This is a genomic window from Pseudomonas sp. Lz4W, assembly GCF_000346225.2.
Taxonomy (GTDB): Bacteria; Pseudomonadota; Gammaproteobacteria; order Pseudomonadales; family Pseudomonadaceae; genus Aquipseudomonas; species Aquipseudomonas paraversuta.
Map to the genome: position 1 here is coordinate 3909780 of NZ_CP017432.1, position 230686 is coordinate 4140465.

Genomic DNA, 230686 nt, shown 5'->3' on the forward strand with positions numbered 1-230686 from the left:
TGCACCAGCCCCTCATGCACCTCCAGCGCCCGCACGTCGCGCTCGTTGAACATCGCGTCGGCGCGAATCTTGATGTAATCCGCCCCCGCCGCGGCGTCCGCAACAATACCGTCGGACTCGAATACCCGGATGGTTTCCTCGGCCTCGCCAAACACCTTGTTCAAGCGACTTTGCAGCAGGCCCACGGCATCTTTGGCGGTCAGGGTCTTGGCTTCGTCCTTGAGGTCGCCGCGCCCGTCGATGTTGTCCAGGTAATCGGACATCATCAGCCCCAGATCGGCCAGCGTCGGGTCGCCGGCATGGAAGGCGTCGGACGCAGCCCCGTACAGTTCCTGGGAAATCAGCCCGAAGTCTTCAGTGCCACGGGCTTCGAGCATGCGCACCACCATGCGGTACTCTTTGCACATGCGGCGCATGATCTGCCCGACCGGGTTGAATTGCCCCAGCTGGCGGGTGATATCGCGCTCGATGTTCTGGAACTCCAGCTTTACCGCCCCGGAGTCAAAGGACAGCGGCCGCCCCAGGTAATAGTCGCGATTGACCGCCGGCATTTCCTTGCCCTTGGCCTTGAAGAAACCCTGACGGATGCTGTCGTCCCACTTCACCGCATCCAGTACGCGGATCGGTGTTTGCGCCAGTACGATACGGTCTGACAATGTGCGAATCGTGCGCTGGTAGTCGTCCACCCGGTGCTCCTTGAATGGGCTGAATGTTGGGTTACTTGACCACACGTTGATAGCGGGCAGCTTCCACGAATACGTCGGAGTTGGCCGGATCATCCAGGTAGGCAAAGACCTTGGCCGACGGGCTGTTGATCAATGCGCCGGGGCCCTCGGCAGTTTCGATGGCGTCACCGCTCAGCGCCGACTGGCCAATGGCCTGTTTGATCTGGTCCAGATCAAGATCGTAGACCACCAGTTCATTGCTGTCGGTCAGTTCAAAACCGCTCAGTGTGTAGTGGCCACCCAGCTTTGCCGGCAGCGCGGCCGATGCGTACCAGCGGCTGCCATGACGAGCGACGATGAACCTGTAGCGTTCCTGGGCCTTGGGCTCACCCGCGGGGTAGACCACTGCCTGATAGTGTTGTTTGTCGATGGCGCTGATCAACAGGTTGCGCGCCTGCCCCCAGGCATCCTTGCTGACCCATTTTCCCAGCAACTGCCGGGGCGCTGTCTCGGCCACCAGCGGTGCCTCGTTAAAGGTCACCAGACAACCGTTCAACATTAAAAACGACAGTGCCATAAGCATTACGCGCCAAGCTTTCATGCCTGCATCCTTCTATAGAGCGGCCAGTACCAAGTGCATGTAACGCGTGAGAGTAGCGAGTCGGCCAGCATCGGCCTCTGGCTGCGCACCGTTAAGCAGGTCCTGATATTCCATCCGACCGATTATCGCCGTCAAGACATTGGCGTCCTGCTGCGGTTGTTTCGAGCCCAGCACCTGTAATATCTGGCACGTACCCTGCCATAAAATCTGTTGATGAGCCCTGACCAGAACCGCCAGGCGCGGGTTGAGCAACGCCGCCTGGAGGAAAGCCTGTTCCGCCATGAGGTGCTCGCGACGGGTAAGCAACTGGTGCTGGATATAGTGGGCGGCCATGCGGGCGATTTCATCGGCCAGTTGCGCGCGAGATTGCGGGCTGCCATCGCCATAGGCCACCAGTTCACGCAGTTGGCCTTCAGTGCTCAGCCACAGCTTGGCCATAAAGGCTGCGCTGCGTTCGACATATTGGGCGAAGGTGTCATTAAGCAGGTCATCGATGTCTTTGAAGTAATAGGTGGTCGCCGACAACGGCACCCCTGCTTCAGCCGCAACCGCCCGGTGCCGCACGCCACGCACGCCGTCACGCACAACAATGCGCATGGCCGCATCGAGAATCTGCTGGCGGCGCTGCTCACTGCCGTGGCGACTGGCCTTGCGCCCTTGATACTGAACACTTTCGGCTACCGCCGTAGCGACATGCGCCGCCCCTTCTTGAGCCCTGGCTAGGTTCACGAAAGACTCCTTGTGTTGAAGACAATGGTGCCACTGACGAGACTGGTTGGCTGTGGGGCCGGTTTGCCGGCGATTACATCAACTAAAAACCATGTTCCCTGCATCGCTGGCAAGCCAGCTCCCAGAATCGGCGCATCACCGGGTGTCAGGCAATAAAAAGCCGCCTCAGTCGGCGGCTTTTTATTTTCTAGCGTTACGCCTGTGGCCGCATGTGCGGGAACAGGATGACATCGCGAATCGACGGTGAGTTGGTCAACAGCATCACCAGACGGTCAATGCCAATACCTTCACCGGCAGTCGGCGGCATGCCGTATTCCAGTGCGCGTACGAAGTCGGCGTCGTAGTGCATGGCTTCGTCATCGCCCGCGTCCTTGTCAGCTACCTGGGCCATGAAGCGCTCGGCCTGGTCTTCTGCATCGTTGAGCTCGGAGTAAGCGTTGGCGATTTCACGGCCACCGATAAACAGTTCAAAACGGTCAGTCACGTTCGGGTTGTCGTCGTTACGACGTGCCAGCGGCGACACTTCGAACGGGTACTGGGTAATGAAGTGCGGCTGTTCCAGCTTGTGCTCGACCAGCTCTTCGAAAATCATTACCTGCAGCTTGCCCAGACCTTCAAAGCCCAGCACCTTGGCCCCGGCTTTCTTGGCAATGGCGCGAGCCTTGTCGATGTCGTTCAGGTCATCGGCGGTCAGCTCGGGGTTGTACTTGAGAATCGAGTCGAACACCGACAGACGCACGAACGGCTCGCCGAAGTGGAACACCTTGTCGCCGTACGGCACGTCGGTAGTCCCGAGAACCAGCTGAGCCAGTTCACGGAACAGCTCTTCGGTCAGGTCCATGTTGTCTTCGTAATCGGCGTAAGCCTGGTAGAACTCCAGCATGGTGAATTCTGGGTTGTGACGAGTCGAGACACCTTCGTTACGGAAGTTGCGGTTGATCTCGAACACTTTTTCAAAACCGCCAACCACCAGACGCTTGAGGAACAGTTCAGGCGCGATGCGCAGGAACATGTCCATGTCCAGAGCGTTGTGATGGGTCTCGAACGGCTTGGCCGCTGCACCACCCGGGATGGTTTGCAGCATCGGCGTTTCCACTTCAAGGAAGTCGCGCTGCATCAGGAAGCTGCGAATGTGCGCAATCACCTGGGAACGCACACGGAAGGTGTGGCGCACTTCTTCGTTGACGATCAGGTCAACGTAACGCTGGCGGTAGCGCTGCTCGGTGTCGGTCAGACCGTGGTGCTTGTCCGGCAGCGGGCGCAGGGATTTGGTCAGCAGGCGCACATTGGTCATTTCAACGTACAGGTCGCCTTTGCCGGAACGGGCCAGGGTGCCTTCGGCGGCAATGATGTCGCCCAGGTCCCAGGTCTTCACGGCGGCCAGGGTTTCTTCCGGCAGGGTCTTGCGGTTGACGTAGACCTGGATGCGCCCGGTCATGTCCTGGATCACCATGAACGAGCCACGGTTAAGCATGATGCGACCGGCAACCTTGACCGGAATACCGGCTTCAGCCAGCTCTTCCTTGGTCTTGTCGGCGTACTTCTTCTGCAGATCGGCGCAGTAGTTGTCGCGACGGAAGTCATTCGGGAAGGCATTGCCCTTGGCGCGCTCGGCTGCAAGTTTTTCCTTGCGCAGGGCGATCAGGGTATTTTCTTCCTGTTGCAGGTCTTGCGGGTCGAGTTGTTGGTCGCTCATGTCTTAAAAAATTCCATCACAGGTTCGTTGCCCCCGCCTTGCGACAGGGGGAAGCGGGCTTTGGCGCGCCTTGAAGGCATCGCACCGGCTGCGCACTTTACGTGTTGTTGCGCGACTTACAGCCCTTGTTTCAGGCTGGCAATCAGGTATTCGTCGATATCGCCGTCGAGTACCTTGTCGCAATCGCTGCGCTCGATGTTGGTACGCAAATCCTTGATCCGCGAGGCGTCGAGTACGTACGAGCGGATCTGGTGTCCCCAGCCGATATCCGACTTGGTATCTTCCAGGGCCTGGGAGGCAGCATTACGCTTCTGCACTTCCTGCTCGTAAAGACGCGCCCGCAACATTTTCATCGCGGTGTCTTTGTTCGCATGCTGGGATCGTTCGTTCTGGCAGCACACTACGGTGTTGCTCGGAACGTGGGTAATACGAACGGCCGAGTCGGTGGTGTTTACGTGCTGACCACCGGCACCGGAGGAACGATAGGTATCGATCCGCAGGTCTGACGGGTTGATGTCGATTTCGATGTTGTCGTCGATTTCCGGCGATACGAATACGGCCGAGAACGAGGTATGACGACGGTTGCCCGAATCGTAGGGGCTTTTACGGACCAGACGATGGACGCCAATCTCGGTGCGCAACCAACCAAATGCGTATTCGCCCTTGATGTGTACAGTTGCGCCTTTGATCCCGGCCACTTCACCTGCAGACAGTTCCATGATGGTGGCATCGAAGCCGCGCTTGTCGGCCCAGCGCAAATACATCCGCAACAGGATATTGGCCCAGTCTTGCGCTTCGGTACCGCCAGAGCCTGCCTGAATGTCCAGGTAAGCGTTGTTGGCGTCCATCTCACCACTGAACATGCGGCGGAATTCGAGTTTTTCAAGGGCTTCGCGCAGACGCTCGACTTCTGCGGCGACGTCATCGACAGCGGCCTGATCTTCTTCCTCGGCGGACATCAGCAGCAAGTCTTTGGCATCGGCCAGACCTGTGTGCATCTCATCGAGGGTTTCAACGATCTGCGCCAGCAGGGAGCGCTCGCGCCCCAGCTCCTGGGCGTACGAAGGGTTGTTCCAGACACTCGGATCTTCAAGCTCGCGATTGACTTCGGTCAGACGCTCATGCTTTTGATCGTAGTCAAAGATACCCCCGAATAGTTTCGGAGCGCTCTGACAGGTCCTTGATGCTGTTAAGGATCGGGTTGATTTCCATGGCTGGCGGCACTCGTAGGCGATTTTTACAAAGCCGGGGAGTATACCGGAAACAGCCCGTATCAGCAGCCCGTCTGGCGGGGTTAAGGCTCGATGAATTCAGCTCTGGATCATCTGTAGTCGCTGTCGGGCTGCGACGAGGCCGCGGGAGGCCTCAAGGAAACGGGTTGCTACGCAACCCTTGGCAGCCTGCGGCAGCGGCTACGAGATTCCTACCTGGTTACGACCGTTGTTCTTGGCCAGGTACAGCCCTTTGTCCGCTGCGGAAATCAGCTCACGGCAGGTGCCGCCCTGCTGCGGGGTAAGGGTAGCCAGACCAATGCTGATGGTCAGGCTGCTGCCGGGAGCAGGCGATATATGCGGGATTATTAGCCCCTGCACCGCCTGGCGCAGTTTTTCCGCCACCAGCCGGGCACCGCCCTGGGAGGTGTTGGGCAACACAATGGCAAACTCTTCACCCCCATAGCGGGCCGGCAAGTCGGAAGGACGGCTACTGGCATCGCGAATGGCCGCGGCCACTTTGCGCAATGCTTCGTCGCCATCCAGATGACCGAAGCTATCGTTATAGGACTTGAAATAGTCGACGTCGATCATCAACAAGGACAGCTGGGTCTGCTCACGCAAGGCGCGGCGCCACTCCAGCTCCAGGTACTCATCGAAATGCCGGCGATTGGACAGCCCGGTCAGGCCGTCGGAGTTCATCAGCCGCTGCAATACCAGATTGGTATCCAGCAATTGCTGCTGACTGACCCGCAACGCCCGGTATGCAGCATCACGTTGCAACAACGTCATGTAAGAGCGCGAGTGGTAGCGAATACGGGCCACCAGCTCAATGTTATCGGGCAGTTTCACCAGATAGTCATTGGCCCCGGCCGCGAAGGCCGCACTTTTGATCAACGGGTCTTCTTTGGTGGAAAGCACGATGATCGGGATATTCTGCGTGGCCGGGTGGTTGCGGTATTCGCGCACCAAGGTCAAGCCATCAAGCCCCGGCATGACCAGATCCTGCAGGATCACCGTCGGCTTGATGCGGATCGCCTGGGCAATGGCCTGATGGGGATCGGCACAGAAATGGAAATCTATGTTCTGCTCCAGCGCCAGCCCGCGACGTACGGCTTCGCCGATCATCGCCTGATCGTCTACCAGCAACACCATGGCCGAGTTTTCGTCAGTTTTAACGTCGTCCAACTGCAAGTCACTCATGCGCGTTCACCTGAATTACCACCTTCAAGCCAGTCCAGCGGGGTTTTACCAGTCATTTGGCAAATATCTCCAGCAAGCGTGGCGCAATCATGTCCAAGGGGCGAATTTCAACCGCGGCATCGATGGCGGCTGCCGCTTTGGGCATGCCATACACCGAACTGCTCAGTTGATCCTGGGCGATGGTGAGAAAACCTTGCTGGCGCATGAGTTTGAGCCCTTGAGCCCCGTCACGCCCCATGCCGGTCAACAAAACACCCACCGCATCACCATGCCAGTGCCTGGCAACACTTTCAAAAAATACATCGATCGAGGGTCGATAAATCTCGTTTACCGGCTCGGCGGTATAGGCCAGGGTGCCGTTCTTCAACAACCGGATGTGGTGGTTGGTCCCGGCCAGCAGAGCCGTCCCCGCCTGTGGCGTCTCACCGTGTCGCGCCAGGCGCACGTCCAGACCGCACGAGCTGCTCAACCACTCGGCCATCCCGGCCGCAAAGACTTGATCAACATGCTGGACCAGCACAATGGCCGCCGCAAAGTTCCTCGGTAGCCCCTTGAGCAGGCTTTCGAGGGCGGCCGGGCCGCCTGCCGACGAACCGATAGCCACCAGCCCGCCCCGAAAACCCGAGATCCGGGGCTGGGCAGAAACCGGAGTGACGCTTTTTTCACTTTGCCCGATCAACCAGCCAATATTGAGGATCTTGCGCAGCAAGGGCGCGGCCGCTTCCCTGGGGTTACTTCCTCCCAGCACGGGAGTGTCCACTACATCCATCGCGCCAAAGCCCATGGCCTCGAACACGCGATGGACATTCTGTTCACGGTCAACCGTCACTATGACGATGGCGCACGGGGTTTCAGCCATGATCCGCCGCGTAGCCTCGACGCCGTCCATCACCGGCATGATCAGGTCCATCAGGATCAGGTCCGGGGTGTTCTCGGCACAGCGTTGCACGGCTTCCAGGCCGTTGGCGGCCACCCAGAGCACTTGATGGGCAGGCTCGTAAGCCAGCGCCCGGCGCAAGGCTTCAACTGCCATGGGCATGTCGTTAACGATGGCAATTTTCATGGTTGAGCTCCTCCAATGAGCTCAACCACTGCATCAAGCAGAGCATCGTCATGGAAACTGGCTTTCGCTAGATAATAGTCGGCCCCGGCATCCAGTCCGCGCCGGCGGTCCTCTTCCCGATCTTTATACGAAACCACCATCACCGGCATTGATTGCAAACGGTTGTCACGTCGTAACAGCGTGACCAGTTCGATGCCATCCATGCGCGGCATGTCGATGTCGGTGATCAATAAATCGAAGTGCTCGGCCCGCAAGGCGTTCCAGCCGTCCATGCCATCAACGGCCACGGCCACTTCGTAGCCCCGGTTGATCAGCAGTTTGCGCTGCAACTCGCGTACCGTCAGCGAGTCATCCACCACCAGAATGCGTTTGCGGGTCAGTTGCGCGGCGTGGCGGTTACGCCGGTCAATTCGCTCCAGACGCCCGGTATTGAGCAGTTTGTCCACGGATCGCAGCATGTCTTCGACATCCACAATCAGTACCGCAGACCCGTCGTCGAGCAAGGCTCCGGCCGAAATATCCTGCACCTTGCCCAGGCGCGGATCGAGGGGCAGTACCACCAGCGTGCGCTCACCGATAAAACGCTCGACGGCCACGCCATACACCACATCACGCTCGCGAATGACCACCACCTTGAGGGTTTCATCCTCGCTCTGGCTTGGAGGGCGCTGCAACAGCTGGCTGGCAGCCACCAGCCCCACGTGCTGCCCTTCGTGCCAGAAATGCTGGCGACCTTCGAGCTGCACGATTTCATCGGGCATCAAGTCGCGCATGCGCTCGATGTGCGCCAGTGGAAAGGCATAGGCTTCGTCGGCCACTTCAACCACCAGGCTGCGTACCACGGACAGGGTCAGCGGCACTTCCAGACTGAAACGACTGCCCTGCCCCGAAGTCTGCTCCAGGACGATTGCGCCCCGCAGCAGGCGCACCATGTGTTGCACCGCATCCAGCCCGACGCCGCGTCCGGAGACTTCGGTCACGGTGTCGCGCAGGCTGAAGCCCGGCAGAAAGAGAAAGGCCAGCAGTTCCTCTTCGCTCAGCTGTGCCACGGTGGAAGCCGTCGACAACTGGCGCTCGACGATGGTCTGGCGTAAACGTTCAAGATCAACACCCGCGCCGTCATCACTCAACTGCAGCGCCAGCAAACCCGCCTGATGGGAGATGCGCAAACGAATCAGGCCTTCGGCAGGTTTGCCGGCCAGCAGCCGCTGTTCCGGCGTTTCAATCCCGTGATCGACGGCATTGCGCAGCAAATGGATGAGCGGCGCTTCGAGTTTTTCCAGTACATCACGGTCGACCTGGGTTTTCTCGCCATCGATTTCAAGGCGGATCTGTTTGCCCAGGGCGCGCCCCAAATCACGGACCATGCGCTCCTGACCGACCAGCACATCGGCAAATGGCCGCATGCGGCACGCCAGCGCGGTGTCGTACAGCGATTGCGCGCGCTGGCCGGCCTGCCAGCCAAATTCGTCGAGTTCGGCAGTCTGTTCACTCAGCAAATGCTGGGACTCAGCCAGTATCCGCCGCGCATCAGTCAAGGCCTCTTGCGCTTCATGGCTCAGATCCAGCACCTTGAGCTGGTCGCGCAGGTTGTCCAATGCTTTCAGACCGCTGTTTTGCATGCGCTTGAGGCGCTGCAACGTCACCAGATAAGGCTTGAGCCGCTGGGTTTCGACCAATGACTTGCTGGACAGATCGAGCAAACTGTTGAGCCGCTCGGCGGTGACCCGCAACACCCGTTCGCCAGTATCAGTACGGCGCCGGGACCGAAGACCAGGCTCCGGAGCGGTGTCAGCCTCCAGCGCCAGCTCAACCACAGGCACGGCCGGCTCCGGGGGCAGCAACAGCTGCGACACGTCGAACGCCGGGGGCGCCACCGAGACATGGCTGTCGCCGCCATCAAGCAAGCGGTTCATCAGCCCGACATAGGCATCAATGTCGGCCGGGCCGACATTGGCACTGCCTGGTGTGGCAATACGCATCAACAAGTCAGTGCCCTGCAACAAGGCATCAATATGCTCGGGCTGCAGGTACAGACGGCCTTCCTGGGCACTGACCAGGCAATCCTCCATGACATGGGAAACGCTGACCCCGGCATCCACGCCGACAATTCTCGCCGCCCCCTTGAGGGAGTGGGCCGCGCGCATGCAGGCTTCGAGCTGGTCGGCCTGAGTCGGGTTACGCTCCAGCGCCAACAGGCCGGCATTCAGGACCTGGGTCTGGGCCTCGGCCTCAAGACTGAACAACTCAAGCAACGAGGCGTCACGCATTTGCTCGGGGGTCATGTCAGGCTCCGGGCGATCGCGCCCAGTAATTGCTCTTCGTCCAGCAAGCGCAGGCTGCGGGTTTTCCACAGCAATACGCCACGGGTGTACTTGGCACTGGCCTGCTCGCCCGAGAGTGACGCGCCATTCAAAACAGATTCTTCAATGTTGTGGATGCCATCCACTTCATCCACTGGCAATACCACTGCCCCGCCTTGTGCGGCCAGGATCAGCATGCGCGGCATGATCCGCAGCGATGCCGGCCCCGCCAATGTCGGGTCCAGGCCCAGTAGCTCGACCAGCGACAAACAGGGCACCAGGGCGCCGCGCACATTGGCTACCCCCAACAGCGCACGTGAACGCTGGTGCGGCAGTGAATGGATCGACTGCAGCGGGGCCACTTCATCCAGATAGCGCGTCGCCAGTCCCAGCCATTCATCCCCAAGACGAAAGATCATCAGCGAGCGGGTCGCCACTTTTCGCTCAAGCTCCCGGGGGGAGTATTGGGCCACATGCTCCTGCTCAAACGAGTAGCGGTCCAGCAAGCGGGTGGCCGCAGCCGAATACACCGAGCAGTTACGACAATGGATATGTTCAGCCAGCAGCGCACAGGATTTATCGCCGAAGATGCCGATACGGTTCCAGCAGTCATCAATGTCCTGCGCTTCGGAGTGGATCAAGTTCTGGGCTGTTAAACCGCTCATTGTTTACGCTCACTGTGAACGGATCGCTCATTACGGGCCGCGCGCTCCTGCAAGCGTTGAGCGCCTGTTACATCACCCTGTGAGGCCAGCAAGGCCGCCAGGTGTGCCAGGGCTTCTGCATGCTGGGGCTCCAGGTACAACGCCTTGCGATAAAACCCCTGGGCCTGAGCCGTCTGGCCCTGGACGTCACTGAGCAAACCCAGCCAGTAATAGGCCTGGGCCTGCGGGCCATGCAATTGCAGTAATTGCTCGCAGGCAGCACGGGCCTCGCTGCTCTTGCCGGCATTGGCCAGCAGCGCAATTTGTTCAAGCAGGGCCTTGGGCTCAGCAGCCTGCGAGTCCGTTTGGCGCGGTGCCAAGGACTGGGGGCGCGGGGCAAATGGCCGGATGACCGGTGGCGCCGCTGGCGGTTGCGGACGGACCAGCGGCTTGAATTCGGCCAGCACCGGGCGGGCCGCGGGTAATGGCTCGTGGCTATGGCAAAAAGCAAACGACTGCGGCGCACCGATCGAGCGCATGCCCATCCGGCCCAGCAGGCTGCCCTCGGCCGGACCGATAAACAGCACGCCATCGGTACGGGTCAATTGCTTGAGCACATCCAGTGCCTGCTGCTGGGTTTTAAGGTCGAAATAGATCAGCAGGTTGCGACAAAACACAAAATCATAGGGTGGGTAACTGGCCAGGAGGGCCGGGTCCAGCAAGTTACCGACGTGAAAGCTGACCTGCTCGCAGACCCTGCTCGACAGTTGATAAGCGTCGTCCACAAGGCTGAAATAGCGCTCACGGAAATCCGTTTGCTGCCCGCGAAATGAGTTTTTTCCGTACCGCGCAGACTGAGCCCGCTGCACCGAAAGCGGGCTGACATCCAGCGCGTCCACCTTGAATTGATACGCGGCAAAACCGGCATCAAACAGCGCCATTGCAATCGAATAGGGCTCTTCACCGGTTGAACAGGGCAGGCTCAAGATACGCAGGGTCCGGCGACTGCCGATTTCGGCCAGGCGCTTTCTGGCCAGGCGCCCCAGGGTGGAAAATGATTCGGGGTAACGGAAGAACCAGGTTTCGGGCACGATCACCGATTCGATCAGGGCTTGCTGTTCATCCTGGGAGCTGATCAAACGCTGCCAGTAATCATCATGGTCAAGCATGTTCAACGCCATGCAGCGCTGACGAACAGCACGTTCGATGATGGCCGGACCTACTGAAGCCACATCCAGACCGATGCATTTCTTCAAAAAATCGAAAAACCGCTGATCGGCGTTCATGGGTACACCTGTGGGCCGGTGTCATCCGGGTGCGCGGCGAAGATCAGCGCAGAAACCGCCGGGCTCAGCAGTTCATCGATACTGATCCATTGCACAAGCCCATGCTGGTCACTGCGCACCGGGCCCAGATACGGCGCATCGCGGTTATCCAGGCCATAGGGCTGAAAGTCCGCGGGGTTGCAGCGCAACGTGTCGCTGGCCTGCTCAAGCATCAAACCCAGTACTTGCCCGCGATAGTTGACCAGCACCAGCCGGGTGCTGGTGCGGGCCACAGCGGCCTGGCCGAACGTCATGGCGCTGATATCGATCACCGGCACCACCTGCCCGCGATGGGTAAACACGCCAGCCACCCATGCCGGGGCATGGGCAATAGGTTTTAGCGGGAGAAGCGGCAGCACTTCGACCACATCGGTGGCCGGCAAGGCATAACGTTCATCGCCGATATGAAACACCAGGAACAGGCGATTGTTCGGCGCTCCCCCACCGCTGGATTTGGCCCGAGGATCGCTCATCAGACTTTAAAACGCGAAACGCCGCTGCGCAGCCCGACGGCAACCTGGCTGAGCTCATCGATCGCAAAGCTGGCCTGACGCAGAGACTCGACGGTCTGGCTGCTGGCATCCCCCAGTTGTACCAGTGCAAGGTTGATCTGCTCCGCGCCTGTGGCCTGGGCCTGCATGCCCTCATTGACCATCAGCACCCGCGGGGCCAACGCTTGAACCTGATGGATGATCTGCGATAGCTGCTCACCCACCTGGGTCACTTCGAACATGCCGCGGCGGACTTCTTCCGAAAATTTGTCCATGCCCATTACGCCAGCCGAGACCGCTGACTGAATCTCGCGCACCATCTGTTCGATATCGTAAGTGGCCACGGCGGTCTGATCGGCCAAGCGGCGGACTTCAGTGGCGACCACGGCGAAGCCACGGCCATACTCACCGGCCTTCTCTGCTTCGATGGCAGCGTTCAGAGACAACAGGTTGGTCTGGTCGGCCACTTTAACAATGGTCACTACCACCTGGTTAATGTTGCCGGCCTTCTCGTTAAGGATCGCCAGTTTGGCGTTGACCAGATCGGCGGCGCCCATGACCTGATGCATGGTTTCTTCCATGCGCGCCAGACCCTGCTGCCCGGAGCCGGCCAGGATCGACGCCTGATCGGCAGCCGAGGTGACTTCGGTCATGGTGCGTACCAGATCACGGGAAGTGGCTGCGATTTCGCGGGAAGTCGCGCCAATTTCCGTGGTGGTGGCCGCGGTTTCAGTCGCGGTGGCTTGTTGCTGCTTGGAGGTCGCGGCAATTTCGGTGACCGAGGTGGTGACCTGCACCGAGGAGCGCTGGGCTTGTGACACCAAAGAGGTCAGCTCGGTCATCATGTCGTTGAAGCCGGTTTCTACCGCGCCGAACTCGTCTTTACGCTCCAGGTTCAGGCGTGAACTCAGGTCACCGGAACGCATCACTTCCAGAATCGAAACAATACGTTTCATGGGCGACATGATCGCTTTTAGCAACAGATAGCCGCAGAGGGCGGCGGCGAGTACGGCAATCAGCAGCGAGACCAGCATGCTGACTTTGGCGGTCATGACTGAATGAGCAATGTTTTCGGTGGCTTCGGAAGCCGAGGAGCGATTGGCGTCAATTACGCTGTTGAGCTGTTTGCGTCCAGCCATCCAGGCCGGCGCCAATTGCTCGGTGACCATGGTATGGGCCTGGGCGAATTGCTTGGCCTGGTACAGCTCAAGCACGTTCGCCAGAATCTGCGCGTATTGCTGATGCAGCCGCTCAAACTCATCGAACGCGGCGCGATCGTTTTTATCGAAAATGGTGCCGCGATAGTTCTCCAGCTCAAGCTTCAGCCGTTCTTCGTAGCTGGCGTACAGTTTGCGGTCTTCATTGTTCAGGTCGCGCTGGTTGGACGAGCCCACCAGTTGCAGGGTCAAGACGTAACTGTCCACCCAGGCACTGCGAATCATCGAGCTGTAATAGACCCCGGGAATCGAGTCGGCCCGGACTGTCTCTTCGCTGCTTTCGATTGAAAGCAGGCGAGAATAAGCCGCGACGACCATCAACAACATGATGGCGATGATTACCGCAAAGCTCGCCAAAATGCGTTGGCGCAACGTCCAGTTCTTCACAGTCAATCCTCGGGGAGCCATTCAAATGATGGGGAGTATAGCCGAGGGTACGCGAGGATTCGTATGGGCGCTGAGACTGATCTCACAGCAATCTGCAAAAATATTCATAAAGCTGCAGGAGCGAGCTTGATCGCGAGCTGTCCGGCATTTGAAAATGCCCGCTCCTGCAGTAAAGGGTTACTCCGCCGCCTGTTTAACCTGGGACTCCAGCTCAGCCTTCAGGCCCGGATCGAGCTTGAGTTGCTTGGCCAGTTCTTGCAGATAGGCCTTTTCCATAAAGCTCTCTTCATCCACCAGCAGCAGGCTGGCGATGTACATTTCGGCAGCGATTTCCGGGGTGCTGGCAGCACTCGCCACTTCAGCCGGGTCCAGTGGCTTGTCAATTTCGGTTTTCAGCCATTGCTGCAGGGCCGGGTCACCGTCCAGCTTGCTGAACTCGCCATCAATCAGCTGGCGCTCACGCTCGTCGATATGACCATCAGCTTTGGCCGCTGCAACCAGCGCCTTGAGAATCGCCTGGCTGTGTTGCTCTACCTGCTGGGGCGCTACCCGGTCGATCGTCTGCGGTTCTGTTTGCGGCGCCGTACCCTGGTTGGCCTGCCAGTTGCCGTAGGCTTTGTAGGCCAGTACCCCCAACGCGGCCAGACCGCCATAGCTCAGGGCCTGCCCGCCATATTTGCGGGCACTCTTGTTGCCCAGCAACATCCCCAGCACGCCTGCCGCCAGCGCACCGCCACCGGCACCTGAAAGCAACCCGCCCAACCCGCTGGAGCCTCCCAGCAGGCCGCCCAGTCCACCTTTGTCTGAGCCGGAGGGGGTGCTTTGCCCCGCGGTTTTATTCTGCAACATCTGTTGACCGGACTTGAGCAACTGATCGAGCAATCCACGCGTATTCATTAAACACCTCTCGTAAATGGGTGGCAGGGGAGAATCTCAGTCGCGCAGATCCGACTCGTGTATCGGTTGGTCGCGGTGAGTGGCACGCTGGTACTGGGCTGGCCAAATCGCCTTCTGGCCGCCCAGATCATCGTCGGCGTGCAGCGGCCAGTAGGGGTCACGCAATAGCTCGCGGGCCAGCAGGATCAAATCGGCCTGACCGGTACGCAGAATATGTTCTGCCTGAGCCGGCTCGGTAATCATGCCTACAGTGCCGGTGGCGATGCCTGCCTCTTTGCGTACACGCTCGGCAAAACGGGTTTGATACCCCGGCCCGACCGGGATCTCGGCATTGGCGGCGGTGCCCCCCGAAGACACATCCACCAGATCGACCCCCAGCGCTTTGAGGCGCAGCGCCAGCTCTACGGTTTCGTCCGGGTTCCAGCCATCTTCCACCCAGTCGGTCGCCGATACCCGGACAAACAGCGGCAACTCTTCAGGCCAGATGTCACGTACGGCCTTGGTGACTTGCAGCACCAGGCGAATACGGTTGTCGAAGGAGCCACCGTACTGGTCGCGCCGTTGATTGCTCAGCGGGGACAGGAATTGATGCAGCAGGTAGCCATGGGCAGCGTGAATTTCAACCACCGAGAAACCAGCCACAAGTGCCCGCCTGGCGGCATCGACAAAGGCTTGAATCAGGTCGTTGATCTGGGCTTCGTCGAGCTGGGTCGGGGCAGTGTGCCGCGGGTCAAAGGCTATGGGCGAAGGACCGACCGGCACCCAACCGCCCTCTTCCACTTTGACGCTGCCCTGCTTGCCCAGCCAGGGACGATAGGTGCTGGCCTTGCGCCCGGCATGGGCCAGCTGAATACCGGCCACGGCACCCTGGGCCCGGATAAAGCGGGTAATGCGCTGCAGGGGCTCGATCTGTTCGTCGTTCCACAAGCCAAGGTCCTGCGCGGTGATACGCCCGTCAGGGGTTACCGCCACAGCTTCAGTAAAAACCAGACCGGCGCCGCCAACAGCACGGCTGCCCAGATGCACCAGATGCCAGTCATTGGCCAGCCCGTCAACGCTGGAGTATTGACACATTGGCGAGACCGCAATGCGGTTGAGAAGGGTCAGTTGACGCAGGGTATAGGGCTCTAGCAGCAGACTCATGGGTCACCTCTAATGACAGTGGGCAGGCTCCAGGGAACAAGCGTACCTAGAGCCTAGTCGACAACCCTGCAAGAGGTGGGGTTCATCTTTTGTACAGATTGCGGGAGCTGGCTTGCCAGCTCCCGCAAGGGTTGAGCGCCGGGGTTAACGCGGTTCGATGTGGGCAATCATCAGTTGTACGGTTTCGTTGCCGCGAAATTCGTTGAGGTCGAGTTTATAGGCCAGTTCAACCCAGCGAATGGTCGGATTCGGCCACACTTCGCGGTCAACTCCGAAGGCAATGCCGTCCAGCTTGACGCTGCCGCACTCGGTTTTGAGCACCACTTTCAAGTGGCGCTCCCCGACAATTCGCTGCTCCACCAACTGAAACACCCCATGAAACAGCGGCTCGGGGAAGTGCTGCCCCCATGGCCCGGCATTGCGCAGGGCCCGCGCCAGTTCCAGATGGAACTCTTCTACCGCCAGACTGCCGTCCGACATCAATCGCCCCGTCAGGTCTTCTTCACGCAGTTGACGCCGCACTTCGGCATCGAACGCACGGGAAAACACCGCGAAGTTCGCTTCGGGCAGGGTCAGGCCTGCGGCCATGGCGTGGCCGCCGTATTTACTGATCAGGTCCGGGTGCTGGGCAGCCACCACGCTGAGCGCATCGCGGATATGAAAGCCCGCCACCGAACGACCGGAGCCCTTGAGCATGCCGTCACCCGCATCGGCAAACGCGAACGTCGGGCGGAAGTAACGCTCCTTGAGGCGCGAAGCCAGAATCCCGATCACCCCCTGGTGCCACTCCGGATCGAACAGGCACAAACCAAACGGCATGCTTTCAACCGGCAGCTCCTTGAGTTGGGCCAGCGCTTCACGCTGCATGCCTTGCTCAATGGACTTGCGATCCTGGTTCATTTCGTCGAGCTGCGCGGCCATTTCCCGCGCGGCATTGGCGTCGTCGGTGAGCAGGCATTCGATACCCAGGCTCATGTCGTCCAGACGACCGGCGGCATTCAGGCGCGGCCCAAGAATAAATCCAAGATCGGTGGAGGTAATACGCGAGTGGTCACGCTTGGCCACTTCAAGAATGGCCTTGAGCCCCGGCCGCGCACGCCCGGCCCGAATGCGTTCGAGCCCCTGATGCACCAGAATCCGGTTGTTGGCGTCCAGCGGCACCACGTCCGCCACGCTGCCCAGGGCCACCAGGTCCAGCAGCTCGGCAATGTTTGGCGCCTTGCTGTTTTGATACCAGCCCAGACTGTTCAGGCGAGCACGCAAAGCGATCAGCACATAGAAGATCACCCCGACACCCGCCAGTGCCTTGCTCGGAAACTCGCAGCCCGGCTGGTTGGGATTGACGATGGCATCAGCCGCCGGCAGCTCGTTGCCCGGCAAGTGGTGGTCGGTGACCAGAACGCTCAACCCGGCCTCTTTCGCCGCTGCCACACCCTCGATACTGGAAATGCCGTTGTCGACGGTGATCAGCAACTGTGGCGTGCGGGTCAATGCGACTTTGACGATTTCCGGGGTCAGGCCGTAGCCATATTCGAAACGGTTAGGCACCAGGTAATCGACATGGGCCGCGCCCAGCAGACGCAAACCGAGCATGCCGACGGTACTGGCCGTGGCGCCGTCGGCGTCAAAGTCTCCGACTATCAGGATGCGCTGGCGCTGTTCAAGGGCCACCACCAGCAAATCCACGGCGGCATCGATGCCCTTGAGCTGCTGATACGGAATCAGCCGCGCCAGGCTCTTGTCCAGTTCCGCTTGCGACTGCACGCCACGGGCGGCGTAAAGACGCGTCAGCAATGTCGGCATTTCGCCCAGAAAAGGCAGGATTTCGGGCAGTGGACGAGGTTCGATGCGCATAAGCTGGATGGAGGCTCTTATTGAAAAATGTACTTGTACAGGTCGCTTGAAAACGTCGCGAGCGAAGGCAAGACAAGGCAAAAGCAGGCGAGGACGCGCAGTTTACGGGGTGAAAATGAGCAGTCCGGGCCTGCCTTTAACGCAGTATTGTCGAGCGCAGCAGTTTTCATGTGCTCTGTTAACCGCGATCGCCCTGCAGCCACTGCAACTGGACTTCGTGCTGGCCGCGATCGTCGGTCACGAAAATCGTGCCTTCGCTGATCATCACGTCCCACTTGATAACGCGCGGCATGTCTTTGGCCAGGACTTCAAGAATCTCTTGCGGAACGGCCGCGATATTGACGTTCTTCAGGTTCTTGATGGCCGGGATCACTTTGCCTTCCCAAACGCGCAGGCTGCCATAGGCCAGCAGACTGGTGCGTTCAGTACGGCGCGAACACCAGGTCAGACGATCGGCATCGGGCTGGCCGACTTCGATCCAGTGCAGAACGCGGTCGTCCAGGCTTTTTTCCCACAGTGCCGGCTCGTCGACATCCGAAAGACCACGACCAAAAGCCAGCTGCTCGTTGTACCAGAAGGCATACGCCAGAAGACGCACGGTCATGCGCTCTTCAGTTTCAGACGGGTGACGGGCGATGGTCTGCTTGACGCTTTCATACACCCCGCGATCGAGATCGGTGAGATTCAGTTCAAACTTGTAAGTCGTGGACGGCTGGGCCATGAACGGGCTTCTTGATACGGAGAAAGGCGCCAAGTCTAACCGATACACCCCCGCCTGCGCTCAATTCAACTGTAAGGGCACGCTTGTGCAAGAGGGCTAAACGCACAGATAAGACAGGTGCTGCCACCTATGTTAAAAGGCTCTACTCGCTCGCCCTGGACAAGGACTACCCATGCCACTCGCCACCAAACCCCTTTCAGGCCTCAAAGTCGTCGAACTGGGTACCCTGATAGCGGGGCCTTTTGCGTCGCGCATCTGCGCCGAATTTGGCGCCCAGGTGATCAAGGTTGAATCCCCCGACGGCGGTGATCCGCTGCGCAAATGGCGCAAGCTGTACGAAGGTACCTCGTTGTGGTGGTTCGTCCAGGCCCGCAACAAAAAATCCCTGACCTTGAACCTCAAGCATCCTGACGGCCTCAACGTGCTCAAGGCATTGCTGGCAGACGCCGATATCCTGATCGAGAACTTCCGCCCCGGGGTTCTGGAAAAACTCGGCCTGGGCTGGGATGTACTGCATGCCCTGAACCCGAAGCTGGTGATGGTGCGCCTCTCGGGCTTTGGCCAGACAGGGCCGATGAAAGACCAGCCGGGGTTTGGTGCCGTCGGTGAATCCATGGGCGGGCTGCGGTATATCACCGGCTTTGAGGATCGCCCTCCGGTACGTACCGGCATTTCCATTGGTGACTCGATTGCCGCGCTGTGGGGTGTGATTGGCGCCCTGATGGCGTTGCGTCATCGCGAGGTTAACGGCGGCCAGGGGCAAGTGGTTGACGTCGCACTGTACGAGGCGATTTTCGCAATGATGGAAAGCATGGTGCCCGAGTTCGATGTGTTCGGTTTTATTCGCGAGCGCACCGGCAATATCATGCCCGGCATTACCCCCTCCTCGATCCACACCAGCCAGGACGGCAAGCACGTACAAATTGGCGCCAACGGCGATGCCATCTTCAAACGGTTCATGCTCATCATCGGCCGGGATGACCTGGCCAATGACCCTGAACTTGCCGGCAACGACGGACGCGACGCCCGCCGTGACGAGCTGTACGGCGTGATTGATCGCTGGGTGGCCTCATTGCCGCTGCAGACCGTGCTCGAACAACTGAGCTCTGCCCAGGTCCCGGCCAGTCGCATTTTTTCGGCAGAAGACATGTTCACCGACCCGCAATTTCTGGCCCGTGAAATGTTTCTGCAAGCCAAACTGCCTGACGGTAAAGACTTCAAGATGCCGGGGATCGTACCGCGGCTATCCGAGACCCCGGGTTCCGCCGACTGGGTGGGCCCGGAGCTGGGTGCACACAATCATGAAGTGCTGAGCGGTTTGGGCTACGACGCTGCAGCCATCGCTGAGCTCAAGCTGGCAGGTGCCATTTGACCGGTGATTGTTAGTTGCTACGGGAAAAGATCAGCACCATGACCCGGCACTCAAAGTGGCGCGGCATTTGCGCAGGTCTGGTCACGCTGGCATTGCTTGCCTGGCCCCCAGAGACTCTGGCGGCACCAAAGCTCATCTGGTTGATGCGCGATCTGCCGCCATTGACGGTGCGCGATGGCCCGCAAAAAGGTCAGGGGCTCATTGACCAGCTGATGCCCGCATTGATGACAGGCATGCCGCAATATCAGCACGTCATCTTGCCGGTCAATCGGGCCCGGGCCATTCGGATGCTCGAAGAAGCTTCGCTGGCCTGCGACCCGGCACTGGTATGGAACCCCAGGCGCGCCCACTCAATTGTCTATTCCAGCCCGGTCATCGGCTTGCATGGCAATGGCCTGGTGATTCGACGCGAAGATCAAAAACTGATTGAGCCCTTTGTCCGCGACAAGGCGGTAGACCTGACGGCCATGCTCGACGCTCAAACCTTGAAGCTCGGCGTCATCGCCAAGCGCAGCTACGGACCATGGATTGATGCTCAAGTGTCACAAGGCCGCAAACACCAGCTCTTCATCCACTACGGCAACGATCCGCTGGGCAGTTTGCTGCACATGCAGAGTGCCGGCCGGGTTCAGGCGCTGCTGGGCTATTGGCCGGAGATTCAATCCAAGGCAAGACAACAAGGGCTCAATCCTGAGTCGCTGATTTTCTACCGCATCCTCGGTGCCCCCGCCTACCAGCCCATTTACATCGGCTGTACCAATACCCCTGAAGGGCGCGAAGTCATTCGCAGAGTCAACGCCATACTCGCTGATCGGCCATGAGGGACTGCACGCCCCGGCGGGGATATGCCCCGGGGCCGGCCACACCGGCGACTGCCAGAACCCCGGGACGGCCAGGGGCAATGACAAAAAAAGCACAAAAAAAATCCCGGGCAGTGGGGAGACAACCCGGGATTTAACAAGGTCATGAAGACCCACTCAACAGGCTACAAGCATCGGAGCAATAAGCTTGATCCTGTTGATGCTGAATCTGACATAGCACCTGCGGGAAAGGTTCCCCGGCATATGCAATCAATTCGCACTATCAAGCCCCGGCCACTGCGCGGCTCTGCTGATAGGAGTCCAGCAAAAGCCCCAAGCCGGTTACAGTCACCGGCTTGGGCAAATATCCCAACACCCTGAGACCATCCTTGCGGGCTGTGCTTACCGCACTTTCCAGGACATGGGACTCGGCCCCGCCGACAAAAATCAGTGCCGGCGCCTCAGGTTTGGCGGACATTTCATGGATCAGCTGCAGTGCGTCGGCGGCTTCCAGATACAAATCACAAATGGCCACATCGATGGCCCCGCGCCTGGCCAGCGAGCCCCGGGCAGACTCTAGGTTGTCAGCCGCCAGGACATCGAATATGTGATAGGCATTCAACATCTGATGCAACGACATCAGCTGGAAAGGGTTGTCGTCAACAATCAAAACTTTCAGGGAGCGCATCATGGGCCTTTGGAGCATAACGCGTACTTGGCGCAGGGGAGTCGACTCTAGAGCGGATGGCCAGCAATAAACATCGGATGATTCCTAAATACCGACAGGAAACTTCTTGGTGGCAGACCGGGCCGGCAGCACCTTATCAGCCACAAATAAAAAAGCCCGTCAAATGACGGGCTTCAACATACGCAAGACTTAGAGTGGCTTGCCGCGATTGCCATGCTGGCTGACAAAAGCTTGTACGGCTTTCAAGTCATTGGCCAGAACGGTGTAGCGCTCTTCCCGCGCAAACAGATCAGCAAGATGCGCTGGTAGCTCAAGCGCTTTCCCGACACCAGCCTTTTCTACCGCATCAGGAAACTTGACCGGATGCGCAGTGCCCAGAATAACCATCGGAATATCCAGGCTGCGACGGCACTCACGGGCGGCCTTGACCCCGATAGCGGTATGCGGGTCCAGCACTTCGCCAGTTTCGGCAAACACCTGGGCGATGGTTTCGCAGGTTTGCTCATCATCGACTGCCAGCGAATCGAACAAACGACGCGCTTCGGTCCAGCGATCATCTTCAACGCTGAAGTTGCCGGTTTGCTTGAAGGCTTCCATCAGACCCGCAACTGCCGCGCCATTACGGCCGTGCAGATCGAACAGCAGGCGTTCGAAGTTGGAGGACACCATGATGTCCATCGACGGCGACAGGGTCGCGTGCAGGGTGTCCTTGGCGTACTGATTGCCGCTCATGAAGCGGTGCAGAATGTCGTTACGGTTGGTGGCAACGATCAACTGATTGATCGGCAAACCCATGTTGCGCGCCAGGTAGCCGGCAAAAATATCGCCGAAGTTACCGGTAGGCACCGAGAACGAAACCGAGCGATGCGGGCCGCCCAGTTGCAGGGCTGCGTGGAAGTAGTAAACGATCTGGGCCATGATCCGCGCCCAGTTGATCGAGTTCACTGCCACCAGGCGTGTGCCCTTGAGGAAGTCCTGATCGGCAAAGCTGGCCTTAACCATCTCCTGGCAGTCATCGAAGTTGCCTTCGATGGCGATGTTGTGGATGTTGTCGCCGAACAGCGTGGTCATCTGGCGACGCTGTACCTCGGACACCCGGTTGTTGGGGTGCAGGATAAAGATGTCGACGTTTTCGCAGTGCTTGCAGCCTTCAATGGCCGCAGACCCGGTGTCTCCGGAAGTAGCGCCGACAATAACCACGCGCTCGCCACGTTTTTCCAGCACATAGTCGAGCAAGCGTCCGAGCAGTTGCAGGGCAAAGTCCTTGAACGCCAGCGTAGGACCATGGAACAGCTCCAGGACCCACTCGTTGCCATTGAGCTGGCGCAGTGGTGCTACAGCTGCGTGGGAAAACGCGCCGTAGGTCTCTTCGAGAATCTTTTTGAAATCGGCGTCAGGAATGCTGCCGGTGACAAACGGGCGCATGACCCGAAAAGCCAGTTCGTGATACGGCAGGCCGGCCCAGGAAGCGATTTCTTCCTGGGTAAAGCGCGGCAGGTTTTCCGGTACGTACAAACCGCCGTCGCTGGCCAGACCGGCCAGCAGGACATCTTCAAAGTTCAGGGCCGGTGCCTGGCCACGGGTGCTGATATAGCGCATGGTTTCAAACCTTCGGTTTGAGCGGCAAGCTGTCTGGCGACAAGCTGCAAGTAAAAGCGCATTGGCTTGACTTGCAGCCTGCAGCCTGGCGCTTGCCGCTGCTTAATTAAATAAGATGCTCAACGCGGATGCGAACCACCGGACCCACAACGCCCTGCAGTGCTTCAAGCGCTGCGATCGCATCGTTCATGTGCTGCTCGAGCACACGGTGGGTCAGCAGAATCATCGGCACCAGACCGTCATGTTCTTCAACTTCTTTCTGCATGATCGATTCGATGTTGATCCCGCGCTCCGACAAGATGCTGGCCACCTGGGCCAGTACGCCCGGATGGTCCTTGGCCTGGATGCGCAGGTAATAAGCGCTTTCGCAGGCTTCGATTGGCAGAATCGGGTGATCGGACAGCGAATCCGGCTGGAAGGCCAGGTGCGGGACGCGATTCTCGGGATCGGAGGTCATCGCACGCACCACGTCCACCAGGTCTGCCACCACCGACGAAGCGGTTGGCTCCATGCCGGCGCCGGCGCCGTAGAACAGGGTTGAGCCTGCTGCGTCACCATTGACCATGACTGCGTTCATTACACCGTTGACGTTGGCAAGCAAACGGTCAGCCGGGATCAGTGTCGGGTGCACCCGCAACTCGATACCGCTGGCAGTACTGCGTGCCACACCCAGGTGCTTGATGCGATAGCCCAGCGCCTCGGCGTAATTCACGTCAGCCGTGGTCAGCTTGGTGATGCCTTCGGTGTAGGCCTTGTCGAATTGCAGCGGGATGCCGAACGCAATCGAAGCCAGAATCGTCAATTTGTGTGCGGCGTCGATGCCTTCGACGTCAAACGTCGGATCGGCTTCGGCGTAACCCAGGGCCTGGGCTTCAGTCAGCACGTCTTCAAAGGTGCGACCCTTCTCACGCATCTCGGTGAGGATAAAGTTGCCCGTACCGTTGATGATGCCCGCAACCCAGTTGATGCGGTTGGCCGACAGGCCTTCACGGATGGCCTTGATCACCGGAATCCCGCCAGCAACTGCCGCTTCGAACGCAACGATCACGCCCTTCTCTTGTGCCCGGGCAAAAATTTCGTTGCCGTGAACCGCAATCAGCGCCTTGTTGGCAGTAACCACGTGCTTGCCGTTTTCGATGGCCAGGAGTACGAGTTCGCGAGCGATGGTGTAACCACCAATCAGCTCGATAACGATGTCGATCTCAGGGTTGGTCGCAACAGCGAATACATCGTTGGTAATGGGGGTACCGGTAATGTCGCACTGAGGGTTTGGCGTACGCATGGCAATTTGCGCAACCTGGATACCACGCCCGGCACGGCGGGCAATCTCCTCGGCGTTACGCTTTAGTACGTTGAAGGTGCCGCCACCGACGGTCCCGAGCCCACAGATACCTACTTTGACCGGATTCACGCTGAACTCCCCATAAAACGGCCGACTCAAGGTCGGCCGTGGAAAACAACCGTGGATTGCCACGGTTCTCTATTAATAGCCGGGCCACTGAACCGCCCCGCCATGATCGTCAAAGGCTTACCGTGACGATGCAGGATTATTTAACACTGAGTGCCAGCTTGCCAACCTGCGCAGCAGGCTGATAGCCCGGAATGACCTGGCCATCTGCCAAAACAATCGCCGGCGTACCATTTACACCAATGGACTGGCCCATGGCGAACTGTTTGGCAACCGGATTGGCACATTTAGGCGCCTCTACCGTCTTGCCATCCGTCATCTTGTCCATGGCAGCTTTCTTGTCCGTGGAACACCAGACCGCCTGCAGTTGCTTGTCACCCGGCGAGCCAAGGCCCTGACGCGGGAAAGCAACATAGCGCACTTCAATCCCCATTTTGTTCAGCTCAGGGATTTCGGCGTGCAATTTGTGGCAGTACGGACAAGTGGTGTCGGTAAAGACCGTGATATGCGACTTGGTTTCACCGATTGCCGGGTAAACCACGGTTTCTGCCACCGGGATACCATTGATCAACTTGGCGACGCCAATGCGTTCGGCCTGCTCGGTCAGATTGACCGGCTTGCCGTCCTTGAGCTGAAACATATAGCCCTGGACGATGAACTGTCCATCGGCACTGGCATACAGCACGCGACTGCCCTTGAGCTTGACTTCGTACAGGCCGGCCATTGGGCTGGCGCTGATGCTCTCGACCGGAACATCCAGTTGCAGCGTTTCCAGGCTCTTGCGAATCGCTTGTTCGGCACCGCTATCGGCAAAAGAAAAGGTACTGACCAACGCAATGGCTGCGGCGGCAAAAATTCGGGTCACGCGCATGGGAACTCCTGAGGGCGGACAAGCGGCCAAACCGGAAAATCACGATCTGAAAAAAAGGATTCCGGTGGCGCGCTTTATTAACCGGCAAAGCCTACCACAGTTGGCTTGCGTGGCCGACTCCAGCCGACGCAAGCATCTATAAACAGCTCAGCCCCGGGGGTGATGAAGGGCATGCATTTCTTGCAGGCGGGCACGCGCAACATGGGTGTAAATCTGGGTGGTGGACAGATCACTATGGCCCAGCAGCATCTGCACCACCCGCAAATCGGCACCATGGTTGAGCAAGTGGGTCGCGAAGGCGTGACGCAAGGTGTGGGGCGACAGGGATTTGTCGATCCCGGCCACTTGAGCCTGATGCTTGATACGGTGCCAGAAGGTCTGACGGGTCATTTGCTCACCGCGCTGACTGGGGAACATGACATCGCTGGGGCGGCCGTTCAGCAGCTCATGGCGGGCATCGCGCATGTAGCGCTCAACCCAGACAATCGCCTCCTCCCCCATTGGCACCAGCCGCTCCTTGCTGCCCTTGCCCATTACCCGCAACACCCCTTGACGCAGGTTGACCTGTTCCAGAGTCAGGCTGATCAACTCGGTAACCCGCAGGCCGCAGGCATAAAGCACCTCGAGCATCGCCCGGTCACGCTGACCAATGGCTTCTGCCAGATCCGGGGCGGCGAGCAAAGCCTCGACATCCGCCTCTGACAGGGACTTGGGCAGCGGCCTGCCCAACTGCGGCATATCGACCTGTAAGGTCGGATCGACTGCAATCAGCTTTTCGCGCAATAAATAGCGATAGAAGCCACGGGCTCCGGAAAGAAAACGCGCTGTGGAGCGAGGCTTGTAACCCTGCTCCAGGCGCCATGCCAAGTGATCCAGAATCAGCTCGCGGCCGGCACCGGCCAGCTCAAGACCGCGCTCCTGCAACCAGCCATTGAATAACGCCAAATCGCTGCGATAAGCGTCACGGGTGTTGTCCGACAGCCCCTTTTCCAGCCACAGGGCATCCAGGAAACGGTCGATAAGTGGATTGTCTATAGCAGGCATTGGCGCTCGAAAAGCGCAGCCCGCAGGCCGCGCATAAATAAAAGGTGAACTGCAAAAGTGGCCGCTAGTCTTTCATGGCCGGCTGATGCCATAAACCACAGGTTCTCACAGGAGCCCCTTATGAATGAACAACAGATTCTGCTGGCGTTGGGAGGAATCGGCATCGCCGCCCTGGGCTCTCAGTGGCTGGCCTGGCGCCTGAAACTGCCAGCCATCCTGTTTTTGCTCCTGACCGGGATTCTCGTAGGGCCCGTTCTGGGCTGGCTTGATCCGCAAGAGCTGTTCGGCCCTCTGCTGATGCCTCTGGTTTCGCTGTCAGTGGCGCTGATCCTGTTTGAAGGCAGCCTGACCCTGCACCTGACCGAATGGGGCGAAATAGGCAGCGTAGTGCGCCGCCTGGTTACCATCGGAGCCCTCTCGACCTGGGCGGTGATTACCCTGGCCACGCATTGGCTGCTGGGCTTTGACTGGCTGCTGGCGCTGCTGTTCGGCACCCTGACACTGGTTACCGGGCCAACGGTGATTGTGCCAATGCTCCGCGTGGTGCGACCCAAGGCGTCGATCGCCAATATCCTGCGCTGGGAAGGCTTTGTCATCGACCCCATTGGCGCGTTACTGGCAGTGGTGGTGTACAGCTTCATCATTACCCGCGCTTCAGGCGAAGGCCTGAGCCACAGCCTGCTGACCTTTGGCGGAGTGATTGTGTGCGGCAGCCTGTTTGGCATCGTGGGCGGCTGGGTCATGGGGCATATCCTGCGCCGGCAATGGCTGCCCGAATACCTGCACAGCCTGGCCACACTGGCGACAGTGCTGGCCATATTCATTGCCTCCAATACGGTGATGCATGAGTCAGGACTGATGGCCGTCACGCTGATGGGCATATGGATGGCGAATATGAAGGGCGTTGATGTACGCAACATTCTGCACTTCAAGGAAAACCTGAGTATTTTCCTGATTTCGGGCCTGTTCATTTTGCTGGCGGCACGCCTGGACCTGCATGCCATGATCGCGCTGGGGCCCGTGGTGCTGGTGTTGCTGCTGATCATTCAATTCATTGCTCGCCCGCTGAACGTACTGCTATCGACTTTCGGCTCAAAACTCAACTGGCGTGAGCGCACGCTACTGGCCTGGATCGCACCGCGGGGCATTGTTGCGGCGGCGGTGTCGGCCATTTTTGCAATTCGCCTGGATCAGGCCGGACATGAAGGGGCGCTGTTGCTGGTGCCACTGACGTTTGCCGTGATCATTGGCACCGTTGTGCTGCAGAGTGCTACTGCTCGCCCCCTGGCACGCCTGCTCAAGGTCGCCGAGCCAGCCCCCAGCGGCTTTCTGATCGTCGGCGCCAACGGTCCGGCCCGGGCCATTGGCAAAGCCCTGCAACAGCTGGGCAGTCGCGTATTGCTGACCGACTCCAACTGGGAAAATATCCGCGCAGCGCGCATGGAGAATCTGCCGACCTACTTTGGCAACCCGGCCTCGCAACACGCCGAGGTGCATCTGGACCTGGTGGGCCTCGGGCACCTGCTTGCGCTGTCGCCATCGGGTGAGCTCAATACCCTGGCCGCAATCCGCTTTCGCCATGAATTTGGCCCCAGGCGCCTGTATACATTGGCCAGTGGTCAGGAAATCCGCCGCACCGACAAACATCGCGCCAGTCATGAGCATCGTGGGCAATCACTGGGCAACCCGGTCCTGACCTATACCCAACTGGCCAGTGAACTGCACAACGGTGCCGAGATATACAGCACTCAGCTGACTGAAAACTTCACTTGGGAGGATTACCAGGCCCTGCATGGCGAGCGCGCCACACTGCTGTTTGCCCGCGACCACAACAGTTGGGTGCATGTGGTGACGCCAGACAGCGATTTGAAGCCGGGAGCCGGCTGGACGCTATTGGCCTTGATCAGGCAGGACGCCTAGCCTGTTGGAGCCAGGCTGGCTCCAACCTGTGTTGGTTATTACTCGCCTTGCCGGGCAAAGCCTGGCAATACCGGTACCGGGCGCTTGTCATCATCAATGGCAACAAAGCTGAACAGGCCCTGGATCGCCAGCTCGCGACCATCACAGCTCATGCTTTCGACATACACCTCAACCTCAACCTTGAGGCTGGTATTGCCGACTTTAACCACACGCCCGATCAGCTCGACTATGCAGCCGGCCGCAATCGGGTGGTTGAAGTCGATCCGGTCGGTGGACACAGTCACCAGCGGCAAACGGCAGAAACGGGTCGCGGCGATAAACGAGACCTCGTCCATCCAGGCCAGTGCAGTGCCGCCGAACAAGGTGTTGTGATGATTGGTGGTGGACGGGAATACCGCTTTAGTAATACGGGTTACGGACAATTCGGTACGACGTTGAATCTCTTGCTCACGCGAAGCCATGATTTTACTACCTGCAACCAAACAAAAAACTGACAAATTTCAGGCACAAAAAAGCAGCCCGAAGGCTGCTTTTTTCTGCATCGGGAAGCTGGACTTAAGCCAGTTTTTCCTTGATGCGAGCTGCTTTACCGGACAGGTCACGCAGGTAGTACAGCTTGGCTTTACGAACGTCACCGCGACGCTTGACTGCCATGCTGTCGATTTGCGGGCTGTAGGTCTGGAAAGTACGCTCTACGCCAACACCGTTGGAGATTTTACGAACAGTGAAAGCACTGTTCACGCCACGGTTACGCTTGGCAATCACTACACCTTCGAAAGCTTGCAGACGCGAACGATCGCCTTCCTTCACTTTCACCTGAACGACAATGGTGTCGCCCGGGGCAAAAGGAGGGATCTCTTTAGTCATCTGCTCTGCTTCGAGTGCAAGGATGATTTTGTTAGTCATGCTGTGCTCCTAAGGTAGATCGTCTGATCTACCATCGATACGTTGTTAACTATCGTCCCGCTCGCGGATATATTCCTCGAGCAGCTTCTTCTCTTCTCCAGAAAGCGAGCGGCTTTCCAGAAGATCGGCGCGTCGTTCAAAGGTCCGCCCAAGGGACTGCTGTAAACGCCAACGCCGGATATGTGCATGATTGCCACTAAGCAATACGTCGGGAACACGCTGATCCGCATACACCTCCGGTCGGGTGTAGTGCGGGCAATCCAGCAAACCATCCGTGAAGGAATCTTCCTCCGCGGAGTCCGCATGCCCTAAAGCTCCAGGCAGCAGTCGTGTAACCGCATCAATCAGAACCATCGCCGGCAGCTCGCCACCGGAAAGTACATAGTCACCAATCGACCACTCTTCATCGACATAAGCATCTATAAAACGCTCGTCAATGCCTTCATAGCGACCTGCAATGAGGATTAATGCTTCCTCATTCGCCAGTTCGCGTACCGCCGACTGATTCAGTTGACGGCCTTGGGGCGACAGGTAAATTACCTTCGCCGCCTCTCCGGCTGCTTCTCTGGCCTGAACCAGTGCATCTTCCAGAGGCTTGATCTTCATCACCATGCCCGGACCACCGCCAAATGGGCGATCGTCCACAGTGTGATGCCGGTCCGTTGTGTAGTCACGCGGGTTCCAACAGGTGAGCTGCAACAGCCCTTGTTTCACCGCACGACTAGTGATGCCGTAGTCGCTGATGGCTGAAAACATTTCGGGAAACAAACTGATCACTTCTACGCGCAATTTAGCCACGCTTAGAAGTCCGCATCCCAATCCACCTTCATCTCGCCCGCTTCCAGGTCGATGCTCAACACACATTGCTCTGTATAGGGCAACAAGCGATCACGATCATCCAGGCTGCCTGGGCAAGGTTTGACTTCCATGACATCGTTCGAGCCAGTTTCCATCAGATCAACAACCTTGCCGAGCAATTGCCCTTCGAGGTTGGTCACTTTAAGACCCTGCAGCTGGTACCAGTAGTACTCGCCATCGGTCAGTTCAGGAAACAGGTTGCGTGGCACGCAGATCTCGAATTCGCGCAGAAGACCAGCTTCGTCACGATCATCAAGACCTTTGAGCTTCACGACCAGAAACTTGCCGTTATGAGAACGGCCACTGACCAGCTCTGCCTGTCGTACTTCATTACCGCGCCGAAGCGTCAGCTTTTTGTAGTCCAACAGGTTATCAATTGGATCCGTAAAGGAATAAACCTTCACTTCGCCGCGAACGCCGTGAATTGAATAAATTTTGCCGATAACGATCAAATCATCAGCAAGATCAGGCGTCACGCTCATATTGCTCAGGCCGCAGCCTTAGCGTTTTCTTTCACAAGCTGAGCAACGCGCTCAGACATTTGTGCACCAACACCCAACCAGTAGGCGAGGCGGTCTTCTTTAATGGAGAAACGAACTTCCTGACCACGGGCAACCGGGTTGAAGAAGCCAATTTGTTCCTTGTGGGAACCGTCACGTGGGTTACGGCTATCGGTAACGGTCAAGTGGTAAAACGGGCGCTTTTTGGAGCCGCCAAGGGCAAGACGGATTGTTAGCATGTGAACATCGTTCCTGTAGTCGGTGCTGCAAATCTAAATGCACAGCGGGCATAGGTGCCCGAAAGGCCGCATATTCTAAGGAATATCCGGACTTTTGCAAATGTCTTTTTCTGGCGCCTAGTCGACATGCCATAAAGATTTGCTATAAGGCCGCCACGAATGGCGACAGGTCGGCTCCCGCACGTGCGGGTTTGCCGGGTATCTCGCATCACTGCGAGCCGCCCAAGCGCGAGCGCTCAGGCAGGTAATTTACATTTTCGGCATGCCGCCACCAGGCATCATGGAGCCCATGCCGCGCATCATTTTGGCCATTCCGCCTTTTGCGGAGAACTTCTTCATCATTTTCTGCATCTGCTTGTGCTGCTTGATCAAGCGACCGATGTCCTGCACCTGGGTGCCGGAACCCATGGCAATACGACGTTTGCGCGAACCACTGATCAGGTCAGGGTCACGGCGCTCGGCCGGAGTCATGGAGTTGATGATGGCTTCCATTTGCTTGAACTGCTTTTCTGCCGCGCCCTGGGCGTTGCCCATTTGCGCCAGATTCACGCCACCCATGTTCGGCAGCTTGTCCATGAGGCCGCCAAGGCCGCCCATGTTCTTCATCTGTTGCAGCTGATCGCGGAAGTCTTCGAGATCGAAGCCCTTACCTTTCTTGAGTTTCTTCGCCAGCTTGTCGGCTTTGTCTTTATCGAGGGTCTGTTCGGCCTGCTCGATAAGGCTGAGCACGTCGCCCATGCCCAGAATGCGCGAAGCGATACGATCCGGGTGGAACGGTTCCAGAGCGTCGCTCTTCTCGCCCATACCGATGAACTTGATCGGCTTGCCGGTGATCGAGCGCACGGACAATGCCGCACCGCCACGGGCATCGCCGTCAACCTTGGTCAGGATCACACCGGTCAGCGGCAGCGCATCGCCAAAGGCCTTGGCCGTATTGGCGGCATCCTGGCCGGTCATGGCGTCGACCACAAACAGGGTTTCTGCCGGCTTGACGGCGCCGTGCAGTTCCTGGATTTCGGTCATCATCTCGGCGTCGATATGCAAACGACCCGCGGTATCGACAATGACTACATCAATGAACTTGAGCTTGGCTTCAGCAATGGCCGCCAGCGCGATGGCCACCGGCTTCTGGCTGATATCGGACGGGAAGAACGTAACCCCCACTTCCGCCGCCAGGGTTTCCAGCTGCTTGATTGCCGCAGGACGATAAACGTCGACCGAGACCACCATCACTGTTTTCTTTTTGCGCTCTTTAAGGAAGCGCGCCAGCTTGCCGGCGGTGGTGGTTTTACCCGCACCTTGCAAACCGGCCATCAAAACTACTGCAGGCGGCGTGACATTGAGGACCAGGTCCTCGTTGGCAGCACCCATCAGGCTTTCAAGCTCGGCCTGGACGATCTTCACAAACGCCTGGCCCGGCGTCAGGCTGCGCGACACTTCAGTGCCGACAGCGCGCTCTTTGACCGCGTTGACGAAGTCCTTGACCACTGGCAAAGCCACGTCGGCTTCCAGCAACGCCATGCGCACTTCACGCAGGGTGTCTTTGATGTTGTCCTCGGTCAGCTTGGCCTTGCCGGTAACATGGCGCAGCGTCTGCGAGAGACGATCGGTTAAATTTTCAAACATGCGCGATCCTTTCAGGCCCAAAGTAGACCGGGGTTATTGCGGCCCAGCCCGTGTAAAACTGATGCTCGGCGAGCCTGCGGCGTGGGCAGGTCGCGGATTATAGCGAAGACTGGCCGCATACGACACCTTGCCGTCGGCTTATGTAGTCTTTCGTGCATGGGCGGTTGTATGCCAAACTCAGCCCTTTCGGGCTTGCCTAACAGGATTTATGCTCCCCTTGTCACCGAGTTTGCTACCCAGCCTCGCCGCCGCCTGTTTATATGCCGCTGCGACCCTCTATCAAGGCACTTGCCTGCGCCAAGGCGCAAAGGCGAACAAACGCCTGTTGGTGACACTCGGCATTCTCGCCGTAATCGCCCACGCCATGAGCCTGTTCACCCACCTGATGACCCCGGCGGGTCTTGAACTGGACTTCTTCAGTGCTGCCAGCCTGATTGCCGCAGCAGTCATTGGCGTAACGCTGGTGGCATGTGTCCGGATCCCCGTCGAGAACCTGTTGCTGCTTCTATACCCGCTGGGAATGCTCACGGTGCTGCTGTCGCAGTTCGCCCCGCCCGGTACGGTTCAGGTAATAGATGAAGAGCCCGGCATCCTCGCCCACATCCTGTTATCGCTCCTGGCCTATGGCATGTTCACCATCGCGGTGTTTCAGGCGTTGCTGCTGACCCTGCAGAACTACCAGCTCAAGAACAAGCACCCCAAAGGCCTGATCAAGAACTTCCCGCCCCTGCAAACCATGGAAAGCCTGCTGTTCGGCTTCCTGTGGGCCGGCTGGTCGCTGCTGTCACTGTCATTGATCTCCGGCTGGATGTTTTTGGGCAATCTGTTTGCCCAGCATCTGGTCCATAAAACCTTGCTGGCCTGCCTGGCATGGATCGTATTCAGCGTACTTCTGCTGGGGCGCCACCACCTCGGCTGGCGCGGACACAAAGCCATACGCTGGACGTTTGCCGGTTTCTGCCTGCTGATGCTGGCCTACTTTGGCAGCAAGCTGGTTCGTGAATACATTCTGCATATCTGACGGGCGATGATTATGGATAGCTTGCCCCCCGGGCCGATGCTGGCAGTTCTGGCATTTTTGATCGCAGCAGCCGGGCTGTTCGCCGGTTTTCTATGGGGCACAAACAACAGGAAGGTCCTTCGTGCCGAGGTGCCGCAGACGCGCCACACACCTGCCCAGCAAGACGACGAACTCTCCGCCAGCCGGCCGCAACTGCTCTCCGGCATCCATGCGCTGGACAACATCACGGTCAACGACATCCTGATCCCGCGCAGCGAAGTCGAAGGCCTGAACCTCGACGACTCCATCGAAGATCTGATCGAGCAACTGCGCCAGACCAAGCGCACACGCCTGCCGGTGTTTCATAACGACATCAACCAGGTCGAAGCCATCCTCAATACCCGCCACGTCCAGCACCTGCTGACGGATGCCAGCCTCACCAAGGAAGCGCTGCTGGCCGTCTGCACCGAGCCCTACTTCGTTCCTGAAAGCACGCCCCTGCAGCTGCAGCTGCTCAACTTCCACAAGCAACAACGCCGACTGGGCGTCGTGGTCGATGAATACGGAGAAGTACTGGGAATCGTGACCCTGGAAGACATCCTCGAAGAGATCGTCAGTGAGTTCGAGGACGAGCAAAACATCGATAACCCGCTGATCGATCCCCTGCCCGACGGCCGCTTTGTGGTTGATGGCGCAGTCTCGGTCCGCGAACTGAACAAGGCCCTGGGCTGGCACCTGCCTTGCGACGGTCCGAAAACCCTTAACGGGCTGGTCACCGAAGCACTGGAAACCATTCCCGAAACCACTGTTTGCCTGAAGATCGGCCGCTATCGCCTGGAAATTCTCGAAACCGAAGAAAACCGCGTCAGCCGCGTACTGATCTGGCACAACAGCGTCAAACCCGCGGTTTAATCGCCGCGTAAGGTCTTGTTACATTCGAACAGGCCTCCCTATAATCATTTCCGCTTACACCCCGCTTGCGGGGTAAAGCCAGTCGATTAAAACACCGCATATCTTCAGTGGGAGCTGGCTGAGCAGTTCCCACCGGTTTATCTCCCCGCTTGAGACTGCGCTCGCCTGACTGACTGGCATTTGCCCCCACTGGCCAAACGACCATAAAAAACGCTCTGCCCTGTCCGCCGCCAAGGCTGATAAAGGTCAACGAGCTTATAACTGTCAGGGATATGCGCATGACCACCAGCACCACCTACAGCGAAGCCTCGCCCGAGAAGCCGGCCAACTCCACAGCCCGTGTCGCTACAGCCAGCTTTATTGGCACCGCCATCGAGTTCTACGACTTTTATGTGTATGCCACCGCCGCCGCGCTGGTTATCGGCCCGGTCTTTTTCCCGCAGACATCCGGCACAGCACAGATGCTGTCGGCGTTCCTGACCTTCGGCATAGCCTTTCTCGCACGCCCGCTGGGTTCATTTCTGTTTGGCCATTTCGGTGACCGGGTAGGACGCAAGTCCACCCTCGTCGCTTCCCTGCTGTTGATGGGGGTGTGTACCACCCTGATCGGCGTCCTGCCGGGCTACGCCACCATTGGTGCCTGGGCACCGATCCTGCTCTGCGTGCTGCGCTTTGGCCAAGGGCTTGGGCTCGGCGGGGAATGGGGCGGCGCAGCTTTGCTAGCCACCGAAAACGCCCCCAAAGGCAAGCGCGCCTGGTTCGGCATGTTTCCGCAACTGGGTCCGTCGATTGGTTTTCTCGCAGCCAACGGCCTGTTTCTGGCACTGGCCTTGACCCTGAGTGATGAACAGTTCCGCTCCTGGGGCTGGCGCATCCCGTTCCTGCTGAGTGCTGCTCTGGTGATGGTCGGCCTGTATGTGCGTCTCAAACTGGAAGAAACACCGGTCTTCGCCAAGGCCGTAGCCCAGCACGAACGGGTGAAGATGCCGATCGTCGAGCTCTTCAGCCAGTACTGGGCACCCATGCTGCTGGGCGCTGCGTCGATGGTGGTGTGTTATGCACTGTTCTACATCTCGACCGTATTTTCACTCAGCTATGGCGTTTCGACATTGGGCTACACCCGCGAAACGTTCCTCGGCCTGCTGTGCTTTGCCGTGCTGTTCATGGCCGCGGCCACCCCACTGTCAGCCCTGGCCAGCGACCGTTACGGACGTAAACCGGTATTGATTGTCGGCGGCATACTGGCAGTTTTGTCCGGGTTTCTGATGGAGCCATTGCTCACCCATGGCACGACCTGGGGGGTGGCACTGTTTCTGTGCATCGAGTTGTTCTTGATGGGGGTGACCTTTGCTCCGATGGGAGCCCTGCTGCCTGAACTGTTTCCCACCCGCGTGCGCTATACCGGCGCATCGGCGGCCTACAACCTGGGGGGCATTGTCGGCGCCTCGGCCGCACCGTTCTTCGCCCAGAAACTGGTGAGCATGGGCGGTCTGAGCTGGGTTGGCGGCTATGTATCAGGCGCAGCGGTACTCAGCCTGATCGCTGTACTGTGCTTGAAGGAAACCAGAGAGGCAGACCTGAACAAGGTCATCTAAACCTGTAGGAGCGAGCTGTGCAAAAAGCTCGCGAGCAAGCTCGCTCCTACAGCAGGTTGTTGCGGGGGGTTATAGCTCTACGACAACCGCCTTGGACGAACGGGTCGCTTTGGCCCGTGCCGCTTCAATCGACTCATCCCGGGCCAGTGCCACGCCCATGCGGCGCTGGCCATTGACCTCGGGCTTGCCGAACAGACGCAAGGCGGTATCCGGCTCGCTCAGGGCCGCTCCCAGGTTGGAGAACGCGGTGCGGGTCGACTGCCCTTCCACCAGAATCACTGCCGAAGCCGAGGGTCCGAACTGACGGATCAACGGGATCGGCAACCCCAGAATCGCCCGCGCATGCAGCGCGAACTGCGACAAATCCTGCGAAATCAGGGTCACCAGACCTGTGTCATGGGGGCGCGGCGAAACTTCGCTGAACCACACTTGATCGCCCTTGATGAACAGCTCGACTCCAAACAGACCACGGCCACCCAGCGCCTCGGTAACGGCCTTGGCCACACGCTCAGACTCAGCCAGTGCAATCGGGCTCATGGCCTGGGGCTGCCAGGACTCCTGGTAATCGCCCTTCTCCTGGCGGTGACCAACCGGGGCGCAGAACGTGGTGCCGCCGATATGGCGTACGGTGAGCAAGGTGATTTCGTAATCGAAGTCGATAAAGCCCTCGATGATGACCCGGCCCTTGCCCGCCCGTCCACCTTCCTGAGCGTAGTCCCAGGCGGTTTTCACATCGTCGGCACTGCGCAGCAGGCTCTGGCCTTTACCCGACGAGCTCATGACCGGCTTGACCACACACGGGAAACCGAGATCCTGCACCGCTTTGCTGTAATCCTCGAAGGTGTCGGCAAAGTGGTACGGCGAAGTTGGCAGGTCCAGCTCTTCAGCCGCCAGACGGCGAATGCCTTCGCGGTTCATGGTCAGCGAGGTCGCACGGGCCGTAGGGATCACGGTAAAGCCTTCAGCTTCCAGCTCGACCAGGGTCGCGGTGGCGATGGCTTCGATTTCCGGAACGATAAAATGCGGCTTTTCCAGCTCGATCACGGCACGCAGGGCAGCACCGTCCAGCATGTTGATCACGTGGCTACGGTGCGCCACCTGCATGGCCGGGGCGTTGGCGTAGCGATCGACAGCGATGACTTCGACCCCCAGACGCTGCAATTCGATGACGACTTCCTTGCCTAGCTCGCCGCAGCCACACAACATTACGCGGGTCGCGGTAGGCGACAGTGGAGTTCCGATACGGGTCATTTCAGGTCCTCAAGGAAGCAAATCATCGAAGGCGCTCGCAACGCTTGCGCCTGCTGGGAAGAAAGGCCGGCATTTTACATGATCCGCGAGCGCTCAGCGGCTTTGCGCAGACGCCAGGCCATGGCCAGCCATACGCAGGTGACACCGGCGAACTTGGAGGCCATGGCAGTGAGGATCACGCCCGGGGTAAAGGCGTCGATCATGCCGAAAAAGATAAAGGTATCGAGGGGGATGCTCAGCGCAGAGCTGATCCACAACCGGTCATGCAACGGGCGCTTGGTGATGGAGAACACCAGCCAGTCAATACACTCCGATACAGCGAACGCGGTAGCGCTGGCCAGGGCAATAGAGGGATCAGAGGTGACGTACGACAGCACCAGCGCCGCCAGCATGGCCAGAATGGCGCCGTGGCCGAAGCGGATTTGCACCATGTCCCGCAGCACGAACACCAGCCCGCCCCAGGCCGACCAGATGATATCGAGGTGCGGCGCCGTCGAAAACGCGTAGTTGATCAGCACGACGCTGGCGATATAAGCGATTAGAAACAACATGGGACCTGGTGATACCTCTGAATAAGGCGCACAGGGTACTTGAGTCATGCCTGATTTTGTAGCGTGTACACCGAGGCTGGACAGTTCGACCGCGGGAGCCGGCTTGCCGGGGATTTACAGCCCCGCAGTCAGCCTCGAAGTGCCCATTGCCTGCATCCCGGGCAAGCCAGCGCCCACAGGGTATATCGCAGCCTGCGGCAGGGGCTACAGGCTGCCCACCGTCCACACCATGCCACTGGATTTCGCGCGTTCATGACACAACGCCAGCACCTCACGGCGCTCAGGATTGGTCATGCGGCTCCAACGGGTAATTTCGGCCACCGAACGCTGGCAGCCGGTGCACAGATCATCGTCGTCCAGCGCGCAAATATTCACGCAGGGTGAGGCCACCGGGCGTTCTGTATCACTCATTATTCTTGCACCTGCAAGTCACGGGCATAACGCTGGCCGTTGTGCACATAGTGCGCCGCACTGGCTTCCAGCAGTTTTTTCTGCTCGTCGGTGAGGTCGCGCACCACTTTGCCGGGCGAGCCCATGACCAGCGAACCATCGGGGATTTCCTTGCCCTCACCGATCAGCGAATTGGCACCGATGATGCAATGCTTGCCGATTTTTGCGCCATTGAGGATCACTGCGTTGATACCGATCAGGCTGTAGTCACCCACAGTGCAGCCATGCAGCATGGCGTTATGGCCAATGGTCACACCGGTGCCCAGGGTCAATGGGTAGCCCATGTCGGTGTGCATGACGGCGCCATCCTGCACGTTGCTGTTTTTACCGATCAGGATCAGTTCGTTGTCGCCACGCAACACAGCGTTAAACCAGACGCTGGCACCCTCTTGCAGCCGTACCTTGCCGATCAGGGTGGCGTTGGGGGCCGTCCAGCTGTCGGGATGGGTTTCGACGAGCGAGTCGCCCAAGCGATATTTCATGGGAGTGTCCTCAAGGCTGAGCGGCTGTCTGCTGACAGCTCTAAATATTGATAAAGCGTTCAGGCGGAGTATGCAGGCTGATATTGACGTCGTCGTAGAGCAGGTTCATCAGCTCGACGATCATGATCGCCGTCAGCCCCCAGATCTTGTACACGCCAAAACGGTAACTCGGCACATACCAGCTGCGGCCCTGGTAATCGATGCGGTGGGTATGCTCGCGCGGGTCCTGGCGGAAGAACTCCAGCGGCACGCTGAACACCGCAGCGATCTCGGCATCGTTGGCCAGATACTCAACGTAGTCAGGTACCAGTCCGACATAGGGGGTTACGCGAATACCGTGCAACGAGATCAAGGGGCTGAGGGGACCGATCACCTCCACCAGGCCCGGCGGCAGGCCGATCTCTTCTTCGGCCTCACGCAGAGCGGTAAAGATCAGATCCGGGTCTTCAGGATCGCGCCGCCCGCCTGGGAAAGCCACCTCACCACCATGGGTCGACAGCCCGCTGGCACGCAGGGTCAGAATCAGTTCGGGTTCAGCACTGCGCGTCACCGGCAGCAATACTGCCGCCTCGGGAAAATGCCGATCTGTTTCCAGAGTCCGTGGGGTATAGCGGCTCACACGGCCAAGCAGCTCGTCCAGCATAGGTCATCTCGATCCGTCACTTATCGGGCATCATGCACCAAATCGCACCGGGCACCCAAGCCCCGCAGTGTCGCAGCAACCACCGCGGCACTTGCCGCCAGCCCGACTCAGCCTCAAGATAAGCGCCTTATCAGAGAACCCAGCATGAAATTTTGCAGCCAGTGCGGTCATTCTGTCAGCCAGCATATCCCGCAAGGCGATTCGCGCCTGCGCTATGTCTGCGACCACTGCCAGACCATTCATTATCAGAACCCCAATATTGTTGCCGGGTGCCTGCCCACCTGGGGCACTCAGGTGCTGCTGTGCCGACGCGCCATCGAGCCGCGCAAAGGGTACTGGACACTGCCTGCCGGGTTTATGGAAAACGGCGAGACCGTTGAACAGGCCGCTCGCCGCGAAACCCTCGAGGAAGCCTGTGCCAAGGTCGAAAACCTGGCTATCTATACCCTGATCGATGTACCCCACATCAACCAGGTACATGTGTTCTACCGCGCCGAGCTGCTGACCCCGGACTTTGCCGCAGGTGAAGAAAGCCTTGAGGTGCGGCTTTTCGATGAAGCCGACATCCCTTGGTCAGAGCTGGCTTTTCGCACGGTCAGCCGTACCTTAGAATGCTTTTTCGCCGACCGCCCGGGTAACCTCTACCCGGTACGCAGCGAGGCCGTGGCGCCTCTGGCCGGCCTGACCAAACCCCAACAATAATGTTGTTTGCCGTGTAATTCAGGAATATCCCTCTAATGCGTTGGTTGCTCGCTGCCCTCTGCCTGTCGTTTGCTGTTACTTGCCAAGCTTCCGTTGTCATTACCGTGAATGGCAAACCCGTCGATAAAAATCAGGTCCTCAAACCGGCCCAGTCAACACAGACGATCAAAGCCGGGCAAAAAATCGAAAAAATCCTGGTACTCAAGTCGGCCCGCAAGCTGCAGCTGATCAGCGATGGCAAACCGATCAAGAGCTACCGCATTTCATTGGGCAAACAACCCAAGGGGCCAAAACTGCAGGAGGGCGACAAACGCACCCCGGAGGGCCTTTACTGGGTCGACTGGCGCAAAAAAAGCGACAAGTTCAACCTGGCGATGCATATCAACTACCCCAACGTCAGTGACGCGGCCCAAGCCCGGCGCCAAGGTCTGAACCCCGGGTCGATGATCATGATCCACGGTACGCCGGACTCCGAAGAGAATCCCGAAGAGCTGTTCCATACCCTGGACTGGACCGATGGCTGTATCGCGATGAAAAACTACGAAATGCGTGAAGTCTGGAGCCTGGTCAAGGACGGCACCCTGGTTGAAATCCGGCCTTAAGCAAAAATAAATTACCTTTTGTCCCCGTTACACCCTCCCGCCTACTCCTAATACCTTTACCTGTCGCCGGGCCCGAACGGGCCCGCAGCATCTCGGCGCCTTCAGCGCACTCCTAATACCACTTAAACACCAAATAAAATCACAACGGCCAAACACCCTGTTTTCGGCGGGAAACGCGCCTGAGCATGCGTTGACTTGGTATTGAAGTGGTATTACTTTCGCGCCATTACCGGGCGACAAAACTCCAATAACCGCATCGGATCCACCACCATGAACAGCCCTATGACCACCCTCGCCGACCTGCGCCCGGATGACCGTCTGGCCACGCCGTTGTACCTGCAACTGGCCCGAAACCTGGAGTCCGCGATCCATGCCGGGGTCTGGAAAGCCGAGCAGGCGCTGCCTTCGGAGCGCAGCCTGAGCGAACAACTGGGCCTGTCTCGCGTCACGGCCCGCAAAGCCCTGGAAATTCTCTTCGAACAAGGCCTGATCCGCCGCAGCCAGGGCTCCGGAACCTTCATCACCCCGCGCCTTGAGCAACCCTTGTCGCGGCTGTCCAGTTTCAGCGAAATGCTCCGGCTCAAGGGCTTCGTACCTGGCTCTCAGTGGTTACAGCGGGAAATCACCCAGCCGACCCATGAAGAGCTGATCCGCCTGGCGCTGTCCCCCACGGATAAAGTCGCGCGCCTCAAGCGCCTGCGCAAAGCCGATGACACGGTCATGGCCATCGAAATGAGCGCCCTGCCCGCTTCCCTGATCCCGCAGCCGCAGGTGCTTGGCGACTCGCTCTACGAGTATCTGGACAGCATCGGCAAACCGGTGGTCCGCGCCCTGCAACATATTCAGGCGATCAACGCCAGCGCAGAGTTTGCCGCCCTGGTGGGGATCGAACCCGGGGCCGCCATGCTGCTGATGACCCGGGTCGGCTACCTCGAAGACAACACCCCCATCGAAGTCACCGATACCTACTGCCGTAACGATTTCTACGATTTTGTGGCCGAACTGCGCCGCTGACCCGACAACACCCCCGGAGGGCTGTACATGTCCGAAGACAACATCCTCACGCCCCAAGGCTGGGTCCGCGGCCGCCTGCTGCACGAGAACGGCAAAGTCCTCGGCATCCAGGGCAGCCCTTGTGACCCGGCCGACAACGACTTGCCTTACCTGCTGCCCGGTTTTATCGACCTGCATGTGCACGGCGGCGGCGGCAAAGACATCATGCAAGGCGCACCGGCCTTCGACACCATCGCCCGCACCCACTTGCGCTTCGGCACTACGGCAATGCTGGCCACCACCATGACCGCGCCGAATCACGAGATCAGCCGCGTGCTCGGTGCCCTCGGCGAGTTTTGTCAGCAACGGCCGGCCGGCTGCGCGCGGGTACTGGGGGTGCATCTCGAAGGCCCGTTTATCAACCCCGGCAAACTCGGCGCTCAACCCAACTTCGCCCATACCGCGCTGATGGCCGAAGTCGAGGACTACCTGAGTCTGGCGCCGATCAAAGTCATCACCATCGCCCCTGAAATCGCCGGCCATATCGAATTGATCGGCGCCCTGAGCGCCCGGGGCATTCGCATGCAGCTGGGGCATACCCTGGGCAGTTATGAAGAAGGCGTGGCCGCACTGGATGCGGGCGCCACCAGCTTCACCCATTTGTATAACGCCATGAGCCCGCTGCATCACCGCGAGCCCGGCATTCTGGGTGCCGCCCTGGCCCATGCGCGTTTTGCCGAACTGATCCCCGACTTGCTCCACGTGCATCCCGGCGCCATTCGCGCAGCCTTGCGTGCGATTCCGTGCCTGTATTGCGTCACCGACTCCACTGCAGCCACCGGCATGCCCGATGGCGAATACCAACTGGGCAGCCACACCGTCACCAAATGCCTGGGCGGCGTACGCCTGGCAGACGGCACGCTGGCGGGCAGCACGCTGACCATGGATCAGGCACTGCGCAACCTGGTGAAAATCGGCCTGCCACTGGCCGAAGCCTCGCAACGCCTGTCGCAGTACCCGGCCGACTACCTCGGCATTACCGAACGCGGGCGTTTGCAGCCCGGTAGCTGGGCCGACTGCGTGCGCCTGGACCGTTCATTGAATCTCACCGCTGTCATGGTCGAAGGGGAAGCACTTGTCTTCTAACAAGCCGTCAAAAATGCTGGAAGAGGCCCGGTCCGCGAGCGAAGCGGTCGAACGTCAACTGTTCAACCTGGAGTCGCGCCTGATCGACCTTGCCCGCGACCTGCGGGCCAGCCCGCCCGACGTAGCCATGACCCTGGCCCGTGGCAGCTCCGACCATGCCGCCAGTTACTTTGCCTACCTGACCATGCAGCATGTGGGCGTGCCCGTGGCGTCGTTGCCGATGTCAGTGGTGACCTTGCGCCAGTCCCCGCTGCGGGTGCAGGGCCAGGCGGTATTTGCCTTTTCCCAGTCCGGCCAGAGCCCCGACATCATCGACAGCCTGAGCCTGTTGCGTGAACGCGGGGCACTGAGCGTGGCGCTGGTGAATGCCGAAAACACACCACTGGAAGCCGCCTGCTCCTACAGCTTGCCCTTGTGTGCCGGCGCCGAAATCAGCGTCGCAGCCACTAAAAGCTTTATCGCCACCTTGAGTGCCGGTGCCCGCCTGGTTGCGCACTGGGCCAATGATAAAGCCCTGCTTGAGGCCGGCCACCTGCTGCCCGCCGACTTGCGCGACGCCTGCGCCCAGGACTGGAGCAAAGCCATCGAGACCTTGCGCGATGCCCAGCGATTGCTGGTGATCGGCCGGGGCGCGGGCTTTGCCATCGCCCAGGAAGCCGCGCTCAAATTCAAGGAAACCTCGACCCTGCAGGCCGAAGCCTTCAGCAGTGCCGAAGTGCGCCACGGCCCGATGGCCCTGATCGAAGAAGACTACCCGCTGCTGATTTTCGCCCCTCGGGGTGTGGAGCAGGCGGGCTTGCTGACCCTGGCCCGTGACATGCGCCAGCGCGGCGCCCGGGTGCTGCTGGCGGCCCCGGATGATGTGGCCGAGCGCGACCTGACGTTGAGCCAGGCGGCACACCCGGATCTGGACCCGATCCTGGCCATTCAAAGTTTCTACGTGATGGCTGCCGGTCTGGCCGAGGCCCGGGGGCTGGACCCGGATCAGCCACGGTTCCTGAGCAAAGTGACCCGTACCCACTGAGTTGTCTTCCCCCGCAGGTTTAATGAGTATCGCGCCATGCACAATAATAAAAAGCTCACCCTCAGTGCGCCGCTCAGCGGGCCGATCATCAAACTCGCCCTGGTGCCGGATGAAGTATTTTCCAGCGGCGTAATGGGCGACGGGATTGCCATCGACCCATTGAACGACTGTTTGTATGCGCCCTGTGACGGGGTGATCGTGCACGTGGCCAAGACCGCCCATGCCCTGACCCTGCGTGCCGATAATGGCGCCGAGGTGCTTTTGCATGTGGGGCTGGACACCTTTGATCTACAGGGCGAAGGTTTTCAACTGCTGGTGGAAAACGGCGAGCAGATCAGCAACGGCCAGCCCCTGGTACGCTTCGACCCCGATTACATCGCCCAGCGCTGCACCAGCCTGATCAGCCTGCTGGTGCTGACCAATGGCGATCGGTTCGCGCTGCAACTGCTGCAACACGACACCGCCGTGGCCGGCGAGCCACTGCTGCAGATAGCCGCGCGCCAGATCGAGGCCGCCGTTACCGCGACCGACAGTTCTCAGGGGCAGGCCCAAGGCAGCGTGCGCATAACTCACCACGGTGGCCTGCATGCACGTCCGGCTGCGCTGATACGGCAAACAGCACTGGGTTTCAAAAGCACTTGCCGGCTGCACATCGGCGCCAATTCGGCTCCGTGCGACAGTATTGTCCGGCTGCTGGCCCTGGGCATCAGCGAGCACGATGAAGTTCAAGTCAGCTGTGCCGGCGAGGATGCCGACGCCGCGCTGCAGGCCATTCTGGCCGCACTGGCCAAAGATCAGGTCAGACCGGCCGCTGCCACGCTGAAAGTGCTGCCGGCCGTCGCTCGCCCCATCAATCAAGAAGGACAATTGAACGGAGTGAGTGCGGCCCCCGGTCTGGCCAGTGGTGCGCTGTATTTTTTAAGCACCGTGCAACTGCCTCCCGACCTCGGCAATCACCTCCCCGAGGAGCAAATGCAGGCGCTGCATTCGGCGCTGGAGCAGGTGCGCGCCGAGATCCGCCTGACCCTGATCCAGGCCCGGGCCGAGGGTAACCTCGACGAAGAAGCCATTTTCGACACTCACCGGGCCTTGCTCGAAGACAGCGAGCTGCTGCAGGCCAGCCACGGCGCCATCGCCCAGGGCCGCAATGCGGCCCACGCCTGGAGTGATGCGATCGAGCAGCAATGCGCGATTCTGCAGCAACTGGGCAATACCCTGCTGGCTGAACGCTCCAACGACTTGCATGACCTGCAACAACGGGTTCTCAGAGCATTACTGGGGGAAAGTGCCCAGTGCCAGGTGCCGCCCGGAGCCATTGTTGCCGCACACGAGCTGACCCCTTCCGACCTGCTGATGCTCAGCGCACAGCAAGTTGCCGGTTTATGCATGGCCGCAGGGGGGGCCACCTCCCATGTCGCGATTCTGGCCCGGGGCAAAGGCCTGCCTTGCCTGGTGGCCCTGGGTTCAGGGTTGCTGGACTTGCCGGCCGGACAACAGGTGATTCTCGACGCCGACAGCGCCCGCCTGGAACTGAGCCCCGGCGCCGAACGCATCGAACAGGTGCAAAATAGCATTCTCGCCCGTCAGCAACGCTTTGCCCGGCAGCAATTGCACGCCCACGAACCGGCAGTGACCGGTGACGGGCTGCAGATCGAAATTGCCGCCAACGTTGCCTCCAGCCACGAAGCGGCCGGCGCCCATGCCAATGGCGCAGATGGCGTCGGACTGCTGCGCACCGAGTTCCTGTTTGTCGATCGCAGCACTGCTCCCAATGAACAGGAGCAGATTGCGGCCTACCAGGGCGTGGTCGATGCGATGGGTGACAAGCCGGTGATCATTCGCACCATTGATGTGGGCGGCGACAAGCAACTTGATTATCTGCCGCTGCCCGCCGAAGCCAATCCGGTATTGGGCCTGCGCGGCATCCGCCTGGCACAGATGCATCCGCACATCCTCGATCAGCAACTGCGCGCCCTGCTGCAGGTCAGCCCGGTACAACGCTGCCGCATCTTGTTGCCAATGATCACCGAGGTCGACGAGCTGCTGCATATCCGCCGTCGCCTGGAGGCCTTGCGCGGCGAAATGGGCCTGAGCCAGCGCCCGGAACTGGGGGTAATGATTGAAGTGCCGGCAGCGGCCCTGATGGCAGAACAATTGGCCGAGCACGCGGACTTTCTGTCCATCGGCACCAACGACCTGTCGCAGTACACCCTGGCCATGGACCGCGACCATGCAGGGCTGGCCTCACGGGTCGATGCCCTGCATCCGGCGCTGCTGCGCCTGATCGCCCATACCTGTGCCGGTGCGGCAAAGCACGGACGCTGGGTAGGCGTATGCGGTGCACTGGCCAGCGACCCTCTGGCCACCCCGGTGCTGATCGGCCTGGGGGTTCGCGAGCTGTCGGTCAGCCCGCTGCAAATCGGTGAAATCAAGGCCAGGGTCCGCCAGCTGGACGCCGGAATGTGTCAAACACTGAGCCAGAAACTGCTGAACATGAGCAACGCAAAATCTGTACGCGAGGCCTGTCATCAGTACTGGCCGCTTTCCGACTGACAACAACAAAAACAACGACGGAGAATTTCTCATGTATCAATACTTCATCGAAGGTCTGCAGCGGCTTGGCCGGGCGTTGATGCTGCCGATTGCGATTTTGCCCATTGCCGGGCTGCTACTGCGGCTGGGCGACACCGACTTGCTCAACATCGCAATCATCCACGACGCCGGCAACACGATTTTCGCCAACCTGGCGCTGATCTTCGCCATCGGCATTGCCGTGGGTTTTGCCCGCGACAACAACGGTACTGCGGGCCTGGCCGGGGCCATCGGTTATCTGGTGCTGATCTCGACCCTCAAGGCCCTGGACCCCCATATCAACATGGGCATGCTCGCCGGGATCGTCAGCGGCCTGATGGCCGGGGCGCTGTACAACCGCTTCAAGGACATCAAACTGCCGGAATACCTGGCGTTTTTTGGCGGCCGGCGTTTTGTGCCGATCGTCACCGGGTTTGCCGCCGTAGCCCTGGGGGCCCTGTTCGGCCTGATCTGGCCACCGATTCAGGAAGGCATCAATAGCCTGGGTGTGTTGCTGCTCGAAAGCGGCAGCCTGGGGGCGTTCATTTTTGGCGTGCTGAACCGCATCCTGATCGTCACCGGGCTGCACCATATCCTTAACAATATGGCGTGGTTCGTGTTCGGCAGCTTTACCACCGACGCCGGGCAAGTGGTGACCGGCGACCTGACCCGATACTTCGCGGGCGACCCCAAGGGCGGCCAATTCATGACCGGCATGTTCCCGGTGATGATGTTTGGCCTGCCGGCTGCGTGCCTGGCGATGTACCGCAATGCGTTGCCGGAGCGGCGCAAATTGATGGGCGGGATTTTCCTGTCACTGGCGCTGACCGCGTTTTTGACCGGCGTCACCGAACCCATCGAATTTGCTTTCATGTTCCTCGCGCCCTTCCTCTATCTGTTGCATGCGTTGCTGACCGGGCTGTCGATGGCCATCACCAACCTGCTGAATATCCATTTGGGCTTCACCTTTTCCGGTGGTGCCATCGACATGCTGCTGGGCTGGGGCAAGTCCACCAATGGCTGGATGATCTTTCCCGTCGGGCTGGTCTACTTCGCCATTTATTACCTGGTGTTTGATTACTGCATCCGCCGCTTCAAACTCAAAACCCCGGGCCGTGAAGACAACCCGGTGGCAGAAACCGCCGGCCTCACCGAGAACCAGCGGGCCGATGGCTATATCCAGGCGCTGGGTGGCCCGGACAATCTGCTCACCGTCGGCGCCTGCACCACGCGCCTGCGCCTGGAGCTGGCCGATCGCAACAAGGCTAAGGACAGCGAACTCAAGGCGCTGGGCGCCATGGGGGTGATGCGTCCCGGCCGCGCGGGCAGCCTGCAAGTAGTGGTCGGGCCGATGGCCGACAGCATTGCCGATGAAATACGTTTGGCGCTAACCCGGGTCAGCCGTTCGCCCGCCGTCAGCAAGGCTCAAGCCCCTGCGGTGGAACCGGCGCACGAGGTCGGGCACGAGGCCGCCAACAAATGGCTGGGCGCGCTGGGCGGCAGCAGCAATGTATTGCACGTCGAGTGCGTAGCGCTCACCCGCTTGCGGATCAAGCTGGGAGACCAGCGTTCGTTGTCGCAGAGCCAGCTCAAGGCACTGGGAAGCCAGGGCATCAGCCAGCACGCCGATGGCGTTTGGCATGTATTGGTGGGGGAACAGGCGCAGGGGTTGAGCGAAGCGCTGGCGCGATTGATCAGGCCAGATCACGCACGCTGAACGAACTGTAGGAGCGAGCTTGCCTCACGATGGTCTCAATGCGTTTTCTCAGAAACCGCGCATTGTTTGCATCGCGAGGCAAGCTCGCTCCTACAGGTTGGTGTTTGGGGGTTACAAGTCCGCCAGTCGCCACACTTCATAAGCGGGCGTCTCATAGGGGTGACTGTGCTTGAGCGCAGCCACCACCCCATGGATCAGATCATCGGCAACGACCAGCTCAACTTTCCATTCCCCGACATATTCGACCTGACCGGTTTGCCCGATAAACGGCTGACTGCCGTCCAGCGCGCAAAACTGGCCCTGGCCCAATACCTGCCAGGCGCAGTGATCATAGTTGCCGATCCGCCCGCCACCGGCAGCGAATACAGCATCCTTGACCACTTCGACGTGGCTTGGAGGAACGAAGAAGCTGAGCTTGTACATGCCCTTAGTCGACCCACACGCGCGCGTTACGGAACATGCGCAACCAAGGCGCATCTTCGTTCCACTCTTCAGGACGCCACGAGTTCTGCACGGCGCGGAATACCCGCTCCGGGTGCGGCATCATGATAGTCACACGGCCGTCACGGCTGGTGAGACCGGTAATCCCGCGCGGCGAGCCGTTCGGGTTGGCCGGGTAGCTCTCGGTAACCTTGCCGTGGTTGTCGACGAAGCGCAGTGCCACGCAACCCGACAGATCGGCTTGCAGCAGGGCTTCAGGGCTGGCGAACTCGGCATGGCCTTCACCGTGGGCGATGGCGATTGGCATGCGCGAACCGGCCATACCCTGCAGGAAGATCGAGTTCGACTCCTGTACCTGAACCATTGCCACCCGGGCTTCGAACTGCTCGGAACGGTTACGCACAAAGTGCGGCCAGAACTCGCTGCCCGGTACCAGTTCGCTGAGGTTGGACATCATCTGGCAACCGTTGCAAACACCCAGGGTGAAGCTGTCGGTACGTTCGAAGAAGCCCTGGAACGCATCACGTGCACGGGCGTTGAACAGGGCCGACTTGGCCCAGCCTTCACCGGCACCCAGTACGTCACCGTAGGAGAAGCCACCGCACGCAACCATGCCCTTGAAGTCATTGAGGTCGACACGGCCGGCCAGAATGTCGCTCATGTGCACATCGACCGCGTTGAAACCGGCACGGTCAAACGCCGCCGCCATTTCAACCTGGCCGTTGACGCCCTGCTCGCGCAGTACGGCAACCTGTGGGCGAATGCCTTTCTTGATATACGGCGCACTGATGTTGGCGTTGACATCAAAGCTCAGCTGAACGCTCAGGCCCGGATTGTCTTCTTCCAGCAGCACGTCGAACTCTTGCTGGGCGCAGTCTGCGTTGTCACGCATACGCTGGATCTGGTAGCTGGTTTCAGCCCACTGACGTTGCAGCAGAGGGCGCTGACCGGCGAAAACGGTCTCGCCATTGAAGGTGATCGTGACGTCTGCACAATTGCGCGGTTGACCGATTACCGACACGCACTCACCCAGGCCGGCGGCGCTGAATTGTGCGAGTACGTCAGCAGTAGAGTCCTGACGCACCTGAACCACCGCACCCAACTCTTCGTTGAACAGGATGGCCGGAATGTCGGCAGCGGTTTCAGCCAGGCCGTCGAGTGCCAGGTTGACACCGCAGTGACCGGCGAACGCCATTTCCATCACGCTGGTCAGCAAACCACCGTCGGAACGGTCATGGTAAGCCAGCAGGTGGCCATCGGCATTCAAGCCCTGGATCACGGCGAAGAAGGCCTTGAGGTCTTCTGCGTCATCCACGTCCGGGGCGTGTTTACCGAGCTTGCCGTAAGTCTGGGCCAGGATCGAGGCGCCCATGCGGTTCTGGCCACGGCCCAGGTCGATCAGGATCAGATCGGTCAGGCCCTTGTCCATGCGCAGCACCGGGGTCATGGTCTGACGTACATCGAGCACCGGAGCAAAACCGGTTACTACCAGCGACAGCGGCGAGGTGACAGTCTTGTCAGTGCCCTCTTCGCTCCAGCGGGTTTGCATCGACATCGAGTCTTTGCCCACTGGAATGGTGATGCCCAGCTCAGGGCACAGCTCCATACCGACCGCTTTTACGGTGTCGTACAGACGGGCGTCTTCGCCGGGGTGACCCGCCGCTGACATCCAGTTGGCCGACAGTTTGATGTCGCTGATCTTGCCGATCCGCGAAGCCGCGATGTTGGTCAGGGTTTCGCCGATGGCCATACGGCCCGATGCCGGAGCATCCAGCAGTGCCAGCGGAGTACGCTCGCCCATGGCCATGGCTTCACCGGTGTATACGTCAAAGCTGGTGGCGGTGACCGCAACGTCAGCAACCGGCACTTGCCACGGACCTACCATCTGGTCACGGGCTACCAGGCCGGTAATGGTCCGGTCGCCGATGGTGATCAGGAAGCTTTTGCTGGCCACGGCCGGGTGATGCAGTACGCGCTCGACACACTCGCCGATGGCCAGCGTGGACGGATCGAAGTCATCCCCCAGTTCGGCTTCACGGACGGCCGAACGGTGCATGCGCGGTGCCTTGCCCAGCAACACTTCCAGTGGCATGTCCACCGGGTTGTTGCCGAAGTGGCTATCGGTAACCGTCAGCTGCGGTTCGGCAGTGGCTTCACCGACCACGGCAAACGGGCAACGCTCACGTTCGCAGATCGCTTTGAAGCGCTCGAAATCGGCAACGCCCACCGCCATTACATAGCGTTCCTGGGATTCGTTGCTCCAGATTTCGTGCGGAGCCATGCCCGGCTCGTCGTTGGGAATATTGCGCAGTTCGAAACGACCGCCACGCTCACCGTCGTTGACCAGTTCCGGGAAGGCATTGGACAGACCGCCCGCGCCCACGTCGTGGATGAAGCTGATGGGGTTTTTGTCGCCCAGTTGCCAGCAACGGTCGATGACCTCTTGGCAACGGCGTTCCATTTCCGGGTTTTCGCGCTGTACCGAAGCGAAGTCCAGATCGGCCGAGCTCGCGCCGGTGGCCATGGAGGAAGCTGCACCGCCACCCAGGCCGATCAGCATTGCCGGGCCGCCCAGCACGATCAGCTTGGAGCCAACGGTGATTTCGGCTTTCTGTACGTGTTCGGCGCGGATGTTGCCCATGCCGCCGGCCAACATGATTGGCTTGTGGTAACCGCGCACTTCTTCGCCACGGGGAGTCGTGATCGACTGCTCGAAGGTACGGAAGTAACCGGTCAGGGCCGGACGGCCGAATTCGTTGTTGAACGCGGCGCCGCCCAGCGGGCCTTCGATCATGATGTCCAGCGCGGTAACGATGCGCTCGGGTTTGCCGTACGGCACTTCCCATGGCTGTTCAAAGCCCGGGATTTGCAGGTTGGAAACGGTGAAGCCGGTGAGGCCGGCCTTTGGCTTGGCGCCACGACCGGTAGCACCTTCGTCACGGATCTCGCCACCGGAGCCGGTCGCCGCGCCCGGGAACGGGGCAATGGCGGTCGGGTGGTTGTGGGTCTCAACCTTCATCAAAATATGCACCGGCTCCTGCACCGCGCCGTACTGGCGGGTTTCAGGGTCCGGGAAGAAACGCCCTGCCACGCTGCCGACGATGACCGAAGCGTTGTCCTTATAAGCCGACAACACGCCTTCGCTGTGCATCACGTAGGTGTTCTTGATCATGCCAAACAGGCTTTTATCCTGGCTTTGGCCGTCAATGTCCCAGCTGGCATTGAAGATCTTGTGACGGCAATGCTCGGAGTTGGCCTGGGCGAACATCATCAGTTCGATGTCGTGCGGGTTGCGGCCAAGACCGTTGAACGCATTGACCAGGTAATCGATTTCGTCTTCAGCCAGAGCCAGGCCCAGCTCGACGTTGGCTTTTTCCAGCGCTGCGCGACCGCCGCCCAGCACGTCAATCGCCGTCAGCGGCTTGGGCTCGGCATGGCTGAACAGACCGCAAGCCTGCTCAAGGTTGCCCAGCACGATTTGCGTCATGCGGTCATGCAGTGCCGCTGCAATCAGCTCTGCATCAGCGTCGCTGAACTGACCGGCCACGTAAAACGCAATGCCACGCTCCAGGCGCTGGACTTTAGCCAGGCCACAGTTACGGGCAATGTCGCTGGCCTTACTCGACCAAGGGGAAATGCTGCCGAACCGCGGCAACACCAGGAACAGTCGGCCACTGGGCTCTTGGACCGGCACACTAGGGCCGTACTTCAAGAGACGAGCCAGGACCTGCTGTTCATCGCTGGTCAGCTCACCGGTAACATCGGCGAAGTGGGCGAATTCAGCATACAAACCAGTGACAGTCGGAACCTTCAGGCTCAGTTGTGCAAGGAGTTTGCTGTGGCGAAAGGCAGAAAGGGCAGGAGCGCCGCGCAGGATCAACATCTTCGGGACAGCCTCGGGAGGGGTATGCTTTGAGGCCCGGCATTCTAGCCTAAACCGGCGCTAACGGCACCCGAAACGGCACACCTGACGTGCGCCAAAGGCCGTTAACCGACCAAAGCCTTATTCTTTATAGCTATCAGAGCGTTTGTGGATGGGCGGTCATGATCTTTAAACAGCCCCCGACACCCCATTCCATAAGGGTTTTGTCGTTTTTGGCAGCTTTTATCAGAATGACCGTAAATTGTCGAGATATGGCACCCGTGCTGCTTTGCGTATACTGCGCGAATGTTTTCTCTAACTGCATTCCGCCAGCGTGGAGCCAGATGGCTACTCGTAACCGGACTCTTCCTGATGCTCGGTGCCTGCGTTGAAAAACCCAGTACCCTTGAGCGCGTAAAGGAGGATGGGGTACTGCGGGTGATCACCCGTAACAGCCCGGCCACCTACTTCGAAGATCGCAACGGCGAAACCGGCTTCGAATACGAGCTGGTGAAGCGCTTTGCCGACGATCTGGGCGTCGAACTGAAGATCGAAACAGCCGACAACCTGGACGACATCTTCATACAGCTGGGTAAACCTGACGGTCCCGCTTTAGCTGCTGCCGGTCTGGTCAGCAGCGAGAAACGCCTGCAGCAAGCCAAATTCTCTCACCCGTACCTTGAAGTCACGCCCCAGATCATCTACCGCAACGGTCAGTCGCGCCCCACCAATGCCGCCGATCTGGTGGGCAAACGCATCATGGTGCTTAAAGGCAGCTCCCACGCCGAGCAACTTGCCGAACTCAAGAAGCAATATCCAGGAATCGAATACGAAGAGTCCGACGCTGTCGAGGTCGTCGACCTGTTGCGCATGGTCGATGAAGGACAGATAGACCTGACCCTGGTCGACTCCAACGAAGTGGCAATGAACCAGGTGTACTTCCCCAACGTTCGCGTGGCCTTTGACCTGGGTGATGCCCGCAGCCAGCGCTGGGCGGTCATGGCCGGTGAAGACAACAGCCTGCTCAACGAGATCAACGCCTACCTGGACAAGGTCGAAAAGAACGGCACCCTGCAACGCTTGAAGGACCGTTACTACGGCCACGTCGACGTACTGGGTTACGTCGGCGCCTATACCTTCGCCCAGCACCTGCAGCAGCGCCTGCCCAAATACGAAAAATTCTTCAAGGATGCGGCCAAAAAGGAACAGGTCGACTGGCGCCTGCTGGCAGCCATGGGCTACCAGGAATCCTTGTGGCAGCCCACCGTCACCTCCAAAACCGGCGTTCGCGGCCTGATGATGCTGACCCAGAACACTGCACAAGCCATGGGCGTGTCCAACCGCCTGGACGCGCAGCAAAGCATCATGGGCGGTGCCAAGTACCTGGCACTGATCAAGAGCGAACTGGACGACGATATCGAAGAGCCCGATCGCACCTGGTTTGCACTGGCGGCCTACAACGTTGGCGGCGGTCACCTGGATGACGCGAGAAAGCTGGCCAAGAAAGAAGGCCTGAACCCGAACAAGTGGCTGGACGTGAAAAAAATGCTGCCTCGCCTTGCGCAGAAGCAGTGGTACAGCAAAACCCGCTATGGCTACGCCCGGGGCGGCGAGCCCGTGCACTTTGTGGCCAACATCCGTCGTTACTACGACATCCTGACATGGGCCACACAGCCACAGCTTGAGGGCGACCAGACCGCTGACGGCAAGCTGCACATACCGGGTATCAACAAGACCAAGCCTAAAGAAGAGCCGCAGCTTTAAGCCAGCACCGCCAATACCCGTCGAGCCGTGACCGGGTTTAAGCCTTTGCCGCCGCCAGAATCAGTGCCTTCATCTCGGCCACTGCCGACTTGAAGCCAACGAACAGAGCATGTGCCACCAAGGCATGGCCAATGTTCAGCTCATTGATGCCCTTGATCGCCGCCACCGCTTCAACGTTGTGGTAGTGCAGGCCATGACCGGCATTAACGATCAGCCCTTGCGCCAGGCCAAATGCCACGCCATCAGCCACCCGCTGCAACTCTTCGGCCACTTCGGTCGGGGTTTGCGCATCGGCATAACGCCCGGTGTGCAACTCGACAGCAGGGGCACCGACGCGTTTTGAAGCCGCAATCTGCCGCTCATCGGCATCGATAAACAACGAGACTTCACAACCGATTTTCGCCAGGCGCTCGACGGCAGCCTTGATCCGCGCTTCTTGCCCGGCAACGTCCAGACCACCTTCGGTAGTCAGCTCCTGACGGGTCTCGGGCACCAGACAGACATGGGCCGGGCGAATGCGCTCGGCAAATACCATCATTTCTTCGGTGACGCCCATTTCGAAGTTCATGCGCGTTTGCAGTACATCCTTGAGCAGCAGTACATCACGCTCCTGGATGTGCCGGCGGTCTTCGCGCAAGTGCACGGTGATGCCGTCAGCGCCCGCCTCTTCTGCGTCCAGGGCAGCCTTGACCGGATCAGGGTAACGGGTGCCGCGCGCCTGGCGCAGCGTGGCTACGTGGTCGATATTCACGCCGAGAAGAATGCGGTTACTGGTAGTCACGAGGGCTCTCCTGAAGAGTTGAAGATTCGGCGCACAGCATACCGGTCTATTCAGGTCTTGCGAAACAACTCACGACTGGCCAGCGGCTTGCCTGCCAGATGCACCGCCAATGCCTGGCGCATCAGGCGCTTGGCTGCCAGCAATGCCCCCGGTGCACTCCAGTCAGCCTCAGCCATGGCGTGCAATTGCTCGCCATGGAACAGCCCGGGCTGCTGCAGCCATACCCTCTCCAGCCCGGCATCCACCTGCAACCGATACAGGCCGTCTGCCTGCACCGGCTCGCCATGGATATCGAGCGACAATGAGAAGCCGTAGCCCAGGTCATCCAGCAAACGCCATTCAAAGGCCCGCAGCAAAGGCTCCAGCGGCCGGCCTTCAGCCAGCGCCAACAAGGTCGCCGCGTAATGATCAAAGATAGAGGGATGCGGATCTTCAGCAGGTAACAGGCGAATCAGCAGCTCATTAAGGTAGAGACCGCTGAACAGCGCTTCGCCATTGAGCCAGGTTGAAATACCGGCGCTTTCCATGCGTCCGACGTTTTTCAGCTCGCCACGCCCACGAAACTCGATCTCCAGCGGGACAAAGGGCCGCGCCAGAGTCCCGGCCTTTCCGCGCGCACTGCGCAGCACCGCCCGCAGCCGGCCTTGAGGCGTGAGGAAATCCACCAGGGCACTGGTTTCACGATAGGGGCGACTGTGCAGGACGTAAGCGAGTTGCGGGATGGGGGTTTTGCTGGACATGGAGAGTTTTAATCCTGAAAACCCTGGACGACTTCCAGGGAGCCATCGCTGGCAAGCCAGCTCCCACAGGTCTTGAACCGGTCTTGTGGGAGCTGACCTGCCAACCCACACAAGTCTTGAACTGACCTTGTGAAAGCTGACCTGCCAGCCCACACAAGTCTTGAACCTATCTAGTGGGAGCTGAGCTGCCAACCCACACAAGTCTTGAACTGACCTTGTGAAAGCTGAGCTGCCAACCCACACAAGTCTTGAACTGACCTTGTGGGAGCTGAGCTGCCAACCCACACAAGTCTTGAACTGACCTTGTGGGAGCTGAACGGCCAACCCACACAAGTCTTGAACTGACCTTTTGGAGCTGACCTGCCAGCCCACACAAGTCTTGAACCTATCTAGTGGGAGCTGAGCTGCCAACCCACACAAGTCTTGAACTGATCTTGTGGGAGCTGACCTGCCAACCCACACAAGTCTTGAACCGGTCTTGTGGGAGGTGAGCTGCCAACCCACACAAGTCTTGAACTGACCTTGTGAAAGCTGACCTGCCAGCCCACAAGTCTTGAACTGATCTTGTGGGAGCTGAGCTGCCAACCCACACAAGTCTTGAACTGACCTTGTGAAAGCTGAGCTGCCAACCCACACAAGTCTTGAACTGACCTTGTGAAAGCTGAGCTGCCAACCCACACAAGTCTTGAACTGACCTTGTGGGAGCTGGCTTGCCAGCGATTGTCGCGCCGCAGATTACAGCCTGTTACAGGTCGCCGTAGCCCAGGGAACGCAGGGCGCGTTCGTCGTCGGACCAGCCGCCTTTCACTTTCACCCACAGGTTAAGCATGACTTTGGAGTCGAACAGCAGTTCCATATCCTTGCGCGCTTCGGTACCGATGCGCTTGATACGCTCGCCCTTGTCGCCAATGATGATTTTCTTCTGGCCATCACGCTCAACCAGAATCAATGCGTGGATGTGCAGGGTTTTGCCCTGCTGCTTGAACTCTTCGATCTCGACAGTGATCTGGTACGGCAGTTCGGCACCCATCTGGCGCATGATTTTCTCACGTACCAGCTCTGCGGCCAGGAAGCGGCTGCTGCGGTCAGTGATCTGGTCTTCCGGGAAGAAGTGCTCGTTCTCCGGCAGATGATCGGCAATCACACGCTCAAGGGCTTCAAGGTTGTGACCATGCTGAGCGGAGATCGGAATGATCTGGGCGTTCGGCAGTTGTTCCTGCAGCCAGCTCAGATGCGGCATCATCTCGGCTTTGTCTTCAATGCGATCGGTCTTGTTCAGGGCCACGATCAAAGGACCGGTCACGTACTGGACACGCTCGAGGACCATCTGGTCTTCGTCGGTCCACTTGGTGCGATCAACGACAAAAATCACCACATCAACGTCTTTCAACGCAGCCGATGCAGTTTTGTTCATGTAGCGGTTCAGGGCTTTCTCGCCACCTTTGTGCATGCCCGGGGTATCGACATAGACCGCTTGCACGTTGCCTTCGGTCTTGATCCCCAGCATGTTGTGGCGGGTGGTCTGTGGCTTGCGCGAAGTGATCGCCAGCTTTTGACCCAGAATATGGTTCAGCAGTGTGGATTTACCCACGTTTGGTCGACCAACAATGGCGACATAGCCACAGCGTGTTGCAGTTGAATCAGTCATGGCCATTCTCCACGCCAAGGGCTATCAGTGCTGCGGCGGCCGCTACCTGTTCGGCAATACGACGGCTCACACCCTGACCCCGGCTTTTTTCATTCAATAGGGCAATTTCGCACTCAACGAAGAATGTGCGGCAATGCGGTTCGCCCTGGATATCTACCACTTCGTAACGTGGCAGATCACAGGCACGTGACTGCAAGAACTCTTGCAGGCGGGTCTTTGGATCTTTGTTGGTGTCGACCAGGGTCAGGGTCTCGAACTCGCTGGCAAGCCAGGCCAGTACGCGGTCACGGGCGGCATCCATGCCCGCATCCAGGTAAATGGCGCCAATCAGCGCTTCGAGGGCATCGGCCAGAATCGACTCACGGCGAAAACCACCGCTCTTGAGCTCACCCGAGCCCAGGCGCAGATACTCGCCCAGTTCAAAACCACGGGCCAGGACGGCCAGGGTTTCACCTTTTACCAGGCGGGCACGCAAGCGCGACAGCTGGCCTTCCCGAGCCAGCGGAAAGCGGTCAAACAGCGCTTCGCCGGCTACAAAATTAAGAATGGCATCCCCCAGAAACTCGAGACGCTCGTTATTGCGCCCCGCGAAACTGCGGTGTGTCAGGGCCAGAATCATCAGCTCCTGGTCTTTGAAGGTATAGCCGAGCTGACGCTCTAAACGCTCTAAAGAAAAACTCACGATTTACCCACGCTGAGTTCGTGGCCGAATGTCACCACCGGACCGATATTAGGGATCAGTGATGCTCGTTTATCGCATAGCAAATGGACAGGGAACAGGCTGTTCGCCGCCGTCACACTTAACGCTTTGTTCAAATCCACATCCTGAATACTGTTGGCCGGCATGCCTGAAGCGGCATGACGACCTTAAGAACCGCTGACCTCCGAATTTATTCGGACGCCTGAAAAGCATTCGGCGCTGTTATTAACAGCGCCGTCTTGGCTACTTGATCAACCCAACCCGCGAGAAGTTCGGCAGGTTGCTTGTCTTGGGTTCCGGCCAGCTCATCCAGACAGCGAAGGCCTTGCCGACGATATTCTTGTCGGGAACCATGCCCAGTTCGTCTTTGGGAATGTTCGGATCATCCCAATAACGGCTGTCGTTCGAGTTGTCGCGGTTGTCACCCATCATGAAGTAGTGACCGGCCGGAACCGTCCACTCCTTGTCAGGCGGCGCGCGATAACGGCTCATTTCCTTGCGGATCATGTGCTCGACTTCGCCCAGCTTCTCTTTGTAGAGCTCCGCGCTGCCCAGGGTGCCCGGCTCCGTTCCCACCAGTTGCTCGGCAACCAGTTGATCGTTGACGTACAAATGCTTGTCGCTGGTGTAGCGAATCTTGTCGCCCGGCAGGCCGACTACACGCTTGATGTAGTTGACCGTCGGATCGCTAGGGTAGCGAAACACCATCACATCGCCCCGCTTCGGATCACCCACCTCGATGATTTTCGTATCGAGAACCGGCAAGCGGATCCCGTAGGAAAATTTGTTCACCAAGATGAAATCGCCCACATCCAGGGTTGGCTTCATCGAGCCGGACGGAATCTGGAACGGCTCAACCAGAAACGAACGCAATACCAGCACGATGAACAACACAGGGAAGAACGATTTGCCGTATTCAACCAGCAACGGTTCCTTGTTGAGCTTTTCGATTACCTGCGTATCAGCCGGTGTAACACTGGCTTGATAGTTGGCAATGGCCTTGCGCCGGCGAGGTGCCAGGAAGACCAAATCGAGCAGCGCCAGCAAACCGCACACGGCAACAGCAATGACCAGCAACAGCGGGAAATTTAGTGACATAGGACCTAGCTATCCAACCTGAGCACTGCAAGGAAGGCTTCTTGTGGAATTTCCACGTTACCCACTTGCTTCATGCGTTTTTTACCGGCTTTCTGCTTTTCCAACAGCTTGCGCTTACGGCTAACGTCACCACCGTAGCATTTGGCCAGTACGTTTTTTCTGAGCGCTTTAACAGACGAGCGCGCAATGATTTGGCCACCAATGGCAGCCTGAATTGCCACATCGAACATCTGACGCGGAATCAGCTCTTTCATCTTCTCGGTCAGCGCACGCCCTTTGTAGTGAGCGTTGTCGCGGTGAACGATCAGAGCCAGTGCGTCAACCTTCTCGCCGTTGATCAAGACATCAAGCTTGACCAGGTTGGCCGATTGATAACGGTCAAAATGGTAGTCGAGCGAAGCATAGCCGCGACTGGTGGATTTGAGACGGTCGAAGAAGTCCAGAACCACTTCGTTCATCGGCAAATCGTAAGTCACTTGCACCTGGGAGCCGAGGAACAGCATGTCATGCTGAACGCCGCGCTTTTCAATGCACAGGGTAATGACGTTACCCAGGTGCTCTTGAGGCACAAGGATATTGGCACGAACGATAGGTTCGCGAATGTCTTCAATGGAGGACACGTCCGGCAGCTTGGACGGGTTATCCACATAAATGGTTTCACCGGTCTTGAGCAGCAGCTCAAAAATTACGGTAGGCGCCGTGGTGATCAGGTCCAGGTCGTATTCGCGCTCAAGGCGCTCCTGGATGATCTCCATGTGCAGCATGCCGAGGAACCCGCAACGGAAGCCGAAGCCCAGGGCGTCGGAGCTTTCCGGGGTGTACTGCAGCGACGAGTCGTTCAGCGTGAGCTTTTGCAGGGCCTCACGGAAGTCTTCGAAGTCGTCAGAGCTGACCGGGAACAAGCCCGCGTAGACCTGCGGCTGAATCCGCTTGAAACCTGGCAGTACGTCAACATCCGGGGTGGAGCTCAAGGTCAGGGTGTCGCCCACTGGCGCACCGTGAATGTCCTTGATACCGGCGATGATGAAGCCTACTTCACCGGCTTTCAGATCAGTGGTCGCGGTGTGCTTGGGGTTGAACACACCCACGCTGTCGACCAGATGCACCTTGCCGGTGGACTTGACCAGGATCTTGTCGCCCTTTTTCACGCGGCCGTGGCGCACGCGAACCAGGGACACAACGCCCAGGTAGTTGTCGAACCAGGAGTCGATGATCAACGCTTGCAGCGGATCTTCGTAGTTGCCGGTCGGCGCAGGAATGGTCTGCACCAGGCGCTCAAGCACTTCGTCGACGCCCAGGCCGGTTTTGGCGCTGCATGTCACGGCATCAGTGGCATCGATACCAATGATTTTTTCGATTTCATCCCTGACGCGATCAGGATCGGCCTGGGGCAAGTCGATCTTGTTCAAGACCGGCATAACCTCAAGGCCCTGCTCGATGGCGGTGTAGCAGTTGGCTACGGACTGGGCTTCTACGCCCTGCCCGGCATCGACCACCAGCAACGCACCTTCACACGCCGCCAGAGACCGGCTGACTTCGTAGGTGAAGTCAACGTGGCCCGGGGTATCAATGAAGTTCAGCTGATAGGTTTTGCCGTCTTTGGCCGTGTAATACAGGGTGACGCTGTGGGCTTTGATGGTGATCCCGCGCTCGCGCTCGAGGTCCATGGAGTCCAGAACCTGGGCTTCCATTTCGCGCTCGGCGAGGCCGCCGCACATCTGAATAAAACGATCGGCCAGCGTCGACTTGCCATGGTCAATGTGGGCGATGATGGAGAAATTGCGGATATGACTCAAATCACTCACGGGTCAACACTCAAAAAAAGTCGCAGGCAGACTGCCCGCCGAAAAATAGCCGGGAATTGTACCTGATCCGCGCGCCAAGCGTCACGTCCGCAGGCCAATAGCCCCGCACAAAAAAGCCCCTATCGCGTGATAGAGGCTTCTGATTGCATCAAGAGCAGTTCATCAACGTGCCCGGCGCAACAGCCAGATACCGGCCAGCGCACAAATACCGGCCGGCAGCAGTACCGCAAACAGCGGTGAGAAGCCAAACACCAGACTGGCCGGCCCCAGCAAGTCTTGCGCGATTTTGAAAGCAAAGCCCACCAACACACCGGTAAACACGCGCTGCCCCAGGGTGACGGAACGCAACGGCCCGAAAATAAAGGAGATGGCCATCAATACCAGCGCCGCCGTAACCAGTGGCTGCAGCACTTTCACCCAAAATGCCAACCAGTAACGGCCGTTGTTCAGACCTTGATCTTTCAGGTAGTGGATATAATTCCACAGGCCGCTGATGGACAGCGCATCCGGAGCCATGACCACGGTATTGAGCAACTGCGGACTCAACGAAACATCCCAACGCTCTTCAGGCACCTTGATGACTTCAGTGCTGCGCTCATGGAAAACCGTGGTTGCAATATCGCTCAACAGCCATTGATCCTGGTCGAACTGGGCCTTCTTGGCGAAACTCGCCGACAGCAGATGACGTTCTTTATCAAACCGATAGCGGGTTACGCCCAACAGCATGCCGTTTGGTTGAACAGCGTTGATATGGATGAACTCATCACCCTGGCGATGCCACAGACCATGCTTGGAGCTTTGTGCGTCACCGCCACCTTGGGCCAGTGCACGGTTGGCCTGGGCAACGGTTTCAGTTGCCGGGGCGACATACTCGCCAATCAGGATGCCGGCCAGCACCAGTACCAGCATTGGCTTCATGACCGCCCAGACAATACGCCCGGTGGACACACCGGCCGCACGCATGATCGTCAGTTCGCTGTTGCTCGCAAGACTGCCCAGACCAATCAGGCAGCCGATCAGCGCCGCTATCGGCAACATTTCATACATGCGGCGCGGCGCTGTCAGCATGACAAAACTGAAAACGTCCATGATCGTGTAGGTATCGGAGACGCTCTTTACCTCATCGATAAACGCGAACAGCGACGCCAGCCCCAGAATGATCCCGGTTACCGCCAGGATCGCCAGGAACACACTTTTACCAATATAGCGATCGAGCTTAACCACGGGCCATCTCCTTCACGCTACGGCGATTCGCCAGTTTCAAGCGCAAAGGCTCCCAGTAAAACAACAACAGGCCAATGATCAGGAACAGGCCATGCACCCACCACAAACCGAGCGCCGGTGAAATCTTGCCTTTTTCCAGAGCACCGCGGACCAGAATCAAAGCGGTCACATACGCCATATAAAGAAGAATGGCTGGTAACAGCTTGAGGAAGCGCCCCTGACGCGGATTAACGCGAGACAGCGGAACCGCGATCAGCGTCACGATAAAGACCAGCAGCGGCATGGAAAAACGCCATTGCAGTTCGGCTTGCGCACGAATATCCGGGTTACCGACAAGATCCATGGTCGGCATCGCATCGCGGTCGGTCACTTCATCGCTGACATCAGGCTTGGGCAGCAACACACCATAGGTGTCGTACTGAATGGCACGGTAGTCGGCCTGCCCCGGGTTACCGTCATAACGGTAACCGTTATCCAGAATCAGCCAGCGACTGCCGTCGGCACGCACTTCCTGACGCCCCTTCTCTGCCACCAGCACGGTAATGCCACGATCCTTGCCGTTCTGAGCCGCGGGCTTCTGCGTAATGAACACCCCGTTCAGGTGGGTCCGGTCATTGGTCAACTGTTCGGTATAAGTGACCCGCGAACCGTCATTCAATGCCTGAAAGCGGCCCGGCTCCAGCGTGTCGAATTCGGTCAGCGCATCTTGCTTGTTCAGCAGCAGCTGAAACTGATTGGCGCCTTGCGGGGCCAGGCTCAGGCTCAACCAGGCCACAATCAGGGCGACGATGACAGCCGGCACCATGGTAATGCCCAGCAAGCGCTGCTGACTCATACCGGTGGCCGACAGCACGGTCATCTCGCTTTCGAGATACATGCGCCCGTATGCCAGCAAAATGCCCAGAAACAGCCCCAAAGGCAGAATCAGCTGCATAAAGCCCGGAAGACGAAAGCCCATGATCAAGAACAACGAGCTCGGATCCATAGCCCCGGATGCAGCCTGGGCCAGGTATTTGATGAAACGACCGCTCATGATGATGACCAGCAGCACAGCGCTGACAGCGCTCAATGTAAGCAGGACTTCGCGGGACAGATAACGGAAGACGATCAAACCAGACACTCCAGGGTCGTCAGGCTAAGGCGGCCAAACAAGCGACATAACCAGTCGACACAGGCTCAAATGGATGAGCCGGGCCATTGAAAAAGATTGCGCATTATCCTGTGAATGACCCCGCCTGTCACTGCGCTTGCTCACCCAAGTATTCAAAGCTGCAATATGCGCGCAAGCGAGGGTTGTCAGGCCCGACTGACGGGGTTCAAACTGCCTGCCTTGACGCCCGCCTGGATCACAGGTGAGGCGCCTCATTTATCAGGCAAGCAAACACTGCCGTTTGTGCGCACGTTGACCATTTGATTCAGGGACCCGGACATGGAACTGGTTGTAAAAAGCGTCAGCCCAGAAACGTTGAAAACGGCCACTCTCGTGGTCGCCATCGGTGAAGGCCGCAAGCTCGACCACACCGCCAAGGCCATTGACGAACTCACCGGCGGCGCCATCAGCGCCGTACTCAAGCGTGGCGACATCACCGGCAAAACCGGCCAGAGCCTGCTGCTACACAGCCTGGCGAACCTGAAAGCCGAACGCGTTTTGTTGCTGGGCACCGGCAAGGATGAAGAACTGGGCGACCGTCCGTTCCGCAAAATCATCAGCACCGCACTTAACGTACTCAAAGGCCTGGGCGGCAGTGATGCCGTGCTGGCGCTCGACGAACTGGTGGTCAAGGGTCGCGACAGCTACGGCAAAACCCGCCTGCTGGCAGAAACCCTGGCCGACGGCGAATACAGCTTCGACCGTTTCAAAAGCCAGAAAGCAGAACCCCGCGCCCTGAAAAAAATCACCCTGCTGACCATCAAGGCTGCACAGGCTGAAGTTCAGCGTGGCGTGACCCACGCCCAGGCCATTGCCAGCGGCATGGCGTTCACCCGCGATCTGGGCAACCTGCCGCCCAACATCTGCCACCCGACTTTCCTGGCCGAACAGGCCAAAGAGCTGGGCAAGGAACACAAAGGCCTGAAAGTAGAGATCCTTGACGAGAAAAAAATCAAGGACCTGGGCATGGGCGCGTTCTACGCCGTCGGCCAGGGCAGCGACCAGCCGCCACGCCTGATCGTGATGAACTACTCGGGCGGCAAGAAATCCGAGAAGCCGTTTGTACTGGTCGGCAAGGGCATCACCTTCGACACCGGCGGCATCAGCCTCAAGCCGGGTGCCGGCATGGATGAAATGAAGTACGACATGGGCGGTGCTGCCAGCGTGTTCGGCACCCTGCGCGCCGTGCTCGAGCTGAAACTGCCGATCAACCTGGTGTGCATTCTGGCCTGCGCCGAAAACATGCCAAGCGGCGGCGCGGCGCGTCCGGGCGACATCGTGACCACCATGAGCGGGCAAACCGTGGAAATCCTCAATACCGACGCCGAAGGCCGTCTGGTGCTGTGCGATGCCCTGACCTACGCCGAACGTTTCAAACCCCAGGCCGTGATCGACATCGCCACCCTGACCGGCGCCTGCATGGTTGCACTGGGTGCTCACACCTCGGGCCTGATGGGCAACAACGACGAACTGATCGGCCAGCTACTGGAAGCCGGCAAGCAAGCCGACGATCGCGCCTGGCAGCTGCCGTTGTTCGACGAGTACCAGGAACAACTGGACAGCCCGTTTGCCGACATGGCCAACATCGGCGGCCCTAAGGCCGGCGCCATCACTGCCGGCTGCTTCCTGTCGCGCTTTGCCAAGGCCTTCCACTGGGCGCACCTGGACATCGCCGGTACCGCATGGGTCAGCGGCGGCAAGGACAAGGGCGCCAGCGGCCGCCCTGTGCCACTGCTGACTCAGTACCTGCTGGATCGCGCCAACGCTTGAAGCTGACAATCGAAGGCTGCGCTGCTTATTAATAGCGGCGCGGCCCCGATTCAGGAATTGCAATGACCCCAGAATTAAGCAAAGTCGACTTTTATATCCTTCCCAGCGCCGACCCTTCGGCACGCCTGGATTTTGCCTGCAAACTCGCGGACAAAGCCTGGCGCCTCGGGCACCGGGTGTACCTGCACTGCAGCGATGCAGCGCAACGCCAGGATCTGGATGAGCGTCTGTGGCGCTTCAAGGGCGAAAGCTTCGTCCCCCACAGCAACGCTGAAGACCAGCCCGATGGCGTGATACTCATGGGCCTGGGCGAGGCACCAGCCAGCCATCAGGACTTACTGATCAACCTGGACCTTAAAGTCCCCGAATTCTTCAAACGCTTCGCCCGCGTGGCTGAAGTCGTGGTCGAAGACCCCGCCGTCCGACTGGCCGCACGGGAGAGTTTCCGCTTCTACCGTGAACAGGGCTATCCTCTGCAAGACCACAAGCTACAACGACTCTGAGCACACGATGGACACCTCCAATTCGCCGCAAAAAGCCGCACACCTGCTCGATGATCTTGAATCCATTCGCCAGCTGCTGGGAGATGAAGATCTGCAACCTCCCCTGCTGACGGAAATGGTGGGTGGCGAAGAAGCGCAAATTCCGTTGCTCTCTGAAGTGATCAGCGAAGAGCCCGAACCTGCGCAAATACCGCTGGCCGGCATAGCGCCAGCCCCCAAAGCCGAAAAAGCGCCGGACGCACTGCTGGTTCATCTGGACAAAGAGCTGCGCACTGCGGCGCAAGCGATCATGCAAGACGTGATCAACGACTTCGCCCCGCACATCGAAACCGAAATCAAACGCCGCCTCGATGCACATATGGAGCGCTTGCTCGCCCAGCATCAGAGCTGATCGGCGATGTAGCACATGCCGCTCCTGTGGGAGCTGACTTGCCAGCTCCCACAGGTTTTACCCAGCAGCGTTCCCGCAGAAGCAATAGGTTCCCTGCACAACTCGCCCTCTGCCTCCCGCCCCGCTATACTTGCCGGCTTTCCTGAATTAATGCCAATAGGGTCCCGCCGCGCATGGATAAGACCTACCAGCCGCACGCCATTGAAACTTCCTGGTACAAAACCTGGGAAGAACAGAATTATTTCGCCCCGCAAGGCGCGGGCGACCCGTACACCATCATGATTCCGCCGCCGAACGTCACCGGCAGCCTGCATATGGGCCACGGCTTCAACAACGCGATCATGGACGCCCTGATCCGTTTCCGCCGCATGCAGGGTCGCAACACCCTGTGGCAGCCGGGCACCGACCACGCGGGTATCGCTACCCAGATGCTGGTTGAGCGTCAGATCGAAGCACAAGGTCTGAACCGCCACGACCTGGGCCGCGAGAAGTTCCTGGACAAGATCTGGGAATGGAAAGATCAGTCCGGCGGCAACATCAGCCGTCAGATTCGTCGCCTTGGCTCGTCCGTAGACTGGAGCCGCGAACGCTTCACCATGGACGACGGCCTGTCCGAAGCCGTGAAGGAAGCCTTTGTGCGCCTGCACGAAGACGGCCTGATCTATCGCGGCAAGCGCCTGGTCAACTGGGACACCAAGCTGCACACCGCCATTTCCGACCTTGAAGTGGAAAACCACGACGAGAAAGGTTTCCTGTGGAACCTGCGCTACCCGCTGGCTGATGGCGCCAAAACCGCTGAAGGCCTGGACTACCTGGTAGTTGCAACCACCCGTCCGGAAACCATGCTCGGCGATGCTGCCGTTGCGGTAAACCCGGAAGACGAACGCTACAAGGCCCTGATCGGCAAATTCGTCGAGCTGCCACTGGTTGGCCGTCGCATCCCGATCATTGCTGACGATTACTGCGATCCTGAATTCGGCACTGGCTGTGTGAAAATCACGCCGGCCCACGACTTCAACGACTACGAAGTCGGCAAGCGCCACAACCTGCCGCTGCTGAACATTTTCGACAAAAACGCGGTGGTACTGCCTGCCGCCCAGGTGTTCAACCTCGACGGCAAACTGAACGAAACCATCGACGGCACCCTGCCGGCCAAGTATGCCGGTCTGGACCGCTTCGAAGCGCGCAAGCAAATCGTCGCCGACTTCGAGGCCGCAGGCCTGCTGGTGAGCGTCGACGATCACGCGCTGAAAGTACCGAAGGGCGACCGTTCGGGCACCATCATCGAGCCGTGGCTGACCGATCAGTGGTACGTATCGACCAAGCCGTTGGCTGAACCGGCCATTGCCGCCGTTGAAGATGGCCGCATCGCGTTCGTACCCAAGCAGTACGAAAACATGTACTTCTCGTGGATGCGCGACATCCAGGACTGGTGCATCAGCCGTCAGCTGTGGTGGGGCCACCGGATTCCGGCCTGGTACGACGAGTCGGGCAAGGTCTATGTAGGCCGCGACGAAGCCGAGGTCCGGGCCAAGAACAACCTGGGCCCGGATGTTGCGCTGCAACAGGACAACGACGTGCTCGACACCTGGTTCAGTTCGGGTCTGTGGACGTTCTCCACCCTGGGCTGGCCGGAAAAAACCGACGCGCTGAAAACTTTCCACTCAACTGACGTGCTGGTTACCGGCTTCGACATCATTTTCTTCTGGGTTGCCCGGATGATCATGCTCACCATGCACCTGGTGAAAAATGAAGACGGCACCCCGCAAGTTCCGTTCAAGACCGTGTATGTACACGGCCTGGTACGTGACGGTCAGGGCCAGAAGATGTCCAAGTCCAAGGGCAACGTCCTGGACCCGCTGGACATCATCGACGGCATCGAGCTCGAAGACCTGGTGGCCAAACGCACCACCGGCCTGATGCAGCCAAAACTGCTGAAGAAGATCGAAAAACAGACCCGTGACGAATTCGCTGACGGCATCGCCAGCTACGGCACCGACGCCCTGCGCTTCACTTTCTGTTCGCTGGCATCCACCGGTCGCGACATCAAATTCGACATGGGCCGCGTTGAAGGCTATCGCAACTTCTGCAACAAGATCTGGAACGCCGCGCGCTACGTGCTGGACAAGGGCGAAGACTGCGGCCAGAACGGCGAAGCCTACGAACTGTCACTGGCTGACCGCTGGATCATCTCGCAGCTGCAGCGCACCGAAGCCGAAGTGACCCGTCACCTCGACCAGTTCCGCTTCGACCTCGCCGCTCAAGCCCTGTACGAGTTCATCTGGAACCAGTACTGCGACTGGTACCTGGAACTGTCCAAGCCTGTGCTGTGGGACGAAAACGCTCCGGTTGAACGCCAGCGTGGCACGCGTCGCACCCTGGTGCGGGTACTGGAAGTGGCCTTGCGCCTGGCACACCCGTTCATGCCGTTCATCACCGAAGAAATCTGGCAGCGCATCGCGCCGCTGGCCGGTGTCGAAGGCAAGACCATCATGCTGCAACCATGGCCGGTGGCGAATGAAGCCCGCATCGACCAGGCTGCCGAAGATGATATCGAATGGCTCAAGGGCCTGATGCTCGGCACGCGCAATATCCGTGGCGAGATGAACATCGGTCCTGGCAAGCCTTTGCAGCTGTACCTGAAAAACGTCAGCAGCGAAGATCAGCGCCGTTTGACCGAGAACGACGCCCTGCTCAAAAAGCTGGCTAAACTCGAATCCATCACCGTGCTGCAAGACGGCGCCGAAGCACCGCTGTCCGCCACCGCTCTGGTTGGCGAGATGGAAGTGCTGGTGCCAATGGCCGGCCTGATCGACAAAGATGCAGAGTTGGCGCGCCTGGACAAGGAAATCCAGCGCTTGCACGGCGAAGTTGCCCGCGTTGGCGGCAAGTTGTCGAACGCCGCATTCGTTGACAAGGCTCCGGCCGAAGTCATCGAGAAAGAACGTGCCAAGTTGGCCGAAGCCGAACAGGCCTTGAGCAAACTGGCAGAACAGCACGCGCGGATTTCCAGCCTGTAATAACGCTGCGCACCTGATCGCGGGCAAGGCCGCTCCCGCAGGGTTCAACCCTGCTGGGGCGGCCTTGCCCGCGATTGCTTTTGTGGAATGAATTGAACATGACGACCCCACGCACTTCCAAAGCCACACGCCACAAGCCCAAGTCCGCTGCCGAGGCCAAACCGGCCGAGCCGCGCGTCAAGCCCAGCCTGCACCCGCGCAACCGTCACCAGGGCCGTTACGACTTCCCGCAACTGATTTCGGTCTGCCCTGAACTGGCCGAATTCGTCATCATCAACCCGTACGGCAAAGAGAGCATCGACTTTGCCAACCCGACCGCGGTACGCGTGTTCAACCGCGCCCTGCTCAAGGCGTTCTACGGCATTGCCCACTGGGACATCCCGGCCGACTACCTGTGCCCGCCGGTTCCGGGACGCGCCGACTACGTGCACTTCCTGGCCGACCTGCTGGCCAGCATGAACGACGGCGAAATCCCCCGCGGGCAGAACGTTCGCGTGCTGGACATCGGCATGGGCGCCAACTGCGTCTACCCGCTGATCGGCCATAGCGAGTACCGCTGGCAGTTCCTGGGTACTGAAGTCGATCCGACTGCAGTCAAGGCGGCCAAGGCGATTGTGCAGTCCAACGGTCTTAACAAAGCCATCAGCCTGCGCCTGCAACCTAACCCGCAGAAGATCCTGCTGGACCTGCTGGAGAGCACTGAGCGTTTCGACCTGACCATGTGCAACCCGCCGTTCCACGCCTCCCTGGACGAAGCTACACGCGGCAGTGAGCGTAAATGGCGCGCACTGGGCAAGGCAGATCCCAAGCGCAAGCTGCCGGTTCTGAACTTTGGTGGCCAGGCGGCCGAATTGTGGTGTGAAGGCGGCGAGCAGCGCTTTGTGACCCAACTGATCCGCGAAAGCGTGCATGTGGCCCGTCAGATCCTGTGGTTCAGCGTACTGGTGTCCAAGGCGTCCAACCTGCCGGCAATCCAGACCGCGCTGAAAAAAGCCGGTGCCCGTGAAAGCCAGGTCGTCGACATGTCCCAGGGTAACAAGCAGAGCCGCTTTGTAGCCTGGACGTTCCATGACAAGGACCAGCAGCAAATGTGGCGCGAAAAGAACTGGAAGTAAGCACCCTGTAACCCCGCAGGAGCGAGCTTGTCTCGCGATCTTTTACAAAATCAAAAGATCGCGAGACAAGCTCGCTCCTGCAAGGGAAGACGGTGTTTTCAGGATTTTCGCCCAAAAAAAAGCCGCGCTTCGAAGTGATTCGAAGCGCGGCTTTTTTAAAACAGTCTTACTTGTTAACAGCGTCAGTCAGGCCTTTGGCCACAACGAGCTTGATAACTTTTTTGGCGGCGATTTCGATGGCAGCGCCAGTCGAAGGGTTACGGCCAGTGCGGGCAGGACGCTCGGTCACTTTCAGTTTGCCAATACCTGGCAGAGTGATTTCGCCGCCATTTTCCAATTGATCAGCAACGATCTGGGCCAGTTGGTCCAGAGCGTTACGCGCGGTAGTTTTTGGCGCGTCGATAGCTTCAGCGATATCGGCAATCAGTTGGTCTTTAGTAATAGCCATTGAGATGTTCCTTCCCTATCAAATTCATTTGGTTTGCAGAGTGCAATGTCAGCCATCGAGCCAGATCTCAAGGGTCTGGCACACCCGCCAGCTTTCACGACGAATCGCGGATGTAGATAGCTAAAACGGGGTTTGGTTCGACCTGACACATGCTGAATGCATGCATTGCGCCGTTTCCGAGCGCAAGACCGGGCAAAACTAGCACAGAGACAGCGAAATATCCGCCTCTACCTAGCCATTTGGTCAGCTTTATAGGCTTAAAACCGTAAAAAAACCGTCAACACCCGTCTCAAGCGCCCCAAACCCCGACCCGGCGCTCAGGTGGGGTACACTTGACGCCTTTGCGGGGTGCGCACCCTGTCCTCTCATTACTCGCCGAGAAACCCATGCCGATCCGTCATTGCATCGTCCATTTAATTGAGAAAAAACCCGACGGTACGCCCGCTGTTCTCCACGCTCGCGACTCTGAACTGGCCGAGTCCCAAGCCATCGAGAACATGCTCGCGGACCTCAACGAAAGCTATAACGCCAAGCAAGGCAAAGCCTGGGGCTTTTTCCATGCCGAGTCCGGAGCCCACCCGTTCAGTGGCTGGCTCAAGGAATACCTGGAAGGCGGCACGGACTTCACCGCCTTCAGCCGCGTGGCTGTGGAGCACCTGCAAAAGCTGATGGAAGAATCCAACCTGTCGGTGGGTGGTCACGTGCTGTTCGCCCACTACCAGCAAGGCATGACTGACTACCTGGCTATCGCCCTGCTGCACCACAGCGACGGCGTGGCGGTGAACTCGGAACTGGACGTCACCCCTTCGCGGCATCTGGATCTGGGCCAGTTGCATCTGGCCGCACGGATCAATATTTCCGAGTGGCAGAACAACAAGCAGTCCAAGCAGTACATATCGTTTATCAAGGGCAAGAACGGCAAGAAAGTCTCGGAGTATTTCCGCGACTTTATCGGCTGTCAGGAAGGCGTCGACGGCCCCGGCGAAACCCGCACCCTGCTCAAGGCGTTCAGCGACTTCGTCGAAAGCGAAGACCTGCCTGAAGAGTCGGCCCGGGAAAAAACCAAGACTCTGGTCGACTACGCCAGCAGCCAGGCCAAGATCGGTGAACCCATGGGCCTGGTCGAGTTGTCCGAACTGATCGACGAAGAGCGCCCGAAAGCCTTCTACGACCATATCCGCAACAAGGACTACGGTCTGTCCCCGGAGATCCCGGCAGATAAACGCACCCTGAACCAGTTCCGGCGCTTCACCGGACGTGCCGAGGGCCTGTCCATCAGCTTTGAGGCCCATCTGCTGGGCTCCAAGATCGAATTCGACGAAGAAGCCGGAACCCTGGTCATCAAAGGCCTGCCCACCCAGTTGCTCGACCAGCTCAAGCGCAACAAGTAATGCTCAACGGCATCTTGAAGAAGGTCCTGTTTGTTCTGGTGGTGGTGGTCATCTTTCAGAACTGGGGCAAGATCGAGCGAGTGCTTGACCCCTCGGCGGCGGTGCCCGAGCAAACCCGGGCCAGTGCCCGGGTGGTGCTGTACTCCACCGAGTGGTGTGGCTACTGCAAGGCCACCCGGCGCTTTCTGGATCAGAAAGGCATCCCGTATCAAGAGTTTGATATAGACAAGGATACCGCCGCCCGCCAGGCCTATGAGGCACTGGGCGGACGTGGAATTCCGATTCTGGACGTGAACGGCACACTGCTCAGGGACTTCAACCCGGATGCGATAATGGCCGCGTTGAAATAACCCTGCGGCTCAGCAAAACCGTAATTTCCCGAATCTAATCGCTGGCAAGCCAGCTCCCACAAAAGCAGCAGTGGGAATCGTTTTGCCTGAATTGCATCGTTGGCCAGCTCCCACAGTTTGTGTGGGAGCTGGCTTGCCAGCGATGCAAGCGCCCCGTGCTTATTGACCCACCGCCTCAATCCGAAACCCGATCCGCGGAAAGTGCACATGCACCACTCCGGTTCGTGGGTCTTCGCGACGCACTACCAGCTCTTCTGCGCCGATATGGGCCAGCTCGCCCGCTACCGGGTCAACCCCGTAGTCGGTTGCCGCAACCGTAACCCGCTGGCCCTTGCTGAAGCCAAAAGCCGAATCGAACTCAGGCAAGGCAACCGGCTCAACGCCTTTGGCAATCGCCAGCGCCTGCTCGGCGGTGATTTCAATCGGTGTGCCCTGGCCGAAGTCCAGAACTCGCTGCAACCAGGCCGCAACGGCCGGATAAGCATCAACCAGAGGTGCAGTCACCGGCGTGGCTTTAAGGAACCACAGCGAGTGCGCCAGCGCGAAGTCGGCAATCGAGGGCTCACCGAACAGGTAATCGCCCTGCTCGTGTTGCAACTGCTGCTCGAGCCGGCCCATGATCACTGGCCATTGCAATACCGCCTGTTCGGCGGGAATGCGGGTGGCGCTGCCACCGCTGAACAATGCCGCGCGATCGGCCACGAACGCCTTGAGCATGTCCGGGGGCATTTTGGCAAACCGTACCGCGGCAGACTCCGGCTGGAACACCAGGCTCACCGCATGTTGAAACACCACCGAGTCAGCCCACGCAGCAACGGCACTGACCACCATTTCCTGACCGAGAGGAAACAAGGCGGGGATCGATTTCTCCTGCTCCAGCCGGCGCGCAATCAAAGCCGTGTCGCAGTAGACATCCGCCCCCACCTGCAATACCGGAGTCTTGCGATAGCCACCGCTCAGCGCCGTCAGATCGGGTTTTGGCATCATGGGCGGGACATGTACCGAATGCCAGGACAGCCCTTTGAAGCCCAGTAGAAGGCGGGCCTTTTGTGCGAAAGGGGAAGCCGCGTAGTGATGAAGAATCAAATCTGACATTCAGTTATCCGCCGCAAAAGAGTAAGCCAGCAGCATAACGCACTTAATCAAACTGACCTGCCTGGCTTTGCACCAGGCATTCCTTGGCACTCTTTTTGAGCTTTTTGATCAGTCGTTCCTGACGCAGCGCTTCACCTTTATCGGGCCAGGACTCGGTATAGACCAGGGCAACGGCAGGGCTTGAAGCAAAAAAACGCGCGCCCTTGCCGCTTTGATGTTTGGCAAAACGACGCACCGGATCATCACTGATCCCGCAATACAGCGAGCCGTTAGCAGCCCGCACCAGGTACACAAACCAGGGTCTGGAACTCACCTTCAACGACTGGCCTCAAAGGCTTCGAGCCCTTTGCGCGCCTGAGCCCGAATGGCATTTTTCACCAGTGGCGTCCAGCCCAGCAACAAACCCTTGGTACCCAGCGCCTGACGCGACCAGCGCCACAGGTCGAACTGATCGTGGTGCTCGCAGATTTTTCCGTCGCGAAACACAAAGCGCGCCTGAATATCGTTGATAACGGTAAACCCGGTCGGGATAAACCTATAAGTGGCTACCCAATGCGCACTGCCACGTTGGGCATCTGCTTGCACCTGATCGAAGGTCAGGCTGAAATCCTTGGCCCGCGAGGTCAGCATGCGCCACATATCGCTGGCACGGCGACCGCGCAATTCACCAAACACCGGGTCGCTGAACAATACATCGTCGGTGTAACAGGCACTCATTGCCTCAGCATCCAGCCGCTGGAAAGCTTGATAGAAGCGAGTGATCAACGCTTGGTGGTCTTGGCTCATGGCAGGATCCGCGGGGTTCAGGGTTCTACAAAAGATAATCTGCAAGGAGCCGAAACACTATGGCTTCAAATCTTTTCACTCAGCGCATTCACATACAGCGCCCGCCCTGCCCCGAGCCCGGCGGCGATGGCGATGATGCCGATCACCCCGAAAATCCAGCCCACGGCACTCCAGCCACCGGTCATTTCATGCACCACACCCACCGCCAACGGCCCCATGGATGCCACCGTATAGCCGATCCCCTGGGCCATGCCCGACAGATTGGCCGCCACATGGGCATCGCGCGAGCGCAGCACGATCAAGGTCAACGCCAGGCTGAATGCACCGCCCTGCCCCAGACCCAGCACAATCGCCCAGCCCCACAAGCCATCCAGCGGTGCATACAGACAGCCGAACAGGCCAGCCAGGGTCATACTCATCATCAATACGATTGCCAGGCGCTGGTCCTTGCCCCGCGTCGCCAGCCAGGGAGCGCTCAGCGCCGTGATCAGTTGCACAATGACTGAACCCGACATCACCAGCCCGGCCTGGGTCGGGGTCAGGCCACGGCCCATCAGAATCGAAGGCAGCCAGCCAAAAACGATGTAGGACAGAGAAGACTGCAAACCCATGTACAGCGTCACTTGCCAGGCCAGCGGGTCACGTATCAGGCCACTCACCCGGTAGGCCACCTTGTGCGCCCCCTGGCGCTTGCCGGCCTGGGGCAGCCAGAAAATGGCCGCCACCAGCGCAGGTAACGCCCAAAATCCCAGCCCCAGCGCCCAGCTGTCGTTCAGATAATTGCTCAACGGCACGGTTGCACCCGCCGCCAGGGCAGCCCCCAGGCACAAGGCCATGGTGTAGACCCCCATTATCGTCCCAGCATGTCCGGCAAAATCGCGCTTGATGATGCCGGGCAACAACACACCGATCACACCGATACTGGCGCCCGCCAGAATACTCCCGGCAAACAGGCCGACTTCCCCCAGGTAGCTGCGCAGGACAATCCCGCCGCCCAGCGTCAGCAAAATTCCCAGCACCACCCGCTCAGTACCGAAGCGCCGGGCCAGAATCGGCGCCAGAGGCGCAAACACACCCAGACAAAGCACTGGCAAGGTGGTCAACAAGCCCGCCTGGGCAGCAGACAGGCCCAGGCTGGTAGACACTTGTGAGAGCAAAGGCGCCATGCTCGACAACGCCGGACGCAGGTTCAACGCCACCAGCACCAGACCCAACAGCAGCAGCCAGGGACGTAACACCGCCACTGGTGCTAGCTGTACTTGCTCGTCGTCGGCTTCGGCATCGATCAGCAACTCCTCCAGATCATCCAGATGACGCACCGGTTCGGTATTGTTTATCGATGGCGAGGCATTGCGCGGCATGGGATCTCCGGTGTTGGGCAGTCAAGAAGTCCGGCAGAGCGCCATGACTTGATAGCGGGAAGTGTCTGACATGCGGTACGCCTGTCAGCACAGTCCTCTGATGAGTTGCCCAACATGGTAGTCAGCCCCCTGCGCAAGGGCAATCGACCACAGGCTAAAAGGTCTGCAAAAGCCTTGGCGGGGAGCGGAAAAACTCGCGAGCAAGCTCGCTCCTACGGGGAGGGGTGCGGTTAATGCAGAATCTGATTCAGGAACATTTTGGTCCGGTCATTTTCTGCGGGGGACGGGAGATGCCTAACACCACAAAACTGTAGGAGCGAGTTTGCTCGCGAGCTGTTTACCGGGGCGCGGAAGAGCTCGCGAGCAAGCTCGCTCCTACGGGGAGGTGTGCGGTTAATGCAGAATCTGATTCAGGAGCAGTTTGGTCCGGTCATTTTCTGCGGGAGACGGGGGATGCCTAACGCCACAAAACTGTAGGAGCGAGCTTGCTCGCGAGCTGTTTACCGGGGCGCGGAAGAGCTCGCGAGCAAGCTCGCTCCTACAGGGGGGGCTGTTAATGCAGAATCTGATTCAGGAACATTTTGGTCCGGTCATTTTGCGGGTTGTCGAAGAAGTCGTTCGGAGCTGCCTGCTCGACGATTTCACCCTTGTCCATAAAGATCACGCGGTTAGCCACGGTACGGGCAAAGCCCATTTCATGGGTCACGCAGAGCATGGTCATGCCGTCTTCGGCCAGGCCGATCATGGTATCCAGCACCTCCTTGACCATCTCCGGATCGAGGGCTGAAGTCGGCTCATCGAACAACATGATTTTAGGCTTCATGCACAACGCCCGGGCAATCGCTACCCGCTGCTGCTGACCACCGGACAACTGCCCCGGAAACTTGTGCGCCTGCTCCGGAATCCGTACCCGCTCCAGATAATGCATGGCGATCTCTTCGGCCTGGCGCTTGGGCATCTTGCGCACCCACATCGGCGCCAGCGTGCAGTTCTGCAGGATGGTCAGGTGCGGGAACAAGTTGAAGTGCTGAAACACCATGCCAACCTCACGGCGCACCGTTTCGATCTGCTTGATGTCGTTGGTCAGCTCAACCCCATCAACCACGATACGCCCCTGCTGGTGCTCTTCGAGGCGGTTCAGGCAACGGATAGTGGTCGATTTGCCGGAACCGGAAGGCCCGCACAATACAATCCGCTCCCCGGGTTGCACGTTAAGGTTGATGTCCTTGAGCACGTGGAACTGGCCGTACCATTTATTGACGCCCTGCATTTGAATAATGCCTTCAGGGCTCGCAGGTTTCTTGATTGCTTCACTCATGTCGCACTCCTACCTAACGCTTGTGGCCAGTGTCCAGCTTGCGCTCCAGATGCATGGAGTAGCGGGACATACCAAAACAGAAAATCCAGAACACCAACGCCGCAAACACATAGCCTTCGGTGGCCATACCCAGCCAGGTCGGGTCGGCAGCAGCCTGTTTGACGCTGTTGAGCAGGTCGAACAGACCGATGATGATCACCAGGCTGGTGTCCTTGAACAGGGCGATAAAGGTGTTGACGATGCCGGGGATCACCAGCTTCAAGGCCTGGGGCAGAATGACCAGCCCCATGCTGCGCCAGTAACCCAGCCCCATCGCGGCGGCGGCTTCGTATTGCCCCTTGGGAATGGCCTGCAAACCACCACGCACCACTTCCGCGACATAGGCCGACTGGAACAGGATCACGCCAATCAAGGCCCGCAGCAGTTTGTCGAAGTTCATGCCTTCGGGCAGAAACAGCGGCAACATCACTGAAGACATGAACAGCACGGTGATCAATGGCACGCCGCGCCAGAACTCGATGAACGTCACGCACACCACGCGAATGGCCGGCATGTCCGAGCGTCTTCCCAGCGCCAGCAAAATCCCCAGCGGCAAAGCACCCGCGATGCCGACCGTGGCAATTACCAGGGTCAGCATCAGGCCGCCCCACTGGCTGGTGGCCACGTTGCTCAGCCCCCAGTAACCGCCATGCAGCAGGCTGTAAGCCAGTACCGGGTACAGCACCAAAAAGCCCAGGCCGTAGATCGCCTTGTGCTTGAAGCGCGAGATAAACAACGGCGCCACACCGATCACGGCCAACCACACCGTCAGATCGACCCTCCAGCGCAGGTCGCGGGGGTAATAGCCGTACATGAACTGGCCGAAGCGCTGCTGAATGAAGACCCAGCAGGCGCCGTCCTTGGTGCAGTCGGCCCGGGTCGTGCCCACCCAATTGGCGTCAAAGATCGCCCAGCTCAGGAGCGGCGGCACGATCAACCAGATCAGGTAAAAGGCAAACAGCGTAAGCAAGGTGTTGAGCCAACTGGAAAACAGATTGGCCCGGGCCCAGGCGACGATGCCGATGCGGTTACCCGGCGGCGGCATGTCGGGTTTGAAAACATGAGTTGTCATAGTCCCGTCCTCATCGCTCGATCAGCGCAATGCGCGTGTTGTACCAATTCATCAGCAGCGAAATACTGATGCTGATGGCCAGGTAAACGCTCATGGTGATGGCGATGACTTCAATCGCTTGCCCGGTCTGGTTAAGCACCGTACCGGCAAACAGTGAAACCATTTCCGGATAACCGATACCTGCCGCCAGCGACGAGTTTTTCACCAGGTTGAGGTATTGGCTGGTGAGCGGCGGGATGATTACCCGCAGCGCCTGGGGAATGATCACCTTACGCAGTGTCGGCCCGGGGCGCAGGCCCAGCGAGCGCGCCGCTTCGGTCTGGCCATGGCTGACCGACTTGATCCCCGAGCGCACGATTTCGGCAATGAACGCCGCCGTGTAAACAGTCAACGCGATGGTCAGCGCTAGCAGCTCCGGAATCAGCACCCAGCCACCGACAAAGTTGAAGCCCTTGAGCTGCGGCATTTCCCAGTGCACCGGCGAGCCAAAGATCAGCATGCACAACCCCGGGATCACCAGCAGCAGGCCCAGCCCGGCCCAGAACTTGTGGAACGGCACACCGGTCGCTTCAAACCGCTTATTGGCCCAGCGTGCCATAAGCACCACTGCCACAATCGCCAGCAGCACGCTGACCACAAACGGCCAGAACCCGTCGGTGCCAATGGCCGCAGGCATGTTCAGGCCACGGCTGCTCATATAGAAAGTGTCAGCAAAGTTATGGCTGTTACGTGGCCCCGGCATGGTCAGGAAGACCGCGAAGTACCAGAACAGGATTTGCAGCAAAGGCGGGATATTGCGGAACACCTCGACGTAAACCGTCGCCAGCTTGTTGATCATCCAGTTGGGGGACAACCTGGCAATACCGATGATAAAGCCGAGGATGGTCGCCAGGATCACACCTATTACCGACACCAGCAGCGTGTTCAGCAGGCCGATCACGAACACCCGGGCATAACTGTCCGACTCGGTGTAATCAATCAGATGCTGCGCAATACCAAACCCGGCACTGCGCTCAAGAAAGTCAAAACCCGAAGTGATACCCCGGTGTTGCAAGTTGGTCTGGGTATTGTTGAACAGATACCAGCCCATGAAGACCACCAACGCGACGGTGATGATCTGAAATAACCACGCACGCACACGTGGATCGCTGAGGCTGAGCCTCGGCTTGGGTGCGCCGACTTTAGTCTGCATGAAGTGCCCCTGAAAAAATGGATCAGAACGTCACCCGGTGGTTGGCCCACCGGGTGACAGGTCCATCAGCGCACAGGTGGTGCGTATTGGATGCCGCCGTTGTTCCACAAGGCGTTCAGCCCGCGGTCGATGGCCAGAGGAGTGCTTTTGCCGAGGTTTTTCTCAAACACTTCGCCGTAGTTGCCGACCTGGCTGACGATCTGCACCACCCAGTCTTTTGGCAGTTTCAAGTCTTTGCCATATTCGCCGTCAGCACCCAGCAAGCGGGCAACATCGGGGTTCTTGGTGGATTTGGCTTCAGCCAGGACGTTTTTCGAGGTGATGCCGGCTTCTTCAGCGTTGAGCATGGCGAACAGGGTCCACTTGACGATGCTGAACCAGTCCTCGTCACCCTTGCGAACCACAGGGCCCAGGGGCTCCTTGGAGATGGTTTCCGGCAACACCACGTAGTCATTCGGGTTCGCCAGCTTGCTGCGCTGTGCATATAGCTGCGATTTGTCGGAGGTCAGCACGTCGCAACGCCCGCTTTCCAGCGACTTGGCGCTTTCGTCGGAGGTGTCGAAGGTGATCGGAGTGTATTTCAGGTTATTGGCCCGGAAGTAATCCGACACGTTGAGCTCAGTAGTAGTACCGGCCTGGATGCAAATGGTTGCACCGTCCAGTTCCTTGGCACTTTTTACCCCCAGCTTGTTATTGACCAGAAAGCCGACGCCGTCGTAATAGGTAACCCCGGCAAACACCATGCCCATGCCCGCGTCACGGGAGCTGGTCCAGGTGGTGTTGCGCGACAGCACATCGACTTCGCCCGATTGCAGCGCGGTGAAACGCTCCTTGGCGTTCAACTGGCTGAACTTGACCTTGGTTGCATCGCCAAACACGGCGGCGGCCACTGCACGGCAGATGTCGGCATCGATCCCCAGAATCTTGCCGTCTTTGTCAGGCACCGAAAAACCCGGCAAACCATCGCTGACGCCACACTGCACAAAACCCTTCTTTTTAACGCCATCGAGCGTCGCGCCTGCGTGAGCAAAACCGCTAACGCTCAACACGATGGCTGCGGTGGCCAAAGCCAGGGTGGATTTCAACTGCTTCATTCAAACCTCCAAGTACTGCTTTTGTTGTGTTTGAACAAGACCCGCCGCCCCCTTGTGAGGCGATGTTGACCCGTGTCGGCTTTTTATTGGGTCACGCGGCATAAGCCTTGAGCGATGGGTATATCGCACCAGCCTTCGAACCGAAGCGCTCCCTTGAGCTGTTGAATTCCATGTCTAACTTCAACCTCGGGCTTTTGCTGTCCCTCCATCGGCAATAGCCTGTTAGTGTTACCGCCGAAGGTGAACGCATTAACGTCCCTGTCCACATAGCAAAGCGCGTACCACTCTGAAGCCTTGAACATTTCAGGTCGCATTTGCTGATAAAACGTTCAAGCAGGCGACATCTTCTGTAATTTCCTGACGAACACGCACCTTTGCCGCGCACCCAAGCCGCGCGCACGCACAACGATGGAGCAGCCATGACCGAACCCCTGTTTATCCAGCCCCAAAAGCCTGCAGATGCCTGTGTTATCTGGCTCCACGGCCTGGGCGCCGACCGTTATGACTTCATGCCGGTGGCCGAGATGCTGCAAGAGAAGTTATTGACCACCCGCTTTGTTTTGCCCCAGGCCCCCACCCGCGCGGTGACGATCAATGGCGGTTATGCCATGCCCAGCTGGTACGACATCAAGGCCATGAGCCCGGCGCGTTCCATCAGCGAAGAAGAGCTGGAAGAGTCCGCGGCAACCGTCCTCAGCTTGATCGAAGATCAGAAAAGGGCCGGAATAGACGCCAGCCGGATTTTCCTCGCCGGATTTTCCCAGGGCGGCGCCGTGGTCTATCACACCGCCTATGTGAGATATGAAGGTGCACTGGGTGGCGTACTTGCCCTCTCCACCTATGCCCCGACCTTCACTGACGTGCTGCCGTTATCCGCCAGTCAGCAACGGATCCCGGCCCTGTGCCTGCATGGCCAGTACGACGAAGTGGTGCAAAACGCCATGGGCCGCACGGCCTATGAGCGATTGAAGGCTGCGGGTGTGGCCGTAACATGGCAGGAATACCCAATGGGTCATGAAGTGTTACCCAAAGAGATCAGCGACATCGGTGCCTGGCTGGCCAAACATCTGGGCTAAAACCGAAACATCCTGTCGTTCACTACGCCGAGCACGCGACTTGCATTACACTGCCCGGCGTACACTCCTTAACCAACTGATGAGATGACCGTGCTCAAAGCACTCAAAAAAATATTCGGTAAAAGCGAGGCTGAGCCACTCGCATCAGCTTCAGTGACACCTTCGAGCACCACCAGCCCGCGCACCGACGCGCAACAGCCTGGCCGCTCTGCCCCTGCTCAAGCCTCGGTGGACACTCCCGACGTACAGCCCGCTCCTGAACCGGTTCAGATCGAACAACCCAAAGTTGCAAAACCACGGCGTGAAGCGGCCCCCAAGCCGCCGGTCACTCCCTGGAAACTCGAAGACTTCGTGGTCGAGCCACAAGAAGGCAAAGTCCGTTTTCACGACTTCAAGCTCGCCCCGGAGCTGATGCACGCCATTCAAGACCTGGGTTTTCCGTACTGCACCCCGATTCAGGCTGGCGTACTGGGCTATACCCTCAGCGGCCGTGACGCCATCGGTCGCGCCCAGACCGGTACCGGCAAAACTGCCGCGTTCCTGATTTCGATCATCAGCCAGCTGACCCAGACCCCGCCGCCCAAAGAACGCTACATGGGCGAGCCGCGCGCACTGATCATTGCGCCGACCCGCGAGCTGGTGGTGCAAATCGCCAAAGACGCAGCCGACCTGACCAAGTACACCGACCTCAATGTCATGACATTCGTCGGCGGCATGGACTTCGACAAGCAGCTGAAACAGCTCGAAGCCCGCCATTGCGACATTCTGGTAGCCACCCCGGGCCGTCTGCTGGACTTCAACCAGCGCGGCGAAGTGCATCTGGACATGGTCGAAGTCATGGTGCTCGATGAAGCCGACCGCATGCTTGATATGGGTTTTATCCCGCAAGTACGCCAGATCATTCGCCAGACCCCACCGAAAGCCGAGCGCCAGACGCTGCTGTTCTCTGCGACCTTTACCGAGGACGTGATGAACCTGGCCAAGCAATGGACCACCGACCCGGCCATTGTCGAAATCGAAGCGCTCAACGTCGCCAGCGACATGGTGGAGCAACACGTTTACGCGGTTGCCGGGGCAGACAAGTACAAGTTGCTGTTCAACCTGGTGAACGACAACGGTTGGGAGCGGGTCATCGTCTTCGCCAACCGCAAGGATGAAGTGCGCCGCATCGAAGAACGCCTGGTGCGTGACGGCATCAACGCCGCGCAACTGTCGGGTGACGTGCCGCAGCACAAACGCATCAAGACCCTCGAAGGTTTCCGCGAAGGCAAGATCCGCGTACTGGTGGCCACCGATGTGGCAGGACGCGGGATTCACATCGACGGTATCAGTCACGTAATCAACTTCACCCTGCCCGAAGTGCCGGACGACTACGTGCACCGCATTGGCCGTACTGGCCGGGCGGGCGCCAGCGGCGTCTCGATCAGTTTTGCCGGTGAAGACGACTCCTATCAGTTGCCGTCGATCGAAGCCTTGCTGGGCAAAAAAATCAGCTGCGAAACACCGCCGACTGAATTGCTGCGACCTGTAGTACGGGCCGTGCGCAAGCCCCATGATCCGACTGTAACGGCCTGATCATCTCCCTCTGGGGCGAGCTGGCTCGCGAGCTTTTAACGGCTCGTAAGCAAGCTCGCTCCCAAGGGGTATTATTTCTTCCAGCGGTCCGCTGCTTCCTCATCGCTCACGCGACCTTCGACCCAACGCGGTCCATCGCCGGTCTGTTCTTTCTTCCAGAACGGCGCCCGGGTTTTCAGGTAGTCCATGACAAAGGCGCAGGCATCGAATGCGGCCTGACGATGGGCGCTGGCAACACCGACAAAGACTATCGGCTCCCCCGGTTCAAGCGCGCCAACCCGGTGCAGCACTTCAAGCCTGAGTAGCGGCCAGCGTTGTTCGGCCTCCAGGACGATCTTGTCCAGGGCTTTTTCGGTCATACCCGGATAGTGCTCCAGAAACATCCCCGCCACATCGCGCCCGTCGTTGAAGTCGCGCACATAGCCGACAAAACTCACCACCGCGCCCACCCCCAGGTTGGCCGCGTGCAGCGCATTGACCTGCGCCCCCGGATCAAAGGCTGCCGCTTGCACCCTAACGGTCATCTTCAGCCTCCTGTCACGGGCGGGAAAAACGCCACTTCGTCGCCGTCCGCCAAGGGCTCGTCAGGCTTGCACAGCTCTTCATTGCGCGCGCACATCAGGTTGGGCTCGGCCAATACTTGCCAGGCTCCGCCCCGCTGCACCAGGTGCCCGCGTAACTGCTCAATGGAGGTGAACGGGCCTTCGACAGCTTCGCCATCCAGCCCCAGGGCTTCGCGGTAACGGGCAAAGAACATCACCTTTAGTTTCATGAGGCATCAGCCTGAAAGTGCCCGCTCTTGCCACCGAGCTTTTCAAGCACGCGTACGCTTTCGATGCTCATGCCACGGTCGACAGCCTTGCACATGTCATAAATAGTCAGGGCCGCGACGCTGGCGGCGGTCAGGGCCTCCATCTCGACGCCGGTCTGCCCCGACAGTTTGCAGCGCGCCACGATCAGTACTGCATCGCTGTCCTGGGCACTGAGTTCAACCTTGACGCTGGTGAGCATCAGCGGATGGCACAACGGGATCAAATCCGAGGTTTTTTTCGCGGCCTGGATTCCGGCGATCCGCGCCACGGCAAAAACATCGCCCTTGGGGTGACCGCCGCTGACGATCATTGCCAGGGTTTCAGGGCGCATGCGCACCACCGCTTGTGCCGTCGCTTCACGGGATGTCACGGCTTTATCGGTGACATCGACCATGTTCGCGCGGCCTTGGGAATCCAGATGAGTCAGCACAGGGGAGTACTCCAGAGGGGAGCCGCGATTGTAAACCCGGGGCCCGGCTCAAGGCCATCGACCCCGCGAATACCGAGCATCAGAACATCGAATTGGCCACCTGCGCGTCTTGGCCGTACAACGGTTGAAACTTTGGAGACCGTACTCATGCCACTATTTATTGCCATTGCCCTGAGCCTGCTGGCCGGCGTTGCGGTGCCCTTGCAGGCCGCCAGCAACGCCCGGCTGGGGGTGACGCTGGGACATCCATTCTGGGCCACCGTCATTTCATTGCTGGTCAGCAGTGTCGCCATTGCGCTGGTGATGCTTATCGTCAAAGTCCCGCGCCCCCACCTTGGCGCCTTGCTGAACGGCCCCTGGTGGATCTGGCTCGGCGGCCTGGCCGGCGTGTTCTACATCACCGTCGCGCTGATCAGCGTACCGCGCCTGGGTGCACTCAATTTCATCATGGCAGTGGTGCTGGGCCAGTTGATTATTTCCCTGGTGATTGATTACTTCGGCTTGCTCGGACTGCCAAAGAACACTCCGGGCCTGCAGAAAATCCTCGGGGTGAGCGTAGTGCTGGCGGGGTTTGTCATCGCCTCACGGGGCTGACGAAATGATTCAACTGTCTCAACTGCCTTAGCCACCAAAACTGTCTCAACTGCCAAAACTGCTCCAAATGCCAACACTGCCCCAAATGCCAAAACTGCCAAAACTGCCAAAACTGCCAAAACTGTAGGAGCGAGCTTGCTCGCGAGCTCTTCAAGATCAAAAGCTCGCGAGCAAGCTCGCTCCTACAGATCGAAAGATCAGGTGATCAGGTGATCAGGAGATCAGGCACTCACCTGCCTGACCAGTTCGCGCAACCAGCGATGGGCCGGGTCCTGGTTAAAACGGTTATGCCAGGCCTGCACATAGTTGAACGGGGCAACCGTCAGCGGCGGCGCCATTGCCACCAGGGTGTCGCCAAACGGCACGTTGGTCAGGGTGCGGGTGGCCACGGTGAGGATCAGGTCGGTATCGGCAATCATCCCGGGGGCCGTGCCCCAATGAGGCACGTTGACCGCCACCCGACGTTTTAAACCCCGGGCCCGCAGGACGTTATCGACCTCTCCCCGGGTGTTGCCGTCCATCGACACCAGCAGGTGCGGGCGCGCCAGGTAGCTGTCCAGATCAAGCACACCATTTTCAGGCAGAGAACGACGGTCGAGCAGGCAGGTAAAGGTTTCTTCAAACAGCACCTCAGTGCAGATATCCGCCCCCGGAGCGGGAAACACACCGATGGCCAGGTCGATCCTGCCCTGCCCCACTTGCTCAAGCATGCCAAGGCGGCTGTCCTGGATTACCACCAGCGAGGTGCCCGGCGCCTGCGCCCTGAGTTGCACCAGCAATTTTGGCAGCACGATCGCGGCCCCGTAATCGGACATGGCTATGCGCAAGGTACGTTGCGAGTCTGCCGGCACAAAGTCGATGGACTGGCCGAGCAAGGTTTCAATCTGCCCCAGGATCTCCTTGAGTGGCGCCTGAAGGTTTTGCGCCAACGCACTGAGCACCACCTCGTTGCCCTGGCGAATCAGCAACGGATCATCGAGCAACACCCTGAGTTTATTCAGCGAGTGGCTGATGGCGGGCTGACTCAAATGCAAACGGACTCCGGTACGGGTCACGTGTTTTTCAGTCAGCAGCGCATCGAGCACCACCAACAAATTCAAATCGATATTACGCAATAACACCCGACTCTCCTGTCTTGGCCAACTCCTGGGAGCGCTGCATGCCTGAACCCGAACAACAGACTGCAACAGCGCGTAAGCCGAGCAAGCTTACCTCAGGCTACTGAAGCAGGAGCGAGCTTGCTCGCGAGCTGTTCAAAAGCTCGCGAGCAAACTCGCTCCTACAGGTTTATTGCCGGGTTAACTTAGAGGTGAGATTCGGCGTACTCGGCCAGAATCGAACGCGGTACCCCTTGCAGGGCGATGTGCACACCGTTGGGGAAGTCCTTGAAACGCTCCGTCAGGTAGGTCAGCCCCGAACTGGTGGCCGACAGGTAAGGCGTATCGATCTGCGCCAGGTTGCCCAGGCACACCACTTTCGAACCTGCGCCCGCACGGGTGATGATGGTTTTCATCTGGTGCGGTGTCAGGTTCTGGCACTCGTCAATCAGGATCAGGCTTTGCTGGAAGCTGCGGCCACGGATGTAGTTCAGGGATTTGAACTGCAACGGCACCTTGCTCAGGATGTAATCAACGCTGCCATGGGTGTTTTCGTCCTCCATATGCAAGGCTTCAAGGTTATCGGTGATGGCCCCCAGCCAGGGCTCCATTTTCTCGGCTTCGGTGCCCGGCAAGAAGCCGATTTCCTGATCCAGCCCTTGCACGCTGCGGGTACAGATAATGCGCCGGTAGCGCTTGCTGACCATGGTTTGTTCGATGGCGGCGGCCAGCGCCAGAATGGTTTTCCCCGAACCCGCCGCACCCGACAGGTTGACCAGATGAATGTCCGGATCAAGCAAGGCAAACAGCGCCAGCGCCTGATAGATATCCCGCGGTTTGAGCCCCCACGCTTCCTGATGCAGCAGCGGCTCCTGATGCAGGTCGAGAATCAGCAGGTGGTCCTTGCGGATCTCTTTGATCCAGCCGACAAAACCCTGTTCATCAATGATGAACTCGTTGATATGCACGGCCGGCAGGTTGTCGATCAACTGCACCTGATGCCAGGTACGGCCATGGCCCTGACGGGTTTCGACCTTGCTGACCCGGTCCCAGAACGAGCCCGTCATGGTGTGATAGCCACGGGGCAGCAGCGCCACGTCGTCAACCAGCTGGTCAGTGCTGTAGTCCTCGGAGGCGATCCCGCACGCCCGGGCCTTGAGGCGCATGTTGATGTCTTTGGTCACCAGCACCACACGCCGCGCAGGGTCACGGGTATGCAGATCGATCAGCTGGTTGATGATGATGTTGTCGTTGAGGTTTTCAGGCAGCAGCGCGTTGGGCTCCCGGCGCTTGTTCATCAGAATCGATAAAAAGCCTTTGGGACCGCTTTTGCCCCGCAGAATAGGTACGCCCAACTCGACGTCTTCGGGAGAAGACGCGCCCAGTGTCTGATCAATCAGACGGATCGCCTGGCGACATTCCGCAGCCACCAGTAATTTGCCGGTTTTGAGTTTGTCGAGCTCTTCGAGCACCGTCATCGGGATGGTGACGTGGTGTTCCTCGAAGTTAAGCAATGCGTTTGGATCGTGAATCAGAACATTGGTATCGAGCACATAAAGGATTGGCTGGTTGGAAGAAGGAGTGCGTCCGTGATCATCCATACTCGGTCACCTTTGTGGGAGCCATTCGACGCAATACCTCAACAGTGCTGCGCCTCGAAGTGACTGCCGAACTCATCTGATGCGTTCAGATGAATACCCTTCCCGATGGGTCCTGGAAGACGCCACCTGTGGTGCAGGTTTCGGCGGTCTGTCTTCGTAATACTCCTAAACGTGTGACAAAAAAAAGGATTTTTAACGAATAAGGAATTTATTTTTCAGACTGACGAATAGCCTTGGCGGATGCCCGAAGCGCAGCTAGAGTCAGAGGTCTATATGTAATCTTTTGTTACCCCAGCCCCGCAGGAACGAGCTGTTTGAAAAGCTCGTTCCTACATAGCCTTCGCGCAATCCTCCCAGCCAAGCCCGCTCTGCGCCGTCGCCTTCAATAGCCAGGGCACTGCACTGCGCACCTTGTCCTGGGTATCGTGAAAGACAATAACCCCATGGCGCCACAGCAGCATCAGGCTCAACACCCGTTGCGCCGACTGTTCGGCGGTCAGGCTGGCAGCCAGGTCCCGGGAATCAATGTCCCATAGCGCCACTTTCAAGCCTTGTGCCCCAAAGAACCCGGCGCTGTCCGCCCGACGCTGCCCATAAGGCGGACGAAACAGGGGAACGTAGTTCTGCGGCACCACTTGCCTGACCAACGCCACACTGCGCAAGATCGAACCCTGCCAGTCTTGCCAATGGCTATGGGAACGATACTCCCAGCCCTGCACGCCCACGCATTGCCCCTTGTACAGCGCTTGCACTGCCGCTTCCGAGCTTTTATCGAGTCGCCCTTGCAGACCGTTGCCCAAGACAAAGAAAGTGGCACTGATGGACTGCTTGCGCAGATAGTCGGTCAACCAGTCCGTGTTGCCCGGCAACTGTGTCGGGCCGCTGTCAAAGGTCAGCATGAACAGCCGGTCATTCATCTCGTCGCCGTTGAATTCCTGATCGCCAAACAGACCGATTTCGCTGCTGATTTGCGGGAACAGTGCCGCCAGGCGCAATTGCTCATCCAGATAGCGCCGGTGAAACTCGCGACTCGGCCCGGCCCAGGCGGCATAAAACGAATCATCGGCGACTTCGAACTTGCCGGCCTGCTCACGCAAACTGGCCATGTCGTCGACGTAATAACAAAACGATGCGTCCTGGTCGCAGCTTTGCTGGGCAAAATCATAATTGGCCAGCAGCCGCAGCCACATCCTGCGCCGAACGCCATCAATCTCGTCGATGTTGATGATTTTCAGATTCAGGCGCTGCTTCAGGGCGTCGTCATCAAGTGCCTCGCTGGTCAGCAATTCACGGGCGAAGGTCAGGATTTCGGCACGCGAGGCCACATCGAACAAAGCCGGGCTGAGCAATTGTTCGGGCCAGGTGCTGCGGTCCAGCGTCGCGGGTTCATTGGTTGCGGCGACAGCCCCCGAACCCAGCAGCCAGGCGCAGAAAAAAAGAGCAATGCGCACGGATCAGTTCCCCTTTAAATAACTGCCAGCACTATAACCGCACCGTAGTCCCTGACGAGGCACGAGGTTGCGAAAGGATTTGCTGAGGCTGCTTCGGCCCTTGTTGCAACCTCGTACCTTGTCAGCGACGAGGGCTTTCTATCACCACCATAGGTGGAGTCAAAACCCGCCAGCGCCTAGAATCGCCCGACGCTAAAAGGAGACGACCCCATGCTGATGGTGATTTCACCCGCCAAAACCCTCGATTACCAGACGCCGCCGGCCACTGCGCGGTTCACTCTGCCGCAATACCTGGACCACTCCCAGGAGTTGATCGAGCAATTGCGCGAGCTGAGCCCGCAACAGATTGGCGAACTGATGCATCTATCCGACAAGCTGTCGGGCCTCAACGCCGCCCGTTTCGGTAGCTGGACACCGGCCTTCACCCCGGAAAACGCCAAGCAGGCGCTGCTGGCCTTCAAGGGCGACGTGTACACCGGCCTCAACGCCGTGGACTTCAGTGAAGCCGACTTTGACTACGCCCAGACTCATCTGCGCATGCTCTCGGGCCTGTACGGCCTGCTGCGCCCACTGGACCTGATGATGCCGTACCGCCTGGAAATGGGCACCAAGCTGGCCAATGCCCGAGGCAAGGATCTTTACGCGTTCTGGGGCACGCGCATCAGTGAATGGCTGAATGAGGCCCTGGCCGAACAGGGCGATGACGTGCTGCTCAACCTGGCGTCCAACGAGTACTTCTCGGCGGTCAAAAAACCGGCCCTGAACGCACGCATCATCAACACCGAATTCAAGGACCTGAAAAACGGTCAGCACAAAATCATCAGCTTCTATGCGAAAAAAGCCCGGGGCATGATGAGCCGCTTTGTGATCAAGGAGCGGATCAATAACCCGGAACTGCTCAAGCAGTTCGATGAGCAGGGCTATCGCTACAGTGCCGAGCAGTCAAAACCTGACCTGCTGGTCTTCTTGCGTGATCACGCCCCCGAGTAACCCCCGCCCTTATGACGCAGCTCTGCCCCACAGAGCATGCGTCGCGCTGTAAAAATCCTGTCTCTGTGCTCCATGAACTTAAATTCACTCGACAACGGTGAATTTTTTTCGTAATGGCACCCTGTTTTTTGTCCGGTAATGGCACTTAACTATTAGCCACAACTAACTACCCGTAATTAAAGGGCCAAACCTCAAGTGCCATCAATATGAGACCAGTGCCATCTTTTTCGTAAATGTTCATATTCCGAGAAAACGCGATCAACGGATTGGAACTATGTCCATAAGCGCCGCTCAGAGAACCCGTAACATTTATTACAAGGATTGTAGGATATGACTTACAACCAAGGCTCCAACTTCGAAGGTATATACGACTGAAGTAAGCGTGATAAAAATGAGCGTCACCCCTCATCACGAGCGGCATTAAATCGTTTAAAAACCAACGATTTACAGACGATCATCGACAATACACGGCTGCCCCCTTCACCCGGCACGCCTTGCAGTAAATCATCAGTTGACTGCCATTCGCACAACTTAAAAAAGTTTGAACATTAACAATGCCGATTCCTGGCGTTGCGGACTTTATTCGCCGTAATTCCTGGCTCGCCCACACTTTAGATGACAGAGGTATACGCGATGCGCATTAGCATATTTGGTTTGGGTTACGTCGGTGCCGTGTGCGCCGGTTGCCTCTCTGCACGTGGCCACGAAGTTATCGGAGTGGATATTTCCCAGGATAAAATCGACCTGATCAACCTCGGCAAGTCGCCCATCGTTGAACCCGGCCTGGGCGAACTGCTGGCCCGGGGCATCCAGACCGGCCGCCTGCGCGGTACTACCCATTTTGCCTCGGCGATTCGTGAAAGCGATGTGTCGATGATTTGCGTCGGCACGCCGAGCAAGAAAAACGGCGACCTGGAACTCAACTACATCGAAGCGGTGTGCCGTGAAATCGGCGCGGTGCTGCGTGACAAAACCTCGCGCCATACCATCGTGGTACGCAGCACCGTATTGCCGGGCACCGTGAAAAATGTCGTGATCCCGATCCTTGAGCAATGCTCGGGCAAAAAAGCCGGTATCGACTTCGGGGTCGCAGTAAACCCTGAGTTCCTGCGTGAAAGCACCGCCATCGCCGACTACGACCAGCCACCAATGACCGTGATCGGCGAACTCGACACCGCCTCCGGGGATGTGCTGCAGGCACTGTACGAAGAACTCGACGCCCCGATTATCCGCAAGGACATCGAAGTGGCCGAGATGATCAAGTACACCTGCAACGTGTGGCACGCCACCAAAGTGACCTTCGCCAACGAAATCGGCAACATCGCCAAAGCAGTCGGCGTGGATGGCCGCGAAGTGATGGACGTGGTGTGCCAGGACAAAACCCTCAACCTCTCGCAGTACTACATGCGCCCCGGCTTTGCCTTCGGCGGCTCGTGCCTGCCCAAGGATGTCCGTGCACTGACCTTCCGCGCCGGCTCCCTGGACGTTGCAGCACCGTTGCTCAACTCACTGATGCGCAGCAACGAATCACAAGTACAGAACGCCTTCGACATCGTCGCCAGCCACGACAAACGCAAAGTCGCCCTGCTCGGTCTGAGCTTCAAGGCCGGTACCGATGACCTGCGTGAAAGCCCGCTGGTTGAACTGGCCGAAATGCTGATCGGCAAGGGGTTCGAGTTGAGCATCTACGACACCAACGTCGAATACGCCCGCGTTCATGGTTCGAACAAAGACTACATCGAATCGAAAATCCCCCACGTCTCGTCCCTGCTCAACTCGGATTTTGACGCAGTGATCAACAACAGCGACCTGATCATCCTGGGTAACCGCGACGAAAAATTCCGCGCCCTGGCGCAAAACGCCCCCCACGGCAAACAAGTGATCGACCTGGTGGGCTTCATGTCCCGGGCCACCAGCGTAACCGGCCGCACTGAAGGCATCTGCTGGTAACAAACCGATATCCCCCCGCAGGAGCGAGCTTGCTCCTGCGGGGCCGCGCAGAACCCAAACGGATACTGATCATGCCCAGGCTTAAAAACGGCCTTCTCCAGGCCGCCGGTTGGCTGTTTTACCTGACACTGTTGATGGGTCTCGCCCTGGCGCTGCCGACATCGATCTTCGACGCCGAGTCGAAAAACTTTATTTTCCTGATTGGCGCCGTGGGTATCTGGCGCTACTCAATGGGTGCCACGCACTTCCTGCGCGGCATGCTGTTTTTATATGTGGTGTACCCGCACCTGCGGCGCAAAGTGCGCAAGCTGGGCACGTCTGCCGACCCCTCCCACGTGTTCCTGATGGTCACCAGTTTTCGCATCGACGCCCTGACCACCGCCCAGGTGTACAGCTCGGTGATTCGTGAAGCGATCGACTGCGGCCTGCCCACCACCATCGTCTGCTCGCTGGTCGAGCTATCCGATGAGTTGCTGGTCAAAAGCATGTGGCAACGCCTCAACCCGCCAGCCCGGGTCAAACTGGACTTCGTACGCATCGCCGGCACCGGCAAGCGCGATGGCCTGGCCTTTGGTTTTCGCGCCATCTCCCGCCATCTGCCGGATGACCGCGCAGTGGTTGCAGTGATTGACGGCGACACCGTGCTCGCCCCCGGCGTAGTACGCAAAACCGTGCCCTGGTTTCAGCTGTTCGGCAATGTCGGCGGCCTCACCACCAACGAATTCTGTGAAGTGCGCGGCGGCTACATCATGAGCGAATGGCACAAGCTGCGCTTCGCCCAGCGCCATATCAACATGTGCTCCATGGCCCTGTCCAAACGCGTACTGACCATGACCGGGCGCATGTCGGTATTCCGCGCCAATGTGGTCACCGACCCGGCCTTTATCGCCGATGTGGAAAGCGACTCGCTGCAGCACTGGCGCCTGGGCCGCTTCAAGTTTTTGACCGGCGATGACAAGTCCAGCTGGTTCAGCCTGATGCGCCTGGGTTACGACACCTTCTACGTGCCGGACGCCGCCATCTACACCGTGGAACACCCGCCGGAAAAAAGCTTTATCAAGGCCAGCCGCAAACTGATGTTTCGCTGGTACGGCAACAACCTGCGCCAGAACGCCCGGGCCCTGGGCCTGGGGGTCAAACGCCTGGGCCTGTTCACCAGCCTGGTGCTGTTCGACCAGCGGGTATCGATGTGGACCTCTTTGCTGGGCCTGACCGCCGCGCTGATCGCCACGGCCCGATACGGCATCAGTTTCCTCATCGCCTACCTGCTGTGGATCGGTTTCACCCGCCTGATTCTGACCCTGTTACTCGCCTGCTCCGGGCACCGGATCGGCCCGGCCTACCCGCTGATTCTTTATTACAACCAGATCGTTGGCGCCCTGGTGAAGATCTACGTGTTCTTCCGCCTCGACCAGCAATCCTGGACCCGTCAGGACACCAAATTGACCCGTGATCTGGCCAGCTTTCAACGTTGGTTCAACACCTGGTCGTCCCGGACCATGACCTTCTCCGCCGGCAGCATCTTCGTCGCCGTGCTGTTGCTGATGGTCTGAACCGCTTCGATCGAATTAACCAGGAACAAGACCTTATGAACACTCAAGTAAACGCCAACGTTGTCCACGAATCTGAAGCCCAGCGTCAGCATGCGCGGGTCAAAATCCCGGCTAGGCTGCACTTTTCCGGCGCTGATCGTACGCCGATGGAGGTCAAGCTGATTGACCTCTCGGCCGGGGGCCTGAGCTTCAACGCCGCCAACCAGACTTTCAAGGCCGGCGACCTGATCAAGGGGCGCTTACAGTTTGTGATCGACAACCTGGGCCTGACGATGGACGTCGACCTGCTGGTGCGCAACGCAGACCGCCAGACCGGTCGCGTCGGCTGCCAGTTCCAGAACCTCGACCTGCAAGACATTGCCACCTTGCGCCACCTCATCACCTCGCACCTGAGCGGCGACATCGTGACCATGGGCGAAGTCCTGGCCACCCTGCAGCGCGACAACTTCACCAAGGCGCGCAAGGTCAAGGACGGTGGCAGCGGCATGAGCCCATTCGGGCGGTTCAAAGCCGTCACCTTCAGCGCCGGGATTTTTGTCGTCGGCCTGCTGGCCTTCGGCTTCGTGGCCAAATCGGTCTACGGCCTGTACTTCGTGACCCACGCCCAGTCGGCACTGGTCAGCGTGCAGGGCCTGAACATCACCATGCCCCGCGACGGCACCGTGCAAAGCCTGATCAAGGATGACCGGCTGGCGGCCAACGGCGCGCCCCTGGCCACCTTCAGCACCAGCATGCTCGATGTGCTCAAGGGCCATCTGGACGAAAACCAGCTGCAACCCGAAAACATCGAAACCCTGTTCGGCAAGCAAATGACCGGCACCCTGACCTCGCCTTGTGACTGCGTGGTTGCCGAGCAACTGGTCGCCAACGGCCAGTACGCCAGCAAGGGCGACGTGATTTTCAAACTGGTACCGCGCAACAGTGAAGCCGACGTGGCAGCACGCTTCAGCTATCGCCAGTTTGGCAACGTACTGCCCGGCACCCGGGTCAACTTCCAGGTGGCCGGTGAAGACGCCGTGCGCAGCGGCAAGATCATCAGCAGCACCAGCCTGGACAGCGACAACCTGTCCTCGGACATCCGCGTGCAAATCAAGCCGGACGCCCCGCTCGACAGCGCCCTCACCGGCCGCCCGGTTGAAGTCAGCAGCGACCGGGGGCCGTCGCTGAACTGGCTGATCGACAAAGCCATGGCCGCGGGTCTTTAACCATGACAAACCCTACCCCCAATCAGTTGTGGGAGCTGGCTTGCCAGCGATTGCATCCCCCCGGTGTTGCAGGCCAACCCCATGGACCGTATCGCTGGCAAGCCAGCTCCCACAAGATTACCGCGCTATGTCTGCTGGCCATCGCCCTGGCCGGCTGTTCCGGCCTGCCCGATCAACGCCTGGCCAATGAAGCGCTCAAGCGCGGCGATATCGCCACCGCGCAACAGAACTACCAAGTGCTGGCAGACCTGGGCTACACCGAGGCCCAGGTTGGCCTGGCCGATATCTGGATGCAAAGCCGCGACGCCGGGCAATTGAAAAAAGCCGAAGCCACCTACCGGGCAGCGGCGAAAACTTCGCCCCGGGCCAAGGCGCGCCTGGGTCGCTTGCTGGCAGCCAAGCCAGGCGCCAGCGAAGCCGAACTGCACGAAGCGCAAACCTTGCTCAAGCAAGCCTTTGCCAGCGGCGACGCCAGCAGCCTCACGCCTTTGGCCATGCTGTATTTGCAGCACCCGCAGAGCTTCCCCGAGGTCAACCCGCAACAACAAATCAGCCAGTGGCTCGCGGCCGGCTATCCCCAGGCGGGCCTGGCACAAATTGCCCTCTATCGCATCCAGGACACCTACGACCAGCATCTGGATCAAGTCGAATCCATCTGCAAGCAGGCGCTGGCCAGCAATGACAGCTGCTACGTCGAGCTGGCCACGGTTTATCAGAAACAAGGCAAAACCGAGCAACAGGCACACCTGCTCAAGCAACTGCAAAACGCTTACAGCCGTGGCACGGCATCAGCCCAGCGGGTCGACGGGGTCGCCCGGGTGCTGACCGCCTTCGGCACTCCCGACCCGGACACGGCCAAGTCGCTGCTGGAGAACATCGCACCGGTTTACCCGGCGTCCTGGGTCAGCCTCGCGCAACTGCTCTACGACTTCCCGGAACAAGGCGATGTCGCGCAATTGCAGGAGTACCTGGACAACGGCCGGGCCGCAGACCAGCCGCGAGCCGAACTGTTGCTGGGCAAGCTGTACTACGACGGCAAGTGGCTGACCCCGGACGCGGCAAAAGCCGAGGCGCATTTCCTGCAGGCAGTGGATAAAGAAGTGGCCGCCGATTACTACCTGGGGCAGATCTACCGCCGGGGCTACCTGGGCCAGGTCTACCCGCAAAAAGCCCTCGATCATTTGCTCAAGGCCGCCCGCAACGGCCAGAACAGCGCCGACTTCGCCATCGCCCAGCTGTTCTCCCAGGGCAAGGGCACCCGCCCCAACCTGCTCAATGCCTATGTATTCAGCCAGTTGGCCAAAGTCCAGGACACCCCGCAGGGCAACGAGCTGGCCGCGCAACTCGACGAGCAGTTACCCGTAGAGCAGCGCGCACAAGCCCGGCGCCTGCTGCAAAAAGAACAAGCGCTGCGTGCCAGCCTGAGCCAGAACGCCCTGGCCGTGCAGTCGCTGGAACAAGAAAACGGCGAGGAAGCCCTATGACCCTGAATCCCTTTGTGAAAGCCGGCATTGGTCTGTCTTTCGCCCTGCTGTGGTCGTGTCCGACCCTGGCCGCCCTGACCGACGAGCAGAATTTCGGGCTGGACCTGAAAGTCACCGCCCAGTCCGAAGACGACCGCGACCTGGGCACCCGCGAGGGAGGCGACGTCAACGGCGTGGGTCTGGACCTGCGCCCCTGGGTATATGGCGAGCGCGGTAACTGGAGCGCCTACGCCATGGGCCAGGCCGTGACCTCCAGCGACATTATTGAAACCGATACCCTGCAGCAGTCCGATCAAGAGCAATCGAGCAGCGGCAATGACGCGCGCCAACCGGACAAAAGCTATCTGGCTTTGCGCGAATTCTGGATCGGCTACAAAGGCTTCACCGCTTACCCCGGCGAGCAGCTCAAACTCGGACGCCAGCGCCTGCACAACGATGACGGCATGTGGCGCGATACCAATATCGAAGCCCTGAACTGGACCTTCGACACCACCCTGCTCAAGGCCAACCTCGGTGCTGCCCAGCGCTTCAGCGAGTACCGCACCGACCTCAGCGAACTGGCCCCGGACGATCAGGACCGGTTGCACCTGTACGGCGACATTTCGGCGCAATGGCAGCCCGGCCAATGGGTCGGCGTCCGCGCCCACCACAGCCACGACGACGGCAAGCTCAAACACGAAGGCGCAGAAGTCGACGCCCTGGATAAAACCCGTAACGGCGACCTGACCTGGCTCGGTATCGAGGCCAACAGCGACGCCTACAACTACCGCAACAGCAACACCGTCAATTACTGGGCCAGCGTCACCGGCATGACCGGCAAGCGCGACACCCTGGCCACCTCGACGGTCGACGGGCGCACCCTAGCCGACGCCAAAACCAGTGACGACGTCGACGGCTGGGCCACCGACCTGGGGGTACGTTTGCGCCTGGATCCGAACTGGCAAGTGGGCGCTGCCTACTCCCGGGCCAGCGCCGACTACCAGCAGACCGGGCTTGAGAGCAACCGCTCCAGCTTCACCGGCACCCGCTCGCGGGTCCACCGTTTCGGCGAAGCCTTCCGTGGCGAGATGCAGAACATCCAGAGCGCCAGCCTGTTCACCTCGTGGCAGTTGCGCGAGGACTACGACGCCAGCCTGGTCTATCACAAGTTCTGGCGCGTCGACGCCAGCAAACCGGTGGGCAGCAACGGCATCAATGCCGTAGAAAACAGCGAAGACCCCACCAGCGGCCTGCTCTCCAGCACCTCGCTGCCGCTGGTCGACGGCAAAAACGACCTCGGTCAGGAAATGGACCTGGTGGTCACCAAGTACTTCAAACAAGGCCTGCTGCCGGCCGCCCTCAGCCAGTCCATCGATGAACCTTCGGCGCTGGTGCGCTTTCGCGGCGGTGTATTCAAGCCCGGCGATGCCTACGGCAAAAGCGTCGACTCATACATGCACCGCGCGTTTGTCGACGTGATCTGGCGCTTCTGATGACCACGCCAACGGGAGTGCGAGAGATGAACCATCCTGCCAATAAAGGCGCAATCAGCCTGCTGGCCGGCGCCCTGCTGCTGGCAAGTTCAGTCGCCTTTGGCAATGTCGAGCCACTGCGCCCGGGCCTGGCCAAAGAGCTGCAACAGGCCAGGACCTATACCGTGCGTACTGCCCCCAGTGCGCCGCTGGAAATAGCCAAACCGGCACTGCCCGACATCAGCGGCTACACCGCCGAAGCAGTTGCGGCCAAGATCGTGCGCAGCACCGCCGGCAAGGTCAGCGTGCGCCGCATGATGCAGGAAAACGCCCTCAAGGATTTCATCGGCGGCGACAACAAGATGGCCGAATGGGTGGTGCGCCAGGGCGGTATCCCCCAGGCAATTTTCATCGACGACGGCTATGTAAACCTCAAGGATCTGGCCCGCCGCCTGCCGAAAAAATACTTCAGCGAAACCGCACCGGGGGTGTACCTGGCACGCTTGCCGATCGTGGTCGGACACAAGGGCATTCTGGACATCGACAGCAGCACCAGGGAACTGCGCCTGTCCGAAGAAGCCGGTGCGTTCATGGTCAACGACGGCCAGCTGTTCGTACGCGACACCAAGGTTACCGGCTGGCGCGAAAAGGCCAACGGCCCGGCGACCTTCCGTGATGCCAAAGAGTTTCGCCCGTTCCTGCTGGCCTGGGGTGGCACCGAGACTTATATCGTCAACAGCACAATGGCCAGCTTCGGCTACGCCAACAGCAAGTCGTACGGGGTGAGTATTTCCCAGTACACACCCAACATGGCCAAGGTGGTCAAGCGCGATGAGCCCACCGGCTGGATCCTGGGCTCCGAATTCTCGGACATGTGGTACGGCTTCTACTGCTATGAAACCCGCGACTTTGTAGTCAAGGGCAACACCTACCGCGACAACATCGTCTACGGCATCGACCCCCATGACCGTTCCCGCGGGCTGATCATCGCCGACAACGATGTATTCGGGACCCAGCGCAAGCACGGGATCATCATTTCCCGCGAGGTGAACGACAGCTTCATCTTCAACAACCGCAGCCATGACAACAAGTTGTCGGGCCTGGTGATCGACCGCAACAGTTCCAACAACCTGATTGCCGACAACCAGATTTTCCAGAACCACACCGACGGCATCACCCTGTACGAGAGCGGCGACAACCTGCTGTGGGGCAACAAGGTGATCAACAACCGTCGCCACGGAATCCGGGTGCGCAACAGCGTGAATATCCGGCTGTACGAAAACATCGCCCTGGCCAACGGCCTGACCGGCATCTACGGCCACATCAAGGATTTGACCGATACCGATCGCGATATCGACCTCGACCCGTTCGACACCCAGGTGTCACTGATCCTGGTGGGCGGCGAACTGGCCGGTAACGGCAGCGGCCCGCTGAGTATCGACTCGCCCCTGAGCATCGAGCTGTATCGGGTATCGATGCTGGCCCCGAGCAAATCCAGCGGCATCAGCTTCAACGGCATTCTGGGTGAGCGTCAGAGCGAGATTCTCGACCTGCTGGTGCGCCAGCAAAAAGCCGTGCTGATCGACCCCGTTGAACGCCAGACCGAAATGCGCGACTGAGGATGACTGTTATGCCCCCCAAAATGATCAAATTTCTAAGCTTGTCGGGCCTGACCGCCGCCATCCTCGCTGTCAGTGCCGGCGTGCAGGCAGATGAGATTCAAGCCCCGGCGTTCAACGCAGAACCCTGCTGCAACCTGTGCCCCCAAGCCCACGATGCGAAAAACTACACCACCCGCTACCAGCAAAACTTCACCACCCTGGTGCAGGCTGAAGGCGACTGGCTGTTCCGCACCCAGGAAGACCTGCGCACCGAATTCGATACTACCCCTGCCGGCTACCGACGCATGCAGCAACTGCACGATGCGTTCAAAAGCAAAGGTGTGGAACTGGTGGTGGTGTATCAACCGACCCGCGGGCTGGTCAACCGCAACAAACTGATGCCTGCCGAGCGTGACCGCTACGACTACGACAAGGCCCTGAAAAACTACCAGGCCATGCTCGGGCGCTTCGCCAAAATGGGCTACCACGTGCCTGACCTGTCGCCTTTGACCAACGAAAGACAGGCCCACGATTTCTACTTCCGCGGCGACCAGCACTGGACACCCTACGGCGCCGAACGCACCGCCAGAATCGTTGCCGACACGGTGAAAAAAATCCCCGCTTTCGCCGATATTCCCCGGCGTGAATTCGAAACCAGAATCTCCGGGCGCATGGGCAAGACCGGCACCCTGCACAACATGGCCGGCCAGTTATGCGGCACCAGCTATGCCGTGCAGTACATGGACCAGTTCAGCACCGAGCCCAGGGGCGAAGCCGCTGACGGCGACCTGTTCGGTGATTCGGGCAACCCGCAGATCACCCTGGTGGGTACCAGCCACAGCGGTAAGAACTACAACTTCTCGGGCTTTCTGGAGCAGTACATCGGTGCCGACGTGCTCAACGTCGCCTTCCCCGGTGGCGGCCTTGAGGGCTCGATGCTGCAGTACCTGGGCAGCGAAGAATTCCAGAAAACCCCGCCCAAGGTGCTGATCTGGGAGTTCTCGCCGCTGTATCGCCTCGATCAGGAGATCACCTACCGGCAAATGCTGGCCCTGCTCGACAACGGTTGCCAAGGCAAGCCCGCGCTCCTGAGCAACAGCACCACGCTCAAGCCCGGCGCGAACCAGATGCTGGTCAATAGCCGCAACCTGGACCTGCGCAACGCCAATCACCAAATCGACATCCGCTTCGCCGATCCGTCGGTGAAAACCTTGCAAGCCACCCTCTGGTACATGAACGGACGCCACGAGAATCTGAAAATCGACAAGCCGACCACTTCCGACACCGACGGGCGTTTCGCCTTCGAGCTGCGCACTGACGAAGACTGGGCCAGCCAGAACTTGCTGGCCATTGAAATCGAGGGCCCGCAAGCCGGGGCCGAGCCGCAGAAAGTCGAGGCCCGACTCTGCAAACGCAACGTATTCCCCTCCCCTGCGCATCCCGACGCGCAGGCCGGACGATGAGGTATCTGATGCCAACTGCACCGATCACACTACGTTCATTACTGACCCCCGCCCTTCTCGGGCTGGCGATGTTTGCCAGCACCGCCAACGCCGCCGGAGCACTGCGCCCGCCCCAGGGTTATTACGCCCCGGTGGAAGCCTTTAAAACCGGCGATTTCAAAAACGACTGCGGGAGCATGCCGCAGCCGTATACCGGCAAGCTGGAATTTCGCAGCAAATACGAAGGCTCGGACAAGGCCCGCTCGACACTTAATCTCGACTCGGAAAAAGCCTTCCGCGACGCCACCTCCGGCATCACCACCCTGGAACGCAGTACCAGTAAAAAGGTGATGCAGTTCATGCGTGACGGTCGCCCGCAACAGCTTGAATGCACGCTGAACTGGCTCACTGCCTGGGCCGAGGCCGATGCGCTGATGAGCAAAGACTTCAATCACACCGGCAAGTCGATGCGCAAATGGGCGCTGGGCAGCATGGCCTCGTCTTATATCCGCCTGAAATTCTCCAGTTCGCAGCCCCTGGCCCGGCATCCACAGCAGGCGCAGGTGATCGAGGCCTGGTTCAGCAAAATGGCGGATCAGGTGGTCAGCGACTGGGACAACCTGCCGCTGGAAAAAACCAATAACCACTCGTACTGGTCGGCCTGGTCAGTGATGGCCACCGCCATCGCCACCAACCGTCGCGACCTGTTCGACTGGTCGGTGAAAGAGTTCAGGGTCGGCGCCAGTCAAGTCGACGCCCAGGGCTTTTTGCCCAACGAACTCAAGCGCCAGCAACGCGCCCTGGCCTATCACAACTACGCCCTGCCGCCCCTGTCGATGATCGCCAGCTTTGCCCTGGTCAATGGCGTGGACCTGCGCAACGAAAACAACGGCGCCCTGAAACGCTTGGGCGAGCGCGTGCTCAGCGGGGTCAAGAACCCGGATGAGTTCGAACAAAAGAACGGCAAGAAGCAGGACATGACCGACTTGAAAGTCGACGCCAAATTCGCCTGGCTCGAACCGTTCTGCACCCTCTACACCTGCACCCCGCAGGTGATTGAAATGAAACGCGGCATGCAACCGTTCAAGACCTTTCGCCTGGGTGGTGACTTGACCAGGGTCTACGACCCGGCCCACGAAAAAGGCAAATAGCCCACCACCCTGACCCTTCTGTAGGAGCGAGCTTGCTCGCGAGCTCTTCGAGATCAAAAGATCAAAAGATCAAAAGATCGCGAGCAAGCTCGCTCCTACAGAGGGGAAAAGGGAAAACGCGAAGAAGGGATTGCATCGATTTACCCCCCCGAGTTTTTCATGGGGGGTTTGGGGGGGCCTGGCCCTTTACTGTTGGTCAACACGGAGAAGTCAGGATGGTTTTTTCATCCAATGTGTTCCTGTTTATGTTCTTGCCAGTATTTCTGGCGCTGTATTACTTGAGCGGGCAACGCTATCGCAATCTGCTGCTGCTGCTCGCCAGCTATGGGTTCTACGCCTGGTGGCGGGTGGATTTCCTGGCACTGTTTATCGCCGTCACCCTCTGGAACTACTGGATCGGCCTCAAAGTCGGGGCCGCCGGGGTGCGCACCAAACCTGCCCAGCGCTGGCTGTTGCTCGGGGTAGTGGTCGACCTGGCGATTCTGGGCTACTTCAAGTACGCCAACTTTGGCGTCGACAGCATCAACGCCATGATGAGTTCGGTCGGCCTCGACCCGTTTATCCTGACCAACGTACTGCTGCCCATAGGGATCTCGTTCTACATCTTCGAGTCCATCAGCTACATCATCGACGTGTACCGCGGTGACACCCCCGCTACCCGCAACCTCATCGACTTTGCCGCCTTTGTGGCGATCTTCCCGCACCTGATTGCCGGTCCCGTGCTGCGCTTTCGCGACCTGGCCGACCAGTTCAACAACCGCACCCACACCCTGGATAAATTCAGCGAGGGCGCCACGCGGTTCATGCAGGGCTTTATCAAGAAGGTGTTCATCGCCGACACCCTGGCAGTGGTCGCCGATCACTGTTTTGCCCTGCAGGACCCGACCACCGGTGATGCCTGGCTCGGCGCGCTGGCGTACACCGCGCAACTGTACTTCGACTTCTCCGGTTACAGCGACATGGCGATCGGCCTGGGCTTGATGATGGGTTTCCGTTTTATGGAAAACTTCAAACAGCCCTACATCAGCCAGTCGATCACCGAGTTCTGGCGCCGCTGGCACATCAGCCTGTCCACCTGGCTGCGTGATTACCTGTACATCACCCTGGGCGGCAATCGCAAAGGCACGCTGACCACCTACCGCAACCTGTTCCTGACCATGCTGCTCGGCGGTTTGTGGCACGGCGCCAACATCACCTACATCCTGTGGGGGGCCTGGCACGGGCTGTGGCTGGCGCTGGAAAAAGCCCTGGGCCTGAACACCAATCCCCGGGCCCTGAACCCGATCCGCTGGGTACTGACCTTCTTCATCGTGGTGCTGGGCTGGGTGATTTTCCGCTCCGAAAACCTGCACGTCGCCGCTCGCATGTATGGCGCCATGTTCAGCTTCGGCCAGTGGTCACTGTCGGAACTCAACAGCGCCAACCTCACCGGCCTGCAGGTTGCCACCCTGATCGTTGCCTACCTGACCCTGGCCTTTTTCGGCCTGCGCGACCTGTACAACACGCCAAAAACAGCCGGCAAAACAGACGCCGACGGCCCTGCCACCGCGCAACCGGGCCTGATCAAGGCCGTCCCCGGCGATGTGCCGGGCAGCCTGCACCTGCCCGGTTATACCCAGGGCACCGAGGCCACTGTGCAACCGCCGTACTGGGTCGCTGACTGGCCGCGCTACGCCATGCGCAGCCTGATCGTGCTGCTGTTCATCGCCTCGATTCTCAAACTTTCGGCGCAAAGCTTTTCGCCGTTCCTCTACTTCCAGTTCTAAGGGGAGCCGACCATGAACCGGACTTTACGCATCCTCTACGTCACCTTCTTCTGCGGCCTGCTGGTGGGCCTGGGGCTGCTGGCCACGCGCAGCTTCATCGGTTTCAACACCACCGACAAAGACACCGTACTCAACGGTCGCTGGAGCAAAGCCGTCGAAACCCGTTACAACGATGAATTCCCGATCAAGCGTCTGGGCACCAACCTCTGGGCAGCACTGGATTTCACCCTGTTCAACGAAGGTCGCCCCGGCGTGGTGCTGGGCCGCGATCAATGGCTGTACAGCGACGAGGAGTTCAAGCCGTGGCCCGATGCCGAGCAGCACGTGGCAGACAACTATGCCCTGGTTGAGGGCGTGCGCCGGACCCTCGAGGAACGCGGGATCAAACTGGTAATGGCCGTGGTGCCGACCAAGGTGCGCCTGTATCCCGAACATATGGGTGAGCAGCGCCCGGCCGCCATTTATGCCGATCTGTACCGTGACTTCCATGCCCGCCTGGCCGCCAGCAAGGTGCTGGCGCCAGACCTGCTGGGCCCGCTGCAACAGGCCAAGCAGGCCGGGGCCCAGGTGTTCTTGCGTACCGACACGCACTGGACGCCGGACGGCGCACTGATTGCGGCCCAACAACTGGGGGCTTCGATTGCCGAGCAATTCCCCCTCAGCGGCAGCCCGCAACAGTTTGTGACCCAGGCGCAAAAAGTTGTGCAACACAACGGCGACCTGGAGCGGTTCCTGCCACTGGACCCGTTGTTCAGCAACCTGCTGCCGCCGTCCGAACCCCTGGAAAAACGCAGCACCCGCCCCGCCGAATCGGCTGCTGACAGCGAAGATTCATTGTTCACCGACAGCGAAGTGCCGGTGACGCTGGTGGGTACCAGCTACAGCGCCAACCCCAACTGGAACTTTGTCGGCGCCCTGAAACAGGCGCTGCGCAGTGATGTGATCAATGACTCCACAGACGGCCACGGGCCGATCCTGCCGATGCTCGCTTACCTGCAGAGCGATGGGTTCAAAAACAGCCCGCCCCAGGTGCTGATCTGGGAATTCCCCGAGCGTTACCTGCCGGTGGACAACGAGATTGGCGACGCCGACCCGCAGTGGGTCGCGAGTCTGAAACAGGCCACCGGCCGCCAACCGCAAGTCGCACAGAACACTGCTGAATCCGAGACGCCCGACCGGGCGCAAAACTGAAAGAGAGGTACTACTGATGTCATTCAAAGCCATGCCGTTTACACCTGCTCCACGTCGTCTCGCCAAATCCCTCGCGCTGGTTGCGGGCATGAGCCTGCTCTCAATGCAAGCCTTGGCCGGCGGTGATGCCGCCCTCTACGGCCCGGTTGCGCCGAAGGGCTCGAGCTTTGTGCGTATTTTCAACGCCAGCCCCCAGCAAGTCAGTGCCACCGTGGGCAACACCGCCCTCGATGACGTGCCCGCCCAGGGCAGCAGCGAGTTCAGCTTTATGCCCCAGGGTGATTACAGCGCCAAAGTCGGCAGTCAGAACCTGTCGGTGCAACTGGCCGCCGATCACTATTACACCCTGGTCAACAGCGCCAGCGGCCAGCCGCAATTGATTGAAGAACCACCGTTCAAGAACAAACAGAAGTCCCTGGTGCGGGTGCAGAACCTCACCGATAAAACCCTGACCCTGAAAACCGCAGACGGCAAGACCGAGGTGGTCAAGGCCGTGGCCGCCAAGGGCCGGGGCGAGCGCGAGATCAACCCGGTCAAGGTCAGCTTTGCGCTGTTCGATGGCGAGCAAAAAATCACCGATCTCAAGCCTGTAGCCCTGGAACGCGGTGAAGCCGCCGTGCTGTACGTCATCGGCAGCGGCGCCAGCGTCTCGCCGACCTGGGTAAAGCGCCCGGTTTCGACCCGCTAAAAGCCTGCCCTTGTCTGTAGGAGTGAGCTTGTTCGCGATCTTTTGATGTTGTTTCAACAATCAAAAAATCGCGAGGCAAGCTCGCTCCTACGGGGAAAACCTTTTTCAGATTTGGAGAGACAACATGATTCCGGTAATTCTTTCTGGTGGTAGCGGTTCGCGTCTGTGGCCTTTGTCGCGCAAGCAGTTTCCCAAGCAGTTTCTGGCCCTGACCGGCGAGCAGACCCTGTTCCAGCAAACCCTCGAACGCCTGGTATTCGAAGGCATGCAGGCGCCGATCGTGGTGTGCAACAAAGACCACCGTTTTATCGTCAATGAGCAATTGGCCAACCGCAGGCTCGAGACCCAGCGCATCCTCATGGAACCTTTCGGGCGCAACACCGCGCCCGCCGTGGCGTTGACGGCGATGATGCTGATCAATGAAGGCCGCGACGAGTTGATGCTGGTACTGCCCGCCGACCACGTACTGGAAGACCAGAAAGCCCTGCAACGGGCGCTGGCCCTGGCCACCGTGGCCGCCGAGCGCGGCGAAATGGTGTTGTTCGGCGTGCCGGCCCTCAAGCCTGAAACCGGCTACGGCTATATCAAGTCCGCAGCCGACGGCTTACTGCCCGAAGGCGTCAGCCGGGTCGCTTCCTTCGTCGAAAAACCTGATGCCAAACGCGCTGCCGAGTTTGTCAAAAGCGGCGGCTATTTCTGGAACAGCGGCATGTTTCTGTTCCGCGCCAGCCGCTTTCTCGAAGAGCTCAAACAGCATGAGCCGGATATCTATGACACCTGTGTGCTGACCCTGGAGCGCAGCCAGCAGGATGTCGACACCATCGACATCGACGACGCCACCTTCGCCTGCTGCCCGGACAACTCCATCGACTATGCCGTGATGGAAAAAACCCTGCGCGCCTGTGTTGTCCCGCTGACCGCAGGCTGGAGTGACGTGGGCTGCTGGTCATCGCTGTGGGACGTCAATGAAAAAGACGTCAACGGCAACGTCTGCAAGGGCGATGTGGTCATTCAGGACAGTACCAACTGCATGATCCACGGCAACGGCAAACTGGTATCGGTGATCGGTCTGGACAGCATTGTGGTGGTGGAAACCAAAGACGCAATGATGATCGCCCACAAGGACAAGGTTCAGGGGGTCAAACAGATGGTCAACACCCTGAACAAACAAGGCCGCAGCGAAACCCAGAACCACTGCGAGGTCTATCGTCCGTGGGGCTCCTATGACTCGGTGGACATGGGCGGGCGGTTCCAGGTCAAACATATTTCGGTCAAGCCCGGCGCCTGCCTGTCGCTGCAAATGCACCACCACCGCGCCGAGCACTGGATCGTGGTTTCGGGCACGGCAGAGGTGACCTGCGACGAGAACGTGTTCCTGCTCACCGAAAACCAGTCGACCTATATCCCGATTGCCTCGGTCCACCGCCTGCGCAACCCGGGGAAAATCGCCCTGGAAATCATCGAAGTGCAGTCCGGCAGCTATCTGGGCGAAGACGACATCGAGCGCTTTGAAGATGTATACGGACGCTCGACGCCAGTGGGCCGTGGCGTGTCGATCAAGACCATCGCCCAGTAGTCGCTGCCGCAGGCCATTGCTTTCGGCTCTGCGGCGAACAAAAGACCTCGCAGCCTGCGGCAGCGATTACAAGTGCCGCAGAGCGGCATCGTGCTTGATGCCGCGCGCTTCACCCCTCATGCTGACAGCTCATCTTCAGTCAAGGCGAGCGTCATGCTTATCGGCGTTTTACTGATCTTCACCTGGCTCATCCTGCTGCTGCGCTATCCGTCCAAGGCCTTGCCGGTGTCGCTGGCGGCAGTGATCGGCCTGGGTCTGGTGGCAGCCTCAGTGGCGTGGCTGGACAACCGCGAAGCCCGGCAACTGGCACGGCTTGAGCTGCGCATTACTTATGCCCCCGGCGAATGCCCGGCTGACCGCCCCCTCTCTGTTACCCTGCGCAATGGCAATGACGTACCGCTGATCGAGCTGAGCTGGCGTATCGCGGCCTATGCTCCGGGCGATACCGTCAACCTCGCCGACAACCTCTACACTGCCCCGCGCTATCGCGGACCCGGCGAGCTGCAAGGCGCTGCGAGCTGGCATGACTGTTTGCCCATGCCGACCTTGCGCGCCGGCTATCGCCCGCAGACCCTGGAATTTCGCGCAGAGCGCCTGCAAGGCAGCTTTTCCAACTAAGGATTTTTTGATGCCCCGTGTCTTGATCACCGGTTGTTCCAGTGGCATTGGCCGCGCGCTGGCCGATGTCTTCCACAAGGCCGGCCATGAGGTCTGGGCCTGTGCCCGCAAACCGCAAGATGTGGCCCGACTGGCCACGGCCGGGTTTAACGCGGTGCAACTGGATGTGAATGATCCGCCAGCGCTGGCGCTCCTGGCCGAACGTCTGGCCGATGACGGTCTGGACATGCTGATCAACAACGCCGGTTATGGCGCCATGGGTCCGGTGCTCGATGCCGGCGTCGAGGGCATGCAGCGCCAGTTTGAAACCAATGTTTTTTCCGTGGTCGGCGTCACCCGTGCCCTGTTTCCGGCATTGCGCCGCAACAACGGACTGGTGGTGAACATAGGCAGCGTTTCCGGGGTGCTGGTCACTCCGTTTGCCGGAGCCTACTGCGCCTCGAAAGCCGCCGTGCACGCCCTGAGCGATGCCCTGCGCATGGAACTGGCCCCCTTTGGCATTCGCGTGCTGGAAGTACAGCCCGGCGCCATCGATACCTCGTTCGCCAGCAATGCCTGCGCCGAGGCTGAAGTGCTGATTGCCCAGGATTCGCCCTGGTGGCCGATGCGTGAAGGTATCCGCGCTCGCGCCAGGGCTTCACAAGACAAGCCGACGCCGGTGGCAGCGCTTGCCGAAGCGGTGTTCAACGCCACGCAAAAAACCAGGCCGCCGGCGCTATTGCGTTACGGCAATGGCAGCCGTGCCCTGCCGCTGCTGGCCGCGTTGCTGCCGGGCTGCCTGCTGCAAAAAATCCTCATGAAGCGGTTCGGGTTAAATACCGGGAACTGAAGAACTGTCACCTGTAGGAGCGAGCTTTAGAGGCTCGCGCCTGCCGTTTTTTAGCTCTGGTGTTTCATGAAATCGATAAACACCCGCACTTTGAGCGGCAGATGGCGGGTATCGGGATACAGGGCGTACACCCCCTGGCGGGTCAGTTGCCATTCAGGCAGCAGGTGAATCAGGCGGCCGGTGCGCAAGTCGTCTTCGATCAGCCAGTCGGGCAGGATCGCCACGCCCTGCCCGGTCAGGGCAAAGGCGCGTAACACCGAGGAATTGTCGGCCTTGATCCGCGCCCTGGCGGGATTGGGTTGATAGGCCTGAGTCGCTGCATGACCGACATGGCTGATACTCAACTCCCCGACCCGCCCGTGCTCCAGCCACGGGGTCTGCTCAAGGGCATGCACGGAGTCGATGGGCGCCACGCTGGCGACAAATGCCGGTGAGGCCACGGGCAGAATAGCGAAAGTACTCAATTGCACGGCCCGATGGCTGGAGTCCACCACCCGGCCGAGCCGCAAGGCCACGTCAAAACGCTCGGAGATCAAGTCTGCGTGGGTCGATGAAGTGGACAACTGCACCTTGAGATCGCGGTGCAGGTCGCGAAACAGCTCCAGCGCCGGCACCACCTTGGCCAGTGCATATTCCACAGTGGTGGTAATGCGTAATGTGCCCTTGAGCTCGGTGTGTTCGCTGCGGGCTTCGTCTATCGCCAGTTGCGCGGCTTCCAGCATGCTCAGGCAGTGCAGATAAAAACGCTCGCCGGCCTCGGTCAGCGCCAGCCGCCGGGTGTTGCGCGTGAGCAGGGTCACCCCCAGCTCGGCCTCCAGCCGCTTGATATTAAAGCTCACCACCGCGCGGGTCTGGCCCAGCAAATCGGCGGCGGCGGTCAGGGAACCGGCTTCGACCACAGCTTTGAAGGTGTCGAATCGATCGAGACTGACCATGCTGAATACCGCCCATTGTCAAAATAATTTTGACAATCTAGCAGCCCGGACGCCGTTCCTCCAATCGCAAAAGCAGCCTACTGTGCCCGGCGCAATCAAGGAGCCGGTCATGGCCTATCGCAATAAAATCGCCCTGGTGTATTTACTGGGCTTCGCACTGGATCTGCTGAACATGTTCGCCGCCGCCATTGCCTACCCCGACATCAGCCAGCAACTGCAGGCTTCGGTCAGCCAGCTGGGCTGGGTCGGCAATGCCTACATGCTCGGCCTGACCCTGGTCATCATCCCCGGCGTGTGGCTGGCGGCAGTGTTTGGCGAAAAGCGCCTGATCATGGCCTCGCTCTTGCTGTTCAGCCTGGCGTCATGGGGCGTGGCGCAGGCAGGCTCGATTGAGGCGCTGATTGGCTGGCGCCTGCTGCAGGGGCTGGGCGGCGGGTTATTGATTCCGGTCGGCCAGGCCATGGTCTATCGGCATTTCCCCGTACGCGAACGGGCTCGCCTGACCTCGGTGATTTTGCTGGTGGCGTTGTTGGTGCCCGCGCTGTCGCCGACCCTGGGTGGGCGGATCGTGGAGGCATGGTCATGGCGCTGGGTGTTTTATGCCAACTTGCCGCTGGCGTTACTGGCGCTGTTGCTGGCCGGCTGCTGGCTCAAATCAGAGTCGCCCCCGACCCCACGCCCGACGCTGAATTACCACAGCCTGGCAACCGGAGCCCGGAGCATGGGGGGCTTGCTGAAAAGCCCGTTGTTGCGGGTGGCGATGCTCACTTATCTGTTCATCCCCGGGATTTTTATCGGCACCCAGCTGGTGAGTATTTTGTATTTTCACCAATCGGGTTTAAGCCCCGCGCAGACCGGGGCCCTGATGCTGCCGTGGGCACTGACCTCGGCCCTGGGCATTAGCCTGAGCCGCTATCAATTCAATCGCCTCGGGCCAAAACCCCTGCTCCTGCTGGGCATGACGGCCCAGGCAGCGGGTATTGCGCTGTTGATCCAGGTGGATGCATCAAGCACATGGCAGACGATGGCGCTGTACGGACTCATTGGCTTTGGCGGCAGCCTGTGCAGCAGTACCGCGCAAAACACCGCGTTTATTGATGTCAGTGCCCAGCGCATGGGCCATGCCAGCGCGCTGTGGAATATCAACCGGCAGTTGAGTTTTCTGCTCGGCCCGGCGTTGATGATGGGCCTGTTCGCGGCTTTGACCGCGCTCACCTCGACGCCCCGCGCCTTTGCCCTATGCTTTGCCATCGGCGCCGCGTTGACCCTGTTGCCGCTGTTTGCAGTGTTACGCCTCAATACCCCACGCGTGCTGGCGTTGCTGGCACCCTGACCGAAGAGAAATTGATGACTGACTATTCGCGCTACTTCGACCTTGTAACCGAAACCCACGTCGAGATTGAAGGCTGGTTTTCCGGACTTGAGCCTGGGGTGCTGCCCACCTTGCTCGGGCGTTTTTCAGAGCAGTTTTCGATGATCACGCCCAGCGGCAAAGAGCTGGATGCGAACGCTGTAGAGGCGCTGTTTGAACAGCTGCGCGGTGCCCGTCCGGGGCTGAAGATCACCCTGAGTGACTTCAAGGGCATCGCCCTGTATGGGGACGGCGCGGTGGTCAGCTACCGCGAGTTGCAAGAGGAACACAACGGCAACCGTACCGATCGACGCGCCACCGTGGTGTTTGAAAAGGACGCCAGTGCCAAGGTGCTGTGGCGCCATTTGCATGAGACCTTCAGCTCGGATTGATACCCCGGGCAGGCCCTGTGGGAGCTGGCAAGCCAGCTCCCACAAAAAAACATTATTGCGCTGCTGCATCCTGCTGCACGATCACCGTGCAGGTGGTGCCCGCTGCCAGCAGGAAGCCGTCGGGGATTTCGTCGATGTGGATCCGCACCGGTACCCGCTGCGCCAGGCGCACCCAGTTGAATGTAGGGTTAACGTCGGCCACCAGCTCCCGGCTCTCGGGGTTGTCGCGGTCGTAGATGCCCCGGGAAATGCTTTCAACATGGCCCTTCAATACTTCGCCGCTCATCATCTGCAGGTCGGCTTTGTCGCCCACGCGAATGTGCGGCAGTTTGGTTTCTTCGAAGAAGCCATAAACCCAGAACGAGTCCATGTCGATCACCGCCATTTTCGGATCGCCGACCCGTGCATAGTCACCGCGATGCACATTGAGGTTGGTCACGTAACCGTCCACCGTAGCCAGTACCTTGGTCCGCTTGAGGTCCAGTTGCGCCGCGTCCAGCTGGGCCAGGGCGTGCTGGTAATCGGCCAGGGCCGAGTCGGCGATGTTGCTGGCGTCGTCGCGGTTCTCGCGGGAGATCACCATGCTGTCCATGTCTGCCCGGCGATGGGCATTGACCTTGCGCATCTCCCAGGTGGCCTTGCGAGACGCCACCAGCGATTGCGCCTGCTTGACCATGATCTGGTAGTGCTCGGGGTCGATTTCCAGCAGAACATCGCCCTTTTTCACCAACTGGTTGTCCTTGACCGGTACCCCGACCACGTAGCCGTTAACGTCGGCAGCAACGTTGATAATATCGGCCCGCACCCGACCATCACGGGTCCAGGGGGTATTCATGTAATGCTCCCAGAGGGTGCGGCCGATCCATATGGCAAGGGCCAGAACCAGCAAGGTGGCAAGCAGGCTGAAAAACTTTTTCATCGGATCGGTCTCAACGGTAAACAGTGAGCGCCATGGCGCCAAAAAGACAAGCAAACAGGCTCAGGCGCAGCAGCGCCGGGTGCCAGAAGAAGCGGTACAGGTCGTAACCGGAAATCAGTCGGTCAAAGCCCCATGCCAACCCCGCCGCGATAAAAAACATCAGGGTCATACTGGGCATGTAGACGCCGTGGAAGGCGATTTCACGAGGCATGTTCAGTTCCTTGCGGCCGGGCGTAGGCCGCCAGCGGCGATTGCGGATCAAGCAGAGAGGTACGGATAAAGTGCAGGTAGCTCTGCACCCGGACCAGCGCCGAGGTATCAAAGTTACGAGCGAACGGTTCATCGGTGGCCTGAACCCGGCCGATGGCGTGATCAACCGCAATCAGTGCACGTTCAAGGTTGCTGTTACTGGGCGCGATGAACAGACGCACCAGCGCCCGGCCCATCACCCGGATGGCCTGCCGCCATGGCTGAGACTCGGCGTAGGCCGGATGCACAGGCAGAATTGCCTGCTCCTTGCGCAACTCGATGATCGCGTGGCCGACTTCCAGCACCACAAACATCCAGCGCAACAATTGGCGCTGCACCTTGGGCTGACCGGCAGCCAGACCATAGGCCTGGTGCATCAGGTCGCGGGTACGGCTTTCCAGGCTGGAACCCAGACCGCGCAACTTGCCGCTGATGGCGTACACCACCTGCTCGCGCAGGTCCTGCTCCAGACGGCTCCATAACCAGCGGCTGTTGGGCGGCAGAATGATCGCCCCCGCTGCCGCGCAGACCAGCATGCCCAGCACCATCGCGATGTAGTCATTGATGAACTGGTACGGGTTGTAGATCGTCAGGTTGTCCGGAACCGAGCCGGTACTGAAAAAGATCAGCAAGCCCAGGCCAACCCCGGCGTATTTGGCCCGCGAGGTGAGGAACGAGCCAAATATGATCACCGGCGCCAGTACCAGGCACAACAGCGGGAAACCGTCGATGCGGGGCAGTACGAAGAACATTTCGACAAAGCCCACCAACGCACCGATAAAGGTGCCGCAGGCCATCTGGAACGCCATGCGTTTGGGGTTGGGGGTGGCTGCGGACAACCCCACGGTAGCAGCGGCAATCAGGGTCATGGTGGCGCCGCTGGGCCAGGCCGTCATCACCCAGTAGGTGCCGAGCACCACCAGAATGAACGCTGCCCGAATCCCCGAGGCGGCCGCCGACCACCAGTTGGTTTGCGAGATGAAGGGTTGGTCCCAACGCTCCCGCTCGTGGGTGTGATCGACCAGCGAGGCGTGGGTCTGTGCGTAGTTGTGCAGGTCGTCAACAAAGCGGAACAACAGTTCATAGGCCGTGTTGAAGTCCAGGAAATCCGAAGGGCCCGGATCGGTTTCAAGGAAGCTCACCCGCAGTGCACGCACATGCCCCGGCAGGCCGGCCTTGAATGTCTCCAGCTGCTCGGCCAGCAGCACCGCGTCCTTGTCCGTCAACGAGCGCCCGGCGTAGGTCTCGAGCAACTGCGCGAGCAATTCCAGTTCCGGTTCGATGGCCGATACCACTTGCACCACACCGCGGCTACGAAGACGCGCAAGCAATTGGTGCAGAGCATTGAAGCGGGTGGTGATGGCCATGAACTCACTGTTCAAACGACTCAAACGGCCACTGCGACGACGCATGTGCGGGTCTTCAAACACCGTTACGCTGCGCATGCCTTCCAGGCCAACACTCTCGGCGATAAAACGCACGTTGCTGGCTTCATACTCCTCTTGCGAGGACTGCCCCCGCAGGCCTTCAGCCACAAAACCGGCGAAGACCCCAAAGCGTTTGTACAGCGCGTCATGCATGGCCGCGCCTGCGGTCTTGGGCAAGATCGCAGCACTAACCACCGTAGAACAGAGGATGCCCAGGGAGATTTCCAGCACTCGCCAGACCGCGGCCATAAAGGCGCCATCGGGATGGGCCAGTGCGGGCAGGCCGACCATCGCTGCGGTGTAACCGGCCAGGACAAAACCATAGGCCCGGAAGTTACGGCAACGGGCCGCGCCGGCCGAGCAGATGCCGACCCAGATCGCCAGCGAGCCAAGGAACAACACGGTGTTCTGAGCAAACAAAGCGATCAGCGCGACCATCACCGCCGAGCCGGTCAGGGTGCCCAAAAACCGGTAAAAACTTTTGGCGAACACCTGGCCACTTTGCGGTTGCATCACGATAAATACGGTGATCATCGCGGTGCGTGGCTGTGGCAGCTCAAGGCGCATGGCCAGCCACAGGGTCAAAAAGGCCGCGACCAATACTTTGAAAATGTGCACCCAGGTCACGCCATCGCTGCGCGCCCAGTCATAGAAGCCACGGCGCCATTCCAGGGAATACAGCCAGCGTACCGGGGCGGGCAAGTGGTTCATTTACAGGCTCTCGGGGTTGAGCATCAATGTACAAACGGCGCCATGACAGCTGGCGGTTTGTCGGGCACGTAACGATCTTGTTTCGGCACATCGCTGCCGGCACCAAGGCCGCCACCCAGCGCTGTCACCAACTCGGCATGGGCAACCAGGCGTGCGGCCTGGACCTGCTGCTGCACTTGCTGCTGACGGAACAGCAGGGTTTGCGCGTTGAGAACGTTGAGGTAGTCGGTGAGGCCGCGCTGATAGGCAAGCATGGCGATGTCATAGGTTTTCTGTGCTGCCGCAACCGACTCGGCGGCGAACACCTGCTGCTTGTCCATGGACTCGCGCTTGATCAACTGATCGGAAATGCCCTTGAGCGCAGTGACCAGGGTCTGGTTGTACTTAGCTGTGGCCATGTCATAACCGCTGGCAGCCACACCCAGTTGCGAGCGCAGGCGGCCGCCATCAAAGATCGGCAGCGAAATCGCCGGGCCGACGTTGTAGTTGAGTTTTTTCGCGCTCAGAAACTCCAGGGCGCCGCCACCGGTGGCCATGAAGCCAAGACTGGCCACCAGGTCGACGTTGGGATAGAAGTCGGCATGGGCCACGTCAATGCCACGGGCCTGGGCCGCCACTTCCCAGCGGCTGGCCACCACGTCCGGACGCTGGCCCAGCAGTTCGGCCGGCAGCCTGGAAGGCAGTTTGAGTGCGGTATTGAGCGCCAGCACCGGCCGCTTGAGACGAGCACCCTCCCCCGGGCCTTTGCCCGCCAGGGCGGCCAGCTGGTTGCGGGTGAGGGCGATTTCTTCTTCCCGGGCGTCGATCTGGCGATGGATTTCGGGCAGCGGGGCTTGCGCCTGGCTGACTTCGAAATGCGTGCCGATGCCGCCGTCCAGACGCTTTTGCGCCAGATCGAGGATCTGCTCTTGCTGGTGCAGGGTCGACTCGATGATGTCGAGCTGGGCAAAGTGCAGGGACAACTGGATATAGGCGCGAATCACGTTGTTCTGCAATTCAAGTTGCGCCTGGCGCGCTTCGGCGACGCTCATGTGCGCCATGTCCACGGCCTGTTCGGTGGTGTTGCTGTCGCGGCCCCACAGGTCGAGGGAAAAACTGAAGCCCAATGCCGCGTTGTTGTCCCAGGTGGTGGAATTGTCCAGCTCACCGGGGCCATAGAATTGGTCAGACGGCCAGTTGTGGCGTTTGAGCGTCGAGTCGCCATTGATCTGCAGCGACTGCGCCGACTCGGCGATCCCGGCCATGGCCCGGGCCTGACGCACACGGGCGGCAGCCATGGCCATGGTTGGACTACCCTGCACTGCAAGGCTGATCCAGGCATCCAGTTGCGGGTCGCCATAAGCGTGCCACCATTGAGCCTTGGGCCAGTTGGCGTCTTGCGCGGCGTTTTCAATGGCCTCGTCGGTGACCAGAGTATTAGCGGCGAGCATCGTGTCTTTTGGACCGATACCACCGAAGCTGATGCAGCCGTTTAATGCCAACGATAAAGCCAGAACACTGAGGGCTTTAAGCTCTCTGCTGATGCGACGTTGCACTGCTGCAAATACCTGAGGGAGAAAGGAGGGATAAAACTGAAGAACACAATTCTAGGCTCTGGCAGGTGCAGCGATAAGCTGGCATTAATGTGAATCTTTATTACCATTCTTGGGATAATCCGTTGGTCTTATGCAAACCTGCCAGTAAACGCTGAAACTTCGTGTCACAATTTGTCGCTGCTTGTTGTCGTTGCCCCTACTTGAGAGCACTCCATGGACACTTTGCAAAACATGCGCGCCTTCAGTTGCGTAGCCGAAGCCGGAAGTTTCACCGCCGCGGCTGCCATGCTGGATACCACCACGGCCAACGTCTCGCGCGCGGTCTCCAACCTTGAGGCCCACCTGCAAACCCGCCTGCTCAACCGCACCACCCGACGCATCGCCCTGACCGAAGCCGGCAAACGCTATTTGTTGCGCTGCGAGCAGATCCTGGCCTATGTCGAAGAAGCCGAAGCCGAGGCCAGTGACGCCCACTCGCGCCCGGCCGGCCAGCTCAAGGTGCACACCATGACCGGCATCGGTCAGCACTATGTGATCGACGCCATCGCCCGTTATCGCAAGACCCATCCTGATGTGACCTTCGACCTGACCCTGGCCAACCGCGTGCCGGACTTGCTCAACGAGGGCTACGACGTGTCCATCGTGCTCGCCAGCGAGCTGCCGGATTCCGGGTTTGTTTCGCAACGTCTGGGCATCACCTACAGCATCGTCTGCGCCTCCCCCGGCTATGTGAAAACCAATGGCACCGCGGACAAGCCCGGCGACCTGCTCAACCACGCCTGCCTGCGCCTGGTAAGCCCGGTGATCGCGCTGGATAAATGGGTATTCGAAGGGCCGGAAGGTCAGGAGATGGTCTTGATCAACTCCTCGCCGTTTCTGGTCAACTCGGCCGATGCGATGAAAACCGCCATAACCAGCGGCATGGGCGTCGGCATTTTGCCGGTGTATGCGGCCATCGAAGGTCTGCGCAACGGCACCCTGGTGCGCATGCTGCCCAAGTACCGTTCCCAGGAACTGAACCTGTACGCCATCTACCCCTCGCGCCAGTACCTGGATGCGAAGATCAAAACCTGGGTGGAGTACATGCGCGGGTCGTTGCCGGAGATTCTGGCAGCCCATCAGACTGAGCTGGCGACCTATAGCTGACAGTCGAAACCTTCAGGTATTGGCGGATGAACGGCGGGAATGTTAGCGTGCTTACATTCCCGACAGCCGATGAGTCTTGTTCAGATGAGCCTTTCCAGCACCAAGAAAACCGTACTTGCCTTCAGCCGTGTCACCCCCCGGATGGTCGAGCGCCTGCAACAGGATTTCAACGTCATCGTGCCCGATCCCAAGCTGGGCGATCTCAATGCCCAGTTCGATGAAGCCCTGCCCCACGCCCACGGTTTGATCGGCGTGGGCCGCAAGCTGGGGCGCAAGCAACTGGAGAACGCCAGGCAGCTGGAAGTGGTCTCCAGCGTGTCGGTGGGCTACGACAACTACGATGTCGACTACTTCAACGAACGCGGGATCATGCTGACCAACACCCCGGACGTGCTCACCGAAAGCACCGCTGACCTGGGTTTCACCCTGATCATGAGCAGCGCCCGCCGGGTGGCGGAACTGGATGCATGGACCAAGGCCGGGCAATGGCAGGCCAGCGTACCGCCTGCGTTGTTTGGCAGCGACGTACATGGCAAGACCCTGGGCATTGTGGGCATGGGCAATATCGGCGCGGCCATCGCCCGTCGTGGTCGTCTGGGGTTCAACATGCCCATCCTCTACAGCGGCAACAGCCGCAAGACTGCCGTTGAGCAAGAGCTGGGGGCGCAGTTCCGCAGCCTGGACCAGTTGCTGGCCGAAGCCGATTTCGTGTGCCTGGTGGTACCGCTGAGCGAAAAAACCAGACACCTGATCAGCCGGCGCGAGCTGGGGCTGATGAAGAAAAGCGCGATTCTGGTGAATATCTCCCGTGGTCCGGTGGTGGATGAACCGGCGCTGATCGAAGCTCTGCAAAACGGTACGATTCGCGGCGCGGGACTGGATGTGTATGAGAAAGAGCCGCTGGCAGAGTCACCGTTGTTTGCGTTGAAAAACGCCGTGACCTTGCCGCACATCGGCTCGGCGACCCATGAAACCCGGGAAGCCATGGCCAATCGTGCCCTGGACAACCTGCGCAGTGCCCTGCTGGGCGAACGCCCGCAGGATCTGGTGAACCCGCAGGTCTTTAAAGGCTGATACGGCACTGATCTGATCCTGATCTGATCCTGTAGGAGCGAGCTTGCTCGCGAGCTTTTGGAACAGCTCGCGAGCAAGCTCGCTCCTACAGGTGGGGCGGTGTTCGAGGTTCAGGCCAGCTTTGCGGCCATAGGTACCACCCGGGGTTTGCGAAACACCAGCACGTTGCCCAGCATCACCAGTACCAGACCGGCCAGTGCCGGTGCTGTCCACTGGTAGCCCTCGGCAAACGCCGACACATTGAGTGCCACCAGCGGAAACAATACCGTGCAGTACGCTGCCCGCTCCGGGCCCATGCGCCCGACCAGGGTCAGGTAGGCGGTGAAACCTATCACCGAACCCGGGATCACCAGGTACAACAACGAGCCGATGTAACGGGTGTTCCATTCCATGGTGAACGCAATGCCGCTGAAGGCGCAGTACAGCGCCAGCATGCCGGCGCCATAGAGCATGCCCCAGGCGTTAGTGGTCAGCGGTTTGAGCCCGGCTTTTTGCTGCAGGCTCGACAGCATGTTGCCCGCCGAAAAACACAGGGTGCCGATCAATGCCAGCCCCAGCCCCAGCAGGATCTGCGGGGTCGCGGTATGCCCGCTCAACTCCGGCCAGAACAGCAGCCCCAACCCGAACAACCCCAGTGCACCTCCGGCGATTACGTTGCGGGCGATTTTCTGCTTGAAGAAGATCCGCGCGTTCAGCGCGTTCCACAGCGTGGCGGTGGAAAACACCACGGCGATCAAGCCTGTGGTCAGCCACTGACTGGCGGTCAAAAAGCACATGAAGTTGACGCAGAACAGACACAGGCCCTGCGCCAGGCAAATCAGATGCCCGCGCCGGTTCATGGTTTGCAGCCGACGCGTCAGCAACAACACCGCGAACAGCACCAGTGCCGCCAGGCCAAAGCGATAGACGATGGACACCGGTATGGCCACCACCCCCAATTGCAGTTTGAGGGCGATCCAGGTCGTGCCCCAGATCAACACGGTCAACAAGTACAGGGATAGGTTCATGGCAAGCTCCTGGAGATGGCTTGCAGTCTGCGTTGCAATGCCGGGGCGCACTTGCAGATTCTTGCGCTTTTGTGGCCCCGGGGCTGGCAGCGCTGATGCGACGGAGTAGGATGCGAAGGGTTGGAGTAATCACCATGTCTGCATTCGATACCCTGCAAGTTTTTCAATCCATGAGCCGCTCGCCCAATGCCCGTCTGGAGCACAGTGCCGAGCTCGGTGACGGTATGGCCGCAGCCTTGTGGACCAACCATCACGATGCCCGCGACTATCAGGCGCCGACTCACCACACCCTGTCGTGCTACATCTCGGGCGGCACCGGGACCTTTCGCCGGGAGCAGCCGGGGGCAACGGGTGCGCCGGGAAAACTCTGCGTGCTGCCTGCCGATCATCAGTCGGCCTGGGTGATCAATGGCGCCATTCGCCTGGCCCATGTGTATGTCAGCCAGGAGCAATTCGCCCTGGGTTGCGTGACATTGCTCGACCGCGAACCTCGCGAGCTGCAACTGCGCGAAATCACCTTTTTCGATGACGAACAACAAACCCGGCGCTTTCATCAGTTGATCCAGCTGAACTGGAGCGAACCCGGCGAACGCCTGCTCACCAGCAGCCTGGCCAGCGAGTTGCTCGATCATGCGTTGCTCAGTCAGGTGGGGATGCGCAGCGGGCTGCAACTCAAGGGCGGGCTGGCGGCGTATCAACGGCGCCAGTTGGTGGACATGATTGAGCAGCAGCTGGCCGAGCCGTTGAACATTGGCCAACTGGCCGCGCACTGCGCATTGTCGCCTTACCACTTTGCCCGCATGTTTCGCCAGAGTTTCGGCGTGCCGCCTCACCAGTATCTGCTGGCGCGCCGCCTGGCTCGCGCCCGGGATTTGCTGCGCAACAGCGCGATGGGGCTGGGTGACATTGCACTGGCCTGCGGCTTTGCCAGCGCCAGCCACTTCGCCAACCGGTTCAAACAGACCCTGGGGGGGACGCCGGGGGAGTATCGGGCGGCGTTCAGGCCTTGAAAGCCACAACATCAACCAAATTAACCTGTAGGAGCGAGCTTGCCTCGCGAGCTGTGGGCTATCTGCGAGATTGCTGAAGAGCTCGCGAGGCAAGCTCGCTCCTACAGGGGGCGGGGCTGGCTGAAGAGCTCGCGAGGCAAGCTCGCTCCTACAGGGGGCGGGGCTGCCTGCGAGATTGCTGAAGAGCTCGCGAGACAAGCTCGCTCCTACAGGGGGCGGGGGCGGGTCAGAACTCCAGGGTGGTGGATACGCTCACTTGCCGCGCATCACCCATGGAGACAAACATCCGGCTCGCCGCCGAGGTGTAGTAAACCCGGTCGAAGAGGTTTTTGACATTGAGCTGCACTTTGAGCTTTTGCCCTTCGAGCTGGGTGTCGTAGGTGGCAAAGGCATCGGCCACGGTGTAGGACGGCAGGTCGAAATCGTTCAGGGCGTCGCCTGCACGCTCACCCACATAGCGCGCTCCGGCACCGACCCGCAATTTGTCGCCGCCAACAATGTTGCCAAAGTCATAGACCGCCGATAGCGAGCCGCTGTTTTTAGCCACGTTCTGCAAGCGCATGCCCTGGTAGGTGGCGTCCTTGGTGACTTCGGCATCGGTGTAGGCATAACTGCCAATCAGGCTCCACTGTTCGCTCAACTGACCGCTGACATCCAGTTCCAGGCCGCGGGAGCTGACCTGGCCTGCCGTCGAGTACAACGTGTCATCACCCACGGTGGTGGATACCAGTACGTTGCGCTTTTTGATGTCGAACAGCGCCGCGCTGGCGGTGATGCGCCCCGGAATATCCAGTTTGGCCCCCAGTTCCCAGGACTTGGCCTGCTCCGGGGCGATGGCCGAATCCAGCACCACGCCGCCGGTCAGGGGAGCGATGCTGGAGTTGGGCTTGAACGATTCGGTGTAGCTGCCGTAGAACGACAATTCATCGCTGTATTGATAGACCAGACCCGCCCGCGGTATCCATTTGACGCCGTTGGTATCGGTGTTGGCCTTGAACGGGATGCCCTTGCCCGCGAGCTGGTCGTACTTCTGGAAACGGCCGCCTGCCACCAGAATCCATTTATCGGTCAGGTGGATGGAGTCCTGGGCGAACAATGAATCGCTGCGCAGCAAGTCGGTCTGGTTGCTGTCACTGGCGCTGACCGTGGTGCCCGCCACTTCGCGACCATATACCGGGTCGAGATAGCTGAACGGGTATTGGCTGTTCTGCCGAATCAGATCCGCACGATAGATTTTGCGGTACTCGTCATCCACCCCGAACACCAGATCATGCTGCATGCCCGCAACCTGAACCTTGCCTTGCAGGCTGGCAGTGGTGAAGCGGTCGGTGGTGATGGCGCCCTGGGTGCCATCCATTTTGCGGGTCAGGGTACCGCTGGCCGGGTCGACGGCAGTCACCCGGACCTGGCTGGCGTCGTAGGTTTCGCGGTTCCAGCTGTAGCCGAAATGGGCTTTCCAGTTGTCATTGAGGTCGTGATCGACTTCAAGGCGATACAGGTCCGAGCGCCCCTGCATGTTGTTGAAGGGTTCGTCGAGGCGGCGCGTGGCCGGGATATCCAGCGGATGATTGGTGGCCGGGTTGATCGCCGTGCCCCGGTCAAAGGGGGTCAGAAACTCGCGATGTTCGTAGGCCAGCAGCACCTGGGTGTTGTCGCCATACCAGGCCAGCGAAGGGGCGATCAGGGTCTCGCGGTGCAGGCCAAAGTTGCGCCAGTAATCTTCATCTTCGTGATCGATGATCATCCGGTAGGCCAGCCCGGAATCCCCCAGCGGTCCGGTGCTGTCCAGTGTCCCGCCACTGCCGTTTTTGCCGGCACCATAGCTGGAGCCTTTTACCGTCAGTGCGTTGTACTGCTGCAGTTGCGGCTTTTTGCTGACCACGTTGACCACCCCGCCCGGGTCCTGGATTCCGTAGAGCAAGGACGCCGGCCCCTTGAGCACTTCGACCCGCTCGGTGGCGGCATTCAGCGCCCGGCCCTGCACCAGCGGCATGCCATCGCGCATGATCGACCCGTCGCGGTTGTCGCCAAAGCCACGTTTCATTACCGAGTCCTGGGTCCCGCCCAGCGTGTTGCCCTGGGTGATGCCGCTGATATTGTTCAGCGCGTCATCCAGATTGCGCGGCACCTGGTCGCGAATGACCTGGGCGGCGACCACGTTGATGGTCTGCGGAATCTCCATCGACGTGCCCGTGCCACGCATCACCGAGGTGCTGGCCGGGGGCTGATAGCTGGTGTCACTGACGGCCTGGGAGGTGATGCTGGTGGCCCCCAGGTTCAGGGCGCCGGCCTCGGGTCGGGGTTCGAGGGCAAAGGTGCTGGCATCGGTGCGCCGTGCATTCAAGCCCGACTGCGCGAGCAACTGCTGCAACGCCTGCTCGGCACCCATGCGCCCTTCGACCGCAGGGGCTTGCAGGCCGAAGGGTGCTTCGTCGGTGTAGACCACACTGAGGCCGGTCAGCCGGCTGAAGTCGCTGAGGGCCCGGGGCAACGGCTCGGCCGGCAGATTGAAATCAAACAGAGCACCGGTTTGCTGCACAGTGGCACCGGCTGCCATGGCGACAGACAAAGGCGTTAACACCAGACCGGCCATCAAAGCCGAAACGCTCAACCACTGTTTAACCGAACCGCCTGCCGCTGACGTGGACTTCATGCTCATGACCTGTGTGCCAACCTGATACGGAATGCGAATTTTTCGCATTTTCAAGCACTACACGGATGGCCCCGGGGTTTACCTCACCCCTTGATTGAAAAAAATCCTGTGGGAGCTGGCAAGCCAGCTCCCACGATCAATCAACATGTATGAAACTCAACGCAGCACAATCACCCGCCCGAACAAGGTGTGCTGTTCAAACCCGAGCACGCCTTGCAGGGAGGCAAGCACTGCTTGCGGGTCCTGAGTGGGGAAGCTGGCGCTGATGCGGCGTGTGCCCAACTGGCTATTGAGCAACAGGATTTGCCCGGGGTAGTAGCGCCTCAGATCGGCCACCACATCGGCCAGCGGCGTCTTGTAGTAGCTCAGCGAGCCGCTGCGCCACGCCAGTCGGGCCTGACTGTCGACCTGTTGCACCGCATCGCTCACAGCACCGTCGGCATAGGCCACTTGCTGGTCAGCCGCAAGAATCTGCTGTGGCGCGTGCTCCCCCGCCTTGACCCCGACCCGGCCGGATAACACGGTAACTTGCACCCCGGCAGGCTGCAGCCGTACTTCAAACTCAGTGCCCAGTACCCGCGCTTCGCCACCACTGGCATCCACCACAAAGGGTTCGCCGGTATGGGTAACGTGGAAAAACGCAACCCCGCGCCGCAACTCCACATGCCGCTCACCAGCGCTGAAATTCACCGCAATGGCACTGTCGGCATCCAGCGTGACCCGTGACTGATCAGCCAGGGTCACGGTGCGTACCTGCCCCGGCGCGCTGACGTAATCGGCGCCAAGATTATCGAGCCAGCGTATCGGCTGCCAGCCCGCGAACACCCCGACCGTCAACAACAGGCACGCAGCAACCGCCAGCCCACTGGACCAGTGCTTGATTCTGCTGCGCCGGGAAACCTTGATCGCCGACAAGTAACCTTGCAACACCTGCGCCTCTTCGGCCGCCAAAGTACTGCCCGCCACTTCGCTCAGCTCCCATATCACTTGCGCCCGGGAGTACGCCTCGGCGTGGGCGGGATCGGCCAGCAGCCAACGGCTGAAGGTGGCTTGATCACCGCTGTCGGGCTGATCGTGCAACACACTGAGCCACGCCAGCGCGGTGCGCTCCTGTTCGGCAGTGACCGCAATATCCGGACGATTGATCACGGCGCGGCCCCTGCTGGCGGCTCACGCAAACTGGCCTTGCAGGCCTCCAGGGCGCGCATCATGTGTTTTTCGACGGCACTTTGAGACAGTCCCATGACCCTGGCGATATCGGCATAGGTACGACCGTGAATCCGGTTGAGCAAAAATATATGCCGGGTGCGCTCGGGCAGGCTGCGCAAGGCGGCCTCGACCTGGCGCAAGTCATTGCCCGCCTCCAGTGCTGCCTGGGGCTCGCAGCTGCGGGCGTCCGACTCGGGCTGCCAGTGCTGATTGATCCGCCCGCGAGCCCCTTCGCTGCGCAGATGGTCGATGGCGATATTTCCGGCGCTGCGCAGTAAATAAGTGCTGAGTTCTTCGACCTGTACCAGGGGCCGGCGCCAGAACCGCAGGAACAAGTCCTGAACCAGATCGGCCGCCGTAGCCCGGCATCCGACACGGCGGCTCACCAGGGCTTCCATTTGTAACCGCTGAGATAAAAACACCTGCAGAAAATGCGCTCGTCCATGACGCGTGTCACTGCCGGGGCCTTCATTGAGATCGGGAGAGGTCATGGGTGGGGGATCGGTATACAGGTCGAAAAGGAAAGCGATACTAATGATAAACATTATCAGATGCAAAAATAGATGACGGCCTGCAGCTACGGGTGTCGATTGAACCCGGAACCTGAGCCAGCCCCCGCAGGAGCGAGCTTTTCGCCATGATTGCAGACCGTTCGCGAGCAAGCTCGCTCCTGCAGCCTGATGCTGTTCTACATAATCTGAGCCGGCGAGCCGTCGTCGCATTTTGATATAAATCGACCATAGCCTGCACACGCGGGCTTGTCCGTCTCATCAAAGACTGACGCCGGTCATGGCTGGCGAGACTTGCAGAAAATAGTGCTTGAAATATTTGTTCATCGGCCCAAACACTGTAACTGAGCGATGACGAGGAACCTTTGAATACACGAGGCCGTCAGACCTCACACGAGCACGCTATATAAGGGAAGAATTATGCAAACTGAAGTCTTTTCCGATAAGAACATCGCCGTTGACGTACGTACCCAGAACTGGGTAACAGCGACAGTTGAAGTTACGCTCGAACGTCATTTGGAAGACCTGACTCGAGTCATCGTGCATGTCAGCGATGAAAACGGTGGCAAGTCAGGTACTAAAGACAAACGTTGCAAAATGGAGGCACGACCTAAAGGACACCAGCCATTTCTCGTTTCCCACGACGCTGATTCCCTGACAGAAGCGGTAGAAGGTGCCGCGACAAAACTGGAGCACAAGCTGGAGCACCTTTTCGGCAAGCTGCGTGGCAAACACACCCCTAAACTGGCCGTTGAAGGCTTTGAAGAAAAAGAGCCAAAACAGACTGCTGATGATTTGCTTGAAGAAGAGTTTTTGGAGAAAGAAAAAGAACTCGATAAAATCAGCTGATTCAGCGCCCAGAGCGTACTAAAAAGGGCGGGCTTACTTCGGTAAGCCCGCCCTTTTTTATGCTTTGAAGAAACTGCCGAGACGCAAATCTGCAGGAGACAAATTTACACAGCGTCTACAACTCGCCCTTCTCCACTTCCGGGTGTTCACCTGAACCTGCGCCGGTCTTGCGCCGGGGGTTCTCTATTTTCACCGACGGGAACTGCGACGATGCATAGCGCACCACCAGAATCGCCAGCGCCAGCAACAAGATCGCTCCGGTCAGGTACACCACGCCCATGTCCGGCGGGTTGTGATGGGAGACGTTGGAGATCAGCAAGCGGGTCAAGGCCGTAATCGCCACGTAAATCAGGAAACGTACCGGCATGTGGTTGGTCTTGAAATAAATTCCGACCATGGCGCCCAGTTCGAGGTAGATGAACAGCAGCAGAATGTCATCGATGGAGATATTGCCCTTCTCCACCATCTGCAAAAATTCCATCACCGCCGCCCAGGCAGTGACTGCGCCAATGGCAAACAACGCCATATAGTGGAAGGTCTCGACGAACAGATTGCCCATCGATTCGGCCAGTTCATGAACCTGGCGACGTAGCTTTTCAGCTTTGTTAACTCTCACGATGCAGCTCCTTGAATCGACTCGAACGGATCATCCGCATGTACATGGCCCTTTCTGCATGCAGAAATAAGGCCAGGCATCCCCAGTGAGATGGTGGCGGCCGGCTATTAGACACCTCGGATGCCCGCTGCGCACACCAATTGCGGCTAGAGTAAAAAAGCCGCTATTCAAATCCCGGGGATTGGCTTATTCTTTTCGCTGTATATAAATACAGTAATCGCTAGATAATTTACGTGAAGGCATATGAGGTGGTAAATGGCCGTCGAAGTGGTATACCGCAGCAGCCGAGATCTGGAGCGTTTGTTCATGGATAAAGCCGAAGCTGACCGTCATGACAAAATGCTGGAACTTGCAGAGTTGCTGGCTGAAGTATTGCAAAAAGCCGTGCCGTCGCTGAGCGAGCAGCAGGTCGAAGAAGCCGGCATTTACATGGCGAAAAACCGCGATGTGTTTGCCAAGGCCTTCAAGAGCCAGCCGGACGCCCTGTCCGAGTTGCTGGTCGAAAGCGAGTAACAGCACCGAGCCCTCGCTTGACTCTCCCCCTGGGGGCAGACCCTATCCTGAAAGGCCGTCTTTCAGGTTGGTGTAATGATGAGCAAGCGAGTACTGGTAATTCTGGGACATCCCTCTACCGACAGCTTTTGTGCAGCCCTGGCCGAGCGCTATGTCGAAACGGCCATTGGCGCCGGTCAGGATGTCCGCGTGTTGCATCTCGCAGCCCTGTGTTTCGATCCGGTGCTGCACGAGGGTTATAAACAGATCCAGCCGCTGGAGCCGGACTTGCTCAAGGCCCAGGCTGACATCACCTGGGCGGAGCATCTGGTACTGGTGTTTCCGGTCTGGTGGGGCGGGGTTCCGGCTTTGCTCAAAGGCTTTCTCGAGCGCATCCTGCTACCCGGCTTCGCCTTTAGCTACCGCAAGGGCAAAGCTTTTCCAGAGAAACTGTTGTCAGGACGCAGCGCCTGTCTGCTGGTGACCATGGACACCCCGCCCTGGTATTACAAATGGGTGTACTGCATGCCGGCATTGCATCAAATGCGCAGGACCACTCTGGCCTTTTGTGGCATAAAACCCCTCGTGACCCTGACATTCGGCCCGATTCTGGATTCAACCGCCAGGCAGCGGGACATTTGGCTCGGGCAAATCCGCAAACTCGCTGCCAGGTAAGGCTCCAATATGCGGGCGGCCATTAAAAAGGACTTTTCATGTACATCGGCAAAGCCGCCCAACGATCGGGCACCACCATCAAAAGCATTCGTCACTATGAAGACATCGGCCTGTTGCCGCCGCCGCAGCGCCGTGGCAACTATCGCTTCTACAGCGAGCAGAGTGTCGAGCGGCTGATGTTCATAAAATGCGCCCAGCAACTGGGCTTCAAACTGAAGGAAATGCTGGCGATTCTTGATGAGCACCACGGCCAGGCACTGCCATGGGATGTGGTGCGAAACGCCATCACCGACAAAAAACAGTCAGTGCTGGAGCAGATCCAGGCCCTGCACAACCAGCATGCCGGGCTGGTCGCGTTCGAGACCCGTTTTTTGGCCGCTGATCAATCCTGTCAGGCAAGCAACCTGCTGGAGCAGCCGGTGGATGCTCGATTGCTGGCAATGGCCTGAAGGTCTGGCTGTTCGGCTTAATCAGCTTCGTGGGCAAGCCTGCGCCTACGATGAGGTCGCAGTGCTTTTGGGGTACAACAACCGCTGCGCCAGCTCATCGGAAACCCGTGCCGGTGAACGCTTCTCGGCCTGGGCGTGGGCGTAGATGCCCGTCAGGCGCTGGCTGATACGCAACAACTGCTGGTTAATGGCCTCGGGGGTCGCGCCTTCATGGGTCAGCGCCATGTAAATCAGACCGCCCGAATTGATCACATAGTCAGGCGCATACAATATCCCCCGACGTTCGAGCTGATCGGCAACTTGCAGGTTGGTCAGCTGGTTGTTCGCACAGCCGGCCACTGCCGAGCAACGCAATTGCGCCACGCTGTGCCAGTTCAGCACGCCGCCCAGGCCGCAGGGTGCAAGAATGTCACAGGGGGTGCTGAGCAAGGCTTCACAGGCAACCGGATGGGCGCCAAGCTGATCCATGGCCAGGCGAACTTTACCGGGATCGGTATCGCACACCAGCAACTCGGCACCCGCCGCATGCAGTTGCTCGGCCAGGGCGTAACCGACCTTGCCCAGCCCCTGCACGGCAACCCGCAATCCTTCCAGGTTGTCACTGCCCAGACGCGACGACGCAGTGCTGCGAATACCGGCAAACACCCCCATCGCCGTATGCGGTGACGGGTCGCCTGCCGCAGTGGTACTGGTTACGTGGCGGGTGCTCTGGGCAATGCAATCCATATCGGCGGTAGAGGTGCCGCTGTCGATCGCGGTGATATAGCGTCCATCGAGTTGCTCGACACAGCGACCGAATGCTTCAAACAGCGCCGCGCGACTTTCGACATGGGCCGCCCGCATGACGACTGCCTTGGCGCCGCCCACCGCCAAACCGGCCAGCGCCGCTTTATAGCTCATGTCCTGGGCCAGGCGGATGGCATCGTTGACTGCACTTTCATCGTTGGGATACGCCAGATAACGGCAGCCACCCAGGGCGGGGCCCAGACGACTGCTATGAATGGCAATCACTGCCTTGAGCCCGGTGACAGGATCGACACTGAGGTGCAACGACTCCACATGAGCACTTTGCATGAGAGCAAACATTAACCAGCCCTCGAACGATAAAAGGTAAACGCCAGTATAGGTGGCGCCAGAAAAATCGTTGAAGTGCGCAGGAATAAGTCTGAGCTGTTTTCAGGGTTTCAGACATAACCTGCCGGGGCTACAGTTTGTGCGTCTGAACCCCGGCCCGGCCATTGTCTTGTGTGCCGCTAGGCGGGTGTATCCGGTTGCCGCGCGGGGTGTGCAGCGACAAACGCGGGGTGCTGCTCTGCCAATGCCGCAACCCGGGCGATCCGCGGGTATGGCACCAGCGATACCTTGAAGCGCTCAGCCGCATACAGCTGCGGGATCAGGTACACATCCGCCAGCCCGGGCTCCGGGCCGAAGCAATAGCCGCTATCGCCAATCAGTTGTTCAATGGCCGCCAGGCCCTGGCTGACCCAGTGACCTATCCATTGCATGACCTGCTCTTCGGTCTGCCCCGTCTGGCGCAGTTGATTGAGCACGCTGACGTTGTGCAGCGGATGAATATCACAGGCCACCAGGGCTGCCACCGCACGTTCGCGGGCACGGGTGTCCAGATCTTCGGACAGCAACGCCACCTGCGGATACCGCTCCTCGAGGTATTCGATAATCGCCGGGGACTGGGTCAGCACCCTGCCCTCCTCCGTACGCAAGGCCGGTACCCGGCCTTGGGGATTGATCGCCAGATATGCCGGCTGGCGGTGCTCGCCGCCGCCAGCGGCAATCAGGTTGACCGGCACCGCCTGATAATCCAGACCTTTAAGCGCCAGCGCGATCCTCACCCGGTAGGACGAGGTCGAGCGGTAGTAGGTAAAGAGTTGCATGGCTCGCTCCTTTAGCGCGCAGCGACGACCTTGCCCCGGCATTCGCCAAAACCGATGGAGGCATACCCTTCACGGGTGCAACGGGCACGCAGGATGATTTCGTCGCCGTCCTCAAGGAACTTGCGAACCTCGCCCGACGCCAGTTCGATCGGGTGTTTACCGCCCTCGGTGATTTCCAGCAGGCTGCCCAGTTGCGAGCGGTCAGGGCCCGACAGGGTGCCCGAACCGAACAGGTCGCCCGATTGCAGCTGGCAACCGTTGACACTGTGGTGAGCCACCAGCTGCGCGGCAGTCCAGTACATGTTCAGACTGTTGCTCAAGCCCAGTCGATGGGCCGGCAGATTTTGTTCACGCATCCCCTGGGTCAGCAGTAGCACTTCGAGCTCGATGCCCAACGCGCCCTGGCCCTGATCCTTGGGATCGAGCAAGTACGCCAGGGGCTGCGGGTCGCCTTCAGGACGGGCCGGCTGCGCGCGGCGGAACGGCTCCAGCGCTTCGGCCGTCACCACCCACGGGGAAATGCTGGTGATGAAGCTTTTGGACAGGAACGGCCCCAGCGGCTGGTATTCCCAGGCCTGGATATCACGCGCCGACCAGTCGTTGAGCAGGCAGAAACCGGCAATGTGTTCGCCCGCTTCGCTGACCGGGATGGCATCCCCCAGGTCATTGCCCTGGCCAATCCAGATACCCAGTTCCAGTTCGTAATCCAGACGTGCACAGGGCCCAAAAGTCGGCTCGGTCTGACCGGCGGGCAAGGTTTGTCCTTTAGGACGACGCACCTCGGCACCCGATGCGCGAATGGTGGAAGCGCGGCCGTGGTAGCCGATTGGCACGTACTTATAGTTGGGCAGCAAAGGATTGTCAGGGCGAAACAGTTTGCCGACGTTTTTCGCGTGTTCGATGCCGACATAAAAATCGGTGTAGTCACCGATTTTGGCCGGCAGGTGTAATTGGCAATCCGCCGCCAGCGGTAGCAGTTTCGCACCCTGGGCTTCGATCTTGCCCCGCAGGGTGCTGCCCTCGCCCAGCAGCTCCAGCAAGCGTTCGCGCAGGGCTACCCGGGCACTGCGGCCCAACGCAAAATAGGTATTCAAGGCGCCGCCCAGCGAGGCTTCCACCGCGACCTTGGCCTGACCTTCAAACAAACCGGCAGCCAGCGCCGCCTCAAGATCAAAAATGTGCTCGCCGATGGCGATACCGCTACGGGGCGCCGAGCCATTAAGGCTGAAGATCCCCATGGGCAAGTTTTGCAACGGGAAATCACTGTGGCCGTTGGCGGAGGCGATCCAGCTGCGGGTAAATGTGGACTGGGTCATGTTTATCTCCGATTCGGGTTGAAGGTTGTGGGCAGCGAAGCCCAGCAAGCGTCGTAACTGGATTGCAACTGCGGGCATTCAAGGGCGAACCGGCTGGGGCGCAACACCTGGCTGGTCTCAAACATAAAGGCCATGGTGTTGTCGATTTTGCTCGGTTGCAGCTCTGCTGCAATGGCATTGGTACAGGTTTCGGCGTCCGGGCCATGGGCGCTCATGCAGCTGTGCAGCGAAGCACCGCCGGGCAGGAACCCCTCGGCCTTGGCGTCGTAACTGCCCTGGATCAGGCCCATGAACTCGTTCATCAGGTTGCGGTGGAACCATGGTGGCCGGAAGGTGTTTTCAGCCACCATCCAGCGCGGCGGAAAGATCACGAAGTCGAGGTTGGCCAGACCCGGCACGCTGGTGGGCGAGGTCAATACCGTGAAGATCGAGGGGTCGGGATGATCGAAGCTGACGGTGCCAATGGTGTTGAAGCGCCGCAGGTCATATTTGTACGGCACGTTATTGCCATGCCAGGCGACCACGTTGAGTGGCGAGTGATCCAGCTCGCAACCCCACAGCTCACCGAGGAATTTTTGCACCAGAGGGGTCGGTTGCCCGTTATGTTCGTAGTGGGCCACCGGGGCCAGAAAATCCCTGGGATTGGCCAGGCCATTGCTGCCAATGGGGCCCAGATCCGGCAGGCGCAGCGGCGCACCATGGTTTTCGGCCACGTAGCCACGGGCTTGCGGGTCGAGCAGTTCAACACGGAACTTGAGGCCACGGGGGATCACGGCAATCTCCAGGGGCTCAAGCTCCAGCACTCCCAACTCGGTCGCAATCCGTAGACGGCCCTGCTCAGGCACCAGCAGCAATTCACCGTCGGCGTTGAAGAACACGCGCCGCATCGAGGTGTTCGCGCAGTAGCTGTAAATGCTGATACCCGCAGGTTTGTCCGCAGCGCCATTGGCCGCCATAGCCACCAGACCGTCAATGAAATCTGTGGCCTCATCCGGGATTGGCAGCGGGTTCCAGCGCAGGCGATTGGGGGTTACCGGGCCCAATCCGCCGCCGCCCAGTTGCCGCCCGAGCTTGACGAATGCCGGGTGGTTGGCTGATGGCTTGATCCGGTACATCCAGGTGCGGCGCGATTCGCTGCGTGCCATGGTGAACGCGGTACCCGACAACAACTCGGTGTACAGGCCGTAAGGGACTTGTTGCGGGGAGTTCTGGCCGACCGGCAACGCGCCGGGCAATGCTTCGCTGCTGAATTCATTGCCAAACCCGGATTGATACACGGGATCGGACAAAGACGAGTCGAGGTTCATGGCGCCTCCAGTGTGGAGAATACAGCTGACTGCGCCCGGCCCGAAAACAGCTTGCGCGTCGCTGCGTTATTTTTATCGTAATTCAATTACGTATAACGTAATTTGATTGGTATTAAGCGTCAAGCTATAAAGACGCCCATTCGTCCCGAGATCCCAGCAGCCCATGGAAAAGCCACGCAGCAGTAACGACAGCACTGGCAAACAGAAAGTGCGCTCCGCCGAAGTCGGCACTGACATCCTCAAGGCCCTGGCCGAGCTGTCACCTTCCACTTCCCTGTCGCGTCTGGCCGAGCACGTGCAAATGCCGGCGAGCAAGGTGCATCGCTACTTGCAGGCATTAATCGCCAGTGGTTTTGCCGAGCAGAATGCAGCCACCAATCATTACGGACTGGGGCGTGAGGCGTTACGTGTGGGGCTGGCCGCACTCAACAGCATGGATGTGCTGAAAGTCGCCGCCCTGCCCATGGCCGAACTGCGCGATGACTTGAATGAAACCTGCTTTCTGGCGGTGTGGGGCAATCAGGGGGCAACCGTGGTGCATATTGAAGCCGCGGTTCGCGCAGTCACGGTGGTGACCAAACTGGGTTCGGTGCTGCCCCTGCTGAGTTCGTCCACGGGGCTGGTGTTCAATGCCTTTCTGCCTGACCGGGAAACCGCCACATTGCGCGAGCTGGAGTTGCAAACCGATAAAATTCATCCGCTGAAAAAACCTGAAACCTACGCCGCAACCGGTGTACAGATCCGTGAACGGGGATTGCATTTTGTCCATGGCTTGCTGATGCCCGGGGTCGATGCATTATCGGCACCGGTGTTTGATGCCACCGGTCATGTGGCTGGCGTACTGACCGTGGTCGGGCCGGCGTCGCTGTTCCATGCCGATGAAAACGGCCCCGCAGCCAAGCGGCTGCTGGAAGCGAGCACGGCCATCAGCTGGCGGATGGGTTATCAACCGGGTTAACAACGCCTGCCGCGGTATAACTGTGGCGCCTGGTTCGGCTTTCGACTATTGCCGAAGCGGTAACAGAGATTGTCGAAAAGCGGCCTTACTCCATAACAAGACAGCCATTATTCTTATCGAACTTTCCGGCACGGCTGCCGGTCACACGGATTGAGTCAACTCGACTCTCCCCCAGATTTACCCTGACGTTGATTTGTTGCTCCTTGATGAACGTCTTCGTTGGCCGCTGTCCTTCAGCGGCCTTTTTTATGCCCGGAATTTGCCGCGGTTCAAAGCAGCAGCATCAGCAATGGCGCCGCAAACAGGTTGAGGATCCCGGTGAGGACCATGACCAGCCCCGCCACTGACCCCTCTTCACTGCCGACCTCGCGGGCGCGGCTGACCCCCGCTCCGTGGGCCCCGATGCCGAACAGGGCACCCCGCGCCAGACTGCTGCGCAGCGGTAGCCACTTGAGCAGAATCCCCCCCAGCAGTGCGCCAAATACACCGGTAAACATTACGAACACCGCAGTCAGTTCGGGGACTCCGCCCAGGTGTTGGGCCAGGGGCATGGCGAACGGCGTGGTGATGGAACGGGGCACCAAAGACATGGTCAGCGATGTGTCGAGCGCCAGTGCCCTGGCCAGCCAGAATGAGCTGCCAATGGAGGCCACACTCCCCGCCAGCATCCCCAGCAACAAGGCGACCCAATGCCGCGCCAGCAACTTGCGCTGCTGCCAGATCGGCACGGCGAAGGCCACTGTCACCGGGCCCAATACCAGCATCAACCAATGGGTATCGCTTGAGTACTCGGCATAGGCGGTGTGTAGCGGTACGGCCACTGCGAGCAACAGGGCAGGCACCAGAATCAGCGGCGACAGCAGATAGCGCCCGGTGCGCCGGTATAGCCAGCGGCTCAGACCGTAGGCCCCGAGGGTGAGGATCAGCCAGAACACAGGCATCCATTCAAACTTCATGGCGCAGTCTCCAGCGGCATACGGCTTCGACGGTAAAGGCGGTCACCACCATGACCAACAAGGTGCTGACCCCGATCACCAGCAATATCCGCCATCCGTCATCGCGTACCAGTGCGCCGTAGTCGAGCAGGCTCATCAGCGCCGGGATGAAGAACAGCAACATTTCGGCCATCAATACCCCGGCACCCAATTGCAGGGTCGCCGGGTTGATCAGCCCCAGGGCAAATGCCAGCAGCAGCAAGACCATGCCAATCACCCCGCCGGGTATTGGCAGGTGCCACCACGCCGCGATCTGACAGCCGAGAAAATAAATGGCCAGCAATACCGCCACCTCACTGACCAGACGGGCAAAGCGTTTTACATCGAAGCGTTTCATATGGGTTCCAGTGCAGACTGGACTTCAGTTTAAAGACAGGCCTTCCATCCCTAAAACGAATTGTTAGACTGGAAGCTATTCCAAAACGGAATCACGCACATGGAATTCAAACAACTGCGCACATTCGTTGAAGTGGCGCGTCAGGGCGGGTTTACCCAGGCCGCCCATCTGCTGCATATCAGCCAGTCAGCGGTGAGTAAACAGGTGGCGCAACTTGAGCAGAACCTTGGCACGCCACTGTTCGATCGCCTGGGTTCGCAGGTGCGCCTGACGGCGGCGGGAAATGTGGTGCTGCAGCGCGCAGAAGGCATGCTGCGCCTGCACAATGAGCTGCTCAGCGAGCTGGACGACTTGAGCCAGTTGACCCGGGGCGAGTTACGGGTAGGGCTGCCGCTACTGGGCAGTAATACCTTGTTCGCCAGCCTGTTTGCCGAGTACCGGCGGCGTTACCCCAATATTCAGGTGCAACTGCTCGAAGGCGGCAGCATGCATATTGAGCAGGCGGTGATGAGCGGAGAACTGGAGCTGGGCGGCAGTCTGACCCCGAAAAACCCGCTGTTCGGCTATCAACCGTTTTGCGATGAACCGCTGGATGCGCTGCTGCCGGAGGATCATCCGCTTGCACAGGACGGCAGCGTGCGTCTGGAGCAATTGGCCGATACACCGTTTTTGCTCTACCAGCGCAGCTTCATGCTCAACGAGCGTTTGCTGCAGGCGTGCCATCAATCGGGCTTCACACCCAAAGAAGGTGGCCGCAGCGGGCAATCGGATTTTTTAGTGGCGCTGGTGGCCGCCGGACAAGGCGTGGTGCTGCTGCCCAGCGTGGTGGCCCGGGCTCTGGTACGGCCGGGGGTCGTGCGTTTGAAGCTGATCGCGCCGGATTACCTGCGCTGGGATATCGCCTTTATCTGGCGCGACGGGGCTTATTTGTCGCGGGCAGCCCAAGCCTGGCTGGAGCTGCTGCGCGAGCGGCCGGTTATTGCGTCAGTGCCTTGATCAAGTCCTGCAGCCAGGGCTCGGCGTCCTCTTCCGGGGTAACGGTGACGCTGGAGTCCAGGCGCAGCATGGGCTGCACCTCGCGCAGCCCCAGCTCTGCGAACAGCTCACGGATTTGCTCGCCGCCGCCGCAGAAAGTGTCGCCATAACTTTCATCACCAAGGGCGATCACGGCACCGGGCAAGCCACGCCAGGCGGCCGGCAGCAGATCACGGATCTCGCAGTACAACGGCATCAGGTTGTCGGGCAGCTCGCCCATGCCCGTGGTCGAGGTGACGGCCAAAAAGGCTTCAGGAGCGAAGGCCTGAATATCTGCCAGGCGGGCGCGAGGATTGAGCAAAACCTCAAAGCCGGCATCGGTCAGCAGTTGTCTGGCGTTGCGGGCGACTTCTTCTGCGGTGCCGTACACCGAGCCGGAAAGGATGGCGACTTTCATCAATCTGATCCTGTAACTGACTAAAAGTCCGGGATATTAGCAGGTGAGGCGCAGCTTTCGGTGATGGCACGTAGACTGCACCTGCGACCGGCTTAAAATGCCAGCACTTTGCCGCCCCTCCGGAGAACCCCACGATGATTACTTCCCACTTGTTGCAACGCATGGTGGACGCGTCCCAGGACGGCATTGTGATTGCCGAACAGGAAGGCGAAGACAACATTCTGATTTACGTGAACAAGGCGTTTGAAACGCTCACCGGTTACAGCAGCGACGATATCTTGTATCAGGACTGTCGCTTTTTGCAGGCCGGTGACCGCGATCAAACCGGCCTGCAATTGATCCGCGATGCCATCGCCAGCGGCCAGCCGACTCGCCAGATACTGCGCAACTATCGCAAGGATGGTGCGCATTTCTGGAACGAGCTGTCGATCACCCCCGTGTTTAACGAGAACGATCAGCTCACCTACTTTATTGGCGTGCAAAAAGATGTCACGGCCCAGGTCAAAGCCCAACAGCGGGTTGCGCAACTGGAAGCCGAACTGGCCGGGGTAAAAGCCGAACTCCAGGCGCTCAAGGCGACGAACGGAGTTAACAAAACACAGATTTGAGGGTCTTAGTCTCACCTGCGCTGATTTGTAACGCTAATTTACGAGCCAGATAATGTCCCACGAGACCCTTCTGACTCAGGACGAGTTGGATTTTATCCAGACGATGCATCAGAACCCGCAGCTCAATCAGCGGGACGCTTCGTCGAGCCTCACGGTTAAAGGGGTCTCGCAAATACGTGATCTGCTCACCCGCCTGGCCGCCCATGAACAAGTCACGATCCAGGCGCAATTTGCCGACCAGCAAATGAGCTTTCCGTTAAGCCTGGTGGAAGACGAGTTCCATGCACAGCATTTGCAGCTGGGAGCGCCGAGCATTTTTGAAGACGGGCCCCTTGGCCGCCCGTGGCGCCTGACCCTGGAAGAACCGGTGGCACTGGAGAATATTCGGGCCAGACCCGGAAACCTGTGGGTCACCCAGGTATCGTTCAAGGGACTGCTGGTGGAGGTGCGCAACAACAGTCAGCCACCGCGTCAGTTTGCCCAATGGTTCAGCCCCGTGGGCTATGAACGGATCGCCGTACGCGGCACGCTGGAGCGCAAGACCGAATCAGGCCTGTATGCCTACCGGCTTGGCCAGCACGATAAAGGCCAGACCGAGCGTCTGCGCCAGTTCATCCTGCAACAGCATCGTCTGGCGCATCCGGCATTTCACAGCTCATAGCCCTCAGCGCCCCTTGAGTTCAGCATCCAGCTGCTGACTCACCCCAGCAGCCTGGCGCCCCAAACAGACAACCGATGTTCCCTGCAGCGCCTCTTGCGCCGTGTGCACAGCCTCGCCCGCCAAAAACAGCGGACAGTTCAGGCTGGGCGCCAACCGCGTCAGCCGCCGATGGTGCGCGGCGCCCAGGGTACGCTGAGCAAACAGCACAACGGCCTGGGGCCTGATCTTCTCGCAAATCAGCGCAAGCTCGTCCAGTGGCTGCCCTGTCGCCAACACCCTGACCACCCGATCGTGGCGGCTCAGGAGCAAGCCGGCGACCAGCAGCTCCAGCTCATGACACAGCTCCGGCACTGCAACCATCACCACACACTGTGCGGCTTGTGCCGCCTGCATCTGCAGCCGGTGCTGTACCCGTGCGCGCAGGAACCCGTCCAGCATCAGCCATTCACTGGTGCGGCCGAACTCATCCCGCCCCCTGAGCAGTTGCTGCCACAGCGGCAGAAAAATATCCTGGAAAACGGTTTCTGCCGGGTAACCGGAATAAATCTGCCCGTACAGGCGTTCCAGCTCGGGCTCGTTGAATGCACTCAGCGCAGCCCCTGCACGGCATTGCCATTCACGGTGCTCATTGGCGACAGGCTGCGGGCGCTCATGTGCAGAGTCGTTGGCCAGTAACTGCGCGACTTTGCTGACGGCCACCCCGCGCTCCAGCCAGCCCATGACCCGGCGCACTGTCTCAATATCGGTCACGGAGTACAGACGATGCCCGCTTATGGTGCGCGTTGGCTGGATCAGACCGTAGCGCCGCTCCCAGGCGCGCAGGGTCACCGGGTTGATGCCTGTGAGCCGCGCGACTTCCCTGATCGGATACAAGCCTTGCTGTTCAGGGCAATCGGCAGATAACGCTACGGGCTCAAGTTCAGTAATCACGGGCATTGGAGGGCAAGGACCAAGAGGATATGCAGGGGATTCTACGCCTCATCGCGTCATCTGGTGCTCAAACAGGGGCCGGGATTTTCACGATGCTTTGCGGGATCAGACTTGTCAGCGATACAAACCGGCGCAAAAGAGCTCAGGAGGAACAATCCTTGCTTGTTTTCCAGAACACGGCCCACCACCCCGGTGCTGTGTTTTGTGGCTGCCCTACCCGGGCAGCATCAGCCTTCTGGAGATACACAATGTCTACCACTCCTGTCACCTTGCTGGTTGCACGCCGTGTCGCTGAAGGCCGCTATCAGGAATTGATCGCCTGGCTGCATGAGGGTGAGCAATTGGCCACAGACTTTCCCGGTTACCTGGGCTCCGGCGTTCTGGCCCCGCCTGCGGGCGATGACGAGTTTCAGATCATTTTCCGCTTTGCCGACGAAGCCACCCTCCACGCCTGGGAACACTCGGTCTCGCGCAAGGCCTGGTTGCTGCGTGGCAGTGACCTGTTTGCCCATCCTTCAGAGCGCCGCGTGAAGGGTATCGATGGCTGGTTCGGTGCCAGCGGTCAGCGCCCGCCCCGCTGGAAGCAAGCGGTGGCCATCTGGCTGGCTTTCTTTCCGGTGTCACTGCTGTTCAACTTTGTACTGGGCCCGGTGCTGGGCGAGCTGAGTTTGCTGCCACGCATATTTGTCAGCACCCTGGCCCTGACCCCGCTGATGGTGTTCTGGTTTATTCCACTCTCAACCCACTTGCTGGCCAAATGGCTTCACAGCCTTCCAAACAAGCCGCCGGCCGGCGCAATCGCATCCCATCGCAGCTAAACCCGGATTCGGGCTTGGCCGTTACGTCGCGGACGCTGGTATAGTTTTGCTACTACGCCGCGACAGTTTCCGGCCTTACCTCACCGAGTCCGTCATGCCCTCTCCTTCTGCACCGATTCTGATCACTGGCGCTGGCCAGCGCATTGGTTTGCATTGCGCCAGGCAACTGCTGGCGGACGGTCATGGGGTGATCATCACCTACCGCAGTGAAAAACCCGGCGTACAAGCCTTGCGCGAACTGGGCGCCACGACGCTGTTTGCCGACTTTTCAAACGAAGAAGGTATTCTCGATTTTATCCAGCGCCTGAAAAGCCACACTGACTCGCTGCGGGCCATCGTCCATAATGCCTCGGCCTGGCTTGTGGATACCGTCGACGACCAGACCGCTGCCTTCACGCAAATGTTCAGCGTGCACATGCTCGCCCCCTACCTGATCAACCTGCACTGCACTGAACTGCTGGAGCGCTCGACTCCAGCGGACATTGTGCATATCAGCGACGATGTCACACGCAAGGGCAGCAGCAAGCATATTGCCTATTGCGCGACCAAGGCCGGGCTCGACAGCCTGACCCTGTCATTCGCCGCTAAACTGGCGCCACGCATCAAAGTCAACGGCATTGCCCCGGCCTTGCTGATGTTCAACCCGGACGATGACGCGGCGTACCGCGCCAGCACCCTGGCCAAGTCGGCGCTGGGGATTGAACCCGGCGCCGAGGTGATTTATCAGAGCCTGCGCTACCTGCTGGATAACCCGTATGTGACCGGCACCACCTTGACCGTCAATGGCGGCCGGCATCTCAAATAGCCGTCCCCGAGGAAGTACTTCATGAGCGCAACACTGCCTGAGCAATATCGCGAGATCCTCATCGGTCTCGGTGAAAACCCTGACCGCGAAGGCTTGCTCGACACCCCAGAACGCGCAGCAAAAGCCATGCAGTACCTGTGTCATGGTTACGAACAAAGCGTTGAAACCATCGTCAATGGCGCCCTGTTTGCCTCGGACAGCGATGAAATGGTGATCGTCTCCGACATCGAGCTGTATTCGCTGTGCGAGCATCATTTGCTGCCGTTCATTGGCAAGGCGCATGTGGCCTATATCCCGACCGGCAAAGTGCTGGGCCTGTCGAAAATTGCCCGCATCGTCGACATGTTCGCCCGCCGCCTGCAAATCCAGGAAAACCTGACCCGGGAAATCGCCGATGCCATTCAGGACATTACCCAGGCCGCCGGTGTTGCCGTGGTGATTGAAGCCCGGCACATGTGCATGATGATGCGCGGCGTAGAAAAACAGAACTCAACCATGAACACCTCGGTCATGCTCGGCGCATTTCGCGAATCCAGCACCCGCATGGAGTTCCTGCAATTGATAGGACGGAGCAAGTCTTAATGCCACAACTTCAGCCAGGAATGGCCCGCATCCGCGTCAAAGACCTGTGTCTGCGCACGTACATCGGGATCAACGAGGAAGAAATCCTCAACAAGCAGGATGTATTGATCAACCTCACCATCCTCTATGCCGCCCAGCAAGCCGTGCGTGACAACGATATCGATCACGCCCTCAATTACCGGACCATCACCAAAGCGGTGATCCAGCATGTCGAAGACAATCGCTTCGCCCTGCTTGAGCGTCTGACCCAGGAACTGCTGGATCTGGTCATGGCCAATGGCGCCGTTCTGTACGCCGAAGTCGAAGTCGACAAGCCGCACGCGTTGCGCTTCGCCGAATCGGTTTCAATTACGCTGGCGGCAAGCCGCCAGGCACCCACCCTTTAAATGTCGGTGAATCCCATGACGCCCCAAGAACGCCTTGAACTCGAAGCCGCCGCCTTTCGTCGCCTGGTTGCGCACCTGGACAGCCGCAAGGACGTGCAGAACATTGACCTGATGAACCTCTCGGGTTTTTGCCGTAATTGCCTGTCCAAGTGGTACAAGGCAGCGGCGGACGAGCGTCAGATCGACCTCAGCCTCGATGACGCCCGTGAAGTGGTGTACGGCATGCCTTATGCCGAGTGGAAATCCCAATACCAGAAAGAAGCCAGCGCCGAACAGGCTGCGGCCTTCGCTACAGGAAAAAAGCATGACTGATTTGAATACCCTGCGCGCCAGCCTCAACAGCGGCGAGCACCTGTTCGCCGATACCCTGGCGTTTATCGCAGCGCACTACAATTACCAGCCACAAGCCTTCACCAATGGTGGTGTAGAGAACGCGGCCGGGCAGAATGAGGGCTCGTGCAAAACACTGGGTCTGGCCCTGCTGGAAGGCCTGAGCGATAAAGAAGCGCTGCTGGCTTTCGGCGAGCACTATCGCTCGGTGGTGGCGACTCCGGACGGCACGGACCACAGCAACATCCGCGGGTTGATCGCCCATGGTCTGGCCGGGGTTGAATTCACCGCCCCGCCGTTGACCCTGTAGGAGCGAGCTTGCTCGCGAGCTCTTCTTTGCTGCTCTGAAAATCTCGCGAGCAAGCTCGCTCCTACAATTTGCCGCACACAAAAAAACCGGCCGAAGCCGGTTTTTTTATGTCGCAAACTGTCAGAACTGCGCGTTCTGCAGGCCGTCCAGGTAGCGCTCGGCGTCCAGTGCAGCCATGCAGCCCGCACCTGCCGAAGTGATGGCCTGACGGTAGACGTGGTCAGCCACGTCGCCGGCCGCAAACACACCTTCGATGCTGGTGGCAGTAGCGTTGCCTTCACGGCCGCCCTGCACAACCATGTAGCCATCCTTGAGTTCCAACTGGCCTTCAAACAACGAGGTGTTCGGCGTGTGGCCGATGGCAATGAAGACGCCGTCGACTTTCAGCTCGTCAAAGCTGCCATCGTTGTTTTTCAGGCGCGCACCGGTCACACCCATGTTGTCACCCAGCACTTCGTCCAGGGTGGCGTTGAGCTTGAGCTCGATCTTGCCTTCAGCCACACGTGCGTGCAGCTTGTCGATCAGGATCTTCTCGGCGCGGAATGTTTCGCGACGGTGAACCAGAGTCACCTTGCTGGCGATGTTGGCCAGGTACAGCGCCTCTTCAACAGCAGTGTTGCCACCGCCAACCACAGCCACAGGCTTGTTGCGGTAGAAGAAACCGTCACAGGTGGCACAGGCGGAAACGCCTTTGCCCATGAACGCTTCTTCAGACGGCAGACCCAGGTAACGGGCGCTGGCGCCTGTTGCAATGATCAACGCATCGCAGGTGTAAACACCGCTGTCGCCGGTAAGGCTGAACGGTTTGTTTTTCAGATCAACGGCGTTGATATGATCAAACACGATCTCGGTTTCAAAACGCTCGGCGTGTTCGCGCATGCGTTCCATCAAGACCGGACCGGTCAGGCCATGAACATCCCCCGGCCAGTTATCGACTTCGGTGGTGGTGGTCAGTTGACCGCCAGCCTGCATGCCCGTGATCAGCAGTGGTTTGAGGTTGGCGCGGGCCGCGTAGACCGCGGCGCTGTAACCGGCAGGGCCGGAACCCAGAATAATCACACGCGAATGACGTACTTCAGACATGACTCACTCCTATGACCGCCCGTGTCGAAACCGGGTCGGAACGCCGATTGACCGGCTGGAATAAAAAGAAATCGCAAACCTGCTCAGGCAACGCCTGAAACACGCAGATCCTGAAAAATATAGGTGCAGCGTATAGAGGCCGCAGAGAGTAAGGAAATACGCAATAACAATCCAGCTCATAGCTGGTCTCTATGTAGTCAAATAGATGCCTGGACGTCTTTGTTACAGCAATTGTCGATTCTTACGCAAGACTTTCGCCCTACAGATAAAGCCGTTAAGGTCGCCCGGTTTTCCACTGCTCGGAGCACACTATGCCCGCACCCGTTCTCTCTGGCCCACAGTACTTGCGTGAAGGCCTCAAGTTGGTCCTCAGCCCTGGCCTGCGCCTGTTCGTGCTGTTGCCACTGCTGATCAATCTGGTGCTGTTCGTCGGGCTGATTTATTTCGCCGGGCACCAGTTCAGCCTGTGGGTCGATGCCCTGATGCCGTCGCTGCCCCACTGGCTCAGCTTCCTCAACTATTTATTGTGGCCGCTGTTCGTGGTGCTGGTGGCGTTGATGGTGTTTTTCACCTTCACCATGCTCGCCAATATCATTGCTGCCCCTTTCAACGGTTTTCTCTCGGAAAAAGTCGAAGCTGTGGTGCGCGGGGTGGATAACTCGCCGCCTTTTAGCTGGGGCGAACTGATCGCCATGGTGCCACGCACCCTGGCCCGTGAAATGCGCAAGCTGGGCTATTTTCTGCCGCGGGCGATTGCCCTGCTGATCCTGTCGTTTATTCCGGTGCTCAATTTGGTAGCCGCGCCCCTGTGGCTGATTTTCGGGGTCTGGATGATGGCCATCCAGTACATCGACTACCCGGCGGACAACCACAAGCTTGGGTGGAATGAGATGCTCGCCTGGCTGCGTGAAAAGCGCTGGCAGAGCCTGAGCTTTGGCGGGATCGTGTATCTGGTGCTGCTGATTCCGGTGGTCAACATTCTGATGATGCCGGCCGCTGTCGCAGGCGCGACACTGTTCTGGGTGCGTGAGCGGGGCGACGAAGCACTGGCCAGAACCAGAGCCTGATCACTGCAGGGGCCTCGCAATGCTCTGACGCGAGGCACCTGCAGCTATTATTTTTGCCCGCGTCATAAATCCAACATGGCGCTGACATATTGTCGACATGGCTGTACCTGACACTGAGGTCATGACAACAGCCCTGCACATAGCCCTGATCACTGAAACCTTCTCGCCCGAAATCAATGGAGTGGCCAATACCCTCAGCCATTTGAGTGACGGCTTGCGTGCGCGCAATCATCTCGTGGAAGTGGTGCGCCCGCGCCAGACTGAGGATGCCAACCAGCGCAGTACCCCGACGCTGATGCTATGTCGGGGCTGGCCTTTGCCGGGGTATCCGGGTCTGCAATGGGGCATGACGTCGACCCACAGGCTGACCAGACGCTGGCAGCAGCAGCGCCCGGATGTGGTGTACATCGCGACTGAAGGGCCATTGGGATTGTGTGCATTGCGTGTTGCCCGACGCCTGGGCATCGCGGTGGTCAGCGGTTTTCACACCAACTTTCAACAGTACTTCAACCAATATGGTTTGACCTTCTTCAGCCGCGCCCTGACCCGCTATCTGCGCTGGTTCCATAACCGCTCCAGCCTGACCCTGGTGCCCAGTGCCAGCCAGCGCCTGGAACTGACGCGCAGACATTTCGAGCGGCTGGAGTTACTCGCCCGCGGCGTCGACAGTCAGCTGTTCAGTCCGTCCAGACGACAAATGTCTTTGCGCCAAAGTTGGGGCCTGAGGGAAAACGATATTGCGCTACTACATGTCGGGCGCCTGGCACCGGAAAAAAACCTCGGAGCCCTCAAACGTTGCCTTGATGCGTTGCAAGCACGCTATCCGGCACGGCGCTTCAAGTTGATTGTGGTCGGTGACGGACAAAAGCGGGCTGCTCTAGAGGCATCGTTGCCCGAGGCGGTTTTTTGCGGGGTGCAGTGCGCAGAAGCACTGGCCAACCATTACGCCAGCGCAGATGTGTTTTTATTTCCAAGCCTTTCCGAGACATTTGGCAACGTGGTGCTTGAAGCCCAGGCCTCGGGGCTGGGGGTCGTGGCCTATGACGAGGCCGCTGCCGGCCAGCATATTCGCCATGGCTATAACGGCGTGCTGGCCATGCCGGGTGATGAGTATGCCTGGCTTGAAGCCGCCTGCTGGCTGCTCGAAGACCCGGAAACCCTGCGCACCATTCGTCTCAATGCCCGCCGGCATGCCAGCCGTCAAAGCTGGCAGGGCATCATCGAGCAGTTCGAAGGCCATTTGCTGCGGGCTGCCCGGGGCTGCACCGGCGCCGTCGAAGTGCCGGTTTAGGACAGGGCTTTTTCAATCGCCTGAATAACCGTCGCATCGTCCGGTGCGGTACGCGGTGAAAAGCGTTCGAGCACGCGGCCGTCCGGCCCCACCAGAAATTTCTCGAAGTTCCAGCTGATGTCACCCGGGAACTCTGCCCCTTCGCCGGCCAGCAAGCGATACAGCTGATGACGCTCCGGACCGTTTACGTCCAGCTTGGCGCTCAGTTCAAAAGTCACGCCATAGTTCAGGCTGCAAAATTCGCGGATTTGCTCTTCAGTGCCCGGTTCTTGTCCGGCGAACTGGTTGCAGGGCACCCCCAGCACCCTGAAGCCCCTGGCCTTGTACTGCTGATAAAGGTTTTCCAGCGCGGCATATTGCGGGGTCAATCCACATTTCGAGGCAACATTCACCACCAGTACAACCTGGTCTTTGAAGGTTTCCAGGAGCAGCGGCTTGCCGTCCAGTGCGTGGAGATTAAGTTCGTGAAAAGCGCTCATGACAAACTCCTGAATTCCCGGGCCATGTATAAACAATCGCCTGAAGTGCCGATTGCCATATTCTTCAAAAAGCAAAAAGGCGCCCGTAGGCGCCTTTTTCTGGCTAGCTCGCAATTGAGCGTAGCAGCAGTGATCAGTGCTGATGACCGCCTTCACCGTGCACGTGACCGTGAGCAACTTCTTCTTCGCTCGCGTCACGTACAGCAACAACCTTGACCTTGAAGGTCAGGCGCTGGCCTGCCAACGGGTGGTTGCCGTCTACAGTTACGTCGTCACCGTCCAGATCACGGATAGTCACGATCTGCATCTGGCCGTCCGGCGCGGAAGCGTGGAACTGCATGCCCACTTCCAGTGTGTCTACGCCTTCGAACATGCTGGCGCTCAAGGTGCTGACCAGTTCGGCAGAGTACTCGCCGTAAGCGTCTTCAGGTTCAACGGTCACTGTCAGTTCTTCACCAACGGCCTTGCCGTCAAGCGCCTTTTCCAGACCCGGAATGATGTTACCTGCGCCTTGCAGGTAAACCAGCGGTGCACCGCCGGCAGAGCTATCGATGACATCACCATCGTCGTTGGTCAGGGTATATTCGATGGAGACAGCCTTGTTGGCGGCGATCGTCATGGGGCGAGACCTTTTGCAAAAAAATAAGTGAGTTCGCAAGTCTAACCAAGCAATCGCCCGAAAGCGAATACAACAAAGACCAACGGATAACTTTGAAAACTTCAACGATCATTGGCTGGCGTCAAGATGAAGAGCAGCACTGGGTCGCAGTGTTGTCATGTGGCCATACCCAGCACCTTCGTCACCAGCCACCCTGGCAATCCAGGCCCTGGGTCCTTGACCCGCAGCAACGCCAGAAAAAAATAGGTCAGCCCTTTACCTGTGGCTGGTGTGCTCAAGACGCAGATAGCGCTAATCTTGGCAATTGATTCAGGCACCCGTCCCGCACATCGGACGCTGCCCTGCACTGCCACGTCAGGAAGCTCGCATGCAAACTTTCTTTATTGCCCCCACTGATTTCGGTGTGGGCCTGACATCTATTAGCCTCGGACTGGTTCGCACGCTGGAGCGCGCGGGGTTGAAAGTCGGCTTTTTCAAGCCGATTGCCCAGCCGCATCCGGGTGATATCGGCCCTGAGCGCTCGACCGAACTGATCGCCCGCACCCACGGTCTCAAGCCGCCAACCCCTTTGGGGCTGGCCCATGTGGAACGCATGCTGGGTGACGGCCAACTGGATGAACTGCTCGAAGAAATCATCAGCCTTTATCAAGAAGCAGCCATTGGTAAAGATGTACTGATCGTTGAGGGCATGGTGCCCACCCGCACCGCCAGTTACGCCGCACGGGTCAACCTGCACCTGGCCAAGAGCCTGGATGCCGAGGTGATTCTGGTGTCGGCCCCGGAAAACGAAGTGCTGACCGAGCTCTCCGGCCGGGTTGAATTGCAGGCACAGTTGTTTGGTGGCCCCAAAGATCCGAAAGTGCTCGGCGTGATCCTCAACAAGGTGCGCACTGACGAAAGCATGGAAGTTTTTTCGGCGCGCCTCAAAGAGCACTCGCCGTTGCTGCGCAGTGGCGATTTCAGACTGCTGGGCTGCATTCCTTATCAACCCGAACTCAACGCGCCACGCACCCGCGACGTGGCCGACCTGCTGGGTGCCCAGGTGCTGAATGCCGGGGACTACGAAACCCGGCGCATGTCGAAAATCATTCTGTGCGCCCGCACCGTACTCAACACCTTGCAACTGCTCAAACCCGGGGTGCTGGTGGTTACCCCCGGCGATCGCGATGACATTATTCTGGCTGTCAGCCTTGCGGCCATGAATGGCGTGCCGCTGGCCGGGCTGCTGCTGACCAGCGACACCAAGCCCGACCCGCGCCTTATGGAACTGTGCCGTGGCGCGCTGCAGGCCGGGCTGCCGGTGCTGTCAGTGAGTACAGGATCCTATGACACGGCAAACCAGCTCAACCAGCTGAACAAGGAAATCCCGATTGATGACCGCGAGCGCGCGCAAATCATCACCGACTTTGTTGCCGGCCATCTGGACGCCAACTGGCTGCATCAACGCTGCGGCACCCCGCGGGAAATGCGCCTGACCCCGGCGGTGTTCCGCTATCAACTGATCCAGCGGGCCCAGCAAGCCAACAAGCGCATCGTCCTGCCCGAGGGCAGCGAGCCATTGACCGTGCAGGCGGCTGCCATTTGCCATGCCCGCGGAATTGCCCGCTGCGTATTGCTGGCCAAACCTGAAGAGGTTCTGGCAGTGGCCAAGGCCCACGGTTTCGAGCTGCCTGAGGGGCTGGAGATTCTGGACCCGGATCTGATTCGCGGGCGTTACGTCGAACCGATGGTGGCACTGCGTAAAACCAAAAGTATCAATGCGCCGATGGCCGAGCAACAGCTGGAAGACACCGTGGTGATCGGCACCATGATGCTGGCCCTGGACGAAGTGGACGGGCTGGTTTCCGGGGTTATTCACTCGACCGCCAACACCATCCGCCCGGCCCTGCAACTGATCAAAACGGCACCGGGCTGCACCCTGGTGTCATCGGTGTTCTTCATGCTGTTTCCCGAACAAGTGCTGGTATATGGCGACTGCGTGATGAACCCGCATCCGTCTGCCAGTGAACTGGCCGAAATTGCCTTGCAAAGCGCCGACTCGGCCGCCGCCTTCGGCATTACCCCGCGGGTGGCAATGATCAGCTACTCCAGCGGCGAATCGGCCAGTGGCGAAGAGGTCGAAAAAGTACGCGAAGCCACCCTGCTGGCCCATGAGGCCCAGCATTCATTGCTGATCGACGGGCCTCTGCAATATGACGCCGCTGCCAATGAAGCGGTCGCCAGACAACTGGCCCCCGACAGCAAAGTGGCGGGCCGGGCGACGGTCTTTGTGTTCCCGGACCTGAACACCGGCAACACCACGCACAAGGCGGTACAACGCAGCGCCGATTGCGTCAGCCTTGGGCCTATGCTGCAAGGTCTGCGCAAACCGGTAAATGATCTGCCTCGCGGCGCGCAAGTCGACGACATTGTCTACACCATCGCCCTCACGGCGATTCAAGCCGCCAACCGACCTATGGATGTGTAAATGCTGGATTTCCTGCCTGCGCCGTTACGCGGCGTCATCGCTTCATTGCTACTGGCGATCAACACTATCCTGTGTTGCACGCCGCTGTTCGTAGTTGCCATTTTCAAGCTGTGCCTGCCATTCCCGGCAGCGCAGCGTGTGACCGACGAGTTGATGCGCCGGATCCACGAAGCCTGGGTCAGCAACAATTCGCGCTGGATGGATTTACTGCGCAAGACCCGCTGGCATATCGAAGGCCTTGAGGGGCTGGACTACCAGCACTCCTACCTGATCACCAGCAACCACCAGAGCTGGGTTGACATCATGGTGCTGCAGTACGTGCTCAACAAACGTATTCGTCCGCTCAAGTTCTTCCTCAAGCAGGAGCTGATCTGGGTCCCGGTGATCGGTCTGGCGTGGTGGGCTCTGGGCTTCCCGTTCATGAAGCGCTACACCAAGGCTTACCTGGACAAACACCCGGAGAAAAAAGGCGCGGACCTGGCCACCACCCGTAAAACCTGCGCCAAGTTTAAAAACCAGTCGGTAGCGATTTTCAATTTCGTTGAAGGCACACGCTTTACCGAGGCCAAACACGCGCAGCAGAACTCCCCGTTTCGCTACCTGCTCAAGCCCAAGGCCGGCGGCATTGCCTTTGTCCTGGATGCGATGGGCGAACAGCTGCAATCAATCATCAACGTGACGATCCACTACCCAGGCGGCAGACCGGGTTATTGGGATCTGCTGTGCGGCAACGTGCGGGAGGTGGTGGTGGATTTCGAAGAGCTGAGAATCCCGGCCGGGTTTATCGGTAAAAACTACGACCAGGACCCTGAGTACAAGCGGGCGTTTCAGAGCTGGATCAATACCTTGTGGGAAAACAAGGACCGGCTGCTGGACGAGTTGCATCGCAAATACCCCGGCGCCTGAGCTATCCCCTTGCTCGCGTGCCTGGAATAGATCGCGAGCAAGCTCGCTCCTGCAGAGGGGAAATACACGCGCATAAAAAAGCCCGCCACCGAGTACTCGGTGGCGGGCTTTTTCGTACGGCTTAGATAGCGCCGTGTTTGCGCAACAGTTCCAGTACCAGCTTCACACTTTCATCCAGCGACAGCGATTGCGTATTGACCACCAGATCGGCATTCAACGGCACGTCATACGGGAAAGATTCTCCCGGGATGTTATCGCCACCGGCTGCATACAGCCCTTGCGGGTCACGCTCGGCACATACGGCCGGAGATGCCTGCACATAGACGGTCAGCAGGCGATCATCACCGATCAGTGCCTTGGACTCTTCACGGCCCAGGGCATCCGGAGCCACGAACGCGGCCAGGGTCAACAAACCGGCTTCGTTGAACTGACGCGCCACATGGGCAGCACGACGCCAGTTCTCGGTACGCCCGGCACGATCCTGGGGCAAGCCCTTGTTCAGGTCGTGGCGCAGGTTCTGGCCATCCAGTACGAACACTGCACGCCCCATATCGAACAGCTTGCGCTCAACGGCGTAGGCCAGGGTGCTTTTGCCCGCCCCGGAGAGACCACTGAACAGCACGGTGGCCGGTTGCTGGCCAAAACGCTGGGCCCGCTCCTCGGTGGTCACATGGGCCAGTTCGCCATGATGGGTCGCGCTGCCATGGCTCTGCGGCTGGGCGACAATCATGCCCGCGCCGACGGTGCCGTTGGTCAGGCGATCGATAATAATGAATGAGCCCGTGGTGCGGTTGCTGGCATAGCCATCCAGCGCAATCGGTGCATCGAGGCTGATCCTGACCTTACCGATCTCGTTCAGCTGCAAGGCACTGGCCGGGCCTTCTTCCAGGGTGTTTACATCGACCTTGTTGACGATGCTGGCGATCGAACCCGGCACATAGCTGGTGGCACGCTTGATGTCGTATTTCTTGCCCGGCAACATCGGCTCTTCAGCCATCCACACCAGCATGGCCTCAAAGTTGTCGGTCACCAGCGGCTGGTTGTCGGCATGCACCAACAGGTCGCCACGGGAGATGTCGATTTCGTCTTCCATGGTCAGCGTCACCGCCTGACCCGGACCAGCGTGTTCCAGTTCACCTTCAAAGGTGACGATGGATTTGACCCGGCTGCTCTTGCCCGACGGCAGCACCACAATTTCGTCGCCCTTGCGCACGATGCCGCTGGCCAGCGTACCGGCAAAACCACGGAAGTTCAGGTTGGGACGGTTCACGTACTGCACCGGGAAGCGCAGGTCGGTGAGGTTGCGATCGGCCGCCACTTCAACGGTCTCAAGAATTTCCATCAGCGACTGGCCGGTGTACCACGGCGAGCGCTCGCTTTTGTTCACCACGTTGTCGCCCTTGAGGGCAGACATCGGCACAAAGTGCATGCTGGTGGGCTTCATCTGCAAGCCTTCGGCGAACTTCAGGTAATCGGCCTTGATCGACTCGAAAACACCCTGATCGAAGTCCTTGAGGTCCATCTTGTTGATGGCCACCACGATGTGTTTGATGCCCAGCAACGAAGCGATGAAGCTGTGGCGACGGGTCTGGGTCTGCACGCCGTAACGGGCATCCACCAGAATGATCGCCAGGTCACAGGTCGAAGCACCGGTGGCCATGTTGCGGGTGTACTGCTCATGGCCCGGGGTGTCGGCAATGATGAATTTACGCTTGGCGGTCGAGAAATAACGGTACGCCACGTCAATGGTGATGCCCTGCTCGCGCTCGGCTTGCAGACCGTCCACCAGCAGCGCCAGGTCGATGTCGTCACCGGTGGTGCCGCTCTTTTTCGAGTCACGGGTGATGGCTTCCAGGTGATCTTCGTAGATCATCTTGGAGTCGTGCAGCAGGCGCCCGATGAGGGTGCTCTTGCCGTCGTCGACGTTGCCGCAGGTCAGAAAGCGCAACATCTCTTTGCGCTCGTGCTGGCCCAGGTAGGCGAGGATGTCCTCGCTGATCAAATCAGATACATGCGACATGACAACCCCTTAGAAATAACCCTGACGTTTTTTATCTTCCATCGAGCCGGCACCATCGTGATCGATGACTCGGCCCTGGCGCTCGGAAGTTCGGGTCAGGAGCATTTCCTGGATGATGTCGGTCAGGGTTTCAGCCTCGGACTCCACCGCGCCGGTCAGCGGGTAGCAGCCAAGCGTACGGAAACGGACCTTTTTCTTGACGATGCGAGCCTTGTCTTCGTCAGACAGGTGCTCAAGGATGCGCTCGTCGTCGATCATGATCAGGGTGCCGTTCTTCTCGATCACATCGCGTTCGGCCGCGAAGTACAGGGGCACAATAGGAATGCCTTCGAGATAGATGTACTGCCAGATATCGAGTTCGGTCCAGTTCGACAACGGGAACACGCGAATCGATTCGCCCTTGTTGACGTTGCCGTTGTAAACGTTCCACAACTCGGGGCGCTGGTTTTTCGGATCCCAGCGGTGCTTGCTGTCGCGGAAAGAGTACACGCGCTCTTTGGCACGGGACTTTTCTTCGTCGCGGCGCGCGCCACCAAAGGCGGCATCAAAACCGTATTTGTCCAGCGCCTGCTTGAGACCCTCGGTCTTCATGATATCGGTGTGCTTGGCGCTGCCGTGGGTGAAGGGGTTGATCCCTTGCGCCACGCCGTCCGGGTTGACGTGAGTGATCAGGTCCAGGCCCAGCTCGGCAACCATCTTGTCGCGAAAGCGGTACATCTCCTGGAATTTCCACTGGGTGTCGACATGCATCACCGGAAACGGCAGCTTGCCTGGGAAAAACGCCTTGCGTGCAAGGTGCAACATCACGGCAGAATCTTTACCGATCGAGTACAGCATTACCGGGTTATCGAACTCGGCTGCCACCTCGCGGATGATGTGGATGCTTTCCGCCTCCAGCTGTTTCAGGTGCGTCAGTTTGTCGACCATGGCTACTCACGAAAGCTATCTTATGAACGGCCTGCGGGCCGTGTTCGAGGGGAGAATCCTAGCACAGCGCTCTCTTCTATTGAGGGCGCCAACTAGATCGAAACGGTCTAAGAATAGATCGACGAGTTTGCCTCTTTACCTCTGCTGGAGCGAGCTTGCCTCGCGATGTTTTGATCTTGAAGGCCCGCGGCCAATCGAGTGCCGACCGGCTGCTCCCCAGAGGGCATAAGGGTTAAATCGGGTTCGAACAGTCGATGAACAAATGTTCAAGGGCAAAGCGGCGGGCCAGGTAGTCACCCAGGGCTTGCACACCATAACGCTCGGTGGCGTGATGGCCGGCAGCAATGAAACTGATGTCGTTTTCCCGGGCACTGTGGAAAGTTTGCTCCGACGCTTCGCCGCTCAGGTACAGATCAACCCCGGCCAGTACCGCCTGATCGATGTAACCCTGACCGCCACCGGTACACCAGCCTACGCGGCGAATCATTGCACTGCCTTCAATCAGCAACGGCTCACGGCCAAGGGCTTCTTGCACACGGCGGGCAAAATCACGGGCCGTCACCGGCTCGGCCAAAGAACCCACCAACCCCACCACTTTGGCGTTGTTCGGGTCCAGCGGCCCTTCAACAGTGATGTCCAGCTGCCGCGCCAGTTGCACGTTATTGCCAACTTCGGGGTGCAGGTCGAGGGGCAGGTGATACGCCAGCAGGCTGATATCGTGTTTGAGCAAGGTTTTGAGGCGGCGCTGCTTCATCCCGGTGATGCAGGGGTCTTCGCCCTTCCAGAAGTAACCATGGTGCACCAGCACCAGATCGGCCTGGGCCTCGACTGCCGCATCCAGCAACGCCTGGCTGGCGGTCACGCCGCTGACGATTCGCAGCACTTGTGGCCGGCCCTCGACCTGCAGCCCGTTGGGGCAGTAATCGCTGATTGCAGCGCAGTTCAGGTAACGATTTGCTTCTTCTACCAGTGTGCTCAGGGCAACAGCCATAAAAGACTCCTAAATATAGCGTTCAGAGGCGTTCGGCCCTCGTATAATGGCCGCCATTATGGGCCGTCAAGATGGCTCTGCAACCTTCAGGACTGAGTTCAATGTTTAAGGCTTTGCGTTATTCCGGCTGGCCACTACTGGCGGGCGTGCTTGTCGCCATGCTGATTATTCAGCGCTACCCGCAGTGGGTCGGGTTGCCGAGCCAGGACGTCAATCTGCAGCAGGCCCCGCAAACCACTTACGTGCAGCAGGGCCCGGTCACCTATGCCGACGCCGTGACCCGCGCGGCGCCCGCTGTGGCCAACCTGTACACCACCAAGGTGGTGAACAAAAACGCCAAGCCCCTGTTCGAAGATCCGCAGTTCCGGCACTTCTTCGGCAATAACGCGCCCAAGCAAAAACGCATGGAGTCCAGCCTGGGTTCGGCGGTCATCATGAGCCCCGAGGGCTATTTGCTGACCAACAACCACGTGGTAACGGGCGCCGACCAGATTGTGGTGGCACTCAAGGACGGCCGCGAAACATTGGCCCGGGTGATTGGCAGCGATCCGGAAACAGACCTGGCGGTTCTCAAGATCGATTTGAAAAACTTGCCGGCGATCACCATCGGCCGCTCGGACACCCTGCGCATTGGTGACATCGCCCTGGCGATCGGTAACCCGTTCGGGGTCGGCCAGACCACTACCATGGGCATCATCAGTGCCACCGGCCGCAATCAGTTGGGGCTGAACAACTATGAAGACTTCATTCAGACGGACGCCGCGATCAACCCCGGCAACTCCGGTGGCGCACTGGTGGATGCCAATGGCAACCTGACCGGCATCAACACTGCAATCTTCTCCAAGTCCGGCGGTTCACAAGGCATAGGCTTTGCGATCCCGATCAACCTGGCGATGGAAGTCATGAAGTCGATCATCGAACACGGGCAAGTGATTCGGGGCTGGCTGGGGATTGAGGTGCAGCCGTTGACTGCTGAGCTGGCCGAGTCCTTTGGCCTGGCCGGACGCACAGGGATTGTGGTGGCGGGGATTTTCCGTGACGGCCCGGCGCAGAAAGCCGGCCTGCAACTGGGCGATGTGATCTTGAGCATTGACGGTGCACCGGCCAGCGACGGCCGCCGCTCAATGAATCAAGTGGCGCGCATCAAGCCTTCGGACAAGGTGTCGATAGTCGTCATGCGCAATGGCAAAGAGATCAAGCTCACCGCCGAGGTTGGCCTGCGTCCACCGCAAGAGCAGCCGCCGCAGCAAGAGGAATAACCTGCAGGAGCGACCCTGCTCGCGATCTTTTAAAAACTCGCGAGCAGGAGAGCAGGTTTACAGGTCGGACAAGCCTTCAATCAACGCCGCATTCTGCTCCGGCGTGCCGATAGTGATGCGCAAGAACTGGGCGATGCGCAGTTGCTTGAAGTGACGCACTATCACCCCCTGCTCCCGCAATTTTGCCGCCAGCGCGGCCGCATCATGTTCCGGGTGACGGGCGAAGATGAAGTTCGCCGCCGATGGCAGCACTTCGAACCCCAGCGCCTGTAGCTGCCCGACCACTTGCTCGCGACTGTCGATCACGACTTTGCAGGTGTGCTCGAAATACTCACGGTCTTCGAACGCCGCCGCCGCACCGGCAATCGCCATGCGATCCAGCGGGTAGGAGTTGAAGCTGTTTTTGATCCGCTCCAGCGCCTCGATCAGGTCGGGATGCCCCACCGCCAGCCCTACACGCAAACCGGCCAGCGAGCGGGACTTGGACAGGGTTTGCGTCACCAGCAGGTTCGGGTAGCGGTCGACCAGGCTGATGGCCGTCTCGCCGCCAAAGTCGATATAGGCCTCATCCACGACCACCACGGAATCCGGGCTGGCCTTGAGTATTTGCTCAATGGCATCCAGTGCCAGCAGGCAGCCGGTCGGAGCATTGGGGTTGGGGAAGATGATGCCGCCATTGGGCCTGGCGTAATCCGCAGGCTGGATCTGGAACTGTTGGTCCAGCGGCACCGCGTCGAACTCTATGCCATACAGGCCGCAGTAAACCGGATAGAAGCTGTAGCTGATGTCCGGGAACAGCAGCGGCTTGTCGTGCTGAAACAAACCGTTGAAAACATGGGCCAGCACTTCGTCAGAGCCGTTACCCACAAACACCTGGCCGGTCTGCACGCCGTAATACTCGGCAACCGCCTGTTTGAGCAGGTCACTGTTCGGGTCCGGGTACAGGCGCAGGTTGTCGTTTATCTGCGCCTGCATCGCTGTCAGCGCTTTTGGCGAAGGGCCATAGGGGTTTTCGTTGGTGTTGAGCTTGACCAGTCTGGCCAGCTTAGGTTGTTCGCCCGGCACGTAAGGCACCAGTTCTTTAACGAACGGACTCCAGAATTTACTCATGCTTATTGCCCCTGTTCGCTGTCAGCAATGATCCGGTATTCGGCACTACGGGCGTGGCCGGTCAGTGATTCTCCACGGGCGAGAATCGAGGCCGTCTTGCCCAGATCGGAAGCGCCCTGCTCGGAGCAGAAGATGATCGAGGAGCGCTTCTGGAAGTCATACACACCCAGGGGCGAAGAGAAACGCGCGGTACCGGACGTAGGCAATACGTGGTTGGGACCGGCGCAATAGTCGCCCAGCGCCTCGGAGGTGTGACGGCCCATAAAGATCGCACCGGCGTGGCGGATCTGCGGCAGCCAGGCTTGCGGGTCGGCAACCGACAACTCAAGGTGCTCCGGGGCGATGCGGTTGGCTACGTCTATGGCTTGCTGCATGTCATTGACCAGAATCAGCGCACCACGACCATTGATCGAAGTGTTGATGATCTCGGCCCGCTCCATGGTTGGCAGCAGTTTGGCGATGCTGGCCGCCACCTTGTCGAGGAACTCGGCGTCGGGGCTGACCAGAATCGCTTGCGCATCTTCGTCATGCTCGGCCTGGGAGAACAGGTCCATGGCGATCCAGTCCGGATCCGTCTGGCCATCGCACACCACCAGGATCTCCGAAGGGCCGGCGATCATGTCGATGCCGACCTGACCGAACACGTGGCGCTTGGCAGTGGCAACGTAGATGTTGCCGGGGCCGACCACCTTGTCGACTTTTGGCACGCTTTCGGTGCCGTAGGCCAATGCCGCAACCGCCTGGGCGCCGCCGATGGTGAACACCCGGTCGACACCGGCGATACAGGCAGCTGCCAGTACCAGTTCATTGAGTTCGCCACGGGGCGTCGGCACGACCATCACCACTTCGGTGACGCCTGCCACCTTGGCCGGAATCGCGTTCATCAATACCGACGACGGGTACGACGCCTTGCCGCCCGGTACGTACAGGCCGGCACGATCCAGTGGCGTGACTTTCTGGCCCAGCACCGTGCCGTCGGCTTCGGTGTAGCTCCAGGATTCCTGCTTCTGTTTTTCGTGGTAGCTGCGAACCCGTTGCGCGGCTTTTTCCAGCGCTTCACGCTGAGGGGCCGTGATGCGGGTCAGTGCCAGCTCAAGGCGTTCGCGGGGCAGGATCAAGTCCGCCATCGACTTGACGCTCAGCCCGTCAAAACGCTGGGTGAACTCAACCAGTGCGGCGTCACCGCGTTCGCGTACGGCTTTGATGATGTCGAGCACACGCTGGTTGACCGAGTCGTCAGACACACTTTCCCAGCTCAGCAGATGATCCAGATGCTGCGCGAAGTCCGGGTCAGCAGCGTTGAGTCGGCGAATTGCAGTGGGAGCGGTCATAGCGAGGGCCTCGGAAATTGGCGAATGCTTAGAGTTTATGGTTTTGCACAGCACAGGCACCGCAAGACTACCAAGCCATCCGCGCGGGTACCTGAGATTTCTGGCTATTACACGGATGGATGGGCGCGACTTCAGGGTAAAGACCCCGGGCCGCGCAGGTGAGTCAGCCGCGGTGTCGCGATTCCACTGCTTTGCGCAGGGTGTCGATCAGGGCTTGAATACGGGCGTGCTGCATCTTCATCGAAGCCTTGTTGACCACCAGACGGGAGCTGATGGCGGCAATGAATTCCTGGGGTTCCAGGCCATTGGCACGCAAGGTGTTACCGGTATCGACCACGTCGATGATCTTGTCGGCCAGGCCAATCAGCGGGGCCAGCTCCATCGAGCCATAGAGCTTGATGATGTCGACCTGACGGCCTTGTTCGGCGTAGTAACGCTTGGCGACATTGACGAACTTGGTTGCTACGCGCAGCCGGCCTTTGGGCTCGGCAGCCCCGATGGCACCGGCAGTCATCAGTTTGCACTGGGCAATCTGCAGGTCCAGCGGCTCGTAGAGGCCCTGGCCACCGTACTCCATCAACACGTCTTTACCGGCCACACCGAGGTCGGCCGCGCCATGCTCTACATAGGTCGGCACGTCAGTGGCGCGGACGATCAGCAGGCGGACGTCGGGCTGGGAGGTCGGGATGATCAGCTTGCGGCTTTTGTCCGGATTCTCGGTCGGCACAATACCTGCTTCAGCCAGAAGCGGCAGGGTGTCGTCAAGGATACGGCCCTTGGACAGTGCAATGGTCAACATGGGAAACGTAAGTCCTTATCAGGGTACTTATGTCCGGACACAAGCGGTGCCGGACATGCATCGAGCCTGATAATCAGGCTCGACTTGAACGATTCGAGGCCGGGTAAGGTAACGCTTGCAAGCCGTTACGTCACCTGGCGGCTGGACACCATCCCTGTGCCCATGATGCCAAATACCAGAAACTAGCCCGGAACGCGGCGGATTTTGGCACCCAGCATTTGCAATTTTTCTTCGATGCACTCGTAGCCGCGGTCTATGTGGTAGATGCGATCGATCAGAGTGTCACCTTCGGCGACCAGCGCCGAGATCACCAGGCTGGCCGATGCCCGCAGGTCGGTCGCCATGACTGGCGCGCCTTTGAGGGTTTCGGTACCGGTGACAATGGCCGTGTTGCCTTCGACCTGGATCTTGGCGCCCATGCGATGCAGTTCGTATACGTGCATGAAGCGGTTTTCGAAGATGGTCTCGATCACTGCACCCGTGCCTTCGGCAATGGCGTTAAGCGAAATGAACTGCGCCTGCATGTCGGTCGGGAACGCCGGGTACGGTGCAGTACGCACGTTCACCGCTTTCGGGCGCTTGCCGTGCATGTTCAGCTCGATCCAGTCTTCACCGGTGGTGATCTCGGCGCCAGCTTCCTTGAGTTTTTCAAGAACTGCTTCGAGGATGGTCGGATCAGTGTCCTTGACCTTGACCCGGCCACCGGTCACTGCAGCAGCCACCAGGTAAGTACCGGTTTCGATACGGTCCGGCATTACTTTGTAAGTGGTCGGGTGCAGCTTCTCAACGCCATCAATGGTGATGGTGTCGGTACCTGCACCGCTGACCTTGGCGCCCATGGCGTTCAGGAAGTTGGCCAGGTCGACGACTTCAGGCTCGCGGGCAGAGTTCTGCAGAACGCTGCGGCCCTTGGCCAGTGCGGCGGCCATCATGATGTTCTCGGTACCGGTTACGCTGACGGTATCGAAGAAGAAGTTGGCACCGCGCAAGCCGCCTTCTGGCGCCTTGGCTTTGATGTAACCGCCTTCGACATCGATTTCTGCGCCCATGGCTTCAAGGCCACGGATGTGCAGGTCGACCGGACGCGAACCGATTGCGCAACCGCCTGGCAACGCAACTTCAGCGTAGCCAAAACGGGCAACCATCGGGCCCAGTACCAGGATCGACGCACGCATGGTTTTAACCAGTTCGTACGGAGCCACCAGGGTTTTGATGGTATTCGGGTTGATTTCGACGCTGAGTTTTTCATCGATCACAGGCTCGATGCCCATGCGACCGAACAACTCGATCATGGTGGTGATGTCGTGCAAGTGCGGCAAGTTGGCAACGGTAACCGGGCCATCGCACAGCAGGGTTGCAGCAAGAATTGGCAGAGCGGAGTTTTTCGCCCCGGAAATGCGGATTTCGCCATCAAGACGAGCACCACCGGTAATAATCAATTTATCCATAACAATCTCGACGCCAATGGGCTCAGGGGGCTCAGGTGCGCTCGGCCCAGGCCGCGCTGCTGAAGAATTTCATAGTGACCGCGTGGATACTGCCATCAGCAATCCAAGGGTTCAAATGGGCATAGATGCTTTGTTGACGCTTAACCGGGCTCAAGGCCACCAGTTCGTCACTAATCACGTTCAGCTGAAAGTTGCAGCCTTCGCCCTCAACTTCTACCTGGGTTCCAGGCAGCTTTCCTTCAAGAAAGCTCTTCACTTCTACGGCCTGCATGCTCAACCTCAATCGGCGCCTGATGCGCGCGGGTCGGCCATCATACAAAAAAGCCCCGCGCCTGCGAACCCCACTTAACAGGACTCTGACGGGGGGCTTTTCTATAAATGGCTATTAATGATGTGCCAGCAACTCGGTCAAGCCCGAGACCTGGGCGATTTCGCGCATGTCTTCGGGCATTGCCTTGATGCTCAATGGCTTGTTCAGGGCTTGTGCATCACGGATGTAACAGAGCAGCAGCGACAAACCGACGCTGCTGGATTTGGTGACCGCCGAGCAATCCACCACCAGGGTCTTGGCCAGAGCCTTTTTGATCAGGGCCTGACCTTCCTTGCGCAAGCGAGGGCCGGTCTGATAGTCGAGTACGCCGCTGAGGCGCAACTCGCTTTCGCCGGCCAGGGTCACTGCCGCCTCACTCATTGGCCGGCAGCCTTGGGAGCTGCTTGATCGGTAACTTGCTTGGCCTTGGCAACTTCGCCTGCCCAGTTATCGATGGTCTTGTCCAGATTGTTGCCATTGCGCTGCATGGCGTCGGCGAACTGGTCACGGAACAGCTTGCCAATATTGATACCGTTGATGATCACGTTACGGACTTTCCACTCGCCGTTGACCTTGTTAAGGGTGTAGGACAGCGGATAAATCGCGCCCTTGTCGCCCTTCACCGTCATGTCGACGCTGGTGCGATCGCCACTTTCATCCTTGGCCGGCGACACGGTAATGCCTTCGTTCTTGAACTCGAGCAAGGCATTGCCATAGAACTGCATCAGGCTGCGCTTGAAGTTTTCCTGGAAGCGCTGCATTTGCGCCGGGGTGGCGTTACGCGAGTACTTCACGGTCATGATGCTTTTGGAAATACCGTCGACGTCCACCACAGGCCCGACAATGCCGTTAAGGGCATCGTAGAACTTGCTCGGGTTGGTCTTGTACAGCTCTTTATTGGCGGACAGGTCTGCCAGCAAGCGGTTGGTGGTATCTGAAACGATGTCGTGGGCAGACTGCCCCGGAGCAGCATTTGCCACCAAAGGAAGGGCTGCTGCCAGAATTACCAGCAGGCCACGGCGCAAGAGAGAAATCATCTAAAAGCTCCTTATTTGGCTTCTTTGCTAACGGTGTTGAGCAGGAATTTCCCGATCAGATCTTCAAGGACCAACGATGATTGCGTGTCATGGATGGTGCCACCATCTTTGAGCACAGCGTCTTCGCCGCCGACGCTGATACCGATGTATTTCTCCCCCAGCAAGCCAGCCGTGAGAATAGACGCTGTCGAATCGGTCGGCAGGTTATCCACGCTCTTTTCGAGCTGCAGGGTGACCCGGGCAGTGAAGTTGTCCCGGTCCAGATCAATTGCCGTGACCTTGCCGATGGTCACGCCCGCCATGGTGACTTTGGCGCGCACGGTAAGACCGGCAATATTGTCGAAGTAGGCGTAGAGCTTGTAGGTGTCGGTGCTGGCGGTCGGGGACAGTCCACTGACTCGCAGGGCAAGCAACAACAAAGCCAGGATGCCAGCCAGCAAAAACAGGCCGACACCGATTTCCATGGTGCGGTTTTGCATCAGAAATCTCCAAACATCAAGGCAGTCAAAATAAAGTCCAGCCCGAGGACTGCCAACGAGGCATACACCACGGTCTTGGTAGTGGCACGGCTGATCCCCTCTGAAGTGGGCTCACAGTCATAACCTTGGAACACGGCAATCCAGGTCACCACAAAGGCAAAAACGATGCTTTTGATGATCCCGTTAAGTACGTCACCACTGAAGGTTACGCTGTTTTGCATGTTGGCCCAGTATGAGCCGTCGTAGACGCCCAGCCAGTCAACCGCGACCCACGAACCACCCCAGATCCCGACCACGCTGAAGATCATCGCCAGTATCGGCAGGGAAATGAACCCGGCCCACAAGCGCGGGGCAATGATGTATTTAAGCGGGTCGACCCCGATCATTTCCAGGCTGGACAGTTGTTCGCTGGATTTCATGTTGCCAATCTCGGCGGTCAGGGCAGAGCCCGCACGCCCGGCAAACAACAGCGCAGTGACCACCGGCCCGAGTTCACGCAGAAGCGTCAGGGCAACCATCTGCCCGACCGCCTGCTCGGAGCCGTAGCTGGACAGGATACTGAAGCCTTGCAGCGCCAGGACCATGCCGATGAACACACCGGACACCACGATAATCACCAGCGACATGACGCCCACGGAGTGCAGCTGCTTGAGCAACAGTCCGAACCCGCCACCAATGCCGCCACGCCCCAGCAAAGAATGAAAGAGGAATATCCCCGAACGGCCCAGTACCGAGACGATATCGATACCGGCCCGGCCGAATAGTCCGACACGATCCATAATTGAATGCTTGCGCATCAGCGCTTCCCCAGAAGATCGGTTCGGTAGTCCGACGCCGGAAAGTGAAACGGAACAGGACCATCCGGGTCGCCGTTCATGAACTGACGAATACGCGGGTTATCGGCGTTCATCAACTCTTCGGGCGTACCCTGCCCCAGCACCTGACCATCGCCGACTACATACAGATAGTCAGCGATACTCGCTGTTTCAGCCAGGTCGTGAGAAACCACGATGCTGGTGATGCCCAAGGCATCATTGAGCAGACGAATCAGGCGAACCAGAACCCCCATTGCGATGGGGTCCTGCCCGACAAAAGGTTCGTCATACATCAGGATCTGCGGGTCCAGGGCAATCGCACGCGCCAGGGCAACCCGGCGCTTCATGCCGCCAGACAACTCGTCGGGCATCAGATCAATGGCTCCGCGCAGTCCCACCGCCTGCAATTTAAGCAGCACGATGTCGCGAATCATTTCTTCCGGCAACTGGGTGTGAACCCGTAGCGGGAAGGCCACATTCTCGAATACGTCCAGGTCGGTGAACAACGCCCCGCTTTGAAACAACACCCCCATGTGCTTACGGGCATCGAACAGATCACTGCGCGACAACGTCGGCAGGTTCTGACCGTTGACCCACACCTCACCGCTGCTGGGACGCAGTTGCATTCCCATCAAACGTAAAAGGGTGGTCTTGCCGCAGCCGGAAGGCCCCATGATTCCCGTGACTTTGCCACGCGGAATCAGAATATCGACATTATTGAAGATGCTGCGCGTACCGCGCTTGAAGGACACTCCCTTCAGCTCGACCGCGTAGGCGTTATCGGCGCTCATCTAAACTCCTTGCGATGCAGCCTCTGCCTCTCACCCGGACACTTTGCCCCTTTATCGGGAGGCGCGTTCCCTGAGCGGGCCGAACTGGCGGCGAACTATAGCACTGCTGATAGTGACCGCCCAAGGCCGAAGGAGTGCCGTATCAGGTTCCAGACAGCGAAATAAATTCGATTCAGCTGTAATCCCGGCAGTAGTTTGTAGCGCAGACAACAAAGCACGACGATCTAGCGTGAGGGAATTGCGCATTACCGCTATAATCTTTGCCTTTTCTCAGGCTATCTGACTTCAAACATGAGCCAATCCAGCGACCTGATCCAATCTGCTCAGCGTACCATCCGCCTCGAACTGCAAGCCGTAGAAGGTTTGCTGGCTCATATCGACGCAGACTTCGTACGCGCTTGCGAGATGATTTTGGCCAGCAAGGGCCGGGTAGTCGTGGTCGGCATGGGCAAGTCCGGGCATATCGGCAACAAAATTGCTGCGACTCTGGCCAGCACCGGTACCACCGCTTTTTTCGTCCATCCGGCCGAAGCCAGCCATGGCGACATGGGCATGATTACCCGAGATGACATTATTCTCGCGCTGTCCAACTCGGGGTCGACTGCAGAGATCGTCACCCTGCTGCCCCTGATCAAGCGTTTGGGTATCCAGTTGATCTGCATCACCGGCAACCCCGAGTCGCCACTGGCCAAAGCCGCCGATGTCAGCCTGGACGCCCGCGTGGCTCAGGAGGCCTGCCCGTTGAACCTGGCACCGACCTCCTCGACTACTGCCGCGCTGGTGCTGGGTGATGCTCTGGCCATAGCCTTGCTCGAAGCCCGTGGCTTTACCGCTGAGGACTTTGCCTTTTCGCATCCCGGTGGAGCCCTGGGCCGCCGCCTGCTGCTGAAAGTCGAAAACGTCATGCACTCGGGCGCAGACTTGCCGCAGGTTGTCCGCGGCACGCTGCTCAAGGATGCATTGATGGAAATGACGCACAAAGGTCTCGGCATGACCGTGGTTATAGAAGAAGATGGTCGCCTGGCCGGAATCTTCACTGACGGTGACTTGCGCAGAACCCTGGATCGCGAAATCGATATCCGCAACGCAAGCATTGATGCAGTCATGACCCCCCATGGCAAAACCGCACGGGCCGACATGCTCGCCGCCGAAGCCTTGAAAATCATGGAAGACCACAAAATCAACGCACTGGTTGTAGTCGACAAGGAAGACCGGCCGGTTGGTGCCTTGAACATGCACGACTTGCTACGCGCAGGAGTGATGTAATGACCCTTGAACTACTCAAGCGCGGCAAAGACATAAAACTTGCCATTTTCGACGTTGACGGGGTTTTGACCGACGGCCGCCTGTACTTCCTTGAAGACGGCAGCGAGTTCAAGACCTTCAACACGCTGGACGGTCTGGGTATCAAGATGCTGATGGCCGCCGGGGTTCAGACCGCGATTATCAGCGGCCGTAAAACCCCGGTGGTTGAACGTCGCGCACAAAACCTGGGGATCGCGCACCTGTATCAGGGGCGCGAAGACAAGTTGGTGGTATTGGACGAGCTTCTTGGCCAACTCAACCTAAGCTATGAACAGGTCGCCTATTTGGGCGATGATCTGCCTGATTTACCGGTTATCCGCCGAGTTGGTCTGGGCATGGCAGTTGCCAATGCTGCCAGCTTTGTTCGCGAGCACGCCCATGGCGTCACTCAGGCACGAGGCGGAGAAGGTGCCGCACGCGAATTCTGCGAGTTGATTTTGCGCGCTCAAGGCCGTCTAGACGCGGCCCACGCAGCCTACCTATAGAGTTTTCCATGCTGAGCAAAAAGATCCGTAACATCCTGTTATTCACGGTCATTGCTGCGTTGTTCGCATCAGTTGGCTACTGGAATATCAGCCCCGAACGTTTTCTCGACACCCCTAAAGCGGCCGTCGATGAAAGCGCTATCGACTATTACGCGCTTAATGCGCGCAGCCTGCAGTTCTTGCCGGACGGCAAACTGCAGTATGAAATGACATCCGACAAAATCGAGCATGTGCTGTCATCGGAAGTCACCCTGATGACCAAGCCCGACCTGCAAATGTACCGCGGCACGGCCTTCCCGTGGCACGTACAGAGCGAGCGCGGAGAAGTTAATCCGGACGGCACCGAGGTCGAGCTGATCGACTCGGTACGTGTGGCCCGCACAGATGAAAAAAATCGCACTACGGTTATTACCAGTTCCCGCATGACTGTATTCCCCCAGAAGCAATATGCGCAGACCGAGCGAGACGTTAGAATCGACGGCGCTGGCGGCGTAACAACTGGCAAGGGCATGAAAGCATATTTGAAAGACGGCAGGATGGACCTGCTGTCCAACGTAAGAGGACAGTATGAGTCTCGTTAAATCCCTCCCTTTATTGCTCAGCCTGAGCGCAGCACTGGGAAGCGTGAGCGCCTGGGCTCTGCCGAACGATAACGAACAGCCAATCCGCATCCAGGCCAATGAAGCCCAGCTGGATGACAAACAAGGCGTCGCGACCTACAAGGGCGATGTAATCATCACCCAGGGCTCGATGAAAATCACCGGCAACACCGTCACTATTACCCGCAATGCTGCGGGTGAAATTGATATCGTGACCTCAGTCGGCAACCTGGCCTATTTCGAGCAGCTGCAAAAAGCAACCGACTCCAAGCCGGTTCAGGCCTACGCCGTAACCATTCAGTACCATGCGCCGCAAAACCGCATTGTGCTGATCGACAAGGCCAAGGTCATCAACGACGGCAACACCACCGAAGGCGAGAAGATCGTCTATGACACGGTGAAACAGGTCGCAAACGCCGGACGCGCCAATGGCTCCACAGTCACCGCACCACGCCCGCGCATCGACATGGTGATCCAGCCGAAGAAGAAAACCGACCAGCAGAAGGCCCAGTAATGGCAACCCTCAAAGCCCAGCATTTGGCTAAAAGCTACAAGAGTCGCCAGGTGGTACGTGATGTCAGCCTGTCAATCGACAGCGGGCAAATCGTGGGTTTGCTCGGCCCTAACGGTGCAGGCAAGACCACATGCTTCTACATGATTGTCGGCCTGGTCCAGGCTGACCAGGGACGCGTACTGATCGACGACCTGGATGTCAGCCACCAGCCCATGCACGGCCGCGCACGCGCCGGCATCGGTTACCTGCCCCAGGAAGCCTCGATCTTTCGCAAGCTTTCGGTCGCCGATAACATCATGGCGATCCTCGAAACGCGCAAAGAACTCGACAAGGCCGGTCGTCGCAAGGAACTCGAAAGCCTGCTGCAGGAGTTCCACATCAGCCACATCCGCGACAGCCTCGGCATGAGCCTGTCCGGTGGTGAGCGACGCAGGGTCGAAATCGCCCGGGCACTGGCAACCGCCCCGAAATTCATCCTGCTCGACGAACCCTTTGCCGGCGTTGACCCGATATCTGTGGGCGACATCAAGCAAATCATTCATCACCTCAAGGCCAAGGGCATTGGCGTACTGATCACCGATCACAACGTCCGTGAAACCCTCGACATCTGCGAAACCGCCTACATCGTCAACGATGGGCAGTTGATAGCCGAAGGTGATGCTGAAACCATTCTGGCCAATGAATTGGTCAGAGAAGTGTATCTGGGCCACGAGTTCCGCCTGTAAGGCCAGATGCATCGCGAATTTCCGGGCGCCAAGGACAGCAAAAAGTCGTCACGACTTTTATTACCTTGGTGCTCTAGGCAAACGCACCGGTTTCAGGCATATAATTTGCTTATGTTTGGCGCTCACGCGCCTTGGTAGTGGATGGCGCCATGCGCGCCGGCGAATAAGGTCTTAAGCCCCAGCCATGAAACCATCGCTAGTCCTGAGAATGGGCCAGCAGCTGACGATGACACCGCAGCTGCAACAGGCCATCCGCCTGCTCCAATTGTCGACCCTGGACCTGCAACAGGAGATCCAGGAGGCTCTGGAATCCAATCCGATGCTCGAGCGCCAGGAAGACGGCGACGACTTCGACAATTCAGATCCTTTAGCCGACAACATTGAGCAAAAACCCAACAGCGACATCCAGGAACCTTCCTATCAAGAGTCCGCGCCTACTGTGGACAACCTGGAAGAAGGCGACTGGAGCGAACGCATTCCCAATGAGCTACCCGTCGACACAGCCTGGGAAGACGTTTATCAAACCAGCGCCAGCAGCCTGCCCAGCAACGATGATGACGAATGGGACTTCACCACCCGCACCTCGGCCGGTGAGAGCCTGCAAAGTCACCTGTTGTGGCAACTGAACCTGGCACCGATGTCCGACACCGACCGACTGATCGGCGTCACCCTCATCGACTGCATCAACAACCAGGGCTATCTCGACGAAACTCTCGAAGAGATCCTTGAGGCGTTCGATCCCGAGCTGGACATTGAACTCGATGAAATCGAAGCCGTTCTGCACCGTATCCAGCAATTCGAACCGGCCGGCATTGGTGCGCGCAACCTGAGCGAGTGCCTGCTGCTGCAATTGCGCCAGCTACCGGCCAACACGCCCTGGTTGAACGAAGCCAAGCGCCTGGTAACCGATTACATCGACCTGCTGGGCGCCCGCGACTACAGCCAGCTCATGCGCCGCATGAAGCTCAAAGAAGACGAACTGCGCCAGGTCATCGAACGGGTACAGAGCCTTAATCCACGTCCGGGGTCGCAGATCGAATCCGGCGAAGCCGAATACGTCGTGCCTGACGTGATCGTTCGTAAAGACAACGAACGCTGGCTGGTCGAGCTTAACCAGGAGTCGGTACCGCGCCTGCGGGTCAACCCGCAATACGCAGGATTCGTTCGTCGTGCCGACACCAGCGCCGACAACACCTTCATGCGCAATCAGCTGCAAGAAGCGCGCTGGTTCATCAAAAGCCTGCAGAGCCGCAACGAAACCCTGATGAAAGTGGCGACCCAGATCGTGGAGCATCAGCGCGGTTTTCTGGAGTATGGCGACGAGGCAATGAAACCTTTGGTACTGCATGACATTGCAGAAGCCGTCGGCATGCACGAATCAACCATTTCCCGGGTCACCACCCAGAAATTCATGCATACCCCGCGGGGCATTTATGAATTGAAGTACTTTTTTTCCAGTCACGTCAGCACCTCCGAAGGGGGTGAATGCTCGTCCACTGCGATACGCGCCATCATCAAAAAACTGGTGGCGGCTGAAAATCAGAAAAAGCCGTTGAGTGACAGCAAGATCGCTGGTTTACTGGAGGCACAAGGTATTCAGGTGGCCCGTCGCACCGTCGCCAAGTACCGCGAATCCTTAGGGATAGCGCCTTCGAGCGAACGCAAGCGTTTGATGTAAGCCACGGGCCACAGCGTTTCAGTGGCAGGCTGGTCGGCCTGCCACTTTATGCAATGGCAACAGAAGGAGAAACTGCATGCAAGTCAACATCAGTGGACAACATCTGGAAGTCACCCAAGCGCTCCGCGACTCGATCAACGAAAAATTCGCACGGCTGGAACGTCACTTCGACAAGATCACCAATGTGCAGGTGATTCTCTCTGTTGAAAAACTAAAACAGAAAATCGAGGCCACCCTCAACATTCACGGTGGCGAAGTTGTCGCCAATGCCGTCGATCCAGACATGTATGCGGCCATTGACAGCCTCTACGACAAGCTTGATCGCCAACTGAAAAAGCATAAGGAAAAGACCCAAAGCCTGCTCCAGGGCGCCACGGGTCGTTAATACTCCATAACCATGATTCGACTTGAAAATATCCTGACCCCCGGCCGTTCCTTGGTGAACGCGCCGGGCGGCAGTAAAAAGCGCGCACTCGAACAAATTGCCACCCTGATCAGCCGCGAAGTGCCGGGTCTGGAAATGCAAGATGTCTTCGAGAGCCTTATTGCCCGTGAAAAACTGGGATCCACCGGTTTTGGTAACGGCATCGCCATCCCCCATTGCCGCCTCAAGGGCTGCGAGTCGCCTGTCAGTGCCTTGCTACATCTTGACGCTCCCATAGATTTCGACGCCATCGATGGCGCGCCGGTCGACCTGTTGTTCGTTTTGCTGGTGCCAGAAGCTGCTACCGACGCACACCTGGAACTGCTGCGGCAGATCGCCAGCATGCTCGACCGCAAAGATGTGCGTGAACGATTACGCAGCGCACCCAGTAACGAAGCGCTGTATCAGGTTGTTCTGGACGTACAGAACGGTTAATTATCATGCGCCTAGTCATTGTCAGCGGACGCTCCGGCTCCGGTAAAAGCACCGCCCTCGCCGTCCTCGAAGATAACGGTTTCTATTGCATCGACAACCTGCCCGCCGGCTTGCTGCCAGAGCTGGCGGAACGTGCACTGATTCATACTGAACTGGCACAGCCGCTGGTGGCGGTATCGATCGATGCGCGAAACCTGCCAAGCCATTTGTCACGCTTTCCGCAATTGCTTGAAGAAGTGCGCAACCGGCATATCCAGTGCGATGTTCTGTACCTCGACGCCGATGAAGAAACCTTGCTCAAGCGCTTCTCGGAAACCCGTCGGCGGCATCCACTGAGCAGCGCGAGCCGTTCACTGGCCGAGGCCATTCGTGATGAGAGCCAGTTGCTCGGGCCCATTGCCGACCTTGCCGACCTGACGATCAACACCACCAATCTGAACCTGTATCAGCTGCGCGACACCATCAAGCTGCGCCTGCTGAACAAGCCTGAACCCGGCACCGCCTTTCTGGTCGAGTCGTTTGGCTTCAAGCGCGGCATGCCGGTCGATGCCGACCTGGTATTTGACGTGCGTTGCTTGCCCAACCCCTACTGGAAGCCCGAACTGCGCGAGCTGTCAGGGCTGGATCAGCCCGTTGCGGATTACCTGGCAGCGCAGCCTGATGTCGAAGAGATGTTCCAGGACATCTCCAGCTACCTGCTCAAATGGCTACCCCGCTTCGCCGCCAGCAACCGCGCCTATGTCACCATAGGGATCGGCTGCACTGGCGGTCATCACCGCTCGGTGTATCTGACCGAGCGACTCGGCAAATGCCTGCAACAAACTCTGAAGAATGTCCAGGTTCGCCACCGCGACCTTACTTGAAAGGATCAACCCCGCGATGCCTGCACTGGAAATTGAAATCATCAACAAGCTGGGCTTGCACGCTCGGGCATCCGCCAAGTTCGTAGGCATAGCCGGACAGTTTCCATGCCAGGTAAGAGCAGGACGTACCGCAGAATCCATGGTCGATGGTAAAAGCATCATGGCCATGATGATGCTGGCCGCTGGCAAGGGCACAAAGATCCACCTCAAGACCGAGGGCGAACAAGAGCAGGAAGCACTGGATGCACTGGTCAAACTCATCAACAACTACTTTGACGAGGGCGAATAGCCAATTGCAGGAGCGCCGCTAGACGCTCCCCCGGCAGTTTGCAGCGTTTACCCCAACGCCGTATCCATCACCATCATCAAGCAGAACCCGACGCATAACCCCAGGCTTGCAAGCTTCTCGTGACCATTGCGCCGCGACTCGGGGATCACTTCTTGCGTCACCACCAGCAACATGGCTCCGGCTGCCAGCGCCAGGCCCAGTGGCAACAACACCTCGGCCAAATTCACCAGCCAGGCACAGAGCAGCGCAAATACCGGTTCGACCAGACCGGAAGCGGCGCCAATCAGGAATGCCTTGACCCGCGACATCCCGGCACCCGCCAACACTAATGCGATCACCAGACCTTCCGGCACATCCTGCAGGGCGATGCCCATCGCCAGGCTATCGGCATCCGGCATGCCTCCCCCTGCCGACACCCCGACCGCCATTCCTTCAGGAATGTTGTGCGCCACAATCGCAATGACAAACAACCAGATACGTGGCGCAATCAGCGGCTCGCCAGGCCGGTTGAGGAACATCTCCGGCCCCGCTCCGCTGACCTTGCGATCGAGCAAAAACAGACAGAACGCTCCCAGCAGGATGCCCGCGCTGACCAGCCCGCTCGACGCCCATGATGACAACCCCAGGCTTTGGGCCGACGCAATGCCGGGCACAACCAGCGAGAAAGCCGTGGCTGCCAGCATCACCCCGGCCCCGAAGCCCAACAAGGTATCGCTCACCGCCACCGGCATTTTGCGGATGACCAGTACCGGTACTGCGCCTAAAGCGGTGCCCAGCGCGCAGAGCGATCCACCCTGCAACGCCCGCAACATTCTTGGCTCAAGGTCCAGCCAGAGCAGTCCCTTGGCCACCAACAAGGCCGTGCCCGCCAACAGCAAGAGCATGCCGAGGGCATAACGGAACATCCGCACCCCGCCGACTGCCAATATTTGCGTGCCCATAATCGGCCCGAATCCTTTTAAGTAGGCTCAGGCAATCGCTGCTTGATACCGGCGCGCCACTTCTGGCCAATTGATCACGTTGTAAAACGCATTGATGTATTCCGGACGGCGATTCTGATAGCGCAGGTAGTAAGCGTGCTCCCATACGTCGAGCCCCAGAATCGGGGTGTTGCCATTCATCAGCGGGCTGTCCTGGTTGCCGCTGCTTTCCACCACCAGGGTCTTTTGCGGGGTCACGCTCAACCATGCCCAACCGCTGCCAAAACGGGTCAGGGCGGCCTTGGTGAAGTTCTCCTTGAACAGTTCCAGGCCACCCAGTTGCTGATCAATCGCCTTGGCCAGCGCACCGTCCGGATTACCGCCGCCCTGCGGGCTCATGACTTGCCAGAACAGCGAGTGATTGGCATGTCCGCCACCCTGGTTGATGACTGCGGCCCGCAGCTTTTCCGGCAGTTGCTGAACTCCGGCGAGCAATTTTTCAACCGGCCACTGCGCCCATTCAGTCCCTTCCACTGCGGCATTCAGGTTGTTGATATAGGTCTGGTGATGCTTGGTGTAGTGAATCTCCATGGTTTGCGCATCGATATGCGGCTCAAGTGCGTCGTAGGCATAAGGCAAGGCAGGCAAGGTAAAAGTCATATCAATGTGCTCCTGGATGATGGCCGCTGACTGTTGAAAACCCGTGACCGGACTGCGCCACGGGTCTTTTGAGCAACAGATTGGAACGCGGGTATTCGCCGTGATCGCTGATGAAGTTCAAAAGCTCGACATAGGTTTTGCTGCTCTGACGCAGCGCTGCTTCTCGCAATGCCGGCCCCAGACGCGGGTTCTGCATGGTTTGCAACAAGCGCTGGTGAATGGCGCAGAGGTACTCGACGCTCTCCTCTGGCTGATTGAGGCGCAGATGCAAATCTGCCAGGTTGTGGTGCGAAATAACGCAGGCCGCCACCGCCTCATCGGCATCACTCCAGCGCTCGAGCAGTACCTGGGCCAGCGCAAGCGCTTGCAGATAATGCTCGCGGGCATCGACCAGCTCGCCCTCAGCGAAACAGCGATTGGCTCTTTCGATCGTGCGTTTCCAGTGCTCCATGTGAACCTCCAGGCGAGGGGTTAAACGCCGCCGGCTGTCAGCTTCTCGGGATCGAGCAAGACTTCAAGCTGGCTGCGTGGCAGATCTGTGTATTCAAGGGCAACGTCTATCACCGGGCGCCCCTGTTGATAGGCGGTCTTGGCTATTTCAGCGGCCTTTTGATAGCCAATGATCGGATTCAGCGCCGTCACCAGAATCGGGTTGCGCGACAGCGCTTCCTTTAGCTTGGCGTCGTTAACCTTGAAGCTGGCGATCGCCTTGTCCGCCAGCAAACGGCTGGAATTGGCCAGCAGTTCGATGCTGCCCAGCAGGTTGCGGGCAATCACCGGCAACATCACATTCAGTTCGAAATTGCCGGACTGACCGGCGATGGTGATCACCGTGTCATTGCCGATCACCTGGGCCGCAACCATGGCCGTGGCTTCAGGAATCACCGGGTTGACCTTGCCCGGCATGATCGAAGAGCCCGGCTGCAAGGCTTCAAGCTCGATCTCGCCCAGGCCGGCCAGCGGGCCGGAGTTCATCCAGCGCAGGTCGTTGGCGATTTTCATCAGCGATACGGCCGTAGCCTTGAGCTGGCCCGAGACGGATACGGCGGTATCCTGCGAACCGATCAGGGCGAACAGGTCTTTACCCGGCGTGAACTGCACATGGGTCAGTGCGCTGAGCTGCTGACTGAACAGCCCGGCGAATTGCGCATGCGCGTTGACCCCGGTGCCCACAGCAGTGCCACCCTGTGCCAGCGATTGCAGGGCCGGCTGCAGGTCGTGCAAGTGCCCGATATTGGCCCGCAGCTGCTGCGCCCAGCCATTGAGAACCTGGCTCATGCGCACCGGCATGGCGTCCATCAGGTGCGTGCGGCCGGTTTTGACGTAAACGTGAACCTGTTCAGCCTTATGCTCAATCACCTGCACCAGATGGGACAGCGCCGGCAGCAGCTCCTCATGCAGGCCCAGCGCGGCGCTGACGTGAATGGTGGTGGGGATGATGTCGTTGCTGCTTTGCCCGCAGTTGACGTGATCATTGGCATTGACCGCCTCTCCCAGTACCCGGGAGGCCAGCGTGGCAATCACTTCGTTGGCATTCATGTTGGAGCTGGTGCCCGAGCCGGTCTGGAAAATATCCACCGGGAAGTGCTCCATGAAATCGCCGGCCAAAAGAATCTGCGTGGCCTCGACTATGGCGCTGCCCTGCGCTTCGCTGATCTGCTTGAGTTCTACGTTGGCCTTGGCCGCGGCAGCCTTGGCCAGGATCAGTGCGCGAATGAATTGCGCGGGCATGCGCTGATGACTGATCGGGAAGTTATTCACCGCACGCTGGGTTTGGGCGCCATACAGCGCAGCCTCAGGCACGTGCAATTCACCCATGCTGTCACGTTCGATACGGGTATTACTCATCGGGAAATCCTTGCAGCAGTTCTGTTAGAGAAATGGAGGGCTCGAGCTCGCAGGTTGCCAATCGCCAGGCAAAGCTTTGCCAGTGCTTGAGGCGGCAGGCACACAGGGCTTGAGTTTCGATATCGCGCAGCGGACGCCAGGCGTGGTCCAGACACAGGGTGCGCCACTGCCAGGGCAGCGCAGTGTCGCTTGCGGTGTCCAGCAGCAGCCGGAAGCTGGTCACGGCAATCGTCCAGGGCGACGTTGACGTGCAGCAGGCCAGATAGCGGCCCTCGGCCAGGTAGTGCTCAATCAGGCGCGGTTCATCAGGCGCCAGCCCGCAACGGATCTGGCGGCTCATCCAGCGCCAGCTTTCCAGATAAGGCCCTTCATGCAAGGCAGAACTCATGACCCAGGCTCACTCGATAATGAGATTCATTATTAAGCGATATTGATTATCAACACAAGCCTGCTAAAGGCTGTGCCGCGCAATCTTGTGCAGACACAAAAAAGGCGTATCCCCCCGACAGGTGATACGCCCTGGTGTACGCCGGGAGGAATTAGCTGCCAGCCACCGTCATCCGTTCAATCAACACGGAGCCGGTGCGGATGTTGCTGCGCAACTCCAGGTCATTACCTACGGCAACGATCTGCTTGAACATGTCACGCATGTTGCCGGCGATGGTCACTTCCTGAACCGGGAACTGGATCTCGCCATTCTCGACCCAGAAACCTGCGGCGCCACGGGAGTAATCCCCCGTCACCATGTTAAGCCCGCTGCCCATCAGCTCGGTGACGAACAAACCGCGCCCCATGCGCCGGATCAACGCGGCCTGGTCTTCATCGCCATGGGTCACGAACAGGTTGTGCACGCCGCCCGCGTTGGCGGTACTTGGCAGGCCCAGCTTGCGTCCGGAATAGGTGCTGAGGATGTAGGACACCAGCTCGCCGTCTTTGATGAACGGTTTGGCGTAGGTGGCCAGGCCATCGTTATCGAACGACGAACTGCCCATGGCACGCATCAAATGCGGGCGCTCATCCAGGGTCAGCCATTCAGGGAAGATCTGCTGGCCCATCGCGTCCAGCAGGAAGGATGACTTGCGGTACAGGTTGCCCCCCGAGATCGCCCCCAGGAAGCTGCCAAACAAGCCGCCGGCCAACTCGGCCGAGAACAGCACCGGCACTTCGCAGGTGGGCACCGGACGCGAACCCAGTCGCCGGGCCGCCCGCTCTGCTGCGCGCTTGCCGATGGTTGCTGCATCCATCAACAACTCACCCTGGCAATTAACGTCATACCAGTAGTCACGCTGCATCTGGCCGTCGCCTTCGGCAATCATCACGCAGCTCAGGCTGTGGCGGGTCGAAGCCGAGCCACCGATAAAACCGTTGCTGTTGCCATACACCCGGCAGCCCTGGTGGGTGCTCAGGGTGGTGCCGTCGGCGTTTTTGATGCGGCTGTCGGCCTCGAATGCCGCGGCTTCACAAGCCAGCGCTTTTTCGATGGCTTGTTCCGGGGTGATATCCCAGGTGTGGAAGACATCAAAGTCTTTCAGGTCGCGCGCCATCAGGCTGGCGTCGGCCAAGCCCGAGCTTTCATCTTCAGAAGTGTGTTTGGCGATTGCCAGAGCCGCCGCAACGGTTTCGCGGATGGCATCGGGACCGGTGGCCGAAGTGCTGGCCGACCCCTTGCGCTGACCCACATAGAGCGTGATGCCAAATCCCTGGTCGCGGTTGAACTCAACGGTTTCAACTTCGCGCTGACGTACAGAAGTCGACAGCCCCTGCTCCAGTGACACTGCCACTTCACAGGCGCTGGCCCCCTGACGCCTGGCTTCAGCGATGATTTGCTCTACTTGCTCCTGCAGTGCCGGCAAGGCCTGCGGGCCGACGCTTTGTACTGCACTCATGGTTTTCTCCACTCAAATTCTGTTTTCGGCAGGGCCGCCGAGCGACCGGGCCGGACAAGCGGCCCCCGACTGGTTATCATGGCGGCGTTTCTTTGCGGACTGCCACCATGGTTGATTCTTACGACGACGCCTTCGACGGCGAAAAAAGCAAAACACAGGTCAAGAAAGAGCTGCATGCTCTGGTTGATCTGGGCGAGCGTCTCACGACACTCAAGCCTGATTTGCTGAAAAAACTGCCTTTGACCGACGCCTTGCGCAAGGCTCTGGCAGATGCTCCAAAACACACGGCCAATATTGCGCGCAAGCGCCATATGATGTTCATCGGCAAGCTGATGCGTGATCAACCGATCGACGAAATCCTTGCATTGATTGATCAAGTAGATGCCTCTTCGCGCCAATACAACGAACGTTTCCACGGACTCGAACGCTGGCGTGACCGCTTGATTGCGGGCTCCGACGACGTACTTGAAAAGTTCGTTGCCGATTTCCCCGAGACCGACCGCCAGCAATTGCGTTCGCTCGTGCGTCAGGCTCAACACGAACTTGCCCATAACAAGGCGCCGGCCGCAAGCCGCAAATTGTTCAAGTACATTCGTGACCTGGACGAGGTTCAACGCGGTCTGCGTTGATCCCCGACCAATGGGTGGGCTGCATTGCAGTCCACCCAGTCTTTATCACCCGCCTGTACCGCCTACGGTGATCGCGTCAATCTTCAAGGTTGGCTGACCCACACCCACCGGCACCGACTGCCCATCCTTGCCACACGTGCCCACGCCGCTGTCCAGCGTCAGATCGTTACCGACCATCGACACCTTGCTCATCGCTTCCGGCCCGTTGCCAATCAGGGTCGCGCCTTTGATCGGGTAAGTGATTTTGCCGTCTTCGATCATGTACGCCTCACTGGTGGAGAACACGAACTTGCCGCTGGTGATATCCACCTGTCCGCCGCCCAGATTGGCGCAGTAGATGCCTTTCTTCACCGAAGCAATGATTTCGGCCGGATCACTTTCGCCACCCAGCATGTAGGTGTTGGTCATGCGCGGCATCGGCAGATGCGCGTAGGACTCGCGACGGCCATTGCCGGTGCGGGCCACACCCATCAGTCGGGCATTGAGCTTGTCCTGCATGTAACCCTTGAGTACGCCATTTTCGATCAGCGTGGTGCACTCGGTCGGGGTGCCTTCGTCATCCACGCTCAGCGAGCCACGACGACCGGCCAGGGTGCCGTCATCAACGATGGTGCACAGCTTGGAGGCAACCATCTCGCCCATGCGCCCGCTGTAGGCCGAACTGCCCTTGCGGTTGAAATCGCCTTCCAGGCCATGACCGACTGCTTCGTGCAGCAACACGCCGGACCAGCCGGAACCCAGTACCACCGGCATGGTGCCCGCTGGAGCCGGTACGGCCTCAAGATTGACCAGTGCCTGGCGCAGCGCCTCACGGGCATAGCCCATGGCACGGTCTTCAGTGAGGAAGTAGCGGTAATCGGTACGCCCGCCACCGCCATGACCGCCGCGCTCGCGACGGCCATTTTGCTCAACGATGACACTCACATTGAAGCGCACCAAAGGCCGCACATCCGCAGCCAGACCGCCGTCGGTGGATGCCACCAGGATCCGCTCCCAGACCCCGGCCATGCTCACGGTGACCTGCTGAATACGCGGATCAAGGGCCCGGGTAGCAGCATCGATACGCTTGAGCAACTCGACCTTTTCTGCGCGGCTGATCACTTCCAGCGGGTTGTCGGGCGCATACAACTGCGCCACGTCCTGGGTGGTGAAAGCCTGAACGGTGCCGTTTTGCCCCGCGCGCGAGATCGAGCGCGCAGCACGTGCAGCCAGGCCCAGTGCTTCCAGGGTGATGGCGTTACTGTAGGAAAATCCGGTTTTCTCGCCAGACTGGGCGCGCACGCCGACACCTTGATCAAGGCTGAAGCTGCCTTCCTTGACGATGCCGTCTTCCAGCGCCCAGGACTCGGATATCTGGCCCTGGAAATACAGATCTGCTGCGTCGATGCCCGGCCCGGCCAGATCACCCAAAACACTTTGCAGGCTTTCAATGGTGACACCGCCCGGTGCCAGCAGATGTTCGCTGACTGAGGTCAACAAGTCGCTCATATTCACTCCGTCTTGGCCCCTGCTTCAGCATCTTTGAGTGCTGAACCCACGGGCCTGAAAATTACTGCGGGAGCTGGCTTGCCGGCGATGCAGACGAGTTGATCTGTCTCTGTCCGTGCTGCTATCACTGGCAAGCCAGCTCCCACAAAAAATGCATCTGACCGAAACGCCTCTAAACCTGCTCCTGAGCGCCCCGGGAAAAAAATCGTCGATGATTCACCACCGGCATGCGCGCCCTGATGGCCGCCTGCTCGGCATTGTCGCGCTCGGCCAGCAGCACCCCTTCGCCCTGGGCCTGCTCTGCCAGTACGCGCCCCCAAGGGTCGATAATTGCAGCATGTCCCCAGGTTTCACGCGGCCCGGGATGCACGCCACCCTGGGCTGCAGCCAACAGGTAGCATTGGGTTTCTATCGCCCGGGCACGGATCAGTATGTCCCAGTGTGCTTGCCCGGTAACGGCGGTAAAGGCCGAAGGCGCGGTAATCAATTCAGCCCCGGCAGCCCGCAGTTCGCTATACAGCTCCGGAAAACGCAGGTCGTAACATACGCTCAGGCCCAGTTTGCCAACCGGGGTATCTGCCACCACTACCTGTGCCCCGGGCGCATAGTCATCGGATTCACGGTAACGGCCACGACTGTCAGACACGTCCACATCAAACAGGTGCAGTTTGTCGTATCGCGCGGCCTGCTCGCCATCGGCGTTGATCAACAATGAGCAGGCATTGACCTTGGCATCTGGTTGCCCTTCGGGCGGCAGCGGCAAAGTACCCGCCACTATCCATAAGTTGAGGTCTCGGGCGGCCTGTTTCAACCATGGCAGGATCGGCCCCTGCCCCATGGCCTCGGCGCGGCCGATATCGGCGATATCCCGGCGACCCATAGCCGCGAAATTTTCGGGCAATACCGCCAACCGCGCGCCATGCCCGGCGGCCTGCTCCAACAGGCGGCGGGCCTGGGCCAGATTGGCCAGCACATCGCTCTGGCTGACCATCTGAATCACTGCAAACGACATGGCGCACTCCTTGAAATGTCTGACGCCATGCTACTCCTAGTTTTTCTCAAAAGGCTTGTCGAAGGTGATCTTCGGATCAGCCCACGGGCCCTGGATGCTGTATTGCACGCTGGCGAAGCGCGACACCTGATCACCGATCAACTTGTTGAGCAAGAACATTGCTCCGCCTGCCGCCGGCCCGCCCACCAACAGCGCCGCAAGGGGCAGATTGTTGGTCACAGGCAGCGTGACCAGCAACTTGGCGTTGACCTGGTCGGTGATCATATTCAACGTGCCGCTGAGTTCAAGGTTAGTCGACGGCCCGGTCATCAGGACGGGTCTAGAGGTGCTGTAAACGCCATTTGTGGCATTCAGCACGCCTTTGACCCGGTCATAGCTCAGGCCCTTGCCAAACAGATCCGAGAAGTCCAGACGCAAGCGGCGGCCGATGGCATTGAAGTTCAGCAGGCCAAAGATACGCAGCACCTGAGCGCTGCCATCGACCTCGACAAACTGACCTTTGTTCAGCGAGGCATCCAGAGTGCCCGAGAAGCGCTTGAGGCCGATCCAGGCCGGAGAACCGGGCCAGCGCCCATCGACGTCGACATGGAAATTGTTACTGGTCACACTCGGCGCAAAGCCCCAGTTCTTCAGGACATCGGCCAGGTTGCGTCCGCCGATACGGCCTTTGTACCAACTGTTGCTGGCACCGGCTCCCCCTTCCCAACCGCCCGAGCCTTCGAGCAGCAAGCCCTTGAGCCCCAGGTTCAGATTGTTGAGGCTGATGCCGCGGTTGTTCGGCCGCACATTCAGCGACCAGGCACCCAACAAGTCAGACCCCTGATAAAGCTGGCGAATGATGATGTCCAGCGCCGGTATTTTGCGTGGATCAACCGAAGCCAGCGGGTCCGGAGCATTGTCGTCAGTCACCGCCTTGGGATCAGGCGCCGGCAGGCGAATGGTCTGCATAGTGATCACGATCGGGGCATTTTTGGCATCGGGCAAGGTCACTGCGCCGGTGGCCTGTTTGCTATTGATCTGTAAGCCCCAGGACGCCGCGCTGCGCTTCATTTGCAGACTGACCTGATCCAGTTGCGTACCAAACGCGTTCAGCTTGCCGACTTTGAAATCCGCACTGCTGAGCATCTGCTTGGCGCTGCCTCCGGGGTCCTTGCCCGCATAACGCTCGACCAGTGCCTGCCAGGGAGCAACATCCAGTTCCGACAGCACGCCGCGAATACGCAACCCTTTACCGGGTGGCAACACGGGATCGCCAGCCCCCAGAAACAACTCGCCACGACCGTCTTCGAATTTGCCGTCAGGCGCAGCGAAGGTCAGGTTTGCCAGATCACCGTAGTCAAACCAGTAACGGCGCTCGGCGCCCTGCAAGGTCATGCGAAATACGCTGTTGCGGGTCTGGTTGGCGGCCAGACCGAAGGGTGCAGGCAGGTCAACCACCGCCCCCTTGAGGCTGGAGCTGACCCGCAACTGGCTGTCCGCACCATCCAGGGTGAGTTGCAGTTGATAAGGCAAATCCCCGGAGACCGGAATCGGCTGATAGAACTTGAGCCAGTCGGTGAGTTTCTTGACCCCGACCTGACCACTGGCAACAACCCGGGTACTCAGCCTGCCAGGTTTGCCATCGGCGAATATCTGCGCGGTGACCGGACGATCAAAAGCCCTGGCACTGATACCTTTGCCGCTCAAACCTTTGGCGCTGTCAAAACGGAAGTCGCCCTTGAGCTGGGTCAATTCAAGTTCGGGATTGCTCAGTTTCAAACGCGCCTTGTCGGTTTTGAAGTCCACCAGAATTTTCGGTTCGACACCTTTCTCCAGCGGGATATCAAGGTCGACCCGGCCTTTGAGCGAGCCTTCGCCTTGCCAGCCGGCAAAGGTTTCAGCCGTGCCTATCGGCGCCTCCTGGAGGATTTTCAAACCGTCGCCCAGGCCACCGTCGAAGTCACCGTCCAGGTACAGGTGGCTGACCTTGCCAGTCGGCACGTGGGGAATACTGACCGCGACATTGCGCACCTGGGTGTCGAGCAACTGGCCCTTGCTGGCCATGATGCGTACGCCGCTGTCTTCGATGAATACATCACCCGACACATTGCGCACATGGGGCCAGCCGGGCTGGAAATCCAGCTCGGCGCCATGAACCTTGAAGAACAGGCTGATGTTGCGCGCGGCGGCCACCGCATCGTGACTGAGCGAGCCCTGATACTGGAAGAAACCTTCGTCAACCGAGCCCTTGATGATGGCCGTACTCAGCCATTCGGTGAGCGCCGGGCTCAATACCTCAGGCAGGTATTTTGGAGTGAAGCGCCCATCACCATCGGTCAGGCCGACCCGCAGGTCCATATAGTCTTCTTCAGAGTGATCCATATGAATACGGATCAGGAAGTCAGCGGCAATCTTGCCTTCTTCCCCCAGCACTTTGATGGCAGGTGCTATCAGGGTGAAGCTGTTTTCATCCAGCTTCCACGTGAGCAAGGCGTTGGCCTGCAGGTATTGCCAGGGCCTGGCAAAAATCGGCTCCAGGTGCAGCGAGAAGTCTTTGCTGTCCAGTCGCAGCTCGCCCTTGCCCAGGTCGCCGCTGATCAATCCGCTGACATTCCGTGCCGCCGGCGCACCGTGGGTGGCGTTGAAGCCCACTTGCTGCAAGTTGGCTGCGAAACTGAGCTTTTGCTCGTCGGTCGCAGCGGGCCGGTAGTCGACCAGCACATTACGTAATGTGCCCGTCACTTTCAGCTGGTCGATGACTTCAGCGGCGGCCTCTGGCACCGGCGCGAGGGAGTCCATCAACGGGGTGATCGGGGTCAGGTCCAGATGATCGGCCTGTAGATGCCAGCGCTCCAGTTCTTTATCAGTGGCTGCGAACTGTTGCAGTTGCATGCGGGTTTCCCAGCGGCTCTTGCCCACATTCATCGCCAGCGAGTCCAGCACCACCTTGTAGCCCTGATCTGCGCGCTGAATCCAGGCACGCATTGCCAGGTCCTCAATCGCCTCAGGCTTGCGCTCTGCATAAGCACCGCGCATGGATGGCGCGTTCAAGCGCGCAACGGCACTTTGCACCGAGCCCTTGCTCCAGTTAAACCAGAATTCGCCACCGGCTTTTAGCTCAGACACTTTCCAGGGATTGATCAGGCTGGCTGGCAGCCATTTAGCCCAATCACTTTGTGGCAGGCTCAGATAAGCCTGGGCTGCACCGTCACGCCAGTGACCGGCCTGGATTTGAGTTTTGAGACTCATCGCCACAGGCTGGCCGTCAGGCAGGGTGAAGCGGGTATCGAGACGCTGATCAGAGGCACCCGCATCAAGGGTAAGCCCCACATAAGTCAGGGTCAGCGGGGCATGCTTCCAGGGTTCCAGAGTTACCTGGCTATCGAGCAGGGACACCCGGGCAACCTGCTGCAGTTGATTGAGCAATTGCTCCGGGTCCAGCGGCTGATCGTCCTGAAGCGCAAAACCTTCAAGCGCCCAATGACCGGCCTGGTCCTGACGCAAGCTCAGTTGCAGGCCATCGAGTTGCACATGGGCGAGGCGAATGTCGCGGTTCAGCAGGCTGGCCCAGACATCGGGAACCACCTGTACCTGATCCAGACGCAGGGCACTGTTGCCCTCGCCGACCATGACATCGTGGGCCAGCAGCACCGGCCCCATGCCATCCCAGCGCCCTTCAAGGCTGCCAATGGTCAAGGGCACGCCCAAGGCTTCACGGGCTTTGTTCTGGACTTCCAGGCGATATTCGGCGATCAGCGGCGTGAGCTCGCGGCCCAGGCTGACGTACAACGCCGTGAGTACCAAAATCAGGGCACAGGCCCCTAATCCCCAGCGGGTCAACGCGGCAAAAAAGCGTGTCAGACGCTCCATGTCAGGCGGCCCCTTCAATGATGATCAAAGGGGCAGGAGTTAGCCCCTTTTTAATGCGGCATGCAGGATACTTCAGAGCAGCACCACGTCGTATTGTTCCTGGGAATACATGGTTTCGACCTGAAAACGGATCGTACGCCCGATAAATCCTTCCAGCTCCGCGACGTTGCCCGATTCTTCATCCAGCAAGCGGTCGACAACTTTCTGGTTAGCCAATACACGATAGCCAACAGCCTGATAAGCACGAGCTTCGCGCAGAATTTCACGGAAAATTTCGTAGCAGATAGTTTCTGCGGTTTTCAGCTTGCCGCGCCCCTGACAGCACACGCAGGGCTCGCACAGTACCTGCTCAAGGCTTTCGCGGGTGCGCTTGCGGGTCATCTGCACCAGACCCAGCTCGGTAATGCCAATGATGTTGGTCTTGGCGTGATCACGCTCGAGTTGTTTTTCGAGGGTGCGCAATACCTGACGCTGGTGCTCTTCATCTTCCATGTCGATGAAGTCGATAATGATGATGCCGCCCAGGTTGCGCAGGCGCAGTTGCCGGGCAATGGCGGTGGCAGCTTCCAGATTGGTCTTGAAGATGGTTTCTTCGAGATTGCGGTGCCCCACAAACGCACCCGTGTTGACGTCGATGGTGGTCATCGCTTCTGCCGGGTCAACCACCAGATAACCGCCGGACTTGAGCGGTACCTTGCGATCCAGTGCTTTCTGGATCTCGTCTTCGACGCCATACAAATCAAAAATCGGGCGCTCGCCCGGGTAGTGCTCGAGGCGGTCGGCAATTTCCGGCATCAGTTCAGCAACAAACTGCGTGGTCCGTTGAAAGGTCTCGCGGGAATCAATGCGGATTTTTTCAATCTTGGGGCTGACCAGGTCACGCAGTGTGCGCAACGCCAGGCCCAGGTCTTCATAGATCACGGTCGGGGCACCGACGGTTTTGATCTGTGCTCCGATCTGGTCCCACAGCCGCCGCAAATAACGAATATCCATCAGGATTTCATCTGCCCCGGCACCCTCGGCCGCCGTGCGCAGGATAAAACCACCGGTTTCCTTGATCCCCTCTTTGGCCACGCAATCGCTGACCACCTGTTTAAGGCGCTCACGCTCGGCTTCGTCTTCGATTTTCAACGAAATACCGACATGGGCCGTGCGCGGCATGTACACCAGATAGCGTGAAGGGATGGATAACTGGGTGGTCAGACGCGCGCCCTTGGAGGCAATCGGGTCTTTGGTGACTTGCACCACCAGGCTCTGGCCTTCATGCACCAGGGCGCTGATGCTTTCAACGGCCTGGCCTTCGCGCAGGGAAATTTCAGAAGCGTGAATAAAAGCAGCACGATCCAGACCGATATCGACAAAGGCAGCCTGCATGCCGGGCAAAACCCTGACCACCTTGCCTTTATAAATATTGCCAACAATGCCCCGGCGCTGGGTACGCTCGACATGCACCTCTTGCAGAACACCGTTCTCTACCACCGCCACGCGCGATTCCATCGGCGTGATGTTGATCAGGATCTCTTCACTCATGGCTGGGTCTCGTTCAGGCGTCATCACATTAGTGCCACGTCTCGTAGGTGCACAATTCAGTGCACGTTAAGGTTTTGCCAACAGGGTATGCCGAAATGCCCCAGCAGTTCTGCGGTTTCGCACACAGGCAACCCCACTACGCCCGAATAACTGCCATTGAGGCCTGAAACAAAGACTGCGGCCAACCCCTGGATGGCGTAACCGCCTGCTTTATCCTGAGGTTCACCGCTGGCCCAATACAGTCTGGCTTCTTGTTTGCTGATGTTTCGAAAGCTGACCCGGCTGCGTATCACGCGGGTTTCGCAGCGCTCGGCATCCATAATCGCAATGGCCGTCAGCACTTCATGCTCGCGGCCGGATAGCGCCATGAGCATAGCCATGGCATCGACCTCATCGACCGGCTTGCCGAGTATCTGGCCATCAAGTACCACAGCAGTGTCGGCGCCCAACACACAAAAAGTGCTACTGAGTATGGATTTGAGCAGCCGATCGCATCCCGCCCTGGCCTTTTCGTGCGCCAGGCGCTCGACATAGGCCGCAGGGGACTCATTCGCAAGAGGGGTTTCATCAATGGCAGCACTGATGGTGTTGAACGGCACGCCGATTTGAGTCAGTAACTCACGTCGACGTGGCGAACCGGAAGCCAGATAAAGCGAAAGCATCGTGACATCTCCCTGTCAAAGTGCACAAACCAGGAAATGGCTCGCGCTCCTGTTAATTGATTTTGAAGCGTCGGCGCAACCCGCGAAGCCCGTAACTGACCCATGGCCAGAGCAGTGCGCTGACCAGCGCAGGCAGAATCAGGGCCAGGGTCGGCTGACGGTTGCCGGTCAAAGCACTTAGCCATAACTGGGCCAGTTGGGCCAGACCGAAAATAACCAGGATCACCAGACTCTGCTGCCACATGGGGAACATCCGCAGACGCTGCTGCAGCGACAGTACGAGGAAGGTGATGAGGGTCAAAATCAGCGCGTTCTGCCCCAGCAACGTGCCGTACAGCACATCTTCGGCCAACCCCAGGCACCAGGCCGTGACCATGCCCACTTTATGCGGCATGTAGAGGGTCCAGAAAGCCAGCAGCAACGCCAGCCAGAGCGGGCGCAGGATTTCCATGAACTGCGGCATCGGTGAAATGCTGAGTAACAGGCCGATGGCGAACGTTAGCCAGATGATCCAGCCATTATTCGAACGAGTACTCGCCATTATTGCCTCTCCCGAGTCGTGGCCGGCGCAGCTGCTGGCGGGGTGGCCGCGGCGGGGGTTGGCGCTGGAACAGGTTTTTTCACGGCGTTGACCGCAGGCGCAACCGGGGTAGCAACCGGAGCAGGCGCTGGCGCAGGTACAACCACAGGCGCTGCCGGTTTGGGCACGGTTGCCGGAATGATCGGCGGCGCCTCACCGTTTTGCTCGGCCTCCTGGGCCTTGGCGGCATCGTTGGCCCGCTCTTCGGGGGTGCGACTGTCGCTGAATACCAGCAGCAAATAGCGGCTGCGGTTCAGGGCGGCGGTCGGAACGGCACGCACAATGGCGAACGGCTGACCCGAGTCGTGAATCACTTCTTTGACGGTTGCCACGGGATAGCCGGCCGGGAAACGCTGCCCCAGGCCCGAGCTGACCAGCAAATCGCCCACTTTGATATCCGCTGTATCGGCCACATGGCGCAATTCCAGACGCTCGGGATTGCCCGTACCGCTGGCGATGGCACGCAAACCGTTACGGTTCACCTGCACCGGAATACTGTGGGTGGTATCGGTCAGCAGCAAAACCCGCGAGGTGTAGGGCATCAACTCGACCACTTGCCCCATCAGGCCGCGAGCATCGAGTACCGGCTGGCCCAGCACGACGCCGTCGCGCTCACCCTTGTTGATGATGATGCGATGGGTAAAGGGGTTCGGGTCCATGCCGATCAACTCGGCCACCTCAACCTTCTCGTTAACCAGCGCAGAAGAGTTCAACAACTCGCGCAGGCGGACGTTCTGCTCGGTCAGGGCGGCCAGCTTTTGCATGCGCCCCTGAAGCAGAAGGTTTTCGGTCTTGAGTTTCTCGTTATCCGCGACCAGTTCGGTACGACTGCCGAACTGACTGGCCACACCCTGCCACAAGCGCTGCGGCAAATCGGTGATCCAGTAGGACTGCATCAGCACCAGCGACATCTGACTGCGCACGGGTTTGAGCAATGTGAAGCGGGCATCCACTACCATTAGCGCGACCGATAGCACGACCAGCACCAACAAGCGCACGCCCAATGAGGGGCCTTTGGCGAAGAGCGGTTTAATAAGCCGCTCCTCCCAGGCAAGTGTTCAATTTATTCATACGGCTTCAAAACGGCCTGGATGAAGATTGACAGAAGATAAACGCCAAAAGGCAGCACTGCAAAGTGCTACCTTCTGGTGATAACCATGGGACTGCACCACGCGATCTTATTCGCTGGAAAGCAAGTCCATCGTGTGTTTATCCATCATTTCCAACGCACGGCCACCACCACGTGCTACGCAGGTCAGCGGGTCTTCGGCAACGATTACCGGCAGACCGGTTTCCTGGGCCAGCAACTTGTCGAGGTCACGCAGCAAGGCGCCACCACCGGTCAGTACCAGACCGCGCTCGGCGATGTCCGAAGCCAGCTCTGGCGGGGACTGTTCCAGTGCACTTTTCACGGCCTGAACGATGGTTGCCAGCGACTCTTGCAGAGCCTCGAGCACTTCGTTGGAGTTCAGGGTGAAGGCACGCGGTACACCTTCCGCCAGGTTACGGCCACGCACGTCTACTTCACGCACTTCACCGCCCGGGAAAGCCGTACCGATTTCGGTCTTGATGCGCTCGGCCGTCGATTCACCGATCAGGCTGCCGTAGTTACGGCGCACATAAGTGATGATCGCTTCGTCGAAGCGGTCGCCGCCAACCCGTACGGATTCGGCGTAAACCACACCGTTCAGGGAGATCAGCGCGATTTCAGTGGTACCACCACCGATATCGACAACCATCGAGCCGCGTGCTTCCTCAACCGGCAAGCCGGCACCGATAGCAGCTGCCATCGGCTCTTCGATCAGGAACACTTCACGGGCACCGGCACCGAGTGCCGATTCGCGGATGGCGCGACGCTCTACCTGAGTCGATTTGCAAGGTACGCAAATCAGAACCCGGGGGCTTGGCTGCAGAAAGCTGTTTTCGTGCACCTTGTTGATAAAGTACTGCAGCATTTTTTCGCAAACGCTGAAGTCGGCAATAACGCCATCTTTCATCGGACGAATGGCTGCAATATTACCCGGTGTACGGCCCAGCATGCGCTTGGCCTCGGTGCCGACAGCAACGACACTTTTCTGGTTACCGTGCGTCCGAATAGCCACAACCGATGGCTCATTCAGGACAATACCGCGCTCACGCACGTAAATCAGGGTGTTGGCAGTGCCCAGGTCGATGGAAAGATCGCTGGAAAACATGCCACGCAGTTTCTTGAACATGGGAAAGGGACCCTAGGCAACGCGTGGGTAAAAAAGTGCGGCAAACTCTAACAACGACAGGGATTTTGGGCAAGGCGCCAATATGTTAAATTGGCAGCTTTTCAGAGCACCAACCCCCACAATCGCGGCCATATGACCGTAGAAATGCGGTAGTGTTCCGACAATCTAACACACGGATAGCATCCGTCCTGTTTTCCACTGGAGAATCCCATGGCGCTTGAACGCTCCGACGTGGAAAAAATCGCTCATTTGGCCCGTCTGGGTCTCAATGATGCTGATATCCCACGCACCACCGAAGCCCTGAATAGCATTCTGGGGCTGATTGATCAGATGCAGGCTGTCGACACCACCGGTATCGAGCCTCTGGCCCACCCCCTGGAAGCCAGCCAGCGCCTGCGCGCAGACGTCGTGACTGAAAGCAATCATCGCGAGGCTTACCAGTCCATCGCACCAGCGGTCGAAAATGGCCTTTATCTGGTTCCGAAAGTCATCGAGTAAAGGGAAAGAGCCTGCATGCATCAATTGACTCTGGCCGAGATCGCCCGCGGACTCGCCGATAAAAAGTTTTCTTCCGAAGAGCTGACCAAGACCTTGCTGGCGCGTATCGCCCAGCTCGATCCTCAGCTCAACAGCTTCATCACCCTCACCGAAGACCTCGCCCTCGAGCAGGCCAAGGCCGCTGACGCACGTCGCGCCAACGGTGAAACCGGCGCACTGCTGGGCGCACCGATCGGTCACAAGGACCTGTTCTGCACCCTGGGCGTACGCACCAGCTGCGGCTCGAAGATGCTCGACAACTTCAAGGCCCCGTATGACGCCACCGTGGTCGCCAAACTGGCCGCTGCAGGCGCGGTGAGCCTGGGCAAGACCAACATGGACGAATTCGCCATGGGGTCGGCCAACGAGTCGAGCTACTACGGCGCGGTGAAAAACCCGTGGAATCTGGAGCACGTGCCAGGGGGTTCGTCGGGAGGTTCGGCTGCGGCCGTTGCCGCTCGGCTGCTGCCTGCTGCAACGGGCACAGATACCGGCGGTTCGATCCGCCAGCCGGCCGCCCTGACCAACCTCACCGGCCTGAAACCTACCTACGGACGGGTTTCGCGCTGGGGCATGATCGCCTACGCCTCCAGTCTCGACCAGGGCGGCCCGCTGGCCCGCACTGCAGAAGACTGCGCCATCCTGTTGCAGGGCATGGCCGGTTTTGATCCGCAGGACTCCACCAGCATCGACGAACCCGTGCCGGACTACAGCGCCAGCCTCAACGGTTCGCTGCAGGGCCTGCGCATCGGCGTGCCGAAAGAGTATTTCAGCGAAGGCCTGGACCCGCGTATCGCGCAGCTGATCCACACCAGCATCAAAGAGCTCGAAAAGCTGGGTGCCGTGATCAAGCACATCAGCCTGCCCAACATGCAGCACGCCATTCCTGCGTACTACGTGATCGCCCCTGCCGAGGCCTCTTCCAACCTGTCGCGTTTTGACGGCGTGCGCTTCGGCCACCGCTGCGAAGACCCGAAAGACCTCACCGACCTGTACAAGCGTTCACGCGCCGAAGGCTTTGGCCCGGAAGTACAGCGCCGGATCCTGGTAGGTGCCTACGCCCTGTCGGCTGGCTACTACGACGCTTACTACCTGCAAGCGCAGAAAATCCGTCGTCTGATCAAAAACGACTTCATGACTGCGTTCAATGAAGTCGACATCATCCTCGGCCCGACCACACCTAACCCGGCCTGGAAAATCGGCGCTAAAAACAGCGACCCGGTTTCTGCCTACCTGGAAGACGTGTACACCATCACCGCCAACCTCGCGGGCCTGCCGGGCCTGTCGATGCCGGCCGGTTTTGTCGATGGCCTGCCAGTCGGCGTGCAGTTGCTTGCGCCCTACTTCCAGGAAGGTCGCTTGCTCAACGTCGCGCACCAGTACCAGTTGAATACCGACTGGCATCTGCGCTCACCTGCCGGCTTCTGAGGAGAAACACATGCAATGGGAAGTTGTGATCGGGCTGGAAATTCATTCTCAGCTCGCCACCCAATCGAAGATTTTCTCCGGTAGCGCCACCACCTTTGGTGCCGAACCGAACACCCAGGCCAGCCTGGTTGATCTGGGCATGCCTGGCGTATTGCCGGTGCTGAACCAGGAAGCCGTGCGCATGGCCGTCATGTTTGGCCTGGCGGTTGATGCCGAAATCGTTCAGCACAACGTGTTTGCCCGCAAAAACTACTTCTACCCCGACCTGCCCAAGGGCTACCAGATCAGCCAGATGGAGTTGCCGATCGTCGGCATGGGCCATCTGGACATCACTCTGGAAGACGGCACCGTCAAACGTGTCGGCATCACCCGCGCGCACCTGGAAGAAGACGCGGGCAAAAGCCTGCACGAAGACTTCAGCGGCTCCACCGGCATCGACCTGAACCGTGCCGGTACGCCCCTGCTCGAAATCGTTTCCGAGCCGGACATGCGTAGCGCCAAGGAAGCCGTAGCCTACGTCAAGGCGATGCACGCCCTGGTGCGCTACCTGGGCATCTGCGACGGCAACATGGCCGAAGGTTCGCTGCGTTGCGACTGCAACGTGTCGATTCGCCCGGTTGGCCAGGCTGAGTTCGGTACCCGCTGCGAGATCAAAAACGTCAACTCGTTCCGCTTTATCGAAAAAGCCATCAACAGCGAAGTACGACGTCAGATCGAGCTGATCGAAGACGGCGGCAAGGTGATTCAGCAAACGCGCCTGTATGACCCGAACAAGGACGAAACCCGCGCCATGCGCAGCAAGGAGGAAGCCAACGACTACCGTTACTTCCCCGATCCGGACCTGCTGCCGGTGGTCATCGAAGATTCGTTCATCGAAGACGTGCGCGCCACCCTGCCGGAACTGCCACCGCAAAAGCGCGAGCGCTTCCAGTCGCAGTTCGGCCTTTCCGCTTATGACGCCAGCGTACTGGCTTCGAGCCGTGAACAGGCCGACTACTTCGAGAAAGTGGTAAACATCGCCGGCGACGCCAAACTGGCGGCCAACTGGGTCATGGTTGAACTGGGCAGCCTGCTCAACAAGCAAAGCCTGGATATCGACCAGTCGCCGGTCAGCGCCGAGCAACTGGGTGGCATGTTGCTGCGCATCACCGACAACACCATCTCCGGAAAAATCGCCAAGGTGGTGTTCGAAGCCATGGCCAATGGTGAAGGCAGCGCCGACGAAGTGATCGACAAGCGCGGTCTCAAGCAAGTGACCGACAGCGGCGCGATCGAGAAGGTGCTGGACGACGTGCTGGCGGCCAACGCAGAACAGGTCGAACAATACCGCGCGGCCGATGAAGCCAAACGCGGCAAGATGTTCGGCTTTTTCGTGGGCCAGGCGATGAAAGCTTCCAAAGGCAAAGCCAACCCGCAACAGGTCAACGAACTGCTCAAAAGCAAGCTCGAAGGCTAAGCAACAATCCCGCGGGAGATCTGTTGACCCCGGATCTCCCGCGGGAGCTGGCTTGCCAGCGATTCAGACAAAGCGACTGGTCCATTGAACGGAGACGATGTCATTGCTGGCAAGCCAGCCCCCCACAGGATTTGGGTAACCCCACACACCCCGCAATAAAAGGATTCCCCCATGAAGCGGCTACTCGGCGCCTGCGCCCTGCTCAGCTTGCTCGCCGGCTGTGCCAGCCATGACATAGACCCCCGCGGCTATGACAAAACCGGCATTGCCTCCTATTACGGCGCCCGCCATCACGGCAAACTGACCGCCAGCGGCGAGCCCTTCAACCAGCATGGTCTCACCGCCGCCCACCCCGGCCTGCGATTCGGCACCCGGGTACTGGTCACCAACCTTGGCAACAACAAGTCTGTCATCGTGCGCATCAATGATCGCGGACCCCATACCCGGGGCCGGCTGATCGATCTTTCACGCCAGGCGGCAAAACAGTTGGGTATGCTGAGCAGCGGTACAGCCAAAGTCAGGGTTCAAGGCTTGAGCGATTAATTGAGGAGTGCCGGACATTTTAGGGTTGAACGCATTATCACCGTGGAGCTTGCTGCAACTGCTCTGCGGCCTTGTTTTACTGATTGCTGGCGCCGAACTGCTGGTGCGCTGCGCCATGCGTATAGCCGCCAATCTGAAAGTGCGCCCATTGCTGATCGGCTTGACGGTGGTCGCCCTGGGCAGCAGCGCGCCGCAAATGACCGTCAGCCTGCAAGCCGCGCTCAATGACACCCCGGACATTGCCGTCGGCAGCGTCATCGGCAGCAATATCTTCAATATTCTGGTCACTCTCGGCCTCTCGGCACTGATTATTCCACTGCGCGTGTCACGCCAGCTGGTGCGCCTGGACATTCCACTGATGATCCTGGCCAGCGGTCTGGTGTTCGCCCTGGCCCTGAACAGGCAACTCGACCGCCTGGATGGCGTCATATTGCTCTGCGGCCTGCTGGTCTATTTCGGTCTGCTGCTGCGCCAGTCACGCCACAGCGGCCATCATCACGCCAGCCACGACCTGCCCCGCACTTCAAGCCTGCGCAACGGCCTGCAAATGCTTGCCGCCCTGGTCTTGCTGGGTCTGGCCGGGCACCTGCTGCTGGGCGCAGCGGTCGACATTGCCACCGAGTGGGGACTGTCCGAACGCATCATCGGCCTGACCATCATTGCTGTCAGCACCTCGCTGCCACAACTGGCCACCTCGCTGATCGCAGCCCTGCGCGGCCAGCGCGAGATTGCCGTCGGCAACGTGATCGGCAGTAATGTCTTCAACCTGCTGGGTGTGCTCGGCCTCACGGCGCTTGTGGCACCGGAGCCCCTGTCGGTCTCGCCCAATGCCCTGACGTTCGACCTGCCGGTCATGCTGGGCGTCGCGGCACTGTGCCTGCCCGTGTTCTATACCGGATACCGCGTCACCCGCGGCGAAGGCATATTGCTTCTGGCGCTGTACCTGGCTTACGGACTGCACGTGGTGTCCTTTACTACCGGCATGCCCCTGGCCGGCAGGCTCGAGCACCTGATGCTGTTTTATGTCTTGCCGGCGCTGCTGGTGTTTCTGCTGCTCAGCACCTTGCGCGCCTGGCGTCGACAACACTGAGCCACGCTGTGACCACCCGGGGCTGGCTAGATCCAGCCGCCCCACTGCAACACAAAGATCCCGATATTGGTGGTGATCGCAGCCATCAGGGTGGTGATCACGATAATCGCGGCTGCCAGTTCATGATTGCCGTTGGCCGCCCGGGCCATGACATAGCTGGCGGCAGCTGTGGGGCTGGCAAAGTACAGAAACAAAGTCCCCAGTTCGGCCCCCCGGAAACCACAAAGCCAGGCGCCCAGCGTGGTCAGTAATGGCAGGCTGACCATTTTCACCAGGCTTGCACTCAGCGCCAGGTCACCACTTTTACGCAAACTCGCCAACGACAGCGTGCCGCCGATACATATAAGCGCCAGCGGCAAGGTCATCGACGCCAGATACTCACCCGAGGTCAGCAGCCAATGGGGCAGGCCGATCTTGAACGCAGCAAAAGGGGCTGCCACCAGCACGCTGATGATCAGCGGGTTCTTGAACACGCTTTTACAGATGCTCCAGGGATCGGACTTGATCACCGGGCTGTACACCGCCAGCACGATGGTCGACAAGGTGTTGTAGAGCAGAATCACCAGGGCCGCGAGCACTGCCCCCAGGGAGATACCGTAATCGCCATACATGCTGGCCGCCAGGGCCAGGCCGATGACCGCGTTGTTGCCGCGAAACGCGCCCTGAGTGTAGATACCCCGCTCAGCACGAGGGCAACGCCAGATCGACCAGCCCCAGGCCAGGGCAAAACTGACCAGCGTCGCTACGGTGAAATAGCCGAGTACCTTGGGCTGCAAGGCGGCCCTGAGATCGGCATGCAAAATACCCAGAAACAACAAGGCCGGCATGGTGACGTTGAACACCAGTGCCGACGCAGTGTGGATAAAGTTGTCATTGATCCAGCCCACGCGCTTGAGCACAACGCCCAGAAACAGCATGGCAAACACGGGAGCCGTGATAGAGAGTGTCTGAAGGAAAATAGCCAGCATATCGAGTCAGCCTGATGGCGATCGGGAGGAAGATCGTATGCGGAATCAGACGTTTAGTTAGCCAGCGTCAACCCGCAGTTTAATCAAATTGCGCACGCATCCAGCAATGATACTCGGCCACTGCGGGCTCACCCTCGCGAGGAGCCCAGGGTGCCAGTTCGCCGTCTCCAACCGGCCGATAAGGCCCGGCTTTGCACTCGAACATCAGGCTGTCGTTCTCAAGCACCACCAGCCCATGAAAAATACCTGCTGGCAGATCGACCCCCAGACTCCCGCCTCCGGCTTGCAATACGCGCTTGTCGAGCACCCGACCTTCTTCATCGAAAATCAGGACGCCAAGCGTGCCCTTGAGTACCAGCAGGGTCTCAGCCTTGTCGCTGCCCAGGTGCCGGTGCGGCGGAACATAGGTGGAGGGTTGCAGCCCCACCACCATGCGATGGCAGGCCTCTTCCATCTGATGCAAGTTGTGATGCTGGCGACCACGGGGGTTGCCGGCAGCTTTCTCTGCCAGGTCGTTGAAGAGCGATTGATCGAGAAAGCTGGGGCGGGTCATGGTTTCAACGTCCTTTATTACATGTCTTTGACGGCATAAATCCCGGCGGCATTGCGCCAGTATCCCTTGTAGTCCATGCCATAACCGAAGAGGTAGCGGTCAATGCACGGCAGACCCGCGTAATTGGCTTTCAGGTCCGGACGCGCCTTGCGCTGATGGTCCTTGTCGATCAGCACCGCCGTATGCACCTGACGGGCACCTGCGTGTTTGCAGAACTCGACGATGGCACTCAGGGTGTGACCTTCATCGAGGATGTCATCAATGATCAGAACATGACGGTCAATGAACGACACTTCTGGCTTGGCTTTCCAGAACAGATCGCCGCCAGTGGTCTCATTGCGATAGCGCGTCGCGTGCAGGTAAGACGCTTCAAGCGGGAACTTCAGGTGGGTGAGCAACTTGCCCGCAAAAATCAGGCCGCCATTCATCACACAAAATACTACTGGATTGGTCTCGGCCATTTCGGCCGTGATTTGCGCGCCAACGCGGGCAATGGCTGCCTCGACTTCAGCTTCGGTGTACAGGCAGTCAGCCTCTCGCATGATTTGACGGATATGCTCGAGATCAGCAGACATGACGCTCTCCAGGGGGGTTGTGCAAGAAAAGCGGGCAAAGGTACGCACCCGCATGGCTCAGATCAAGTATTTATGGACTAACGTGCAGTAATGTTTAGTAGGACATCACCCCGTATTAGATTAATCTAGGCCGCTTTTTTTGCCTGCCCACGGAGCCTTTACCCATGCCCATTCGCGAGATACGCCACCCGCTGATTCGTCACAAGCTCGGCCTTATGCGCCGCGCAGACATTAGCACGAAGAACTTCCGCGAGCTTGCTCAGGAAGTAGGCGCGTTGCTGACCTATGAAGCCACCAAAGACCTGACCCTCGAAACCTACGAGATTGAAGGCTGGTGCGGCACTGTTAAAGTTGAAAAAATCGCCGGCAAGAAAATTACCGTCGTCCCGATCCTGCGTGCCGGCATTGGCATGCTCGAAGGTGTACTGAGCCTGATTCCGGGCGCCAAAGTCAGCGCAGTCGGTGTAGCCCGTAACGAAGAAACCCTTCAGGCCCACACCTACCTGGAAAAACTGGTACCGGAAATCAACGAACGTCTGGCGATGATCATCGACCCGATGCTGGCCACCGGTGCATCCATGGTTGCCACCATTGATCTGCTGAAGAAAGCCGGCTGCAAAGAAATCCGCGCCATGGTGCTGGTTGCCGCCCCAGAAGGCATTGCCACTGTAGAAGCCGCTCACCCGGACGTCGTCATCTACACCGCCTCCATCGATGAGCGTCTGAACGAACACGGTTACATCATTCCTGGCCTGGGCGATGCTGGCGACAAGATCTTCGGCACCAAGCAAAAGGACGCATAACATGCAGGACGAGTTCAACGACCCGCTCTGGCGCCAGATCATATCTGGCGCGCAGATGCTCTTCGTGGCCTTTGGCGCGTTGGTCCTGATGCCTTTGATTACCGGCCTCGACCCTAACGTCGCGCTGTTCACCGCGGGTCTCGGGACTCTGTTGTTCCAGATCGTGACCCGGCGCCAGGTGCCGGTTTTTCTGGCTTCAAGCTTTGCGTTCATTACCCCGATCATTCTCGCCAAAGGCCAGTTCGGCCTTGCCGCGACCATGGGCGGCGTGATGGCAGCAGGCTTCGTGTACACCTTCCTCGGTTTCGCGGTAAAGCTCAAAGGCACCGGTTTTATTGACCGCCTGCTGCCTCCCGTAGTGATTGGTCCGGTGATCATCTCGATTGGTCTGGCAATGGCCCCGATTGCAGCGCACATGGCCATGGGCCGCGCTGAAGATGGCACCGAGCTGATCCACTACCAGACCGCCATGCTGATCTCGATGCCAGCCCTGCTGACCACCCTGATCGTAGCCGTGTTCGGTAAAGGCATTTTCCGCCTGGTGCCGATCATTGCCGGCGTGCTGGTGGGATTCTCGATGGCGTTTTACTTTGGCGTAGTGGACACGGCCAAGATTGCCGCCGCCCCATGGTTTGCCCTGCCGCACTTCACTGCTCCCGAGTTCAACTGGCAGGCGATTCTGTTTATCGTCCCCGTGGCCCTGGCCCCGGCCATTGAACACATCGGCGGAGTGATTGCCGTGGGCAGCGTGACCGGCCGCGACTATCTGAAAAAGCCCGGCCTGCATCGCACCCTGTTCGGTGACGGCATCGCCACCACCGCTGCCGGCCTGCTTGGCGGTCCGCCCAACACCACCTACGCCGAAGTGACCGGCGCAGTGATGCTGACCAAGAACTACAACCCGAAAATAATGACCTGGGCGGCGATTTTCGCCATTAGCCTGGCATTTGTCGGCAAGTTCGGCGCACTGCTGCAAAGCATTCCAGTGCCGGTGATGGGCGGGATTCTATGCCTGTTGTTCGGTTCAATTGCTGCGGTCGGGATGAACACCCTGATTCGCCATCAGGTCGATCTGAGCGAAGCCCGCAACCTGGTGATTGTTTCGGTGACCCTGGTGTTCGGTATCGGCGGAGTGCTGATTGGCACCGGCATGGGCCCGGAAGACTTCGGCCTCAAGGGCATCGCCCTGTGTGCCATCGTCGCCATTGCGCTGAATCTGTTGTTGCCGGGCAATGACAGCTGGAAACACAAGAAAGGTGACGGGCCGGTTATCTAAATCGGCAAGTCCCCCAGGATCCTGTGGAAGCCTGGCCTGCCAGGCTTCCACAAGGTATCTGCAAGCGGAGTTTTACAGCGCCAGCGGCGCCCGCTCACACAAGGTATTCAACGCTGCCGCCCACTCAGGGTTGTCATTCAGGCACGGTACCAGCACCAGCTCCTCGCCCCCCGCCGCAATAAACTGCTCGCGACCGCGATCGCCGATTTCTTCCAGCGTTTCAATGCAATCCGCCACAAACGCCGGGCACATGACCAGAATCTTCTTCACTCCGTCTTTGGCCAGAGCGTCCAGGCGTGCCTCGGTATAGGGTTCGATCCACTTGGCCCGGCCCAGTCGGGACTGGAACGCCACCGACCATTTGCCCGCCGGCAACCCGGCGCGATCGGCAAACTCCTGGGCCGTACGCAAGCACTGCGCCCGGTAGCAGGTTGCCAATACTGCCGGCGAAGCATTCTGGCAGCAGTCAGCATTTTTGAAGCAGTGATTACCGGTCGGATCGAGTTTATGCAGATGGCGCTCGGGCAAACCGTGAAAACTGAGCAGTAAATGATCGTAATCCTGCTCCAGATGCGGCCGGGTACTCGCCACCAGTGCGTCGAGGTATTCGGGCTGATCGTAAAACGGCTGCACGATGGAGAGTTGAATGCCCAGCTTTGCGGCTTTGATCACCCGCTTGGCTTCTGCAATCACGGTGGTGACCGTACTGTCGGCAAACTGTGGATACAACGGTGCCAGGGTGACCTTGTGAATGCCCTTGGCCGCCAGACGTGTGAGCACGGTTTCAATGGACGGTTCGCCATAGCGCATTGCCAGTTCTACCGGCCCCTTGGTCCACTCCTTGCTCATCGCCTGCTGCAGGCGACGGCTGAGCACCACCAGCGGCGAGCCTTCATCCCACCAGATGGAGGCATAGGCATGGGCCGATTGTTCGGGGCGCTTGACCAGAATCAGTGACACGATCAGGCGGCGCAATGGCCACGGCATGTCGATCACATACGGGTCCATCAGAAACTGGTTCAGGTAGCTGCGTACATCGGCTACCGAAGTAGACGCGGGCGAACCCAGGTTAACCAGTAATAGTGCGTGCTCGGTCATGCAACATCCTATTTCAGAGGCGGGCGGACAGATCATCCAGGGCCGCACGCAAATCGGTGAACTGAAAAGTGAAACCGGCTGCCAGCAATTTGGCCGGCGTGGCCCGTTGGCCGCCCAGCAATAACTGTGACAATTCGCCCAGACCAACGCGCAAGGCAAAGGCGGGAACGGGAATGAACGCCGGACGGTGCAACACGCTGCCCAGGGTTTTGGCGAACTCAAGGTTGCGTACCGGATGCGGCGCGCAGGCATTATAAGGACCCGACGCGGCATTCTCATGCACAAGAAAATCAATCAGGGCAATTTGGTCATTGATATGAATCCATGGCATCCATTGCCGACCATTACCTATCGGCCCGCCCAACGCCAGTTTGAAAGGCAATAACAGGCGCGACAAAAAGCCGCCCTCGGCCGCCAGCACCAGGCCGGTACGCACCAGCACCACACGAATGCCCAAGGCCTGTGCGCGTTGCGCGGTTTCCTCCCAGGCAATACACAAATGGCTGGCGAAGTCTTCGCTCACCGGAGGCGACTCTTCGGTCAACTCGCGCTCACCCCCATCGCCATACCAGCCCACTGCCGAACCGGACACCAGCACCGACGGTTTTTGTTCGCGGCTGGCCAGCCAGGTCACCAGGGTTTCCGTCAGCGTAATCCGGCTACCCCACAACAACGCCTTGCGCTTGCGTGTCCATGGCCGATCGGCAATCGGCGCGCCGGCAAGGTTGATCAGCGCATCAATCGGCTCCTGGCCAAGTTCTTCAAGTGTGGCGACGCCTCTTACGCCGGCACCGCACAATTCGCTCACGCGATCAGGGCGACGACTCCACACGCTCAGGCGATGACCTTGCGCAAGCCAGTGACGGCAAAGCTGGCGCCCGATCAAGCCTGTACCGCCGGTCAGCAAAATGTGCATGAGTTGATCCTCGCTGGGAGTTTTATCGGGTGCACTGGTCTATTTTTAAAGAAATTCCCATTTCTTCGGGCCGCTGGCTTCATAAAGAATAGGCTAGGCTGGCCCGGCAAGCGCACTAAAACTTATACTAATAAATTAATTTGTACAGATATTGGCGGCATCGTAGTTTGTGCAGCTGACTGGGCAAATAGGGATTGAGGCCAATATGACTGTACCTATCGCAATTATCGGGGCCGGCATCGCCGGATTGTCTGCCGCAAGGGCACTGCACAAGGCCGGGCACACTGTGCATCTGTTCGATAAAAGCCGCGGCAGCGGCGGACGCATGTCGAGCAAGCGCAGTGATGCGGGATCACTGGATCTTGGAGCCCAGTATTTCACTGCCCGCGATCGCCGCTTTGTCGATGAGGTCCAGCAGTGGCAAGCCCTGGGCTGGGCTGCTGAGTGGGAACCTCATCTGTACAACCACAAGAACGGCCAGCTCACACCGTCACCGGACGAACAGACCCGCTGGGTAGGCAGCCCGCGCATGAGCGCGATTACCCGCGGCATGCTCGGCCATTTCAAGGTTGAGTTTGCATGCCGTATTACTGACTTGATACGCGGTGAAAAACACTGGCACCTGTTGGATGCCGACGAGGTCAGTCACGGCCCCTACAGCCATGTGATAGTGGCAACGCCGGCACCTCAGGCAACCGCCCTGCTTGCTTGTGCGCCCAAACTGGCAAGCACCGCGGCCGGAGTGAAAATGGACCCGACCTGGGCCGTCGCCCTGGCTTTCGATACGCCCCTGGAAACCAAAATGGATGGCTGCTTCGTGCAAGACAGCCCGCTGGACTGGCTAGCCCGCAACAGCAGTAAACCGGGGCGTGAGCACAAGCCCGACACCTGGGTGCTGCATGCCACCAGCGCCTGGAGCAGGCAAAACCTGGATCTGTCCAAAGAAGCAGTCATCGAGCACTTGCACGGTGCCTTTGCCGAACTGATGCACTTCCCCATGCCTGCGCCGATCTTCAGTCTGGCCCATCGCTGGCTCTATGCCCGGCCTTCCACCGCCCATGAATGGGGAGCACTGACCGATGCCGATCTGGGGCTTTATGCCTGTGGCGACTGGTGCCTGTCAGGCCGGGTCGAAGGCGCGTGGCTCAGTGGCCAGGAGGCAGCCCGGCGCTTGATCGAACACCTCGAATAAAGCCCAGGGCTGGCGTATAGCCTCTGTAAGAGCGAGCTTGCTGGCGATCTTTTAAAAACGGCTCGCTCCTGTAGAAGCCCCAAATACTTGTACAGGATAATTGACTTGTACAAGGCAAAGCCTAAGATGAAACCAGGTTGTACATCGCTACAAAGATGTACAAGTAATTCCTGGAGGTTCATCCCATGGTCAGCGCCGTCTCAGCCCGCGACAAACCGAAAATCGCCATCAGTGCCTGCCTGCTGGGCGCCGAAGTTCGCTTCAACGGCGGGCATAAGGCTTCGCAACTGTGCAGCCAGGCCCTGAGTGAGTATTTCGAGTTCGTCCCGCTGTGCCCCGAAGTCGCCATCGGGCTGGGCATTCCGCGCCAGCCCATTCGCCTGATCGGCGACCCTGCCCAACCCCAAGCCGTAGGCAGTGTCGACAGCGCTATGGACGTAACCCGGCCACTGCACGATTACGCTGTGGCCATGGCCGCAGCGCACACAGACATTTGCGGCTACATCTTTATGCAAAAGTCGCCGTCTTGCGGACTCGAGCGAGTCAAGGTCTATCAGGACGGTGGACGCCCCGCAGAGTTGAGAGGACGGGGGATTTACGCACAAGCGTTTTGCGCCGCGCACCCGGACTTGCCGGTTGAAGAAGAAGGCCGCCTCAACGACCCGGTATTGCGTGAAAACTTTCTGACCCGGGTTTACGCCTATAGCGCCTGGCAACAGTTGCTCGGAGACGGCATCACCCGCCGCTCCCTGACCGAGTTTCATGCCCGCTATAAATACCAGCTTATGGCCCACCACCCCGAACAGTACAAAACCCTGGGCAACATGCTGGGGAGCCTGGGCAAGGGCGACCCTCGCGAAATTGCCCCGCAGTATTTCAGCGAGTTGATGAAAGCCCTGAAAAAATGCGCCACGCGCCGCACTCACACCAATGTGCTGCAACACATCAGCGGCTATCTCAAACAGTCCCTCAGCCGCGAAGACAAGCAAGAAATGCAGTACCTGATTGGCCAGTACCTGCACGGCATTGTGCCGTTGGTGGTGCCGCTGACACTGCTCAAGCATCATTTTCGCCAGCATCCGGATCCCTATATCTCGCGGCAGGTGTACCTGCAACCGCACCCGGAAAACCTCAGCCTGCGCAATGCGATCTGACCATGAATCAGGACCTTTCGCAGACCAGCTCTGCCGCACCCGACTACAACCAGGCCCTGGCCGAAGGCTGGCTGCCGATACGCGAAGTGGCGCGCATCACCGGGGTCAATGCCGTGACCCTGCGCGCCTGGGAGCGGCGTTATGGCCTGATCGTCCCGCACCGCACCGCCAAAGGTCATCGCCTGTTCTCAGCCGCCCATATCCAGCGAATCCAGCACATTCTGACCTGGCTCAATCGCGGGGTGTCGGTCAGCCAGGTCAAGCCACTGCTCGACCTGGCCCCGAGCCACCGCGAACCCGTCGACAACGACTGGCTGGCATGGAGCCAGGCCCTGACGCTGGCGATCACTGAGCTGGCCGGGCGCAGACTGGACGACAACTTCAATCAGGTCATGTCGCTGTATCCGGCCCACACCCTGTGCGAACAGCTGCTGATCCCGCTGTTGAGCGAGCTGGAACAACGCTGGCAGGGCCAGTTCGGGGCACAACTGGAGCGAGTGTTTTTCAGCTCCTGGCTACGCAGCAAACTGGGCGCCCGTATCTACCACAACAATCGCTCACTCAAAGGCAAGCCCATCCTGCTGATCAACCATTCACCCCAGCCTTTCGAAGCCCAGCTGTGGCTCACCGCCTGGCTGGTCAGCAGCAGCCACTGCCCGGTTGAAGTCTTCGACGCGCCCCTGCCCGGCGGTGAACTGGCAATGGCGGTGGAACGCCTCAAATCACCCGCCGTGGTCCTCTATTCGAGCCAGACCCTGAACCCCCAGCAACTGCCAAAGCTACTGAAGGGCGTTGACTGCCCGATCCTGATAGCCGGACCGACGGTATGCATCCATAGCGCCGAGCTGGCCGTAAGTACTACTGAAATCGCAGGATTGTCTCTTGCTCGCGATCCCCTTGAAGCCCATCAACGGCTCAGCCAGCTCGGACTGTTCTAGAGGAATAAACATGCAACTGATCTGGCTGCGCAGCGACTTGCGCCAAAACGACAACACCGCCCTGAGCGCCGCCGCTGAACGCGGCCCCACTGTGGCCGTGTATCTCATCAGCCCCGAGCAATGGCTGGCCCATGACGACGCGCCGTGCAAAGTCGATTTTTGGCTGCGTAATCTGAGCGTCCTGAGCGACAGCCTCGAGCAACTGAATATCCCGTTACTTATTCGCAGCGCGCCCGCCTGGGACCAGGCCCCCGCGGTGCTGGTTGAACTGTGCCAACAGTTGGGCATTGAGGACGTGCATGTAAATGATGAATACGGCATCCATGAAACCCGGCGCGATCAAGCCGTCGCCCGTGCCCTCGACGCCAAGGGCATCGGCTTTCATCGTCACCTCGACCAACTGCTGTTTCAACCCGGCAGTGTGCTGACCAAAACCGGGACCTACTTTCAGGTATTCAGCCAGTTCCGCAAGGTTTGCTATGAGCGCCTGCACACGGGACTGCCGCCCATAGTGGCCACACCCCGGCCCCAGGCGCAGCTGACCATTGCCCGGGATGCGATTGCTCAATCTGTTAGCGGCTTTGCGCCGCCCGACGAAACCCTGCGCGCACTCTGGCCGGCCGGGGAAGACGAAGCCCGGCAGCGCCTGGCACGCTTCGCCGACGAGCAAATCCACTACTACAAAGAAGAGCGCGACTTGCCCGCCAAACCTGGCACCAGCCAGCTTTCGCCCTACCTGGCAGCAGGCGTTATCTCACCCCGCCAATGCCTGCATGCAGCACTGCTCAGCAACAACGGCGAATTTGAAAGCGGCAGTGTCGGCTGCGCGACCTGGATCAGCGAACTGATCTGGCGCGAGTTCTATAAACATATTCTGGTGGGTTACCCACGGGTTTCCCGGCATCGCGCATTCAGAGCCGACACCGAGTTCTTGCCCTGGCGTGATGCCCCACAAGAACTGGCGGCATGGAAAGAGGGGCGCACCGGTATCCCGATCATCGACGCGGCCATTCGCCAACTGCTGGCAACCGGCTGGATGCACAACCGCCTGCGGATGGTGGTGGCAATGTTCCTGACCAAGAACCTGTTGATCGACTGGCGCGAGGGTGAGCGCTTCTTTATGCAGCACTTGATTGATGGCGATCTGGCAGCCAACAACGGCGGCTGGCAGTGGAGCTCATCCACCGGGACCGATTCGGTGCCCTACTTCAGAATTTTCAACCCCTTGAGTCAGTCCGAGCGCTTCGACCCCGAAGGTCGCTTCATCAAGCACTGGCTGCCAGAACTTGCGACGCTGAATAAAAAAGAGATTCATAACCCGGCCATTGCCGGCGGCCTGTTTGGGGTTGCCGATTATCCGCGGCCAATTGTCGACTTGAAACACAGTCGCGAACGGGCCCTCAGCGCGTTCAAGAATCTGCCGTCGCGCCAGCTTTACGAGGTGTGCGATGGCTGAGACACGGCGTATCTGGCTTACCGGGGCCAGCAGCGGGATTGGTGCTCACCTGGCGGAACAACTGCTCAACAGCGGTGCCCGCCTGGCATTGAGTGCCCGCACCCTGCCCCCCCTGCAAGCGTTATCCGAACGCTACCCGGGGCAGGTGCTGCTGGTGCCCGGCGACCTGACCGACAGCCTGCAAGTGCGGGAAATCGGCAAGCGGATCGCCCACACCTGGGGCGCGCTGGACTGCGTGATTCTGAATGCCGGCTCCTGTGAGTATGTCGACGTCCGGCATTTCGACGCAGCCCTGATCGAGCGCGTGGTGCGCACCAATTTACTGGCCAGCGCTTACTGCCTTGAAAGTGCGCTGCCTTTACTGCGTGCAGGCACCCGCCCGCACCTGGTGGGCGTGGTCAGTTCCGTGACCTTCTGGCCCCTGCCACGGGCCGAAGCGTATGGCGCGTCAAAAGCCGGACTGCGCTACTTGCTGGAGTCACTGCGCATCGATCTCGCCCACGAGGGAATGGATGTCACCCTGGTCAGCCCCGGCTTCGTTGACACCCCGCTGACGGCAAAAAACGATTTCCCCATGCCCATGCGCTGGCCTGCACTCAAAGCCGCACAGCATATTTGCCAGCGTCTGGAAAACCGCCCGCTGGAAATCGCTTTTCCCTGGTCATTTATCGCCACTCTCAAACTGATGGCGAGCCTGCCAAAACGCCTGCAACTGGCGATTGGAAAACGCCTGGCACGGACTTCTGACGAGACACCATCATGAAAATCGCGATCATTGGCAGCGGCATCTCAGGCCTGACCTGTGGCTATTTACTGCATAAAGAACACGAGATCCGCGTGTTCGAGGCCAGTGACTGGGTGGGGGGGCATACCCATACGGTGGATGTCGGCATCGGCGGGCGTCACTATCAAATTGATACCGGCTTCATCGTGTTCAACGACTGGACCTATCCCAACTTCATCAAGCTGATCGATCGACTGGGGGTGCGCTCCAAAGCCACTGAGATGAGCTTCTCGGTGCACGACCCCCGACGCAATTTCGAATACAACGGCAACAGCCTCAACAGTTTGTTCGCCCAACGCAGCAACCTGTTGTCCCCCGGGTTCTGGGGCATGTTGCGCGATATCCTGCGTTTCAATCGCCAGGCCGTACGCGACCTGCAACAACAGCGCATTGCCAGCGACACCCGACTGGGCGACTACCTGCAGCAGCGTGGCTATGGCCCCCGGTTTATCGAGCACTACATTGTGCCGATGGGCGCGGCGATCTGGTCCATGCCACTGGCCGAGATGCAGGCATTTCCGCTGCAGGCGTTTATCCGCTTCTTCAAGAACCACGGCTTGCTGAGCATCACCAATCGCCCGCAGTGGCGAGTGATCGAAGGTGGCTCGAGCGCCTATGTACAACCGCTGAGCGCAGGCTTTGCCGAACACATTCGCCTCAACTGCCCGGTTACGGCGGTTGAACGCGACGACCTGGGTGTACTCATCCACAGCCCGGCAGGCAGCGAGCGCTTCGACAAAGTGATTTTTGCCTGCCATAGCGATCAGGCCTTAAAGCTGTTGGCCCGGCCGACAGTCGCCGAACAGCAAATCCTCGGCGCCCTGCCCTACGCCGATAACGACGTGGTCCTGCACACCGATACCCGACTGCTACCTGAGCGAAAACAGGCCTGGGCCAGCTGGAACTATCGACTGGGTGATGTCGGACAACGCCGCGCCAGCGTGACTTACGCCATGAACATCCTGCAGGGGATCGAGAGCGAGACCACATTCTGCGTCAGCCTTAACCAGACCGAGGCCATCGACCCGCTGCAAGTGCTGGCCCGATACACCTACGCCCACCCGCAATACAGCCTCGATGCCGTAGCCGCCCAAGGGCGCTGGCAAGAATTGCTGGGGCCGCAGCACAGCTATTTTTGCGGTGCTTACTGGGCTAACGGCTTTCACGAAGACGGGGTGGTCAGCGCTTTGCGTGTCGCCTCAGCATTCGGCCAACAGCTATGAACAGCGCCCTGTACAGCGGCTGGATCGCCCACCGGCGTTTTGCGCCGACCAGCCATGCATTCCGCTACCGCATCGGCTTGTTGTATCTCGACCTGGACGAACAGGATGCTGTATTGGGGCTGTCACCACTGGCTGGAAAAAGCCGCTTTGCACCCTTCTCGTTTCGCGAAACCGATTACCTGAAGGATTACACCAGGACCGGCATGCGCCTGATGGATGCCGTTCGCCAACAAGTCGCCCGAGCCCTCGGGCATACGCCCCAAGGTGCCATCTGCTTACTGACTCAGGCCCGCAGCTGGGGCTTGAGTTTCAACCCGGTGAGTTTCTTTTATTGCTACGAGGCTGACGGGCAACTGGCTGCCATCCTGTGCGAAGTGAGCAATACCCCGTGGCGCGAGCACTATCACTACGTGCTCCCGGCCCTGGGTGACAGCCATCAGCATTTTGCCGTGGCCAAGGCATTTCATGTCTCGCCTTTTCTGCCCCGCGATCTGGAATACCGCATGAGTTTCAGCCCGCCCGCTGCCCGACTCGGTGTGCATATGGCGGATTGGCAAGGTGAGCTGAAAATGTTCGATGCCACCCTCAATCTGCAACGCAGCGCGCTCGACCGTCCAGGTTTGCATCGCTACTTGCGGCAATTTCCATGGATGACGGCAAAGACTTGCCTGGCCATTTACTGGCAAGCCTTGCGCCTGTTTCTCAAACGTACGCCGATCTTTTCCCATCAGGCCGCCGACGGCGCCTTTCGTATTGCCGCCCTGCAACCCAAGGATAAACGTCATGAAAAGCCCTAGCCTGGTGAGCAAAACCTCACGATTGAGTACCTACAATCTGACCAGCGTACTGCTGCGGCGCGGAGTCATGCGTCAACTCAGCCAGCTGCAGCACGGACAATTGGTGCTGACTGAAAATGGCGAGCGCCATCTGTTCGGTGACAGCAACGCGACACTGATCGGCGAAGTGCACATCAGCGACCCCGGTGTCTGGGGGATGATCGCCAGCAACGGTTCCATAGGCGCCGGCGAAGCATTTATCCACGGCTACTGGAGCTCGCCCGACCTGACCAGAGTGGTCCGGGTACTGGTCAGCAACCTGAAGGTTCTGGACGCCATGGAGGGTGGGCTTGCCAGCCTGGGACGCCCGTTGATACGGGGCTTGCACTGGATCAATCGCAATACCCGCAAAGGCTCGCAAAAAAACATTGCGGCTCATTACGACCTTGGCAATGAGATGTTCGAGCAGTTTCTCGACCCCACCATGATGTATTCAGCGGCGCAGTTCCTCAGCCCTGACGACAGCCTGGAGCAGGCCCAACTGAATAAGCTGCAACGCATTTGCCAGAAGCTCGACCTCAAGCCCGAAGACCACTTGCTGGAAATCGGCACCGGCTGGGGCAGCATGGCAATTTTTGCCGCGCAGCATTACCACTGCAAAGTGACCACCACCACACTCTCGAAGGAACAATTCGATTACACCCGGGAGCGTATCGAGGCACTGGGTCTACAGAATCAGGTGACCTTGTTGCTGGAGGATTACCGCGATCTGACCGGGCAGTACGACAAACTGGTGTCCATCGAGATGATCGAAGCGGTCGGCCATCATTTTTTACCCAACTACTTCAAACAGTGTTCGCACCTGCTCAAGAGCCAGGGGTTGATGTTGCTGCAAGCCATCACCATTCGAGACCAGCGTTACGAGCAAGCCAAAACCGGCGTGGACTTTATCCAGCGCTACATCTTCCCCGGCGGCGCACTGCCCAGCGTGCAGAAAATGCTCGAGATCGTCACCCGCGATACCGACATGAACCTGATGCATATGGAGGACTTTGGCCTGCACTACGCCAGAACCCTGCGCCTGTGGCATGAGAACTTTCGCCGCGCCCACGGCCGTCTGACCGAGCTGGGCTATGACGAATACTTCCTGCGTCTGTGGGAATTTTACCTGTGCTACTGCGAAGGTGGCTTCCTCGAACGCAGTATCGGCACCGCGCAATTGTTGCTGGCCAAACCCGGGGCCATGCCGCAACCCTTGCTCGGGCGCTTTGATGCTTGATCTGAAGCTGCTGGCCAATGCCGGAATGTTCCAGCTTGGCTGGTTTGCCTGTGTGCTGGGTGGCAATAGCCTGTGGTTACTACTGCCGGCGGGCGTACTACTGGTGAACGGACTGTGGATAAGTGCCCGGTGGACAGAAGTACGCTTGATCATTTACGTCTGCTTGCTCGGCACCCTGGTGGACAGCCTGCTGCTCAATGCCGGGGTTTTTGAGTTCCGGCAGGAGGGGATTTTGATCCCGTTCTGGTTGATGCTGCTCTGGGCATTACTGGCGACCACCCTGAACCATTGCCTGGCATGGACGGCACGACCGGCATGGCGGGCGGTGCTGCTGGGCGCGGTTGGCGGGCCATTGTCGTATTACGCAGGGCAACGGCTGGGGGCGGTGCAATTCGGGTTCGGACTGTGGCCGACCCTGGTCTTGCTTGCGGTGTTATGGGCGGGGTTGTTCCCGGCGCTGCAATGGCTGGCGGGCACGCAGACAGCCCAACTTCCGCTGCGAGAATGAGCTTGCTCCTACAGGGATGAATGGCGGTTTGTCAGCGGTTTTACACCTGACAGCTGCTCTGCCTTACACTGCGCGCCTATGACCAACATCCCCCTGACCGAAATTACCGAACCCGCCGTCACCTGTTCGACGTGCGCGGCATGCTGCTGCCAACTGGAAGTGATGTTGATCACCGACACCGGCGTGCCCGAGCGCTTTATCGACACCGATGACTGGGGCGGCGAGGTCATGCTGCGCCTCGATGATGGCTGGTGTGCAGCGCTGGATCGCAACACCATGATGTGCACCATCTACGAAAAGCGTCCGCTGATTTGCCGCGAGTTCGAAATGGGTGATGTTGAATGCCTGAACGAGCGTCAAGGCATCACAACCGCCTATCGGTAGCGGTTTGATCCCTTGTAGGAGCGAGCTTTTGCGGTATGGGATATCGCGCTGAAAAGCTCGCGAGACAAGCTCGCTCCTACAGGGAAGGCGTACGTTACAGCGGCAGACCGGGGCGGCGAGGTCATGCTGCGCCTCGATTCTACGAAAAGCGTCCGCTGATTTGCCGCGAGTTCGAGATGGGTGATGTTGAATGCCTGAACGAACGTCAAGGCATCACAACCGCCTATCGGTAGCGGTTTGATCCCTTGTAGGAGCGAGCTTGCTCGCGAGCTTTTGCGGTATGGCATATCACGCTGAAAAGCTCGCGAGACAAGCTCGCTCCTACAGGGAAGACGTACGTTACAGCGGCATTGTGTAATGCAGGGCGTAGCTCTCTATACCGTCGTTGGTGCTCGATAGCCCGGCATTGGAGTAATGAGTCGCTCGAATACCCACTTCATGCCCACCGGTAAAGCGCAGGCCAAAACCCAGGCGATCTTCAAACTGGAAAGCCGTCCCCAGCTTGTTGCCTTCAACTTCAGTGTGGGAAAACGCTGCGACCCCGATGCCGGCCTCTACATAAGGCTTGACCGTTTCACCGGCAAACTCGTACACAAATACAGGCGAGAACGACAAGCTGTGGTTCGCAGATGACTTGTCACCTTCCCAGTAGGTGTAAGCCCCATCCCAATAACCTGTAAGACGACCAACATCACTCTGCAGCCAGCTCTTGTCCCAATCGGACTTCAAGCCCAGCCGATAAGTCATGGTCGATTCACTGGTGTGCCCTACCCCAAACTCGATACCGGCCGCTTGTGCTGTGTAGCTGTGCCCCAGAACAGTGGCTGCCAGCGCAGCCAGGCAAAAAAATCGCTTCATAAGAAAATCCCGCTTCCGTATGCAAAGATCATTGTTGTGTGCCTCATCAGACAAGCGCTAAGAATCCAGTCACCGCCCGAAAGTTCAACCGTCTTGAACCTTTTCACACTTTTTTCACAAACCGAAGCTTTGCACACTCCCTGATTTATTCCACAACAGCGGCAGGATATTTTGCATGTGCTCCGGCGAGGCGCTGGTCCAGAACTGTGTTTGCCGGGCGGGGCCCGCTGCCAGCAGGCTTCTTTCACTCAACAATCGCTTGAGCTGGCGGGCCACTGCGGCGCCGGTGTCGATCAGGATGATCGAAGACGGCAGCATCTGGCTCAGCAGGGGCTTGAGGAAGGGGTAATGGGTGCAGCCGAGAATAATGGTGTCGCAACCCGCCGCCACCAGCGGTTCGACATAGCCGCGCAACAGGGTTCGCAGCTCGTCGCTGAGCAAGTCACCGGCTTCAATCAGCTCCACCAGCCCCGGACACGGCTGGGTGATCACCTGTACATCGCTGGCAAAGCGGTCAAGCAAGGCGGCAAATTTGGCACTTTGCAAAGTACCGGTGGTTGCAAGTACCCCCACCACCCCGCTGCGTGTGGCCGCAGCAGCCGGTTTGACCGCAGGTTCCATACCGACGATGGGCCAGTCGGGGTAAGACTGACGCAACTGCGCAACGCCGGCTACGGTGGCAGTGTTGCATGCCAGCACCAGAGCTTTAGCCCCCTGGCGCTGAAAAAAATCCGCCATCACGGCGCAGCGCTGGCGAATAAATTCAGGACTTTTTTCGCCGTAGGGAATGTGTCCGCAGTCCGCCACATATAGCAGTGACTCATTGGGCAACAGACCATGAATCTCCCGCAGCACCGACAGACCGCCGACACCGGAGTCGAAAACACCTACCGGTGCTTCATTCATGGCCCGTACCGCATACGCTGCACCCGGGATCGCGCTTGACTCGCAGTTCGCGAAACCGCGTGCCCAGGGCATCGATCAACAACAGACGCCCCACCAGCGGCTCACCAAAGCCGGCCAGCAGTTTCAGGGCTTCGAGGGCCTGCAGACTGCCGACCAAGCCTACCAGCGGGCCTATGACTCCGGCTTCACTGCAGGTCAGTTCGTCTTCGCTGCCATGACCATACAAACAGTGGTAGCAAGGGCTCGCCGGCTGGCGGGAGTCAAACACCGACAACTGCCCCTCAAGGCGAATTGCCGCACCACTGACCAGTGGTTTGCGCGCCACGAAGCAGGCCGCGTTCACGGCTTCGCGGGTGCCGAAGTTGTCGCAGCAATCGAGTACCAGATCAACCTGCGACACGGCATCTGCCAACGTGTCGGCATCCAGTGCCGAACGGTGGGCAACAAGCTTGATTTGCGGGTTTATCGCGGCCAGACGCTGCATGGCCGAATCGACTTTGCTCTGGCCGATGCTGGCGCTGTCATGAATGATCTGGCGTTGCAGGTTGGTCAGGTCGACGCTGTCAAAATCGGCCAGGTGCAGCTCGCCAACCCCGGCAGCCGCCAGGTAGAGCGCCACTGGCGAACCCAGCCCGCCCACACCGACGATCAGTACACGGCTGTTTTTCAGCTTGAGCTGACCTTCGATATCGACCTGTTGCAGCAGGATCTGTCGGCTGTAGCGCAACAGTTCCTCATCGCTCAGCACGGCAGGCGACCCAGGGTGATGCGTTCGTGGGTGCCCAGGTCCTTGCGGCTTTCGACCTGTGCAAAACCTGCACCCGATAACAACTGGCGAACAGCGTCGGCCTGATCGTACCCGTGCTCGAGCATCAACCAGCCCCCTGGGTTCAGGTGTTGTGGCGCGGCCTGGATAATTTCGCGAATGTCGTCCAGACCATCGACACCGGCGACCAATGCGCTTTCAGGCTCGAAACGCACATCGCCCTGGGCCAGGTGCACGTCGCCCGCGGCAATATAAGGCGGGTTGCTGATAATCAGGTCGAAGCGCTGATCAGCCAACGCACTGAACCAGTGACTGGTCAGTACATGGACGTTTTCAAGCTGTAGGCGCTGACGGTTACGCTCGGCCAGGGCTACGGCTTCAAGTACCCGATCGACCGCAGTGACGTGCCACGCAGGGCGTTCACTGGCCAGGGCCAGGGCAATTGCACCGCTGCCGGTACCTAAATCCAGAACCCTGGCGGGGCTGGCGGGTAGCAGATCCAGCGCAGTTTCGACCAGCAGTTCGGTATCAGGACGGGGAATAAGCGTGTGGGGCGCAACTTCAAGGTCCAGCTTCCAGAAGCCCTGCTGACCCAGAATGTAGGCAACAGGCTCACCGGCACGACGACGCAGCAGGTAGCCGGAAAAGGTCAAAGCCGATTCGCTGCTGACAATTTTTTCGGGCCATGTGTGCAGGTAACTGCGCGACTTGCCCAGGGCTGCGGCCAGTAACAGTTCCGCATCCAGGCGCGCCGTTGGCGAGTCTGGCAGTTCTGCGGCACGCAACAAGCTGGCAATAATGGTCATTTACTCACCCAGGGCCGTCAGTTGGTCAGCCTGAAATTCCGCTAATAACGGCTCAATAACGGCATCAACACCGCCAGCCAGTACATCATCCAGGGAATACAGGGTCAGATTGACACGGTGGTCGGTGACCCGCCCTTGTGCAAAATTGTAAGTCCGGATGCGCTCGGAGCGATCCCCCGAGCCCACCAGGGATTTTCGTTCGCTGGCAATCGCATTGGCAGCGGCGCTGGTTTGCTGGTCATTCAATTTAGCCGAAAGCCAGGACATCGCCCGCGCCCGGTTTTTATGCTGGGAACGCTCTTCCTGACACTCCACCACGATGCCCGATGGCAAGTGCGTGATGCGAATGGCCGAGTCGGTCTTGTTAACGTGCTGACCACCCGCGCCCGAAGAGCGATAGGTATCGACGCGCAAGTCGGACGGGTTGATCTCGATCGCTTCTTGCTCGTCCGGCTCCGGCAGTACCGCCACGGTGCACGCAGAAGTATGAATCCGCCCCTGGGATTCGGTCGCCGGTACCCGCTGTACGCGGTGTACCCCCGACTCGAACTTCAGCTTGCCGTAAACATTCTCGCCTTCAACCCGGGCAATGACTTCTTTGTAGCCGCCATGCTCGCCGCTGTTTTCCGACAGAATTTCCAGCTTCCAGCCACGACGCTCAGCGTAACGCGAGTACATGCGGAACAGGTCACCGGCAAAAATGGCCGCTTCATCGCCGCCGGTTCCGGCGCGAATCTCAAGGAATACGTTGCGCCCGTCGTTCGGGTCTTTTGGCAACAGCATGCGTTGCAGGTCTTGTTCCAGCTCGAGCAGCCGTTCTTTGGCTTCGCGGACTTCTTCAACCGCCATTTCGCGCATGTCCGGGTCGTTATCCTTGAGCAACGCCTGGGCGCCCTCAAGGTCGGCCTGTACCTTCAGCCACTGCCCGTAGGTTGCAACAATGGGCTCTACTTCCGCGTATTCCTTGGAATAGGCACGGAATTTGGTCTGATCAGAGATGACTTCGCCATCGCCAAGCAACGCGGTCAGTTCTTCAAAACGGTCCTGGAGGATGTCCAGCTTATTCAGCAGTGACGCTTTCATTACTATTTTTTATCCGCAGAGCTATCCGATGAGCCCTCACCGAGGGCAAAAAGTTCTTGGGCCATGGCCAGCGCATCGAGGCGGCCTTCGGCGGAAAGCTTTTTCAGCTGCACGCTGGGTGCGTGCAGCAATTTATTGGTCAGGCCGCGTGCCAGTTGTACCAGCACGTCTTCGGGATTGCTGCCGTTGGCGAGCATCCGCTGGGCCTTTTGCAGTTCTTCATCACGCAGGCGCTCGCTTTGCTGGCGATAGGCTTTGAGTACATCCACTGCCGCCAGCTCACGCAAACGCACCATGAAGTCTTCAGCACCAATGCTGACCAGCGCTTCCGCTGCCTGGGCTGCGCCCTGGCGACTCTTGAGGTTTTCCGCGACCACTTCGTGCAAGTCATCGACGGTGTAGAGGTAAACGTCGTCCAACTCGCCGACTTCTGGCTCGATATCCCGGGGGACGGCGATATCCACCATGAAAATGGGTTTGTGCTTGCGCAGTTTCAAAGCGCTTTCCACCGCGCCTTTGCCCAGAATCGGCAATTGGCTGGCGGTGGAGCTGATCACGATATCGCTGTGCACCAGCTCCTGGGGAATGTCCGACAGCAACACCGCGTGCGCCCCGAACTGCTCGGCCAGAGTACTGGCACGCTCCAGTGTACGGTTGGCCACGACTATGCGTTTTACCCCCAGCTCATGCAGGTGACGGGCGACCAGGGTAATGGTCTCGCCGGCGCCGATCAGCAGGGCCTGACTGCGCTGCAGGTCGCTGAAAATCTGCTTGGCCAGGCTCACGGCGGCAAACGCCACCGAAACCGGGTTTTCACCGATGGCGGTGTCGGTGCGCACTTGCTTGGCCGAGTTGAAGGTCGCTTGAAACAGCCGCCCCAACAAAGGCCCGACCGTGCCCGCCTCACGCGCCACGGCATAGGCCGATTTCATCTGGCCGAGAATTTGTGGCTCGCCCAACACCAGCGAGTCCAGGCCTGAAGCCACACGCATCATGTGACGAACGGCAGCATCGTCTTCATGGACATAGGCACAGGCACGTAATTCTTCGAGGCTCAGATGGTGATAGTCGGCCAGCCACTTCAGCACCGAGTCTGCCGAAAGGTGGTCCTGTTCTATATATAGCTCGCTGCGATTGCAGGTGGAGAGGATCGCAGCTTCGCGGCTGTCGGTGTGTCGGCAGAGTTGCTGCAAGGCCTCAACCAACTGCTCTGGAGTAAAAGCCACGCGCTCGCGGACGTCTACTGAAGCAGTCTTGTGGTTAATACCGAGTGCGAGGAAGGCCATTCAAGATCGCTGATGATGACGAGAAGCCGACAATTGTCCTACTTCGCCAGATTCAGAACAACCATTGCTGACTATTGTCTCTATAGTTAAGTTCTCTTGAAGCCCAATTATCAAACATCCATTGACCCAGATATTCGATAGTCGCACCTGTTAGGGTTTGCCCTGTCGCATGTGTCATGATGCCCGGACCGCAGGTAAGTCGCCCTTCTCCTATATGAATAGATCCTCCGCGTTGCTCCTCTCTCTCGTCCTTCTCAGTGGCTGCCAGGCTTTGGCCCCCACGTCACCGGATGATTCATCGCCGGCTGAAGAGGCTACTTCCACTCCGGAAAAACCCACGGTTTATGGCTCGTTCAGCGAAGAAACGCTGTACAGCCTGCTGAGCGCGGAGCTGGCCGGCCAACGTAATCGTCTGGATATCGCTCTCGACAACTACGTCACCCAGGCGATCAATACGCAAGATCCCGGCATTGCCGAGCGCGCCTTGCGAATTGCCGAGTACCTGGGCGCCGATCAGGCCGCTCTCGATACATCGCTGATCTGGGCTAAAAACGCGCCGGACGATCTTGAGGCACAACGTGCGGCTGCCATTCAGCTGGCGCGCAACGGTCGTTATGACGACGCCATGGTGTACATGGAGAGAGTCCTGCAGGCCAAAGGCGACACTCACTTCGACTTTTTGGCCCTGTCGGCTTCAGAAACAGATGCCGATACCCGTGCCGGCCTGCAGAAAAGCTTTGATCGCCTGCTGGTCAAGCACCCGGACAACGGCCAGCTGATTTTCGGCAAGGCCTTGCTGATGCAACAGGACGGTGACACTGAAGGCGCCCTCAAGTTGCTGGAAAAGAATCCGCCCCAGGATGGCGAAGTCGCCCCGGTGTTGCTGCGGGCTCGTTTGCTGCAAAGCCTCAATCGCGGTGATGAAGCCCTGCCGCTGCTGAAAAAAAGCATTCGCCAGTACCCCGATGACAAACGTTTGGGGCTGACATACGCGCGCACCCTGATTGAACAGAACCGCATGGCCGAGGCCAAAACGCAGTTCGCCAGCCTCGCAGAGCAGTACCCTGAAGACGATGAGCTGCGCTTCTCGCTGGCGCTGATTTCCCTCGAAGGTAAAAACTGGGATGAAGCCCAGGGCTATCTGGAAGAGTTGATCGAGCGCGACAGTCATGTCGACTCTGCGCACTTGAACCTGGGTCGCATTGCCGAAGAGCGCAATGACCCACAGGGCGCTCTCGCCGAATATGCCCTGGTAGGTCCCGGCAATGACTATTTGCCCGCGCAACTGCGTCAGGCCGATATTCTTGTCAGCCACGGCCGCGCAGATGAAGCCTCGAAAAAACTGGCCGCCGCCCGCGATGCGCAGCCGGACTACGCCATCCAGCTGTACTTGATAGAAGCAGAGACCCTGGCCGCGAACAATCAGACCGATCGGGCCTGGAATGTCCTGCAGCAGGCACTCAAACAGTATCCCGATGATCTGAACCTGCTGTATTCACGCGCCATGCTGGCCGAGAAGCGCAACGATCTGCAACAGATGGAGCGCGATCTGCGCGCAATCATCCAGCGCGAACCCGACAATGCCATGGCATTGAACGCGCTGGGTTATACCCTTTCAGATCGAACCACCCGCTATGCCGAAGCCAAAGTGCTGATCCAGCAAGCTTACGACTTGAACCCGGACGACCCGGCCGTGCTCGATAGCCTGGGCTGGGTCAATTTCCGCCTGGGTAATCTGGATGAGGCGGAACGTTTGCTGCGTCAGGCCCTCGAACGCTTCCCGGACCAGGAAGTGGCTGCGCATCTGGGCGAAGTTCTGTGGGCCAATGGTAAACAGCGCGAAGCCAAGCAGATCTGGAGCAAGTTCCTTAAAGAAAATCCTGAAAGCCCAATCCTGCGCAAGACCGTGTTGCGCCTGACCGGATCGGAGAGTCTTTAAATCATGTTATTTCGTCATCTGCGTCACCTGATTGCCTTTGGCCTGATTGCCCTCCTCGCCGGCTGCGCGGGTTTTGGCGCCCGTGAATCGGTTGAGGGCCACGGCAGCCCGGCCCTGTGGTCAGAACATAAACAGCAACTGACCCAACTCGACGGCTGGCAAATCAACGGCAAGGTCGGAATTCGCGCACCAAAGGATTCAGGCAGCGCCACGCTGTTCTGGCTGCAACGTCAGGACTATTACGATATTCGCCTGTCGGGCCCGCTGGGCCGGGGCGCTGCCCGCCTGACCGGTCGTCCCGGAAAGGTCAGTCTGGAAGTCGCCAATCAGGGCCGCTATGAAGCGACTTTGCCCGAAGAATTGCTGGGCGAACAGTTGGGCTGGAGCCTGCCGGTATCACATCTGGTGTGGTGGGTGCGCGGCTTGCCAGCACCGGACAGCAAAAGTCGCGTGACCCTGAATGCCGATAGCCGCCTGGCGAATCTGGAGCAGGATGGCTGGAAAATCGAATATTTAAGCTACGTCGAACAGAACGGCTTCTGGCTGCCCGAGCGGGTCAAGCTGCATGGCCCGGATCTGGACGTCACCCTAGTGGTTAAAGATTGGCAACCCCGTCAGTTAGGTCAATGACATGCAAAAAGATGCTCTGGTTTTGCCCTCCCCGGCGAAACTGAATTTGATGCTGCACATTCTCGGCCGTCGCGAAGATGGCTATCACGAACTGCAAACGCTGTTTCAATTCCTCGACTACGGCGATGAAATGACGTTTTCAGTACGTGATGATGGCGTTATCTGCCTGCACACCGATTTTCCCGGAGTCCCGCACGATGCAAACCTGATCGTGAAGGCGGCAAAAAAACTTCAGGAACAATCCGGCTGCTCCCTGGGAATAGACATCCGGATCAAAAAAGTCTTGCCCATGGGCGGCGGCATCGGAGGCGGCAGTTCGAATGCGGCAACCACGTTGCTGGGACTCAATCATCTTTGGCAACTGGACTGGAGCATCGATCGACTTGCAGCACTGGGCCTGAGCCTGGGGGCTGACGTCCCGGTTTTCGTACGCGGCCACGCCGCTTTCGCTGAAGGTGTTGGCGAAATTCTTACACCAGTTGATCCGGAAGAACCCTGGTATTTAGTACTTGTCCCGCAAGTATCTGTAAGTACTGCAGAAATATTTTCAGATCCTTTGTTGACACGTGACTCTTTGCCCATTAAAGTGCGCCCCGTTCCCAAGGGAAACAGCCGAAACGACTGCGAAGCAGTAGTTAAGGAGCGTTATCCAGAAGTACGTAACGCTTTGAATTTGTTAGGTAAATATACCGAAGCAAAATTAACTGGAACTGGAAGTTGTATATTTGGGGCCTTCCCAAACGAAGCAGATGCTGATAAAGTGCTGCACCTTCTGACAGACACCCTTACAGGGTTTGTAGCAAAAGGAAGCAACGTTTCGATGTTGCATCGCAAGCTACAAGATCTGGCAAAGGAAACGGGTACACGGTACTCGTAGCAACAGATACAGGGGCGTCGCCAAGCGGTAAGGCAGCAGGTTTTGATCCTGCCATGCGTTGGTTCGAATCCAGCCGCCCCTGCCATTTCTTATACTCATCCAGGTTACCCTCAGCCTTCAGGTACTGCGCGTGTCCAAGATGATGGTCTTTACGGGGAACGCTAACCCCGATCTGGCTCGGCGTGTCGTACGTCAGCTGCATATCCCACTCGGTGACATCTCTGTCGGAAAATTTTCTGACGGCGAAATTACCGCTGAGATTAATGAAAATGTCCGCGGTAAAGACGTTTTCATCATTCAGCCGACTTGTGCTCCGACCAACGATAACCTGATGGAACTCGTCGTGATGGCTGATGCCTTCCGCCGCTCCTCAGCTACTCGTATTACTGCTGTTATTCCTTACTTTGGTTATGCCCGTCAGGATCGCCGTCCGCGTTCCGCACGTGTGGCTATCAGCGCAAAAGTTGTCGCTGACATGCTTACCGTAGTCGGCATCGATCGTGTTCTCACGGTTGATTTGCATGCTGACCAGATTCAGGGTTTCTTCGATATTCCTGTAGATAACATCTATGGCTCCCCAGTTCTGGTGGATGACATCGAAGATCAGCGCTTTGAAAACCTTATGATTGTGTCCCCGGATATCGGCGGCGTCGTGCGTGCACGTGCTGTTGCCAAATCCCTGGGCGTCGATCTGGGTATCATCGACAAACGCCGTGAGAAAGCCAATCACTCGGAAGTGATGCATATCATTGGTGATGTCGAAGGGCGTACCTGTATTTTGGTTGATGACATGGTCGATACCGCCGGCACTCTGTGCCATGCGGCTAAAGCCTTGAAAGAGCATGGCGCTTCCAAAGTGTTCGCCTACTGCACACACCCTGTGCTGTCGGGTCGGGCAATTGAGAATATCGAAAATTCCATGCTGGATGAGCTGGTGGTGACTAACACCATTCCGCTGTCCGCTGCCGCACAAGCCTGTACGCGTATCCGTCAACTGGATATCGCACCGGTAGTGGCTGAAGCGGTTCGCCGCATCAGCAACGAAGAATCGATCAGTGCGATGTTCCGATAAGGGCCCTGCCCTTCTCTGACATCCCGCTGACGAAAAGCGCCCCGCCCCAGCAGCCTGTTGGGGCGGGGCTTTTTTGCCCATACCGTCCATAGCGCTGGTCGCAAACGCTAGGTCGGATGTGGTTATTTTGGAGATACAACATGAACGATTTTACTCTGAATGCTGAAGTGCGTTCCGACCTGGGGAAAGGTGCGAGCCGCCGCCTGCGTCGTCTCGCAAGCCTGGTTCCAGCTGTAGTTTACGGTGGCGAAAAAGCCCCTGAATCCATCAGCATGCTGGCTAAAGAAGTTGCCAAACTGCTCGAAAACGAAGCTGCTTACAGCCACGTTATCGAACTGACCGTTGGCGGCGTCAAGCAAAACGTAATCATCAAAGCTCTGCAGCGTCACCCGGCTAAAGGCCACGTGATGCACGCTGACTTCGTACGCGTTATTGCTGGTCAGAAGCTGACTGCAATCGTACCGGTTCACTTCATCGGTGAAGCTGCTCCGATCAAGAAAGGCGGCGAGATCTCGCACGTTGTTGCTGAAATCGAAGTTAGCTGCCTGCCAAAAGACCTGCCTGAATTCATCGAAGTTGACCTGGCTAACGCCGAAGTCGGCTCGATCATTCACCTGTCTGACATCACCGCCCCTAAAGGCGTTGAGTTCGTAGCTCTGGCTCACGGTAACGACCTGGCAGTAGCCAACGTTCACGCGCCACGCGTTGCACCAGAAGCAGACGCAGAGTAATTCATTACTCTGTCGTTGGAGTTATGAGAAACATCGCGAGCTAACACGCAGCGAGTAAAGCGGACAAGATCGCGAAGTTTACTCATGTAAACCCGCTTTTTTGTCCGCTTTCGCCGCTAACTGTCAGTGGCGATGTTATCCACAACTCCATAGAAGGGCCCTTGTCGTGACCGCCATAAAACTGATCGTTGGCCTGGGAAATCCAGGCACCGAATACGAACAGACCCGGCATAACGCAGGGGCCCTTTTTGTTGAGCGTCTCGCGTCGGCAAACGGGGTCAACCTCGTTGCGGACCGCAAGTATTTTGGCCTGACCGGGCGTTTCAGCCACCAGGGTCAGGATGTTCGTCTGTTGATTCCCACCACCTATATGAACCGAAGCGGCCAGGCCGTTGCGGCGCTTGCCGGTTTCTACCGCATTGCGCCTGAATCCATATTGGTGGCCCACGACGAACTCGATCTCCCACCCGGCGTTGCCAAGCTCAAACTGGGCGGCGGCCATGGAGGTCATAACGGACTGCGCGACATCATTGCGCAACTGGGAAACAACAATAATTTCTACCGTCTGCGGCTCGGCATTGGCCACCCAGGCGTCGCCAGCATGGTGTCCAATTTTGTTCTGGGTCGAGCGCCTCGCGCCGAACAGGAAAAACTGGACGCCAGCATCGATTTTGCCCTCGGCGTGCTGCCGGATATCCTCGCCGGGGAATGGAACCGTGCGATGAAAAACCTGCACAGCCAGAAGGCCTGACTCTTTATCCGAGGGGAAACACCATGGGATTTAACTGCGGCATCGTCGGCTTGCCTAACGTCGGCAAGTCCACCCTGTTCAACGCCCTGACCAAGTCTGGTATTGCGGCCGAGAACTTCCCCTTCTGCACGATCGAACCGAACACCGGTATCGTGCCGATGCCCGACCCACGCCTGGAGGCACTGGCTGCCATCGTCAAACCCCAGCGCGTACTGCCCACCACCATGGAGTTCGTCGATATCGCAGGCCTGGTGGCCGGCGCGTCGAAAGGCGAAGGCTTGGGCAACAAGTTTTTGGCCAACATCCGTGAAACCGATGCCATCGCTCACGTAGTCCGCTGTTTTGAAGACGAAAACGTGATCCACGTTTCCAACAGCGTTGACCCCAAGCGCGACATCGAAATCATCGACCTTGAGCTGATCTTCGCCGACCTCGACAGCTGCGAAAAGCAACTGCAGAAAGTCGCGCGCAACGCCAAAGGCGGTGACAAGGACGCAGTCGCTCAAAAAGCCCTGCTGGAGCAGCTGATTGCCCACTTCACCCTGGGCAAGCCGGCACGCAGCCTGATCAAGAACATGGACGCCGATGAGAAACAAATCATCAAAGGCTTCCACCTTCTGACCACCAAGCCGGTGATGTACATCGCCAACGTGGCTGAAGACGGCTTCGAAAACAACCCGTTGCTCGACGTAGTGCTGGCCATTGCCGAAGAAGAAGGCGCGATCGTGGTTCCGGTCTGCAACAAGATCGAAGCCGAGATTGCCGAGCTCGATGACGGCGAAGAAAAGGACATGTTCCTTGAAGCCCTGGGTCTTGAAGAGCCGGGCCTGAACCGCGTGATCCGTGCCGGTTACGAAATGCTTAACCTGCAAACCTACTTCACTGCCGGTGTACAGGAAGTACGCGCCTGGACCGTGAAAGTGGGCGCTACAGCTCCGCAGGCTGCCGGCGTGATCCATACCGACTTCGAAAAAGGCTTCATCCGTGCCGAAGTCATCGCCTACGACGACTTCATCAAGTTCAACGGTGAAGCCGGTGCGAAAGAAGCCGGTAAATGGCGTCTGGAAGGCAAGGAATACATCGTTAAAGACGGCGACGTATTGCACTTCCGCTTCAACGTGTAAAACACCACACGTATAAAAAGACCGCGCCCAGGCGCGGTTTTTTTTGGTCCCGGGTTTGTTCAGGCGCCCTCCCGCACTCTGCCGGGCAGTAAGGGTCTATGGTTAATGCCATCCTTCACCAAGATCGGGAGCATCGATGATCCCCAGTGCCAAATCCCTCAGTAACTATGCAGACTCCATTGCAGACAAAGTCAAAACACGTTGGGCCTCAGGTTGGCGCGACGCTCTGGCATCGGCCATCGCGGCTGCACTGGCCTGGATTCTCGCCAAATATTTCTTTGGCCATGTGCACCCGGTGTTTGCCGCCATCAGCGCCGTCGTCTGCCTGGCCCCCGGCCTGCCCAGCCATGGCAAGCAAGCCTTGGGTTTGATGCTGGGGGTAGCCACCGGGATTATCGTGGGCGAGGCCGCCTTGTGGCTGCCGGACTCCTACCCCTTGCTGCGAATCGGCTTTGCCACGTTCTTTGCTATCGCCATTGCAGCCCTTTACGGCCAGGGCCCCGTGGTGCCGATTCAAGCCGGGGTCTCTGCAGTATTGATGCTGGCCGTCGGCCCTGAAAGCGCAGGTTTTGTGCGCATGCTGGATGTGGTGGTCGGTGCGTCCGTGGGCTTGATCTTCAGCCAGATATTGCTTACGCCCAACCCCATCGGAATCATTGATAGCTCGGCAAAAGACCTGCTGGAAAAACTCGCCTCGGGCTTCAGCAAAAGTCTTCAGGCCCTCGAAGCAAAGGACGCGGCCAAGGCTCAAAGTGCGGTGCAGATCTTCTCTCGCGCTCACGACAGCCTGATTGCCCTGGAAAACGGTATCAGCATGGCTCGCAACACCGCGCGCTGGACGCTGCGCGGGCGCTTTGTATCCCGTGAGGTAAAGGACATTGCCGGGCGTTACGAACGTCACGCCGTGCGCCTGTACGCCAGCTCCCTGCTGTTCGCCGAAGCCTTTGCCGATGCCTTGCGCAAGGAGCAAGGGCCACCACCGGCCTCGCTGCATGAACGGCTGAGCAACGTCGCCGCAGGATGTGCATCCATCGCCAGGGATGATGAGCGGCCAGAGTTGGTGGCGGTGTCCAAAGATCAGCTGGCCGATGCGGTTTCCGCACCGTGGCAACTGTGCTTACAGCACATGAGCACCGTTGAAAGTGCCCTGCTGACGTTTGGCTTTACCACGCAAACAGACGAAAAAAGGGTCATCGAAAATACTCGATGACCCCTGGCTGCCGCTGATCAAACTTTTTTGGTTCGTGGCAGCAGGATCGCCAGCACTCCGAACAGCGGCAGGTATGAACACAGCGTGTAAACGTATTCGATGCCGTGAATGTCAGCCAGATGGCCGAGCAATGCAGCACCAATGCCGCCAAAGCCGAACATCAGGCCGAAGAAGATGCCGGCGATCATCCCCACGTTGCCCGGCACCAGTTCCTGCGCGTACACCACAATGGCTGAAAAGGCCGAAGCCAGGATAAAGCCGATAATGACGCTCAGGACGCTGGTCCAGAACAGGTCGGCATAGGGCAGCAGCAAGGTGAACGGCGCCACACCCAGAATCGAGAACCAGATCACCGCCTTGCGGCCGATCTTGTCACCAATGGGGCCGCCGAAGAACGTACCCGCCGCAACCGCTCCGAGAAACAGGAACAAATACATCTGCGAGTTGGCAATCGATACGCCGAACTTTTCAATCAGGAAGAAGGTGTAATAGCTGGTCAGGCTCGCCATGTAGAAGTACTTGGAGAACACCAGCAGCCCCAATACCACCAGCGCACCGATGACACGCTGCTTTGACAGGCCGTGGGTGGCCTTCTGACCGGCTTTGAGCTTGAACAGGTTCAAGTGATTGCGGTACCAGCGACTGATGACGTACAGCAGCCCTACGGCGAACAGCGCAAACAGGCCGAACCAGGCCACATTGCCCTGGCCAAAAGGAATGATGATCGCCGCCGCCAGCAGCGGACCGAAGGCAGAGCCGGCATTACCGCCGACCTGAAAAGTCGATTGCGCCAGACCATAGCGCCCGCCTGATGCCAGTCGCGCTACCCGGGACGCTTCGGGGTGGAAGGTTGACGAACCGACACCCACCAAAGCCGCTGCGACCAGGATCAGCGGAAAACTGCCAACCTGGGACAGCATCAAAATCCCGATCAGGGTGCACACCATGCCCGCGGGCAACAGCAGCGGATTGGGATGACGGTCGGTGTAATAACCGACCCAGGGCTGCAACAGCGAAGCGGTGAGCTGGAACGTCAGGGTAATCAGACCGATCTGGGTAAATGTCAGGTCATATTTGGCCTTGAGCATCGGGTAGATCGACGGCAGTACCGCCTGGATCAGGTCATTGATCAGATGCGCCAGCGCCACGGCACCGATGATGCGCATGACTAAGGGGCTGGATTGCGGGACAGAGGAGGACTCGGTTGTTTTTGTTTGAGCGTTGCTAAGGGACATTTTAGTTTCCGGACAACAGGTGAATGTGCACTTGCAGGTGCGTCAATGTGCCATTTTTTTACAGAAGATTTCCATTCCAGGCATGAAATCCTTAAGCAATTGATAGCACAGAGAAAAATTTCAGATATTTGCTTGACACATGTCCAGTACGAGGGAATAATGCGCGCCATTGGCTACATAGCTCAGTTGGTTAGAGCATAGCATTCATAATGCTGGGGTCCGGGGTTCAAGTCCCTGTGTAGCCACCAAACACCGGTTCAGGCTCATCGCAAGATGAAATCGAACCAACAAGAAGCCCGCCTAGTGCGGGCTTTCTTGTGTCTGGGGTATTGGTTTTGCCCTCGCTCTTGCAAACCGGAAAACGCCACGCCTGCTCCCCTTTCGGCACCATCATCAACAGCACTGAAGTGGCTGGCCTGAAATTCCAGCATCAAGCCTCAGGCAAGACTTTGCCCGGGTTCATCAGGCCGAGCGGGTCCAGTGCCTGTTTGATCAGGCGCATGACACCGACTGCCGCTCCGTGCTCCAGGCCCATGTACTTGATCTTCCCCGAACCAATGCCGTGTTCACCGGTGCACGTACCCTCCAATGCAATGGCGCGCTCCACCACACGCTCATTGAGCGCTTCGGCCTCGGCCATTTCTGCCTCGTTATCCGGATCGACCACCAGCCCCAGGTGGAAGTTGCCATCCCCCACATGCCCCACCACTCCGACGAAAAAAGAGACCCTGGCGACATCTTCGGCGGTTTCGGTAATGCATCGGGTCAGCGCCGAAATCGGTACACACACGTCAGTACTCCAGATCCGGGCATTTGGCCGCATGGACTGCATCGCATAGTGCACATTGTGCCGGGCACGCCACAGGCCATTGCGCGCATCGGCATCCGCTGCTGCCTCAAACCCTAGCGCACCATTGCTTTGGACAATCTCGCGAGTCAGCTCTACCTGCTCCGCCACACTGGCCGGGGTGCCGGCGAACTCGAAAAACAGGGTCGGCGTTTCGGCCAGCGCCATCTTCGAAAAGCGATTGACCGCCTGCACCGTGCGCGCATCCAGCAGCTCAACGCGCGACACCGGGATGCCGTACTGAATGATGGAGACCACCGAACTCACCGCCGCCGCGATCGTGGGGAAGGTACAGACGGCCGCTGACGTCGTTTCCGGAATGCCGTAAAGCCGCAGAGTGACTTCGGTGATGATCCCCAGCGTGCCTTCCGAACCGACAAACAAGCGGGTGAGGTCGTAGCCTGCTGCCGACTTGCGCGCGCGGCCACCGGTCTTTATCACCTGGCCATCGGCGAGTACTACGGTGAGGTTCAATACGTTCTCGCGCATGGTGCCGTAGCGCACGGCATTGGTCCCTGATGCGCGGGTTGCCGCCATGCCGCCCAGGGTGCTTTCGCCTCCGGGGTCGACCGGAAAGAACAGCCCGGTGGTGCGCAGTTCGGCATTGAGCTGCATGCGCGTGACGCCCGCTTCGACGGTCACATCCAGATCATCAGGACGCACGGTAATGATCCGCTGCATGCGGCTCAGGTCTATACAAACCCCGCCCCGGGTGGCGCCCACATGCCCTTCCAGTGAAGTACCGCCACCAAAGGCGATGATCGGCACCCGCTGCGCGGCACAAAGCTTGACGATGGCTGCGACCTCGGCTGTGGACTCGGCATAGCACACCGCGTCCGGCGGCAAGGTCGGGTGGTAAGACTCACCACGGCCGTGCTGCTCGCACTCGGCACGGCTGGTGCTTAAACGCTCACCGAGCAGCTCGCGCAAGGCATCGAACAAGGTGGGCAAAGAAGATGACTGAAGCGCTTGGGAAGTGGCCATTGAAACGTCCATATTATTGTTGGGGGACGAATCTAAGGTACAACAACTAGTATACAAGTTTAAAGCTGATGTTCCGTTATCATGATGCCCCACACAGCCTTGAGCCATGGCTCGGCGAACAAAACCTGCGTAGATCCGATGAGCAAATCCGTAGAAAAGTCCCTCGCCATGCGTCTGGCCAATGAGATCCGTGAAGCCATTGTCTCGGCGCGTTTCGACCTGGGCGAGGCGCTGTCCGAAGAAAGTCTGGCCGCCGCCTTCGAGGTCAGCCGCACGCCGGTTCGCGAAGCCCTGGCGCTGTTGCAGACCGAGGGCCTGGTGAACGTGGTGGCCAAATCCGGCAGCTACGTGTTCAGCCCGACCGAAGACGACATAGTCGAGCTCTGCGAGCACCGTGTGACCCTGGAGGTCGAAGCCTCGCGTCGTGCGCTTGAGCGTAACCCCGAGGCCACCCTGCAGGCACTGCGCGATGCCCTGGCACAGATGATCATGGCGCTGGAGCAGGATGACAGGCTGGCCTACGGCGCTGCCGACACCGAGTTCCACTTGAGTTTTTTCAAGTTCAGCGCCAACCGTTATCTGGTGGACGCCTACGAACGCAACCTGGGCCGTGTCGCGGCCTTGCGCACGCATCTGGCCCGGCGCGCCCGGCATGAGCCGGACCGTTCGTTCAACGATCACCGGCAGATGATCGAGCTCGCCGAGGCGGGCAAGCATGGCGCGCTGGCGACCCTGCTCAGCCGCCATATCCTGCGAACCCGCGAGAGTTACATTGCAACCCTGCGCGAGCGCCAGGAGCTGGCGGGCCCTAACAGTGACCGGGTGGAAAGAATCCGTCGCAAGCTGCGTTTGTAGCGAGCGGGCCGAACCCGCTCTCAGCCTGCATCGCTAACCTTCAGGGTACAGCTCCCCTTCAACCATCCTCGCCACCACGCCGTGCAGGCGGTTAAGCAATGCCTTGATCGCCACTGCTGACTCAGGGTTCAAGGACTCACGCAGCAAGGCGATTTCACACTCATTGCATGCCGCCGCCAGATTGACCGCGCAGACCGTGGCAAATGAACCATTGATTCGATGCACATAACTGACCAGTGTCGCGCTGTCGCCTTGCTGCAGCGCCAGCCCGGCCTGGGTCAGGTCCTCCTGCAGGGTGCTGATAAACAGGCGATGCATGGCCGGCGAAAGCGTAATCCAGCCTTCAAGGTCGTCTGCGGGTTCAGCCCTGGCGGCGGATTCCAGCACGGGCGCAGGGGCCTGCGTTGTCTGCGGGCAATAAGCGCACAGGGTCTGGCGCAAGGTGCTCAGGCTCAAGGGTTTGACCAGCCATGCATTCATCCCGACTTCCAGACAGTGTTCACCCTCCTCACGCATGGCATTGGCGGTCACACCGATAATCGGTACAGCCGGATCAAGCTCACGCAAGCGCCGGGTCAACTGATAACCGTCGAGCCTGGGCATGTTCACATCGGTGATCACCAGATCGAACGAGCCTTCGCTCCAGCGCACCAAGGCTTGCTCACCATCCTCTGCCAATGTCACTCGAACACCCAGGGCTTCAAGCTGCTCCTTGAGGATTTCGCGGTTGACCGGATTGTCCTCGGCCACCAACACATTCAACTCCAGACTTGCCTGCGGCTGCGGCACAGTGGCGCTCAACTGCGGTGCAGTTCCCTGCGCCACCTGCATCAAGGTTCTGGCAATCGCCCGGATGTCATACGCATTGACCTCCCATCCCCGAGCCGTCCTTTGCGCCTGGCTGCGGCCCGACGCAGTCGCAATGACGCGCTCACCCGCAGCTTGTTGCGATTGCGTGGAACCCGTGACGATATCCAGCAGGATCGCATCCCGGTCTTCAGCTTCCGAGACCGGCAATAACTGCGCCCGCGCGCCCCAGGCACACAACCAGTCAACCAGGCTCTGGCCGATATCCTTGAGCGGCGCACGGACATGGATATTCACATTGCGCAGATCAATGTCTGCACTGTTGAGCAGCGCGCCGGCAATGACGGGCAAGGACATCTGTAATGAGAAGCTGCTGCCAAGTCCCGGCTCACTGACCACCCGCAAGTTGGCGCCCATCATTTCACTCAACCGCGAGCAGATAGACAAACCCAGCCCTGCCCCGCCTGCCCGCTCGCTGCCACCGACCTGGGAAAAAGGCTTGAACAGGCGGGTCAGTTGCTGCTCGCTGATACCGATACCGGTATCAGAAACCTGCCACTGCAGCGACACATGGTCCGGTTCAATGCCGGTCACTTTGAGCCTGAGAACAACCCGGCCTGAATCGGTGAACTTGATCGCGTTACTCAGCAAGTTATTAATGATTTGCCGGATACGCACTGCATCCCCGCATACCAGTGGCGGCAAGTTTGCGTCCGCACAGGCGAACAGTTTCAAGCCTTTATTGCTCGCTGCCGCCGAGTAACTGCGCACGCAATCTTCAAGTAAATCCAGCGGGCAAAAGGCTTGGGCTTGTACCGCCATTTGCCCCGACTCGATCTTGGATACATCCAGTACATCGCTGATCAACTGAAACAGAACGGCGGATGAGCGTTGAATGGTTTTCAGGTACTCGTGCTGGCGCTCATTCAGAGGCGTGAGTTCCAGTAGCTCCAGATTGCCCAGCACCCCGTACAGAGGGGTGCGGATTTCATGGCTCATGGTGGCCAGAAACAGGGTCTTGGCCTTGCTGGCTTCATCGGCCGCGAGCCTTGCCTGCTCCATCAGATTGGCGTCATCCACATGCCGGGTGATGTCATTGAAACCGCACAGCACCACATCCCTGCCCTTGTAGCGGGCGAATGCAAAACAGGCCTGCAGATAACGCCCGGCCACTTCAAGCTGGACCTCACCCGGCTCGCGTTCGGCGTAATCACGCTTCAACAAGGCAATCAGTTCAGGCGTGCCCTGCCACTGCTGCGCGCGCTGGTTCTCCAGCAATATGACGCCGGTTGCACGCTCTACCACACACAGGCCAACGGGCGCGTTATCGAGCATGACCCGATTGAACTCTTCACTTTCAGCCAGGGACTGGCTGGAGCGCTGAGCAGGCTCGATGATCCGCACCCGATACCAGCGGTTGACGCGCCAGCCAATCAGGACGAACAACCCAAACAGGCCCGCCGCGCCCATCAAGGGCCATTTCGCATAGCCAAAGAAGTTCTGATACGTGATGGCGTACAGGCCGATCCAGGGGTCGGCCCCGCCTGAGGTCAATTTGAAGCGCAGACCGTCACGGGTAAAACTCAGCCCGGGCGCCAGCTCTTCGACATTCCGAGCATCACCCAACAACACGTCGCCAGCAGGGGAGATCAGGGTCAGGCGACTGTTGGTGGGGCGCATCAACAAGCGTTCAAGGTCACTCACATCGCTGACATCAAGCAAGGCGCTGAGAATCACCGAACTCCCCTCGTTAGCCGCCTGCATAAAGCGCTGGGGAAGATTGACCTTGATAGCGCCCACTATGTATTTGCGCTTCTGAATGAGCTCGAGCGGAGCTTTCATCCACAACACTTGATCACTGTTGAGCGCCTGACGCCGGGGCAAAAACGCGTCGTACAAACGCTTGGTCACTGCAAAGAAATTATCCTTGAACAACAGCGGGTACTGGCGGGTGCCATCAATACCGGGGACGGCAATGGAAAACTGGGCGGTGGGTGAAAAGACAAACACTTGCGGTGCCGAATAATAAGAATCGGACCAGTAAGCCGTGAACAGATCGGTCAACTGTACGCCAAACGAATAAACCCCCTGCATATCATCCAGGCTGAACGTGTCGCGCTGACTGACGGTAAACGGCAGGGACTTGGCCGTGTCCCGGTTTTGAAATAAAACCTCGTTGTCCTGACGCATCAATTCAATGTGCGAGCGCGGCTTGTTGTCCATCGAAAAGTTGCCACTGGCGTGGTCATAACTTTCAGCGCCAATGCGTAAAAAGTCTTCGTGTTCATGAATACTTTCAATCAACCGTGCGAAGTGGAATTCGGTCTTTTCGCGTTCCTCCATCAACAAACGGTTAACGGCCCAATAACTCATGCCCACCAGCAACAGGGCAAGTCCGGTCAGCAGGAGCAACAGCTTGTTCAGTCGCAATGAACTCAATGCCAGTGCACCGAGACGTACCTTTGCTTGCTTCATTATTCAGCGCCGTCTTTTAGCTGGATGGAGCCTGGCAAGCCCACTAGCTGCCAAGGTATCTACGCACTTTGAGAGCTACAAAAAACAGCACTTTGCCCGCCCTGGACCACGCTTGAAACGACGAACAGGAATCGTCTGATGGGGCTATTCCACGTTCAGCTGCATCCTGTGCAACACCTGCTGCGGCACGCCGCTGTCAGGCTGACACTTAAAATGAATATCACACTTCATCTGTTTGTAAAGGACGTCTCCCATGTTTCAAAAAATAGGTAAATACACGGCACTTTGTGGTTCTTCGATGCTGATCGTCATGGCAGCGGCGACTGCTCAAGCGGCTGACGGCCAGGTTGAATTCACCGGCGTCATCAACGACAACCCATGCACCATCAACAGCGAAAGCGTGAAGAAATCCGTTGATATGGGCCAGGTGCGTATCGCTGACTTCGCCAGCACTGTTGGCTCTACAGCCGGCGCCACTCCGTTCTCCATCTCTCTGGAGAACTGCAGCGGCCCAACCCTGAAAAACGCCTCCATCAAGTTCAGCGGCCAACAAGCCGTTACTGATGCAACCGTACTGGGCATGACCGGTGAAAACCAGATCACTGGCGTCGGCATTCAGATCAACGATGCACGCACCGGCTCCAAACTGGCACTGAACACCGCCAGCTCTGATTACGTACTGCGCCCTCAAGGCAACACCTTCGATTTCACCGCTTCCTATGTACGTCTGGCGGCAGACACTGAAGAAGTGAGCGGTATCGGCACCGGTAAAGTTAACGCCCTGGCCAGCTTCGACGTTACTTACAAGTAATTCATGTTTTTAAACGAAAGAGCTCGCGTTCAATCGCGAGCTCGGTCGTTAGGTTAAACAGAGGACACCCTTCATGCGTTTAAAAATTGCAGCCTTGTTGACACTGGCAGCGGTCTTTTGGCTGCCCCAGATTCAAGCAGGCGTCAATGTCGGCTCTACGCGGGTTATTTATCAAAGCAAAGACAAGGAAGCCAATCTTTCACTCTCAAACTCCGGTGACGACGGCGTACCGTATCTGGTGCAATCCTGGGTCAGCACATTCGACAAACCGGATGAGAGCGCAGATGAATTCATCATCACCCCGCCATTGTTTCGCCTGGATGCCAATAGCCAGAATATCTTGCGGGTAATTGCGACCAACGCGCAAAACTTGCCCACCGATAAAGAAAGCCTGTTTTTTCTCAACGTAAAAGCCATCCCGGCCCTGAGTGAAGAACAACGCAATCAAAACGTGCTGCAAATTGCACTCAAGACCACAATCAAACTGTTCTACCGCCCTGCCGACTTGAAAGGCACGTTGGTACAAGCCGTTGAAGGGCTTCAATGGCGAGCGGATGGCGGCCACTTAAGTGTGCATAACCCGTCGGGCTATAACGTGGTAGTCAGTGAACTGCTGATTAACAACAACGCCAGCACAGGCCTGCCCGAAGTCATAAAACCCGGTAGTTCAATTACTACAAAAATACCGTTTAAAAACAGCGACACCCTCGAATTCAGCTACATCAACGAATACGGCAGTACGGTCAAGACAACACCTGTTATTGCTCGCTGAATACTGAACTACACGCCGACTGGAAGAACTCTCTCATGCTGCGATTGCGCATGTGCGCCTTCGCGCGCCGAATAAACTACTGGGGCCTTCTGTCCCTCAGTGCGATCAGTCTCACAACGACTGCCGTTCGCGCAGACTACAGCTTCGATTCTTCCTTTCTGGAAATTGGTGGCGGCAACAGTTCGGCCGAAGTAGCCGAGCAAGTAAAAGCCATGAGCCAAAGCCAACTTCCGGGTATTTATCGTGTCGACCTGTCACTGAGCAATCGTTATCTCGAACAGCGCGACTTGCAGTTTGTCCGCGAAACGCCGAGC

General features: G+C 59.0%; 221 protein-coding genes, 2 tRNA genes and 2 pseudogenes (2 of these 225 only partly in view). 106 read left to right on the top strand and 119 right to left on the bottom strand.

Translation table 11 applies throughout. The features are described from left to right. The 16 genes from B195_RS17875 to B195_RS17950 form a co-directional block, all read right to left on the bottom strand. Window positions 1-686, bottom strand: the 5' portion of a protein-coding gene (locus B195_RS17875) for a flavohemoglobin expression-modulating QEGLA motif protein (RefSeq protein ID WP_003440336.1). It extends 592 nt beyond the left edge of the window; 686 of the gene's 1278 nt are visible here — the first part of the coding sequence; it begins with the start codon at window positions 684-686; its stop codon lies beyond the left edge, outside the window. A 31-nt stretch (window positions 687-717) separates the two neighbouring features. Further along, complete coding sequence (locus B195_RS17880) at window positions 718-1266, bottom strand: hypothetical protein (RefSeq protein ID WP_003440333.1); 549 nt, start codon at window positions 1264-1266, stop codon at window positions 718-720. A 12-nt stretch (window positions 1267-1278) separates the two neighbouring features. Continuing rightward, the gene (locus B195_RS17885) at window positions 1279-1995 is read right to left on the bottom strand and encodes a TetR/AcrR family transcriptional regulator (RefSeq protein ID WP_003440331.1); all 717 of its coding nucleotides are present in this window, start codon (window positions 1993-1995) and stop codon (window positions 1279-1281) included. Between the two features lie 193 nt (window positions 1996-2188). Further along, complete coding sequence (gene lysS, locus B195_RS17890; RefSeq protein WP_003440329.1) at window positions 2189-3691, bottom strand: lysine--tRNA ligase; 1503 nt, start codon at window positions 3689-3691, stop codon at window positions 2189-2191. Window positions 3692-3807: 116 nt separating this feature from the next. Beyond that, window positions 3808-4903 (bottom strand): peptide chain release factor 2 gene (gene prfB, locus B195_RS17895; RefSeq protein WP_100917176.1). Its coding sequence is split into 2 segments (ribosomal slippage): window positions 3808-4830 and window positions 4832-4903, totalling 1095 coding nucleotides; the frame shifts between segments, so codons are not numbered across the junction. A gap of 200 nt (window positions 4904-5103) precedes the next feature. Then, entirely contained in the window at window positions 5104-6105 is a 1002-nt protein-coding gene (locus tag B195_RS17900; RefSeq protein ID WP_003440323.1) for a PleD family two-component system response regulator, read from the bottom strand. A gap of 52 nt (window positions 6106-6157) precedes the next feature. Then, on the bottom strand, window positions 6158-7168 hold the full coding sequence (locus B195_RS17905) for a chemotaxis response regulator protein-glutamate methylesterase (protein ID WP_003440321.1): 1011 nt from the start codon (window positions 7166-7168) through the stop codon (window positions 6158-6160). Then, window positions 7165-9453 (bottom strand): hybrid sensor histidine kinase/response regulator, encoded by a 2289-nt coding sequence (locus B195_RS17910; protein WP_003440319.1) that lies wholly within the window; start codon window positions 9451-9453, stop codon window positions 7165-7167. Before B195_RS17910 ends, B195_RS17905 begins: the two co-directional genes overlap by 4 nt. Then, window positions 9450-10136 (bottom strand): chemotaxis protein CheW, encoded by a 687-nt coding sequence (locus B195_RS17915; protein ID WP_003440318.1) that lies wholly within the window; start codon window positions 10134-10136, stop codon window positions 9450-9452. The genes B195_RS17910 and B195_RS17915 overlap by 4 nt, the downstream gene beginning before the upstream one ends. Then, window positions 10133-11401 carry a protein-glutamate O-methyltransferase CheR gene (locus tag B195_RS17920; RefSeq protein WP_003440316.1) on the bottom strand — a complete coding sequence of 423 codons (1269 nt, stop codon included), beginning with the start codon at window positions 11399-11401 and terminating at the stop codon, window positions 10133-10135. The genes B195_RS17915 and B195_RS17920 overlap by 4 nt, the downstream gene beginning before the upstream one ends. Beyond that, window positions 11398-11913, bottom strand: coding sequence for a chemotaxis protein CheW (locus B195_RS17925; RefSeq protein ID WP_003440313.1), 516 nt, complete (start codon window positions 11911-11913; stop codon window positions 11398-11400). Before B195_RS17925 ends, B195_RS17920 begins: the two co-directional genes overlap by 4 nt. Beyond that, window positions 11913-13535: a methyl-accepting chemotaxis protein gene (locus tag B195_RS17930; protein WP_003440311.1), complete on the bottom strand. Its 1623-nt coding sequence runs from the start codon at window positions 13533-13535 to the stop codon at window positions 11913-11915. The genes B195_RS17925 and B195_RS17930 overlap by 1 nt, the downstream gene beginning before the upstream one ends. A 177-nt stretch (window positions 13536-13712) precedes the next feature. Then, window positions 13713-14432 carry a tellurite resistance TerB family protein gene (locus B195_RS17935; protein WP_003440304.1) on the bottom strand — a complete coding sequence of 240 codons (720 nt, stop codon included), beginning with the start codon at window positions 14430-14432 and terminating at the stop codon, window positions 13713-13715. 36 nt (window positions 14433-14468) lie between these two features. Next, on the bottom strand, window positions 14469-15575 hold the full coding sequence (locus tag B195_RS17940) for an NADH:flavin oxidoreductase/NADH oxidase (RefSeq protein ID WP_003440303.1): 1107 nt from the start codon (window positions 15573-15575) through the stop codon (window positions 14469-14471). Window positions 15576-15719: 144 nt separating this feature from the next. Continuing rightward, window positions 15720-17429, bottom strand: coding sequence for a single-stranded-DNA-specific exonuclease RecJ (recJ, locus tag B195_RS17945; RefSeq protein ID WP_003440300.1), 1710 nt, complete (start codon window positions 17427-17429; stop codon window positions 15720-15722). A gap of 178 nt (window positions 17430-17607) precedes the next feature. Then, entirely contained in the window at window positions 17608-18150 is a 543-nt protein-coding gene (locus B195_RS17950) for a YaeQ family protein (RefSeq protein ID WP_003440298.1), read from the bottom strand. Between the two features lie 172 nt (window positions 18151-18322). On the opposite strand from B195_RS17950, the gene B195_RS17955 reads away from it, so the two are divergent. Further along, window positions 18323-19522 carry a CaiB/BaiF CoA-transferase family protein gene (locus B195_RS17955; RefSeq protein ID WP_003440296.1) on the top strand — a complete coding sequence of 400 codons (1200 nt, stop codon included), beginning with the start codon at window positions 18323-18325 and terminating at the stop codon, window positions 19520-19522. A 38-nt stretch (window positions 19523-19560) separates the two neighbouring features. Next, a complete protein-coding gene (locus B195_RS17960) occupies window positions 19561-20343 on the top strand; it encodes a TIGR02285 family protein (RefSeq protein ID WP_003440294.1) in 783 nt (260 codons plus the stop codon). A gap of 262 nt (window positions 20344-20605) precedes the next feature. Here the strand turns inward: B195_RS17960 and B195_RS17965 are convergent, their stop codons facing one another. The 5 genes from B195_RS17965 to xerD form a co-directional block, all read right to left on the bottom strand. Next, a complete protein-coding gene (locus B195_RS17965; RefSeq protein ID WP_232286842.1) occupies window positions 20606-21028 on the bottom strand; it encodes a response regulator in 423 nt (140 codons plus the stop codon). Window positions 21029-21199: 171 nt separating this feature from the next. Then, complete coding sequence (gene thrC, locus B195_RS17970; RefSeq protein WP_003440291.1) at window positions 21200-22609, bottom strand: threonine synthase; 1410 nt, start codon at window positions 22607-22609, stop codon at window positions 21200-21202. A 106-nt stretch (window positions 22610-22715) separates the two neighbouring features. Continuing rightward, complete coding sequence (locus tag B195_RS17975; RefSeq protein WP_003440289.1) at window positions 22716-24020, bottom strand: homoserine dehydrogenase; 1305 nt, start codon at window positions 24018-24020, stop codon at window positions 22716-22718. Window positions 24021-24156: 136 nt separating this feature from the next. Further along, window positions 24157-24888 carry a thioredoxin fold domain-containing protein gene (locus tag B195_RS17980; RefSeq protein WP_003440287.1) on the bottom strand — a complete coding sequence of 244 codons (732 nt, stop codon included), beginning with the start codon at window positions 24886-24888 and terminating at the stop codon, window positions 24157-24159. Between the two features lie 147 nt (window positions 24889-25035). Beyond that, entirely contained in the window at window positions 25036-25932 is an 897-nt protein-coding gene (xerD, locus tag B195_RS17985) for a site-specific tyrosine recombinase XerD (RefSeq protein ID WP_003440282.1), read from the bottom strand. 120 nt (window positions 25933-26052) lie between these two features. On the opposite strand from xerD, the gene B195_RS17990 reads away from it, so the two are divergent. Continuing rightward, on the top strand, window positions 26053-27852 hold the full coding sequence (locus B195_RS17990; protein WP_003440278.1) for a sodium:proton antiporter: 1800 nt from the start codon (window positions 26053-26055) through the stop codon (window positions 27850-27852). 38 nt (window positions 27853-27890) lie between these two features. On the opposite strand, the gene B195_RS17995 is transcribed toward B195_RS17990, so the two are convergent. From B195_RS17995 to ffh, 6 genes are all read right to left on the bottom strand, one after another. Beyond that, window positions 27891-28313, bottom strand: coding sequence for an acyl-CoA thioesterase (locus tag B195_RS17995; RefSeq protein WP_003440275.1), 423 nt, complete (start codon window positions 28311-28313; stop codon window positions 27891-27893). A 94-nt stretch (window positions 28314-28407) separates the two neighbouring features. Next, window positions 28408-28758 (bottom strand): 50S ribosomal protein L19, encoded by a 351-nt coding sequence (gene rplS / locus B195_RS18000; RefSeq protein ID WP_003440273.1) that lies wholly within the window; start codon window positions 28756-28758, stop codon window positions 28408-28410. A 45-nt stretch (window positions 28759-28803) separates the two neighbouring features. After that, window positions 28804-29556, bottom strand: coding sequence for a tRNA (guanosine(37)-N1)-methyltransferase TrmD (trmD, locus tag B195_RS18005; RefSeq protein WP_003440270.1), 753 nt, complete (start codon window positions 29554-29556; stop codon window positions 28804-28806). 2 nt (window positions 29557-29558) lie between these two features. Continuing rightward, the gene (gene rimM, locus B195_RS18010) at window positions 29559-30098 is read right to left on the bottom strand and encodes a ribosome maturation factor RimM (RefSeq protein ID WP_003440264.1); all 540 of its coding nucleotides are present in this window, start codon (window positions 30096-30098) and stop codon (window positions 29559-29561) included. 5 nt (window positions 30099-30103) lie between these two features. After that, window positions 30104-30355 (bottom strand): 30S ribosomal protein S16, encoded by a 252-nt coding sequence (gene rpsP, locus B195_RS18015; RefSeq protein WP_003440261.1) that lies wholly within the window; start codon window positions 30353-30355, stop codon window positions 30104-30106. Between the two features lie 249 nt (window positions 30356-30604). Further along, window positions 30605-31981: a signal recognition particle protein gene (gene ffh, locus B195_RS18020; protein ID WP_003440242.1), complete on the bottom strand. Its 1377-nt coding sequence runs from the start codon at window positions 31979-31981 to the stop codon at window positions 30605-30607. A 208-nt stretch (window positions 31982-32189) separates the two neighbouring features. Between ffh and B195_RS18025 the strand changes: the two genes are divergently transcribed. The 3 genes and pseudogenes from B195_RS18025 to B195_RS18035 all read left to right on the top strand — a co-directional run bounded on the left by B195_RS18025 (window position 32190) and on the right by B195_RS18035 (window position 35488). Next, entirely contained in the window at window positions 32190-33002 is an 813-nt protein-coding gene (locus B195_RS18025) for an inner membrane protein YpjD (RefSeq protein WP_003440240.1), read from the top strand. 201 nt (window positions 33003-33203) lie between these two features. Beyond that, window positions 33204-33893 (top strand): annotated as a pseudogene (locus B195_RS18030) (transporter associated domain-containing protein); the annotation flags it as partial. A gap of 278 nt (window positions 33894-34171) precedes the next feature. After that, window positions 34172-35488, top strand: coding sequence for an MFS transporter (locus B195_RS18035; protein WP_003440231.1), 1317 nt, complete (start codon window positions 34172-34174; stop codon window positions 35486-35488). 69 nt (window positions 35489-35557) lie between these two features. On the opposite strand, the gene purT is transcribed toward B195_RS18035, so the two are convergent. From purT to B195_RS18060, 5 genes are all read right to left on the bottom strand, one after another. Beyond that, window positions 35558-36739, bottom strand: coding sequence for a formate-dependent phosphoribosylglycinamide formyltransferase (gene purT, locus B195_RS18040; RefSeq protein ID WP_003440230.1), 1182 nt, complete (start codon window positions 36737-36739; stop codon window positions 35558-35560). A 74-nt stretch (window positions 36740-36813) separates the two neighbouring features. Continuing rightward, the gene (locus B195_RS18045) at window positions 36814-37290 is read right to left on the bottom strand and encodes a VUT family protein (RefSeq protein ID WP_003440227.1); all 477 of its coding nucleotides are present in this window, start codon (window positions 37288-37290) and stop codon (window positions 36814-36816) included. 204 nt (window positions 37291-37494) lie between these two features. Beyond that, window positions 37495-37701 carry a DUF1289 domain-containing protein gene (locus B195_RS18050; RefSeq protein WP_003440224.1) on the bottom strand — a complete coding sequence of 69 codons (207 nt, stop codon included), beginning with the start codon at window positions 37699-37701 and terminating at the stop codon, window positions 37495-37497. After that, on the bottom strand, window positions 37701-38222 hold the full coding sequence (locus tag B195_RS18055; RefSeq protein WP_003440222.1) for a gamma carbonic anhydrase family protein: 522 nt from the start codon (window positions 38220-38222) through the stop codon (window positions 37701-37703). The genes B195_RS18050 and B195_RS18055 overlap by 1 nt, the downstream gene beginning before the upstream one ends. 40 nt (window positions 38223-38262) lie before the next feature. Then, window positions 38263-38865, bottom strand: coding sequence for a CoA pyrophosphatase (locus B195_RS18060; protein WP_003440220.1), 603 nt, complete (start codon window positions 38863-38865; stop codon window positions 38263-38265). 144 nt (window positions 38866-39009) lie between these two features. On the opposite strand from B195_RS18060, the gene B195_RS18065 reads away from it, so the two are divergent. The 7 genes from B195_RS18065 to nagE all read left to right on the top strand — a co-directional run bounded on the left by B195_RS18065 (window position 39010) and on the right by nagE (window position 47620). Next, window positions 39010-39567 carry an NUDIX hydrolase gene (locus B195_RS18065; protein WP_003440217.1) on the top strand — a complete coding sequence of 186 codons (558 nt, stop codon included), beginning with the start codon at window positions 39010-39012 and terminating at the stop codon, window positions 39565-39567. 35 nt (window positions 39568-39602) lie between these two features. Then, the gene (locus tag B195_RS18070) at window positions 39603-40169 is read left to right on the top strand and encodes a murein L,D-transpeptidase family protein (protein ID WP_003440216.1); all 567 of its coding nucleotides are present in this window, start codon (window positions 39603-39605) and stop codon (window positions 40167-40169) included. Between the two features lie 282 nt (window positions 40170-40451). Next, entirely contained in the window at window positions 40452-41183 is a 732-nt protein-coding gene (locus B195_RS18075; RefSeq protein WP_003440215.1) for a GntR family transcriptional regulator, read from the top strand. A gap of 27 nt (window positions 41184-41210) precedes the next feature. Further along, entirely contained in the window at window positions 41211-42308 is a 1098-nt protein-coding gene (gene nagA, locus B195_RS18080) for an N-acetylglucosamine-6-phosphate deacetylase (protein WP_003440214.1), read from the top strand. A gap of 13 nt (window positions 42309-42321) precedes the next feature. Further along, window positions 42322-43332: an SIS domain-containing protein gene (locus B195_RS18085; protein ID WP_003440213.1), complete on the top strand. Its 1011-nt coding sequence runs from the start codon at window positions 42322-42324 to the stop codon at window positions 43330-43332. 36 nt (window positions 43333-43368) lie between these two features. Further along, entirely contained in the window at window positions 43369-45885 is a 2517-nt protein-coding gene (gene ptsP, locus B195_RS18090) for a phosphoenolpyruvate--protein phosphotransferase (protein WP_003440212.1), read from the top strand. 31 nt (window positions 45886-45916) lie between these two features. Next, the gene (gene nagE, locus B195_RS18095) at window positions 45917-47620 is read left to right on the top strand and encodes an N-acetylglucosamine-specific PTS transporter subunit IIBC (protein ID WP_003440211.1); all 1704 of its coding nucleotides are present in this window, start codon (window positions 45917-45919) and stop codon (window positions 47618-47620) included. Between the two features lie 111 nt (window positions 47621-47731). Here nagE and B195_RS18100 read toward each other — a convergent pair whose 3' ends face one another. Both B195_RS18100 and purL read right to left on the bottom strand, forming a co-directional pair. Then, complete coding sequence (locus B195_RS18100; RefSeq protein ID WP_003440210.1) at window positions 47732-48043, bottom strand: YqfO family protein; 312 nt, start codon at window positions 48041-48043, stop codon at window positions 47732-47734. A gap of 4 nt (window positions 48044-48047) precedes the next feature. Beyond that, on the bottom strand, window positions 48048-51944 hold the full coding sequence (gene purL, locus B195_RS18105) for a phosphoribosylformylglycinamidine synthase (protein ID WP_003440205.1): 3897 nt from the start codon (window positions 51942-51944) through the stop codon (window positions 48048-48050). A gap of 285 nt (window positions 51945-52229) precedes the next feature. On the opposite strand from purL, the gene mltF reads away from it, so the two are divergent. Then, window positions 52230-53687 (top strand): membrane-bound lytic murein transglycosylase MltF, encoded by a 1458-nt coding sequence (gene mltF / locus B195_RS18110; RefSeq protein WP_003440204.1) that lies wholly within the window; start codon window positions 52230-52232, stop codon window positions 53685-53687. A gap of 37 nt (window positions 53688-53724) precedes the next feature. On the opposite strand, the gene pdxJ is transcribed toward mltF, so the two are convergent. From pdxJ to lptF, 8 genes are all read right to left on the bottom strand, one after another. Further along, window positions 53725-54468 (bottom strand): pyridoxine 5'-phosphate synthase, encoded by a 744-nt coding sequence (pdxJ, locus tag B195_RS18115; protein ID WP_003440201.1) that lies wholly within the window; start codon window positions 54466-54468, stop codon window positions 53725-53727. A gap of 50 nt (window positions 54469-54518) precedes the next feature. Then, window positions 54519-55208 carry a DNA repair protein RecO gene (gene recO, locus B195_RS18120; RefSeq protein WP_003440198.1) on the bottom strand — a complete coding sequence of 230 codons (690 nt, stop codon included), beginning with the start codon at window positions 55206-55208 and terminating at the stop codon, window positions 54519-54521. A 745-nt stretch (window positions 55209-55953) separates the two neighbouring features. After that, a complete protein-coding gene (era, locus tag B195_RS18125; protein WP_003440165.1) occupies window positions 55954-56856 on the bottom strand; it encodes a GTPase Era in 903 nt (300 codons plus the stop codon). Further along, window positions 56849-57538: a ribonuclease III gene (gene rnc / locus B195_RS18130; protein WP_003440162.1), complete on the bottom strand. Its 690-nt coding sequence runs from the start codon at window positions 57536-57538 to the stop codon at window positions 56849-56851. The genes era and rnc overlap by 8 nt, the downstream gene beginning before the upstream one ends. Before the next feature lie 261 nt (window positions 57539-57799). Continuing rightward, window positions 57800-58654 carry a signal peptidase I gene (lepB, locus tag B195_RS18135; RefSeq protein ID WP_003440159.1) on the bottom strand — a complete coding sequence of 285 codons (855 nt, stop codon included), beginning with the start codon at window positions 58652-58654 and terminating at the stop codon, window positions 57800-57802. A 5-nt stretch (window positions 58655-58659) separates the two neighbouring features. Further along, window positions 58660-60459: a translation elongation factor 4 gene (gene lepA / locus B195_RS18140; RefSeq protein ID WP_029612404.1), complete on the bottom strand. Its 1800-nt coding sequence runs from the start codon at window positions 60457-60459 to the stop codon at window positions 58660-58662. 162 nt (window positions 60460-60621) lie between these two features. After that, window positions 60622-61683 carry an LPS export ABC transporter permease LptG gene (gene lptG / locus B195_RS18145; protein ID WP_003440153.1) on the bottom strand — a complete coding sequence of 354 codons (1062 nt, stop codon included), beginning with the start codon at window positions 61681-61683 and terminating at the stop codon, window positions 60622-60624. Further along, window positions 61676-62794 carry an LPS export ABC transporter permease LptF gene (gene lptF, locus B195_RS18150; protein ID WP_003440150.1) on the bottom strand — a complete coding sequence of 373 codons (1119 nt, stop codon included), beginning with the start codon at window positions 62792-62794 and terminating at the stop codon, window positions 61676-61678. Before lptF ends, lptG begins: the two co-directional genes overlap by 8 nt. A gap of 318 nt (window positions 62795-63112) precedes the next feature. On the opposite strand from lptF, the gene B195_RS18155 reads away from it, so the two are divergent. The 5 genes from B195_RS18155 (at window position 63113) to rlmF (ending at window position 69632) form a co-directional block, all read left to right on the top strand. Beyond that, on the top strand, window positions 63113-64603 hold the full coding sequence (locus B195_RS18155) for a leucyl aminopeptidase (protein WP_003440147.1): 1491 nt from the start codon (window positions 63113-63115) through the stop codon (window positions 64601-64603). A 62-nt stretch (window positions 64604-64665) separates the two neighbouring features. Beyond that, window positions 64666-65106 (top strand): DNA polymerase III subunit chi, encoded by a 441-nt coding sequence (locus B195_RS18160; RefSeq protein WP_003440143.1) that lies wholly within the window; start codon window positions 64666-64668, stop codon window positions 65104-65106. A 7-nt stretch (window positions 65107-65113) separates the two neighbouring features. Beyond that, window positions 65114-65497: a hypothetical protein gene (locus B195_RS18165; RefSeq protein WP_003440142.1), complete on the top strand. Its 384-nt coding sequence runs from the start codon at window positions 65114-65116 to the stop codon at window positions 65495-65497. Window positions 65498-65670: 173 nt separating this feature from the next. Next, a complete protein-coding gene (locus B195_RS18170) occupies window positions 65671-68517 on the top strand; it encodes a valine--tRNA ligase (RefSeq protein ID WP_003440140.1) in 2847 nt (948 codons plus the stop codon). 98 nt (window positions 68518-68615) lie between these two features. Beyond that, complete coding sequence (gene rlmF / locus B195_RS18175; RefSeq protein ID WP_003440138.1) at window positions 68616-69632, top strand: 23S rRNA (adenine(1618)-N(6))-methyltransferase RlmF; 1017 nt, start codon at window positions 68616-68618, stop codon at window positions 69630-69632. Window positions 69633-69798: 166 nt separating this feature from the next. Here rlmF and B195_RS18180 read toward each other — a convergent pair whose 3' ends face one another. After that, window positions 69799-70080: an HU family DNA-binding protein gene (locus B195_RS18180; protein WP_003440137.1), complete on the bottom strand. Its 282-nt coding sequence runs from the start codon at window positions 70078-70080 to the stop codon at window positions 69799-69801. Window positions 70081-70466: 386 nt separating this feature from the next. On the opposite strand from B195_RS18180, the gene yejK reads away from it, so the two are divergent. Beyond that, window positions 70467-71471, top strand: coding sequence for a nucleoid-associated protein YejK (gene yejK, locus B195_RS18185; RefSeq protein ID WP_003440136.1), 1005 nt, complete (start codon window positions 70467-70469; stop codon window positions 71469-71471). Beyond that, window positions 71471-71821: a glutaredoxin family protein gene (locus B195_RS18190; RefSeq protein WP_003440135.1), complete on the top strand. Its 351-nt coding sequence runs from the start codon at window positions 71471-71473 to the stop codon at window positions 71819-71821. Before yejK ends, B195_RS18190 begins: the two co-directional genes overlap by 1 nt. 159 nt (window positions 71822-71980) lie before the next feature. Here the strand turns inward: B195_RS18190 and B195_RS18195 are convergent, their stop codons facing one another. The 8 genes from B195_RS18195 to B195_RS18230 form a co-directional block, all read right to left on the bottom strand. Continuing rightward, window positions 71981-72916 (bottom strand): glutathione S-transferase family protein, encoded by a 936-nt coding sequence (locus B195_RS18195; protein WP_003440134.1) that lies wholly within the window; start codon window positions 72914-72916, stop codon window positions 71981-71983. A 43-nt stretch (window positions 72917-72959) separates the two neighbouring features. Beyond that, complete coding sequence (locus B195_RS18200; RefSeq protein WP_029612406.1) at window positions 72960-73235, bottom strand: GIY-YIG nuclease family protein; 276 nt, start codon at window positions 73233-73235, stop codon at window positions 72960-72962. Beyond that, entirely contained in the window at window positions 73232-73702 is a 471-nt protein-coding gene (locus B195_RS18205; RefSeq protein ID WP_003440132.1) for a nuclear transport factor 2 family protein, read from the bottom strand. The genes B195_RS18200 and B195_RS18205 overlap by 4 nt, the downstream gene beginning before the upstream one ends. Window positions 73703-73767: 65 nt before the next feature. Further along, a complete protein-coding gene (locus tag B195_RS18210) occupies window positions 73768-75063 on the bottom strand; it encodes a CynX/NimT family MFS transporter (RefSeq protein WP_003440124.1) in 1296 nt (431 codons plus the stop codon). A gap of 553 nt (window positions 75064-75616) precedes the next feature. Next, complete coding sequence (locus B195_RS18215) at window positions 75617-76381, bottom strand: amino acid ABC transporter ATP-binding protein (RefSeq protein WP_003440122.1); 765 nt, start codon at window positions 76379-76381, stop codon at window positions 75617-75619. A gap of 13 nt (window positions 76382-76394) precedes the next feature. Beyond that, window positions 76395-77492 carry an amino acid ABC transporter permease gene (locus B195_RS18220; RefSeq protein ID WP_003440119.1) on the bottom strand — a complete coding sequence of 366 codons (1098 nt, stop codon included), beginning with the start codon at window positions 77490-77492 and terminating at the stop codon, window positions 76395-76397. A 10-nt stretch (window positions 77493-77502) separates the two neighbouring features. Then, window positions 77503-78684 (bottom strand): amino acid ABC transporter permease, encoded by a 1182-nt coding sequence (locus tag B195_RS18225; protein WP_003440117.1) that lies wholly within the window; start codon window positions 78682-78684, stop codon window positions 77503-77505. 65 nt (window positions 78685-78749) lie between these two features. Further along, window positions 78750-79778: an amino acid ABC transporter substrate-binding protein gene (locus B195_RS18230; protein ID WP_003440115.1), complete on the bottom strand. Its 1029-nt coding sequence runs from the start codon at window positions 79776-79778 to the stop codon at window positions 78750-78752. Window positions 79779-80197: 419 nt separating this feature from the next. Here B195_RS18230 and B195_RS18240 point away from each other — a divergent pair, with 419 nt between their 5' ends. Together B195_RS18240 and rhlB are read left to right on the top strand one after the other, a co-directional pair. Then, window positions 80198-80854: an alpha/beta hydrolase gene (locus tag B195_RS18240; protein WP_003440112.1), complete on the top strand. Its 657-nt coding sequence runs from the start codon at window positions 80198-80200 to the stop codon at window positions 80852-80854. 84 nt (window positions 80855-80938) lie between these two features. Further along, the gene (gene rhlB, locus B195_RS18245; RefSeq protein ID WP_003440111.1) at window positions 80939-82429 is read left to right on the top strand and encodes an ATP-dependent RNA helicase RhlB; all 1491 of its coding nucleotides are present in this window, start codon (window positions 80939-80941) and stop codon (window positions 82427-82429) included. Window positions 82430-82500: 71 nt separating this feature from the next. Here the strand turns inward: rhlB and moaE are convergent, their stop codons facing one another. From moaE to moaC, 3 genes are read right to left on the bottom strand one after another with little or no spacing between them, the layout of a single operon-like run. After that, window positions 82501-82953, bottom strand: coding sequence for a molybdopterin synthase catalytic subunit MoaE (gene moaE, locus B195_RS18250; protein ID WP_003440110.1), 453 nt, complete (start codon window positions 82951-82953; stop codon window positions 82501-82503). A gap of 2 nt (window positions 82954-82955) precedes the next feature. Beyond that, a complete protein-coding gene (locus B195_RS18255) occupies window positions 82956-83201 on the bottom strand; it encodes a MoaD/ThiS family protein (protein ID WP_003440108.1) in 246 nt (81 codons plus the stop codon). Continuing rightward, on the bottom strand, window positions 83198-83671 hold the full coding sequence (gene moaC, locus B195_RS18260) for a cyclic pyranopterin monophosphate synthase MoaC (RefSeq protein WP_003440106.1): 474 nt from the start codon (window positions 83669-83671) through the stop codon (window positions 83198-83200). Before moaC ends, B195_RS18255 begins: the two co-directional genes overlap by 4 nt. 147 nt (window positions 83672-83818) lie before the next feature. Between moaC and B195_RS18265 the strand changes: the two genes are divergently transcribed. Beyond that, window positions 83819-84265, top strand: a complete 447-nt coding sequence (locus tag B195_RS18265; protein WP_003440103.1) for a DMT family transporter — start codon at window positions 83819-83821, stop codon at window positions 84263-84265. A 221-nt stretch (window positions 84266-84486) separates the two neighbouring features. Here B195_RS18265 and B195_RS18270 read toward each other — a convergent pair whose 3' ends face one another. The 3 genes from B195_RS18270 to B195_RS18280 form a co-directional block, all read right to left on the bottom strand. After that, window positions 84487-85386 carry a LysR family transcriptional regulator gene (locus B195_RS18270; protein ID WP_003440101.1) on the bottom strand — a complete coding sequence of 300 codons (900 nt, stop codon included), beginning with the start codon at window positions 85384-85386 and terminating at the stop codon, window positions 84487-84489. A gap of 182 nt (window positions 85387-85568) precedes the next feature. After that, window positions 85569-86963, bottom strand: coding sequence for a PhoH family protein (locus tag B195_RS18275; protein WP_003440099.1), 1395 nt, complete (start codon window positions 86961-86963; stop codon window positions 85569-85571). Window positions 86964-87292: 329 nt separating this feature from the next. Further along, the gene (locus B195_RS18280; RefSeq protein WP_003440097.1) at window positions 87293-88414 is read right to left on the bottom strand and encodes a polysaccharide deacetylase family protein; all 1122 of its coding nucleotides are present in this window, start codon (window positions 88412-88414) and stop codon (window positions 87293-87295) included. 210 nt (window positions 88415-88624) lie between these two features. Between B195_RS18280 and yaaA the strand changes: the two genes are divergently transcribed. From yaaA to B195_RS18360, 15 genes are all read left to right on the top strand, one after another. Further along, window positions 88625-89404, top strand: a complete 780-nt coding sequence (yaaA, locus tag B195_RS18285; RefSeq protein ID WP_003440096.1) for a peroxide stress protein YaaA — start codon at window positions 88625-88627, stop codon at window positions 89402-89404. A 633-nt stretch (window positions 89405-90037) separates the two neighbouring features. After that, entirely contained in the window at window positions 90038-91354 is a 1317-nt protein-coding gene (locus B195_RS18290; protein ID WP_003440095.1) for a nucleotide sugar dehydrogenase, read from the top strand. 71 nt (window positions 91355-91425) lie between these two features. Next, a complete protein-coding gene (gene alg8 / locus B195_RS18295) occupies window positions 91426-92907 on the top strand; it encodes a mannuronan synthase (RefSeq protein WP_003440094.1) in 1482 nt (493 codons plus the stop codon). Window positions 92908-92942: 35 nt separating this feature from the next. Next, on the top strand, window positions 92943-94112 hold the full coding sequence (locus B195_RS18305) for an alginate biosynthesis protein Alg44 (protein WP_003440092.1): 1170 nt from the start codon (window positions 92943-92945) through the stop codon (window positions 94110-94112). Window positions 94113-94114: 2 nt separating this feature from the next. Next, a complete protein-coding gene (gene algK, locus B195_RS18310; protein WP_003440091.1) occupies window positions 94115-95596 on the top strand; it encodes an alginate biosynthesis TPR repeat lipoprotein AlgK in 1482 nt (493 codons plus the stop codon). Further along, window positions 95593-97068: an alginate export family protein gene (locus B195_RS18315; RefSeq protein ID WP_003440078.1), complete on the top strand. Its 1476-nt coding sequence runs from the start codon at window positions 95593-95595 to the stop codon at window positions 97066-97068. The genes algK and B195_RS18315 overlap by 4 nt, the downstream gene beginning before the upstream one ends. A 26-nt stretch (window positions 97069-97094) precedes the next feature. Then, window positions 97095-98666 (top strand): mannuronan 5-epimerase AlgG, encoded by a 1572-nt coding sequence (gene algG, locus B195_RS18320; RefSeq protein ID WP_003440075.1) that lies wholly within the window; start codon window positions 97095-97097, stop codon window positions 98664-98666. A gap of 11 nt (window positions 98667-98677) precedes the next feature. Next, complete coding sequence (locus B195_RS18325) at window positions 98678-100111, top strand: alginate O-acetyltransferase (RefSeq protein WP_003440072.1); 1434 nt, start codon at window positions 98678-98680, stop codon at window positions 100109-100111. 8 nt (window positions 100112-100119) lie between these two features. Continuing rightward, window positions 100120-101241 carry a mannuronate-specific alginate lyase gene (locus B195_RS18330; protein WP_003440069.1) on the top strand — a complete coding sequence of 374 codons (1122 nt, stop codon included), beginning with the start codon at window positions 100120-100122 and terminating at the stop codon, window positions 101239-101241. A gap of 215 nt (window positions 101242-101456) precedes the next feature. Then, window positions 101457-103007, top strand: coding sequence for an MBOAT family protein (locus B195_RS18335; RefSeq protein ID WP_003440066.1), 1551 nt, complete (start codon window positions 101457-101459; stop codon window positions 103005-103007). Between the two features lie 12 nt (window positions 103008-103019). Continuing rightward, window positions 103020-104198, top strand: a complete 1179-nt coding sequence (locus B195_RS18340; protein WP_003440064.1) for an alginate O-acetyltransferase — start codon at window positions 103020-103022, stop codon at window positions 104196-104198. A 31-nt stretch (window positions 104199-104229) separates the two neighbouring features. Next, on the top strand, window positions 104230-104886 hold the full coding sequence (locus tag B195_RS18345; RefSeq protein ID WP_037001371.1) for an alginate O-acetyltransferase AlgF: 657 nt from the start codon (window positions 104230-104232) through the stop codon (window positions 104884-104886). Between the two features lie 124 nt (window positions 104887-105010). Further along, window positions 105011-106462: a mannose-1-phosphate guanylyltransferase/mannose-6-phosphate isomerase gene (locus B195_RS18350; RefSeq protein WP_003440061.1), complete on the top strand. Its 1452-nt coding sequence runs from the start codon at window positions 105011-105013 to the stop codon at window positions 106460-106462. A gap of 153 nt (window positions 106463-106615) precedes the next feature. Continuing rightward, entirely contained in the window at window positions 106616-107080 is a 465-nt protein-coding gene (locus tag B195_RS18355; protein WP_003440059.1) for a hypothetical protein, read from the top strand. A 10-nt stretch (window positions 107081-107090) separates the two neighbouring features. Then, a complete protein-coding gene (locus tag B195_RS18360; RefSeq protein ID WP_003440057.1) occupies window positions 107091-107909 on the top strand; it encodes an SDR family oxidoreductase in 819 nt (272 codons plus the stop codon). A gap of 50 nt (window positions 107910-107959) precedes the next feature. Here the strand turns inward: B195_RS18360 and B195_RS18365 are convergent, their stop codons facing one another. Further along, the gene (locus B195_RS18365) at window positions 107960-108844 is read right to left on the bottom strand and encodes a LysR family transcriptional regulator (RefSeq protein ID WP_003440032.1); all 885 of its coding nucleotides are present in this window, start codon (window positions 108842-108844) and stop codon (window positions 107960-107962) included. Window positions 108845-108953: 109 nt separating this feature from the next. Between B195_RS18365 and B195_RS18370 the strand changes: the two genes are divergently transcribed. Both B195_RS18370 and B195_RS18375 read left to right on the top strand, forming a co-directional pair. Then, entirely contained in the window at window positions 108954-110177 is a 1224-nt protein-coding gene (locus B195_RS18370) for an MFS transporter (RefSeq protein ID WP_003440030.1), read from the top strand. A 14-nt stretch (window positions 110178-110191) separates the two neighbouring features. Continuing rightward, window positions 110192-110587, top strand: coding sequence for a DUF4440 domain-containing protein (locus B195_RS18375; protein WP_003440028.1), 396 nt, complete (start codon window positions 110192-110194; stop codon window positions 110585-110587). A 52-nt stretch (window positions 110588-110639) separates the two neighbouring features. Here B195_RS18375 and B195_RS18380 read toward each other — a convergent pair whose 3' ends face one another. Genes B195_RS18380 through B195_RS18395 form a run of 4 tightly spaced genes read right to left on the bottom strand, consistent with a single transcriptional unit; the run spans window position 110640 to window position 115428 of the window. Then, window positions 110640-111506 (bottom strand): HlyD family secretion protein, encoded by an 867-nt coding sequence (locus B195_RS18380; protein WP_003440026.1) that lies wholly within the window; start codon window positions 111504-111506, stop codon window positions 110640-110642. Between the two features lie 10 nt (window positions 111507-111516). Next, a complete protein-coding gene (locus B195_RS18385) occupies window positions 111517-111717 on the bottom strand; it encodes a DUF1656 domain-containing protein (RefSeq protein ID WP_003440024.1) in 201 nt (66 codons plus the stop codon). Further along, entirely contained in the window at window positions 111707-113893 is a 2187-nt protein-coding gene (locus tag B195_RS18390; RefSeq protein WP_003440023.1) for an FUSC family protein, read from the bottom strand. Before B195_RS18390 ends, B195_RS18385 begins: the two co-directional genes overlap by 11 nt. 23 nt (window positions 113894-113916) lie before the next feature. Then, window positions 113917-115428 carry an efflux transporter outer membrane subunit gene (locus B195_RS18395; RefSeq protein ID WP_003440021.1) on the bottom strand — a complete coding sequence of 504 codons (1512 nt, stop codon included), beginning with the start codon at window positions 115426-115428 and terminating at the stop codon, window positions 113917-113919. 213 nt (window positions 115429-115641) lie between these two features. Here B195_RS18395 and B195_RS18400 point away from each other — a divergent pair, with 213 nt between their 5' ends. Together B195_RS18400 and B195_RS18405 are read left to right on the top strand one after the other, a co-directional pair. Beyond that, the gene (locus B195_RS18400) at window positions 115642-116574 is read left to right on the top strand and encodes a LysR family transcriptional regulator (RefSeq protein ID WP_003440018.1); all 933 of its coding nucleotides are present in this window, start codon (window positions 115642-115644) and stop codon (window positions 116572-116574) included. Between the two features lie 84 nt (window positions 116575-116658). Continuing rightward, on the top strand, window positions 116659-117648 hold the full coding sequence (locus B195_RS18405) for a D-glycerate dehydrogenase (RefSeq protein ID WP_003440015.1): 990 nt from the start codon (window positions 116659-116661) through the stop codon (window positions 117646-117648). Between the two features lie 110 nt (window positions 117649-117758). Here B195_RS18405 and B195_RS18410 read toward each other — a convergent pair whose 3' ends face one another. After that, window positions 117759-118655: a DMT family transporter gene (locus B195_RS18410; RefSeq protein WP_003440013.1), complete on the bottom strand. Its 897-nt coding sequence runs from the start codon at window positions 118653-118655 to the stop codon at window positions 117759-117761. 134 nt (window positions 118656-118789) lie between these two features. Here B195_RS18410 and B195_RS18415 point away from each other — a divergent pair, with 134 nt between their 5' ends. After that, window positions 118790-119665: a helix-turn-helix domain-containing protein gene (locus B195_RS18415; protein ID WP_003440011.1), complete on the top strand. Its 876-nt coding sequence runs from the start codon at window positions 118790-118792 to the stop codon at window positions 119663-119665. A 226-nt stretch (window positions 119666-119891) separates the two neighbouring features. Here B195_RS18415 and B195_RS18420 read toward each other — a convergent pair whose 3' ends face one another. From B195_RS18420 to B195_RS18430, 3 genes are all read right to left on the bottom strand, one after another. After that, the gene (locus B195_RS18420; protein WP_037001367.1) at window positions 119892-122318 is read right to left on the bottom strand and encodes a TonB-dependent receptor; all 2427 of its coding nucleotides are present in this window, start codon (window positions 122316-122318) and stop codon (window positions 119892-119894) included. A 156-nt stretch (window positions 122319-122474) separates the two neighbouring features. Continuing rightward, on the bottom strand, window positions 122475-123467 hold the full coding sequence (locus tag B195_RS18425) for a FecR family protein (protein ID WP_003439992.1): 993 nt from the start codon (window positions 123465-123467) through the stop codon (window positions 122475-122477). Further along, on the bottom strand, window positions 123464-124018 hold the full coding sequence (locus B195_RS18430; protein ID WP_083912783.1) for an RNA polymerase sigma factor: 555 nt from the start codon (window positions 124016-124018) through the stop codon (window positions 123464-123466). The genes B195_RS18425 and B195_RS18430 overlap by 4 nt, the downstream gene beginning before the upstream one ends. A gap of 438 nt (window positions 124019-124456) precedes the next feature. Between B195_RS18430 and B195_RS18435 the strand changes: the two genes are divergently transcribed. Further along, complete coding sequence (locus B195_RS18435) at window positions 124457-124885, top strand: HPF/RaiA family ribosome-associated protein (RefSeq protein WP_003439990.1); 429 nt, start codon at window positions 124457-124459, stop codon at window positions 124883-124885. A gap of 115 nt (window positions 124886-125000) precedes the next feature. Here the strand turns inward: B195_RS18435 and B195_RS18440 are convergent, their stop codons facing one another. Further along, window positions 125001-125501: a phosphate-starvation-inducible protein PsiE gene (locus B195_RS18440; protein WP_003439989.1), complete on the bottom strand. Its 501-nt coding sequence runs from the start codon at window positions 125499-125501 to the stop codon at window positions 125001-125003. Window positions 125502-125756: 255 nt separating this feature from the next. On the opposite strand from B195_RS18440, the gene B195_RS18445 reads away from it, so the two are divergent. From B195_RS18445 to B195_RS18455, 3 genes are all read left to right on the top strand, one after another. Next, the gene (locus B195_RS18445) at window positions 125757-126014 is read left to right on the top strand and encodes a YebG family protein (protein WP_003439988.1); all 258 of its coding nucleotides are present in this window, start codon (window positions 125757-125759) and stop codon (window positions 126012-126014) included. A gap of 78 nt (window positions 126015-126092) precedes the next feature. Further along, window positions 126093-126668 carry an NAD(P)H-dependent oxidoreductase gene (locus B195_RS18450; RefSeq protein WP_003439987.1) on the top strand — a complete coding sequence of 192 codons (576 nt, stop codon included), beginning with the start codon at window positions 126093-126095 and terminating at the stop codon, window positions 126666-126668. A gap of 38 nt (window positions 126669-126706) precedes the next feature. Next, complete coding sequence (locus B195_RS18455; RefSeq protein ID WP_003439986.1) at window positions 126707-127117, top strand: MerR family transcriptional regulator; 411 nt, start codon at window positions 126707-126709, stop codon at window positions 127115-127117. A gap of 45 nt (window positions 127118-127162) precedes the next feature. Here the strand turns inward: B195_RS18455 and B195_RS18460 are convergent, their stop codons facing one another. From B195_RS18460 to hmgA, 4 genes are all read right to left on the bottom strand, one after another. Beyond that, window positions 127163-128203, bottom strand: coding sequence for a Glu/Leu/Phe/Val dehydrogenase dimerization domain-containing protein (locus tag B195_RS18460; protein ID WP_003439985.1), 1041 nt, complete (start codon window positions 128201-128203; stop codon window positions 127163-127165). A gap of 167 nt (window positions 128204-128370) precedes the next feature. Beyond that, window positions 128371-129009, bottom strand: a complete 639-nt coding sequence (gene maiA / locus B195_RS18465; protein WP_003439984.1) for a maleylacetoacetate isomerase — start codon at window positions 129007-129009, stop codon at window positions 128371-128373. An 11-nt stretch (window positions 129010-129020) separates the two neighbouring features. Continuing rightward, window positions 129021-130325 carry a fumarylacetoacetase gene (gene fahA, locus B195_RS18470; protein ID WP_003439982.1) on the bottom strand — a complete coding sequence of 435 codons (1305 nt, stop codon included), beginning with the start codon at window positions 130323-130325 and terminating at the stop codon, window positions 129021-129023. A gap of 2 nt (window positions 130326-130327) precedes the next feature. Then, complete coding sequence (gene hmgA / locus B195_RS18475) at window positions 130328-131632, bottom strand: homogentisate 1,2-dioxygenase (protein ID WP_003439980.1); 1305 nt, start codon at window positions 131630-131632, stop codon at window positions 130328-130330. Window positions 131633-131795: 163 nt separating this feature from the next. Between hmgA and B195_RS18480 the strand changes: the two genes are divergently transcribed. Then, window positions 131796-132590 carry an IclR family transcriptional regulator gene (locus B195_RS18480; protein ID WP_003439978.1) on the top strand — a complete coding sequence of 265 codons (795 nt, stop codon included), beginning with the start codon at window positions 131796-131798 and terminating at the stop codon, window positions 132588-132590. 269 nt (window positions 132591-132859) lie between these two features. Here the strand turns inward: B195_RS18480 and B195_RS18485 are convergent, their stop codons facing one another. Both B195_RS18485 and B195_RS18490 read right to left on the bottom strand, forming a co-directional pair. Continuing rightward, window positions 132860-133546 (bottom strand): LrgB family protein, encoded by a 687-nt coding sequence (locus tag B195_RS18485; RefSeq protein WP_003439976.1) that lies wholly within the window; start codon window positions 133544-133546, stop codon window positions 132860-132862. After that, on the bottom strand, window positions 133536-133922 hold the full coding sequence (locus B195_RS18490; protein WP_003439974.1) for a CidA/LrgA family protein: 387 nt from the start codon (window positions 133920-133922) through the stop codon (window positions 133536-133538). Before B195_RS18490 ends, B195_RS18485 begins: the two co-directional genes overlap by 11 nt. Window positions 133923-134021: 99 nt before the next feature. Here B195_RS18490 and B195_RS18495 point away from each other — a divergent pair, with 99 nt between their 5' ends. Next, on the top strand, window positions 134022-134918 hold the full coding sequence (locus B195_RS18495) for a LysR family transcriptional regulator (protein ID WP_003439970.1): 897 nt from the start codon (window positions 134022-134024) through the stop codon (window positions 134916-134918). On the opposite strand, the gene B195_RS18500 is transcribed toward B195_RS18495, so the two are convergent. Further along, window positions 134899-135354, bottom strand: coding sequence for a flavodoxin (locus tag B195_RS18500; RefSeq protein WP_003439968.1), 456 nt, complete (start codon window positions 135352-135354; stop codon window positions 134899-134901). The genes B195_RS18495 and B195_RS18500 overlap by 20 nt on opposite strands. Before the next feature lie 134 nt (window positions 135355-135488). Between B195_RS18500 and B195_RS18505 the strand changes: the two genes are divergently transcribed. Both B195_RS18505 and B195_RS18510 read left to right on the top strand, forming a co-directional pair. Continuing rightward, entirely contained in the window at window positions 135489-135962 is a 474-nt protein-coding gene (locus B195_RS18505; protein ID WP_003439967.1) for a PAS domain-containing protein, read from the top strand. 52 nt (window positions 135963-136014) lie between these two features. Continuing rightward, window positions 136015-136623, top strand: coding sequence for a hypothetical protein (locus B195_RS18510; protein ID WP_003439965.1), 609 nt, complete (start codon window positions 136015-136017; stop codon window positions 136621-136623). A gap of 3 nt (window positions 136624-136626) precedes the next feature. On the opposite strand, the gene B195_RS18515 is transcribed toward B195_RS18510, so the two are convergent. Then, window positions 136627-137559, bottom strand: a complete 933-nt coding sequence (locus tag B195_RS18515) for a MerR family transcriptional regulator (RefSeq protein WP_010656028.1) — start codon at window positions 137557-137559, stop codon at window positions 136627-136629. A gap of 242 nt (window positions 137560-137801) precedes the next feature. On the opposite strand from B195_RS18515, the gene B195_RS18520 reads away from it, so the two are divergent. The 6 genes from B195_RS18520 (at window position 137802) to B195_RS18545 (ending at window position 140784) form a co-directional block, all read left to right on the top strand. Further along, window positions 137802-138371, top strand: a complete 570-nt coding sequence (locus B195_RS18520) for an antibiotic biosynthesis monooxygenase (protein ID WP_003439960.1) — start codon at window positions 137802-137804, stop codon at window positions 138369-138371. A 94-nt stretch (window positions 138372-138465) separates the two neighbouring features. After that, window positions 138466-139176, top strand: coding sequence for a dihydromonapterin reductase (gene folM, locus B195_RS18525; protein WP_003439958.1), 711 nt, complete (start codon window positions 138466-138468; stop codon window positions 139174-139176). 21 nt (window positions 139177-139197) lie between these two features. Next, window positions 139198-139758 carry a GTP cyclohydrolase I FolE gene (gene folE, locus B195_RS18530; protein ID WP_003439956.1) on the top strand — a complete coding sequence of 187 codons (561 nt, stop codon included), beginning with the start codon at window positions 139198-139200 and terminating at the stop codon, window positions 139756-139758. Then, on the top strand, window positions 139758-140144 hold the full coding sequence (gene folX / locus B195_RS18535) for a dihydroneopterin triphosphate 2'-epimerase (RefSeq protein WP_003439954.1): 387 nt from the start codon (window positions 139758-139760) through the stop codon (window positions 140142-140144). Before folE ends, folX begins: the two co-directional genes overlap by 1 nt. A 15-nt stretch (window positions 140145-140159) precedes the next feature. Continuing rightward, on the top strand, window positions 140160-140456 hold the full coding sequence (locus tag B195_RS18540; RefSeq protein ID WP_003439952.1) for a DUF1244 domain-containing protein: 297 nt from the start codon (window positions 140160-140162) through the stop codon (window positions 140454-140456). Next, window positions 140449-140784 carry a HopJ type III effector protein gene (locus tag B195_RS18545; protein WP_003439951.1) on the top strand — a complete coding sequence of 112 codons (336 nt, stop codon included), beginning with the start codon at window positions 140449-140451 and terminating at the stop codon, window positions 140782-140784. The genes B195_RS18540 and B195_RS18545 overlap by 8 nt, the downstream gene beginning before the upstream one ends. A gap of 120 nt (window positions 140785-140904) precedes the next feature. On the opposite strand, the gene trxB is transcribed toward B195_RS18545, so the two are convergent. Then, window positions 140905-141867 carry a thioredoxin-disulfide reductase gene (gene trxB / locus B195_RS18550; protein WP_003439949.1) on the bottom strand — a complete coding sequence of 321 codons (963 nt, stop codon included), beginning with the start codon at window positions 141865-141867 and terminating at the stop codon, window positions 140905-140907. 311 nt (window positions 141868-142178) lie between these two features. Between trxB and cysZ the strand changes: the two genes are divergently transcribed. Together cysZ and B195_RS18565 are read left to right on the top strand one after the other, a co-directional pair. Next, a complete protein-coding gene (cysZ, locus tag B195_RS18560) occupies window positions 142179-142934 on the top strand; it encodes a sulfate transporter CysZ (protein WP_003439947.1) in 756 nt (251 codons plus the stop codon). 97 nt (window positions 142935-143031) lie between these two features. After that, window positions 143032-144225 carry a glycosyltransferase family 1 protein gene (locus B195_RS18565; RefSeq protein WP_037001364.1) on the top strand — a complete coding sequence of 398 codons (1194 nt, stop codon included), beginning with the start codon at window positions 143032-143034 and terminating at the stop codon, window positions 144223-144225. On the opposite strand, the gene B195_RS18570 is transcribed toward B195_RS18565, so the two are convergent. Both B195_RS18570 and B195_RS18575 read right to left on the bottom strand, forming a co-directional pair. After that, window positions 144222-144704: a glutathione peroxidase gene (locus tag B195_RS18570; RefSeq protein WP_003439942.1), complete on the bottom strand. Its 483-nt coding sequence runs from the start codon at window positions 144702-144704 to the stop codon at window positions 144222-144224. The genes B195_RS18565 and B195_RS18570 overlap by 4 nt on opposite strands. Window positions 144705-144837: 133 nt before the next feature. After that, a complete protein-coding gene (locus B195_RS18575) occupies window positions 144838-145323 on the bottom strand; it encodes a peptidylprolyl isomerase (protein WP_003439940.1) in 486 nt (161 codons plus the stop codon). Here B195_RS18575 and B195_RS18580 point away from each other — a divergent pair. From B195_RS18580 to B195_RS18590, 3 genes and pseudogenes are all read left to right on the top strand, one after another. Beyond that, window positions 145322-145631: pseudogene (locus B195_RS18580) on the top strand (DUF3565 domain-containing protein). The gene B195_RS18575 and the pseudogene B195_RS18580 overlap by 2 nt on opposite strands. Window positions 145632-145690: 59 nt before the next feature. Further along, window positions 145691-147790 carry a phosphate acetyltransferase gene (gene pta / locus B195_RS18585; protein WP_003439937.1) on the top strand — a complete coding sequence of 700 codons (2100 nt, stop codon included), beginning with the start codon at window positions 145691-145693 and terminating at the stop codon, window positions 147788-147790. After that, window positions 147791-148696, top strand: coding sequence for an acyltransferase (locus B195_RS18590; RefSeq protein WP_003439935.1), 906 nt, complete (start codon window positions 147791-147793; stop codon window positions 148694-148696). It begins immediately after the preceding gene. A 121-nt stretch (window positions 148697-148817) separates the two neighbouring features. On the opposite strand, the gene cysN is transcribed toward B195_RS18590, so the two are convergent. From cysN to B195_RS18605, 3 genes are all read right to left on the bottom strand, one after another. Beyond that, entirely contained in the window at window positions 148818-150716 is a 1899-nt protein-coding gene (gene cysN, locus B195_RS18595; protein ID WP_003439933.1) for a sulfate adenylyltransferase subunit CysN, read from the bottom strand. 9 nt (window positions 150717-150725) lie between these two features. Beyond that, entirely contained in the window at window positions 150726-151643 is a 918-nt protein-coding gene (gene cysD / locus B195_RS18600; RefSeq protein ID WP_003439932.1) for a sulfate adenylyltransferase subunit CysD, read from the bottom strand. 232 nt (window positions 151644-151875) lie between these two features. After that, a complete protein-coding gene (locus tag B195_RS18605; protein ID WP_003439930.1) occupies window positions 151876-152634 on the bottom strand; it encodes a Nif3-like dinuclear metal center hexameric protein in 759 nt (252 codons plus the stop codon). A gap of 101 nt (window positions 152635-152735) precedes the next feature. Here B195_RS18605 and algW point away from each other — a divergent pair, with 101 nt between their 5' ends. Then, a complete protein-coding gene (gene algW, locus B195_RS18610; RefSeq protein WP_003439928.1) occupies window positions 152736-153893 on the top strand; it encodes a Do family serine endopeptidase AlgW in 1158 nt (385 codons plus the stop codon). A gap of 57 nt (window positions 153894-153950) precedes the next feature. On the opposite strand, the gene hisC is transcribed toward algW, so the two are convergent. The 10 genes from hisC to B195_RS18660 form a co-directional block, all read right to left on the bottom strand. Then, window positions 153951-155003, bottom strand: coding sequence for a histidinol-phosphate transaminase (hisC, locus tag B195_RS18615; protein WP_003439926.1), 1053 nt, complete (start codon window positions 155001-155003; stop codon window positions 153951-153953). Window positions 155004-155005: 2 nt separating this feature from the next. After that, the gene (gene hisD, locus B195_RS18620; protein WP_003439925.1) at window positions 155006-156334 is read right to left on the bottom strand and encodes a histidinol dehydrogenase; all 1329 of its coding nucleotides are present in this window, start codon (window positions 156332-156334) and stop codon (window positions 155006-155008) included. A 163-nt stretch (window positions 156335-156497) separates the two neighbouring features. Beyond that, a complete protein-coding gene (hisG, locus tag B195_RS18625) occupies window positions 156498-157133 on the bottom strand; it encodes an ATP phosphoribosyltransferase (protein WP_003439923.1) in 636 nt (211 codons plus the stop codon). Between the two features lie 182 nt (window positions 157134-157315). After that, a complete protein-coding gene (murA, locus tag B195_RS18630) occupies window positions 157316-158581 on the bottom strand; it encodes a UDP-N-acetylglucosamine 1-carboxyvinyltransferase (RefSeq protein ID WP_003439921.1) in 1266 nt (421 codons plus the stop codon). Between the two features lie 31 nt (window positions 158582-158612). Then, complete coding sequence (locus B195_RS18635) at window positions 158613-158852, bottom strand: BolA family protein (protein ID WP_003439919.1); 240 nt, start codon at window positions 158850-158852, stop codon at window positions 158613-158615. Window positions 158853-158966: 114 nt separating this feature from the next. Next, window positions 158967-159272 (bottom strand): lipid asymmetry maintenance protein MlaB, encoded by a 306-nt coding sequence (locus tag B195_RS18640; protein WP_003439917.1) that lies wholly within the window; start codon window positions 159270-159272, stop codon window positions 158967-158969. Continuing rightward, window positions 159269-159928, bottom strand: a complete 660-nt coding sequence (locus tag B195_RS18645; RefSeq protein ID WP_003439915.1) for a phospholipid-binding protein MlaC — start codon at window positions 159926-159928, stop codon at window positions 159269-159271. Before B195_RS18645 ends, B195_RS18640 begins: the two co-directional genes overlap by 4 nt. Before the next feature lie 11 nt (window positions 159929-159939). Continuing rightward, on the bottom strand, window positions 159940-160407 hold the full coding sequence (gene mlaD / locus B195_RS18650) for an outer membrane lipid asymmetry maintenance protein MlaD (protein ID WP_003439913.1): 468 nt from the start codon (window positions 160405-160407) through the stop codon (window positions 159940-159942). Next, window positions 160407-161204 carry a lipid asymmetry maintenance ABC transporter permease subunit MlaE gene (gene mlaE, locus B195_RS18655; RefSeq protein WP_003439912.1) on the bottom strand — a complete coding sequence of 266 codons (798 nt, stop codon included), beginning with the start codon at window positions 161202-161204 and terminating at the stop codon, window positions 160407-160409. Before mlaE ends, mlaD begins: the two co-directional genes overlap by 1 nt. Further along, a complete protein-coding gene (locus B195_RS18660) occupies window positions 161204-162013 on the bottom strand; it encodes an ATP-binding cassette domain-containing protein (RefSeq protein WP_003439910.1) in 810 nt (269 codons plus the stop codon). The genes mlaE and B195_RS18660 overlap by 1 nt, the downstream gene beginning before the upstream one ends. 291 nt (window positions 162014-162304) lie before the next feature. On the opposite strand from B195_RS18660, the gene B195_RS18665 reads away from it, so the two are divergent. The 10 genes from B195_RS18665 to B195_RS18710 all read left to right on the top strand — a co-directional run bounded on the left by B195_RS18665 (window position 162305) and on the right by B195_RS18710 (window position 169330). Next, a complete protein-coding gene (locus tag B195_RS18665) occupies window positions 162305-163279 on the top strand; it encodes a KpsF/GutQ family sugar-phosphate isomerase (RefSeq protein ID WP_003439908.1) in 975 nt (324 codons plus the stop codon). Beyond that, entirely contained in the window at window positions 163279-163803 is a 525-nt protein-coding gene (locus B195_RS18670) for an HAD family hydrolase (protein WP_003439907.1), read from the top strand. The genes B195_RS18665 and B195_RS18670 overlap by 1 nt, the downstream gene beginning before the upstream one ends. A gap of 8 nt (window positions 163804-163811) precedes the next feature. Continuing rightward, entirely contained in the window at window positions 163812-164384 is a 573-nt protein-coding gene (lptC, locus tag B195_RS18675) for an LPS export ABC transporter periplasmic protein LptC (protein WP_003439897.1), read from the top strand. Next, window positions 164371-164916: a lipopolysaccharide transport periplasmic protein LptA gene (lptA, locus tag B195_RS18680; protein ID WP_003439896.1), complete on the top strand. Its 546-nt coding sequence runs from the start codon at window positions 164371-164373 to the stop codon at window positions 164914-164916. The genes lptC and lptA overlap by 14 nt, the downstream gene beginning before the upstream one ends. Continuing rightward, window positions 164916-165641, top strand: a complete 726-nt coding sequence (lptB, locus tag B195_RS18685) for an LPS export ABC transporter ATP-binding protein (protein WP_003439894.1) — start codon at window positions 164916-164918, stop codon at window positions 165639-165641. Before lptA ends, lptB begins: the two co-directional genes overlap by 1 nt. Before the next feature lie 184 nt (window positions 165642-165825). Next, window positions 165826-167319 (top strand): RNA polymerase factor sigma-54, encoded by a 1494-nt coding sequence (locus B195_RS18690; protein WP_003439892.1) that lies wholly within the window; start codon window positions 165826-165828, stop codon window positions 167317-167319. Between the two features lie 76 nt (window positions 167320-167395). Then, window positions 167396-167704: a ribosome hibernation-promoting factor, HPF/YfiA family gene (gene hpf, locus B195_RS18695; protein ID WP_003439891.1), complete on the top strand. Its 309-nt coding sequence runs from the start codon at window positions 167396-167398 to the stop codon at window positions 167702-167704. Between the two features lie 12 nt (window positions 167705-167716). Continuing rightward, the gene (ptsN, locus tag B195_RS18700) at window positions 167717-168178 is read left to right on the top strand and encodes a PTS IIA-like nitrogen regulatory protein PtsN (protein ID WP_003439889.1); all 462 of its coding nucleotides are present in this window, start codon (window positions 167717-167719) and stop codon (window positions 168176-168178) included. 5 nt (window positions 168179-168183) lie between these two features. Further along, complete coding sequence (gene rapZ, locus B195_RS18705; protein WP_003439888.1) at window positions 168184-169041, top strand: RNase adapter RapZ; 858 nt, start codon at window positions 168184-168186, stop codon at window positions 169039-169041. Between the two features lie 16 nt (window positions 169042-169057). Next, window positions 169058-169330 (top strand): HPr family phosphocarrier protein, encoded by a 273-nt coding sequence (locus B195_RS18710; protein ID WP_003439887.1) that lies wholly within the window; start codon window positions 169058-169060, stop codon window positions 169328-169330. A gap of 47 nt (window positions 169331-169377) precedes the next feature. Here B195_RS18710 and B195_RS18715 read toward each other — a convergent pair whose 3' ends face one another. From B195_RS18715 to pmbA, 6 genes are all read right to left on the bottom strand, one after another. Then, entirely contained in the window at window positions 169378-170271 is an 894-nt protein-coding gene (locus B195_RS18715) for a ZIP family metal transporter (protein WP_003439886.1), read from the bottom strand. A gap of 27 nt (window positions 170272-170298) precedes the next feature. Then, window positions 170299-170910: a superoxide dismutase gene (locus B195_RS18720; RefSeq protein WP_003439885.1), complete on the bottom strand. Its 612-nt coding sequence runs from the start codon at window positions 170908-170910 to the stop codon at window positions 170299-170301. 1 nt (window position 170911) lies between these two features. Further along, window positions 170912-171361 carry a hypothetical protein gene (locus B195_RS18725; protein ID WP_003439884.1) on the bottom strand — a complete coding sequence of 150 codons (450 nt, stop codon included), beginning with the start codon at window positions 171359-171361 and terminating at the stop codon, window positions 170912-170914. Window positions 171362-171381: 20 nt separating this feature from the next. Beyond that, a complete protein-coding gene (locus tag B195_RS18730; RefSeq protein ID WP_003439883.1) occupies window positions 171382-172758 on the bottom strand; it encodes a lyase family protein in 1377 nt (458 codons plus the stop codon). Beyond that, a complete protein-coding gene (locus B195_RS18735) occupies window positions 172751-173146 on the bottom strand; it encodes a hypothetical protein (RefSeq protein ID WP_003439881.1) in 396 nt (131 codons plus the stop codon). Before B195_RS18735 ends, B195_RS18730 begins: the two co-directional genes overlap by 8 nt. 151 nt (window positions 173147-173297) lie before the next feature. Continuing rightward, window positions 173298-174644 (bottom strand): metalloprotease PmbA, encoded by a 1347-nt coding sequence (gene pmbA, locus B195_RS18740; protein ID WP_003439879.1) that lies wholly within the window; start codon window positions 174642-174644, stop codon window positions 173298-173300. Between the two features lie 107 nt (window positions 174645-174751). On the opposite strand from pmbA, the gene yjgA reads away from it, so the two are divergent. Then, on the top strand, window positions 174752-175273 hold the full coding sequence (gene yjgA / locus B195_RS18745; protein ID WP_003439877.1) for a ribosome biogenesis factor YjgA: 522 nt from the start codon (window positions 174752-174754) through the stop codon (window positions 175271-175273). A 45-nt stretch (window positions 175274-175318) separates the two neighbouring features. On the opposite strand, the gene tldD is transcribed toward yjgA, so the two are convergent. The 8 genes from tldD to mreB all read right to left on the bottom strand — a co-directional run bounded on the left by tldD (window position 175319) and on the right by mreB (window position 186610). Continuing rightward, on the bottom strand, window positions 175319-176761 hold the full coding sequence (gene tldD, locus B195_RS18750; protein WP_003439875.1) for a metalloprotease TldD: 1443 nt from the start codon (window positions 176759-176761) through the stop codon (window positions 175319-175321). A gap of 172 nt (window positions 176762-176933) precedes the next feature. Continuing rightward, window positions 176934-177773 (bottom strand): carbon-nitrogen hydrolase family protein, encoded by an 840-nt coding sequence (locus tag B195_RS18755; RefSeq protein WP_003439873.1) that lies wholly within the window; start codon window positions 177771-177773, stop codon window positions 176934-176936. A 36-nt stretch (window positions 177774-177809) separates the two neighbouring features. Continuing rightward, entirely contained in the window at window positions 177810-181622 is a 3813-nt protein-coding gene (locus B195_RS18760; RefSeq protein WP_003439872.1) for a YhdP family protein, read from the bottom strand. A gap of 72 nt (window positions 181623-181694) precedes the next feature. Next, on the bottom strand, window positions 181695-183152 hold the full coding sequence (gene rng, locus B195_RS18765) for a ribonuclease G (RefSeq protein ID WP_003439863.1): 1458 nt from the start codon (window positions 183150-183152) through the stop codon (window positions 181695-181697). 56 nt (window positions 183153-183208) lie between these two features. Beyond that, window positions 183209-183814 (bottom strand): nucleoside triphosphate pyrophosphatase, encoded by a 606-nt coding sequence (locus tag B195_RS18770; RefSeq protein WP_003439861.1) that lies wholly within the window; start codon window positions 183812-183814, stop codon window positions 183209-183211. A gap of 52 nt (window positions 183815-183866) precedes the next feature. Further along, a complete protein-coding gene (gene mreD, locus B195_RS18775) occupies window positions 183867-184355 on the bottom strand; it encodes a rod shape-determining protein MreD (RefSeq protein WP_003439859.1) in 489 nt (162 codons plus the stop codon). Continuing rightward, the gene (gene mreC, locus B195_RS18780) at window positions 184355-185428 is read right to left on the bottom strand and encodes a rod shape-determining protein MreC (RefSeq protein WP_083912782.1); all 1074 of its coding nucleotides are present in this window, start codon (window positions 185426-185428) and stop codon (window positions 184355-184357) included. Before mreC ends, mreD begins: the two co-directional genes overlap by 1 nt. A 144-nt stretch (window positions 185429-185572) precedes the next feature. Beyond that, window positions 185573-186610, bottom strand: coding sequence for a rod shape-determining protein MreB (mreB, locus tag B195_RS18785; protein ID WP_003439856.1), 1038 nt, complete (start codon window positions 186608-186610; stop codon window positions 185573-185575). A 210-nt stretch (window positions 186611-186820) separates the two neighbouring features. Between mreB and gatC the strand changes: the two genes are divergently transcribed. The 5 genes from gatC to B195_RS18810 all read left to right on the top strand — a co-directional run bounded on the left by gatC (window position 186821) and on the right by B195_RS18810 (window position 191664). After that, window positions 186821-187108, top strand: coding sequence for an Asp-tRNA(Asn)/Glu-tRNA(Gln) amidotransferase subunit GatC (gatC, locus tag B195_RS18790; protein ID WP_003439854.1), 288 nt, complete (start codon window positions 186821-186823; stop codon window positions 187106-187108). Between the two features lie 15 nt (window positions 187109-187123). Then, window positions 187124-188575, top strand: a complete 1452-nt coding sequence (gatA, locus tag B195_RS18795) for an Asp-tRNA(Asn)/Glu-tRNA(Gln) amidotransferase subunit GatA (protein WP_003439853.1) — start codon at window positions 187124-187126, stop codon at window positions 188573-188575. Window positions 188576-188585: 10 nt separating this feature from the next. Next, complete coding sequence (gene gatB / locus B195_RS18800; protein ID WP_003439852.1) at window positions 188586-190031, top strand: Asp-tRNA(Asn)/Glu-tRNA(Gln) amidotransferase subunit GatB; 1446 nt, start codon at window positions 188586-188588, stop codon at window positions 190029-190031. A 171-nt stretch (window positions 190032-190202) separates the two neighbouring features. Beyond that, window positions 190203-190574 carry a septal ring lytic transglycosylase RlpA family protein gene (locus tag B195_RS18805; RefSeq protein WP_003439851.1) on the top strand — a complete coding sequence of 124 codons (372 nt, stop codon included), beginning with the start codon at window positions 190203-190205 and terminating at the stop codon, window positions 190572-190574. Between the two features lie 49 nt (window positions 190575-190623). Next, on the top strand, window positions 190624-191664 hold the full coding sequence (locus tag B195_RS18810; protein ID WP_003439850.1) for a calcium/sodium antiporter: 1041 nt from the start codon (window positions 190624-190626) through the stop codon (window positions 191662-191664). A gap of 26 nt (window positions 191665-191690) precedes the next feature. On the opposite strand, the gene B195_RS18815 is transcribed toward B195_RS18810, so the two are convergent. The 3 genes from B195_RS18815 to B195_RS18825 all read right to left on the bottom strand — a co-directional run bounded on the left by B195_RS18815 (window position 191691) and on the right by B195_RS18825 (window position 193760). Next, window positions 191691-192632: an AEC family transporter gene (locus B195_RS18815; RefSeq protein ID WP_003439849.1), complete on the bottom strand. Its 942-nt coding sequence runs from the start codon at window positions 192630-192632 to the stop codon at window positions 191691-191693. Between the two features lie 79 nt (window positions 192633-192711). After that, window positions 192712-193185 (bottom strand): WbuC family cupin fold metalloprotein, encoded by a 474-nt coding sequence (locus B195_RS18820; protein WP_003439848.1) that lies wholly within the window; start codon window positions 193183-193185, stop codon window positions 192712-192714. Between the two features lie 17 nt (window positions 193186-193202). Beyond that, complete coding sequence (locus B195_RS18825; RefSeq protein WP_003439847.1) at window positions 193203-193760, bottom strand: hypoxanthine-guanine phosphoribosyltransferase; 558 nt, start codon at window positions 193758-193760, stop codon at window positions 193203-193205. 164 nt (window positions 193761-193924) lie between these two features. Here B195_RS18825 and upp point away from each other — a divergent pair, with 164 nt between their 5' ends. Continuing rightward, on the top strand, window positions 193925-194563 hold the full coding sequence (gene upp, locus B195_RS18830) for a uracil phosphoribosyltransferase (protein ID WP_003439846.1): 639 nt from the start codon (window positions 193925-193927) through the stop codon (window positions 194561-194563). A 1-nt stretch (window position 194564) separates the two neighbouring features. Then, on the top strand, window positions 194565-195839 hold the full coding sequence (locus tag B195_RS18835) for a uracil-xanthine permease family protein (RefSeq protein ID WP_003439829.1): 1275 nt from the start codon (window positions 194565-194567) through the stop codon (window positions 195837-195839). 72 nt (window positions 195840-195911) lie between these two features. On the opposite strand, the gene hemH is transcribed toward B195_RS18835, so the two are convergent. Further along, the gene (gene hemH / locus B195_RS18840; protein WP_003439827.1) at window positions 195912-196937 is read right to left on the bottom strand and encodes a ferrochelatase; all 1026 of its coding nucleotides are present in this window, start codon (window positions 196935-196937) and stop codon (window positions 195912-195914) included. A gap of 13 nt (window positions 196938-196950) precedes the next feature. Further along, entirely contained in the window at window positions 196951-197853 is a 903-nt protein-coding gene (locus B195_RS18845) for a TIGR01777 family oxidoreductase (RefSeq protein WP_003439826.1), read from the bottom strand. 205 nt (window positions 197854-198058) lie between these two features. On the opposite strand from B195_RS18845, the gene B195_RS18850 reads away from it, so the two are divergent. From B195_RS18850 to B195_RS18895, 10 genes are all read left to right on the top strand, one after another. Beyond that, window positions 198059-199045, top strand: coding sequence for an NAD(P)/FAD-dependent oxidoreductase (locus B195_RS18850; RefSeq protein WP_003439824.1), 987 nt, complete (start codon window positions 198059-198061; stop codon window positions 199043-199045). 185 nt (window positions 199046-199230) lie between these two features. Next, window positions 199231-200199 (top strand): DUF523 and DUF1722 domain-containing protein, encoded by a 969-nt coding sequence (locus B195_RS18855; RefSeq protein WP_003439822.1) that lies wholly within the window; start codon window positions 199231-199233, stop codon window positions 200197-200199. Between the two features lie 2 nt (window positions 200200-200201). Beyond that, entirely contained in the window at window positions 200202-201137 is a 936-nt protein-coding gene (locus tag B195_RS18860; RefSeq protein ID WP_003439820.1) for a MerR family transcriptional regulator, read from the top strand. A 10-nt stretch (window positions 201138-201147) separates the two neighbouring features. After that, window positions 201148-202593: a deoxyribodipyrimidine photo-lyase gene (phrB, locus tag B195_RS18865; protein ID WP_003439818.1), complete on the top strand. Its 1446-nt coding sequence runs from the start codon at window positions 201148-201150 to the stop codon at window positions 202591-202593. Next, window positions 202586-203356 (top strand): SDR family oxidoreductase, encoded by a 771-nt coding sequence (locus B195_RS18870; protein WP_003439816.1) that lies wholly within the window; start codon window positions 202586-202588, stop codon window positions 203354-203356. Before phrB ends, B195_RS18870 begins: the two co-directional genes overlap by 8 nt. Beyond that, window positions 203353-204600 (top strand): NAD(P)/FAD-dependent oxidoreductase, encoded by a 1248-nt coding sequence (locus tag B195_RS18875; protein ID WP_003439814.1) that lies wholly within the window; start codon window positions 203353-203355, stop codon window positions 204598-204600. The genes B195_RS18870 and B195_RS18875 overlap by 4 nt, the downstream gene beginning before the upstream one ends. Then, window positions 204597-205397: a DUF1365 domain-containing protein gene (locus tag B195_RS18880; protein ID WP_003439813.1), complete on the top strand. Its 801-nt coding sequence runs from the start codon at window positions 204597-204599 to the stop codon at window positions 205395-205397. The genes B195_RS18875 and B195_RS18880 overlap by 4 nt, the downstream gene beginning before the upstream one ends. Then, window positions 205384-206655: a cyclopropane-fatty-acyl-phospholipid synthase family protein gene (locus tag B195_RS18885; RefSeq protein WP_003439811.1), complete on the top strand. Its 1272-nt coding sequence runs from the start codon at window positions 205384-205386 to the stop codon at window positions 206653-206655. The genes B195_RS18880 and B195_RS18885 overlap by 14 nt, the downstream gene beginning before the upstream one ends. Then, on the top strand, window positions 206648-207163 hold the full coding sequence (locus B195_RS18890) for a DUF2878 domain-containing protein (protein ID WP_003439809.1): 516 nt from the start codon (window positions 206648-206650) through the stop codon (window positions 207161-207163). Before B195_RS18885 ends, B195_RS18890 begins: the two co-directional genes overlap by 8 nt. Window positions 207164-207241: 78 nt before the next feature. Further along, window positions 207242-207547 carry a YkgJ family cysteine cluster protein gene (locus tag B195_RS18895; RefSeq protein ID WP_003439808.1) on the top strand — a complete coding sequence of 102 codons (306 nt, stop codon included), beginning with the start codon at window positions 207242-207244 and terminating at the stop codon, window positions 207545-207547. 339 nt (window positions 207548-207886) lie between these two features. Here the strand turns inward: B195_RS18895 and B195_RS18905 are convergent, their stop codons facing one another. The 6 genes from B195_RS18905 to hemA form a co-directional block, all read right to left on the bottom strand. After that, complete coding sequence (locus B195_RS18905) at window positions 207887-208405, bottom strand: acyloxyacyl hydrolase (RefSeq protein WP_003439807.1); 519 nt, start codon at window positions 208403-208405, stop codon at window positions 207887-207889. 114 nt (window positions 208406-208519) lie between these two features. Next, window positions 208520-209311 (bottom strand): glutamate racemase, encoded by a 792-nt coding sequence (murI, locus tag B195_RS18910; RefSeq protein ID WP_003439806.1) that lies wholly within the window; start codon window positions 209309-209311, stop codon window positions 208520-208522. Continuing rightward, window positions 209304-210059 (bottom strand): molybdopterin-synthase adenylyltransferase MoeB, encoded by a 756-nt coding sequence (locus tag B195_RS18915; protein ID WP_003439805.1) that lies wholly within the window; start codon window positions 210057-210059, stop codon window positions 209304-209306. The genes murI and B195_RS18915 overlap by 8 nt, the downstream gene beginning before the upstream one ends. Continuing rightward, window positions 210053-210883, bottom strand: coding sequence for a peptide chain release factor N(5)-glutamine methyltransferase (gene prmC / locus B195_RS18920; protein WP_003439804.1), 831 nt, complete (start codon window positions 210881-210883; stop codon window positions 210053-210055). The genes B195_RS18915 and prmC overlap by 7 nt, the downstream gene beginning before the upstream one ends. After that, window positions 210884-211966: a peptide chain release factor 1 gene (gene prfA / locus B195_RS18925; protein WP_003439803.1), complete on the bottom strand. Its 1083-nt coding sequence runs from the start codon at window positions 211964-211966 to the stop codon at window positions 210884-210886. A gap of 2 nt (window positions 211967-211968) precedes the next feature. After that, complete coding sequence (gene hemA, locus B195_RS18930; RefSeq protein ID WP_003439801.1) at window positions 211969-213252, bottom strand: glutamyl-tRNA reductase; 1284 nt, start codon at window positions 213250-213252, stop codon at window positions 211969-211971. A gap of 214 nt (window positions 213253-213466) precedes the next feature. Between hemA and B195_RS18935 the strand changes: the two genes are divergently transcribed. The 9 genes from B195_RS18935 (at window position 213467) to B195_RS18975 (ending at window position 221586) form a co-directional block, all read left to right on the top strand. Continuing rightward, window positions 213467-215191: a tetratricopeptide repeat protein gene (locus B195_RS18935; protein ID WP_003439800.1), complete on the top strand. Its 1725-nt coding sequence runs from the start codon at window positions 213467-213469 to the stop codon at window positions 215189-215191. Between the two features lie 3 nt (window positions 215192-215194). Continuing rightward, window positions 215195-215821: a lipoprotein insertase outer membrane protein LolB gene (lolB, locus tag B195_RS18940; RefSeq protein WP_003439798.1), complete on the top strand. Its 627-nt coding sequence runs from the start codon at window positions 215195-215197 to the stop codon at window positions 215819-215821. A 1-nt stretch (window position 215822) separates the two neighbouring features. Continuing rightward, a complete protein-coding gene (gene ispE / locus B195_RS18945; RefSeq protein WP_003439796.1) occupies window positions 215823-216698 on the top strand; it encodes a 4-(cytidine 5'-diphospho)-2-C-methyl-D-erythritol kinase in 876 nt (291 codons plus the stop codon). Window positions 216699-216708: 10 nt separating this feature from the next. Beyond that, a tRNA-Gln gene (locus B195_RS18950) sits at window positions 216709-216783 on the top strand. Between the two features lie 45 nt (window positions 216784-216828). Then, on the top strand, window positions 216829-217770 hold the full coding sequence (locus B195_RS18955) for a ribose-phosphate pyrophosphokinase (protein ID WP_003439794.1): 942 nt from the start codon (window positions 216829-216831) through the stop codon (window positions 217768-217770). Between the two features lie 140 nt (window positions 217771-217910). Then, the gene (locus B195_RS18960; protein WP_003439792.1) at window positions 217911-218501 is read left to right on the top strand and encodes a 50S ribosomal protein L25/general stress protein Ctc; all 591 of its coding nucleotides are present in this window, start codon (window positions 217911-217913) and stop codon (window positions 218499-218501) included. 166 nt (window positions 218502-218667) lie between these two features. Then, on the top strand, window positions 218668-219252 hold the full coding sequence (gene pth, locus B195_RS18965; protein WP_003439790.1) for an aminoacyl-tRNA hydrolase: 585 nt from the start codon (window positions 218668-218670) through the stop codon (window positions 219250-219252). Between the two features lie 23 nt (window positions 219253-219275). Further along, entirely contained in the window at window positions 219276-220376 is a 1101-nt protein-coding gene (gene ychF / locus B195_RS18970) for a redox-regulated ATPase YchF (protein WP_003439789.1), read from the top strand. A 136-nt stretch (window positions 220377-220512) separates the two neighbouring features. Further along, entirely contained in the window at window positions 220513-221586 is a 1074-nt protein-coding gene (locus B195_RS18975; RefSeq protein ID WP_003439782.1) for an aromatic acid exporter family protein, read from the top strand. A gap of 17 nt (window positions 221587-221603) precedes the next feature. Here the strand turns inward: B195_RS18975 and B195_RS18980 are convergent, their stop codons facing one another. Next, on the bottom strand, window positions 221604-222821 hold the full coding sequence (locus B195_RS18980) for an MFS transporter (RefSeq protein WP_083912781.1): 1218 nt from the start codon (window positions 222819-222821) through the stop codon (window positions 221604-221606). A gap of 171 nt (window positions 222822-222992) precedes the next feature. Between B195_RS18980 and B195_RS18985 the strand changes: the two genes are divergently transcribed. After that, window positions 222993-223069, top strand: a tRNA-Met gene (locus tag B195_RS18985). 182 nt (window positions 223070-223251) lie between these two features. Here B195_RS18985 and B195_RS18990 read toward each other — a convergent pair. Then, a complete protein-coding gene (locus B195_RS18990; RefSeq protein ID WP_003439767.1) occupies window positions 223252-224652 on the bottom strand; it encodes an FAD-binding oxidoreductase in 1401 nt (466 codons plus the stop codon). A gap of 81 nt (window positions 224653-224733) precedes the next feature. Here B195_RS18990 and B195_RS18995 point away from each other — a divergent pair, with 81 nt between their 5' ends. After that, window positions 224734-225507 (top strand): GntR family transcriptional regulator, encoded by a 774-nt coding sequence (locus tag B195_RS18995; protein WP_100917177.1) that lies wholly within the window; start codon window positions 224734-224736, stop codon window positions 225505-225507. A gap of 33 nt (window positions 225508-225540) precedes the next feature. On the opposite strand, the gene B195_RS19000 is transcribed toward B195_RS18995, so the two are convergent. Continuing rightward, entirely contained in the window at window positions 225541-228789 is a 3249-nt protein-coding gene (locus B195_RS19000; RefSeq protein WP_003439765.1) for a hybrid sensor histidine kinase/response regulator, read from the bottom strand. Window positions 228790-229042: 253 nt separating this feature from the next. On the opposite strand from B195_RS19000, the gene B195_RS19005 reads away from it, so the two are divergent. From B195_RS19005 to B195_RS19015, 3 genes are all read left to right on the top strand, one after another. Next, window positions 229043-229600: a fimbrial protein gene (locus B195_RS19005; RefSeq protein WP_010657328.1), complete on the top strand. Its 558-nt coding sequence runs from the start codon at window positions 229043-229045 to the stop codon at window positions 229598-229600. Window positions 229601-229673: 73 nt separating this feature from the next. Continuing rightward, the gene (locus B195_RS19010) at window positions 229674-230372 is read left to right on the top strand and encodes a molecular chaperone (protein WP_003439763.1); all 699 of its coding nucleotides are present in this window, start codon (window positions 229674-229676) and stop codon (window positions 230370-230372) included. A gap of 35 nt (window positions 230373-230407) precedes the next feature. Continuing rightward, a protein-coding gene (locus B195_RS19015) for a fimbria/pilus outer membrane usher protein (protein ID WP_003439762.1) crosses the window boundary here: on the top strand, window positions 230408-230686 show its 5' portion. 2352 nt of this gene lie beyond the right edge of the window; the window shows 279 of its 2631 coding nt (coding positions 1-279); its start codon is at window positions 230408-230410; the stop codon falls past the right edge of the window.

Bases quoted from the DNA above. Each gene is read 5' to 3' on its own strand.
- B195_RS17940 (WP_003440303.1), bottom strand. From the start codon at position 15,575: ATGAGTCTGCTGCTAGAGCCCTATACCCTGCGTCAACTGACCCTTCTC.
- B195_RS18605 (WP_003439930.1), bottom strand. From the start codon at position 152,634: ATGGCTGTTGCCCTGAGCACACTGGTAGAAGAAGCAAATCGTTACCTG.
- B195_RS18170 (WP_003440140.1), top strand. From the start codon at position 65,671: ATGGATAAGACCTACCAGCCGCACGCCATTGAAACTTCCTGGTACAAA.
- B195_RS18485 (WP_003439976.1), bottom strand. From the start codon at position 133,546: ATGAAGTTTGAATGGATGCCTGTGTTCTGGCTGATCCTCACCCTCGGG.
- B195_RS18670 (WP_003439907.1), top strand. From the start codon at position 163,279: ATGACCCTTGAACTACTCAAGCGCGGCAAAGACATAAAACTTGCCATT.
- B195_RS18360 (WP_003440057.1), top strand. From the start codon at position 107,091: ATGCCCCGTGTCTTGATCACCGGTTGTTCCAGTGGCATTGGCCGCGCG.
- B195_RS17995 (WP_003440275.1), bottom strand. From the start codon at position 28,313: ATGGCTTCGCGTGAGCAAGAGATTCAACGTCGTACCGAATTGTCCGTA.
- B195_RS17900 (WP_003440323.1), bottom strand. From the start codon at position 6,105: ATGAGTGACTTGCAGTTGGACGACGTTAAAACTGACGAAAACTCGGCC.
- B195_RS18725 (WP_003439884.1), bottom strand. From the start codon at position 171,361: ATGGAGCACTGGAAACGCACGATCGAAAGAGCCAATCGCTGTTTCGCT.
- alg8 (WP_003440094.1), top strand. From the start codon at position 91,426: ATGCCCAGGCTTAAAAACGGCCTTCTCCAGGCCGCCGGTTGGCTGTTT.
- cysZ (WP_003439947.1), top strand. From the start codon at position 142,179: ATGCCCGCACCCGTTCTCTCTGGCCCACAGTACTTGCGTGAAGGCCTC.
- rimM (WP_003440264.1), bottom strand. From the start codon at position 30,098: ATGAGCGTGACGCCTGATCTTGCTGATGATTTGATCGTTATCGGCAAA.
- mlaE (WP_003439912.1), bottom strand. From the start codon at position 161,204: ATGCGCAAGCATTCAATTATGGATCGTGTCGGACTATTCGGCCGGGCC.
- mltF (WP_003440204.1), top strand. From the start codon at position 52,230: ATGTTTTCTCTAACTGCATTCCGCCAGCGTGGAGCCAGATGGCTACTC.
- B195_RS18755 (WP_003439873.1), bottom strand. From the start codon at position 177,773: ATGTCGTTTGCAGTGATTCAGATGGTCAGCCAGAGCGATGTGCTGGCC.
- B195_RS18690 (WP_003439892.1), top strand. From the start codon at position 165,826: ATGAAACCATCGCTAGTCCTGAGAATGGGCCAGCAGCTGACGATGACA.
- B195_RS18065 (WP_003440217.1), top strand. From the start codon at position 39,010: ATGAAATTTTGCAGCCAGTGCGGTCATTCTGTCAGCCAGCATATCCCG.
- B195_RS18070 (WP_003440216.1), top strand. From the start codon at position 39,603: ATGCGTTGGTTGCTCGCTGCCCTCTGCCTGTCGTTTGCTGTTACTTGC.
- B195_RS18545 (WP_003439951.1), top strand. From the start codon at position 140,449: ATGACTGATTTGAATACCCTGCGCGCCAGCCTCAACAGCGGCGAGCAC.
- B195_RS18570 (WP_003439942.1), bottom strand. From the start codon at position 144,704: ATGAGCGCTTTTCACGAACTTAATCTCCACGCACTGGACGGCAAGCCG.
- fahA (WP_003439982.1), bottom strand. From the start codon at position 130,325: ATGACCCAGTCCACATTTACCCGCAGCTGGATCGCCTCCGCCAACGGC.
- B195_RS18505 (WP_003439967.1), top strand. From the start codon at position 135,489: ATGATTACTTCCCACTTGTTGCAACGCATGGTGGACGCGTCCCAGGAC.
- B195_RS18375 (WP_003440028.1), top strand. From the start codon at position 110,192: ATGACTGACTATTCGCGCTACTTCGACCTTGTAACCGAAACCCACGTC.
- rplS (WP_003440273.1), bottom strand. From the start codon at position 28,758: ATGACTAACAAAATCATCCTTGCACTCGAAGCAGAGCAGATGACTAAA.
- B195_RS18515 (WP_010656028.1), bottom strand. From the start codon at position 137,559: ATGCCCGTGATTACTGAACTTGAGCCCGTAGCGTTATCTGCCGATTGC.
- nagE (WP_003440211.1), top strand. From the start codon at position 45,917: ATGTATCAATACTTCATCGAAGGTCTGCAGCGGCTTGGCCGGGCGTTG.
- B195_RS18575 (WP_003439940.1), bottom strand. From the start codon at position 145,323: ATGACGATCGCCGCCAACAAGGCTGTCTCCATCGAATATACCCTGACC.
- B195_RS18045 (WP_003440227.1), bottom strand. From the start codon at position 37,290: ATGTTGTTTCTAATCGCTTATATCGCCAGCGTCGTGCTGATCAACTAC.
- B195_RS18330 (WP_003440069.1), top strand. From the start codon at position 100,120: ATGCCAACTGCACCGATCACACTACGTTCATTACTGACCCCCGCCCTT.
- B195_RS18845 (WP_003439826.1), bottom strand. From the start codon at position 197,853: ATGCACATTTTGCTGACCGGCGGTACAGGCTTGATCGGGCGCCAGCTT.
- B195_RS18640 (WP_003439917.1), bottom strand. From the start codon at position 159,272: ATGAGTGAGGCGGCAGTGACCCTGGCCGGCGAAAGCGAGTTGCGCCTC.
- B195_RS18990 (WP_003439767.1), bottom strand. From the start codon at position 224,652: ATGGCCACTTCCCAAGCGCTTCAGTCATCTTCTTTGCCCACCTTGTTC.
- recJ (WP_003440300.1), bottom strand. From the start codon at position 17,429: ATGCGCATCGAACCTCGTCCACTGCCCGAAATCCTGCCTTTTCTGGGC.
- B195_RS18540 (WP_003439952.1), top strand. From the start codon at position 140,160: ATGACGCCCCAAGAACGCCTTGAACTCGAAGCCGCCGCCTTTCGTCGC.
- B195_RS18480 (WP_003439978.1), top strand. From the start codon at position 131,796: ATGGAAAAGCCACGCAGCAGTAACGACAGCACTGGCAAACAGAAAGTG.
- B195_RS18220 (WP_003440119.1), bottom strand. From the start codon at position 77,492: ATGACAACTCATGTTTTCAAACCCGACATGCCGCCGCCGGGTAACCGC.
- B195_RS17880 (WP_003440333.1), bottom strand. From the start codon at position 1,266: ATGAAAGCTTGGCGCGTAATGCTTATGGCACTGTCGTTTTTAATGTTG.
- B195_RS18340 (WP_003440064.1), top strand. From the start codon at position 103,020: ATGAACCGGACTTTACGCATCCTCTACGTCACCTTCTTCTGCGGCCTG.
- B195_RS18390 (WP_003440023.1), bottom strand. From the start codon at position 113,893: ATGAACCACTTGCCCGCCCCGGTACGCTGGCTGTATTCCCTGGAATGG.
- lptA (WP_003439896.1), top strand. From the start codon at position 164,371: ATGAGTCTCGTTAAATCCCTCCCTTTATTGCTCAGCCTGAGCGCAGCA.
- B195_RS18760 (WP_003439872.1), bottom strand. From the start codon at position 181,622: ATGGAGCGTCTGACACGCTTTTTTGCCGCGTTGACCCGCTGGGGATTA.
- ffh (WP_003440242.1), bottom strand. From the start codon at position 31,981: ATGTTTGAAAATTTAACCGATCGTCTCTCGCAGACGCTGCGCCATGTT.
- yjgA (WP_003439877.1), top strand. From the start codon at position 174,752: ATGGTTGATTCTTACGACGACGCCTTCGACGGCGAAAAAAGCAAAACA.
- hisC (WP_003439926.1), bottom strand. From the start codon at position 155,003: ATGAGTAAATTCTGGAGTCCGTTCGTTAAAGAACTGGTGCCTTACGTG.
- B195_RS18980 (WP_083912781.1), bottom strand. From the start codon at position 222,821: ATGTCCCTTAGCAACGCTCAAACAAAAACAACCGAGTCCTCCTCTGTC.
- lysS (WP_003440329.1), bottom strand. From the start codon at position 3,691: ATGAGCGACCAACAACTCGACCCGCAAGACCTGCAACAGGAAGAAAAT.
- gatB (WP_003439852.1), top strand. From the start codon at position 188,586: ATGCAATGGGAAGTTGTGATCGGGCTGGAAATTCATTCTCAGCTCGCC.
- B195_RS18325 (WP_003440072.1), top strand. From the start codon at position 98,678: ATGCCCCCCAAAATGATCAAATTTCTAAGCTTGTCGGGCCTGACCGCC.
- yaaA (WP_003440096.1), top strand. From the start codon at position 88,625: ATGCTGATGGTGATTTCACCCGCCAAAACCCTCGATTACCAGACGCCG.
- B195_RS18335 (WP_003440066.1), top strand. From the start codon at position 101,457: ATGGTTTTTTCATCCAATGTGTTCCTGTTTATGTTCTTGCCAGTATTT.
- B195_RS18075 (WP_003440215.1), top strand. From the start codon at position 40,452: ATGACCACCCTCGCCGACCTGCGCCCGGATGACCGTCTGGCCACGCCG.
- B195_RS17920 (WP_003440316.1), bottom strand. From the start codon at position 11,401: ATGAACGCCGATCAGCGGTTTTTCGATTTTTTGAAGAAATGCATCGGT.
- B195_RS18055 (WP_003440222.1), bottom strand. From the start codon at position 38,222: ATGAAATATCGCTTGGGCGACTCGCTCGTCGAAACCCATCCCGACAGC.
- folM (WP_003439958.1), top strand. From the start codon at position 138,466: ATGCCCTCTCCTTCTGCACCGATTCTGATCACTGGCGCTGGCCAGCGC.
- B195_RS18520 (WP_003439960.1), top strand. From the start codon at position 137,802: ATGTCTACCACTCCTGTCACCTTGCTGGTTGCACGCCGTGTCGCTGAA.
- lptC (WP_003439897.1), top strand. From the start codon at position 163,812: ATGCTGAGCAAAAAGATCCGTAACATCCTGTTATTCACGGTCATTGCT.
- B195_RS18370 (WP_003440030.1), top strand. From the start codon at position 108,954: ATGGCCTATCGCAATAAAATCGCCCTGGTGTATTTACTGGGCTTCGCA.
- B195_RS18500 (WP_003439968.1), bottom strand. From the start codon at position 135,354: ATGAAAGTCGCCATCCTTTCCGGCTCGGTGTACGGCACCGCAGAAGAA.
- cysD (WP_003439932.1), bottom strand. From the start codon at position 151,643: ATGGTCGACAAACTGACGCACCTGAAACAGCTGGAGGCGGAAAGCATC.
- B195_RS18590 (WP_003439935.1), top strand. From the start codon at position 147,791: ATGCTGGATTTCCTGCCTGCGCCGTTACGCGGCGTCATCGCTTCATTG.
- B195_RS17925 (WP_003440313.1), bottom strand. From the start codon at position 11,913: ATGAGCGATCCTCGGGCCAAATCCAGCGGTGGGGGAGCGCCGAACAAT.
- B195_RS18875 (WP_003439814.1), top strand. From the start codon at position 203,353: ATGAAAATCGCGATCATTGGCAGCGGCATCTCAGGCCTGACCTGTGGC.
- rhlB (WP_003440111.1), top strand. From the start codon at position 80,939: ATGACCGTGCTCAAAGCACTCAAAAAAATATTCGGTAAAAGCGAGGCT.
- gatA (WP_003439853.1), top strand. From the start codon at position 187,124: ATGCATCAATTGACTCTGGCCGAGATCGCCCGCGGACTCGCCGATAAA.
- hisG (WP_003439923.1), bottom strand. From the start codon at position 157,133: ATGTTGACCATTGCACTGTCCAAGGGCCGTATCCTTGACGACACCCTG.
- B195_RS18510 (WP_003439965.1), top strand. From the start codon at position 136,015: ATGTCCCACGAGACCCTTCTGACTCAGGACGAGTTGGATTTTATCCAG.
- lptB (WP_003439894.1), top strand. From the start codon at position 164,916: ATGGCAACCCTCAAAGCCCAGCATTTGGCTAAAAGCTACAAGAGTCGC.
- B195_RS18035 (WP_003440231.1), top strand. From the start codon at position 34,172: ATGACCACCAGCACCACCTACAGCGAAGCCTCGCCCGAGAAGCCGGCC.
- B195_RS18720 (WP_003439885.1), bottom strand. From the start codon at position 170,910: ATGACTTTTACCTTGCCTGCCTTGCCTTATGCCTACGACGCACTTGAG.
- B195_RS18805 (WP_003439851.1), top strand. From the start codon at position 190,203: ATGAAGCGGCTACTCGGCGCCTGCGCCCTGCTCAGCTTGCTCGCCGGC.
- B195_RS18770 (WP_003439861.1), bottom strand. From the start codon at position 183,814: ATGCTTTCGCTTTATCTGGCTTCCGGTTCGCCACGTCGACGTGAGTTA.
- B195_RS18825 (WP_003439847.1), bottom strand. From the start codon at position 193,760: ATGTCTGCTGATCTCGAGCATATCCGTCAAATCATGCGAGAGGCTGAC.
- B195_RS19005 (WP_010657328.1), top strand. From the start codon at position 229,043: ATGTTTCAAAAAATAGGTAAATACACGGCACTTTGTGGTTCTTCGATG.
- B195_RS18190 (WP_003440135.1), top strand. From the start codon at position 71,471: ATGCTCAACGGCATCTTGAAGAAGGTCCTGTTTGTTCTGGTGGTGGTG.
- B195_RS18405 (WP_003440015.1), top strand. From the start codon at position 116,659: ATGAGCCTTTCCAGCACCAAGAAAACCGTACTTGCCTTCAGCCGTGTC.
- B195_RS18820 (WP_003439848.1), bottom strand. From the start codon at position 193,185: ATGACCCGCCCCAGCTTTCTCGATCAATCGCTCTTCAACGACCTGGCA.
- B195_RS19010 (WP_003439763.1), top strand. From the start codon at position 229,674: ATGCGTTTAAAAATTGCAGCCTTGTTGACACTGGCAGCGGTCTTTTGG.
- algW (WP_003439928.1), top strand. From the start codon at position 152,736: ATGTTTAAGGCTTTGCGTTATTCCGGCTGGCCACTACTGGCGGGCGTG.
- B195_RS18060 (WP_003440220.1), bottom strand. From the start codon at position 38,865: ATGCTGGACGAGCTGCTTGGCCGTGTGAGCCGCTATACCCCACGGACT.
- B195_RS18050 (WP_003440224.1), bottom strand. From the start codon at position 37,701: ATGAGTGATACAGAACGCCCGGTGGCCTCACCCTGCGTGAATATTTGC.
- B195_RS18155 (WP_003440147.1), top strand. From the start codon at position 63,113: ATGGAACTGGTTGTAAAAAGCGTCAGCCCAGAAACGTTGAAAACGGCC.
- B195_RS18410 (WP_003440013.1), bottom strand. From the start codon at position 118,655: ATGAACCTATCCCTGTACTTGTTGACCGTGTTGATCTGGGGCACGACC.
- B195_RS18455 (WP_003439986.1), top strand. From the start codon at position 126,707: ATGTACATCGGCAAAGCCGCCCAACGATCGGGCACCACCATCAAAAGC.
- phrB (WP_003439818.1), top strand. From the start codon at position 201,148: ATGCAACTGATCTGGCTGCGCAGCGACTTGCGCCAAAACGACAACACC.
- pmbA (WP_003439879.1), bottom strand. From the start codon at position 174,644: ATGAGTGCAGTACAAAGCGTCGGCCCGCAGGCCTTGCCGGCACTGCAG.
- B195_RS17950 (WP_003440298.1), bottom strand. From the start codon at position 18,150: ATGGCCCAGCCGTCCACGACTTACAAGTTTGAACTGAATCTCACCGAT.
- B195_RS18265 (WP_003440103.1), top strand. From the start codon at position 83,819: ATGCCACTATTTATTGCCATTGCCCTGAGCCTGCTGGCCGGCGTTGCG.
- B195_RS18345 (WP_037001371.1), top strand. From the start codon at position 104,230: ATGCCGTTTACACCTGCTCCACGTCGTCTCGCCAAATCCCTCGCGCTG.
- lepB (WP_003440159.1), bottom strand. From the start codon at position 58,654: ATGTCACTAAATTTCCCGCTGTTGCTGGTCATTGCTGTTGCCGTGTGC.
- B195_RS18735 (WP_003439881.1), bottom strand. From the start codon at position 173,146: ATGAGTTCTGCCTTGCATGAAGGGCCTTATCTGGAAAGCTGGCGCTGG.
- B195_RS18210 (WP_003440124.1), bottom strand. From the start codon at position 75,063: ATGCCGCGCAATGCCTCGCCATCGATAAACAATACCGAACCGGTGCGT.
- rng (WP_003439863.1), bottom strand. From the start codon at position 183,152: ATGAGTGAAGAGATCCTGATCAACATCACGCCGATGGAATCGCGCGTG.
- B195_RS18490 (WP_003439974.1), bottom strand. From the start codon at position 133,922: ATGAAACGCTTCGATGTAAAACGCTTTGCCCGTCTGGTCAGTGAGGTG.
- recO (WP_003440198.1), bottom strand. From the start codon at position 55,208: ATGTCCAGCAAAACCCCCATCCCGCAACTCGCTTACGTCCTGCACAGT.
- rlmF (WP_003440138.1), top strand. From the start codon at position 68,616: ATGACGACCCCACGCACTTCCAAAGCCACACGCCACAAGCCCAAGTCC.
- moaE (WP_003440110.1), bottom strand. From the start codon at position 82,953: ATGACCGTTAGGGTGCAAGCGGCAGCCTTTGATCCGGGGGCGCAGGTC.
- tldD (WP_003439875.1), bottom strand. From the start codon at position 176,761: ATGAGCGACTTGTTGACCTCAGTCAGCGAACATCTGCTGGCACCGGGC.
- B195_RS18645 (WP_003439915.1), bottom strand. From the start codon at position 159,928: ATGATTTCTCTCTTGCGCCGTGGCCTGCTGGTAATTCTGGCAGCAGCC.
- B195_RS18355 (WP_003440059.1), top strand. From the start codon at position 106,616: ATGCTTATCGGCGTTTTACTGATCTTCACCTGGCTCATCCTGCTGCTG.
- B195_RS18860 (WP_003439820.1), top strand. From the start codon at position 200,202: ATGAATCAGGACCTTTCGCAGACCAGCTCTGCCGCACCCGACTACAAC.
- ptsN (WP_003439889.1), top strand. From the start codon at position 167,717: ATGATTCGACTTGAAAATATCCTGACCCCCGGCCGTTCCTTGGTGAAC.
- B195_RS18305 (WP_003440092.1), top strand. From the start codon at position 92,943: ATGAACACTCAAGTAAACGCCAACGTTGTCCACGAATCTGAAGCCCAG.
- B195_RS18815 (WP_003439849.1), bottom strand. From the start codon at position 192,632: ATGCTGGCTATTTTCCTTCAGACACTCTCTATCACGGCTCCCGTGTTT.
- B195_RS18180 (WP_003440137.1), bottom strand. From the start codon at position 70,080: ATGGCTATTACTAAAGACCAACTGATTGCCGATATCGCTGAAGCTATC.
- mlaD (WP_003439913.1), bottom strand. From the start codon at position 160,407: ATGCAAAACCGCACCATGGAAATCGGTGTCGGCCTGTTTTTGCTGGCT.
- B195_RS18445 (WP_003439988.1), top strand. From the start codon at position 125,757: ATGGCCGTCGAAGTGGTATACCGCAGCAGCCGAGATCTGGAGCGTTTG.
- rpsP (WP_003440261.1), bottom strand. From the start codon at position 30,355: ATGCTAACAATCCGTCTTGCCCTTGGCGGCTCCAAAAAGCGCCCGTTT.
- folX (WP_003439954.1), top strand. From the start codon at position 139,758: ATGCCACAACTTCAGCCAGGAATGGCCCGCATCCGCGTCAAAGACCTG.
- xerD (WP_003440282.1), bottom strand. From the start codon at position 25,932: ATGCCTGCTATAGACAATCCACTTATCGACCGTTTCCTGGATGCCCTG.
- B195_RS18400 (WP_003440018.1), top strand. From the start codon at position 115,642: ATGGACACTTTGCAAAACATGCGCGCCTTCAGTTGCGTAGCCGAAGCC.
- B195_RS18995 (WP_100917177.1), top strand. From the start codon at position 224,734: ATGATGCCCCACACAGCCTTGAGCCATGGCTCGGCGAACAAAACCTGC.
- B195_RS18890 (WP_003439809.1), top strand. From the start codon at position 206,648: ATGCTTGATCTGAAGCTGCTGGCCAATGCCGGAATGTTCCAGCTTGGC.
- hmgA (WP_003439980.1), bottom strand. From the start codon at position 131,632: ATGAACCTCGACTCGTCTTTGTCCGATCCCGTGTATCAATCCGGGTTT.
- maiA (WP_003439984.1), bottom strand. From the start codon at position 129,009: ATGCAACTCTTTACCTACTACCGCTCGACCTCGTCCTACCGGGTGAGG.
- B195_RS18385 (WP_003440024.1), bottom strand. From the start codon at position 111,717: ATGCCTCGTGAAATCGCCTTCCACGGCGTCTACATGCCCAGTATGACC.
- ispE (WP_003439796.1), top strand. From the start codon at position 215,823: ATGCAAAAAGATGCTCTGGTTTTGCCCTCCCCGGCGAAACTGAATTTG.
- B195_RS18715 (WP_003439886.1), bottom strand. From the start codon at position 170,271: ATGGGCACGCAAATATTGGCAGTCGGCGGGGTGCGGATGTTCCGTTAT.
- purT (WP_003440230.1), bottom strand. From the start codon at position 36,739: ATGACCCGTATCGGAACTCCACTGTCGCCTACCGCGACCCGCGTAATG.
- B195_RS18255 (WP_003440108.1), bottom strand. From the start codon at position 83,201: ATGAAACTAAAGGTGATGTTCTTTGCCCGTTACCGCGAAGCCCTGGGG.
- B195_RS18430 (WP_083912783.1), bottom strand. From the start codon at position 124,018: ATGACCTCTCCCGATCTCAATGAAGGCCCCGGCAGTGACACGCGTCAT.
- B195_RS18350 (WP_003440061.1), top strand. From the start codon at position 105,011: ATGATTCCGGTAATTCTTTCTGGTGGTAGCGGTTCGCGTCTGTGGCCT.
- algK (WP_003440091.1), top strand. From the start codon at position 94,115: ATGACAAACCCTACCCCCAATCAGTTGTGGGAGCTGGCTTGCCAGCGA.
- B195_RS18085 (WP_003440213.1), top strand. From the start codon at position 42,322: ATGCTGGAAGAGGCCCGGTCCGCGAGCGAAGCGGTCGAACGTCAACTG.
- B195_RS18885 (WP_003439811.1), top strand. From the start codon at position 205,384: ATGAAAAGCCCTAGCCTGGTGAGCAAAACCTCACGATTGAGTACCTAC.
- B195_RS17960 (WP_003440294.1), top strand. From the start codon at position 19,561: ATGACCCGGCACTCAAAGTGGCGCGGCATTTGCGCAGGTCTGGTCACG.
- B195_RS18230 (WP_003440115.1), bottom strand. From the start codon at position 79,778: ATGAAGCAGTTGAAATCCACCCTGGCTTTGGCCACCGCAGCCATCGTG.
- folE (WP_003439956.1), top strand. From the start codon at position 139,198: ATGAGCGCAACACTGCCTGAGCAATATCGCGAGATCCTCATCGGTCTC.
- thrC (WP_003440291.1), bottom strand. From the start codon at position 22,609: ATGCGCTATATCAGCACCCGTGGCCAGGCACCGGCCCTGAACTTTGAA.
- B195_RS18315 (WP_003440078.1), top strand. From the start codon at position 95,593: ATGACCCTGAATCCCTTTGTGAAAGCCGGCATTGGTCTGTCTTTCGCC.
- B195_RS18565 (WP_037001364.1), top strand. From the start codon at position 143,032: ATGGCTGTACCTGACACTGAGGTCATGACAACAGCCCTGCACATAGCC.
- B195_RS18495 (WP_003439970.1), top strand. From the start codon at position 134,022: ATGGAATTCAAACAACTGCGCACATTCGTTGAAGTGGCGCGTCAGGGC.
- gatC (WP_003439854.1), top strand. From the start codon at position 186,821: ATGGCGCTTGAACGCTCCGACGTGGAAAAAATCGCTCATTTGGCCCGT.
- B195_RS17980 (WP_003440287.1), bottom strand. From the start codon at position 24,888: ATGCGCGTGACCCGAATTTTTGCCGCCGCAGCCATTGCGTTGGTCAGT.
- nagA (WP_003440214.1), top strand. From the start codon at position 41,211: ATGTCCGAAGACAACATCCTCACGCCCCAAGGCTGGGTCCGCGGCCGC.
- mreB (WP_003439856.1), bottom strand. From the start codon at position 186,610: ATGTTCAAGAAACTGCGTGGCATGTTTTCCAGCGATCTTTCCATCGAC.
- B195_RS18240 (WP_003440112.1), top strand. From the start codon at position 80,198: ATGACCGAACCCCTGTTTATCCAGCCCCAAAAGCCTGCAGATGCCTGT.
- rapZ (WP_003439888.1), top strand. From the start codon at position 168,184: ATGCGCCTAGTCATTGTCAGCGGACGCTCCGGCTCCGGTAAAAGCACC.
- B195_RS18870 (WP_003439816.1), top strand. From the start codon at position 202,586: ATGGCTGAGACACGGCGTATCTGGCTTACCGGGGCCAGCAGCGGGATT.
- B195_RS18225 (WP_003440117.1), bottom strand. From the start codon at position 78,684: ATGCAGACTAAAGTCGGCGCACCCAAGCCGAGGCTCAGCCTCAGCGAT.
- B195_RS18960 (WP_003439792.1), top strand. From the start codon at position 217,911: ATGAACGATTTTACTCTGAATGCTGAAGTGCGTTCCGACCTGGGGAAA.
- B195_RS18420 (WP_037001367.1), bottom strand. From the start codon at position 122,318: ATGAAGTCCACGTCAGCGGCAGGCGGTTCGGTTAAACAGTGGTTGAGC.
- B195_RS17915 (WP_003440318.1), bottom strand. From the start codon at position 10,136: ATGAGCGGTTTAACAGCCCAGAACTTGATCCACTCCGAAGCGCAGGAC.
- B195_RS18880 (WP_003439813.1), top strand. From the start codon at position 204,597: ATGAACAGCGCCCTGTACAGCGGCTGGATCGCCCACCGGCGTTTTGCG.
- B195_RS19000 (WP_003439765.1), bottom strand. From the start codon at position 228,789: ATGAAGCAAGCAAAGGTACGTCTCGGTGCACTGGCATTGAGTTCATTG.
- B195_RS17965 (WP_232286842.1), bottom strand. From the start codon at position 21,028: ATGCTCCAAAGGCCCATGATGCGCTCCCTGAAAGTTTTGATTGTTGAC.
- B195_RS17955 (WP_003440296.1), top strand. From the start codon at position 18,323: ATGCCACTCGCCACCAAACCCCTTTCAGGCCTCAAAGTCGTCGAACTG.
- hemA (WP_003439801.1), bottom strand. From the start codon at position 213,252: ATGGCCTTCCTCGCACTCGGTATTAACCACAAGACTGCTTCAGTAGAC.
- lolB (WP_003439798.1), top strand. From the start codon at position 215,195: ATGTTATTTCGTCATCTGCGTCACCTGATTGCCTTTGGCCTGATTGCC.
- hpf (WP_003439891.1), top strand. From the start codon at position 167,396: ATGCAAGTCAACATCAGTGGACAACATCTGGAAGTCACCCAAGCGCTC.
- B195_RS18160 (WP_003440143.1), top strand. From the start codon at position 64,666: ATGACCCCAGAATTAAGCAAAGTCGACTTTTATATCCTTCCCAGCGCC.
- B195_RS18975 (WP_003439782.1), top strand. From the start codon at position 220,513: ATGATCCCCAGTGCCAAATCCCTCAGTAACTATGCAGACTCCATTGCA.
- B195_RS17990 (WP_003440278.1), top strand. From the start codon at position 26,053: ATGAATGAACAACAGATTCTGCTGGCGTTGGGAGGAATCGGCATCGCC.
- upp (WP_003439846.1), top strand. From the start codon at position 193,925: ATGCCCATTCGCGAGATACGCCACCCGCTGATTCGTCACAAGCTCGGC.
- B195_RS18215 (WP_003440122.1), bottom strand. From the start codon at position 76,381: ATGAGTGAAGCAATCAAGAAACCTGCGAGCCCTGAAGGCATTATTCAA.
- B195_RS18835 (WP_003439829.1), top strand. From the start codon at position 194,565: ATGCAGGACGAGTTCAACGACCCGCTCTGGCGCCAGATCATATCTGGC.
- B195_RS18100 (WP_003440210.1), bottom strand. From the start codon at position 48,043: ATGTACAAGCTCAGCTTCTTCGTTCCTCCAAGCCACGTCGAAGTGGTC.
- hisD (WP_003439925.1), bottom strand. From the start codon at position 156,334: ATGACCGCTCCCACTGCAATTCGCCGACTCAACGCTGCTGACCCGGAC.
- trxB (WP_003439949.1), bottom strand. From the start codon at position 141,867: ATGTCTGAAGTACGTCATTCGCGTGTGATTATTCTGGGTTCCGGCCCT.
- B195_RS18275 (WP_003440099.1), bottom strand. From the start codon at position 86,963: ATGGATGATCACGGACGCACTCCTTCTTCCAACCAGCCAATCCTTTAT.
- B195_RS18025 (WP_003440240.1), top strand. From the start codon at position 32,190: ATGCTCCCCTTGTCACCGAGTTTGCTACCCAGCCTCGCCGCCGCCTGT.
- algG (WP_003440075.1), top strand. From the start codon at position 97,095: ATGAACCATCCTGCCAATAAAGGCGCAATCAGCCTGCTGGCCGGCGCC.
- B195_RS18365 (WP_003440032.1), bottom strand. From the start codon at position 108,844: ATGGTCAGTCTCGATCGATTCGACACCTTCAAAGCTGTGGTCGAAGCC.
- pta (WP_003439937.1), top strand. From the start codon at position 145,691: ATGCAAACTTTCTTTATTGCCCCCACTGATTTCGGTGTGGGCCTGACA.
- B195_RS18460 (WP_003439985.1), bottom strand. From the start codon at position 128,203: ATGTTTGCTCTCATGCAAAGTGCTCATGTGGAGTCGTTGCACCTCAGT.
- B195_RS18855 (WP_003439822.1), top strand. From the start codon at position 199,231: ATGGTCAGCGCCGTCTCAGCCCGCGACAAACCGAAAATCGCCATCAGT.
- B195_RS18850 (WP_003439824.1), top strand. From the start codon at position 198,059: ATGACTGTACCTATCGCAATTATCGGGGCCGGCATCGCCGGATTGTCT.
- mreD (WP_003439859.1), bottom strand. From the start codon at position 184,355: ATGGCGAGTACTCGTTCGAATAATGGCTGGATCATCTGGCTAACGTTC.
- murI (WP_003439806.1), bottom strand. From the start codon at position 209,311: ATGAATGAAGCACCGGTAGGTGTTTTCGACTCCGGTGTCGGCGGTCTG.
- B195_RS17910 (WP_003440319.1), bottom strand. From the start codon at position 9,453: ATGACCCCCGAGCAAATGCGTGACGCCTCGTTGCTTGAGTTGTTCAGT.
- yejK (WP_003440136.1), top strand. From the start codon at position 70,467: ATGCCGATCCGTCATTGCATCGTCCATTTAATTGAGAAAAAACCCGAC.
- B195_RS18895 (WP_003439808.1), top strand. From the start codon at position 207,242: ATGACCAACATCCCCCTGACCGAAATTACCGAACCCGCCGTCACCTGT.
- B195_RS18905 (WP_003439807.1), bottom strand. From the start codon at position 208,405: ATGAAGCGATTTTTTTGCCTGGCTGCGCTGGCAGCCACTGTTCTGGGG.
- B195_RS18730 (WP_003439883.1), bottom strand. From the start codon at position 172,758: ATGAGTAATACCCGTATCGAACGTGACAGCATGGGTGAATTGCACGTG.
- hemH (WP_003439827.1), bottom strand. From the start codon at position 196,937: ATGACCGAGCACGCACTATTACTGGTTAACCTGGGTTCGCCCGCGTCT.
- era (WP_003440165.1), bottom strand. From the start codon at position 56,856: ATGACTGATTCAACTGCAACACGCTGTGGCTATGTCGCCATTGTTGGT.
- B195_RS18380 (WP_003440026.1), bottom strand. From the start codon at position 111,506: ATGAAAAAGTTTTTCAGCCTGCTTGCCACCTTGCTGGTTCTGGCCCTT.
- cysN (WP_003439933.1), bottom strand. From the start codon at position 150,716: ATGTCGCATGTATCTGATTTGATCAGCGAGGACATCCTCGCCTACCTG.
- ptsP (WP_003440212.1), top strand. From the start codon at position 43,369: ATGCACAATAATAAAAAGCTCACCCTCAGTGCGCCGCTCAGCGGGCCG.
- ychF (WP_003439789.1), top strand. From the start codon at position 219,276: ATGGGATTTAACTGCGGCATCGTCGGCTTGCCTAACGTCGGCAAGTCC.
- B195_RS18290 (WP_003440095.1), top strand. From the start codon at position 90,038: ATGCGCATTAGCATATTTGGTTTGGGTTACGTCGGTGCCGTGTGCGCC.
- purL (WP_003440205.1), bottom strand. From the start codon at position 51,944: ATGTTGATCCTGCGCGGCGCTCCTGCCCTTTCTGCCTTTCGCCACAGC.
- B195_RS18205 (WP_003440132.1), bottom strand. From the start codon at position 73,702: ATGAGCCAAGACCACCAAGCGTTGATCACTCGCTTCTATCAAGCTTTC.
- B195_RS18665 (WP_003439908.1), top strand. From the start codon at position 162,305: ATGAGCCAATCCAGCGACCTGATCCAATCTGCTCAGCGTACCATCCGC.
- B195_RS17935 (WP_003440304.1), bottom strand. From the start codon at position 14,432: ATGAATACGCGTGGATTGCTCGATCAGTTGCTCAAGTCCGGTCAACAG.
- B195_RS18195 (WP_003440134.1), bottom strand. From the start codon at position 72,916: ATGTCAGATTTGATTCTTCATCACTACGCGGCTTCCCCTTTCGCACAA.
- B195_RS18435 (WP_003439990.1), top strand. From the start codon at position 124,457: ATGCAAACTGAAGTCTTTTCCGATAAGAACATCGCCGTTGACGTACGT.
- B195_RS18935 (WP_003439800.1), top strand. From the start codon at position 213,467: ATGAATAGATCCTCCGCGTTGCTCCTCTCTCTCGTCCTTCTCAGTGGC.
- B195_RS18165 (WP_003440142.1), top strand. From the start codon at position 65,114: ATGGACACCTCCAATTCGCCGCAAAAAGCCGCACACCTGCTCGATGAT.
- B195_RS17905 (WP_003440321.1), bottom strand. From the start codon at position 7,168: ATGAAAATTGCCATCGTTAACGACATGCCCATGGCAGTTGAAGCCTTG.
- murA (WP_003439921.1), bottom strand. From the start codon at position 158,581: ATGGATAAATTGATTATTACCGGTGGTGCTCGTCTTGATGGCGAAATC.
- B195_RS18450 (WP_003439987.1), top strand. From the start codon at position 126,093: ATGAGCAAGCGAGTACTGGTAATTCTGGGACATCCCTCTACCGACAGC.
- B195_RS18635 (WP_003439919.1), bottom strand. From the start codon at position 158,852: ATGCAGGCCGTAGAAGTGAAGAGCTTTCTTGAAGGAAAGCTGCCTGGA.
- prmC (WP_003439804.1), bottom strand. From the start codon at position 210,883: ATGACCATTATTGCCAGCTTGTTGCGTGCCGCAGAACTGCCAGACTCG.
- B195_RS18710 (WP_003439887.1), top strand. From the start codon at position 169,058: ATGCCTGCACTGGAAATTGAAATCATCAACAAGCTGGGCTTGCACGCT.
- B195_RS18660 (WP_003439910.1), bottom strand. From the start codon at position 162,013: ATGAGCGCCGATAACGCCTACGCGGTCGAGCTGAAGGGAGTGTCCTTC.
- prfA (WP_003439803.1), bottom strand. From the start codon at position 211,966: ATGAAAGCGTCACTGCTGAATAAGCTGGACATCCTCCAGGACCGTTTT.
- B195_RS18415 (WP_003440011.1), top strand. From the start codon at position 118,790: ATGTCTGCATTCGATACCCTGCAAGTTTTTCAATCCATGAGCCGCTCG.